Source organism: Ornithinibacillus contaminans, assembly GCF_001038425.2.
GTDB lineage: Bacteria > Bacillota > Bacilli > Bacillales > Amphibacillaceae > Ornithinibacillus > Ornithinibacillus contaminans.
On record NZ_LDPV02000050.1, the window covers coordinates 173015 to 349453 of the forward strand.

The following is a 176439-nucleotide window of genomic DNA, read 5'->3' on the forward strand; positions in this document are numbered from 1 at the left end:
TTAATCCCGCTGACGGCACCTATATCAATTTACCCGCCGTCTTAATCGTACTTGCGATTGCCTTTTTACTAACCTTTGGGGTGCAGGCATCGGCAAGATTTAATAAAATCATGGTATTTGTTAAAGTAGGCGTTATTCTGTTATTTATTGCGGTTGGTGTTTTCTATGTGCAACCGGAAAATTGGCAACCGTTTATGCCATTTGGTGTGGATGGAATTTTAACTGGGGCAGCATTAGTATTCTTTGCGTATCTTGGCTTTGACGCCGTATCTGCTGCAGCTGAAGAGGTAAAAAACCCACAACGAAACATGCCAATTGGAATTATTGGATCGTTATTCGTTTGTACGTTATTGTATGTGGCAGTATCCCTCGTCCTCACTGGTATGATTCCGTTCACCGAACTAAATGTCAGTAATCCGGTGAGCTTTGCCATCCAGTTCGTCCACCAAGATTGGATTGCTGGCTTGATTTCCTTAGGTGCGATCGTCGGCATGATGACCGTCATCCTTGTATTGTTATATGGTGGCACTAGAATACTGTATGCCCTTGGTCGTGACGGATTATTGCCAAAGCGCATGGCATCACTAAGCAAAGGAAGACAAACCCCTGTTGTGAGCACATGGATTTTTGCGATTCTAATCGCGTTTTGTGCTGGAGTGGTTCCATTAGCCAAATTAGCGGAGCTAGTTAACTTAGGGACCTTACTAGCATTTGCTATTGTATCTGCTGGTGTGATCTTCTTGCGGAAGGATTCACGTTTACAGACGACTGGATTTAAAGTACCCTTCTTTCCTGTGATTCCAATCATGTCGGTGTTATTCTGCTTGTTCTTAATCCTGCAGCTATCCACTGATACTTGGATTGCGTCTGCGATTTGGTTTGCCGTTGGATTAGTCATGTATCTTAGCTACGGAAGACGTCATAGTTTAATTAAAAATGATTAAAACACAAATAAGGCTCCGTCCTACTAATAGGAACTGGAGCCTTTTAATTATCCGATAACAGCTTTCACTTGTTTCGTGTAGAAATACCGGACGATGAAAAAGTATACAATTTGAATCACTAAGAAAATACTGAGTACTATTACCGATTCTGTGACCAGATTATAATCAAATAACCGAGATAACGATGTCAATGCAACAGCACCGTGAATAAGTGCAACGATGATTGGTGCAAAGAATAATAAGAATGTTTGTCTTGTTAGTACTTTCGTTAATTCTTTATCCGTTAAGCCTAACTTGGATATGCCTTTGAACTTCTGCTTATCCTCGTCTAAATCCGTGTATAGTCGGAAGTAAAGGAAGCTTCCAGCCGAGACGAAAAAGACAATTCCTATAAATAATCCAACAAACAAGACCGGTCCATAATATTTATTAATCTCATAAACCTGATATTCCCCTGATAAAAACTCATATGGCGATAGCTGTTCTGATAACGTTTCAGCTGCAGCTAATACATGCTCCTCCCCATCTGTTGCTTGCCACGCATAAAAGCTCTCTTCTCTTTCTGGAGTAGATAGCTTTTCGTAATCTGCATTAGAGACTAGGAAATAGGAATCTGTAGCAGGAAGTGCACGTGCATACACAACTTCCTCCTCTGGCTTCAGCTCAACACCATTCGCTAACGGAATCGTTTGTTCCATTAACTCTTCTGTTTGATTAAACGGAACACCATCAAACTCTACTACTTTCATCTGCCCATCCTGAACGTCTACCTGATCCTCGCCAATTAACGCTGCAAAACGGTTGAAATCTGACTCCCGCGCAATCACAACAGTATCTACCCCATAATCATAATAGCGCAGAACCACATGCTCCATTGTTGCTGGAATATTTTCTGCCTGTAATGTTTCATTGATTAAGGCAACATCTTGCTCTTCACCCTCATCCACAGCGGTATAGGTAAAGGTATTCGGATTGGTAATCTTCATCCCTGCGGTCAAATACGATTGAAATCCAAACAGTGTCCCAATCGCACTAAAGGCAACCGTTGAAATGATGGCAACCATGAAGAATGTCCGCGCATTATCCTTCATCCGAAACGATAAATCAGATAGTAACAGCATGTTCGTCTTCCGCAAAAAAACAGAATCGTTCTTCTTTAATTTCCGAATGACATACACACTTAACTGCGTAAATAATAGATAGGTACCGATGGTCACAACGATGACAACTGGTAGTAGTGCAACAACGACGGCTAAACCTTTTACGATTAACGCAACCGCATAACCAGCACCCAGCAATAAAATAGCAAGCATTGTTAAAAAGATATTTGCTTTTGGCTCGCCTTTAGACTTCTTGCTCCCTTTTATTAGATCGATTAGCTTCCTGCTCCTAAGAACATAAGAGACAAATAAGGAAATAATGAAAAACAACACCATAAACGCAGTAAACGTCAGTAGGATTGCTTCAAACGGAATGTAAAAATTAAGGGAACCTTCCAGAACCAATACATTTTCAGCCAGTAATAAGATCCCTTTTGAAAATACTAATCCAATTAAGATTCCGCCCACCGTCGCAAAGAACCCAATTAACATATTCTCTAAAAATACCATCAATCGAATTTGTTTCATCGACATACCGTGCATCATCAACAATCCAAATTCTTTTTTTCGAGATTGTAAAAACGAACTCATCGAATAGAGGACAAAGAAGAAGGAAAAGACATAAATAATTCCTGCCGAAACATTCATTCCTTTTTGGACACTACTATTCATCTCCTCACCACTTAACACAGGGTGAAAAGCGAAGATCGCAAAGGTAAAAAACACCATCACCGTGAACATGCTACTTAGAAAATAAGCAGCATACAATCGCTTATTTCGAAGGACGTTATTAAACGCGAACTGACGAAAGGTCATTTGCATCCCCTCCCAGCAGTGACAATGTATCGATTATTTTTTGGAAAAAGGCTTGGCGATTATCGCCGCGGTGAATTTCTGAATAAAAATTCCCATCACGAATGAAGATGACACGATTACAATAGCTTGCTGCTTGCGGATCATGTGTCACAAGCATCATCGTTGTTTTTTCCTTTTGATTAATGGACTCAAGCATTGCCATCACATCTTTAGAGGCTTTCGAGTCTAAATTCCCGGTCGGTTCATCTGCTAGTAACAGCTGTGGGGAATGAATCATGGCTCTGGCTATTGCTACTCGTTGCGCTTGTCCACCAGAAATTTCATACGTACGCTTATTCATAATAGGCGTAATCCCTAGCTTTTCCGCTATTTCATGTGCCTTTTGCTTCATTTCCTTTACCTTCTTCCCGTCCAAGGTCAACGGCAAGACAATATTTTCTTCCACGGTTAAGGTGTGAAGCAAATTAAAATCCTGGAATACAAAGCCAAGCGATTGTCGACGGAATTTGGCAAGAGCATCTTTTTTCAAGGTGTGTGGGTTATTTCCGTTAATTAAAATTTCACCAGTTGTTGGTTCATCAATTGTTGCGATCATATTAAGTAGCGTTGTTTTCCCGCTACCAGACGGACCCATAATCCCAACGAATTCCCCTTCTTCAATCGTTAAATTAATATCAGTTAATGCTCGGTAAGCGACTTTACCTTCATAAATTTTGCTTACTTGTTTTACAGTTAACATGACTAAAATCTCCTTCCACTAACGAATCTAACGTTAGTGTACCGCTCACACGCCAATTCAAACTATCGATTCAGCTTTCACTTTCCTTACAGTGGTGTAAGGTTTTGGGGCTGGGAAAAAAGTGTTAATGGTTAGATAAAAACCGAACGTTGGTGCACGATACCCGCTCCGGGAATATACTTCGCTTTCCGCGGGGGCTGCTGAGCCTCCTCGCGCTTACGCACTGCGGGGTCTCACCTAAGCCCTTCCTCCCGCAGGAGTCTTCGTATATTCCCTACGCTGAATCAGTGCATTGTTCGTCCTTTTATCTTTTCATTTTACTTATGTCCCAGCCTCAAGGTTTTGTGTTTCTGAGAATATAATTCGGCATGTCGTCCCTTCCTTCACCACAGATTCCACCTCCATCCGGTGCCCGAGATGGTCTGCCGCTTCCTTAGTTAAAAACAGACCCATACCAGTTGATTCCCGAAACTCCCGTCCGTTTTCTCCCGTATAAAACGGATCAAAAATACGGTTTATATCGGTTGCTGGGATTCCAACGCCAAAGTCCTTCACTTCTAATACCGCTTCTTTATTTCGTTCATAAATAGAAATAACGATACGATTACTTTTCCGAGCAGAATATTTCACGGCATTGGTAACGAGTTGTGTCAGGATAAAAAACAACCATTTTTCATCGGTTTCTACGGTAATGCCTTCCTTTGCTACCGCTAGCTTTGGATAGACTTGATTGCGTATGTAGTAGCGTTTATTCTCGCCATTGACATCATTCACAACGTCGGAAAGCAAAACTGGTTTGATATGAAAATCCTGCTCAATCGTCCGAAGGCGGGCCATATAAAGAACGGTATTTAACCCCGTTTTCATTCGCTCTGTCTCTTCCCGAATACTTGATGAATCAGGCTCATCTAAATTCTGCGCTGTCAGTTCAATCACCGAGAGCGGTGTTTTCATTTGGTGCACCCATTGATCCATAAAACGCCTGTGTTCTGCCTGTTGATCCTCCGCTGATTTAAGCTTCGTTTGATACAGCTTGTACTGATCCCGTAATAACGAATCCAGCGCCATAGAAATAGGTGCTTGTTCCGTCTTCTGAATCGATTCATCCAATGTTGCTAGTGGCCTACTCAGGCGCTGGAAAAATCGTTGATGGCTGACGTATTGATAAGACAAATAGCAACCAAGCAGGAAAAAGCTAAGAAAAATCACATACAAGAATAGCTTCCAATCCCGATAACCAGCAAGCCAAAAAATACCTACCACGACAGTAAGCTGGATGAACTGGGTCACTACTAAAAGTGCATGCTCCTTGAGAAACAGCCTCATCCTTCAGCCTCCTTGCTCCAGGAGACATGTAACCGGTAGCCTGCACCCCTGACGGTTTCCACCGCATCTGTTATACCAAGCTCTTGAAACTTTTTCCGAACCCTTGTGATGTTCACGTTCAGCGTATTTTCATCGACATAGGCGATGTCATCCCACAATTTCTCCAGTAAATCCTCCCGTCCGGCTACCCTTGGATAACGCTCCATCAAACTTTCGATGATATCTGCTTCTTTTTTGGATAGGGAGACGGTTTGCTTATGATAGGATAATTCCAGCCTTTCCGGAAAAAGCTCCAAACCGAATTTTTCCAGCACGCGTTCTTCTGCTTTCGCCGCATACTCCCCGTATGCACGACGAAGCTGACTACGGATTTTTGCCATAACGACTTCCGCGTGGAACGGCTTGGTTATGTAGTCATCTGCCCCATTTTCAAGTGCCATTACTTGATCCATTTCCCCAATTCGAGCTGAGATAAAGATAACTGGACAGATCGATTGCTTGCGAATTTGCCGGCACCAGTAATACCCATCATAGCGCGGCAAATTAATATCTAATAAAACTAAATCAGGTTTTACCGTATGAAATGCGTCCATAACGTGTTCGAAATCTGTTACCCTTGTGACGTCAAACCCATAATTATCGATATAGTCTTGGAGATGCTCCGCAATTTTCGGATCATCCTCCACGATCATAATTTTTTGCATCGAATCACCGCCCTCTTTTTCAAATCCATTATGGCATAGAAGAAAAATATCTACAAAATTGAACCAAGTCTAGTAGAAAAATGGGCATAACAATTTTCCATTGTCATGCCCATTATTACGTCATCACTTTAGTTTAAATGTTCGTTTAAGATATTTTCCTCTAAGACAGATGTATCGCCATACACTTTGATAATATGTTTTTCTCCCCACATACATAGTGCATCTAAAATGCCTTGGAGGCTTTTGCCATATTCGCTTAGCTCATATTCCACTTTTGGTGGGACTTGGTTATAGACGATTCGGTTAATAACACCGTCTTCTTCTAGCTCGCGTAGTTGCTGGGTTAACATCTTTTGCGTAATGTTAGGCATTAGTCGTTTTAGTTCACTTGTTCTTCTCTTACCATGATTCAAATGGCATAGAATAACACATTTCCATTTGCCACCGATTACTTCTAGTGTTGCTTCTACCGATATATTGTACTTCTTTTCCTTCATAGAAAATCCCTCCCAATGGATAGGCACTAAAAAGTACCTATATAACTTTTTGGTTCCTATATCACTTTAAAGTGCGTACTTTTCTTTTTCTCACATAAGCACCATAATAACATTTGCCGGTCAAAAATAATAGCATTTATCTAAAATCGTTCCCATTTTGGCCTTATATTACTACGAAATAGGTAAGGAGGAGAAAAAGTATGCCTATTGAAAAAAGAAGAAGCACATTTGCATTGCTTGCATTAGCAATAAGTGCATTTGCCATTGGCACAACAGAATTTATCAGTGTTGGATTATTGCCGTTAATTTCAAATGACTTAGGAGTTTCGATTACAACTGCTGGATTAACGGTTTCCCTATATGCCTTAGGTGTCACATTCGGTGCACCAGTTCTAACATCCATAACGTCCGGAATGTCTCGCAAAACCTTATTAATCTGGATTATGGTCATCTTTCTTGTAGGAAACAGCATCGCTGCTGGTGCCAGTAGTATTGGCGTACTACTTGTTGCACGCGTGATTTCAGCCTTTTCACACGGGATTTTCATGTCGATTGGTTCCACGATTGCGGCCGATTTAGTTCCCGAAAATAGACGAGCTAGTGCGATCTCCATAATGTTCACCGGGCTAACGGTTGCAACCGTAACAGGGGTACCATTTGGAACCTTTATTGGGCAGCAATTTGGCTGGCGCATTGCCTTCTTAATCATTGTTGCTGTCGGGTTAATTGCACTCATTGCAAATAGCATCCTAGTTCCTGGGGATTTACGAAACGGGAATAAAATTTCCTTTAAAGATCAATTCAAATTAATTACGAATGGTCGCCTGTTGCTTGTATTCATTATTACAGCACTTGGGTATGGTGGGACGTTTGTTGTTTTTACTTATTTATCCCCATTACTACACACAATCACCGGCTTCCAAGAGGAAACAGTCGCTATTATTTTACTCGTATATGGCGTGGCTATTGCAATTGGGAATATGATTGGCGGAAAACTAGCGAATCACAATCCTATTAAAGCTTTAGTATATATGTTTATCGTACAAGCTGTGATCCTGTTCACGTTACACTTCACAGCACCATTTAAGACGATTGGGTTAATCACCATCATTCTAATGGGACTTTTGGCGTTCATGAATGTGCCTGGATTACAAGTCTATGTCGTCACGCTAGCAGAACGTTTTGTCCCCACTGCTGTAGATGTAGCCTCTGCGATAAATATCGCTGCCTTTAATGCCGGAATAGCGATTGGTTCTTATTTTGGTGGCGTCATTACAGACTCGATTGGCCTAATTCATACCGCTTGGGTCGGTGCCTTGATGGTACTTATCGCGGCACTGCTTGCAATCTGGAGCAACATTTTAGAAAAGAAAAATTAATTATTGGAGGAATACAAGATGATCACAACTTTACAAGATACAACAACATTAACGAACGGTGTGAAAATGCCTTGGCTAGGACTTGGCGTATTTCTAGTTGAGGAAGGTCCTGAGCTAATCAATGCCGTAAAATCTGCCATCAAACACGGATACCGTAGCATTGATACGGCAGCAATTTATGAAAATGAAGCAGGCGTTGGCCAAGCAATTCAGGAAGGATTAGCAGAAACAGGACTACCAAGAGAAGAACTCTTTGTTACATCAAAAGTTTGGAATGCGGATTTAGGATACGAAGCAACACTTGCAGCCTTTGAAACGTCGTTAAACAAGCTTGGTCTTGACTATTTAGACCTGTACCTGATTCACTGGCCAGTTGAAGGCAAATACCAGGATGCTTGGCGAGCATTAGAAACTCTATACAAAGCTGGTAAAATAAAAGCAATTGGTGTGAGTAATTTCCAAATCCATCATTTGAAAACATTATTGGAAACAGCAGAAATTAAACCTATGATCAATCAAGTAGAGCGCCATCCTCGCTTAACACAGGAAGAGCTAATTGCTTTCTGCCGTGAGCAAGACATCCAAGTGGAAGCGTGGTCTCCACTTATGCAGGGTCAGCTATTTGATAACCCGGTTTTACACGAAATCGCTACGAAATACGGAAAAAGCATCGCACAAATTATTATTCGTTGGGACTTACAGCAAGGCATCGTAACCATTCCAAAGTCTACAAAAGAACATCGGATTATCGAAAATTCATCTGTGTTTGATTTCACGTTAACAGCTGAAGATATGGCGAAAATCGATCAACTAAACCAAAATCACCGCGTCGGTCCAGATCCGGACAATTTTGATTTTTAATAATAACAGCAAGATGGACTTCTCCCGTTAGAGGTCCATCTTTTACGTTTCAGCTGTAATATTAATAAACTTCACCAATTGCTCATTCAAATAACTAACCGGATAGGAAAAATCATGTTGATACCAGTCAAGGATCATCCCAATAATCGCATTGGCTTGATAGGCACTATGAAGCTCATGATTAATCCCTTCAGCTAACAACCCCACTTGGTCATGTAGTAGCAATGCTTTGACTTCCTCAAACAATAAATAGTAATACATCATCGGTACTTTTTTGGAAAAAATAATTCGGTAAAACTCTTGATATTTCGCAATATGATCAAAGATCTGAATCGTATTTGGATCTAATTCACTCGTTTTGAGGACGGACACATGACGGTAAGGCTCCTGGTAGGAATTTGCTAAATCTGCTGTAATTTCTTTAAAATACTCTTCAAATAAATCTTCTACTTGATTGTAATGTAAATAAAACGTTCCTCGATTTACCTTTGCCATTCTACAAATCTCGGAAATCGTAATCTCCTCTAATACCTTCTTCTGTAATAATTCTAATAGCGCATGGTGCAAGGATTCTTTCGTTTTCACCACTCGTAAATCAATATGGGACATTTTTTCACCTCTTATTGAACATATTATCGCTAATGTGTTAATTAATGAACAGAATGCATTTTTTTGCTTATTGTAAGCACTATCATTTCCTATTATAATTTTTATTGAACAACTGTACAATAAATTTGAAGGAGGCTGTTTTACATGAGATTAGAAAACAAAGTAGCAATCGTTACTGGTGCTGCATCTGGAATGGGTAAAGCTATTGCAGAGGGCTATGCAAAAGAAGGTGCAAAAGTTGTTGTATCGGATTTAAACCTAGAAGGTGCACAAGCGGTAGTAGATGGTATTAAAGCTAATGGCGGAGAAGCTATTGCTGTTTCTGCAAACGTGGCATCAGAAGAAGATGTGAAACGCTTATTTGATGAAACAACGGTCACTTTTGGTAAATTAGATATTTTAGTAAACAATGCTGGTATTATGGATGGCATGGAACCGGTTGGCGAAATTTCTGACGAGCGCTGGGAGAAGGTGTTTGCGGTTAATACAACTGCTGTGATGAAATCCATGCGTATTGCGGTGAACCTTTTCTTAGAGCAAGGTCACGGTACAATCGTAAACAACATTTCTGCAGGTGGTTTGTATGGTGCTAGAGCTGGTGCAGCATATACTGCCTCTAAGCATGCGGTTGTTGGATTAACGAAAAACACGGCATTCATGTATGCAAACAAAAACATCCGTTGTAATGGAATCGCACCAGGTGCTGTCATAACGAACATCACTTCTTCTATGACAAACATTAGTGAATATGGTGCCGGTCGCCAACAATTAGGGTTAGCAATCAACCCTCGCGCTGGTCAACCAGAAGAAATCGCACAATTAGCGATCTTCCTAGGTTCAGACGAAGCAAGCTTTGTGAATGGACAAGTTATCGCTGTTGATGGCGGTTGGACTGCTTACTAAGCACATAATTGATTACAATTTTTTGAGACCACCATTTCGTGGTCTTATTTTTTTTGCTGGTTTAAGAGGTTATGAAAATCTCGTGACAAATTGCGAAAGACAAGGCTATATAAATCGATTACATGTATACTTATATTAGTTATCATCAACCTAATGAAAAGTCATCATTAATTTTGTAGCTGGGGGATTAATAGATTGAAGAAATTTATTAAAGGATTCCTTATATTTATCGCAATTATGTGGGTATTTCATACATTATCCAAGAATTTCATGGTTGATCCTACCTTTGAAAAATTTATTGCTAAAAAAGATCAAGTGTTAACCAATGAATCTCTGTGGATACTAATGATCCGAATTCATATTTTACTAGCTATCATTTCCCTTATTACCGGGCCGTTGGGAGTAATCAAGGAGATTCGCAATAAATCCATTACTTTTCACCGTTGGAACGGTCGCGTGTATGTCCTAACGATACTATTAAATTTCATTCCAGGTATCTATGTTTCTCTTTTTGCAACCGGAGGATGGCCAAGCACATTAGGCTTTCTTATTTTGAATACATTATGGCTCGGAACAACTATACGCGGGTACTTGCTCATCCGACAGAAAAAAAGAAATTTACATCGAAAATGGATGATTCGAAGCTTCTTGCTAGCCTTTGCCAACATGACGATTTATATTGTGGTGTTACTCACCCATAGCATCTTGAATTTTCCTTATGGGACTTCGTATACGATTGCTGTTTGGTTATGCTGGATTCTCAACCTGCTACTAGCAGAAATTCTTATTCGGAAAAAGGTATTTCTATAGAATTTTATTGTTGATTAGTTATATAGAAATGAGAATACACCAACGGCATATTCTCATTTCTAGGTTAAGTAGTTATTTTGACTAGTCTTCTTTATATTTACCCTTCACCGCTTCAGAACCGATACCTGCAACAACCATTAAAACTAAGGGGACAAAATTCCAAAGGAAAGATCCACCAAACAACGTTATATCTAGTGCAGTAAATTTCGTTAATAGAATACCCACTATTTTAACTACGAATAGAATTAGTCCGATGACAAATAAAATATCAAACGTAAATTTTAATTTCGGATGTGCTAATTGTTTACTATCGTTTATGACTTTCTCTTTCAATTCATCATCGCTCCTTAATAATTCATCAACTGTGACCTCAAATAGATCACTTACCTTTAGTAGAACTTCGATACTTGGATAGTTTTGGCCGTTCTCCCATTTCGAAACAGACTGCCGACTAACAAATAGTTTTTCTGCCAGCTCTTCTTGAGACCAACCTCTATTCGTTCTCTCCTTTTTGAGCTTTTCACCGAATTCCATATTGTAATCACCTTTCTGTTAACTATATCTCATTATGATTAGATTCCGAATAAAATGTAAAGCTAGTTATTGTTGCATGGTGCCGCAACCGTTAGTTGCCACCGGTTAATCCTAGCACTTATCCATTCGATTGCTGCTATTAGTATATACTAACCAACATTCTACCTTACCATAAGAAAAGAAAGCAGAAGTGCTACCTCCTGCTTTCTTCCGTCTTTCATACCATTAATAGGATTGTCTTAAATTCCTAAATACGCTTTTATTCCTTTCACAATAGCTTTTGCAACCGATAGCTGAAAGTCATCTGTAAGCATTTGCTGCTCATCCTGTGGATTGGTTAAATAACCAATCTCCAACAAAACTGCAGGCATTGTCGTATCTTTTAGCACAAAATAATTTTCCTTCTTAACTCCCCTATCATTATATCCCGTTGCCTCGATAAGATATTGATGTATCTTGTTAGCAAAGGTCTTAGAATTACTATGATAATAATAGGTTTCCGTTCCAGATACAGTTGGATCAGTAAATGTATTGGCGTGAATGGAAACAAATACATCCGCACCTAAATCATTCGCAAAGTTTGGTCTCTCTCGGGCCTCTGATGAGAGAAATTCATCAGCTTCTCTCGTCATGGATACAGCTATTTTAGAATCCTGTTCTAATAATGACGCGACCTTCTTCGATACACTAAGTGTAAAATCCTTTTCATAAGAACCACTTGCACCGATAGATCCCGGATCTACGCCACCATGTCCTGCATCAATCACTACTTTAAATGGATCTATTTCTCCACTATTGCCATCCTTTTCGGTAACCGTATCGTTGATGTTTGGTTTTGTTTCATTACTCGTTACATACACCTTATAGAAACTTACGATTACGATAATTCCTAGTAAACATACTAAAAGACGAATCCATTTCTTCATTCAGCATTTCTCCTTTTTATTCCCTACATACAGCTTGTTTTTCTTATGCATTACTAGCGTAAGTGACTGAGGTAAAGATTAAATAAAGATGAAATAGAGTTAACCTAAAGATTCTCCAAAACGAAAAAGCCACCTGTTCCGGAAAAAATCACGAAACAGATGGCTCCCCATATTCAGTTCAATTGTTTTTGTTCAAGTAAAAATAGAAACATACGCCTTTTGCTGTATTGAAAACGCCATATTCAACGCCGTGCAGGGTCAAAATATTTTTAGCAATAGCTAGTCCTAATCCCGTTCCTTCTTCAGAACGCTGTGTTTTATCACCTTGATAAAAACGATCCCAAATTTTATCCAGTTGGTCCTCTGGAATGTGACTACCCTCATTCTCAACGGTAATCTTCACTTGATCCACTTCATTAACGGTGGATAGGACAATAACACCTTCATTTGGTGTATGGCGGATTGCATTCGTTAAAAAGTTGGTGATAACCTGTTCAATCCGATGCATATTGGCAACTACTTCTGCACCATCTAGATTTATTTTGACCTGTACTTGTTTTCCAGAAGCTTTTAATACTAGCTGGTTATAGACTGTTTGAATCAAATCGTCTATATAAAATGGAAGCATTTCTAGCTTATATGTCCCTGACTCATATTTCGCTAATTCCAGCATGTCTGCGATTAACCGATCCATTCGATTCACTTCATTTTCCATCGCTTCAAAATAATGCTCTCTTTTCTGAACGGCAACACCATCATGAAGAATTGCTAAACAGCCTTTCATAATGCTTAACGGTGTTTTTAGTTCATGCGATACTCCGGCAATAAAGTCCTTCCGTGTTTTTTCTAGCTTTCTTTCTTTCTCCACATCCTGTTGGAGTTGGTTAATGTGGGATTGTACTGTGTCCGATAAGAAATTAATGTTATTGGATAACTCGCCAATCTCGTCTTTTGATTTCACCGTAATTCTTTCGGTAAAGTCTAAATTAGCCATTCGTTTAGCGGTATCATTTATAGTCAGTAACGGCTTGGCAATTCCCTTCGAATAGTAGAACGCCGCCAGAAAAATCAATATCACAGAAAATAGGATGATATAAATATAATATTCCTCTACCATCTGTACCGCCTCATTAACTGGCTGTAAAGAGGCCATCGTAAAGTAGTAGATGGTATCTCCATTGCTATCCGTTTCCGGACTTACTAATAACTTATAGGTGATGCCGTCTTGTTCAAAGTCTAGTAATTCGGTTTCGTTTATGCGCTTTTCATCCAATATAAGGTCAGCTTGGAATTGCTTTAATCGTTCGATAAATAATTGATTGGAAAGCGTTGCATAGTAGTTCATCGTTTCATCAGGCAAATGGATATCCTTTATCCGGCCATAGATAATAGAATTAGCATCCCTACCAGCCTTGTCCCTTTTCACGAAAAGCTGCTCGTTTTCCCAGAAAGAATAGGCATTTAACTGCTGTAATTCAAAAGGGACTGCTATTGGATCCTCCGCTTGCTTGGCATCCCAAAATATTCGGTAGGGATACAGGGCGGAATCCTTCTCAATACTATGAACCTCTACCGCCTGATAGTCAGCTAGGTAATTATCAATGTCAATTAAATCATCCGGATTGATTATATAATAAATAGGAATTTTGATACTTTTGTCTGTATAACGTGTTAGTTCTCCATGTGTATCGGAAATAAAAAACGCACCGTCCAGCTCAAGGTAATAATCATCCATCCCTTTTGGATTTCCATTTTCATCTAAGACTGTAATCCAAGCATTATTCTCCCGGTAAAATTCTTGCTCTAATTGAACTGCTTCATCATCGTCATGATTTTGGTAATCCTCTTTAAATAGGTCTACAGCCTCGGTTAATTGATTAACCTTTTTTTCCGCATAAAACCGTTCAAAGAAAATTGTTTGCCCAATATAAATTGCCGCTAAAATAAACAGACATAATCCTGATGTCAACAGAAACAATTTTAATACGATACGTTTTCTCATTATTTCTCCTCAAACTTATAGCCAGCACGGACAATTGTTTTGATCAAGTCAGCGCAATTACCCAGTTTACTTCTTAAATTCCGCATATGGGTATTAATTGTCCGATCATCGCCTGTATATTCATATCCCCAAATTCGTGTTATTAATTGGTCCCTTGTGATGACTATATTTTTATTTTCCATTAAATAAATTAGGATTTCATATTCGGTGTGAGTTAATTCAACTGCTTCTCCATTCACTTTGACAGAACGTGAAAGAAGATTCACCTCTAGATCATTACTAATTAGCATGTCTTGATTTGCACCTGTTATCTGAGACTGTTGGGAGGAAAGCAAGCGATTGGCTCTAGCCAGTAATATTCTTGGACTATAAGGCTTTGTTACGTAATCATCAGCCCCTAATTCAAACCCTAATAATGTATCTTCCTCATCCGCTCTCGCCGTCAACATAATAATCGGAACAACCGATTTTTCACGTACTTTTTTACACACCGTCCAGCCATTTAGCTTGGGCATCATAATATCCAATACGATAAGATCGATTGCATGCTTTTCAAATAACGCTAATGCCGTGATACCGTCCCCTGCTTCTAATACGTGATAGCCTTCTTCTTCAAAGTAATCTTTGCTAATTTCGCGTAAGACACTCTCATCTTCTACGATTAATATCGTCTGTTTCATATTTTTCCCCTTATTTATCTACCTGTATTTAAAATAATTATTTGATTCCACGGTGTCATCATAACAGAAAAAGATAAAGATTAGATAAAGATTATCTTAATCGAAATACGTAACGGAAATAAGTGTTTCCTTTAGTATTGCCTAGATTGGTTAAATTCACGAGGAGATTATATTGCATTAGATGCTTACAAACCTGTAAGTAAAATGTAAGGATAATCAATTTCTTCCACAGCTCTTCTTTTCTATAATTTTCTCCAGTACATATAAGGAGGAATTTTGACATGTATTTATCAGAAATGAATAGCACCCTATTTCGAATGATTAATGATTTAGGAAAAGAGTTCACTTCTTTAAATCCAACTATGGTCTTTATCTCGAAATATATGGTTATTTTCTTGGCTTTAGCCGTTATCTTGTTCTGGTTTACTAGACGTAACAACAATCGAATCATGATTATTTGTGGGGCAATTACATTCATTGTAGCAGAAATCCTAGGGAAGCTTGCTGGACGTATCCATTCGAATAATCAACCATTTGCCGAGCTCACCAATGTAAATAAACTTATTGAGCATTCAATCGATAATTCCTTTCCAAGTGACCATACCATTCTATTCTTTTCCTTTTGTATGACGTTTTTTCTGTTTCGAAAAAGATGGAATTTTTTATGGATAGTGTTAGCAGCCATTGTTGGTATTTCACGGATTTGGGTAGGTGTACATTATCCTGCAGATGTTTTGGTAGGGGCTGGTATTGCTGTTGGATCTGCCTTACTCGTCTACCTTTTTATTCCTAATCTACAAATTATCGAAAAAGCCTTACGTGTTTACGAACGAGGGGAAAGATTGATTATTCCAGCGAGGTCACGATCAAACGACTAGAGAGAAAGGTATCCTAATTAAGCCATTGCACCAAGCCGCTTCCATTGAACCTTCTTTTTACTTATGTAAAAATAGGCATGAAACATACAACGTCTACCATAGGAGTGTGAAGAAGTTGCGTGATAAAGAAACATTAAAACAAGAAATAATGGATGCTTTTCATTTCCGCCATGCGACAAAGGCATTTGACCCGGATAAGAAAATTCTCGAGGAAGACTTCCGATTTATTTTAGAGGCTGGTCGATTATCCCCGAGCTCATTTGGATTCGAACCATGGCGTTTTGTTGTTGTTCAAAACGCAGCGCTCCGGGAGAAAATCAAACAAACATCTTGGGGTGCCTTTAGCAAGCTTCCCGAGGCAAGTCATTTTGTCATTCTTTTAGCCAGAACCAAGCTTGACACGGTCTATCATGCAAAATATTTAAAGGACCATTTACGAGATGTTTTACAATTTCCTGACGAGGCACTAGATAAGTATCTAACAAGAGTCGAGGAATTTCAGCGTGATGATTTCAAATTATTAGAGGGCGATCGCCCGTTATTTGACTGGGCTTGTAAGCAAACCTATGTTGCACTAGCCAACATGATGACTGTTGCCGCCCAAATTGGCATTGATTCTTGTCCAATCGAAGGATTTAATATGGATAAAATGAATCAGCTGTTGGAAGAAGAAGACTTATTGGAAAATGGTCATTTCGGCATTTCCGTCATGGCAGCCTTTGGTTATCGGGTGAAGGAGCCTCGCCTGAAGACCCGCAGACCGTTTGATGATGTGGTGAAGTGGGTTGACTAGATACGATTTATAATAAAACGTTTACAAAAACATTCCTTGAATGAACAATCAGGGGATGTTTTTCGTTTATAATGGAGATGAATGACTTGATAAAAGGAGTAGTTAACCGAATGAAGAAATTCCTAAAAGGGAAGACGAGTAAGTTTATCGCACTTTTAGTTATCCTCTATCTTTTAAACTTAGTTTTCCCAAAAACCGACACATCACTTGATGAAACGTGGTTTCCAGCTGATAATGCAGGCCCGCTCGTGATTGCTCACCAAGCAGGGAACCAGGAGCGTCCATCCTCTACAAATCTTGCATTCCAGCACGCCGTAGAAGTTGGTGTGGATATACTAGAATTTGATGTTGCCCTAACAAAGGATGATCAGCTGATTACCATTCATGACCTGACACTAGACCGGAATACAAATGGGTCCGGGAAGGTTCGAGAGCATACCTATGAAGAAATACGCGCACTCGATGCAGGGTATGGATTAGAGGATGAAAATGGACAGGTTATTCGCGATGTAGCTAGTAATCCTTATATTGAGGAAGGGGCTTATATCCCGAATCTGGAAGAGATTTTCACTAAATATGGCGATTACAAAATGATCATCGAGCTAAAGGATTCCGGTGAAGTTGGGAAAAGGAGTGCGGAGGTCTTCTGGAAGTTAGTTCAGCAATATAACATGGAAACTAATGTTGTTGTCGCTTGCTTTGATGAGGAGACATTGAAAGAATTGCGCCGCGTGTCCGATGACCAAGTCATTACCTCGGCAAGCGAAGGGGAAATGTATCCATTTTACGCATTTCACCGATTAGGACTTCCCGTTCTAAATAATTTTGTGTCATTTGAAATGCTGCACATTCCGACTAGCTATGATGTGAAAGGCTTCCATATCAATCTTATGACCGATGCCCTGCTGAATGATGCACATAAGCGCAATATGGCGGTTTACTATTGGACCATTAATGATGCAGAAACAATGCGAGAGCTTATTCACATGGGGGTTGACGGCATTATGACCGACCGCCCTGAATTACTTCTAGAAGTGTTAGAGGAAGAAGGACTCAGGTAATATGTTAGTAGAACGATAAAATAGAAGGAGGGAATTACGGTTGAAAGCGGAAAAAACATTACGGATTTGCGAAAAGGGACATCGCTATTATAAAAGTAGCGACTGCCCAACCTGCCCACAGTGCAATAAAGAAAACAAACCCGAGAGTGGCTTCTTATCGAAACTAAGTTCACCTGCTAGAAATGCTTTAGTTCACGAAGGAATTGATACACTACAAAAGTTATCCAATTTCAGCGAAAAAGAAATTCTTAAACTGCACGGAGTTGGACCATCCTCCTTACCAAAATTGAGAGCTTCATTAGAAGAAGAGGGGTTAGCATTTAAGAGCTAATGGTGGTCTAATTATCAGCATGAATTATCCCCATTCCCCCCTAACTTCATTTACCTATTAAATATTTCTAATATTATGTTATTATTAAACTAGATAGGTAATCACTAAACTTAGGGGTGGATTTTATTGGATATATTAGAAAATAATGAACACGTTACCGTAAACAATCCTGAGGAATTACTTATGGCCGTAAAGAACAAAAAACCTTACATTCTAATTAGTAGCGACTATAAAGATGAATTTTTGGAAAACACTGATCTGCCACTTTCCGAAATAGAAATAATGGGATTTGAACTCGGAGCCCGTGGTAATGCACAACTTACTGGTGGACTTCTTTATCCAATCATCAATTTCTTCAGCAAGGGCAGTAAAGTACAGAAGCAAATTGACAGTAGGCTCCGTAAATACACATATAAAAAAACTAGTGAACATGACATTCTTTTGTATTTGAGGCATTTTGATTATTGAATGTCATTCTTAAGTAACTTAAAAGGCAAGGAATCGATATTTTATCGGATCCTTGCCTTTAATAGTTTTCTTATAATTTCTTAAGCAGAGTTCTCTGGCATCCATTTATACCGCTTTTTCTCTTGCAGCAACCATTTTGTTGAGTCCTTCTCTTGCTGATTAACAAAGTCACTAAGCTTACCTTGGTGAATCAACTGAGACCCTTCATACCCCATAAAATCACTTGGTTTCACCAGGCTCTCTGGTTTATTGGTAACGGCTATTCCTCCACTCGTTAATACTGCCGCAACAAACTGCGAACAAAAATAAGCGTTCTTCGTGTCTATTGTTCGGTTAAACAATACGCCAACTAAGCCCACAAGATTATATTTGTAATAACACTGATCACGCTCGATTTTCTGAACAAATTCCCGCATATTCTTGTATTGCTGCATCGAAACCGGCACTTTGTAGATGGCACAATCCGCCCGACGAAACAATTTTCCAGCGGTATCTTCCTTCACGAACCCACCGATAAACGGATTATTGGCTCGTTTCCGCCCAAAGCTGTAGGTAGAGCATAATTCTTTCGTGAATGAAATCGACGCGTGATTTAACGGTTGCCTGGTAAACAAGCGGATAAACCGTGTAAATAATGTTCCAGTATTGGTTAGTACAATATAAATATCCTTTTCCATTAATTCTCCACTGTAATACTTCCATTATCCGACGCTAGTTTAATGAGATATTTTCCATCGCCAATGACAGCATTTCCATTATATGTTCCTAAAATATCTACTCTACCATTGTCGACCTCAACATCAAATTCCACATTCGTCGGTTCTTTTGCAGTTTCTACCGTAATGCGTCCATTATCGGTTTCTAAATTGATATTACGATCAAGATCTTCCGTAATAAGCGAGATACTTCCGTTATTCGTTTCGCCCTCTAAATCGCCTTCCACATGGTCTAAGATGATTTTTCCATTATCGGTTTCCATGAAGGTAGATTCGGCTAGGATGTTATTTAACTCAATCCGTCCATTATCAGAATGTGCAGAAGCGGTTTTTGTCTGGATGTCTCGCATTTCGATTCGTCCATTACTAGTACGAAAATCAAGCGATTCGGCTAATAATTGTTCCGCAGAAATATAACCATTATCACTAGAGACGATTAACGATTTATATGCTTTTTCTGGCAGATACACCATTACGGATAATCCATCTAATAGTTCAAGAAAGTTGAAATTGAACCACTTCAAATGCTTTTCTTTAACCGTAATAAACAGTGTAGAATCCTCAACGTTAGTATCAAACGTTAGGTTATCACTGGACCTAGATTCTCCATCTAATACGACCGTAATATCAGAAGCAGCCGTTGGCAGTATCTGAACGCGAGCATTATCAGTATCCACTTGAACACTTGTAACTTGATTGTTGCTTATGACTTTTTCCTCCGAAATTGGTTCGGCAGCATTTAAGCGAAACGTGAATGCACTACCGATAACACCAATGATAATAACTATAGTTGCTATGATTGTAAGTCTCTTTTTATTTTTCATGCTTTAAACCACCTTTCACTAATGAAACATTATATGCCAAATATTTGACGAATCCTTTTGAAGCTAATTTTGAAACATACAGCATTCCCACGAGAATGAAATATCCAATTCCGCATAGAACAAGCGAGAAGAATAAATCAAAAAATGCGAATCCGTTTGGATAGACGACCATTTCAAGCAAAACAAGGAGCGGTGATACTAAAAACGATACCCCTACTGTCCAGCCCGAAAAAATGATGGCCGCAATCGCAATGGCTGGTCCAAGTACAATGACAAGATTAAAAAATCCTAAGCCAATGACTGCCCATAGTGCACGAAATATATTACCTGTGGTGGCATTAGTCGTTACTTTTTCCAGATGATAATTTGCTTGCAGCTCTTTAGCGATCTGGCTTGGCGATCCTAACGCGCTAGCAATTTCCTCTTCTGTCTTTCCTTCTTCTAACCCAAAGGCAAAGTGTTCCTCGTAATCTTGTAAAATATCGGTACGCTCTTCCTCTGGGATTCTTTTTAATGCGTTTTTTAATTGCTGCATGAAGCTTTCTTTAGTCATTAACAACACCTTCTTTTATTAATTGATTCACACCGTTTGTAAACTCCCGCCATTCCTCTAGGAGCAAATATAAATATTCTCTTCCTTTTTCCGTAAGTGTGTAATACTTACGAGAAGGACCTTCTGTTGATTCCTTTAAATATGTTGTAAAATATTCTTCTTTTGTTAAACGTCGAAGTAATGGATAGACAGAGCCCTCTGATATTTCAATCTGATTGGATATTTTTTGTACGAGTTCATAGCCATAGCGGTCTTGTTTATCGAGTAAAACAAGGACACAAAGTTCTAAAACACCTTTTTTAAATTGCACGTTCACGTTTTTTCACCCTATTCTTTTGTTAAGTTAACTACTGTTTATTGTATAGTACCATTTTATACGCGTAACCGGTTGAATATACTATAGCATTTAGTATTATTTATTGCAAGGTACTATATAAAACTTTTTTCTCAAGACTGCTACTAAGGGGTTCAAACAAGTTAAAGTGCTTTATTTCTCTCTAAGTCTGTTCCATTTATTAACGTCCGTTCTGATTACGAACGAGTTAAAGAGCCGTGTTATTCTATTGAACTGAACCATTATTCTTTTTATGTCCAAAATAATACATACTCAACGGCCACCATAGAACTGCAAATATTGGGTAGACCGCCCATACATGTTGTGGAGAAGCGATAGCATTTAAGCTAATAAAAAATACACCGATTAAAACACTTCCATGTACAGAGAACTGGAAATACGTTCTTTTTTTAACGTGATAAACCGCAAGCGGCCACCAAAGTATTGCAAATGTAGTAAATATCGCCCATGGAAAGTATGGCGATAATACTAAGTTCAACAAGACATAGTAGACTATAATCCCAATACTTCCACCTAGTGCGACAGGAAATGTTCCCGCCTTTTTCCCTGATAACATTACTACTGGCCATATAACTAAAGGAGCAATGGCATATAACACCCAAGGAATAGTTGGTGTGTACATGTAGTTAATGATGCTAAGAAACATCAACATCAATATACTCACAATAATGGAATGCAGTGTATATTGCTTTTTGTGAATAAGGATTAAACTAATAGGAAACAGCAACAGCGCAAAAGCTGGATAAATAAACCACGGCTCATCATTGCTATGCAAATAATTGACTATCATAAGAAAAACGATTGTCATGATACTGCCTGCTGTTACAAAACCAATATCATATTTCTTCAACTTCTTTCACCCCTATCTTCGTTTCATCCATCTAAAGTACATCGTTAACGGCCACCACAATACAGCAAACGTAGGATATACAAACCATATGACGTTAGGCGTGTAATAGAAATTAATAAACATAAATAATGCGATGATTAAAATGCTTCCCCAAATCGAATAAGCTAAATTAATTTTGTGCATACCCTTTCCGGTTGGCTGCGGCACATCTAACTCCTGCTTCAAATCTTCAATATCGCCAAAATCAACGATTGCTTTATTAATCGCATCCTCTTCTGCTTTTCCTTGCTCCATTAAATCCATTACTTTCTCTTCTAGATTCTGCAGGACCTCATGGATGATTTTTTCCTTTTTTTCACTGTCTGGAATACCTTTAAATAACTCATTGACATGTTTTCGTAACTTATTCAATTTAACCCCTCCATAAATAAATCGATAATTTCCTTTGTTTCTTTCCATTCTTCTGCTGTTTCTTTTAGGAATGCTTTCCCAAGCGATGTAATTCTGTAATACTTTCTTTTACCACCCTTTGAAAAACTTCCATAATAGGATTCTATTAACTCCTTCTTCTCTAATCGTTGAAAAACCGCATACAGCGTCGCCTCTTTAATTTGAAATCGATCATCCGTACGTAAACTGATTTCCTTCGATATTTCATAACCATAACGGTCTTCTTCATAAATCAAACGCAAAATAATTGAATCCAAATGTCCACGAATAATATCACTTCTAATCAACTTTACACTCTCCTGAATTTCAAACTATTCTACCTCGTAGAGTAATAATACTTTAAATTACTCTATCTGTCAAAGTAATTTTTTGAATATGATAAGATGAACATTCAACTAAAAAATGATCCCATCACGCGTATGTGATAGGATCATTTTTTAGTTCTATTTTATTGTTATTACTATTTATGTCGCATAGCGACGTCTTTGTATAAGAAGCATAATAAATCCTAGTAAAAGTATACACGCCCCAAAAAACATTATCGTATAACCACCTGTTGCTGTATACGGCAATTCACCATGTTCTACTCTGATTAATTTTTCTTTCGCATGTTCTAATAATTGCAATGCTTTATCCACTTGAAGTTGGGTCGCCGCTTCATCTAGTAGTACATCGTTAGCGTTTGTAAGTGCAACATGATACTGTTGCCAGCTTGCCTCGGTATAATCATGTTGGATGAGATAAACAGCTTTTTCCTTCTCGGTGTTAAGAGCTGTTTTATCCACAGTTAGACCTGCTCTTGCATTTTCCAGTGCTGTCTTTGCTTCATCAATTGCTTCTTGTGTGGATGTCGAATTAGCCAATACCTCATCTGCCTGTTTCAGCGCGTTTTTATATTCCTTCCAGCTATCAGGCGAATAATTTTCCTGAACTAGATTGGCAGATTCGCTTATCTCTTTTTCTAGCTCGACGGTATACACTAATTCATCGTAAGCTTTTTGTAGTGCTTGTTTCGCCTTATCCACTTCAGATTGGGGAGCTTCGGGATTCGTAATGACGATATAGCTATGTTGATATGCTTTATCAAATATGGCCCAGGAATCTTTTGTATAGGCATTCTCATCCAACTTTTGAGGTGTGATGTCTTCCTCCAGTATCACGAGCGGTTCTTTGTCCACAATCGTAAAGTGGTGCTCTTTGATGACTGCTGGTCTGCCGTCCATCGTTGCTGTTGCTTCCACTACGTATTCTCCTGGCGTGAGTTCTGTTTCCACTTGGTATGCCCAGCTACCATCCGTATTCACGGTGACATTGGCATCGGAAATGACGACGTCTCCATCTGGTCCGGTAATCGTAAGCGTCACATTCTCCGCTCTTGTATCGGCCGTTCCTTCAATCAATGGGGTTATATCATTTGTAATCCCATTTGGTTCATTAATTTGGAGTGAATGGCCAAACAGATCTTGTGCCTGGAACGTGAAGTCTTCTACCGGTGTGCCATTTTCCTCATCACCGATTAAATTAGCTTTGCCGTTAGCTTTGTTATATTGGACCTTGATAACAGCGTCACTTGATAACACGGTTTCCGCCGTTACTGATAGTGTTAGTTTGGATGTTTGATCATTTTCATCTACGTCTACTAGTTTAGCAGAATCAATCGCTATTGCAGCATTATCTACTACTACCGTAAACCCATCCGTTTGGTTTGGATTAACTTTATCGAAGGTTACGGCTTTATCAAATTCGATTGTAATGTCATGGTATCCATCTTCAAAAACGGCATCGATTGGCTTTGGCGCATATTTTTCCAGTTCATCTCGTGCTGCTTGAAGATCTTCTAATGCAGCATCAACTTCAGCCTGTGATTTGGAGGAATCTGTGATTGTATTTTCAGCCTCTCGGACCGCTTCCTCAAACACTTCCCACTCCTCGGCATTGCGGTAATCTTCTTCTTCAAAGCCTTTCACTTCATCATACTCGGCTTGCAGTGCATGTTTGTCAATCACGGTGAATGACGCCGATTTGCGAATAACTCTTTCCGACTCATCATCCTTTGCCGTTACTTCATAGGAATAGTCCCCTGGCTCAAGCTTATCATCATCTGAGACAGTGTATGTCCATGAGCCTTCATTTAACGTGGCATCTACATCGGTAAGGCTGGTAACCGGATCGTTTTCACTATCAACAACCGATAAGGTAACGTGATCCGCATCCTGATGGGTCTCGCCTTTGATGGTAGGTGTCTCGTCATCCGTGTTTCCAATCGTTGTCATAATCTGGAGTGCGGCACCGAAATCATCCCGTGACACGATTTCAAATGACTCATCTGCTGAACCATTATCTTCATCACCAAATAGATTTGGACTCGTTTCATTTTTGGTATAGGTTACCGTAATATTTTTGGTATCACTATCTAAGACGTGATCAACGGTTAAGGTTACGGTATTATCAACGGCAACCGCATCTGTTACCTTATAAGATGTATCGTTAACCGTTACCGCAAATCCTTCTTCTTTGGCATCTGCCGTTAAAATTACATCTTTATCAAAGGTGATCGTGATGGTTTTTTTGCCATGCTCATAGGTTGCTGGTGATTTCTCTACTGGAGAGTGCTTCACGAGTGCCGCTTTGGCATCTTCTAAATTTTTTAATGCTTGATCAACAGCTGCTTGGTTGGGGTTGGATTCATCCGTTGAATCAGCAATATCCACTAGTAGATCTTTCGCAGCTTTTAATGCCGTTTCAAATTCTATCGCTGCGTCCTCATCATCTTCCCAGCCATCTTGATAATCCGCTTCTTGTAAGTCTTTCACTTGCTTGTAGTACGCTTCTAAATCGGCTTTGTTTACAAACGTGAACGTAGCGTCCGTTGTGGCAGTTGCTCCACCTTTTGTTGCCGTTGCATCAACTGTATAATCACCCTTAATTAAATCATCAGTAAGTTCCATTGCCCAACTACCATCTTCTTTAACGGCAGGCGTTCCATTATATAACGTGTCCCGTTTCGGTCCTTTAACGATTAGTTTGACCACGGATCCTGGTACAGTTTTTCCTGTAATTGACTTCTGTTTTGCATCATAGATGACCGATCCATCGGAAGGTTTAATGGTTAAGGAGGTTCCTAGCGTTTCTTCGGCTTCTTCTGCCGTGCTCATGTTGATCACAACCGTAGAATTCTCTGCCTCCACTTCATCCCCCTCGTGGTTTATAATAGAAATTTCAATCGGTCGGTCACCGCTGAAGGCTGTGTTTTGGTACTGTACGAGTTGGACGATGGCATCCGCAACACCGGGAACAACTTTTGAACTTACTACCCGTACATTATCAATACTAAGTGTTGCGCCATGTGAGGTCCCATCTGTTTTATTAAAGGATCCCGCTACAAAGCGGAATCGATACGTACCATCCTCAGGAATCTTACCCGAATTGGTTGTCCAATCTTGGGCTGAACCTCGTCCATAAAGAATTTCTGTATGCTCTCCGGTTTCCTCATTGACTAAAAAGCCATACACTTCATAGTCGTCGCCACCTTCATTCGCTTTCCAGTCAAAGGATAAAGAGTCTCCTTCAGCTGCTTTAAACGGGCTACTTATCGCTTCAATACCAAAAGACGATGCGATGGCATTGTTTTTATCCCCATAAGTCCCTTCCGTTAAATAGGCCCATAAAAATCCAATTTCAAGTGATTTACCTTTTGCAGTATCAGTATCGTTATATATCGCTTGCGCAAAGCCTGCATCACTATATCCTGATGTCCAACCGTCAAACACCGCTTCAAATCCTTCTATATTAGGCACGTCGCCAGTTGTGGAAGGAGCCCCATCATTATAATCAACGTTCGTAACATAGGAATATTCATTAGTTGGCCCTGTTACCGTATAGGTGCCATCACCATTATCGGTAATATGATCATACGCACGACCTTTTGTTTGCGTTGCCAGATCGCCTAACCAAATTTGGTTGATGGTTTTTCCATCCTTTTCACTCGTTTTATTTATCGTCCAATCTGGGATCGTTACTTCTTTACCGATTTCCCCCGCTTCAAAATTCCCATTTTCCAACGGGGCAGACAAGTCAATTTGAAGGGCGCCACCTTCACCATTCATGTTATCATTCACAGAAGCTATCGGAACACCGTTCAACAAGAATTGACCATTCTTATAAAGAAGCACCGAATCATCCGTTAACGTCACACGTGAATTTTCCGGGATAAATAATTTTTCCGTACTAACATAGTCCGTATCTTGTAGGTCAAAACGAATATACCCTTCCGCGAGTTGTTCTCCCGCTTGGGCTTCATGGTCGTAGTTAGGTGCTACTGTAACACGTTCTCCTAAAATTGGATCATAATCAATATTTGCTAATTCCGCAGCTAATACAGTACTTCTACCACCCCCTGAAAACAGGATACTTAGACTAAGCACTGTAATTAATAAAACGGCTATTTTGGATTGATGTGTTTTCATTTTTCTCCCCCTTGCTTTAGAACGATTTAGCTTTTTCACATGATAATAAAGGCATGCAAGTTAATCATGATTTCATCCTTCCGTAATATGGTTAGAAGTAAGACCGTTCTGCGATTTCCGACTAGTTTCGACTTAATTATATAATGGAGCTAGTAGTTAAGTACTGTAACGAAAGTACTAGAAAGGCAAAAAAAAATAACCTTGCTACATTTTTGCAGCAAGGTTTTTACATACTATAGAATTATTGTTGGTGGATATAATCCGCTCTGGGAATATACTCCGCTACACTAGTGTCTTCCTTCAGTTTCCTCATTCTAATATTTAGTACTTTATCTCATATTAATTATTTCCAGACGCTTTTGTTTCTTTATCCAACGGTCGTTCTACGTTTAGGTCATTTGGTGTTAAACCAAGCGTCTGTGCTGTATTAGTATGAATCGTATGGAAAAGCTCTGGATTTTCCGCTAGTGTCACGCCATAGGACGGAATCATTTCTTTGATTTTCGGCTCCCACTCTTCTAGATGCTGCGGGAAACATTTTTCCAATACCTCCAGCATAACATGCACAGCGGTAGAAGCTCCTGGAGATGCCCCAAGCAAGGCAGCAATCGAACCATCAGCAGCAGTTACTACTTCTGTGCCAAATTGCAATGTACCTTTTCCACCTGCTTCGGTATCCTTAATCACTTGCACGCGTTGTCCGGCCACAACGATATCCCAATCCTCACGTTTAGCTTCTGGAATAAACTCGCGTAGTTCTTCCATCCGTTTTTCATTAGAAAGTAGCACTTGCTGGATTAAATATTTGGTCAAGGAAAGTTCTTTCACACCAGCTGCCAGCATTGTCAGCAAATTATTCGGCTTTACCGACTTGATTAAATCGAAAACAGAACCCGTTTTTAAAAACTTAGGCGAGAAGCCCGCAAACGGTCCGAACAATAATGTTTTTTTATTATCAATATAACGTGTATCCAAATGCGGTACAGACATTGGTGGTGCCCCGACCTTGGCTTTGCCGTACACTTTTGCTTGGTGCTCCGCGATAACGTCTGGATTGTTACACACCATAAATAATCCACTTACAGGAAAACCACCTATATGCTTGGATTCTGGAATACCCGTTTTTTGTAGTAACGGCAGACTGCCTCCACCGCCACCGATAAAGACGAAATCCGCCGTATGATAGTCAACACTTCCACTAACCAGGTTCTTGACTTTTACGCTCCAGCGATTATCATTCGTTCGTTTCATTTGCTTCACGAGATGCTTATAGTGAACTTGCACACCGTTGTCCGTCAAATGATCCATTAGCATTCGTGTTAACTCCCCAAAATTAACATCTGTTCCTGAATCAATCTTCGTAGCCGCCATCGGCTCGGTAATTGTACGCCCTTTCATTATTAGCGGAACCCATTCCTTCAGCTTTTCCGGATCATCGGAAAATTCCATCCCATGAAAAAGCGGACTGTTTGATAGCGCTTTAAATCTGTTTTTTAAAAATTCTACATTTCGTTCTCCGTGCACAAGACTCATATGTGGTAATGGGCGAATGAAATCCTGTGGATCCCGAATAAGATGTTGATTCACTAAATAGGCCCAAAACTGTCTCGACAGCTGAAATTGCTCATTAATCTTTACTGCTTTCGTTATATCAATTGTTCCATCTGGTTGTTCAGTCGTATAGTTGAGCTCGCATAATGCAGAATGCCCAGTCCCTGCATTATTCCATTCGTTAGAGCTTTCCTCCCCTGCACGGTCAAGCTTCTCCAATACGTTAATATTCCATTCTGGTGCCAATTCTTTTAGTAACGAGCCTAATGTAGCACTCATCACGCCAGCACCGATTAAAATAACATCTGCTTTTTCTCGTAAGTTGCCCATTCTACCGTCCCCATCCCCTATGACTAAAAATATCGGTGCCCGCACACGACACCACGTATACCGTTACTTATTTACCCAACTCTAATCATATCATAATCTACAAAAATTACAGATTGATTTTAAAAAACTACTATTATCTGACTATTATAAACTAAATATCGCGAATTAAAAAGGACAAACTCCAACCAAATTACTCAGAAATTAAAAACAAAGCCTAAAATGATGCTCCCCGCAGCACTTTAAAACTTTGTCTCTATCGATTGATTATACTACCAGCATGTTCGCTAAGGCATTTACACTTGTTACAAGATGGGTAGGATTGGCATTCGCTAGTTCTTCATCTGAGCCATACCCATAGCTGACGCCAATCGAATCAATACCCGAATTCGTCGCACCGATAATATCATGCATACGGTCCCCAATCATCACGAAATCCTTTACTGCATACTTTGGATAATGCGATAATATGTACTGAATAATTTCTTTCTTAGAGGTTCTCGTTCCATCCAGGTTACTACCAACAACAAGGTCAAAATACTGACCAATCGAAAAATACGTCAAGATTTGTTCTGCAAATACGGTCGGTTTGGAGGTTGCAACGACTAATGTATAGTCCTGTTCCTTCAGTGCGACTAAAAGCTCAGGAATACCCAAATATAATTCATTTTCAAACATGCCTTTCTCCTTGAACCGTTCACGGTAAAATTCAATCGCTCGTTTCGTGCTTATCTCATCCAACCGATAGTACTCCGCAAACGAATCCTGAAGTGGTGGTCCGATGAAGGGTTCGAGTGTAGATAAATCATGCTCCATAATACCCATTTTCCCTAACGCATATTGCACAGATCTCGTAATTCCGACTCTAGGATCAGAAAGTGTCCCGTCCAGATCAAATAACACTACCTTATATGCAGCCAAGTAGACCCCTCTTTTCTTTATCCTAATACTGTTGCACCGATTTTTTGAAAGACGTCATGTTCAGTAGCAACAAAACCAAATATATCCCCGCAATAATGAAGGAATATAATCCATAATTTATCTCTAGCAACGCATTTCCTCCAAATAACGGCGTGATGAAGAGTATGTAGAACGGGTATTGCAAGCCAGAAACGATCCCATAAATGGCATTATCAAATAGGCCCATTTCTAGAGCGTGAATGATAGAAACGACAATCCCACCAATAGTTCCAACTAACAAAAAAGTCTTAGCCCAATTCTTGCCTTTTAGAGATAGGACTACTAAAGCCCCCAAGAAGATTATGGTTACGATTATATTAATAGCGCCAATCTCTGAATCTGGAAATTTGATCGACGGAATGAAATTACATACTAGCGCCAGAATATAGGCAATACCTACTATCAATCCTAGTTTTTTCAACGTGTTCACCTTTTCCTCGTTCATTTATCAAGCGAATCTTTTTTCCATTTTCAGTATACCAGTAATTTCGTTCTAAATGTTCTAAAAAAACAAAAAACCTCTCGTGTGGAGGTTTTGGATATAGTATAGTATTCATAATTCAACTGCAATTTCTCCTTATTTTTCTTTCGTTTAAGAATCCTTACAAAAACCCTTTGCTGCGTTATGCCTTCAAACGACTTACAAAATCATGTAAGTGTTCTATAGCGGTAATGTTTTGATTACATACGTCACTATCTCGGCATATATAATTACCTTTCTTTGTATACGTTCCTAGCACCTGCCCCTTTTTCTCGGTTAGGAACAGCCCCACTTCTTCATGGCCATTACAAATCGCACAAATCCCCTTCTGCTTAATCGGATCAAATGTGCCATGCACCCCAACCAGTTTGCCGTTCGAGCGCGTGATGATAAATTTTTTATTCATACTATAATCTATCCAGCTTAGATAACAGATTTCCTGTAAATCTAGCTTTTCTAATTCTGGCACCTTTAGCTTTTTCACTTTTGGAAATAGCTTCTTAATCCCCTGTTCCGTCACATGAAAGGGAATCACATACGGCTTAATATCAGCGAAAAATTTTTCCGCTTTTTCTTTATCATCAATCAGCGGAATTGGGGTAAGGAGCTGTTTTTGCTCCGCTATCATTTCTGGAAATAAAGCATCCACACGTTCAACAGCGAGTGATATAAACGTATGGACAACACCTTTATCATTCGAGGTTACATGCGCGTTCACGATGTCCAGAACTTGTCGTTTTATAAAATTAAATTGATCCACGTGGATAAATGCTTCCATTCTAGTCACTCCAGACGATTTTTACTTGTATTACTAGTATATTTAAATAGTTATCTTGTTAATAGGTTGAAAACAATTAGAAACCATTTTTTACCCAAAAGGGTTCTTGTCTACTCGCCCAAATTTGACTATGGTTAGTAGTAAGAGGTGCATTAGATACGAGTTGATCCCGTGTTAACGAAGAAAGAGTTGAACGAAATCCGAACGCTTCAATCGATTTGCAAGAGCGAAAGTGCTATTAACCTGAAGCTAAAATTAATAGGGAGTACCCTCCATTCTTACGTATGCAAGACTTGGAGAGGTACTCCCTTTGAAAATTCATTTACTATATAGTATTTTTTTAATCGTATCTGGCGAAAGAAAATATTCCGCTACCAAATCATCTATTGAATGCCCATCTTGATAGGCTTTCTTTATGGAGGCGTTTCGTTCTGCAATTGATTTTCTTGCACCGGAACTCGCACCCCATTTTAGGTAGTTTGCTTTCTTTTTTGGAATATAGATTGTTTCCCCTTCAACAAACTTTTGAATTTCTTTTAGTAATGATTCTGGTAAAATAGCTTCCGCTTTCACATAGCTCATTATAGACAGCTCCTTATTTTAAATGTAGATCAATAAGGTGCAAAGCCTATAATTACGGCAGGCGAATTATTTTTCTAACCTCACGCAAAGATTCGCCCATCATAATTAGGCTTTGCATGAGTAGCTGCAATAAGTGACATATTTCTTGTCATACTAATCACCTTCTTTTTAAAATTGAGTTAACGTATACCCAGTTCTACTGTAATTGAAATGAATTTCATTTTCAAATATTGCTCTTGACAATTTTTAATCTATCATTAATCTGTTCATATCGAATATACCCTTCATTTTCTACTGACAATCCGGTACATTTAAACACGCCAACAAATCTATATCTATTAAACCCGAGATTATCTTTGTACTTTGCAAAAACAGCTCTTTCTCGCTTGTGTTTAATTTCTAGTTTATATTGCTCGTTTCTCCCATCAACAATCACTTGGTCTTGATGTGATTCGTCGATGTAAGACCAGTCTTCTGCTAATAAATTCACCCAACCACCGGCAGCTGACTTCACATTACCATCTATTATTATGGATAATTTTGGGCACCATAACCACATATTATCTTTAACTCTAAACCAACTTTTTTGATATCGTTTTGAATTCTTTCCGAATATAGTGTTTGCAATATCTTTTATATCCTTAAAGGAATAACCTTGATGAATTGTTATATGTTCTTGTTGTTTCAAGCTATTTAATTCCTCTTCGTACGTATGCCACATTATCTCTTTCCTTGACGCCTTATCTTGAATAATAGATACTATTTCATCTATTCTTTCGTTTATATCTTCAATTGTTTTTGTTGCATCAACCCTTAGGCATATAAAATCTTTAATAGCTTCCTCACTAACAGCAGAAATAATGTCATCCATTCGAAATTTATCTAACTCCTGATTGTCCTTATGGTATGCTTCATCAATTTCTATGCCGATATGTAATTGTGGAAAATACAAATCCATCAATGCATGAGAACCATTTTTACGCTTAACATACTGCTGACTAACTGGCTTAACATTCATATTGTCAAGCTTATGCCAAATACCGGTCAATATATAATTCTCGTAATCCTTTCTTTTAGTACGAGAAAATGTCTTAACTAAATAATCTCGCTTATCCATCAATGCTCACCTCAATAATGTTTTCTGGAACAATGAGATTCCTTTAGACTCCTCCAACAATCAAGTTGAAACATTAATTCTGAATGGCTCGTCTTACTAAACCTTCTTCACAAACTCCGACTTCAATTTCATCGGTCCAAATCCATCAATTTTACAATCAATATCATGGTCACCATCAACTAATCGAATGTTTTTTACTTTAGTTCCTTGTTTAAGAACGGACGAGCTCCCTTTCACTTTAAGGTCTTTAATGACAGTAATCGTATCGCCATCATTTAACTCATTCCCATTCGCATCTCTAATAACGCCTGTTTCTTCCGCGTTCTCCGCGTCTTGTTCCATTGGCCACTCATGTCCACATTCCGGACATACAAAAAGCACGCCATCCTCATAAGTGTAATCTGAATTACATGCTGGGCAGTTTGGTAGCTTACTCATTGGTTATTTCCCCCGTTAGTGTATTTATTGATTCTACATTCCTTTCAGTTCGTATATCTACTATAACAAATAAATGGAATCGGTTCCTCTGAAGTTATGGATCGTTCCTTTTAATAATAATCTATAAATTAATTAAACCTACCAAAAAGATAACCAGTATAATAACTCACTTTACCTTTTTAATTCTAACTAATACTTTTACCACCATAAATGCATCTTCATACCTTGGTAAAACGTGTAGGTGCTTTGTCTCAATACTGCGTCATATTATAAAACGGAATATCCCCTTGTTTACTATAGAGAGTTGAACTTTGTCTATCAACTTTATAAGATAACGTCCAAGTACCTTTTTCATTTCCTTTTTTCCAAATCTCCGTGAAAGTAACGATGTAAATTTCTTTCCCCACTTCTTCTGCACTTGTTTCTCTTATAACTTGATACTCTCCGATGGTACCCTCCCATTTCCCAATATCTTCAGGAAATTTATCTATTATTGTTCCTTTACTAGAAGTTGCATTATCAACAGCATCTTCTTTTGTAAATGGTGGCCTAGGTGGGGAGATTAATTCCAAACAGCCCCAACATAATATAAGTGAAGCTAATGGTATAACAAAAAACGGTTTTATACTTTTTCCCATTAAAGCTCTTTTATAAAGCCACTTATCTAAAATTCCATATATTATAGCAGCAACCATTCCAAATAAGGCAGCCATTACATCTTGAAATAATACTCCATTAGCCAGACCAAACAAACCAAGAATTAACACATATAGCCAACCATATTGTTGAAACCATTTTCTTTGCAAATATTCTATTGTTATAGAAACTGTATTTCCATAGATTAAGATAATCAGGCCGATAAACATGGCATATACAACAAACCAACCGATGAAATCGTTCCCTTGATTGTACGAAACTCCAAGGTCATTACTGAAATAGACAATAACAAAAAACACCGAAAGAATTGTGGTGGTTACAAAGGTTACGGTCAATTTTCTTAAAAGAAGGCTTTTAAAGCTGTTCTCCATATGTTTACTCCTATCGAAAAGGGAATTAGGTTCAATTTATGTTCCCTTTTTATACAGAATGAATAAATCCATGTTTTTATAGATTCTATAAACTATCCAGCCCCGTTAACATAATATCGTATAGACAAATAGCAACATATTTCTATAAAGTAACTAACTGAATGGCGGAAGTTTAGCGGGTTGTGCAAATTATATAAATAAAGTTAATAACAACTAATAATAATGAACCACTTAATGTACCTAATATGTAAATTAGATTAGGACTCACGATCAAATTTCCAATACTTCCTCCAATAAATATTACTAAAGCTATGTAACTTAGCCACCATCGAGAAAATCTTTTATTCACTTTTAACCCTCCCTAGTGGTGTTGGATTGGGTTAATTTCTAAAAGCTCATTTAGGAATTTTTGTGATGTGTTTTTTAAACTCACCAATATTGTTGAACAATACCCTTGGGTTACTATTTCGAAATTATCTCTATCTTTTCAGTAAAACGTACAGGGGGATCTGATTCTCCCTCTCCATCATAATAACCAACTATTCGCTTACCTATCTCTAGGCCCAACTCTTCATACTTTTCTTGACTGACATTGTAATAAGCACCATCATTTTCTTGTGCTAGTATAATCAATTCATCTCTTGTTTTATCTGAAATGTTAATGTTCTTTACACTTGGTAAAGTCAATATTAAGTAACTTTGATCGGAAGTATCCTTCTCTACATAAACAATGATGCCCTCGTCTCTTTTCTCATAAGAAGTGTTTTTGTTGTTTTCATTATTTTGTTGACTACAGGCTCCCAAAATAACAACGAGTAAAGTAAAAGATAATACTCTTATCAAACATCACACCTCCAAATTAATTTTATGACTTAATCGGCAAATAAATTTCTACTTCTTCTCCTCCCTCAATAGGGTGGTATGTCTCGATAATATAGGAATCGAAATCTTGTTGATAACCCTGTTCTTCTCCCCATTTCAATAAATTCAAATGCAGTTCTCTCAAATTAGAAATATTTCCCCTAGTAGTTATGTAACTTCTGTTTGTTTCAATATAATGCATTCCGGATGGTATTTTATCTAATTGCTCCATCACAATTAACCCTACATAATAATGACCCACCCTATGCTCGTCATCCCTTTTTGGCTCATATAATGCAATCTCGGTTTCTGTTGAGTTTAGGATTTCGTTCGAACGACTTAATAGTTCCCTTGCCAGAAGGGGTACTTCATTACCAAAGTTTACAAATTCCCCACTTCCTTTTAATCCAACAAGCTTAAGTTCTTTGTTGACCATCATAAACGACATATTACCTTCCCCTTTTTATTTCTTTTTCTCCATTGATTTCACCTTTGTATAAAACACATAAACGATGTTTGCAATAACTAATCTAATATTATTGCTGCGGTTAAAAAGCCAAGTATGGAGTATATGTTAGGACCAAGCATTAAGTTCAAAATAGTTGCCAAAACAAACGAGCCCAAGCCCATTTTACTAAGATACCATCGCTCTCTATTTTTAAACATTTGCTTCTCCCCTTCCCCCCTCGCAGTCGTACCGTTCCTTAGTCACCTATTCCGATATCTACTATTTTTAACGTTCATTATTTTGTACTACCAAAAATTCCTCCAAATTCGGAGATTGATTATATTTAACTGCAGCTTCCTTATCCTTATTAATAATAGCCTTTGTTAAATCAATCTGATTGATGCTCGCGATGGCCACCGCGTAATGGATAACATCCACTAACTCTTTTTCTAAAGAAGCATCCTCTGTATTTGACTTTCGCCCTTCTAACTGGTTTAGTACTTCTGCTACCTCACCAATTTCTTCTACTAGTTTCATAAACAAAGATGATGACGTGCTTCTTCCTTTGTATTTTAGAGCTAGGTAGTTCTGTAGCTCATGAAATGTTAATTGCTTCATATGTATCCTCGCTTTAATTATTATTTTTTTCTCTAGTGCAGTGCCAATTAAAACATTATCAATCTACTTTAAATAGCTTCGAGAATGATATCCATATTAACCCTATTCCAATTAGCAATAAGGCAAAAACTAATATGTTGTCAAAAACATTTGGCATTGATGGCTCTGAAGGAATTGAAGATAATGCCGGGTCAAAGGATAAAATTGCATAATAAAAAATAGATAAAAACCTTTCAAACGTAAATAAAACACCGCTTATTGCTATTAAACATACCCCTGAAACTAAACTGACTTTCTTCATTACTTATTCACTTCCTTTTTAAAGTTTCTCATTGCTTACGTAACCAACTATCTTATGTGTTCAATTTTCTATTTTTGACAAATAGAAGAATGATAAAGTTTACCCAAGTTATTATTGGAATAGCAAATATCAAGAAATATAATCCTGAATGTCCAAATCCAAAAGCCCTTGCTTCATCATCTATATTATAAATAATCCAAGTCGCCACAACTAAAATCAATGTGTTTAAAATAAAAGCAGATAGCATCTTAATAGTTTATTATTTTTCTTTTTAAACATCAGAATAGATATGATCGTTGAAATCGATAGAGAAAGAGAAATTATAACGTAAATCAAATCCACACCACCTAATCCTCTATTCTTATTGAACAATCCTTGCCATCTGTTTAATAACCTACTCCAAATCACGAGTCTGATATTTCCACGCAATATACAACAAAACCAGTGTAATAATGGTTAGTTATACTAATTTGTATTACTCCAAATCAATTTTTCTGCTGCAATGATTAAGAATTACAGCTCCTATGATTTAAAATAATCATTAAAACATTACAAACTAGCCAATTATAACCCCTACCCAAATAATAACACAATATTTAAAAAATATATTTGAGCAAATAAAAATGAACAATATTCCGAATTTACTTAATATACATCCCAGATTATGTTATACTTTTCCTTACTGAAACAAGGAGGTACAAGTCCAATGGTAAAAAAATAACACGAGAAAATCTTAAATTATTTTAATAACTTTAGAATAAACATGTAGATTTTCTCTTTCATAGAACGAATGTATAGAAAAGAGGAAAAATAACATGTTAAAAAAATTAAGCGATACTATTTATTATTTATCTAATCAAGATGATAAAGAACGACCAACATTAGGACTTGTATGTGGTGATCGATATAGTCTAATAATAGATTCTGGTAATTCTCCTCAGCACGCTCAGGACTTTTTACTGGAAATCAAAAACCTAAATGTGCCACCAGTTAAATATGTTGTTATTACTCATGCGCATTGGGATCATTTTCTAGGAATGAATGAGTTTGATGCAATTGTTATAGTTAATAGTCAAACAAATGAAACGATAAAAGAATGGCAGGGTTTATCCTATGACGATTGTTCACTACAAAAATATGTGACTACTAATCAGATGAGTGCTATGTGTATGAAGATTATACAAACTGACATGCCAAACAGGGATAGTTTTAAGTTGAGATCTCCGGATATAACCTTTGAAAATACACTAACTATTGATTTAGGAAATAAAGTTTGCATACTTGAAAGAGTCAAAAGTACTCATACAGACGACTCTACAATTATTTATATTCCTGATGAAAAAGTTATTTTTTTAGGTGATTGCGCATATGGCACAACGACAGATTCTTTATTTCATTACAAGCAATCATTGTTATTGCCTATGATAAAAGATATTCAACAATATGATGCGGAAATGTTCCTACTTGGTCATGAATCTATCTGTGATTCATATGAAATGAATATATATTGGAAAGAGTTAACAACAGCAAGTCAAGTTGTGAAGTCCAGCTCACTAGAAAATGCGATAGAATCCTTCAAGGCAGAAAATAAAAGGGGCCCTAATGATAATGAATTATTTTTCATAAGAGCTTTTGTTAATGACCATATTGTTCAGTCACAGTAGTTGTATAGAATACAACAATCAGACATAAACAGTAGCCACCTCATTAATTGAAATGAGGTGGCTTTTTATTAGTAGATAATGTATGAGCCTTCTTAGTAAAAATGCTTTGTTTTATTCTTCAAAAGGGATAAACACGCCCTCTCTTGTTCCACTAAACCGCTTTAATGTGTAGCCTAAAGGTGTACTTAAAATAATAAGAAGAATACCTAAAACAAAGAAAATCATTGCCTGCTTGTTCATAAATCAATCCCCAAATATATTTTCAGTTCTTTATACCTTGATCAATCATTTCTAAAATCTCATCTGTGGAGTATACATTATTGTATACAATATCTTTTTTTGCTTGTTGTAACCTTTGTTCTAACTCAGGTCCTGCTTCAACATCTTCTTTAACATTAGTAATCGAATACGCCAAACCCTCTAATTTTTTCATTCAATCACCCCTCCATTTTAGTTTTTACTTTCATTTTTTATGTAACATCAGCATATCCATCAAAACATTCTAGTGTTTCTGTGATGTGTTTTTAACTTTAGAAATTATCCCACCATTTAACAACCATATAAATATTACTCACTTCGCTCAGCGTAATTGGGTTTCCATCCTTATCTATATATCCTTTCCCTTCAATTGCTCCAGTTGATTCCTTTGCAATATCAGTTCCTGCACCAGATTCAGAACCGTAGTGTACTACTATATCTTCACCGCTAATAATTGCGTGGGTTTCGAAATGAAAAGAGTCTGTAACGTATTCATTTCCATTTTTCATAGTTAAAGTACCATGTCCTGCTTTAAAGTTTTCTGGTGTTATCTCAACTTTATATCCAGTTCCACAAACCTTTCATTTTTTACTTAATAAACCTCTGATTAATTTACTATGACTAAGATAGCTTAATTCTTTCATAGCAGATTTTACAGTGAACTTTATTTGAATGCTTGCTCAACACTTTATTCAAAACTCCAACTGGCATCTTACGCTCACTTGGTAAAATGAGACTTATAAATATCTCATCACCAGAGCTAAGCGTACAACCACAGTTTGTACATTTTAATTTTCTTTCATTTAAAAACACTACTAATTCCCCCTTTAACAAGAATGAATTATTAAACTATAACAAAGTCTCTTATTTATTCATTTTTCGACTATAAACAACTCTCGACCAAAAATAAACAGCTGATCCCAACAATAAGATTGTCATTTGCCACCCATAATCACCTGTAACTATAAAGTCATATAACGACCAAGCTAATAATGCAATCGTGTAGAAAACAAATCCATATTTTGAAGATTGGTCACTATGGTATCTTTCCATTTCATCAGCTTTTCTAAAATTCATTTAATTCCCCTCCTCAAACATAAATAAATCGTCTAATTTCAGATTTAGATTTTTAGCTAACTTAAAAGCCAATGCTAGCGTAGGATCATATTTATCATTTTCTATTGCATTAATAGTCTGGCGTGTTACACCACATTTTTTTGCAAGATCTTCTTGAGATAATTTACGAGATTTTCTAATTTCCTTAATATGATTCTTCAATTTAATCACCTTATAACTTTCGAATGTAAAAACCTTTTTACACTTTTCATTATAAAGAAACCAACAAAAATGTCAAATGTGTTTTACATTTTTGTTGGTTTCTTGTTAAATTATTCGCCTTACATACCCTGGTGACTTCTGTCTCTTTTTAAAAAATTTTTATATCCTTCATTTTCTATTTTTCCATCGCCTCATCAACTTTTTGTTTAACCGACTCTTGATAAAGATCAGCGTAGGTTTTCGAATCTTTAATCAGCTCGTCGCAAAAAGCAGCAACGTCTTTTCCTGTGACGTCAAGTACGCCTTTCCCAGCGGCTACACCTTCTTCAAAGAAGTCAAGAATATCCGAGAGTGGTCCGATACCTTCACTTAGCGTGACAGGACCAACTTTGTAGAGATACTTTTGGATTTCTTTATAAACAATTTGGTAGTCTTCCGGAAGCGCCTTAACACGCGAAACATGGGCTCTCCATTCTTTTTTACCTTCGATTATTTTTTTGATACTCATGATAATCCCCCTAACTTTCTTGCTATATTTTTGTTGAGTTGGTCACGCCATTTATCACGATAGTTTTTGGCACCCTCATCACCAACAAGTGCTGCGCAGAAACCTTTGATATCATCGCCTAGTACTTCTTCAACGCTCTGGCCATCTGCAGATGCAACTTCAAGCAATTCAAGCGCACCGTCAAGAATCGGCATCAGATTACGCCCAGTGAAATCTGCGTGCATCCAGAGATTACTTGAAATTTCCTTCCAGGCTGTTTGAAATTCAGCTGGCAAGACGTTTACTCGTGCTTCAAAGCCTTTCATTTCTTCCGTCATATCGCTACCGGTTATTTTTTCAAAAAAGTTCATGTTACCATCTCCTTTTAATTTCTTTCGTTCTCGAGTTCATTCATTTTACTTTCGATAAATTCCCATCTGTCCCATACCATTTCAAGCTGCTTTTGACCTGCTGCATTCAGTGTGTAAAATTTCCTTGGTGGACCCACAGTGGATCGTTTTTTCTCGATATCCACTAGATTGTTCTTCTCAAGCCTCATGGTAATGGTATAAACGGTGCCTTCAACCACATCCGTAAAGCCAAGCTCCCGCAGATGTTGTGTGATTTCATAGCCATAAGTTTGACCGCGGCTAATGATTTCTAATACACAACCCTCGAGTACCCCTTTCAGCATTTCCGTGATATTTTCCATATAATCACCCATTTTATTTCATTATATTTTTTTAAACAAATGTTCATTCATAAGTCTTTGCGTTTCATTTCATGCAATTTCCATATCCTCTAGTGTCCTTATCCTACCTGACTTTTAAACCGTTTACTAGCAAAGAAATATGCGATGACCATAATACCTACGCACCAAGCAAGTGCAGTCCAGATATCGTTACCAACAGCTCCTCCATATAAAAGGGCACGAATGGCATTCACGATGGAAGTCACGGGTTGGTTCTCAGCGAACACACGGACAATTGTCGGCATGCTATCGGTTGGAACAAACGCCGAACTGATAAACGGTAGGAAAATCAGCGGGTACGAATAAGCCGTTGCCCCTTCCATCGATTTCGCTGTCAATCCAGGGATGACTGCCAGCCATGTTAGTGCTAGCGTAAACAGTACAATTATTCCCGCTACCACTAACCAATCTAAGATAGTAGCACTGGATCGGAAGCCCATTAAGAGCGCTACTAGGATAACAATCACGACAGTCAGCAAGTTGGAAACGAGTGAGGTCAACACATGCGCCCACAATACAGATGAGCGCTTGATTGGCATGGTAATAAAGCGTGCCATCAGTCCGCTCTTTACATCATTAAACAGTCGTAATGACGTATAAGCAACACCGGATGCGATCGTGATTAGCAATATTCCCGGCAACAAATAATTGACGTAATTGTCCATGCCTGAATCGATCGCTCCACCAAATACATAGACAAACAATAGCATCATCATAATCGGTGTAATTGCCACCGTGATAATTGTGTCAGGACTGCGCATGATGTTGCGCATTAAACGACCTAGTAATACTCCTGTTCTACTTTTCATTTACAATCTCCTCCTTTTTGCCGATGATTGCGAGGAAAATTTCCTCTAATGTCGGCTGCTTCTCGATATATTCCACTTTCGCCGGCGGGAACATTTCCTTAAGTTCCGTTAGGGTACCCGTCGTGATGATTTTTCCGCCATGTAAGATGGCAATTCGGTCTGCCAGTTGCTCTGCTTCCTCTAGGTACTGGGTTGTTAGTAAGATCGTCGTCCCACCACTAGCAAGCTCTTTAATCGTATTCCAAACTTCAATGCGCGCCTCAGGATCAAGCCCTGTTGTTGGTTCGTCGAGAAAAATAACTGGAGGCGTCCCGATCAGACTCATGGCGATATCGAGACGGCGCTTCATCCCACCGGAATAGTCGTCAGCCCGGCGGTCAGCAGCTTCAGTCAAGCTGAATCTTGCTAACAGATTGTCAGCAACTTGAGCGGGATTGGAAACGCCCCGCAGTTTAGCTATCAGAATCAGATTTTCCCGTCCTGTAAGCATTCCGTCTAGTGCTGCGAACTGCCCTGTCAAACTGATACGTTGTCGAACTTGATCCGGATCTCGCTGGACGTCATAGCCGCAAATACTCGCTTCGCCTCCATCTTGCTTCAACAGGGTTGAAATGATGTTGACCGTTGTTGTCTTACCTGCTCCATTTGAGCCTAGCAAAGCAAAAATCTCACCTTGCTGCACATCAAAATCTACTCCCTTTAACACTTCCTTGTCTTTAAAGGATTCTCTTAATCCTTTTACAGAAATTACTGCTTTACGCATACTTTTTTCCTCCTTATAATGTGCACTGCAAGGTCGCTCACGAGATGTTCTCCTTCTAACAAAGTGGAATCATTATCCGGTTGAGTGCCTTGTGGTGCTTGAATCCTCTATTCCCCTACTTAGCAATACAGATAATCTGTATCACTTAGTACTGGGGTAAAAATAGAACTGAATAGTGAAGGTAGCCATTCACATTTGCACCCTGCTGTAACCTGCTATTCAGTCGTAATAACCTATTGTATTTCGTTATTTAATTACCTTTACTCACGGCCAATCGTATCGTTTAACTTCGCGCGGTATTTGTCCTGCCACGTTTTCGTATCCTTCACTAGCTCGTCGCAGAAAGCAGCAACATCTTCGCCTGTGAGATCAGTGACCTTCTTACCATCCGCTGCGCCTTCTTCAAAGAGCTCAATGATACCAGTGAATACACGGCTCATGTCCTTCCATTCCGTTACACCACCAGAGGTCCACATATATTTCTGAATCGCTTTATACGCATTATGGTACTCTTCCGGAAGTGCCTTCGCGCGAGCCTCCATCGCCTTCCATTCCCGCTTCTCATCCAAACTACCAATAATTTTTTCTAAAAAACTCATGTTACCATCTCCTTTTAATTTCTTTCGTTTTAAGTTCGTTCATTTTGCTAGCGATAAATTCCCATTTACTCCAAAACATTTCTAATTGCTTTTGACCTTCTTCATTTAGTGTGTAAAATTTTCTCGGTGGTCCGACTGTCGATCGTTTCTTCTCGATTTCCACTAACTTATTCTTCTCCAGCCTCATGGTAATCGTATAAACCGTGCCTTCCACTACGTCTGTGAAGCCGAGTTCCCGAAGATGTTGTGTAATTTCATAGCCATATGTTTCGCCGCGGCTAATGATTTCAAGCACACAACCCTCGAGCACACCTTTCAGCATCTCTGTGATATTTTCCATCTTCATCACCCATCTGTATTTTCATTTTTTCAGTATTCTGTATCACAAGTATTCGGTATTACTTATTACTACTACATAGTATTACCGAATAGCAGAAATGTCAACCATATTTTTAAAAAATTTTTTAAATTTATTTATACGGTATTTAAAAGGGCAAATTAGAAGCTGATAGCCATGAGAAAATCATAATCCTATTCCTTATTTTTTCACCTATTTCAAAAGCTAAAAATTGGTGATTCCAATTTTTTCGCTACCTTGGGTGAATCGGCCATCTGTTTTACTATTTGAAACTTAGTATCTTCCAATGTCATGTCGCATTTTACTTGCATCTTTACTAAATGACCAAAAAAGCCTGTAGAGAAATAATTCCCGACAGGCAAGGTTCCCATTATGGACAGGTTTTGACGTTTTATTAGTTTTATTCCAGAAAGGAACGTAATTATTGCGAGTAGAGCCAATCGCAACCATGCCATATAAAGCCAGAAGTCACCACCATATACATCGCTTGGCGAGGATCCGGACTCATCAACATATATCGCTATATTCCAAAATAGCTTCAATGAGAAGAGTAATGAAATCAAACTCAACACAAAAATGATGATGTTAAGACCACTTCTTTCAAAGTTTCCACCTTTCTCTGTTTTCATGAAATATACCACAATAAAAATACATAAAAGTCCTAATACGAACGCAGCATTAAAGAACATCACTTTATTAGACATAAGACCTATTCATTAATACTATTCGCCAACCGTCGGGGTCTTCCACTGTTATCCCTAGCTCTTTCCAATATCCATTCTCTGGTTCAACCTCTGGATACCCCAAATTCTTTAACCGTTCCGATACTGTTTCTATTTCGTTTTTATCAGTTATATAAAAAACTAAAAGATTATCCTTTGAGGGGGCAGGACAAGGACTACCATCCATATGACGGGTAAATTCTAGGTGATAATTAACATCTGGCAGGCCAAATATAACTCCTTCATATCCCCCTCCATTAAATTGTTCTATTTGTTGAAGTCCTAAGCCATTTTGATAAAAATCAATAACTTCTTCAAATTTATCAGTAGGTCTAGCTATTCTTACTTGAACTGCTGTAAAATCCTTAAATTCCAAATTTAAAACCACCCTTTCAGCATCTAGAACTCAGACAATTTTAGTTCTGCTTCAAAACAGTAATTATTCATTCACAAGTACATCAATAACGTTCTTAGCCTGCTTAATAGCTTCTGACCCCTCAGGTTCCCACACACAGGTTGTAAGCGCCTTCCAAAGAGCCCAGCCTCTAGCTCGGTCTATCGTATCTTCATCAAGTCCGATGGAATTCAAAAAAACATCTCTGCTTTTATCATCAAAGAATGTCCAAGCCATGGCAAGGTCAGCAGCAGGATCCCCTACAGCCATAACACCAAAGTCAATAACTGCTGATAATCTACCATTCGTTACAAGAAGATTACCAGGAGCAACATCACCATGTATCCACACAGGCTCTTTCATCCACTCAGTAGACTTTGCCCTATTCCATATTTCAAGACACTTTTCTCGATCCACGGAATTACCTAGGGTTTCAAGAGATGACAACGTCCATTCATTAAATTTAAATTCAGTTAATGGACACCCTCTATAATAATTATGTAAACCTCCATATGGACCACCACTTGCGTCGATAGACTGTAACTCTACTAAAAATCCCCCTAAATCCTTTGCAAATTGATTCTTATCAACTATATTTTCATGGGTTACTGTCTCACCCTCTAACCATTTGTAAACGGACCAAGGGAATGGATAATCCTTATTTGGTTCTCCTTTGGCAAGCGGCTTAGAAATTGGTAGGGAAAGCTGCTTAGCTAACACCGGCAACCATGTATGTTCTTTTTCCACCTGAGACACATACCCTTCACCACTTGGTAATCTGACACTCATATTTTCACCTAAATGAAATGTTCTGTTATCGTGTCCTCCGTTTTTAACGGCCTTTATTTCTAAATTGGACCACTCTGGGAACTGTTCTTTAATTAAATTCTGAACTAAATCAACATTAATCGTCAACATGTCTTTGATTACCCCTTTAAACGTATGTTATTTATTTTTTTTAGAGATTTTGTACAATTTGAATTGGATTACCGTCCGGATCTGCAACCCAAGCAATGAGTAGTCGATCAAGCCATTTGTGCGGAATGGCCAAGGCTTCAGCACCTTTTGAGATGATCGGTTCAAATGCCGCAGCGGTGTCCTCGGTCCATAAAATCACCGCAACGCGCTGCCCGTGAGACAAGGGATCTAGGTCATGATCATCGCGTGTTGAATCTACAGATGCGATACCTATTTTGTAATCATCAAGAACTAAATCAACATGTATCGGTTCGCCTTCTTTTGGCACTCGGAAGGTCTCGGTAAACCCCAGACTTTCATAGAATCTAGCTAATCTAACTACATCTGGACTAAAAAGAATAACTTGTGGATTACGGAAAATTGTCATTTTTTATCCCCCCTATTATGAATAGATGTGGATTTAGTTGATAATCTTTATGTAAAATGAAGAGAAACTTAAATTTAACTTCGACGCTCTACTATGACTTTTCCTCTAAATCTTCAATTCTCTTTTCCATTTCTTTTAATTTATTTGTACTCGTCACTGCCGTCGTAAAAGCAATAAGTCCGAAAGTAAATCCCATCGCTCCAAAAGTGAATCCCATAAAACCGAAAACCTCCACAAAATCCCCCCCATAAATAATCTTATGATATACTCCTTTAGCTAACCTTCTACCTAAAATAATAACATAATATTTCGAAAACATTAGTTGAATTTAGATTAATTGAAAAGGTGACCCTACGCTGATCACCTTAAGCTTTCCTTATTTGACCTAGATTCCCCAAGCGTAAATAGCGATACAAATTACTACTTCAAAAATCAAAGCACATACAACGATCCAAACTATTTCAATACGGATAAAAGAATGCATGACACTACCATGTTTTAAATCAGCTACCTTTTTAGCAACTTTCAGATTGAACGGTACAAAGTACAACGAAAACAGGATCCCTCCTGAAAGGGAAACACAAACATGTATAATGAACAAATTAGATGTTACATCCGCAACGGCACTCCCGATGATAAAAATAGGAACACCAAACCATATAAAGTATGTCATAACCAATAAAACGGCTGCCATGAGGACTAACATAAAATTATTTTTAAGTACATTTGCGAGACTTTGGAAATACAGACTCATGTTTTCTCCTCCATTTAAGCAATGAAATCGTCAAGTCATTTAACGTTATGAAATGCTTTATTAACTTTTAACAAAATTCGATGTGATGCTTTCACCCACATGATAGTTTTCCATTAATGCCCGAATTTTCCCTGCAACTTCTGCTCGTTCAATGTTTTCTTTCGCATACCGTTTCACGTCATTATTTCCGACGCATACACTATGTATGGCATGTTCAAACAAGCATTGGTCGTTACTATCGTTTCCAAAGGCAATAAATTGTTGAATATTCAACTTATCGAGTCCACTAACTTTATTAATACCTAGAGGGCTAATGTCGATTGCATGCTCAGTTTTATAATGTGTTACTGTGACTGGAAATGTTTTAAGCAGTTCTAACACTTCTTCATTTGGTTGGAATAAGACTAATTTGCAGACTGGTCTTAACTCTCCCAATGGTATATTAGTTGAATTAGTTTTATCGATATTTTGATAAATAGGATGTGCACTATCACCTGTATAAGCATAATCCCAATCACCATCTGCTAAATATTTTAATTGATGGTGATGAATGAGAGAGTTGAGTTTGTCTAAAAGGTTTTGTTCAAAATGTGTCGATCGAATTTTCCCATGTTCATAAGTAAATGTTCCGTTTCCTCCGACCAATAGGCCATCATGAAAGCTTTTTGGTATGACAGGTAATAAATCACGAATCGGCCTAGCTGAAGCAAAAATCACCTGATGCCCTCTTAACTTTAATTCTTGCAGTGCCTCAATTATTTCCGTATCAATACGCTTGCCATCAAAACAAAGTGTCCCGTCTACATCGAATACAAAGTTCATATATATCCCTACCTCTTTATTAATTAATTACAACTATAGTAAACAAAAATATCAATCACTTCACACTACTAGATATAAACATCGAGGCATCTTGATTCATAAAAATATGATTTCCATGGTGGAATGTCCTAATTTCAATTGATTTAAATCCAACTTCGGCTAATCTTTCCTTCAGTTCTTCATGCGAAAAACCGTTATGAACTTTCGGATGATTAATTTTATCGTTTTTGTCAAAATCGATAATAATTAACTTGCCACCATCATTTAAACTATTGAACAATTCTTGTAAGATTTTAGTAGTGTCCGGTATATGAAGAAGAACTAGCGACATTAACACTATGTCCGCTTTATGCTGAGGAGTTCCTTGGGTAAAATCAGAATGCATCACTTCTGCGTTAGCAATTCCTCTTTGGGAAATTTTAGCTTTCGCAACCTCTACCATTTGTTCTGAAGAATCTACTAACAAGATCGAATTTACTAAATCCGATAACGCTAAACCAATTAGACCAGTACCACTTCCATAGTCTAATAAGGATTTAGATTGACTGTTTTGTAATTCTGTTCTAACTTCCTTCACTATAATGTTAGCTAATTCCATTCTTTCAGCTGTATCATATCTTTTTGCCATTTGTTCAAAGACGTTATTTTCCATGTGACACTCCCTCAATAAAGTTTTAAAGTACTTAGTGATCATTATAGAAAAAATCAAAACCTTGTGGACGGTTCTTTTCGCTTAAGACATTTGTTGTTTCACTAACCTTGTTTCACATAATTTATAATATCTTAATTAAACACCTCTTGAGATAGGTCTGTATTTACTCCTATTGCGGCTCTATTCCCTTCAGCCGCTGCAATAATCACTTGTGAGGGAGCGATAACGGATGTATCACCAGCAGCATAGAGCCCTTCAATATTTGTTCTACCAAATTGATCTGTTTTGATTCCACCTAGCTCGTGTGTTTCGCACCCTAAAGAATAACCGAAAGTGGTGGCTTGAATCCATTCAGGTGTCACAAATCCTCCTTTCCTCTTTACCTCTTCATCATCTTCAAAAATTACAGCTTCTAAATCTCCATTTCGACCAACAAGCGATTTAATATTTTGCTCATATACTTTTATTCCCTTTTTTTGTAACATGTCTTTTTGCTCTGGGCCAAATGTTTTTTTCCCATTTGTACAAACAATTAAGTCCTTGCTCCAATTGTAAACTATTTTAGCCATATGAATAGCAGATGGGCTCTCTGAAATAACCATAAGTGGAAGGTCTTTCAACTCCCAGCCATCACAATATGGACAACTGAAGAGACTTTTCCCATAAAAATCCATGATTTTTTCAATTGATGGATGGATTTCTTTGAGACCAGTCGCTAAAACAACCTTTTTCGCGTTAATAGATTCACCTTTTTCGGTCACTAATTCGAAAATATTTCCCGTTTTTTTAACATCTGTAATTTTTTCATTTCTTACCCTGACGGAAGGATACTTGGCTATGTCTTGATGAGCAATTTCCCTGAATTCTTTTGGCTTAATTCCATCTCTAGTAATAAATCCATGCGACTCTTGGGTCACTGCGTTTCTCGGAGAGTTATTATCGAATAAAATAACTCTCCTTCTTGCCCTACCTAATACAAGTGCAGCGTTTAAACCAGCTGGACCTCCACCGACAATTACACAATCTAACATTGTATACACTCCTTTTAATTAAATACCTTTATTATCTAGATTAATTACTAAACGCATTAATCACTTACATTAAAGACCTTTTATATCTATAATAAAAAGATAAAAAAAGACATCATTTTTTATTTAGATGTCTGAACTAAACCAGCTAGGGTTTGTCTTCTTAATTCTTCTTCCATTTTTTCTTCTGATTTCAACATTACTTGTTGAATCCGACAGTTCGGGCCATGATCTAATCCGCACTCAAACAATGACGACTTTCCTTCAATTGCAAAAATAATATCTAGAAAAGAAATGGATTCCCAACCTTTTGTCAATGAATATCCACCATTTGCTCCAGATGCAGAAGAAACCATTCCTTCCTTTACAAGCTTAGTTAGGATTTTAGATAAGTAAGTTGGTGAAACATTTTGCTGTTCTGCTAGTGTCTGTACACCAATGGGTTTGGATGAGTTTGACAAAGCTAAATTTAACATTGTATGAAGCGCATAATTAGTCGCCTTAGAATACTTCAATGTTTTCAACCTCTTTCACAATTAAAGACTATATGACTCTATAATATCCATTATAGTTGTTTACATACAATTGTCAAGGTACACCTTTTCTTCAACTACCTTGCTCCGTAAGTTTAACATGCGGTTATTATTCTTTTGAATTTCCTTTTTCTATATATATCTCTCGGACTTTTCCGTTGCTCTTTTAGGCCACCCGAATTCATTTCTGAGCAACCTACAATTAGAATGAAGGATACCGCTAAAAGCAACCTATTTATTTTGTTCATGCTTCTAATAGCTCCCCTTTATTGTTCATTTGCTGATGTTTCTCTATCCAGCCCTGTTAGCGCAATAAGTATTAATCATCTTAAATTAACTTCCAGCTTGTTTCTAACAATTGATATCTACAATGACATCATTCAATTATTTTAAAACCTTATAATTGGAATGATATTTGGAATGAAACTTAAATAAGAATGGAGGTATTGTAAAGACAACAGCACAGAACACTAGATTAACTAAGAAAAACAAGAAAAGTGATAGAATATCGAATGTATCTAACCAAAATAACACCAAAGATAAGCTTGTTAGTGCCGCGAACGACATTAAAATTGAGCTTATAATTCTTGCTTCTGTACTTATAACATGTTCTGTGTCGCACATTCTACATTTTAATATGCTTCTATTCCAAAACGACTTCCATTCATGCTTATAAATTTCAATCCATTTAAATTTGGTGTGACACTTCTCGCACTTTTGCAACCTATATCCCCCTTGTAATAAGAATCAATTGGGTTATTCTAATTAGGATTACCTGAGAGGAAGAACTTCTTTGCTATTCCTGCCAACACAGCGGATAAAGGAATAAATATAATTGGAAAAAAGACAACATCCATTACATCCGATTGAAATAAATCAACCAATATCTGACTGATAAAGTAAAAGTAAAAATGATAACTCACAAATAGAAATATCACAAAAAACATCCAAAATAACAAAGTGTCTTTAACCATCTAATATTCTCCTTCACTGTAAAGTCTCATTTTTTAAAAAACTGCTCCGTTAGCACAATAACCCATAACCCAATACTAACATAATATTCCAACAAGATTTTTGAAATCTGGATCAACGGAAAAGATTACTTTACTATTGATAACCTTCTACAACTAAAGGGGGTTAGTCCTTGTTTCACATTGGTATAAATATTCCTTACTAACAAATAGTAATATGTACAGTCTATCTTAAAAGGAGATGTCATATGAGGTTGAAAGTAAGAAGTTTATATTTGTTGCTAGCAATAGCATTGGTCTTTTCCACGTTATTCTCCCATCCTGATGCAGTCGACGCAGAAGTTAAACAAGTACCTACTGCAGGAGTATATGTTAATGGAAAGATTGTAAATGGTATCAATCCAACGCTATATAAGGGAGAGTATTATGTTCCCATTATCTACATATCCAAGATATTGGGATATAACCACATTATTTTTGAAAAAGACACCAAAACCTATCAACTAACAGACGGATCTACTATGATAAGAGTTACCATGGGTGGTACTAAAGCAAAACGCGGAGATGGGTATATCAATATCAAACCGCCATTATGGACAGATGTAGATAAGACTGGGTATTTACCATTATCAAGTGCAAGTGTCCTATTTAATGCTGATATTACCTTTCAAAAATCAGACGGTTCCATCCGAATAACAACACCAGCGAATTATCATCTCGTACAAAAAAGTGATACATTATGGAGAATAGCGAAAGCGTATCATACAACCGTTGAATTGTTAAAAGCGGTAAATGATCTGACTTCTAATACCATCTATATCGGGCAGAAATTAAAATTACCACCAAAAGACCAAGTACAGGAACGCGAACCAGAAAAAGAACACCAGGAGCCAAAAATAAACCAAAAGCCAAGTGGTACAAATTTAGTCGATAAACTAATAACGGAAGCGAAAAAATATATTGGTGCCAAATACAAATTCGGTGCAACATTAGAAGAAGCGCCTAATTTATTTGATTGTTCTTCCTTTACACAATTGGTGTTTTTAAATAACGGTGTGGAACTACCGAGGGTATCAAGAGATCAGGCGTCAATCGGCACAAACGTATCGAAACTTCAAAAAGGCGATTTAATGTTCTTTACCACGCCTGATTTATACTCAGATGGACGGGTTGGACATGTAGGTATTTATATGGGAGATGGGAATATGATCCACGCTTCAACGTCTAAAGGTGTAACGATTACCGAAGATGTTTTACAAAACCCTTATTGGTCTAAGAATTATTTATTTAGTAAGCGAGTAGTTCAATAAGGAATCGGCTGTATAGCATATAGCGAAAGGGCATGGAGGGACCATGCCTTTTCATTTGCGGTTATTAACTTACCCGTTTATTTAACGTGAAAAATGACATTTTATATCACCTTGAATCATTGTTAAGTATAAAGTCTTTATTTCTTTTTATTCTAGAAACCAACATAAATAGATGATAATAAAGATTCGATGCTACAACACAGCATAATGCAAAAGGAACAATCTCTAGCGTATAGATATTTTGATCAAATAATATAAGCAAAATAACACTTACTAGTAAACCTGCCAAGGAATACAAACTTAACCCCAAAACATAACGTAGTAATCTTGAAGAATTATTAATTTTTGCAAGTAATCGATCGATACCAATCGAAATTGGCAATCCTGCAATATAAATCGGCGTAGCATAAATAATGACAATAATTATTGTTTCAAAGAATCCAAAATAGTAGCCATTAGGGTAACGCTGAGAATGTGGGACGTATAAAATCCAAGAAAGAAAAGCTGCCAGCACTATAATTGCTAACAATACGGTTAAGAATCTTCTCATTAGTAACCTATCACTGTTACTTGTATTCTGGGAATCTATCGTACGCCTCTTTCTTTTCAGGAAAATACTATAGCCTATTAAGATTAGGCTATAGACACTTAAACCAACTATCATGAGAATAGTTTCCCCCGTATAACTAGTCGATACATATCCGCCATGGGCGTTGCTATGATATTCTTCCCCTTTATATGTGGACCAAATAATTGTAGCAATAAAGACATATAACATTATCAGAAGTGCCGACTTTACTCTAACCAATATCTTATTATTTGAAGCCATTGTTTGTAATGTATATAGAAATAGACCGCCATATACAAGCATGAAAATGATTATTTCGGAAATATCCATTTTGTACCCCTCATGTCCTTAAACTAAAAAAAGATTAATTTCCAAGAAAGTCCTACTATTTTTAAACTAAAGAATACCGGATATATTTTTCCAAGAAGTGAATCGGAACTAACATTAGAAGTGATATTAAGATTGAAACTGTTAAAGGTGTAGATAAGTTTTCAATTATCACAACCATAAACAATGCAGTTGGAGCCGCAATGAGGTAGTTTAAAAATGACTCTTCTGATTCTCTATGTCTAAAGTTAATGCTAAGAGACGCTATAATGATAAATCCATAAACAATGTTCCTGAGGTTCCCAAAGGCCAATTCCTGACAATATGAAGGATAAGCTAATTGTTAACAACACCTATACTACTAAAGAAAATTTCTTTGCATTCATCTCTAATAATTTAGCCATTCCTTCAACTCCCTGTTTCAATTACTCTTTGTCATATAAGCAACGATCTTTTTAAACTCTTTAAAAAACAGTAGAACTATACCAATTACCATAAAAGCAATACTTAAAAAATATGGGACATTGACCATAGTTTCATCACGAGCTTGTTGGAATTTCTCTAATGTGTTGCCGCCCCACCCAAGCATGCTCGGAGCGTAATTAGCAATGGCAAGATGTATGATTCCAAACAGCAAAACGCCACAAATTAACAACGTCGCTCCTAAAAAATCAGACCTTTTCATTTGTATCTCCTCCCTTAAAACCCGTGAAATACTAGTACATATCTGCTGATGTTTAGTTTAGTTACTCCCCCCGATTCAAATACCCCTCATACCGCTCCTCATATTCATCCTCCGTTACTGCCTCAAACAACACCTTTTCATCCGCCATCCAAAATGACAGGTTAAAACTACTAGCATCCCCTAAGAAATCACCTTCCAGCTTAACGGATTCCCCATCAACAGTCGTAAAGACCTCAATCATGTTCCCGTCCGTGATTCCGTTCCAATCATAGGTAATCGATTCCCCTGTATCCATCACCACCAGAAGCGTGCCTGAAATTTCACCCTCAAGAAATGCCTCATCGATTTTCATAAACAGTTGGTACGCATTATCTTCATCTGTATACAAATAACCATATGCCTGTTTAAGATCAGCGAAGAATTCTGCAATTCGTTCCTTTTCCAGTTGTTCCGTCTGGTCAAGGTCCTCAGGCTGCAATAGCGGATCCTGCTCCTCCTGTATTTTAAAAGCAATCCAGAAACAAGCACCAATGAGCAATAAAACCAGTACACCCAATCCCCAACTCTTAAACTGCATCTCTTTCCCGCTCCTTTTTTCAGCTTCCAGCATCACGTTTAACTTTCTAACTATTCTTAGTTTAGCATTGGCGAGCCAATTCCATATAGTTAATTTCACCTATATTTGTCCAAACCTAAGAATATTAGCCTATAAATGATATTCGTTTCGAGATTTTTCTGATAAAATTATAGCGATAGAAAAATTAAAGGAGCTTATACATGTCAATCGAACAACTAAACATCGAAACTTTACGAAGAAAAAATAAAATCATTTTAGCCATGCTAATTCTTTCGGTCGTGTTAGGTACCGTCGTTGAAATTGGTCTTGGAAAATCTATTCAGCTTATCTTAACAATCGCGATTGGTGGCGGATTATTATGTGCAGCAATTGCCTTCTTCCACATAACAAAACGCTTAACCAAGCAAATCGCTTATGTATCCATCATCGGCTTAGTAGTACTATTAGGAGCAATCATCTTAATTAGTCCTTCTGAAAACAATTTATCCTTAATCTACTTCTTATTAATATGTTCTGCGCTTTACATGAATCTCATACTTTATGCCATTGGAGTAGTATGTGGAGTAGGATTACTAATTTTCGCCTTTGCGTTTAATGGGGAAATCTATTCATCGGATATTTACACGTATCTATTACTATTCTCATTAGCTATTATCGTATTATTTTTCCAACAAAAAATCATGGGGTCACTGGAGAAAAATCTAGCAACCTCTCAAATTGCTATGGAAGAGAAGCTACAACAAGAAGCGGGCCGAAGCGCTGTTCTTGCAGAGAACTCCGACGTAATTGCGAGTAACATGTATAAGATTGAAGAGCAATCAGAGGCAGAGAAGCTAGTCAACAAGGAAATTAATGAAGCGATTCAAGAAGTTGCTTCTGGAACGCAATCCCAAGGAAATGCGATTAGTGATATTACTGTTGCCATTGAAACGACAGCGAAGCAAGTAGTGGCAATGACCGAACAAGTCGAGCAAATCACAAGCTTCACCACGCAAATGACTGGCCAAATTGATCAAGGTCGTTCCCAGTCACAGGTTTTAAGTGATCAAATGAACGAATTCAAGCAGTTTATCCAATTAACGGAAAGCAACATGAAACAGCTAAGTGAAAATATCGAGTCTTCCTTAAGCTCGATCCAAGCGATTCAAGAAATTACGTCACAAACCAACCTTCTTGCCCTGAATGCTTCCATTGAAGCAGCACGTGCAGGAGAGGCTGGAAAAGGCTTCTCCGTAGTAGCAGAAGAAATTCGAAAGCTAGCTGAAACAACGGATAACACCGCTGTACAAATTTCGGAAAACTTAAATCAAATCCATGTGAATAATCTAGAAACACAAGAGCAAATGACAGTTGTCGCAAGCAAAATGGATGAAAACATTGATGGAACGGAGAAGAACCAATCCATCTTTGAATCGATTCAAACATCGATCACACAATTAAAAGAGCAGGTTCACGCATTTGGATCTGTTGCATCAACAATCGATCAGGAAACCGGGTCTATCGAAGGCGCAGTGAATGATTTCGCAGCGATTTTAGAACAGGCTTCTGCATCGTTAGAAGAAATTTCTGCTACTGTTCAATCACAGACGGAAAATAGAGAACAACTAGCACAGCTGATTCAAGAAACGAACAAAGCAACACAGAATCTAACAAACTTGTTTAAATAAGCTATAAAAAACTACGAAGCAACCATTCTAACTGGAATAGACGCTTCGTAGTTTTTTTATTATCTATCATTTTGTGGCAAATTTCTGCTCATGCTCAAGCAGCCATTCCTTCCGCCACAGACCTCCTGCATAGCCTGTTAGCTTCCCATTTGAGCCAATAATCCGGTGGCAAGGAATGACAATACTTAACCTGTTCCTACCATTGGCACTACCCACAGCCCGAATTGCTTTTTCATTCCCAACGGACACCGCAATGTCCTTGTAGGAAGCTGTCTTGGCATAAGGGATTTCGGTTAAGGCGCCCCATACCTGCTGTTGAAAATCTGTTCCATGAACGTGATAAGGGAAGGTAAATTCTTTTCGCTTCCCTTGAAAATAGTCATCGAGTTGGGCCTTGCAATCCGCTAACACCTGCGGAACCTCCTGCTGAGCAGCCTTTGGTCCCTTCTCATCCTCCAAGAACAAAATCGATAAAATCGCTTCGTCTGTGCCAATGATTTCTATTAAACCTAATGGTGATCGATAATACGTTTGATATGTTTTAGTCATATAAAAACCTCCAGAGATAGAAGGTAGCATATGCCTGCCAGCCTTCCCATTTTTCCGATAATGCTTCTAGTTCTTCTAATGTTGGTCTCCGTTCGTTTCCTTGTAATGGTTTCAGCGCATTGTGAAGTCCGACATCAGCAATCGGGTAAGCATTAGGAAAATGTAAACATTTCATCATGACATAGTCTGCGCTCCATGCCCCGATGCCTCTGTAGTGGATTAATGCCTGTTTAACCTGACGATAATCCCCTTGCTTCCAGAGTGCTTCCTTCGTTAATTCACCATTTTTCATATGGCCTGCAATGCCAATGATATATTCTGCTTTCCGAGCGCTAAATTGCAGCTCGCGCAATTTCTCCACCGTTAAGGAAGCCACTTTTTCAAATGATGGAAAAAGCCAATGCGCTTCCCCGTTATAGCTGATGCTTTCCCCGTATTGCACCACAAACCGTTTCTTCAACGTGTAGGCAAAGGGTAAATTAATTTGTTGCCCCAAAATTGCCCATACGAGTGCTTCAAATAAATCAGGAATTCCGATCATCCGTAACCCAGCGTATTTGGGAACAACTTCTTTTAAAATGGAATCCTGAGTAGCCATGTCATAAAATCCAGCTAGGTTTGTATCTAAATCAAACCATTCCCACACATAGGCTGCCACCTTTTCCCGTGCTTTTGGTGACGGGAATCCATTCAGGAATTCCACTTGAAGGGACTCCTTGATGAAGCCAATTTTACATAAAATCAGCTCGTCCCCTACTCGGATTACTTTATATATATCATCGCCTTTTAGTTGGTAAAGAATTTCTTGATCATCTCGGCCTAAAAATACAAGGCATTCCTCATAATTAAATTCCTTCGGTGGATTAAGTTTTATGGTTGTGGGAGCATCAGTCCAATTCATGATTCGAACCCCCTAGCTTGCGGTATTCACTTGGCGAACAGCCTTTCAACCGTTTAAACACCCGGTAAAAATTGGACGGACTTTGAAAGCCAACCTCATAGCACACTTCCAAATTCGTCTGGTCTGTCGTCACGAGCAGATGGGTCGCTTTATCCACACGGATTTTTTCCAAATAGCTGCGTGGTGTTTCTCCGGTTTCTTGCTTAAACGTCCGCTCCAAATAATATGGACTAAGGCCAACAGAGTCGGCTACATCCTGTAAGGTAATCGGTTGTTTAAAATGATTGACTAAGTACGTGACGACACTCCGAACGAGCGCTACATTCGGGGAGAATTCCACCTCTGGCTGGCATCGTTTACAGGCGCGAAACCCTGCAGTTTCTACTTCCTGCCGATCAATGTAAAAATCAACATTGATTTTCTTCGGTTTCCGCGACTTACAGGACGGGCGACAGTAGATGCCAGTTGTTTTCACCGCCGTAAAGAATAACCCATCATATTTCTGATCACACGCGATAATTTTCTCCCACATCTCGTCAAACGTCAGGTTGATCGTAGCCATCATTGGTTCCTCTTTTCGTCCTGCCTTAGTTTTCATATAACAATGCCGTATCCTTTGCTTCTAGTATCGCTTGTGCATTCGCTTCCATAAATACGATGACCTTGTCAGACAAGGCATTCCCGAAGCTAAATCGCTTCACTCCTAGTTCTTTCAGTTTAGTACAATACGTAAGGCCAGGTAAAGCGAATACATTGAGTGGTCCGTCAGTATGAGCGGCTATTTCTTGAATCTCTTTATGATTCGTTACACCTGGAACAAAAATCCCACTTGCCCCACTTTCGATATATACGTTCGCTCTTTCAAGCGTTTCTACTAATGGTTTTTCCTTATGGAAGTACGTATCGGTTCTTGCATTTATATAGAAATCCTTATAGCCATGATTATCCAGTGCGCTTCGGATTTTGGTCAGAAGTTCACCATGTTTGGTTATGTCTCTTAAGCCCTTTTCGTTTTTTAGGGAGTCTTCAATATTGATTCCTGCAACACCAATGTCCGCCGTTCGTAGTACATTGGCGGTAATAGTATCCACATCGTCACTATAGCCTGCTTCAATATCAGCAGATACCGGTATTTTCACATTATCTACCATGTTTTTGATGATTGCCAAATGCCTGCCAAAGTCGATTAATTCCCCGTCAGCAAACCCTAATGAATTGGCAATCCCCAGCTCGTTGTCCCAATTGCTTTGAAACCAACCTTCTCGAGTGTTAAAGCGGATAATAAATCCCATGCGCCACCTATAAATAAAATTTCCTCTGTTTGATGCAACCGATTGAATTCCTAAATTGTTGTCATGTTTACTACCTCCTGTTATGTTGTATAACTCATTTTAACAAGTAGGTAGACTTGAATTCGTCCTGATTCTTGCGGTTATGGTCTGAACATAAAACAGAGAATCATCATCTATTCTTCAATACCTCTGCAAGTTCTGCTAGCATAGGCTGTTGTGTCACCCGATAAGTCCGCCCTTCCTTTTGCAAGTACCCTTTCTCGCAGAACTGTGTCAACACATACAATAAATGCCGGTAGGATACCCCTAAATAATCACATACCGTTACATGCTTCTCCTTATAAACCCCTTGATCTGCCGTTTGTAAAATAAAATCGGCCAAGCGGTTTTCCAGTGGGAAGGCCAGACTTTGGGTATATTTTGCCGCCATCTGGGTCGCCTTTGTACTTAGGAATTTGGTTAATTCTCTTAAGAACTTCGCGTCCTCTAATAATAGCTTTCGATAGTAATGAATCGGCAGTGCAAAACAAATCGTCTTCGTGGATGCTTGAATCCCTTTGGTATAGTACACATCATGCAATAATTCCATTTCGCCAATGTAATCATGGGCATTGATAAAATTAATTAAGGAAACCTTCCCGTTTTGATGGGTGATGTAGATCTTTGCTTTTCCTTCGATTACGTAAAAAAGAAAATCCGGTCGCGAGCCTTCTTGAATAATCCAGTCATCCCGCTTGTACTCGTGGACTTCGATAGATTCCGCTACCGGGAAAGAAAATAAATGGGCAATCGAATGCTTTGCTAAAAACAGCTGTTTTTTCTCACCTTTATATTTTTCCATTTTTCACCTCAAAATAGGAGATATCTCATATTTTTCTCGCTATCCCCATGATACCATGCAATCAGTGAGGGGGATATACATTGAACACACAACGCTGGATGAGTACACAGTTTTTTAGTTTCTTTTTGACATGGGGGATTTTTCTACCGTATTGGTCTGGGTGGATGATTTATACAAAGGGAATTACTGTCGCAGAGGCGAGTTTGATCATGAGCTTAGGACTCGTTGCACGGGGCGTTTCTACACTATTTGCCTTCCCTTATTTTTCTGGGAAAGTTAGCAGTAAACTATTATTACGTGTCGCGGGGATTGGAACGGTGGTGGCACTTGTCTGTTATATCCCGGCAAGTTCTGTTACTAGTTTACTAGTCATCACGATTCTGTTACATCTATTCTATCCAATATTGATGCCCGCCTTAGATAGTGCGGCAAGTGTCCTGGTACAAAGCAACCAATTAAAGCATTATGGTAGAAGCCGCCAGTGGGGATCGATTGGGTTTGTCTCGATCGGTATGGTGTTAACGATTTTCACCGGAATCCTTGGTGATGAAGTAATATGGTGGGCACTATTACTTGGTACACTGGCATTTGTAGGGCTTGGGTTTAGAGGTACACCAGAAATTTTAGCCAAAAAACCGGAAGTAGATCGCAGCCAAAACGTAGGGTTCGTTCATTTATTCCGTATCAAGCACTTTAGTTTGGTACTGATTATCGTGATCTTACTGCAAGCAGCACATGCGACGTATTACAATTATGGCTATATTTTCTTGCAGGACATTGATGCACCAGTATTTTTAATTGGTCTGATTATTAACATTGCCGTGATTGCGGAAATCATATTCTTCGCTATTGCGGATAAACGCTTCAAGCGCTTTTCTGTTGGATCATTATTGACCTTAGCAGCAATTGGTTCGTCATTACGGTGGATACTCGTATTTGCTTTTCCAAGTGTGTTAGTTTTCTGTTTGGCGCAGACCTTACATGCCTTCTCGTTTGCGATGGCACATTATGCTTTTATGAAATACTTAATCAAAAACATTCCAAACGTCCAAATTCCAAAAGCACAGGGAATTTATTCCGCACTGGCACTGAGCTGGAGCACAGCTGTGTTTACCATTTTCGGTGGGTATTTGTACGAAATTGAGCCGAGATTTGCTTTTATTGGGATGATTGTTTGTAGTTTACCGGCACTGCTTCTTGCGGTTGTTTATCGGAGAGTGGAGGTTGGGAAGAACGTTTTGGTTACTGATTAGTTTAATAATGGTGCCATTTGGCAAATGATAAAAAGTAGTCAAACTGTATATCACAACGATTAGTATATCCGTGCGTTTGAATGACGCACGGATATTGTGTTTTATCAAAGTAAACAATTCTACTTTTTTTCGAAAACTACATCTCATTAGGCGCTTCCATCCCTAAAAGACGTAATACTTCTTTTAAGACAAGTTGAACGGCATGTACAAGGGACAATCTTGCTTGCTTTTGCTCTTGATCATCTACTATACGAACAGATCCATAATATTTATTAAATGCTTTTGCAAGTTCAAGTACATACTTAGCAATTTGGGAAGGATCGTTTCCTTCATAAGCACGCTTAATTGCATCTGGGAAATCCATTAAACTTTTAATGATGGACCAGGCTTCGTCATCTGCAATCATTACTTTTTCATTACTTTCCTTGTAATCACCTTTTCGTAATATAGAAGAGGCACGTGCGTGTGTATACTGAACATATGGGCCAGTTTCACCTTCAAATCGCAACATATCTTCTAAGAAAAATTCAATATCATTTAAACGGTAGTTTTTTAAATCATGAAATATAATAGCACCTGTCCCAACATGGCGGGCAACAGTTTCTTTAGAATTAAGCGTTGGATTCTTCGCTAAAATGTTATTCTTGGCAAGCGATATTGTGTCGGTTAATACGTCTTCTAATAATACAACCTTCCCTTTACGTGTAGACATTTTTTTACCGTCTTTTAACATCATTCCAAACGAAACATGCTGAAGTCCCTCATGCCATTTGAGCCCCATTTTCTCTAAAACAAGAAAGAGTTGTTTAAAATGTAATGTTTGTTCGTTTCCAACGACATATATTGATTTAACAAATTTATACGTATCCTGGCGATAAATCGCGGCTGCTAAATCACGTGTTGCATAAAGCGTTGACCCATCTTTTTTCTTGATTAAACACGGTGGTAAATTATCATTAAGTTCGACTACCTGAGCTCCTTCAGATTCTTTTAACAGATTCTTTTCCTCCAGTAGCTGAACCACTTTATCCATTTTATCATTGTAAAATGCTTCCCCGTGAGTTGAATCAAATCTCACACCTAATCGCTCATATATGGTTGAAAACTCCTGTAAGGATTCATCCCTAAACCATTTCCACAATGTTAAGGCTTCCTCATCTCCATCCTCTAACCGCTTAAACCATTGTCTTCCTTGATATTTAATGATTCATCTTGTTCTGCCTCTTCATGGAAATGAATATACAATTTAATAGCTCTTTTATTGGGTTTTCTTTTACCTTTTGTTCATCGCCCCACAGTTTATAATCCACAATTAATTTGCCAAACTGTGTTCCCCAATCACCTAAATGATTAATTCTAATTGCTTTATAGCCAGATTTTTCTGAGATTAGCGCTAATGCATTCCCAATGACCGTTGAGCGTAGATGTCCCATAGAAAAAGGTTTAGCGATATTGGGAGATGAAAAGTCAATTGTAATTACCTCTTTATTCCCAATGTTTATATCCCCATATTTCTCTTTTTCCGATATGACTTTATGAATGATGAATGATGATACTACTTCTTTATTTAAGAAGACATTAACATAGCCATTTACTGCTTCGACATTATTAAATATATTAGGTACAGCCATTTCCTTGGCAAGATCAATAGCATTTTTTTGTGGAGACTTCCGATAAATCTTAGCTAATTCAAAACAAGGAAACGCCAAATCCCCCATATTTTCATATTTTGGTGTCTCAATCATACTTTTTAACTTACCTTTGTCTAGATGATCTTTTAATTGGTCATATAGGACATCAACAAAAATATTTTTACTATCCATTCCTATTCCCTCCTCTACTTCCCATTAGGCTAAAATAAAAAAACTCTCATCTCTTTTCGTTTGAAAAGAGATGAGAGTTTTAATTGGCCCGTGGTACCACTCTACTTGTTTTGTAAAAAAACCACTCTAGTTGATAACGAGGTTCACCCCGGCTTCCCCTACTTACTCTGTTCAGGAAAGCATCTACAAAGTGCGGTTCATTATTTGAGTCCAGACCAGGCTCTCACCACCCCTGATTCGCTTAGCTTTCACACAAATAACTACTCTCTTTGTCCTTGATTTTAACAACGTATTTCAAACTATTATACCTACTTATGTCAGAATTACAAGACCAAACTTATAATGAAAACATTATTTCTCTACCCAATTACCTCGGACCGTAATCAGCAACTCATCGCTAACCTTATCCTTCATCGTAACCGCTGGGGGTAGTAAAAATATTTCTGCCTTTGCCATTGCATTTACCTTTGATCTTGAAATACCCAAGATTTCTGCTAGCAACTTATCGATTCGAAGGCCAACATCGTATTTACAGCAAATTCGAATGGTCACTTCATTAGAAGCCGACTCGGGACTTTCCTTTCTTACCACATAACTAATATCGCGATTCACTGCATCACATAGTTTCCGTAATTTCTTCATTTGAAAAGCATGATGCCAAATAGTCTCTTTATCATTATTCATAAACTTTTGATGCTGTATCGGATCAATTCGATTGACATGTACTCGTGATAAAATCGGGTAATTCCAGGTGCCTTCACAATGGATACACTTATAAATGAGCCAAATATCCACGATTTTTTGATTGGCATTCACCCTGAATTTATCACTACAATAGTGTTCTGTGCTCTGTTTGCAGTTTTTACAATTCCGTATGACATTCGGTGTTTCCTGGGCAATAATTTCATACGTCACGATATTACTTAAACGCATAACCCGTTCCTCCTAGTTATCCAGAGGAACGTTAATAATAGCTGAATGGAGAATAATTTTCCCATATAAAAAAGCAGCATACCACACAGGTATCCCGCTTGGAATTACAAAACAGATTACCGCGTTCCCTGTAATGGTTAAAAATAAGCACACTTCTCCCGTCGGATGAACATACGTTCAAAAAAGAAATGTACTATCTAATTGCGTAACCATTACAAGTATGTTGGCAAATCCAATTCCACCTTCCGATCTCTCCTATTTAGAATTATACGGTAATTTAATTTTTAGTCAACAGTTATCGCCAAATGTAAAAGGTGCTAATAGAAAAAACTCCATTAGCACCTTTTACATTGCCTTATTGATTCGTAAAATCAAGAATCCGCAATAGATTTCCCGAATTATCCTTGTAAACCGCATAGCGTCCTGGTGGAACATCCACAGGAGTCTTCACAAATTCCAATACATCTTTATTTTCATTATAGAAGTCATCCACACTATCTACTCCGAAAATTCCTCCAGCTGTCGAACCTGCTTCATAATCTTCAATCATGATTTGAACATCAGATCCAGGTATCTTTAGTCCAACCGTGTGCTCTCCTTCTCGCCATGTTTCCTCAAAACCAAGTGTGTCCCGATAAAACGCTAGTGATTCTTTTAGATTGTTAACGGGATAATACAAAAAAACTAACTTCATACTACTTCCTCCTTCTCCATCTAATTGATAATACGTAATTGAATTATGTAATAAATAATTATGTTATGCATAACATAAATCTTTTACGTAATCTTGTCAATGTGTTATGATAAATTTATGACAAGAGAATGGATACCAATACCAGGAACAAATAAACATACATTAATCCACGTAGCATTAGAAGAATTTAGTAGTAAAGGTTACAAAGGCGTTAATATTACAGAATTAGCGAAAAAAGCGAACATGACAACAGGTGCTATTTATCACCATTTTGGTTCAAAAGCCAAGCTATATGAGGTCATTCGATCTGAAATGGAGCAACGAATCATGGATAGAATGGAGGGAATAACTTCGGTAGTTGACGACCCATCTGAAGGGATGCAAGCAGCACTGATTACAGGATTAAAATTTGCTGTGAAGATGAATATTTGCCGGCTGCTTTGTGAAGATGCGCCAAATGAAAAGGTAGATAAAGTTGCCGATTTTTTAGCTTCCTTTAATGAGGATCCTAATCTACCAGTAAGTATCCTATTGATTTCAACATGGCGTTCTGTTCTAAATGCAATCTCAGAAGAACAAATAACGCTTGAACAGGGCGAAAATCTTATCAAGTGGATTTTTAAAAAAGGGACAAATTAAGCCCTATTTTAGAAACAAGTACCAGGTTGTAAGGAAATGAATTTATTCAAGGAGGAGATTATTTATGTTTTTATCTGCCCACCCAGATTTATACACAAAAGATATTCATCAAGCGTTGAAATTTTATCGTGATCTTCTTGGATTTAAACAGACTTTTCAATTCCCGAAAGAAGGGGAGCCTGAACATGTTGAGCTTCGCCTCGGAGACTCCATGATTGCGATAACAACCAATACCGCCGCGGCAATTGGTGGCGTGTCAGCACCAACTCCAGGCCATCCTTTTCAGCTTACGGTATGGGCTGACGATGCAGACGAAGAAATTAGCCGTCTTCAGGAGGCTGGTGTACCGGTTATCATTGATACGCATGATCACAAGGCAGGAAATCGACGTGCTTATGTGACACACCCTGATGGTAATTGGGTAGCAATCGTTTCCCGTAAAAAATAAGCTCGTTTGATTGGTTAAACTAAAAAAATGACCAGCCAAGTTTCTTGGTTGGTCATTCTCAATACAGCCTCCCGTATAATGTTTTCTAAAGCCTGCTCGCATAACTTATCGATCCAGAAAATGCATAAAAAAGTACATACTCCATATCGAAATCGACGAAGTACCCCAGAACCTTCCTGCTTTGTAGATGATCAAATCAAATACCATGTCCAAAATATGCACGATATACAGGAGTGCAAAGACGGCGATTTTCCAACCCCAGCGGATTCCAGTAAAATAGATTACCATTGTAATGACGCCAAACAGTACCATGTATAGGGAGGCTAAGATAATCATGCTATGTTCCTTGCCCTTTCTTCCCAAAGCTTAAAACAGTGATGTATACAGTGATTTTTATCTATTAAGTATGTGTTAATTTAACGATAGCGGATAAAATCAAAAGAAGTATTGCTTGCAATTCTGGACTTCTATTGCTGTACCAAAGTTATTATTATATTTTCATATTCTTGGAATAAGGACTTATGAACCTCTAAAACTTGCTCATTCTTCAATGTGATTTTAGTATGATCGTTTTTTTCAAATTCGTATGATTCAATTATTTCGCCTTCAAATCCATTTAAAATTTGGATAAAAGGTTTTTTTACTTCCTCATTGTCTTGACCCACTACGGTGTACTTTAGTAAATAATTTCCTTCAGGGATTTGTTCACCGACTATATAATTACCTGAATGCTCTATTACAATTTCATTTTGATTATTTAATGACAGGCTCTCAAACCCTGCTGGTGTCATTTTTATTGTTCCTTTTCCATCAACTATTGTATGAGAGTTATCATATATTACTTGTCCCAACAGTTTGTCTTTATTAGATAACTGGATACCATTAAAGATAACTTCACCCTCCATTACTACCACATCATAGTAGCCCGGTTCGATATCTTCTCCTGCGATATAATCACCTTTTGCAAGTGATTGTTCTTTTGCTAAATCTTTGATTTGATCCCGATTGAAAAAACCCGATAAAAATGGCGAGACTATAAAAATCACAAAAACGCCTGCTATCAAAATAAATATGACTACCTTAGATCTACTCATTTATCAACTTTCCATCTCTCATTTTTATTGTTGTATCACATAGCACTGATATATCCTCTTTAAGATGGCTTGCAATTAAGACTGTTGCTCCTCTATCCCTTTCCTCACGCAACAAGTCGTGTACCATTTTTATTCCAGATTCGTCTATTGCATTTGTCGGTTCATCCATCAATAAGATATCCGGCTTCTCAAATAGCGCTTGTGCAATATTAAGCCTCTGTTTCATACCTAATGAGTATTTTTTAACCTTTAATTTTGAATCGGGATCTAAACCAACTTTTTTAATAGTTTCCTTTATATCTTTTTCTGTAGCAACTTTTTTTATCTTAGATAATATTTCTAAATTAGTAAATGCATCGTATTGAGGTAATAGTTCCATATTTTCAATTATTACACCTATACTTGGCGGAAAAGAGATATCTTTATGTAGTTTTTTCCCATCAATTTCGACCTCTCCTTCGGAAGGAACCACCAATCCAGCTAAAGTACGCAATAACATAGTTTTTCCAGAACCATTTCTACCAAAAATACCATAAATTTTGCCTTGTTCAAACGTATAATTTATATTTTCCAAGACAAAAGTTTTTCTTATTTTTTTGCTTACATTAACAATTTTAATCATGAGCTGCCTCCTTAAACAATATCCATCTTTTTTAATCTTACAACCGAAAAATAAATAACAATTCCTTTAATTATTAACAGTATAAATACTCCAGTCCAAAAATTTATTATTTTGGGTTGATCGTTTAAAACGGAACTAACTCCATTCCTTAATCCCATACCAAGGGTTGGAAGTAAGATATAATAAACAATTCCCGGAATTTTTAGTGAAAAAAGTTGCTTAGTCAAAATTATTGAAAGAACAATATAAATTGAAACCATCATTTGAGAGACTTGTGGAGATACGTATAATTCAAGGAAAAGTTGAATAGTAAATATAGTTACTAAGAAAAGATAATATGCAATAATTAATTTTAAAAATTCTATTACTCCTACAAAGTGATAGTGACCACCTAAAGAGGATACTATATAAGAAACAGAGATTTGACTTACTGTAAAAATAGTAACTATAATTACCATATTAAAATATCTTTTAATAATCCATTTGACTTTACTATAATTTCTCAACAAAATCATTTCCCCATAAGTTCTTAAAACATCTTTTATATAACCCGAAAAGTAAAAACTCAATCCTACTATAGGCAAAAACCAATATAATAGTAGCTTTAATTCAAATTGATTTGAATTAAAGAAAGGAACTCCATGCAAAAATCCAAAGGAATACTGAAGTGTATTCAAATATAATAAGGATTGGATAAATGTAAGTAAAAACACAAATAATATGATGCCTTTGCTTTTTTTCAATTTATAATGTCCTTTCTAAAAAACACTGTTGATGCAACCAAATAAAGAATTAAACAAATAATACCCTGTCTTAGGTAAACCAATGTTACGTTGCTAATAAACCATTTTTTTTCTAATAAAAATTGAAACACAACTAAATCATTAGTTGGATACCAGATACCATCAATAAGTAATTTCCCAATAAAATATAAAACTCCTATTAGTATAAAAGCAAAAAAGTATGCTAACCCTATTGAATTATTCCAGTCATAAAATAGACGATATAAAATACCAATCCAAGTAAAATAAACAATTAATGTAACCATATTGATAAAAGCTATAACAAAAAAGTTTTCTTCAATTAATATATTTACATCTAATAGAATAGAAGTTAGAAAAATATTTACGAGCATTTGTAATACAGAAAACAAAAACGCAGAAATAACTATTTCTTTTATAATTTTGTTGTAAAATTCACTTCTGGTAGTCCATTTTACAATTGCAAAAGGCTTATATATCAAAAAGAGGTGATTTAAAAAGATAAAAAAAGGGATTGGATAAAATAAACAATAAGCTAAAATGGAGTTATAACCAAAAGCGGTATTATTTAACCAATATATTGCTTCTTGAGTTGGTAAATCTAAATATGGTCTTCCTTGTAAAAGCCAGACAACACAAAAGAACAGAAAGCACCATATACATATTGCTATTCTTTTAATCAACATTGTATTTCACCTCATAAATATAAACTCCCAGAGGAATAATAATAAATACTGATAAAGTTAAGAATAATATTGGCATAAGCACTTCAAATCCATACTCCGCAAAAGGTTGAAATAAAAACATAAGTGATTTTTCTTTTAAAACAAGTAAAAACCAAACAAAAAATGTAGCGGTATAAGTGTATTTCTTATCATTAAAAAATTGACTAAAACTAGAGCCTACAACCCCTGCAAAACCGGCAAGCGTACAAACTAATAAAGTAAAGAATAAATCAGTTAAATATGGATGCTCTATACTTAAATTAAAAAGCAGATTATTTGCTAACACTATCTCAGTTAAGCCTTTTGTATACGTACCATTCCAAAACAATAAATTAACTAGAATAAAATTTATCGATAAAGTGATAAGCATTGTAAAAAACGAAACTAGAAATGACGATAATAATTTTGTTAGGTAATATTTCTTCCGCCCTGTTTTGCTAATAAGAATATTCTTATATCCCGTTTTATAATCTTGAATAGCATCGTCCGAACACAGCAGTAAAAGGAATAAAGGCAGAAACCACAATAATAAAATTTGTGCCACATGTCCTCTACTAGATCCAGCCAAATAAAATGCAAATGCAGGATTAAATTCAGTTCCTTGCGTAAATTTCATAAGAAGTAATTGAACTATTTCTATACAAGGAATTAATAATATAATAAAGAAAATTATTCTACTTAATTTATTTTTATATAAACGAAAAAATTGACTTTTAAACAATCCACCCACCCAATTCTCATGAAATAGGAAAATATCCACAATCTATCAATTAAATTTAACGAGGCTAGAACAAAAAGTTTTTTAGTAAGGGCAATCTAAAATTCAAACAATGATTATCGATGCAACTAGCCCGCTCTGAAAATAACTAAGAAATTATTTGCGCCAAAGGCTCGCCGAATGAAAAACCTCGCAATATTTACCGAGTATACATCACATTGATCGGTTTTTAGTTGCTCATCATACTTTTGTTCTAGCCCCTTTTTAGATTATTTTACCAAATTTCTTCATCCCAATAACCACTAACAGAATAAGTGTTAGATGAATAATTATTGTTCTCTGCACCTAATTTCACATACGATTTATTCGCTGTTGAATAAGGCTTATAGGTGTGAGCACCTGTACCTTGAGTTATACTTTTGTATTCAGAAACTCGATTACTACCTTTATGGATCCAGAAGGTTGTAATCGTACCAGCCCCTTCAGATGAATAAGCTAAATTAACTTTCCACTTATTGTCAATACTATCAGTTTGACGATACCTCTCTGCCGAAAAGCTGTTGCTATAATAAGATCCTATTTTAAATGAAAAATTATGATTGTCATTTGATGCAAAGACTACCCCGGATGTTGCCAATAGAGATAACCCTAATACTGCCGCAGCTAAAATTCTAATGTTCTTTTTAAAAATTTCTTTCAAAACCTTCACTCCTATCATCAATTATTTCTATTCTAGTAAAACTAGTAAATTGTCCCCCCTTTATAATACAAATTAATATATAAAGTTGAATCTAAGAGGATAATTATTGTAATTAGCAAAAAATAGGCTAATAACAAACAGAATCATAATCTTATAAATTTACAAGTTACTAAACTAATTATGCAATATAACACTATACATATATTACCAGTAATATATTATAAACTCAATAAATTTTTGGATTATTTTAAATGATAAAAATAAACCAGAGAAATAATAGTTGAAATTTATAGAATAATACTCACACTAATCTCGGGATTTTTGCTGATGTTTATAAATTTAAAGCATCGAAAATCTAGTAAACCTTCCATCGAAAAATCTATTGAAATTCCATATTTTAACGTTATCTTTTCTCATCCCTAAACCCATACAATTTATCCAGCAAATACGTATAGAAGTAGACACTCCATATCGAAATGGATGTAGAAATCCAAAACCAGCCTTCTTTATAGATGATCAAATCAAAGACCATTGCTAGAAAATGGGCAATATATAAGAGCGCAATGACGACAAGCTTCCGTCCCCACCTGATTCCAGTAAAATAGATAAGTATAGTGATGACGTTAATCAGAATCATGTATATGAATGATATTGTAATCATGCTTTGCTCTTTTTCTGAAAGCAATCCTTCGCTGAATGTCTGGAGACCAGTTATCCGTAACACCCAGAGAATCGTATTCTGATGCAGGGTCACCAAACCAAGATATATATACACATAGAACAAAAATCCCTTCAATTGCGTCAAACAGATGCGGTAGGCATGCTTGGTTATCCAGAAAAAGATTGGCAAAAGCGTCATCGTCATCCACGTTCTATACCAATTATGCTGATAGATACCGAGAGAAAGAAATAATTCCTCAATTCCCGCGTACAGGAGTATAAAAATAACATACCAGTAATATTTCAGTTTCAAAACGGCAATTAACATTGCTGTTGCCGTAACGGAGAATTGTGAGAATAGGTTCCCAGCAACCGAATCGTCCGACAAAGAGCTCGGGATGAGCATTGGGTAATAGGTATATGCTTTAAAATAGGACATAATAACCATCTCAAAGCTAAACGCAAACCCACTCATCGTAATATAGAAGGCAAGTGCGGTCTTGCGGTTTTTTACTTTAGCAAAAATAACGACTAACGTGATGATAGTCGTAAGTCCAAGCAGGATAAACCAAACGGTATTAGTCCAAAAAGTGATCCCCATCGTGTTAGAACGCCCCTATTCCGCAAAACCAGTTTGTCTATAGCTTGCCTCAGTTTTTAGTGAATTATTACCAATGAATCTTCGAACAAAAAAACAGAAGGAAAGTGTTTGGATTCAGCACTTCTTCCTTCTGTCTTATTTTATTATTCCTCGATAATTTGGTACTTCATCCGCCAGCGATAAGTCGTTCTTTTCCTGTTACAAACTTTAGACCATCATCGTTAATAGAAATGCTATATATAGAACTCCTAGCGTAATTATTGTTAATAGAAATGTCTTGAACTTTTCCACTTCAAAACCATCCTTCCCCGAAAGCATTTTTCGCGACAATCAATTACTTACATAAAGAGGTTTCTTCATAATTATAGTTTCCTTTACAGCACTACCTAAGAACTTATCCAACAATCCTTGTTCCATGCGCTTCATTAATCGATAACGCCGTTGTGATAGCTGAAAGATTTTCATCCGTAATGCCACCACCTGGAAGAATAATAATTCTACCAGCGGCATGATCTATATATTCCTTCAGCCTGTCCAAATTAGCTTCTATCTTAGAATCTGCCGGTCCCCCGTGGGTTAAAATCCGGTGCACCCCATGCTCTACCAGCCAATCGATCGCTTCCAACTGGTTTTCAGGAGGGATTTGGTCAAACGCCATGTGAAAGGTAACCTCCAAACCGTCTGCTAGTTCCAGCAGCGAGAGCACTGCCGCTTCATCAATCCAGTTCGCATCTGTTAGACAACCAAACACCACACCATCTGTCCCTAACTGTTTGAGATGAACAAGATCCTGTTTCATCATCTCCAGCTCTTCAGTACTATAAATGAAATCTCCACCTCTAGGTCTAACCATCGCCATAACCGTAACATTTTTACTGTGGCAATAGTTAGTCGTAACAGCAGCAACACCAGCACTTACGGTTGTTCCACCAACAGCAAGATTGTCACAAAGCTCAATTCGGTCAGCCCCTTTGGCAATAACCTCCGGAACCCTTGTAAAATTTTCTACACATGCTTCTTTTAACATCGTCATCCACCTTAGTCATCACTTTAGTTGTTTGTGTATTTTGCTGCTAGCTAACGTAAACTTCTCCTTAATCTCACCAACCACTAATCCTGCATCATTCTTCACGATTGATGGTTTTAGCGCGCGTAACCTAGCAACGGTTTCTTTGTTTTCATAGTTGATTTGCTCTAGAATGCTCGCTACAACCGCTGGCCAAACGTCTTCTGATCCAGTTAATACTTTTAACGCGAATCCGATTCGTTCCTTTTTCAGGCCCAAACAATAAACTCCTTGTGCGCCACCTTTGGCGACAATATTTGGATCCTCGAGCAATGTCGTACAAATGAAGTTCTCCGAAGCTACGATTCGCGGATGCTCGTTCATCAAGCTCGTCATTTGGTTTACTGCTTTTCGCAAGTCGGCGTCTTTAATGACATCTGGACACGCTAATTTTAAATAGGTAAGTGCCATGTTGTTTAACGGAATTGCAAAAACAGGGACACCGCAACCATCCATACCAATATGTATGTCTGCTTTCGGTACTTCTGAAAGCTCAGAAAGAACGTCTAGGAGTTGCTGTTGTAGTGGATGGTCTACTTCCCAATAGCCTTCAACCGGGAATCCCATTTCACGGCAAACCGTGATGAACCCCATATGTTTTCCCGCACAATTATGATACAGCCTTCTTTTTTCCCTATTCTCCCGAAGCATTTCTTCTTTTGGCTCGTTATTTAACGGATATGCTGCTGGACAGTACAATTCATGTTCGCTAACCGGTAATTTCGCTAACATCGATTCTAGTGCCGCGATATGATACGACTCTCCTCGGTGGGACGCTGTAAATAAAGCCGCTTCCTCATTCGTCAATCCATATTTCGCAATGATAGTTGTTAAAAATACTGGTAATGCTTGAATTGGTTTCGACGCAGACCGGTAATAGGTATAATGCGACGTATCACCCGCATGATAAATTGTCTCCAATTGGTCATTTACGCCTGCAATCATCCCTGTATGGACGTTCTCCACTAAACCTGCTCTTGTTTCTTCAACTAAGGTTACAGCCTTCATGTTTTTCAGCTCCTTCTGATGGAAATCTCTAGTTATTCTAACTATAAGCTAAAAGTTAAGTAGTCGGCTAGTATTTCCTTATCAAAAAAACAGGATGAAAAAAAGCTTGAATCCTTCCCCCGAAAGATTCAAGCTTTCCTATTCTTACAGTTTAACCATCGCACCTTCATCCACAACAACCGTTACATTCGGATGGTTACGTAAGATAGAAGCTGGGAAGTCCTCTGAAATTTCTCCTTCTGCTAGGCGGGCAATTGCTTCTGCTTTTTGCTCACCTGATACAAGTAGGAGGATTTCTTTACTTTCCATAATCGTTGCAATTCCCATTGTCACCGCTTGTGTTGGAACGTCTGCCAATGATGGGAAGAAGCGAGCATTTGCTTCAAGCGTAGAAGCTGCCAAATCCACGACATGGGTTCTACTGTTAAACGGTGTTCCCGGCTCATTAAAACCGATATGGCCGTTAATCCCCATTCCTAAGATCTGCAAATCAACGCGACCCGCTTGCTCAATTTGCTTGTCATACATGCGGCATTCTTCCGCTAGATCACTTGCCGTGCCGTTTGGCAAATGCACACGTTCTAGATTGATATCCACGTGATTAAATAGCTTTTCCTGCATGTAACGGTAGTAGCTATTCACATCTTCACGACTTAACCCGACATATTCATCCAGGTTGAAGGTTGTGACATCCTTAAAAGAAACCTTCCCTTGCTTGTATTGTTCAATGATTTTTTGGTATAAACCCTCTGGTGTTGACCCAGTTGCGAGACCCAGCACCGGATTTTTTAGGTTATTTATTTTTTCGATCATAATGGCGCATGCTTTATCACTCATGTCCTGATAGTTAGTTACTTTGATGAATTCCATGTTTATTACGCTCCTTTAAATGCTACTTCGCCGCGGCAAATGGTGTAGGTTAGGTTTAACTGATCATCGACCAGTAAGAGGTCTGCGTCTTTTCCGACAGCGATACTTCCTTTGCGGTCAAAAATACCAACTTGTTTGGCAGGATTGCTGGATGCCATTTTCACAATATCGGCAAGTGTTACGTCCTCGATTGCTAGCATATTCGCTGCACCATCACGCATTTTCACAATACTTCCAGCTAGGGTGCCATCCGCTAACTCCGCTCGGTCCTCGGTTACTTTTACTGGTTGTCCGCCAAGCTCATAATCACCCGCAGGTAATCCTTTAGCACGCATCGCATCGGTAATTAAAATGATTCGGTCACTGCCAACATTGCGGTAAATAAGCGCCATCATATCCGGTGCCACATGAATGCCGTCAGCAATCAGCTCGGCATGCAAATCCTCTAGTTGAAACGCTGCACCAACTGCACCGATATCGCGGTGGTGGATTCCATTCATCGCATTACATAAATGCGTTAATTGGCGCACCCCATGGCTAACCGCTTTTTTTATTCCAGCAAAACCAGCGTCGGTGTGGCCTGCAGAAACATTGACGCCACTCTCGTTTAACGCCTTGATAAACCGTCCATCCTCATCAAATTCTGGTGCCATCGTAATGGTACGAATCTGGTCGCCAGAAAGCTTTTGCCATTTATTAAATTGCGCTAAATCTGGTGCTTTAATGTATTGTACGGGCTGTGCACCGGCCTTTACTTTGTTAACAAATGGCCCTTCCAGGTGCACACCAATCACTTCCGCATGTGCTGGCTTGTTTGGATAGTTTGCCACATTTTCCAGTGCCTTTTCGATGTTTTCAGGCGACTGGGTAATAGTCGTTGCGAGGAAGCTCGTCGTACCCTCTTTTGGCAAGAGGACTGCCATATCATCGAGTGCTTTTTCCGTTGCGTCCATCACATCGGCACCATTGGCACCGTGTATATGGGCATCGATAAATCCTGGGATAAGATTTAGATGGCTTCCATCAATGACGTGGACATCCGAAGCCACGTCCGTAGCAGGCTTTTCTTCGATTGCTTTAATTTGTCCATCTTCAATCCAGACAGCACCGTTTTCGATGACGCTCGATTCTAAATAAATTTTTGCATGATTAATGAGTAGGCTAGTTGACTTCAACTTGGCTCATCCTTTCAATAAGTATAGTTGTCTATACCAGTTTATATGTGTACAGGCTTACATTCTTTTGGTAAAATCGATATTAGCTTAATTTTTCCCAACAAGGGGGTTTTGGGTTGATTGATAAACAATCTCCTATACCTATATATTATCAATTAGAAGAAGAAATAAAAAGCATGATCCATCATAAACAATTAAAACCTGGCGATTTATTACCATCTGAGCGTGAATACGCCGAAAAATATGCGATAAGCCGAATGACGGTTCGGCAAGCGATCAGTAATTTAGTAAAAGAAGGGCTTATTTATCGTCAAAAAGGAAAAGGGACATTTGTTGCCGATAAGAAAATTGAACAGGATTTATCCGGTCTAACGAGCTTCAGTGAAGATATGCGAAACCGTGGGTTGATTCCGTCCAATCAATTAATCAGTTTTGATTTTATCCCAGCAACCGAACAGCTTGCGGACATTCTTATGATAGCCTCTGGTGACATGATTTGCAAAATTAAACGGGTGCGGCTAGCAGACGAGGAGCCGGTAGCACTTGAAACGGTTTATACCCCGCAAAACGTCATTGGCGATATGAATTATCAGGATTTCTCGGAATCCTTTTACGACTATGTGGAAAAAAAGCTCCACTTTAAAATTGGCTTCGGTCATCAAACGATTGAAGCTGCACTTGCAAGTGACGAGGAAAGAGCGCATTTACACATTCAGAAAGGAAGTCCTGTCCTCGTCATGCAGCGGACAACCTACTTACAGGATGAACAGCAAACACCGATCGAATACGTAACCTCAACGTATCGTGCGGATAAATACAAATTCAAAATGAAAATGAAACGGGATTAAGTGCTCGGCATCTAGCACGTATTTTTCCCCAAGAAGAAGGCTAGTATCCATCACGGGATACTAGCCATTTTTTACCTTATATTAATCTTCTTTACGAATCTTTCTTACTTCATCTGCTACTGCTTGAACTTGAGTTCCAACAATAACTTGGATATTATTCTTACCTACAACATTGATTCCTGGTACGCCAGTTGTTTTAATTTTAGCTTGATCAACCGCGTCCATGTCTTTTACTTCAACACGTAGGCGCGTTGCACAGTTATCAACAGAGACAACGTTCGTGTCGCCACCAAGACCAGCATAAATTGTTTCTGCCATTACGCTGAAACGATTAGAACCTGCTTGAGCGATTTCTTCATTTACTTCTACATCATCATCTTCACGTCCTGGTGTTTTGAAGTTGAACTTCACAATTAGGAAACGGAATAGGAAGTAATAAATGACCGCAAATACTAAGCCTTGAACGATTAACATCCATGGTTGGTTTGCAAGTGGTAGCTGAGAACTTAAGACAAAGTCAATTAATCCGGCACTAAATCCGAATCCAGCTGTCCATTCAAATAATGCTGCGATGAATAAGGAAATACCTGTTAACACCGCATGCACCACATATAGTGCTGGCGCTAAGAACATGAATGAGAATTCAAGTGGCTCTGTAACCCCTGTTAGGAATGCTGCAATACCACCAGCTAATAGTAAGGAAGCAGCTTGCTTTTTACGCTTTGTTTTCGCTGTATGGTACATCGCAAGTGCTGCAGCTGGTAGACCAAACATCATGATTGGGAAGAATCCAGCTTGGTAGCGTCCAGTAATACCTTTGACACCTTCACTAGCCCAGAAGTTACCGATATCATTAATACCCGCAACATCGAACCAGAATACGTTGTTTAACGCATGGTGTAAACCAGTAGGAATCAATAGACGGTTAAAGAATCCGTATAATCCGGCACCAGTAGCACCTAGATCACTAATTGCTTCCCCGAAGTTAACAAGTGCAGTGTATACGACTGGCCAAACAAACAGCATGACCATGGACACAGCCATCATAACGATTGCCGTTAAAATTGGAACAAGACGCTTTCCACTAAAGAATGCTAATGCGTCTGGTAGTGTTACATTACTAAAACGATTGTATAATGCCGCTGAAATACACCCAGAAAGGATACCAATAAATACGTTCTCAATACCGCCAAAGGCCATATTGACATCTTCCACGGCGATTTGTTGCAGGTTCGCAACACTTGCTGATGAAAGTAATTTCGTAATAACAAGATAACCAACTAAACCACTAAGTGCAGCCGGGCCATCCTTCGCCTTTGTCATTCCAATGGCAACCCCAACTGCAAATAGAATCGGGATAAAGTCTAAGATCGATTGACCTGCGCCAATGAAAAAGGCAGCAACAGGGTTACCAGCACCCCATCCCTCATGGTCGATTGCATACCCGATACCCATTAGAAGGGCAGCAGCAGGTAATACCGCAACCGGAAGCATTAGGGACTTACCAAGATTTTGTAAGTATTTCATCATGGTAAAAAAACCTCCTCTTAATTTGTAGTGTTTAATAATAAGTACAAAAAAATACGATGATTGCGAAAAACCATTTGAATGCGTTTTCAAATAGTTTTCTCGGTTCGATTATAGCATTACCTAATATAGTTGTCTATACCAGTTTTGATGACTTTTATGATAGTTTAATTCGTCCGCGATATTTTTCGATAAGCGCAGCATTATGCTCGTCTGCTCCGTCCACATTTCCACTTAATAAAATAGGCGGTTCAAAGCCACTTTCAGCCATTTGTGAAATTGCCTCAGCAAGCATACTATTTACAATCGCAATCCCTACAACCGATGATCCTGGCGCAAATTTAATCGCAACCCGCTCATCCTTAATTAGGGCATCCCCAACTGGAATATGGTTATCGATGGCAAGATCAGCCGCTTCGTGTAGGAATTTCCCACTAGAATGACGGGACGTTTGCTGCTCACCGTACACTTTAGACGAAATACTAATGACAAAAGCACCTTTTTCTTTTGCGAATTCCACAACATCAATCGGTACCGAATTTCTGCCAGAAGTCGAGATCACAACGAGCACATCATTGACTCGGATATCTTCATCCTTCATAAAGCCCCCAGCATAGCCTTCTTTTCGTTCTAGTGCAGATGATTCTGTTGCATTTTCATGCAGCATTAACGGCTCATGGAAAATTGGGTTGATCGGAACTAATCCGCCAGCCCGGTAAAATACTTCCTCAGCCAACATATGGGAATGCCCACAGCCAAAGAAATGAATTATGCCACCTGATTGGATTGATTCAGCAATTTTGCTTGCCGCTTGCTTTAGTGTCTCGGTTTCTTTCTCTTCCACAGTATGAAGAAGTTCGTTTATTTCTTGAAAATAGTTACGTATCATCAAGCATGTCTCCTTCTTATTTGGTAGCTTGAATTAGGACAGTTTCACTTGCTGTTGCTTGTTGCTCATCAGTAAGCGTGAATGTCTTTCCGCTTGTCCCGCTGTTCGTAATCACAATCGGTGTCACGGTGCTTTTCGCATTTGCTTCAATGTAAGCTAGATCAAATTCCATTAAAAGTTGTCCAACGGTAACAGAATCACCTACTTGAATATGTAGATTGAAGCCTTCTCCATTTAATGCAACTGTTTCTAAGCCAACGTGGATTAGGATTTCGTTGCCATTGGTATCTTCAATCCCAATCGCATGCTTGGAATCCATGACTTGCACGATTTTTCCATCTACTGGCGATACGACTTTTCCTTCTGTAGGTTGGATAGCAATTCCCTCACCCATCATTTTTTGACTGAAAACTGGATCTGGAACTTCCTCTAGTTTTACGATTTTACCGTTTAAGGCTGCATAGATTTTTTCTGCTTCTTTTTTCTTGAATAGGGATTTTAGCATGGTTTATGTCCTTTCTGATGTTAGTCATTGTTATGGTAGCATTATTGGGGGTGGGAGTGCAATTTTGGAAGGTTATAGAAGCTGATATAGTGGGTTTCGTTAGTCAATAAAATCCACACCCTGATTTAGGCTGCGGCTTTTAGTATTGTTTTCATATTTAATGGTCTTCATACGGAATTGATTACGGTTAACTTCTAACACATCCATTCTCATCATAGAGCATATTATTTTATGTGTTTCAGGAAATATGACTTACCATGGATAATTGGAAAAAGTCGCTAGAGCTTACTCACGAAAAATTTCCTAAAATTTTTTTAAAAGATGTCACATCTATTTACCCTTTCTCGTCTTGAGTTATGAAATAATTTTTAGGGGGTTATCTTATGACTCAAAAATGGGATATTGTTATTGTTGGTGGTGGATTAGCAGGTTATGTTGCAGCAAATTATTTAACTGAAACCAGTTTATCTGTTTTACTAATAGAAAAAGGAAAAAATATTGGTGGCAGGGCTAGAACGAACAAGGTGAATCAACAGTATTTGAATATAGGTCCGCATGCTCTTTCTAAAAAAGGGAAAGCCATGACTATTCTCAAAGATTTAGGTATTAGTCTCAGTGGAAAATCACCCAAATTAGACGGTATATTAATTGAAGACAATATCGAATATGCTGCCCCGCTTTCTCCTCTTGAACTTTTTAGAACAAGTCTTTTGAATAGGAAAGAACGTATGGAATGGATCGCGGTTTTGTTTAAAGTAATGCGTACAGATACTGAAAATTTAGCAGCGCAAACATTCCAACAATGGGTTATGCAAGTAGGCGACTCTAAAAGAGTTCAGTCATTACTATATATACTTGGCAGACTTGCAACCTATTGCCATGCTCCTGAAATGGCGAGCGCCAAAGTAGTAGTATCGAATATAAGAAATGCTATGGGAGGCGTTCTTTATCTAGATGGTGGCTGGCAAACTATTATTGACCAACTTCACAATAAAGCAATCAGCCTGGGTGTTCAGGTTCAATCACATACGCTTGTTAAACAGATTGATCCCGCCCAACAAGAGGATCAATTTAAATTAATTCTGTCTAATGACGAAGAAATTCACGCGAAATATGTTATTTGTACAACTGGCCCTCATGAACTTCATAAAATGGTAAACGAAAATTACCAAAACAGCTTTTTTACCCAGATAAAAGCTGTTAGAGGGGCGACATTAGATCTTGCTTTATCACAACTTCCTAATCCAAGTCGATTATTCGCCATGGGCATCACAGATCCCCTTTATTATTCTGTACATTCAAATTATGCCCGCCTTTCTGATGACACAAAAAGTTCAGTTCTTCATGTATTTAAATACCATCACCCAGATGATCACATTGATAGCACAAGTATTAAAAACGAGCTTGAACAATTCTTAGATAGATTACAGCCAGGTTGGCAGCAATATGTGATTACAAGACGATTCCTTCCTAATATTACGGTGAACCAGCGCTTACCCCAACTAGGAGATGAACACAAGCTACAGCGTTCTAAAACAGAAATTCCGGGATTATATATAGCAGGAGACTGGGCTTCCTCCGACTCCATTTTGGCAGACGGAGCAGCTAGCAGTGGAAAACAAGCGGCTGAAGAGATCATTTTAAACGAGAAGGAGGAAAATAGTGCAAATTACGAAAGAAGATTACCAACTTTTTAAACCATTGTTGTTTTCAATAGGTTATCGGATGTTAGGTTCAGTAGTAGAAGCAGAAGATATTGTCCAAGAAACTTTTCTACGAGCTTCCCAATTAAATGAGAAAAACATAAAAATTAAGAAAGCATATCTCTGTAAAATGATGACGAACCTCTGTCTTGATGTATTAAAGTCTGCACGGTACAGACGAGAACATTATGTGGGACCATGGAATCCCGAGCCATTATTACTAGAAAAATTACAAACCATTGATCCATCTGAAACGCTTATACAGAAAGAAGGATTAAGTATTGCCTATTTGCGTATGATGGAGCATTTGGGAGCAGATGAACGAGCAATTCTCCTTTTAAGAGAGGTATTTGATTACCCATACTCAGAGATTGCTACCATAGTTGGAAAGAAAGAAGAAAACTGCAGAAAAATTTATAGCAGGGCTATGCAAAAGATCTCACGTGTAGAAGGTGAAAGCTTAAACTATGAGAAGAATACGTTACTAATTAATCGCTTTATAGAAGCATTTCAAATGCAAAATATGGATGCGCTATTAGAGCTTATATCCGAAAATGTCACACTATTTTCCGATGGTGGCGGTAAAGTCACGGCTGCTATACGTCCAATCGTATCCTCCTCTAATGTTTTATCCTTATTATACGGAATCATGAAAAAGGCGCCTGAAGACTTTTATTTTGAGGTGAAAAATGTCAATCGTCAACCAGCAGTCGTGATATACATGAATGGTAAGATTCAAAGTATCCTTAGTTTTTATATTAGTAATGAGAAAATAGTCGAAATGTATATAACCATGAATCCAGATAAATTACCTATTCAGTAAAAGCTATCGAGCAGAGGGAGAAGGACCTTGCTCGCAGCAAAGAAACCTCTACGTACTCAACCATGAGCTTATTGACAATGGTTGATAGAATGACGGATGATAGAGTTAGGTAATAATTTTTCATCAAAGGGAGTAACAGCAATGAGCAATTTTAAAAAAATTAACCCAGCTTCGGGGGCTATAATAATGGCAGTGGGAATTTTCCTTTATGCAGCAATCGAAGCTTTTCCTTTCCTAAATCACGTTTTAGGAGAGGTTTTTACTGTTTTACTTACGATTATCGGAATAATAATGTATGCCTTACTGATGTGTCAATTTTTCCATAAAAGCTTTCTAGTTCCGCTTCTAAATAATCCTGTTAATTCATTTTTAATGGGAACTTGGATTGCTGGCGTTTCCGTCTTATGTAATGTCATTCATAAGTACTTTCCAGAAACGATCGAAATAATTCAAGTCATTGCATTCGTAAATACGCTTTTTTGGGTCCTTTTTATAGGGGTATGTGTGTATAATTTTAAACAATTATTAAAAGACCCAAGGAGCCATTTGATTCATGGTGTTGTGTTGCTGTCTACGGTTGCGACACAATCAATCATTATTGTTTGGGAGGAGTTATTTCCCTTTGTTTCTTCTTATTTTATGATTGTTTCTATTTCACTAGGTGCTTTGTTTTATGTGCTTGGCATCCTGCTGATTTTGATCCGTTACCTAAGGAATACACAATGGTCCCTTACAGAGGATTGGACGAACACCAATTGTATTATACATGGTGCCCTGTCAATAACCGGTCTGGCGATTGTTACATCGAACCTACTGTCACCGTTAGTTGTCCTATTTATTTGGCTATTTGTTTTTACGTTATTGCTCATTGTTGAGGCAATAGAAATAACGAGGGCCATAAAGCGCATCAAGCTACTTGGTTGGAAAAAGGGAGTTCTTACGTATCATATTAGTCAATGGTCACGAAATTTTACGTTTGGTATGTTTTACGCGTTTACGATGGCGATGCATGAACATTCCAATTATCTGTCTCATTTTCTGAATGTCTTCTTAACGCTTTGGGCGTGGGTAGTATTAATTGCGCTTATTGCAGAGGTTGGTTTGTTGGTTGAGGCAAGATATGGATTTTTTGAGAGGAAGAGACTGGAGAAGGTTGTTTAAACCGCATGCTTGGAATTCAATGATTGCAAGACTTTGCCATTAATAGATGTTAGTAGAGGACTAATTGCCGTGCTATTTTCATCGCTAATTGGAGTTCTATTTGTAAATCAGGGTTCGATAATTTTATGATAAGTCAGAATATATGTTATAATAACTTTATAAAATTATGTAATAAAAAAGAGTACATATTGTAAGTGGAGGAGATGATTTTTTGGTTGATCTTCTGGATAATATATTCCAATTATCAGCAATAATACTACTCATATGTTCACTCTATTATTATAGACATTTTAAAAGAGTTAAGAGAGATAGGAAATTGACTGTATCTGAACTTTCAATTTACGTCATAACTCAAGTTGCAATTTATCTTTGCGCAGGTAGTTATTTACTTCTGTTTTTGGATAGGAATTTTGGGTAGAAATTATTGAACTAATAGGAGCTTTAATGGAGTAAGAAACTATACATGAAAATAATGAAATAAAAAAAACGCTTTGATACCTAGTTTATCCAAGCGTTTTTGCGTGCTAAATTAAGTGTTGGTTGTTAAAGATACTACGAAACCATATGCGATTTGTTATGTGATTCGATATTTTCCCCATAGTAAGTGAACTACTTTTTTAAGGTGAGCTTTTATTGTTTTTATTTTTACTGGTTTTCATACGGAATTAATTACTGCAGACTTCTAACAAACCCATTTTCACCATATTCAATCTTATTCCCATTGATATAAAATGGCTGACTTGTATCAATCCCCATCATTTCTAATCCTGATTTAATATTTTCATGATCTTCTACTGAAACCGAATGCGATTGTCCATTTGCGAAACGGATGAAATCATCAAGCGATTCCGCAATGGCGTGTAAGGATTGGTACTGCTTTTCACCGCCAATTCCCTTTACTGCATCAGCATGTTCCTGCTGCATTTGTTTAACAATGGCTAAATCCTCTTTTGACAGCTTTGACAGGTCTGGAATTTCATTAGAATTAGTAACATTCAGCATTTCTCTTACGGTTGTATTAAACTCATTCACATATGCCCTTCCAAGCGGTGTTGTATCCGTTGAAATACTAACGGATTCTTTTTCTACTGTTACATAAACCGCTGGATTGGTATAGGATGATAATTTAATCTTTGTTCCGGGAGTTAATGCTAATGCGCTTTCTTGATCTGAAAAAGTGCTTTTTATCTCCTCAAGCGTTAACAATGGCAAGTCTACTTCGCTAGCTTTTGCTTTTATAAAGTCTGATCCATTCGTATATGCATAATTGAGCTTAGTTAAGGAAGTGCTATCGGTATTGCTTCGTTCTAAGTATTCGTGGAAGTTTTGACTTTTATGATGATTACTTGCTTCTGCTTTTGTTTGATTTGGTAGATATTCCGTATTTTTATGAATGAGTAAAGTATTTGAGTTGGTAACTTTCATTTTTTTCTCCTTTCGTTATAGATTGATATTGTTACTTATAGTCTAGAATAACTTACTAGAAAAAGACATCTTTTGTCTTAGAGTAATTGTCCACTTATTATTATATTTTTTTAGCAAACCAGAATTACTTTATAAATCACTTGATTTAACAACTAATTTATCAAAAGTATGTATACGTGAGAATACAGATGTTTCTATGCAAATGAAATTGAATGATTTTTCATTAACCTACCAATTTCAAATATTGCAGCCAGTTCAAAGTTCGTTACTTCGCATATGGGTTCATTATCATATTTTCTTATATAGTTTCTGCCGATGTTTTAATAGCATTTAATTAACGATACGATTTATTTGTATCAAATATGAACGGGTAATAATAAGAAATGTCCCCTTAATGATGATTCGAGGGATATTTCTTATTTAGATAAAGCGAATTTATAAAACTACGCAAAAAATTGATTGGCATATGCTAACAAGTTTTCCTTTATGCCGCTAAAATCTTGTTGTAAATCAAGAGATACAACTAAAATTTGGTTACCTTTAATGTGATAAATATGGTTGGGTTGATTTAATGCAGTTGTTTTCGCATAAAGTAGCATACCTGCAACCGTTTCACCCGGCTCTTTTTTCCAATTATTTATATATGTAAATATTTGATAAAGGTTACCGGATTTTTGCTTTGCAGCTCCACCTTCAAACCTTGCTACCATATTTTCAGAATAAAATTTTGTATCCACTATCAATGTTTTTTTATCTTTTTGAATTACAAGGTCTGTTTGCATAATCGGTAATGCTTCTGTGAATTCATCATCAACACTCCACTGTATTTGAGGATGGGATACATTATAATTCGTTTCACGTTTAAAAAACGCATAGATGAACTTTTCATATAAAGACGATAATCTTTGTTCGTCTTGAATCTCCTTCATCATTTGAGATGTAGAGCTTTCATCAAATAATAACTGCTCATAAAGATATCTACACACGTCTACAATAAATTGATAGCGAATGTTTTGGCGGCTATATCTAACGTTTTTCCATAGCTTCAAATCTACTTCTACATCTGATACCTCTGTAAAATAAGGCAGCAAACCGTAGAATAATCTTCGCATTTTTTGACTTATTTTATTTGATCGCGATAGGTAAACAAGTGTTGCTTTAATAATTTGATTCAACAATATATTTTCAGAGAACTCATCATAAACCACAGCAATTTTCTTATTTACCAATGAATTTTTCTTTATCGTAGAATTGATATCAATTTTCCCCTTAATCACATTGGAAGTCTCTTCAACACCTATATAATCTTTACTTAATCCTCCGCGAATCAAAACAGGAATACCAATCGATAATATTCCTGAGTAAAGCTCTTTGACGTTCTCAAACTTTTCGGTTCCGATCTGTTTATACTCGGAAAGATTTAACGTTTGATAGGCATAGGAAAGCATATAGTATATATTGCGAATTGGAATATTATTATTTCCATCCATCGTAACAACCTCTTAGTCGTTCAGCCCAATCGTTTGCTTTCTGTTCATCATCAAACCAATACTCGAATAGCTGTGGAATGATTTCATATTCGATTACTTCCTCTACACGATTTGCAGTATCTACTTTATAAGCATCACCTACAAAGTAGCTATGCCCAATTTGAAAGCCTGTCCCTAGCTCTTCAACAATTTGATTATTTAAGCTTTTAATTTCATCAATGATACGATTTAAAGCTTCTGGATTATTTAATTCGTTTACATACGACTTAAATGTTTCATTTTGGAACGCCGGTTTAATTTCAAAGAATGAAAATCTTCTTCTAAGTGCGTAGTCTAATAAAGCTAAGCTTCTATCTGCCGTATTCATCATTCCAATGATGTATAAATTCGATGGCACAGAAAACTTATCATTAGAATAAAGGAGATTGATTTGCTCGCCTCGCTTATCCGCTTCAATAAGCATCATTAATTCCCCAAAGATTTTACTCATATTCCCACGATTAATTTCATCAATAATAAAGAAGTAGTCACGTTCTGGATCTCGTGCTGCTTTTCTAGCAAACTTCACAAACGGACCTTGTTTCAGCTCAAACCCATCTCCTTCGGCTTTTGGACGGAACCCTTCAATGAAGTCCTCATAACTATAGCTTTGGTGGAACTGAACCATTTGGACACGTGTTTCATCTTTTTCTTCCATCATGACATACGCTAATCGCTTGGCAATAAATGTCTTCCCTACTCCCGGTGCACCTTTTAAAATAAGATTTTTCTTATTTTCAAGTAAAGAGATTAGACTTACAAGCTCCTTCTTCTCAATAAAAACATTCGAAAGAAATTCATCCATTGTAAAGGATTCATTTTCTTGTACAGTAGGCTTAGAATCTATAAAGCGAATGTAGTAGTCAATTGAACTTCCCGATACGCCTTTATATTTCTTGTAGGATTCATCAGATATAACGACATCCCTTAACTGTTTTAGTTGATCCATATCTGTTTCGCCAAAGATAGCAGTGTCAAAGTGTTGCTCTATATCCTTTAACGCATTTACTTTTTGCGTAACGGTTTTATCATTCAAACTAGCTCCTGTTTCCATAATTTGATTAGATAGCCAATTTCGAAATTCATTTACTTCCACAATCTTTGGGTCAATAAAATCTTCGTTCATTAATTGATCCATTTCTTTAATAAGATTTGGATAAGAATTTAAACATGTTAACGTTTTTTGAGCAATAGTCTGATGTAGTTCCCACTTCCCAACTTGATGCCACTCTACTTTTCTTCTATGTTTATACTCGGCTGCTTTATCATCGAAGTAGTAATCTCCCGTAACAACACCACGTGCGAGGATTTTCTTAATTCCTTCTTTCACATATACAACGTCACCCATTTGAATTTCACGATAGAAATCCCACACAGCCTTTGTATCATTGACAGGGCGCACCCCATCTGCTCTTTGCTCAGCTATTTTTCGTTCAACAGCTTCCTTCGAATCATAGTTTATTAAATCTCCTAAATAGTCCCAACCAAGTGCAATCATATTTTCTGCGTGGAACTGATCCCATAATCTCGAATTTTCGCCTGGTGAAATTACCCAATAATTAATGCTGTTATCAATTTCATCTTCTTGGTTCGCAATTTTCTTCTCTTTTTTAGGATAAGTTAAAGTAGGATTTTCATCATAATATAAAAATATTAAATATGATCGCATTAAAACGCCCCAGTCAGGTATCCCACCTATATTATCAGGCTTACTTCTTACGCCGCGATTATATTCATCTTCCGCATATTTTTTTCTAAATTGAATTCTTGTCGTACCAAACTTTTCTGGATATCGTGGTGTACTTTTACCAGTTACTAATCTCTCAATATCCTCATCACTTTGTTTCGTTATTTGTTGATAGATATTTTTATATTCCGAATATGATTGATACTCAAAGAAATTTTCCTTATAGCCGCTACCTAATCCAAACTTTTCTAACAGGGTTCCAAGTTTTTCAAGATATGGTGTGTACCACATACCCGTCTTTTCACCTAAATTTTCCGTAACCCAATCTTTATATTTTTCTTTTTGAGTATTCACAACAACATTCATAGCGTACCTCCAAAAAAGAATTTATTACCTGAAATTATAACACTGCACTATATTATAAATATATTTACTTCCATTTTGGTTCTCCAGCATATACTAGATGATAATGATATTATCAGGTAAGTTAAAGTCTAGCTCCGTCCAAATCCCCTCATACTATTTGAAAAATCCACCGCTCCATATAATGATGGACTACTTTAGTCTTCTAAACTACTAAATTCTAAATTAAGGCGTCGTTATCGAGGAAGCTGCTGCATTCGCTTCATCATTCTTCACACAATCAATGGCAACTACAACTGCAATTACAATAGTCTCCATCGCTTCATCGAATATCGCTACCTTGTAGCTATCGCCCCATTAGAACCATTCCTTATTTACTTTTCCCACGACCTCACCATTCTGTATTACCTGAAATTCCATATCCCACCAATTATCTCGAATTTCAATACCTGCTGCATCAATCGTATAGCGAGCCTTGAAGAAGGAAAGTTCCTTCTTAATCGTTAACACTTCTTGTCCGTTTACCTCAACAAAAAACTTCGGAAAAAAGCTAAACACCTTCTTCGTAACGCGTGCAACTTCAGCATTTACTGTATTGCTAATCGTGAAGGTCTTAGGGATCTTCAGGAAGCTGCCCTCCACGTAATAAACATCGTTCTCCGCCTGATCATTCACCGTGAATTTCTCACTTAGACTGAATACTTTTTGCTTAATATAAAGTTGTTTCATCATTATAAGCCCCCTATACTTAGCCGCCATAATACAATCCCTCTTCCTACATACTAACATAATATTCCAAAAATATTATCCCAAAATAAAAACACCTATAAATGATACTTCCAAACCAAAATAATTCATCCGCATAATTGAGAATTGTTATCATTTATTGTATAGTAGATAATAACAATTCATATCATGGTGATAGGAGTATGATCATGCAAATATACTGGACGAGAATAAATAAGATTACCGAGGAAACGCCAGAGGTAAAAACGTTCCTGCTTGACCGTCCAGAAGACTTTACCTGGGAAGAAGGTTCCCACACGCACTTCGCACTGGAAGGCTTCAACGCCGGAGATAAACCAAACCGAAGTCTGATTCGCCATATGTCCATCTCCACATTACCTCACGAAAATACGATCGGCATCACAACACGGATTAAAGAGCAATGCTCGGAGTTTAAGACGATCTTAAAAACTATAGAAGTCGGAACTAAAGTAGCCATCTTCAAAACGCATTCGAATGTGCCACTTAGAAGAGAGAATAAAAATATATACCTGCTATCATCAGGTGTTGGATTGGCAACGTTTAGACCGCTTGTACTTGATTATTTGGAACGTGCGGACAATGTGAATCAAATCCATTCCCTGAACATTGATTCAACAAAGGATTTCTTATTCCCTACCGTTTTCAAATCAGCACCGGATAAGAACTTCACATCACTGTTTGTTGATAACCGTAAAGACTATTATGAAGAAGCGAGGAATCTTGCTGCAGATAAGAGCGGTATCTACTATATTGTTGGTAGTGATGAATTTATTGTTCAGAACATGGAAGTATTGCGCGAGCGGGGGATTACGCCTGAACAGATTATGCTTGATAAGCGGGAAAAAGGGCGGCATGAGTTATTATCATCCGTTTATCCCGGACAAGATAATTTCTTGATAGACGCTAAATAACGGGGAGTGTTTTTCACTCCCCGTTATTTTTTTGATTTCTTTTTTTTGGTTCTTTCCTCTTTCCATATGACCCTCAGCATATTCTCTACCCTAATCTTTTCACCACGTTCCGAAATAGCGGTACCATTGAAAATTCACTTCTTGTAAAATGTCTGTTAATTATTTTCACTTATGATAAGGCTCACCGTACCGGTTTGTAGGGTAAAATAATAATCTTTTCTGTAATATAAAAGCTTATATATTTTATCTTTTTTAAAGGTAGTGAAGGTTACTTTCACTACCTCTATTCTGCATTGGATGTATTTAAACCTAAATATGGTATCAATAACCAATGTTATCTACTATACTATTAAATATAGGAAATTTTTCATAAAATATACTCTTATAAACTATATTCGAATAGGTGAGTAAAATGGTCAGGTCTAGTGAAGCAACTGCAGTAATTGATACTAATGCATCCTCATCTGCATTTGGATGGGACTTCCAAAGTAATGCAGCGATTTTATTAGCACTTAAAAACATTAAGTGTTTAGAATCCTTAAAAGTCGAGGGGAAAATTGATGATATTGAACTTTACCTCAAAGATAGTAAGACTATATTTGTTCAAGCAAAATCACAAGAAGATCCTACTTCAAGTACAAACACACTTACCAAATTGAGAGATGCACTCAAAACTCTTATTAATGCAACTAATCAAAGTAAATACGAAAAAATTATATATGTATCTAATATAATGAATCCGCTAAAAGATAAAGAGCTGTTTTATTACTTTATGGGACATGGAGTTTTAAAATACACATATACAGAATTAAACAACCCAGCAAAAGGTATTATAAAAAAGTACATTGATAATGCTGCGAAAAAGTTTAACCTAAGCCTATCTTACTTAGACTACAATAAATTGGAAATCTGGTCATTTCCTTTCTTTGGTGAGGATAAAGAAACTAGGTATAGAATAATTAATGAAGCAGTGAAAACCTTTCTAGCTAGTGCGGATATAAGTGAAGGAATAGCCCAACATCTATTGGATTATTGGCAAAATATATTTTTTCAGAACGCTTCAACAAAGCTGGTAAAACTAAAAAAAGAAGATTTGATTTGGCCCGTTGTCGTTTTAGATTCCTCTATTTCATATTATGACAGCTTTTTTGATAACTACGACCCAGGTGAAATCGAAGAAATTGTACGGAAATATAATACATTTATTAATAAAAAATCCGAACAATTTGAGTTTGTTACCAAGGTTGTAAATGACTTTACCAAATTTCAAAAAGAAAATCATTCATTAAAGAGAAAAGAATCTATTGGTAAATTTATTGAGACCAATTGGAAATCATATGACTCCTTATTTAAAAATAACCTTTTAGAACCTGATATTAAAGAGGGTGTCATTAAACTAGTATTAACAAAGATTTTAACAAATAGATTTAGAATAGATAGTGTAAAAAAGGCGGCGGGCTTGTTATGAAAATTAATCATTTAATCATAAAATATAATGGAATTACAAAGAGATTCGATTTAGATGATAACTTCAACTTAATACATAGCAAAAAGAATAGCGTGGGGAAATCTACTTTATTAAGATTTTTGTTTTATTCTCTGGGTTACAACATACCTGGGACTAAAAATATAAAATTTAATAAATGCACCGTCATATGTAACTTTGATACTAACAATAAGAACATGGAAACAAGAAGAGAAAATAACATTATTACACTATCAATAAATAATACTGACATTTATACTTTTGTGCTACCTGAAGAGGAAATTGAATTACAAAGTTTCGTTTGGGGGACAACAAACGAAGACATTTTAAAAAATATACTTGGTGCAATTTATATGGATCAAGAGAAAGGCTGGACTTTACTTAATAGAGGAGTAGTCATCGGTAGTATTCATTTTAATATTGAGGAACTTGTACAAGGATTATCAAATAGAAATGTAACTCAATTACGAGAAAAACAAAAATCAATAGAGTTAGAGTTAAAAAAATACCAACAACTTCAAAATATTATAGAATACAAAGAACATCTTGCAACATCTGCAAATGATATAGCCTTTCCTGACTATACTTCTGAGTTGGAAAATAAAATCCAGATGCTTACTTTTGAAAAAAATGAATTAGAAGATAAATTGAAGTCTATAGACTCTATTAGAAAAGAAAACATCTATTTTACTAGTTTTATTGAGAAAATGAAATTAGTAGTAAAAGACGAAGATACCGGGAGAACGATTCCCGTAACAAAGGATACCATTGAACACTTTGACGATAATCAAAACTATATTCTTGCACGATATAACATGGTTAAAATAAATCTTGCAAAAGTTAAGAAGGAACTGTCAATACTTAATCAGAAACTATCAGAGACCCAAAATTTATTCGACGTTCAGACTGAAATCGAGAGATTTGATAGTCAAATAGCTCACTTAAATGTCAATCCAGATCAAATAAGAAAAATAATTATTCAATTAAATAACCAAAATAAAAAGCTAAAGAGAACTATTCTAGAAAGAACCATTGATAATAATCCTATTGTTAATGACTTACATAGATCCATAATTAAATTTGCCCAAAAATTAGGGGTGGAAGATGTTATTAACCTTAATAAAAACTATATTTTTACTTCTGATCTGAAATCACTAAGTGGAGCCGTACTACACAAAATCGTATTTTCCTTTAAAATGGCATATATCTTAGAGATTCAAAGAGTCCTAGGTATTAAATTGCCTATAGTCCTCGACTCACCAAGTGGTCGTGAAATAGATCAAGAAAATATCCGCGAAACAATGAATATACTTATGGAGGAATTTTCTGATAATCAAGTAATTATTGCTTCAATTTATAAGTACAACGAGTTACATCCATTGCATACTATACGAATTAGGAATAAGTTAATGGAGGGATAATCTTTATTTACTATTTCTGTATAAGTAAATAATACTGCATTATAAATTTGTAGTTAATACAAATTATATAGAGAAAAAAAAGGTTAAATAAGAACTGGGCCACAGTACTCCAGTTCTTATAAATTTGTTAAAAATGTCATACCAAAAAGGGTCTGTGTGTTTACACCATCAGTTACAAGTTGTTTTCAAAGATAAAGTACTTTATCTTAATCATTTCCATAATCTGGTTCATAGTCCGGCTCTACTTCTATTCTATTTGTAAATTCTTGGTCTAACCCTGCAGCTACTATTTCATCATGATTGCCTAGGACTAAACCACATGTCCTACATGTAAAAGAAGTTGCTAAAAATGTTATATCCTGGAAAAAAATCCAAGGATCATCGGGATTTGATTCTATTTCCCCTTCTTCAAGAGCTTCACCTTCAATAACAGCTTCAAAGGTACATGCGGGACACTTTACAACAATTTCATCCTCATTGATCCATGAAATCTTGAAGTTTTCTGATTCCTTCTCCAATTCTCCACCATATCTCTTTAACGCATCTTGTTTAAATTTATGTATTTTTGATTCAATAGTTTTTTGTAATACAATTGATTTATCATGTATTATTTCTTCTGCGCTTTTTGCTTCACTTTCCCCAATATAGTCTTCTAATGTTTTTCCTTGGTGTTCTAAAAGCATTTTACAAGTATCCCAGAACTTAGGTAACCAACTTTCCATATCCCTATCAACGAAAGGGAGTTCACCCGAGTGCAGTTCAGCATTTCGTAAATTCGCTAATCTGGTACAAAATTTCTTAGTGTCTTCATCAAACCTTTTAACTTTAATTAAGTTCCGTAGTCTATCAAAAACTGTTTTGGCAGTTATAGTTTTATAATCTTCACTATCAGAATAACCACTAGCTATTAATAACCCCTTGGGAGTTGAGGGATCTACTACAAGGGATGGATGTATCTTTGCCAAGGTTGATTTGCCTAGTAACTCTAATGCTATAGAAGCCCATAGATTAAATTCATCTATTTTACTCTCGTTCCTACTTTCTATTGCTCTTTCAATAAATACTTGTGACTTTTTCCACAAATCTTCATATTTAATACCCAATATTATTTCCCTCCCCATGATTCATTATAAGCACTCTATATAGTAATCGATCTATATTTAAAGCTTCATTGCCTTTTTGCCCTCTTCCATGAAGAAACCTCCAATTATCAAATATTAATAAATCCCCTTGCTCCCAATTAACTATAATAGGCTCAGCATTATCAATTAGCTTATTTAAGTATTTATCTGCTGTTTCACCCGTTTTATTTGCGGGCTTCATACAACCTTGGTCATAACGAATAAACTCACTTGAATTTTTTTCACTATTACTTATAATTGTAGTAAGAAAACTCCTCCGACCGTTTTTCACAGTAAATATTCCTCTCTTCAACACTTCATATTTTGTTTCATCAAAATCTAGTACAGTTGTATCCATTAAAATTGTTGGATAACAAGCAGATTTTATTTCTTTCGCAAATAAAATAACAAATCTTGCTGGGGTTTTCCAATGAGCAGTATCACTATGAAGGGGGAAAGTTCCAGTTCCGTGTATTGCGCTTAAAGAATTTGGATTTGCTTCGTGTACTTCCTGTAATCTCAGTTTATCTAATAGTGAACCATGTCTACGCGAAGCAATAGGAACCCCTATAGCTCTAGCTAGTTTTAATAATTCATCTTTATCTATATTAGATTTGTTTTTAATCAACACCCAGCCCTTATCAGAAAGACTTGTTTTAATTGACGCCATTTCAATTAACCACCTTATTTTATTTTAGATTAAATAGATATGGGGGACTCCACGGCTAGTATCTTACCTTCTCTTTTTAGGTTTGTACCGTTCCATTAAAGTGCATCCGTACCGGTTTGTAGGGTAAAATAGAGCAATTAGAGCTCCTCTAAAAAACCTTGTGAGGAGCTCTAATATATTATTCGGTATCCCAATAGTATTTTCGATTTATGATGTCCTTATTTTTGTCCTTAGTTCCCCTCATCTTACTATCAAATGTTCGCTTTTAGACAAAGTTATCCTTATTCTCCATCTATTTGTTCCATTGTTTAAAATCTAATTGTTGTTATTCCAAGTCGTAAGCAATGCTCGATTCGAGTCTCTCTAATAAATATTGAATTTCTTTCTTTGGTAACATCTGATCGCACCTCCCCAGCATTTTTAGTCTGTTTTATAACTATTATACTTCTCTCTACATATATATCCTTTATTCATTAATAACATCTCCTAGAAACCACTGTTCCAAATATATATTCCCGCTCTGGATTCAGTCCCTCAATATGCTAATGTGTTAGAGTAGCGAGGTAAATACCCCTTCATTCTATATTTTCTTCATTTATAAGTTGTGTCACTGTATCAGAATAGACTGGTGTATTTGAGTCCGGTTCTATTCGTGGTCTAGTTATCCTAGCGAATAATACGTCTTTTAACTCATTACTGGATATTATTGCTTCACCTTGTCCAAGTGCAGGCAGATAATTAATAATGTCTCTATTGGAGAATGGCAAAGAATGCATAACAATTTCTTTGTCCCTTTGATTAATAAGACGATGTGTAACAAAAGTTCCAATTTGGCTTAGGATACCTATTGGTATATCACGTGGCAATTGTGTTGTAATACATAGAAACAAACCATACTTTCTTCCTTCTTTCGCAATACTCTCAAATGCCTCTAGTGTCAAAACCTCGTTGTCCGTTGTAACAGACTTATTCATAAATTGATGGGCTTCATCAGCGAATACTGTTACAGGATCTTCTTTAAATCTTCCTTCTCTTGCAGTGTTTAGTAGCAACTGTCCTATTATATCAACAACGACCTCCCTCATTTCAAATGAGAAAGGTACTTTACTAACATCAATATAAAATAATTCCCCCTCATAACTATTCTCCTCTAAATATTCTCTTAATGCTTTCACTAGGTCTTTATCAAAGTTCTTAGTCTGTGTGAAATCAAAGATTTGATTATAAAACTGGTCATTAACTAAGCTTTCTATTCTAGTAATTAAAGTAGAACAATGACCAAGCGTACTCTCATCCGCCCCTCCAAATAAATGGTTGTCTGAATATCTTCCAGTTGGCCATACACACTCTTGCTGTACCTGGTCTGCTAGTCCTCGTATATCAAAATCACTATTATCTACTGAAACTTCATTTATATTATCATTTAGTATTTTTAAATAGGCGTCTCTTTCTTTACCTTCTTTTATAATCGTTTTTATATTTGATCCTCTTGTTACGATATAGTTCTTTTCTGGACTCGCTAGGTTAACCAATTTATCTTCAAACTTTTTTAGAAGTTTTAAACTTCTCACTGCTTCTCTTAACTTAGGTGCTTGAGCACTTGGTGCTGGTTTTAATAAGTGAAATAAATCCTGGAGCTTTAAATTTTTATAAGAGAGTATATGACTCTCTCCTAAAATAATCTTATTCTTATCAGCAGAATATTCATTAGCAAGTTTTCTATACTCTCCAGTAGGGTCAATTAAGACAACCTTTTGGTTATTTTCAAGAAGGTTAGAAATTAAGTTGGAGGTTGTCCAACTTTTTCCACTTCCGGTAGAACCTATGATTGCAGCGTGTCTACTAAACAATGCTTGAAAGGAAAGTTCAAGATCAGAGTTGGAATTTGGACTTATAAGGCTTGCAAAGTTATTTGTTTTTAATGAATAACTTTGTAACTCAATCCCCTTTGCATAATGCTCGATAAATTGGTTACTTGCCATGTATACCTTAGAGCCTACATTGGGAAAATCAACAATGGATTTATTGAAGTTCACATCCCGATAATCAAAGACAGATAAAATTTCGGCCTGTAACAGTGGATGGAAATCATCTCGTTTAAACGCGATTGAAGAAAGTTCTAATCTTTCTTTCTCAGGAATTTCCGAAGATATCACTTTTCCAATAAAACCTCTGTTTTCCCCTTCAATAACTATATAACCATTGATTGTTCCTCCATGAAACCTTTCTCCTTGATGAAAAAAATTATTCAAGTTAGTTGATGAAGGAATATGAATAGTGACATTATGTACATTAATTTTAGAAACATATCCTAAGAATAATTGATGACGAAAAATTGATTCATTCATACTTATCACCTGTATCTTCAAAAAATTGATCACTAAATGCTTTTTGTTTTAAATAAAAATTCTCGAATCTTGAAAAGTCCCCCTGAAAAAGCATAATATTTTGATACCCATTATCAATTCTATCTCTAAAAACTTTAAAGCTCTCTTGTTGTAAATCATAATCAACTATTAAAATTCTTAAACTCGGATTGTTTTTCATAGCATTTTCAACAATTGTTCGAATATGTTTATCAGCAAAGCTAAACCCTATGGAAATGAAAAGAGTATTCTTCTTTCTTAATTCCAATTGAAATCTAGAAAACATTTCAAAGTATGGTGGTTCATACGATTGTTCATACTTATTTCTTCTAGGATAAATCATTAATGCATGCTTTGGATCTTCCTGCTTTACTATTTCATTTTCTCCTCTTCTTTCCCAATCAATAGAACCATGAAGTTTATACAAATGAATTACTTTTTCAACATAATCGGGCTCATCTGTAACCTTATTGTCCCCTCTTCTTACAAAATCATAGTCATATATGAAAGGATTAAACTTCCTGGGAAAATTATATGTAAATCCATCAACTAAAATAAATCCTTCTTGTTCAGCAGCTTGTTCGAATAAAGTGTCGTAGTTTGTCGTAAACAATTTAACCCTATTATGTGAGCTTCTACGCATTGTTACTTTTTCAAGAAATCTTGGATGAGGATGAAATTTATGAAGTTGTAATGTGCAAAGTTCCTTAATTTTTTCTTCAATCGTATATAAAGTTCCATCAAACTTTACTTTTTCGTCTTCATTTATCGATATATACTCTTTTGCTGACTCTGCTTTAGATAATAAATCTTCAATATTAACCTTTTCTACAGAATACCTTTCATCTCCAGTGAAGTATTTTACCTTTTCTACAAATTCTTCTAGAGAAAATAAATCCGAATCATTTAAAATAGATTCTTCCCATAGATGGTCATTTATTTCTTTTGTAAGTTCCCAAACCGTTTTCCCTGAATACTCACTTAAAAGCTCTCTATTTTCATGATTTATTATCGAAGCTCCAGCACCTGTCAAAATTGTAGTATTTTCGAATTGCTCACCAATAAAATTATTTAGAATATCGGATATTTTTTCCTCTTCTATCTCTTGAATGGTTTTTGCGCTATTAGTAAGGTCTTCTTCAAGTCTTTTGTTATTAAACAAATACTGAAATCCATGTTCATCATCACCAAGCCCTGCCTTTTTTACCTTATCAGAAGCAGATATAATTATTTCTTTGTTTTCCATTAGTAAAATCTCTCCTCAAGTTTAATTATCTCTTTTATTTCTCAAATTATCGTTAGACTTTGGGTTCAGCACTATTAAAAATTTAATATCTTAGAGAAGCGAGGGGCTAAGCCCTTTCACCGATCATTACGTCCAATTCTCATCACTATTACATCTTACCAATCATCTCTGAAATCTCACTTTTTATAGATTTGCATGTTTTTATAAGGACGGGGTTTGTCAGATTCTAAAAAAAATTAATATAAGTGCCCTGACCCATACTTAGTATGGATCAGTGTTAACCATATTTTTCACAACAGTTAAATGATTACAGACACTGGTTAATTTGCTTCTTTTGATTGGAAAATTACCTGAGAAATATGTTCAACCATTTCATCTACAGTAAACTTACCCGTACTTAGAGCAAATTTATCAACCAAATACGGATTATATTGACGTACCTGTTCAGCCGACACATCGTGCCATATCGGCAATATAATTATTTTCTTTTCATTAATTTCTCGGTTTAAGAAGCTCTTAAATTCGTACTCAGACCATCCACTCTGAATGAAATTAGATGATAGGAAGACTACAACAAATCTTGAATTTAAAATTCCCATATTCATCATATCTGTTTGACTTTGTCCTATTTTGAAAACTTTAACATCCTCAAAAACTTTAAGCCCTTTTTCACTTAGCTTTTCAGACAGCTCAGTAACAAAGACTTCCTTGTCAAGACTTGAATGAGATAAAAATACGTCAAATTCTATAATCTCTTTTTCATGTGCAGTATGCTTAACATCTATAGCCAGTTCATTTAACCTTTCTGATACTTCCGATAATCTGTTCATATAATTTTCATTCGTGTTTGTTTGGGAATTAATAGCTTTCATCATTTTTTCGTATTCCCGTTTTTGTTCTTTGTCGACTCGTTCTTTATATCTGTTAATATCATCATTATTTTTACGAACCCGTTCCATTAATTGTGTCATTTCTTTTTCATATTTTAGTAGATTTTTCTGATATCGTTCTAACCTTTGTAAATCTGAACTCGTAACATTACGTTTCTTGGTAATTGTATTTATTTTCTTTGCTTCATCATCTCTTTTTTTCCTCACTGCTACTAGTTTTTTTGAAAGTTCACTATCATTTCTAATGGTTCTTCTTAAATTAGTCTCGTTGATGCTCATTACCTTACCCCTTTTCTTCCTTTGTAGAGCCAAATTATTAGTATCCTATAAATAAAACGCTAAAGAAACTGCAATATTAAAATTAACAGTCTTTAGCGTTCTTGTAAGTTAAAATCCTGTGATGTCTGAGCTAAACGCTCAAGCGATAAATTATTTGAGATTGAAAGGATTAGAACCCTTTGAGCCCCGGGATCAAGCCCATTTCTTCTTATGATTTCTAAGTCCAGGTGAAAAAGTTGAAGTTAAGTTCGAGTATGTTAGACCCTTAAAAAAATCTACTTTCAAACATAATTTTACTATTACTCTTCCTTAGTAATATACCAATGATACGGAATCTCCACCAAGAAGTACGTACCAAACTCACCATCGTCATGTCCTAATCTGGGCAGAATTTCATATGGAACTCCCTCAGTTAGTGCCTCTAAAACAAAATGTGCACTTCGATATGGTTGATCAACAGCAAATCCTCTTGATGCTAGATATATTGCCTCATCATCCGATAATGAACTTTCATCAATTTCTACGCGTATTCTCAGTCCAGTATCATCGTCGTCACCTTCAACATTTACTGGTATAACCCTTCCTATTTCTTTTGCAATTAATTGTTTTGCTAATTTTTCTACCTGGTTAAATGATATATATAATGAAATATAGGCAGGTTCTAAGACTTTAAGCATTTGCTTTCCTCCCACTTTGTTTTGGTTTTGAATCTAAACATGCATACGATTTATTTTAAGCTTTATTTTTAACGTTAGTTGTTCCACTGACTTCTCCATTTTGATAAACACCATCTTTTAAAAGACTACATAATTAAGTTTTTCAAAAAAACTCTCCAAAATATTTTAACCCACCCATATTTTCCCCTTTTATTTCATTAAGGAATTCCAGAACGTTCACCTGCTTCAACCAGGGAAAGAGATACAAGAAATCCATTCCTTGATTCTCTTCTAATTGAATTCTTGTTTACCGTCTTCCAAGTTAATCATAATCGCTTTTTACCTTCTTGCATTACTTCAATTAATTCATCGGGAATCTCCCCATTATCAAAGTAGTCAGACAGCAGGTTGAACCAGGATTCTTTTGCATTGAAATTACTATGCTTTTTATTTTCTAATGCATATTGGATATAATAATCAGCCTTGCTAATTAGAATGGCAATAATCCTTATAAAGACCTCTAAGTCAGTTTTACCCTTAGCTTCCTCCTTGATTGGATCTACCTTATTTCTATAATAGTAATCGTCGATGTAATCTAATCCATCATGTACGAATTCATTTCTTGATTTACATACTTTATCAATTGCGCTAGCTTGATCTAATTGCCCTAGGGTAACTAGATGATCTAACAAAAAGGTTAATTTCCTTTTTCTAGTATGCTTATCCTCATTTTTCTTTAATAGCATTACTTCTGCTGCAATATTGATGTATAAAACAGTATCAGATTCACTATCCAATGAGTTGGATCGTTTACCGAAATTAATTGCCTTCATAAAAAACTTTATAGACCTTAAAAATCTAGCCTTTAATTCATCAACGTCGTTAGTTTCTTGAGACCACCTATATAGGCTTATAAAACGCTTTGTGTGTTCCCTGTTTTTCAGCCACTCAAGATCAAAGCTACAATTGTAATTAAAATTTAAAGGAATATGTATCCAATTTTTCTCTCCATGAATTGCAATATGCCTGTTTAATTTATTATAATCACCTAAACTTCCATTTTTGATTAACTGTCTAAATCCAACAGAGACTTTAGTGTTTTCATAATTAGGGTATATGTAAGCTCTATACATAACGTTTAATAAACTTACAGCATAAAAAGCGCAATTAGAAGCAATACGGTTAACGCTTGAATATTGATGGCGTATTTTAATCGCAATTATCGGGTGCGATAAAAATATGGGTGACCTTGAACGAATTGTGTGTTCGAATCTTGAATCTAACTCCTGAATAGGGAGGTTGGTAATCTGTTTTAGTTGATTCAGTTTATGCTCCTTATCGTCGCCTCCAATGATATAGATACTTTCATCTAAGCAAATCGTATCATTTAGAGTTGCATTCACTAACGGGAAAACTACCCAATAATCATCAATATTAATTTTTAAATTCTTTTTTAACAATTCGAGAACGGAAAGAGCATCATTTAATTCAAACATATTCTTGTCTTTAAAGTTAAGCCAATTGAAAATATCAATGAGCCAGCCTTCTGTATCTTCTATATCAATAATTTCAGAGAACTCTTTATGTTGGGCAATCGTAGTAATTACCTTCCATGTCTCCTTGTCCTCTAATCCAAAACTCCAATTCTCTCTATCATGATTGTACCGTAATAGAAATAAAACCCTTTTTGCCAACTTTTCCATCTTTAACCGCCTTCAATAATCTAATCAATCATTCTGGAACATACATCTTCTGCAACGGTAACAACGCCCTTACATCATTCGGCATATTCTCATACCACTTTACAACCAAATCTACTAATTCCTCCAAATCCACCAACCTAACAGAATTATGTCTAGCAACCGCTTCTGCTTGTGATGTAAAACCACCGGTTGAAACAAATAAACTATTAGCATCAATCGGATTTGCCCCTAATAACTGTTGAATCTCTGGTGCCGATGCAGAAGACTTACGATGCTTTACTTGAACTTTAATAATAGGCTTTTCAAATCCAAAGGCATCTTTATAAGCCAATACATCCACTCCACCGTCAGGGCCCTTTGGATTTACCCGCACATTGTAGTCCATTGCTTGCAAAAGTCCCCCAACCAGTTCTTTCATTTGCCATGGGTCAAGTTTATCAACTTTGTCTTGTACCATTACCAGTGCCTTATTAACCAAGTCTTCTATTATTTCACTTTCTTCAGCTTCATCTGTTTCCTCCGGTTCAACAAAAGGGTACTCTAATAATCTTTCAATCTCACTTCCCCAATCATCTACACGAAACACTGTTAATACCGAACCTAAACTATTCTTTGCTGCTTGTGATAGTGTATCTCTAATAACTGTAGTTTCTTCCCATTCCACTCTTATATTATTTGGGTATGCAGGATCCCCTATTGACTCATTATAAAAAGGATCTTCAGTTACAGTTCCAACTAGATATTCTCTAGTTTCTTTAAAATAAGTGATAACTCTATCGTCCTTCTTAATTTCTCTGCTGAAACGCCATACCTGGTTAATCCAGCTCTTTCTAGTATTAGGTTTACTATCAGCAAATACAGTATTTGCTTTAGTTAACATTTCTTCCTTTGAACTATATTGTTTAGGATCACCCAATTTTGGCCATCCAATGGAAGCAATACCCTTGTCCTTCCATATTGGAATTAATTCATTGTTATCTCCCGCACGAATCATCCACCATTTTGTCATATAATATTCCTCCTATTCCTAAAGAAAAAACCCAAATCGATATTGCGCTCTTGCAAATCTCATCGGGTTATACAATCTTCTGATGCACAATGTTTTTTTACTAAATACTTCTATATCCGAGTCAAAATCGTTAATAGTTTTTTCATATTATTTATTTTATCAATTATAATAACTCATCTAATTCATTAAGGGCAGCCTTTAGTTCTTTGAGTTCATCGATAGTGAGAGTTATACCTTTACCCATTTTCTCTCTATCTGGAGACCAATCTCTAATATCGTATTTTGGCTCTCTTCCATTCCAACTTATAACATTGAATTCTTTTTTCCAACCTTTACCTGATTCTGATAAGACTGCTACCTTGTCCAGTATTTCATACTTTAAATCACTCATTTTCTCTCCTCCTTTGGATATAATTGTTCAATAATATCAATCTCTTTTTGACTAAAGCCTAAAATATTACAAACAATTGAATTTATTCTATTCTCGAATTCAATTTTCTCATTTGATTTTTGAGCGTAATTATTTGAATTTGACAATTCCAATATCCCATCCACTAATTTAGATATATTCTTTTGATCTTCATCCCTTACTTCTGGTAAAGGTATTTCAGACAATGGTACTTGGAAAAGCTCTAATACTTCTCCTTTGCGTTTTCCCTTATAATACAACCAAAAAAAGTATGGTTTTGAATTTAAAAGCCCTAATAAATATTTCAAATTTACTTTTTCCGTTTTCGGTGTAATAACATAAGCATCCGACCTACAAAACCATTCTACATTATTAAAAGCAAATGCATTTACCTTTGAACGATATGGTACAACTATTTTTTCTCCTAAAAAGATCCTCTCTTCTCTAGCTCTATGAATAGATGTCCAGTGATATTTTTCATTATAAGTTTTAAGCCTACCCTCAAGTATCTCCTTAAATTTCAACAAATGATTATACACGTCTGGATATTTATCAATATCAAGTTTTCCTTCATAATAAATTATTTTCTTCTTAGGAATTGTACTACAGTTATACTTGGATATATCTGAGTTTTTATAAAAGTCCCTAAGTAATTCTTTACCATTGTTAAATGAATCTATTATAGATTTATCTCTTTGATTTGTTAAATCAAATACAAAAATACCATCATTTTTTTCTACATTATCTTTGTTACTCAGCTTGTTAATGTTCCTACCAGAAACATAATCACATCCCGTAACTACACCTTGATTAATTTCTACTATATCTCCTAGCCTTTCTTCCAAATTACCCATTTTATATAAAATACTGTCGATGTTGTCTTCGCCTTTGTTTTTAGCACCACTTAGACGGATATAGTTTTCTTTTCCTTCGTATAAGTTATCTTGGTCTACATTAAAATATGAGCTTTCTTGGTCTTTCCAACTGACAATTTTGGATAGTAATTCAGGTGTTGCATTACCTATTCTGTTAGTGATACAGGTTTGAGCAATTAGGTTAGCCTCACTATCGTTCTTTGTAAGAATAGTAATCATATTATGTTGCCCACGTGCTGAATCAAATATCTTTAATTCATTAAAATTGATTAGTTTTCTAATTTTAGACCTTTTTAATAAATCGCTACGAAGTTTTTTTGCACCAAAAGCTGTTGGAAAATAATTAGTGGTAATAAAAGAAATCTCACTGTTATCCTTTCCAATATCAAGCCCTAAATGGAAGAAGAAATAAAATAAATCCATTTTTCCTTGGTAATATCTACTTCCAAAACCAGTTTTGGCTATAGGACGGAATATATCCTTATTACCACTCTCACCAACATAAGGGGGATTTCCAATTACTACATCGAATCCGCCCTTTTCCCTGAACACTTTTGCAAATTCAAGTTTCCAGAGAAAGTAAGGTTTTTGATTATTTTCTCTCATTTTTTTATATTTTTCTAAAGCTTTATCATTGCCGTCATGTTGCAGTTTATATTCAATTAAATCTTCTCGAATCCCATCAATTTTTTGCTTTAATTCTTTTTTCTTTCTTTCATCCTCCTCATCAAAATACTTATCTTGTAATACAAACATATCCTTTAATAATTCATCGGTATTATCAATTAATAAACTTAATTGAACAGCTAAGTCATCGGATTTCTGAGAATACTTACCTTTAGTTTTCTTTAAAATTTCCTCATCGAATAGCTTTATTCCTTCGTATTCATCTATTAGACTATTACCAACAAGTATATTGACGTCTAAGTTCGGTAATGGATGTGGATCTGGTGTATCCGCATTAATTTCCTGTTCAACTATTACAGATAACCATAACCTTAGCTTGGCTATATCTACAGCACTTGCTTCTATATCAACTGCGAATATAGAATTTTTAATTGTTTCCCACTTAAGATAATAAGGAGAACGTTTTTTTCTAATTACTTCCTCACCATAAACAATCCCAAAAAAACCATCCTTGTCTTTCTTTATGAGGTATTCGGTTATATTATTTCGTGCTCTCACTATCTCACTTAACATTCCTAATGGAAATGCTCCAGAACCAACAGCTGGATCTGCAACAGTGATATTTTTTAAGGCGTTATCTATTTGTACTATGTTTTGTAGAATCGTATTTTTAATTGTTAGCCCTTTTTTATATCCCACACCGCTGCGGCTATCAACATCTTTAATTAAATCACCGTAAAGAATAAATTCTTCAATATCCTTTCGAGGTATGTCAATCTCATTCGATAGATAATTAATTAAACTTTCTTGACACATGTAATGTACTATTTCTCTCGGAGTGTAGTATGCCCCTTTAGATTTTCTATCTTTTACCTCCAATAAGTTTTCAAATATTTTACCCAACATTTCCGGATCGACGGCTACATCCATTTCCAATGGTTCTGCCTCGTTAATTGTAAAATTAAACCTATCAAAAATATCTAAAATCCCATCTGCTTCTTTTCCCTTATCCTTAACATTAGAAAATATTTCATTTGGAATTTTAAAATTTACATCTTTCCATCTATATCCTTCTAGGGGTTCGAATAGCCCCCCATTAAGGAAAGGTATCTTACAATTAAATCTTTGGAAATATTGATTTTTTCTCTTTTTATTTAAAGCCTCATAGAATAAGGGCTCTAAAAAGTCATCAAAGAAGTTCTGGTTTGTCTTTTCTTGACAAAAAGTAAATATCTCCCTAATAAATGTTTTATTTCCATTCCCCCATGGTTCTTCAAATTTAGTTCCTATGAAGCAATCAGAAAACAATTCTGCTTCATGATCATTCAAACTATACAATGACTTAGATGTTAACTTCCTTTGGCTATCCCTTGTTTTAATGAACGTTTTATCTAATATTGATTTATGAATTATATCTAGATTTCTATATAACTCATTATAATCGCCTTCTGACAATATTCTGCTTTCTGGTAGAATTCTAACTCCTAACCAGCCTTTCTTTTGAAGAAAATACAGAAAGGCTAATTGTCCCATCAATTTCTTGGCAAATTGTTCAGCAAACTTTTCAACTTCAAAGCCTAGTCTAGCAGTTTCCTCAGCAAAAGCAGTATTATCTTCTAGATATTCTTTTAATTCTAAATATTTTAGTTCATACTGTTTATAAAAATCTTTCGTAACCTTTTCTACACTAAAAGCATTTTCTATTTCATCTAGTAACGGGTTATCATCATCGTTCTGAAAAATTTCTAGCAGTTGCTTTTGAGCAGTATGATTGGGTTCCCCCTCGCCAACAAGGTAAGAATATCTCCTTGCAGGTGTTAAATCCAAAGATAGCCCCTTATCGTCAAACGTATAATCTAATCTCACAAATGACAATCTCCAAGTTGTTTCATCTGGAACATAGAAAGCAACAATTGCCGCATCATACCCTTGCTGTTCTAACACCTTAGAAATAAAGTTACGTTGTAAAGTTCTTGCCCGGTCTACACTATGATTTTTCTTTAGTTCAACACTTAAAATAATTAATTCATTATCAATTCTGTCTGTATATTTAGCAATTAGAGAGTAAGACGCAACATGGTCACTATATTCCCTCCATATACCTGTCTTTCTAGTAGCCTGTAGCATTTCCGGTTCATTAAAGAACTCTTTGACAAATGACTGAAAAAGATTTATATCGTACTTTGATTCAAATACTTTTTTTAATTGCGATAGTTTTGCTGACTCATACATACTATTCTTCCTTTCTTAGATAGGCAGATAATATAACTTCCATGTTTCCTGAAGTACTAGCTACTTTTTTAACTTTTCTTTTTGTTATTAAATATTGCTCGGGGATTTCATGAACAACTCCATAATACAATTTTAAAGGATCCTTCAGGTTTTTTGTGTTCTTAACAATATCCTTTGTTACACTCGCTGGTAAATTCCCCTCTTCAACTAATTGTCTTATTTGTTTTAATTTTAATTCTTGATCATCAGTTAAAGTTTTAACCTTTGACAGTGCCTTAACTAGTTTTAATACTTTTGAATCATTCCCTGATTTAGATATAGCCTCAACTTCTATTTGCTCATCTTCCTCAAAACTATTGTAAAAAGCTTCTTTATTATGTTCTAAATGATCAAAGTATTCCTTTTTAACCTTATATCTCTTTACATTCTCATGAGTTTTTATATATTGCATTGCTTCAATAAATGTTTTTTCCTCTGAGTTAGTACCATCCGTAATAAAAAACTTTTTCAATGCTCCTTTTCTTAAAAAGGAAATGGTTGTGTTATTCTCAACTAAGGAACTCACTCTTGCACTTTTAGATTTCTTAGGCAATTTCTTCACTTTGACGAATAAATCAGGGTTATCATCTCTCACACCCCTGATAATCCCTAAATAATACAACTCTGAATCTGCTTGATTATCTTCTGCTTCTAAGCTCTCCTTACTTACTAACTGGTGATATAGATTATGAGAGGTTACCTCTTCGTTTTCAGATAAATACTTGAAGTCCTCACCAAGCGTATCGTGGAAAGCTTGTATTTTTGAAATAATGTTCTGTTCTAAAGGTAGATGAGCATTAGTCTGAGCTGCAGGGAAAAAGTTAAAAACATAAATGTGATCATGCTCTGTTCCAACACGATTTATACGTCCTACCCTTTGCATAACCTTTGTCGGATTCCATGGTAAGTCATAATTAATAATTACATTTGACCGATGAAGGTTTATACCTTCAGCTAGAACATCTGTGGTTACTAGAAATCGAATATCATTCTTCTTAGTACCTTGATAGTTAGGATTATAGTTCGCTTCAATTTCCATTCTTAGAGATCGAGAACTTTGCCCACTAAACACAATTACTTCATTAGGGTATCTTTCTTCTAAATAAGAACCTACATATTGTGCTGTCTCTTTTGATTCAGTAAAAATTATCACTTTACTATCCTTTAATTTTTTATTATGTTCTAATTCATATAAAAACTGATTCTTTTTAGGATCCTCGATAATTTCCTCCCAATGTTCACTTAAGGTTTCTAACAATAGTAGGTCATTCTTTAAAGCAGGTAAAAAGTTATCATGAAAGTCTTCTAAATTATAAAATTGAACTTTCTCTTCTTCTACTAGATCCATCAGTTGATCATCGTCACCATTATCGAGCAAATCATATACATCTACCTTTTTACTAATGTATACTTTACCGTCTGAGCACATTTCTATAAACTTTTTATGTGAGATAATGAATCTATTTAGCGTTTTCTTAAAAGCTTCAAAACTGCTCTCAAGTCGTTTAATCAGAATGGACTTCATGAATCCACTCATATTTCTTTGGGAACTTAACATACTTTTAATATTGCTATCCATTTCTTTTAGGTATGTTAAAGGTTTATATCGAGCATATTCTAATCTTTGGATAACTTTAATGGTTTCATTAAAGACATTCTCTACATCTTCTTCATATAAATATACGATTTTATCTGGGGAATCTAGTTTTGGAAATTCTAGGCCTTGTTGTTTCATATCTTCTCCATAAAACTCTTTGATTTCATTCCTAGTTCGCCTTATCATTACGTTTCTTAATACCCTATCCCTGATTATTTCTGAATTCCTTCTTAATTTTTCAATATATTCATATGAACCCTTTTCACTTTTCCTAAGATCTGCTTCTAATTTATTAAAAAATCTCTCCAAATTTTTATTGTTAGGAATAATACTGCTGTTATTTTTCGGTTGAAACAAGTATATTTGATTAGCTATATCCGTTGAGTAGTTATTCTGAGGGGTTGCTGTTATTAGAACAACCTTTTTCCCATAACAAATCTCATGTAACTTTTGGAAATTAGCTGTGCTCTGATTTCTAAATCTATGAGCCTCATCAATAAATACATACCCAAATTGATCCGTCCCATTTTCCAATAGCTGATCCAATTTCCCTAAGGATTCTACTTTAAATCCTGTAACCTCAAATTCAAATAACACTCTTTCCCAATACTCCTTTAATACAGGAGGGCAAATTATTAATTTTTTCCCCTTAAGCTGCTGAGCTAACATAGCACATATATACGTTTTCCCAAGACCAACTACATCTGAAATAAATACTCCCCCGTAAGCATCTAAGGTCTTCTTAGCTTGAACAACCGCATCGGTTTGATATTGTAGTTTTATAAAACCATCTGGTAACATCTCGTTCCACTGATCATTTTTATCTTCATTTATCTCTTCTTTAAAATACTCATATAGTGTTTTTAAATAGAGTTCGTAAGGTGTAATATCATCTCGAATCCATGTTTTCTCTTTAATGGTCTCAATATATTCACTAGTTATATCTATACTTTCATTCCATAGTCCTTCGAATCTATCTAAAGCAAAAATCACATCTCTACTGTCTTTTAACTCAACGTTAAATTCCAAATTATTTACTAACCCAGCTTGACTAAAATTACTTGAACCTGTGATTACACTACCAAATTGATCGGGCACTTTTTCCATATCTTTTCGCATTATATAAACTTTTGCATGGATAGGAGCATGTGGATAAATCCTCATTTCAATTTTCCCGCTTACTAACCACTCTATAAATGTCCGTACTCCTTTTTCCACTCTATAGCTATCTTCAGAGTTCTCAAGATCATCTATAACTTCGGTATTGAAATTCTCTTTTACGTTCTTACTAGACATATCGAAAGACAGCTGTTCTTCTCCTGCCTTTTCTATTATCTGTACAGTTTTTTTATCAACATTTAATCCTACTAGAATACGTATCTTTTCTACATCTTGTAAAGCAGGATATAACAAAAAGAAACCACTAGTTCGAAAGTAACCAACTAAAGCATCAAAAAATTGTGTATTACTAGATAAAATCTTTTGAAAGCGATCATATAAATTTCTTTCCGGTTCGTTGGTAAAAAAAGTTAAATCATTATGCATCAAATCACTTCCCCCTTATACGATAGTAATATGTTCCGTATCTTTTAACACCTGACTTACAACATCTAGTCGACGCTTACCACATTGCTGACGAAGTATTGTTGTATATTTTCCTTCTTTTATTATCTTGTTTGTATTAGTTACATAGAGCTTCTGTATAAGTTCAATCATTTTTATTTCATCTATTTGATCCTTCCAATAGTTATCTATTACAAGGTTTATAGTTGCTGCTAAATCCCTTTGTGTCTTCTGAAATACCTTTATTTCCATAGAATCACCTCGGTGTTCTTACTTTTTTTATACTTTATCTTTATTCTATATGTAGTTCTTTAGTAATACAACAGTGGAGGGGAAAATTGTATATATTTTCCCGAGGCACCTGCATTTATATACGAAAGGGGGGACCCATCCGTTTCATGCCCCACCCCTTTATATAAACCGTTGTTTATCCATTTGGATAGATAACGGTTTTTTTGCGTTACAGAGACGACATGCGTGATGAGAGGAGCGCACTATGAAAGGAGGAATGAAGATGAATAACTCATTGGTCAAGATCCTAATTGAAGCTAAGAAGCTAAACAAATGGATCCCTGCAAAGTTCCTAGTGAAGTATGACATTCAGAAGGTTAATCTATCAGAACTTGAAGATGGTGGACTCATTCTGACTATGAAAAGTAAGTCAGATGGATTGGTATTGAAGTTAACACTCAAGGGTTATCACCATTTCAACAATTAATTAGGATTATCCAATAACATTTAGGAGGAATTTTATTATGCGGAAGAACTTATGGCTGAATTATGAATTGATTAGTGGGAAAGGAGTTTCTATCCCAGAGATTAAAACAATCTATCAATCGTTATTAAATGAAAAAGAAAGAATTAATGATGAGATAGTTGATTCCATTGAATGCAATGACTACGTAAGGCTATCCCAACTACTAGCTAATAGAAGTAAAATCCAAACGGCTCTATTAGAAGTAGAGGCTTTACATGAAGATGAGTTAAAAAACTATGTTTCTACCAAAGAGCGAGTTTCTTATGTACTAACCAATGCTGCTGAATCACTTGAATCAAAAGGAGAGGATGTACTGTTAAACGTTATTAAGAGCTTAGAAAAAATGAATCAATCTACACATAGCTTGGTAACTAAGTCATTAGATTTCTCATCTAAAGCATTCAGTAAAGGTAATCAATTAAATCATAAAGCAGGAAAGTTTCTTGTGAAGAACACAGCAAAAGGATTATCCAAACTTTCAGATGCAATTAATAAAAAATCTTAATCTATTGAAAGGGGGTGAGAACCATATGAAATTAGGCATGCAATCCCAAAAAGGCAATATTGTACCATTCTCTATTAATGAATCTAAAATAGTTTCACTACCTAATATTGTCATATCGACTATCGAATCAAAACGACGTGTAGAGGAACTAAAAACGTTTGTTGAAGAGGTAATGGTGAAAGGTGTTGATTATGGTTTAGTGGATGGATTTTCAAAACCTACATTACTTAAACCAGGTGCCGAGAAGCTATGCGATGTATTTGGGTTCTCGAAAACAGCAGATGTCGTAAATCGCATTGAGCAATGGGAATCAGGTATATTTGCTTATGAAGTGAAGATGACACTTATACGCAAAGACAATGGACTCGTTGAAGCTGAAGGCCTAGGTTCATGCAATAGCAAGGAATCTTCTTTTCAGCATCAAGATCCTTACACAATAGTCAACACCGTATTGAAGATGGCAAAAAAGAGAGCGTTGATTGATGCAGTTCTATCTGCAACACGTTCGAGTGGTATCTTCACTCAGGACATTGAAGATTTTCCAGAAGAAAAAACAAAAGCTAGTAAAGGAGGTGGTGAACAAGCAACAAAGGCTCAATTGCAGAAGATTTTCCGTATCGTCAATGAAATGGACATGCCGACAGATGTTGCAAAGGAATTGATGAAGATGACTTTTGGAGTTGAGCATAGTACACAGTTAACCAAGAAACAGGCATCAGACTTTATTCAAGAATTACTGGTGCTTAAGGAGGTGAGAACTATGGATGAACAAAACTATATTGAGTGAAAGCACATGGATTGCTATTGCGGTCGATGTGCTTTTTTAACGCACAAAAATAGATGAGCTCATCCTGCAAATGAACTCATCTACACTAAATATTAATCAACAACAGTATATCGTAACAGAAGTTTTCACTCAATCAGGAGGGACGCATATCGTCTCTCCTTTTTTAATTCAATCAAACTAATAACGGAGGAATTTATAATGAACAATTCAATCGATAAAATCACTTTTAGAAATCTATTAGCAACAACAACACGTGAAAAGGAAGATAGTTATGTAGTGAGTGAACTATTCACCCGCTACCCATCTATTCAGGAATTATTAGCTGTAACAGAGGAAGAGTTACTGCAAATCAGGGGTATCGGAAATGTAAAGGCTAAGCAAATTATTGCTGCTTTACAACTTGCTCGCATGAACCCATGCCCAATTGAACAACGATTTACTATCCGTTCGCCACAAGATGCTTATGATTACCTTAAGGATATGCAATATTTGCAGCAAGAGCATTTTGTGGTTCTGGGCTTAAACACAAAGAACCAGATAGTTTTCCGTGAAACAGTATTTGTCGGTTCACTAAATGCTAGTATAGTACATCCACGTGAGGTGTTTAATCATTTAGTCCGCCGCAGCTGTGCGAGTGCAATTGTGGGGCATAACCACCCCAGTGGAGACGTATCACCAAGTATGGAAGATATTAATGTAACAAAACGCTTAGGTGAGGCTGGGAAGATGATGGGAATTGAGATATTGGATCATATCATTGTTGGTCACGAAAGATATATAAGTTTAAAAGAAAAGGGCTACCTCTAAAATAATACAAGAAGAGACAGTGTGCTATACAGTCTCTTCTTGTTTCATATTCATTATATTCCTATTCAATATCCACTAAGGTTAAATGTGGCTTTGGTTCTTTAACAATAATTTCAATGGGATCATACCCACCATTTGCAGCTACATGAATTGAATCAAGTAAGATACAGATAGCATCATGCTTAACATCCTCTGGTAAATACCCCTGTAGCATTTCTACATCCTCTATTTCTTCACCAGTAACTTTCATCTTAGCTAAATAGATTAAATTACTTTCTTCTTTAGTTTTATCATTAGCTAATTTAACTAACTTCATTAGGTATATTCCTTTATATTCATTTAGTATGTCAATATAAAATGCATACATTTCCATACCCCTCCCATCTATAATATTGAATTGGTAGAAAATAGAATTACTTTATCTCTCTGGCTGTGATATCCCGGACAAATGCCGATTTTGTTCAAAAATCAACTTATAAGTAATGTTTTACTTATAAATGACTATATATAAACCTACTATTATTTAGATTTGTAACAGGTCCCCTAATTTTTTAACCATTTATTTAATTTATTTCTATATATCCAATCTAGATAAAGTAAGGAGCCTTCCTTCTGTAGAGCGTTAATAATACTTTTCTTTTGATTACTAGTTAGCTGTTTTAAAGTACGAATTACTGTAGCTACTCCTTCCTTAGATAGCTCACAATTAAACTTATGCAGCTTTTTCGATAATACAGAACTACTTAAATCTACTATCAATAAACTCTCAAATGGGTTATACAACCGTAAATGACTTATGAACTGAACGAATGGAATTTTTCCATGACCCTTATATCTTTCGCGAACCTCTATTCTTGTCCAATCATTACTGGTTTGTCCCCGTTCTCTCCCCTTATCATAAATAACTCGTTGAGTATTGCTGAATCTAGAACCTATATAAAGAGTCTGACCTTCATATCTTTCATCGTTATACTTTCTTATCCCACTGCCCCAAATGCGCTTCATTACTTCTAATGGAGGATATCCGTATAAATCAATTTTATACTCTACTCTTGAGACATAGACATTTTGATACGAATCAAATAAAAATAGGACCCACGACTTTACTTGGTCAAATGTTAACCCAGCGTTGGAGGGATTTAATATTACCTTTATCTTTGGAATTCTACTGAATATCGGCTCAACTAGAATAGTTACACAACCTAGTTTATAGCATTTTTGATAGTAAGAACCTTTTCCGCAATACCTGTGACGTATACCTAGCTTATTTAACATCAAGAAAAACTTACCGCTTAAAGACACATCTGAAAGGATTGTTACCTTATCAAGTACACTTTCCATTAGTATTGTCTTTTGCTCAAATAACGACTGATGCTGTTTTAGTAGATTAGGATGTTGTCGTATCTCTTTTGACCAATGTGGCGAAATCCTCATAAAACATGATTACTCCTTCCAAGGTATATACCCTAGGAGCACATAGATTTATTTTGAGACTATGCTCCCCAGGAGACACGACTTGTAAAGGGGAGTGACTTATACTTTCTTTCACCAGTCCTACTAAAACTGCATTTTAACTCTTATAGTTATAGGCAGGATAAATAAGTAAGTATTCCAAAGCAATCTTTTAACAGTGAGATAGAGACTCTGACAATTACTAGTTTTCTTCTTTTTGCTGACTTGAAACTGATTTATTCACAATCATTGCAATCTGTTTCATAAATTGTTCTTGTTCTTTTTTATTATCTCCTCTTAGAAACTCATTTTTTATTTCCTTCCAATTTACTTTTGAATAATACATATTAACCCACCTCTTCAACAATTATATTTTCATAAAACAAATATATTTGTTAAAATGATAACATCATGCTATAATCTATGTAAAGAATTAAATTTTATTTTTTGGAGGAACTGTACTATGAATAGTTACCATTTAAATGAAAAAGATTATGAATTACTTAAATCAATGACCCTCGGGAAAAAGGTTAGATACTTTCGAAATCTAATGTCAAATCTACACCCAAAATCTAGATATTCAACAGCAGAGCTTGCAAAGAGAATAGGGGTAACACCCCAATCCCTAACTTCTATCGAAAGAGAGGAAACTAAACGCCCTTCTTTCGATGTAATCCAAAAATTAAGTAAAGAGCTTAATGTACCAATTGATGTTTTCACTGATGATTTTTATTTAGAACGTGATAGATCAGATATCACTCTACATCAGAATAACAGCACATATTCAGTTCAGGTTAAGTTCCCATCAACTAATGATTCAGATAACTTCCAGATTGGTTACCTTTTGTATCAGCATCTTGAAGGTGATGAGGTAAGAATTATACTACATGAAAAGCCTAACGGGACTTTCGAAAATTCACAATTGATTAATGTGTTAGCTCAGCAATTATCTACTATTGAGTTAAATAACATCTTATTAAACAAAGAGGATGGTCTTACGTACTCAACCAATACTAAGAGCCCTTATAGCAGGGCCTTAGAGGTGTATCATGATTTATACCAAAAAGAAAAGCACCCAATCGGTTCATATTCTACTTGGCAAGAACTATTAGCAAATTACAATGAGCATGCAAAATATCACACAAAAAGGAAGGTGAAAGAATAAATGGAGTACATTAAAAAAGCTGTCATTTACGCACGAGTCAGCACAGAAGAACAAGCAACTGAAGGCTTTAGTATTAAAGCCCAGGTATCAGAACTTTACCGACAAGCTGAGTTATTAAAGATGGAAGTAGTTCATGAATACATAGATGAGGGGGTAAGTGGCAAAAGCATCTCAGGTCGCCCTGAAATGAAGCGACTACTTACTGATGCCCGACAGAAGAAATTTGATATCGTCCTTGTCTATAAACTAGACCGTGTTTCTAGAAAGCTAAAAGATGCATTGGAAATTAGTGATGAACTTGAACGCAACAATGTCCAATTAATGAGCATACAAGAAAACTTTGATACAACAACCCCTATGGGTAAAATGGTGTTTCAAATGATAAGCTCATTTGCAGAATTAGAACGAAATACCATTGTTGGACGTGTAAAGATGGGTATGACCGAAAGAGCAAAGCAGGGAAAATTCAACGGGGGTCTTTGTCTAGGATACGATAGCGTTAATAAGCATCTTGTGATAAATGAAGATGAAGCACTTATAGTGAAGGAAATATTTAATTTAGCTGAGCAAGGGTATGGATTAAAAGCCATTGCAAGACGAATTAATGACATGGGTTATAAGACAAAGCGTGGAAGGCTATTCTCCACAAATGGTATTAAACAGATTTTGGACAATCCTATGTATATTGGAAAAATACGCTTTAACCAGGTAGTAGACTGGAATGAGAAACGTCGCAGTGGGAAAAACGCCAATTATATTCTTGCAGATGGTGAACATGAGCCAATCATTACTCAAGAACAATGGAGTAAAGTACAACATATACGTCAAAAACGGTCTGTAAAACCCTCTCGTTCATCAGAGCCTTATATCCTTAGTGGACTTTTAAAATGCCCTGCTTGTGGTCATGGAATGGTTCCTAGCCGTTCCAAAGGAAGCTCAGGACAAACATACCGCTACTATACTTGTGGGGAATATCATAATAAAGGTAAGCAAGCATGTCGTCCAAATTCCATTCGAGCAGATAAAGCTGAGCAACAAATATTTGAGGAACTTACTAGAATTGTCTCTCAACCAACTGTTTTAAGAGAAATCATAGAAGAAACGAACAAACAAAGAGTTCATTCAACCGAGCCAATTCAAGAGGAAATAAAGTTGGTACAAAATAAGATAAACAAATTAACCAATCATATAGACAAGCTCATGAACGCTTTATTAGATGGGGACATTCCACAGGAAATTGTTAAACCAAAGTTAGTGTCTACTCAGGAACAAAAGCATCAACTAGAAAAACGGCTGGAAGCATTAGGCACTGAGCTTGCAGAATCCAATATAACACCTATTGATTATGATTCAGTGAAACAACTATTAGGGGACTTTAAACAACTACTTACTCAGGTTGCACCAGAGGAACAAAAATTACTACTCCGCTCCATCATTAAGGATATACAAGTTTCATTAGATGCACCTCGTGGATTAGGACGTCATATTACGAAAATTAACCTATTCTTTGATTTTACAATTGATGCAATGCATGATAGCTACGAGCTTCTTGAAAAGATTTATCCAGACCTTGAACAGCAGTTAGATACCTGGTCAACGAGCGCAATTTCATACGGTAAATATAAAAGGGACATGCTTGAGTCCCTTAATAGTTTACCCTTATTTATGGTACGGTTCTCCCCTTAAAATCCGAAACCCCCGATAAACCTGCTCAAGCAGTATCAACCGCATCACCTGATGTGGAAACGTCATCTTCGAAAAGGACAGCGCAAAGTCACTCCGCTTCTGCACCGCCCTACTAATCCCAAGCGATCCACCAATCACAAACGCAACCTTACTCTTCCCATACGTGGCAAGCTCGTCCATTTTCGCTGATAGCTGCTCAGACGTCAGCATTTTCCCATTGATCTCTAACGTAATCACATATGTATCGGGACTAATATGGGAGAGGATTCGTTCGCCTTCCTTCCGCTTCACCTCGGTCATTTCTGCTTCGCTCATGTTTTCTGGGGCTTTTTCATCAGGCACTTCGATGATGTCTACTTTGGCATAGGCCGTTAGTCGCTTTAAGTATTCATCTATTCCTTGCTTGAGGTATTTTTCCTTCAATTTACCTACCGATACGATGGATATTCTCATGATTTTACCGTCCTCTTTGCTGTTATCTAGTATTAGTGTATCAAACCACAGAAATTTTAACAGCACTTGATTTTTTCACTTTTTTGCTCTTTATTTTGGTAATTACAGGAGAAATCGCCACATTTTAAGGTTTCTGTCAGATTTTTTTCGAAAATTACCTACTTATTTCCTATAAAACTATTATTCTTTATTGACATTCCTCGACATAGATTTACAATAAATAGTAGGGAAGTCTAATGAATCGATTTAATTTTACAATGAAAATAACGATAACAGATATAGATAGTCGAACTATAGATTAAGAGAGGGCGATTGGATGACGAAGGAAGCAGAGAAAAAAGGACTAGGTTGGTTTAAGGGAAACCGAGCTGCTGATGAGACAGAGGGCTGGGAAAATTTAATCATGGAGAAGGAAACGGCGGCAGAAGAAGCAGAAATTCCTGTACCGGTGCAAGCAACCGAGAAGGAAGAAGCTGCAGCAAGTAACGTTTTCTCCAAAGAGAACCAAGATAAGATCTCCCTTGATTTGGTCGTTGCTGTGGAAAACATGTTAAAAGATCGCCAATTAGTTCGCTATAAAAATAGTGATCTGGATAAGCGTCTACAAGAAGCACACGAGACGATCAATCGCTATAAGCATGATTTAGAACAACGTGATCACCTCATCCAGGAGAAGAATAAAGAAATTAATAACCTGGAAGGTAGCTTAACCAATAAGCAAATGAACTATGATCAATTGCTTGAGGATTATAAGGATTACCAACAGAAATCCAATACCGAATATGAGAATCTATCGAATCAGCTAGAGACATCACAGGATAAATACGCGAAGTTAAATGAAGAGTTCACGAATTACAAGTATGAAAACATGCTGAAGATTACGGAACTTGAAGAGAAGATTCGCAGTATGGAAATTGCCAATAAGAAATATGTGGCGCAATACAACCAGATTCTCGATGAGAAGCGTGAGTTAATGCAGACGATCAATGACTTTACCGAGCGTATGTCGTTCTCCTTCGCACCGAAATCGAACACAGCTAGTTCTTCTGAGCAAGAATAGCTATCCTACTAGAATCATAGACTTCATAGAGAAAGGAGGCGTAAACAGATGTATCCGATTAAACTTGTTAAGCTAACAGGAATAGAAGAGTTTGAGAATAAGTCCTTTTTGAAAATCTCCATACAGCTAGACCGCGAGGCGGATTATTACTGGCAGGTAGATCATGAGACGGCGCATCATCTAGCTTCGGTCACGGATTTTGATAGTGGTTATTTTTACCGGATGTCGTTTAAATCGCATCGGGATTCCCTTCAGAATGTCTATAAGAGCTCGATTACCCAGACATACCGGGACCAAAGTAAGGCGCTCGAGTTTATTTGTTCACAAGCGTATTTACAGGAGCTCGAACAAATTAAGCAGGTTGCTTATATTGAAGGCTTGGACAAGCTTCCGTTCTTATTTGAACAATTAGTACCGGAAGTGCCAGAAGAGCTTCCAGAGATTGAATATGAGAAGCCGAGTGAAAAGCCTGCTAAGCGCAAGAGCAAGAAAGCCAAACCGAAATTCTCTCGTATGCTTGTAACAGCGATCATCACGATTGCAGCTATTATCTTTACGTATACTGGTCATTCCTTATTAACGACTGCTGTTGCAACACCAGGGAAAGATGCACTGGAAGAGAAGGAATCGGAGAAGGATGCAGAGGCACTTCCAGAAGAAAAAGTGGAAGCTAGTCCAGAGACGGCGATTTCCGAGGAAAATATTACGATTGAAGAAGATCAGCCTGTGATTCCGTCGTACACACTAGAAGACACGGTTGCTTACGGTATTCCGGATGGGATGGTTGCCTTAACCTTTGATGATGGACCATCGGAGTTTTCCGTGGAAATTATGGATACGTTAAAAGAACACGAGGCTGGGGGTACCTTTTTCTTCGTGGGAACGAATGTGAAGAAGTATCCAGAGTATGTGGATTATATTTTTGAGAATGGATATTCCGTTGGAACACATTCGATGACCCATTCCAATCTATCGACCTTGTCTCATACCACCCTAGAACAGGAGCTAGTGGAATCTAGTGAACTAGTGGAGGCTATCACCGGGGTAGATGTGACCTTGTTCCGCCCGCCATTTGGCAGCTGGACAGATGCGACGAAGGATATCGCTGAAGAATTGAACCAAAAGGTCGTGCTTTGGAATAATGACCCGAAGGATTGGGAGACTCGTGACCGTGATAGTATCGTACGTCACATCAAGACAACCGATGTATCTGGCTGCATTATTATCCTGCACGAAACCCAAGCAACGATCGATGCACTACCAGAAATTATCGATTATTTACAAGGCAAGGGTCTTGAGCTTGTTATGCTGCGATAAGAATGGTGGTTTACTAGTTTACTAGAAAGGAGATCGGATGGTTGAAGCGAAAGAAAAAGCGAAACAAGAATAGCCTGTTAACCTTTACGATTCTTTCAAATGATGCGAATCGGAATGCTACCAGGTTCCGTATTCCACGGTTTCTGCTGTATGTTCTTTTTGCCCTACCGATTATTCCCGTCTTAGCACTTATCTATTATGTCAACGTCAATCTCAACCAACAGGCTGAGATTGATGAGCTTTCAGGGGATTTAACACTCGAGGTAGCAAAAAGTGAACAGCTCCAAGAGACCGTAGCGATATTGGAAAATAAGACTGGCGAGACAACAGAACGCTTGGCTGAACTTACTGAATTAGAACAACAAATGCGTACATACATAGATGAATTACCAACAATGATTGAGCCAAGTGGTGGCTTACATATTGCCATTGAAGATACCGAAACAGCGGACGGATTATCATTATTATCGTCTGAGGAGTTAGTAGATCGGTATAAAGAGACACTTGCTGCGGTGGATAAGGTTAGTGAAGAAGTTCGCTATACCCCAACAGCCTGGCCAACGGTTCCCAATACCTTTACATCGGACTTCGGTGTACGGGATGATCCATTTTACCAGTCCTCTGCCTTCCATAGTGGGGTAGATATTCGTGGTAGCGTCGGCACACCGGTTTATGCAACTGCCGATGGTACGGTGACACTTGCTCGGTATAATGGGGAACTTGGAAATTGTATCCGAATCAAGCACTCTGGAACCTATACAACTGTCTATGGTCACCTCAACAGTATTGATGTTGAAGTAGGCGACGTTGTCCAAAAGGGTGACATTATTGGAACAGTCGGTAGTACCGGCAGAAGTACAGGACCACATTTACATTATGAAGTTGTGAAAAACGGCGAACCGGTTGATCCGAAGCCTTATTTTAATTACTAAGCAGAACAGAATATGACGAGGAACAGCGAAGAAAGGAAGCGACTTATGATCAGTAAGAAAAAGGATGAAAATGTGATTGAAACCATTATCGGTTCTGACACCGTCATCGAAGGAAAAATCACGCTACCAACGAGCTTACGCGTTGATGGAAAAGTAATCGGTGAAATCATTAGTAGTGGCGATGTCTACATCGGAAAAGATGCCTATGTAGAGCCTAGTATTAAAGCGAAGAATATTGTGATTGCCGGTGAGGTTAAGGGCGATATTGAAACGACAGAAAAGGTTCAAATCGAAGCCAAAGGGAAGCTATCTGGTAACGCAACATCCCGCGGGATTGTTATTGATGACGGTGGCGTGTTTAATGGTAATAGTAATATTATCGAGCCAGAAGAGACTGGGAATAAGAAAAAAAATAAACAAGCGAATAAAGATAAAGAAGCCGTTTCGAATTAACGGAATGGTATTGCAAAGGTCCTCTCAGTGCTGTATGAGAGGACCTTTTTTTCCGTTGGAAGCATTTCTTCCTATATTTTTCATTAATACGTGGATTTTATCTGTTCCAGCCAGCTGACCATTTCATCGTTGATGCCCCATTCGGCGAAAGGCATGTCCCAAACTTTGTAGTGGTAGGTATTATCCTCGATTAATGGGTCAGCACCATGATAGAGTAGGAATTTTGCCGCTTCTAATTGATTATAATAGACCGCAGACCATAGTGCTGTCTCACCAATAATACTTTGCTGGTTGACGTCTACGCCTAGTGCTACTAATTCTTCCATCAATTTTAAATTTCCATTTTGCGCTGCAAGCATTAACGGGGTGTAACTATAGGACATCGCCCGTTCCGATTGATCCCAAACTAAATAGCCAGGATCTGCCCCGATTTCTAATAGATACAAGGCGGTATCGGTTTTATTTTGCTGGATGGCAACGTGTAATACTGGTTCACCGTCCGGGTTTACTGTCGCTGGATCTGCCCCGTGCGCAATCATCGCTTTTACCATTTCAACATTCCCATATTGTGCTGCTTCATGGATGAAGGTCGTTTTGAAATAGGGTGATTGATTTAAGTTGGTACTAAATAAGCGATTTAAATCATAATCATGTTCATCGAGCGTTCTTTTTACTGCTCCTGTATCACCATTCCAAATAGCGTATAAGAGCTGGTCATCAGCAGGGCTCATATCTAATGCCGCCTCTGATTCAGCATTTTCAACTGGAACGGATGTATCTGTTTCGCTGTTCGTTACCACGTCTCCAGCTACTTCGGTGTCACTGGTTTCCGGAAGTGATGGTGGCAGTTGTTGTGATTCAGCCATCATTCTAACTTCCTCAATAAAGTCTTCAATTGACATTTCTGCGATTAACTCAAAATATGCCTTGTCCGCTAGAATATAAGCGATTGCCCGATTTTCCTCATTAAACGTAAAACTCAGAACCGTATTTTCACCTAGAATAATGATTCCCATCTGTTCAAATAGATACGGATCGTATGTCATGTATTCATGGCGAATGGTATCAAAATCGTCTTCGTTTCCAACTCCTTTTGCTGTCTTTAATGACGAATTTGCATTAACCACGACTGCCTTCAATTCATCGGAACTAGCATCAAACGAAAACCCAAGCCCACGGTCCTCATATTCATAGGTGTAACCCCCAGTTGATTCCTCTGTAACGTCACTTGGTTCTCCAAATAATTCTTCTATTTTATCAACTGGATCATAGAGTGCAAATCCATGTTCGATAAGCTCGTCTTCTAGTAAATCTGCTTCTTCCGCTTCCTTGAAAAAGGAGCGACCATCCCCATTTTCTTTTTCCTCTTTACTTGCAGTCTCGGATTCACAGCCGAAAAGTATTAGTACGATAAAAGCAATAATTACTGTATGAAATTTTAACAACTGCATGACTCTCCCTTTATGTCTACACTTCGTAGATTTCTCTCTATTTTTAATATTGCTTAATTTATTTTACCGAAATTGCTGAGAAAGGTAAATATATCGATGGCAATATTTGGTTACGCGCTTACTTAACGGATGCTAACGCACTGACAAGCTCGTCAATTTGTTCTTTTGTTGCTGGATTATTGCTTCTTGCTTTTCAAACTCCCTCCGCTTCTCCTCCAATTTCTTGATGGTGTGATGAATTAGCTCTTTTGTTCCACAGCCATTATTCCGCTTCACATCAAATAGCAGTTGAATCTCGTTTAATGACAACCCCATGGACTGCATTTCTTTAATTGCCAAAAAATCATCCACGTCCTTTTGTTGATACATCCGGCGATTTGCTTTCTTACTATCCTGTTGGTAATTAGTTCTCGACTCATCAACGGGAGAATTGTTTTTGGAAAAAATCAGTGGCAGCATTATCTCGTTACTGGTAGTTTTCTTATTCTAGTCACGATAGTACATGTGCTTAATTGGTAGTTTAATTGTTTTCATTATAACAAAACTTTCCCCACTAACGCCGCCATTACCCCTATGATATGATGAACTAAAGCACAGTTTGGAGGGGATGGGTTGTTTACTTTTGATATAAACGAGAACATCAGGTTAAGACCGCTTCATCTCTTTGATGCTCGGGAGGTTTTTGAGCTTACCGATCGTTCCCGTGTGTATTTACGAGAATGGTTGCCATGGGTTGACCAGACGAGAACGATCCGTGACTCTGAGGAATTTATTCAGCGAGCCGAGGATATGTTTACCCGTCAAATCGGATTAACACTAGGAATCTTTTATCAGGGACGGCTCGCCGGCGTGGTTGCGTTTAATTATGTTGATTGGGCGAACCGGATTGGGGCGATTGGTTACTGGCTTGGTCAGGATTTCCAAGGCCATGGGATTATGACACAAGCAGTGGAAACGTTAATCGATTATGGGTTTTACCAATTAGGGTTAAATCGAATCGAGATTCGTGCTGCCTATGAAAATACGAAAAGTCGTGCCATCCCAGAACGACTCGGCTTCCAACAGGAAGGGCAAATCAGGCAGGGAGAATGGTTGTATAATCATTTTGTTGATCTGGTTGTCTATGGCATGCTGGCGGGGGAATGGGAAACCAGGAGGATATAGCCGTGAAATTTTACCTAGCATCTGGATTGGAAAATAAAGCAATCGTCCAATATGTTCGTGACCGTCTTGTTGCAGCGGGGCATATCCATACGTATGATTGGACGTTGAATAGTCGGGCTACAACGAAAGAAGCTTTACGACAGATTGGTATTGCGGAAAAAGAAGCAGTCGCAGCGAGTGATGTCGTGATCGTCCTCCTCCCTGGCGGCAAGGGCACCTATACCGAATTTGGCATGGCATTGGCCCTGGAAAAACCAATCTATCTGTATTCGGAACAACCTATTAGCCTAGCAAATGCCGCCACCTTTTACTTTGTGGATGGAGTAGCACATGTTGACGGGGAAATCGATAGTTTCATCGATCAACTTCTAGACGTATATCAGTAATAATGGAAGGGAGACGGAAATACGTGACGACGATTTATTTAGTAAGACACGGGGAGACCGCGTGGAATGCAGAAAGAAGAATGCAAGGACAGACGGATATTCCATTAAATGAAAAGGGTATGCAGCAAGCAGATGCCTGTGGCGCTGCATTGAACCCCGCGGATTACAACATCATCATTTCTAGCCATCTAAAACGGGCAAAGCAAACAGCTGAAATCATTAATACGTATTTACAGCTTCCCTTCGAGCAAATGGAAGAGTTCGCCGAGCGGAGTTTCGGTGATGGCGAAGGGCTAACAATGGATGAAAGGCTAGCACTTTATCCCGATCATCAATTTCCGAACCAAGAGGAATTAGAGGATTTCTCCAATCGAATTATGGGCGGGATGGAAAAGGTCGCGGCCACTTATCCTGGTAAACAGGTCCTCCTTGTTGCCCATGGTGCGGTCATCAATCGTATTTTATCGATTGTATCGAATGGTGAGCTCGGCTCTGGCAAAACGATGATTGAGAACACGAGTATTACGACAATATCGCTAGCAGATGGCCAATGGATCATTCAGAATTATAATCAAATTGACCATTTGCAACGCTTGGAAACACAGCCACCTGTTTAAGTGGTGGAGCTACTATTCTAGTGGCTCTTTTTTTATTCAAAAAACAGAACATATATTCTTGTTTTTGCGTCATATATCAGGTATAGTGGTTGTATAATAAAATTCTGAAAATGATAGGTGGAGGTGACGAATGGAGCACACAGTAGCCGAAAAGGCATTAGTAGCAGATCTTTTAACAACTGCCGAAAACGTATTTGGGTTTACAGCAATCCACGCCGAGCCGATTCAACGTGGCTGGTTAAATTTGAAATGGAGGCTAGAGACAGATGCCGGAACCTTTCTCCTTAAGCAATATAATCGGGAGCGTTTAAAAAAATATTCCATTCCCGATTTGGAGCAGGTGTTCACCAAGCAAAATCACTTACATACACTCGAATTCCCGTGTCCTGGTATCCTGTCCGTTGGTGCCAACCAGCATTTTATTCAGTCACAGGGTGGTGAACTGTTTATCGTGATGGACTATTGTACGGGAAATAACCTACCACCCGGAAAATTATCTCGTGAGCAATGCTATGCACTTGGGCACGAAGCTGGGAAGCTCCATTATCAGCTTCGCGAGCTACCACCGAAAAAGCGACCCGTGTTTACACCACCTGCTACTTCGGATCGTGTACGATACTGGGAGTCGGTCAGAGAGGAAATGCGTCGTGAATCGAAAGCACATCTTGTCCCGATGATAGAAAAGCAAGTGCAGTTAACGAAGGGGTTATCGCTTACTGACTTGGATGTAGCTGCCACCGGCTGGTCACATCGCGATTTATGGGTGGATAATCTGTTGTTTACGGATAATCAGCTATCGGCCGTGCTTGATTTTGACCGGATGAATTATGATTTTCCCCAATTAGATGTTGGACGAGCAATTATTTCGAGCGCATTAGCAGACGCTGAATTGGATATGGAAAAGGCTAAAGCCTTTCTGGAGGGCTATGCTGATTATCAGGTATTTGGCAAAGGATTTCTAACGAAGGCATTGAAACTATTATGGTATATGGAAAGTGTATGGTGGCTGGATTTAGCTATGGACGAACGAAAAGGGCCGCCAAAGCGATTTGTGCAGGAGATGCTTTGGTTGTCAGAGCATTTAATGGAATTGGAAGAATTGGTGGATGGCAATTAGATGAGGGGTTAATGGGGGAGGGATTATTTGAGCGCGAAATGGATTGCTGTTGCTGTAGGCAATAGGAATTAGCTATTCTTGATTGGGTTGGCATTCGCGTTATTTTTACATTTCCCGGGAAATATCGACACTTGTGATGGGAGCAGATGGTTGGCCAGCATTCTAATTTTCAGGAGTGCGGGTGTTGGGCTTCGCCTCCGCTCTCCGCAAACAGCCTAATGCAAGCAATAAAAAAGATTTGCCACCTCTATTACAAGTGGCAAATCTCCCTCTCTACTGCATCTGCACCTTATGCAAATTCGCAAATACACCATCACGTTTTAATAATTCTTGGTGACTTCCTTCTTCTTCGATTCCTTTTTTCGTCACAACCATAATGCGGTCTGCATTGCGAATCGTTGCTAATCGATGGGCAATGATTAGGGTTGTCCGGTCTTTCGCTAAATCATTTAATGCTTCTTGAATGATCATTTCCGTTTCTGTATCTAGTGCCGATGTTGCTTCATCCAAAATTAAAATTGGTGGATTTTTTAGGAACATCCGGGCAATAGCAATCCGCTGCTTTTGACCACCAGATAGCTTCAAGCCACGCTCACCAACCTGGGTGTCATACCCATCTGGTAATTCATTAATAAATTCTTCCATATGTGCTTTTCGTGCTGCTTCCCGAATCTCTTCTTCAGTTGCATCAAGCTTTCCATAGGCAATATTTTCTCGTAATGTCCCAGTAAATAGGAACACATCCTGTTGCACAATCCCGATATTTTCCCGTAAGGAACGCTTCGTCATATCACGGATATCCATGCCATCAATTGTGATTTGTCCACTATCCACATCGTAGAATCGCGGGATTAACGCAGAGATAGTTGTTTTTCCAGCTCCAGATGGGCCAACAAATGCAACGGTCTCGCCAGCATTAATGTTGAAGCTCATCGCCTTGATGACAGGGCCTTGCGTTTTTTCATAGCCAAAAGTTACTTTGTGGAAGGAAATATAGCCTTTCAAGTCCTTCACTGCTACGGCATCTTTGCGATCTTCTACATCTGGATCCGTGTCTAAAATATCGATGAATCGTCTAAAGCCAGCCATTCCTTTTGGATATAACTCAAGTAAAGCACTGATTTTATTAATTGGATTAAATAATACATTGGTAAATAAGATAAAGCTCACTAGTTCCCCGTATGTCATCGCATTATTAAAGGTCAGCCAAGCACCATAGACGAGAACGATAAGAACGATTAAGCGCATCATCATATAAATATTCGAATGAACAAAGGCCATGACCTTATACGCTCTAACTTTTGCTTTGCGAAAATTATAATTGTCCTTTGTGAAGCGTGACATCTCATGATCTTCATTGGTAAAGGATTGGACAACACGCACTCCTGATACGGCATCCTCGACGCGACCATTCACCTCAGCGATTTCCTCATACATCGATTTCCACGCTTGGTTCATTTTAATATTGCTGTAGGTAATCAGCCAAATCAAGACTGGCACGATGATTAAAATGATAACCGATAACTGGAAATTAATATTGAACATCAGGGCAAATGCCCCAACAAACGTCATAAAGGCAATAAACAAATCCTCAGGACCATGGTGGGCAAACTCACCAATATCGAATAAATCATTGGTAATTCTACTCATAATATGACCTGTCTTCGTGTTATCAAAAAAGCGAAACGATTGTTTTTGAACATGGCGGAACAAGTCCTGACGCATATCCGTTTCCATGTTCACACCTAATTTATGTCCCCAATATGTCACAATGTATTGCATAAAAGTACTTAGCAAATACACAGCCAACAGCGAGATACTGACAATAACGATTAAATCCCAATTTTCGGTTGGCAGCAATTGGTCAATAAATTCTTGTACGGCGACCGGGAACGCTAACTCCAGGATAGCGACAAATACCGCACAGGTAAAATCAATAATAAATAGCCGTTTATGCGGCTTATAATACGAGAAAAATCGTCGTAGCATTGGTTGCACTTCCTTTATCTAGTTGGTATTTATCATTTCATTCATGATTTCATCTAGTAAACAAACACATCTCTTTATACTATACATTTTTGCATCGTAGAAAGAAAATTATATGTTTGGTTTTTTTTGAATTTAAGGAGGGCTTGGCTATTCCGTGATTGCTTGTCAAGTTTGTCCGATTTTTTGCATATGCATTACTAGAACGATCATTGGTTTTGCGGATTGTTTGTACTGGGCATGATTTTTAAATTGGGGGAGATTTCGATGAAGCTAAGTATGAATTTAGGCAATTGGCTATGTTATGTGGTTGGGTATGTGTTTATTACGTCAGCAATTATGAAACTACTCGTATCATCCAATTTTGTAGCAACGTTTTATAATCTTGGGGTTCCATTTCCTGCGACGACCGTTTTTCTCGTGGCAATAACCGAATTCATTTGTGGCGTCTTGATTGTAGGTGGGATGTATGTAAAAAAAGCAACGATTCCACTGCTTGTCATCATGGTCGTTGCCATCTATCTTACCAAGCTTCCCGTCCTTTTTGATGAAGGGCTATTGGCATTTGCATTTCAGTCTCGGCTCGATTTTGTCATCCTCATTCTCTTACTGTTACTCAACCAACATGTGCGCGGTAAGAAATTTTAATTGAAAATTTAAGTATTAACAGCTTATACACGATTTTTCATGAAGTTATGCACAAAGTTATCCACATATGCACAAATGTTCGTAGCTATTTAGTATCCGAACAAATATTCACTACAAAATATAGATATTCGCTTCCCTTTATACACATAATGTGCATAACTTCTGAAAAATGTGGATAAGTAGTGGGGATTTGTTCGCTAAATCTTTTTGCTTATGGGGATTTTTTGTGTATAATTGTTTCGTTTCTCTTGTATGAGATGGCTTTATCGGTAATTAAAAGAAGCTATCTCGTATCTTTTTATACGAGATAGCTCCACTTTCCTTTACTGCTGTACGCCTAGCTCCATTGACGTAGTATGTTTTTCTCCATTTCGGTAATAGGTAATCTCGAGCGTGTCCCCGATTTCTTTTTCCTGATACAAAATCTTTCGTAGGTCAATCATGTTCATAATGGGCTTGCCATCTAAGTGGGTTATGACATCTAGTCGCTCTAGTCCGGCTTGTGCGGCTGGGGATAATGGTTCAATCGTCCACACATAGACACCGCCCTCGACATCCGCCGGTAATTGCAAGGTTTCTGACCATTCCATCCGCGGGATTTCCTCTAACGAATAAATTTCTACTCCCATATATGGCCGGCGCACCTGCCCTGTTTTTTCTAATTCATCGATGATCGGGCGTGCTGCATCAATTGGGATGGAGAAGCCAATTCCTTCTACCGCCTCTTGATTAATTTTCATCGAGTTAATCCCAATTAGCTGAGCATCCATATTAATCAAGGCGCCCCCGCTATTACCGGGATTGATTGCAGCATCGGTTTGAATAACCTCCGCTTGCCAGTCGGCTCTTCCGTCCATATTAAAATCCTGTGGAATCGTCCGCTGTGTCCCACTTACGATTCCTTGGGTAACAGAGCCGGAAAACATATGCCCTAGAGGGTTCCCGATCGCAATAACTGGCTCACCAACCTTCAAATTCTCTGAGCTTCCAAGCTCAATCGGCTGTTCAATCGAGTCGCCGTCAACACGTAATACGGCGAGGTCTGAGAATAAATCCTCTCCAAGCAGTTCCGCTTTTAATACGGTGTCGTCACTCAGTAGCACCTCTATCTCATCGGCCCCTTGAATGACGTGATAATTGGTCACCACATAGGCGTAACCATCTTCCTTCTTATAAATTACACCAGATCCTGTGCCGGCTTCACTAGCCTCTTGCTGTTCCCAAAAATCGGCTTGGTGCTGGATGTTTGTAATCCCGACAACCGTTGGTGAAACAACATTTACGACCTCCGTAATTCTGGTGGACACATCGAGGGAAATAATTTGCTGATTACCGTTTGCACCCTGATTATAGTTACTCGTTCCCTGATTTGTGGTTGACCCCATTTCCAAAACTCTCGGAACCGCTACTGCCACCAATAAAATCCCAATGATGACCCCTAGGAATAAGGGCAGCACCCAGCGATTTTTACGATTGCGGTGCGGGTTTGGTGGATAATGATCATTATAATAGCCCATGCACATACTCCTTTTTACTAGCTTAAGCCTAGTTTAAGCTATCTTTGCTATTTCTATTATAGGCTTTTTGCGTTGGATTAAACCAATTTAATCGTGATTTTGATATAATTTTTAAAATGTTTTGCAATTTATATGGGTTTGTACTAGAGTTTTCAGTAGAAAGGAAGTGGAATATGGAATATAAAACACGACGTAAATCGCGAGCGTTGAAAATTTTTAAACTATTAGCTGCTAGAATGCCATTAACCGATGCCGACAATCAGTACTACGCCAATCTGCAGAAAGGCCATGAAGGGGAGGAAAGATTCGATTCGCTGATTCAATCACTCGAATGCGACTATCTGCTGCTGAATGATCTGTTATTGAAATTCAACAACACCACGTTTCAAATCGATTCGTTATTAATTTGCTCCGATGCCATTCATCTCTTTGAAGTGAAAAATTATGAAGGTGATTTCTACTACGATTCCGACAAGCTGTATACAAAATCGAATACAGAAATCATGAACCCCCTCATCCAATTAACCCGCACCGAATCCCTACTGCGCCAACTACTGCAACACCTTAAGCTCTCACTCCCCATCAACTCCTATGTGGTTTTCATTAATCCCGAATTCACGCTATACCAAGCCCCGCGCAATACAAGCTTTATTTTCCCAACCCAGCTTAACCGATTCTTAAAGCAATTGACTATTAGTGCGGGAGCTTTAACAACGAAACACAAGCAACTTGCTGAAAAGTTGGCATCGCTACATATGGATGACTTTCCATTCCAGCAATTACCTAGTTATGAGTACGAGCAGCTGCGTAAAGGGATTGTTTGCCGGGAGTGTGGTTCGTTCCAGGTTACTATTGTGGGGAAAAATTGTGTTTGTAGGAATTGCGGGGAGCGGGAGTTGGTCTCAGATTCCATTTTGCGTGGTGTTGATGAATTTAAGTTGCTATTTCCTACTAGTAAAATCACTACAAAAAATATATACAACTGGTGTAGCATCATAGATTCTAAAAGGAGGATATCAAGAACTCTTGAAAAAAATTTTACTAAAGTTAGCAGTAAACGTTGGACCTATTTCGAATAAACGAGAATACTAATATCGTAATAGTACTTCTCGCAATTACTGCGCTCTAATCGTTAATCTCACACGTACTATGTTTATTTCAATAATTAACTGAGTTTTAAATTTTTACGATTAGACAGTTGCTTTGATTCTAGGTTGGCTTTTGTCATTTAGACGATTTCTATTGGACAATCCTCTTAATTTAAGACTGCTTAGTAACTTTTAACAAATTGCTATTTGACATTTTAACCGCGTATTCATTAGCTTTTGTCTATTGGCACATTGCAATTGGACATTTCATTCAAGTAAGCACTAGCTTTTGTCCAATAACACACGTTTAATGGACATTTCTTCTCGTAATAGCTGTGCTTTGTCTATTAGCTGACCTCTAATGGACATTTCATTCGAGAAAGCATTGCTTTTAGTCTATTAGGCCAAACCACAGCTAAATTTATGCCCAATAACAAAAAAAGCAGGGCAACTGCCCCGCTAATATCACCAAATCACCCTAACCCGCTCGCTACCCAACCTCATACATCACTGTAGGCACGCCTGGGTCGGTATCGTGCAAATCAACTGTAATCCCGCGCTCTTGCAAGACTTGATTGACAGACATCCGTGCTAAGTCTTTCATATTATTGTCTTTGCTCAAGTGGGCTAGGTAGATGCGCTTCGTGTTATTATCGATAACGTCGGTTAAGGCTAGGCCGCAGTCTTCATTGGAGACGTGGCCGGAGTCGCCTAGTATTCTACGTTTAACGCTCCATGGGTAGTGGCCCATTCGGAGCATACCGACGTCGTGATTCGCTTCGAAAATGTAGGCGTCGGCGGATTCGATGGTCTTTTTGATGCGTTCGGATACGTAGCCTAGGTCGGTAACGAGGGCTACTTTTTTCCCGTTGTTGCGGAAAGTATAGAACATTGGCTCGGCGGCATCATGGGAGACGCCGAACGATTCGACGTCGATGTCACCGAATGTCTTCACTTCTTCCATGTTAAATATGAATTTTTGGTCTAGGGATAGCTTGCCGATGGAGCCTTCCATCGCTTTCCACGTTTTTTCATTTGCATAGATTGGTAGATTATATTTTCTCGCAACGATACCTAAGCCTTTGATATGATCACTATGCTCATGGGTTACAAGGATGCCTGATAATTCTTCTGGTGCGACATTGACTTCTTGAAACAGCTTGTCCATTTGCTTCCCGCTAAGGCCAGCGTCGACTAAGAGTTTCTCTTTTTCTGATTCGATATAAAATGCGTTTCCCGTACTCCCTGAGGCTAAGACGCTAAAACGTAATGTCAATTCTCTTCACTCCGATTTTCTTCTCCTAGCTTGGTCAAAAATAATGCTAGCATACTTTCTTTAAATTCATCTTGCTCGATGATAGTCTGTGTGTTGCTGATGCTGATTTCTAATACACTCGCTACAAAATCATCATTAACTGGGATAACTTTCCCTTCGATTCCGTTCACAAAGCGTTCTCCAGAATTGTTAATCGTAATCTTCCACGTGGGAACTAATACTTGGCGACCACTATTCAATGGCAGCATCGTCTGGTAACCAAGCTCGACGTCGGTCACTTCATCCTTCGAGAATAATACGTTATTTTCATATAAGGTATATACCGCTTGGAACGGTTTAATAAGCGAGCGCTCTTCATTCACAACCTCTGGTTCACCTAGAACAGATTGTGTATAGGCCACGATTTCATTGTTTTCATTTAGGTAAGCAAAAATCAGGCCACTCTGATTATAGTAAACAACTTTATCATTCTGTTTCTGGAAAAATGTCAGGATATTGCGCTCTTTATCCCACGAATCCAGGCTGTATTGATCCCCCATGTACACTTGGCTCAAGACGATCTGTGTTAATTCTTCATCCGTTGCCTTGGCTGGTATTTCAGGTGGGTCATCAAACCGGGAAATAATAAAATTATTATTCACGACCTCAATGTCTTGGTTTTTCGCTTCTTTAATGAGATCTATTTCCTCTTGGGTGAACGTTTTTTTACTAACGATTAATGATTCATTAGCGGTTGCTTCTGGTAAATCCTCCGTCACCTTAATATTTTCTGACTCCAGCTGCCTTTTTTCATGCTCGGTCTGCTGGACAACCTCTGGTGAGTCAAAATCCTCATTGGTTTGTTTTTGCATGACGATAACAATCAAATAAATATTAAGCAGGAAAAAGCAGAGGATAAATATTGTTTTAATTTGACTCCATTGCATCCTCAGCTCACTCCTTTACTATGATTGGTTTCATCAAAGTTAATGTACGCCCATTCCCCGTTCACCTTAATGAGCCAGGATGGGTATAAGGAAAAGGTACTGCCTTGCAATTCGGAATAGCTTAACCGATAACCTAGCTGTATATCTTCTATTTGTTCGATTTCATATATCGAATTGTTTTTCAAGTACTTGATTAATTCTGACCCCGTCTTTTCTAATTCAAAATTATCCTCAAACGGTTGAAATATCGTATAAAGTGGTCGCCTATACTCCGATAGTTCATTATCAATCCAAAGCTGTTCAATCGATGCCAAATTATTGCCATTAAAGACCGGATAGCTATTATAGTACATTTGGTACCGGATGAAATTTTGCGGTGTATTGATACTTTCTAGTCGATAGGATTGGCCAAAATCGCGCATCCAACCCTTATAGCCGTTGATGCTTGCAATGCTCCTATCTAATAAATCCATTTTACCGAGCGGCTCTGAATTTTCCTGTGGATTTACATATTCCATACTGATTCGATTTGGAAAAATTCGCATGGAACGTTGTCCGTCCTGATACCACATTTCATTATCATCGGTGACATTTTCAATGACAGAATAGGCATCCGGTGCAAAGAATAAGGCATTTTTCATCAAATTCGGATCAATCGGTTCAATATTAACGGTGTATCCACTCATCTCCGGTTCACCGATTGGTACATAGATTGGATAGTCTGATTCTTCCAGTTCAGTATATTCGGTTAAGCCATCTAACGTATTAAAATAATAGGTAAGCAGCTCATGTTTTTGTGAATTATTGGCTTCCGCGACAACTTGTGTTTGCCCATCGGTTGATAGGAAGCTAAAGGTTACCGAATTATCCGTTTCTAGCGTAATATACATCCGCTGGAATGAAAAATTACGAACCGTCGACAATTCCTCTACATTATTTAATGTAAATAAGCTCGAGATTATTTCCAATGGTAGTACCTCTGGAAAAACAACCTCCACGTTAAGCTGGTCGTCTGGCGGTCCACTGGCCTCTTGTGACCGGACATTATAGAGCACCCAGGTTTGCATGTCTTCATAAAGCTTCTCGCGATCAGCTGGATTGGTAAAGCCAAAGTGATATTGGTATTTATTAAACATCACCGTGCTTGGTCGGACTAGCGTTTTTTTCGTTTCTTCCACGCCGCCCAGGTCAATCTCATCCACTAAATCATCATCATCGGCATTTTCCTCATAGGGCTGGTAGCTCCATAGGCTAAACGTCAATATTAAGCTAATACCAACTAAAATGGCTAACGTATAAGACTTAATGACTTCAATATTCATTAGCTATTCCTCCGCTTCTTACCCATTAGCGGGAGTGTAAATAATATTGTCGTGCCTTTGCCTTCTTTACTCTTCGCCCAAATTCTGCCGTGATGTGCTTCTACTAATTCCTTGGAAATAGCAAGGCCAAGACCTGTTCCGCCAAATTTCCGTGTCCGTGCTTTATCCACTCGGTAGAATCGTTCAAATATTTTCTCCAATTTATCATAGGCGATTCCCATTCCCTCATCCTCAATGGAAATCATCAATTGATGGCGCTGCTTCACGACTTTACAGGTGATTTTGCCACCTTCTGGGGAATATTTAATCGCATTAGAAATAATATTATCAATAACTTGAATAAGCTTATCCTTATCAATCCAGACATAGAGCTTTTCATTTGGTAAATCACGAATGAATTCAATATGCTCTGGAATATTCATCTCAAACCGATCGATAATATGATGGAATAACCCAATAAAATCAGTGCGTTCCTTTTGAAGTGGATGCTCTTTATTATCAATTTTCGAAAGCTGTAGTAAATCATTCACCATTCGAATCATACGGTCTGTTTCGTTTTGGGCCACACCTAAAAATTTCGGTGCAATCTCTTTGTTTTCCCATTCCCCTTCGATTAATGCCTCGACATAGCTTTTCATCGTCGTCAGTGGCGTGCGAAGCTCATGGGAAACGTTCGATACGAATTCCCGGCGTTCCTTCTCGATTTTTTCTTGCTCGGTAACATCACTTATAACTGTAATAAAGCCTGTCACATCGTCATCATCATCCATCACCGTGGAGAAGTTAGCACGGATTAGGAAAATATCATTTTCATCACTAAAGTCTAAAATCATCGAGCCACTTTCTTGTAGCTCGGTTAAATCCTCTAATTTCTCATCTAGCTTTAAGACATCGATGATATTTTGCCCATAGCTTTCCTCTGGACTAACGCCAAGCAGGATGCCTGCCGCTTCATTCATGAGCGTAATCGCACCTGTTTCATCGGTTGCTATCACACCATCAGACATATTTTCGAGGACGGAATTTAGCTTGCTCGTTTCTTCCTCTGTTTTTGCATGGGAAAATTTTAACTGATCGGTTAAATCATTAAATGCAATCGCCAATTGGCCAATTTCATCGGTTCCATACACATTTACCTTTTGTGTGAAATCACCTTTCCCCACGATTTGCGTTTGACGGCGAATTTCCATAATTGGTTTGGTAATAGCACGTGCCACCAGGATTCCGAGAAAGGCAGATACGACAATTGCCCAAACTGAACCATTGAAGAAGATGCGATTAATCTCTTCTAATTGATCATAAATATTCTGAAACGGTGCTTCCACATAAATGGCACCAACTATTCGATTCTCATCATTAATTAAAGGCGTAGCAACGCGATAAATTCGATTGCCATCCTCATCTAATTGCTTATCATCCCGTTCATCTTCCATCAGAAGAGCAAGCTGGATAATTTCTAAGGTTGATTTTTTCCCCACATCATCCTGCTGGGAAGACTTATTCGTCGCAAGAATTCGACTCTGATTATCAACAACAAGTAAATTCCAATTATTATTCGTATCAATATCTCGAATAATGCCTTGTAAATCTTGTTGAAGCGTATTTTCGTCCTCTTCCGTACGATCCTCGTTAAACGCATCTTCTAGGTAGTGACTTAATACATCAATTCTACTCTCGATCGATTCGATAAAATTAGTCGTTAATTCCTTCTCTAAGGAATGGGAAAAATAGGAGCCAATTACCTGCACGGCCACTAATAATAACAATATAAAAATGATAATAAATTTCGCTTGTATGGAGCGAAAAAAGCCAACTTTATGCATGTAATCTACTCCTGATCAGGATTACGTAAATAATAACCAACACCGCGTCGTGTCACGATCCATGCTGGGTTACTCGGATTCTCCTCTATTTTCTCACGCAGTCTTCTTACTGTTACATCCACGGTTCTGACATCACCAAAATAATCATAGCCCCAAACCGTTTCTAGTAAATGTTCTCTCGTCATTACCTGTCCAATGTGACGCGCTAAGTAATGCAATAGCTCAAATTCACGATGGGTTAACTCGATTTCCTTGCCATCTCTTGAGACGGTATAGGCATCAGGGTGGATCACAAGTGAACCGATCGCAATGTCTTTGTTTTCTCTTGTTGAATCTTCTGGTACATTCTGCTGCCTGCGAAGATTTGCTTTGACACGAGCAATTAATTCACGATTGCTAAATGGCTTGGTTACATAGTCATCTGCTCCAAGCTCAAGACCTAATACTTTATCAATTTCGGAATCCTTTGCTGTTAGCATGATAATCGGCATGGTTTGCGTTTTGCGAATCTCACGGCAAACTTCATTACCATCTTTATTTGGAAGCATAATGTCCAATAGGATTAAATCTGGCTTTTCTGTTTCTGCTAATTTGATTGCTTCATCACCATCATAGGCGCAAATAACTTCATAGCCTTCTTTTTCTAAATTAAATTTCAATATATCTGCAATTGGTTGTTCGTCATCTACTACTAATATCTTTTGTACCACGATATCACTTCCTTTTTTAGTTTCATCTATAATTTTCGTAAAGAATCGATTATTTATCGTGTGTTTTCTTTATTTTAACGTACTTTTTCGCAAATGTCTTGTTTCCGAAAAGTAATATCCTGCTAATTTTAATCGTGTGTCTTACTAGCTTCGGATATATAGCTAGTTGTTATTTACTTTTCTTTTTTCAAAAACACACAAGCATTTCATTTACTATTTTCAACTCTACTGAAAAAGCTAGCTCATTGTGTATTTCTATGAGCCAGCTTTTGTTATCTGCTATTATTTTAGATATTTTAATGGGTTTTGTAGGGCACCGTTTTTGTATACTTCAAAGTGTAGATGGATACCGGTTGCATGTCCGGTTGCACCCATGATACCAATTTGTGTGCCTTGTTGAACGGTTTGTCCCACGCTTACCTGAATCGATGAAAGGTGGGCATAAATGGTTTTCATGCCATTGTTATGGTTGATTTCAATTTTGTTCCCGAAACTCCCTTGGCGACCGGCAAATACGACGGTTCCGTTATCGGCTGCTAATATCGCACGACTGGATGGGCGGGCAATATCAATTCCTTTGTGATAAGAACCCCAGCGATAGCCTTGTTCACTTGAGATGTAGCCACCAACTGTTGGCCATTTCAAGGTTCCTGTCCCTCGTGAAGGAATGACCTTTGTTCCTTTTACAATCACCTTGTTAACGACTTCTTTTGTGATAGTTTCTTCTAGCACATCACGCTTGGTCTCTTTACCATTATGCAATTCTAATGCGTAGTGAACGATTTTTTCACCATCAGAACCTTCTTGGGTTACCTTTTGATCACCCTTAAATAGTTCGTCTGATTCCACAATTTCTGTTTTATAGGCAATGGTTTCTTTTTTCTTTTCTTCCTTATTTACTACGACATCAACGAACGGCTTATATTCTGTTACGTTAATTTCTTGACCGATTTGTAATAAGGAATCTTCTTTTAGCTTAGGGTTTAGCTCTAGTAGCGTATCTAATGAAAGATCATACTTAGAAGCAATGGATCCAAGCACTTCACCTTCTTGTACCTTGTGCTTCTCTTCCTCCAAGGTACCTTTTTCTAATAGCTTAAGGCCCTCTTTTACTGTGTTTACTTTATTCGGATCTACTTTTTCATCGGAAAATGAAACCTTTTCTGATAACGATACGTCTAATATAATAGCATCACCAACTGCAAGGTCTGCTGGTTTTCCAGTAGTAGGAGCAACGATTTGGGGACCGTCTGATTCTACTCGAGCAGATTTTGCAGCTTGTATTTTATCTAGTGTGTCTTGATCTACATATTTCAATTGATAATCCTGAATAACTTTTTCTGCGTCTTCTTGATTCTCGAAGTACCCAACGACATTATCACCCATCTTCAGCGCGGTGACTGGGGATTTAATTGTTAGGTTTTCTTCTAAATACTGGCTAATGGAATCATTATCATATGTAGGATTAAAAACTAACTCCGATAAAAATTCGACATTTTCTCCGATGGCTAGGTCAATATCCTCATATTTTTTTTCTGCGTTCTGTAATTTCGTATGGATGATTTCCTCAACAATGGTTTGATCGCTTACTTGTCCAATATGGTTCCCGTCCACATATACATGGTAAACCGTATCAACGCTATTCGTTCCTTCTGCGAAGACAATCCCTGTTGCGAGTAGCATCATCAAACTGGTGCTGAAAATGGCCTTCTTTACTAGTTTTCGGTTTTGCTTCTTTTGGACTTTCTGCTCATTTTTCCAAAAAATCACGGATTTTCCCCCTATTACCTGGAACTATATAGTTAAATGAAAATAATGTCATAGAGTAAAAGACCTATTTGGGTCCTCTACTAATCTACCATAATTTGATAGGGGAAGGGAACAGAATCCGGGCTTTTGTAAAGAAAATGTATAATAACCTACAAAAAACGGTAAATTATTCTTTGAATTCATAAAAAATGTAAGATTTGGGGGTATTTTTTCCAAAATTAGGGATTAATTTTACGAGATTGTAACAGCCGGTAGGGAGCCTGTTACCCGTTTCATCCACCCATTATGCTCTAGCAATCTCTAATCACAATCAAATCACCCTACCCTAATACGGCTGGAAAGGGTGATGTTCTTTGGGGATTTATTCGTAAGTGATTTGTATATCGTTTTCGTCGTCTGGGATTTGGTTGGTATAGGCTATCCAGTAGGTTAATTCTAGTGAGATGTTTTCAATTGGGTTATTGTTATGGGAAACAGCTTTAGCTGGTTCTCCTAATACGGTTACGTCTTTCACTTGCTCATTTGATTTTACTATCGTAATGATTGGTGTGTGCTCGGAACCTAGAACAGTGGTCCCTTGTGTTGAAATGGACTCATTAAGGACTATTTCTAATCCATCCTCCGTTTGTTTCAGCATCGAAACGTTTAAATTCTGCATTGCAATTTCTCTGTAGACGACAATAATGAAATTTCCTTTAATATCGTAATTAATAATTGTATCGTACCTAATATCGTTCTCGTTCATTGTGTCCAGTATGCTTTGTTCCAGTGTTAAAACCTTATTGGGACTTTCTTGATCCGCCTTGGCCGCTTCGGTCGTATCATCACATGCCATTAAACTAATCAGTATGCCGATCGACAGGAATAGTCTCGGGATTCTTTTCAAATCGCTCACCTCCTTACCTATTCCATACGTTTTGATTTGCGAAAAGATTCAATCTACTAGTAAACAGAAAAAAGTTTGCGAAAGTGGTTTATTATTTTCATTCTATTTCTCTTTGTACGTATAGATAGATAAAATTTACTGGCAAAAACTCATTATGCTGCCATTCACTGGTTGGGTAGCGGCATGTGGTTCGGGATTTATCGCTTGGGGTTCGGGATATCTCCGGTGACGTTCGGGATTTCTCCCCGCTGGTTCGGGATATCCGCTAATCTATTCGGGATTGGTGAGGTGGTTCGGGATTTATCACGTAATGTTCGGGATATCTAGCGGCGGGTTCGGGATTTATCGCTTGAGTTCGGGATATCTTGCTTATCTTTCGGCATACAGGGCTGCATGCGGCAGCATGGTCCGGGATTACTCCACCCACCAAACACTAAAAAAAGAGAGCAGAAATTCTGCTCTCCATCACTTAGTTGCTATACACACTACGAACGACATTAGTTTGTGTTCGGTCTGGACCTACGGAAAAGATTGATAAAGGTATTTGTGTTAATTGTGAAATACGCTCGATGTAATGACGGGCATTAGCTGGAAGCTCGTCTAGGCTTTTGGCTCCAGTAATATCTTCTGTCCAGCCTGGCATTTCTTCGTATACAGGCTCACATTCAGCAAGAATGTTCAAGTTTGCTGGGAATTCCTCCATGATTTCACCTTTATACTTATAAGCGACACAAATCTTTAATGTTTCTATACCGGTTAATACGTCAACGGAATTTAGTGATAGATCGGTAATTCCGCTTACTCGTCTTGCATGGCGAACAACAACACTATCAAACCAACCAACACGGCGGGCTCTTCCTGTTGTTGTACCGTATTCACGACCTACTTCGCGAATATGATGGCCGATTTCATCATGAAGCTCAGTTGGGAATGGACCATCACCTACACGTGATGTATATGCCTTTGATACGCCGACAACATGTTTGATTTTCGTTGGGCCAACACCAGATCCAATAGTGACTCCACCAGCGATCGGATTTGATGAGGTCACAAATGGGTAAGTACCTTGGTCAATATCAAGCATAACCCCTTGTGCCCCTTCAAATAACACGCGTCTTCCTTCATCTAGTGCATCATTTAATACAACCGATGTATCCACTACATACTTCGCTAGTTCCTGACCGTATGCATAATATTCTTCTAAAATATCCTCCACATTTAGTGGCTCTACTTCATATACTTTTTCAAAGAGACGATTTTTCTCTTTTAGATTCTGTTCTAGTTTCGCACGGAAAACGTCCTTATCAAGTAAGTCAGCAATTCGGATACCAGTTCGTGCGGCTTTATCCATGTATGCTGGACCAATACCTTTTTTCGTTGTTCCGATTTTGTTGATGCCTTTTTCTTCTTCTTGTAATATATCTAATTTCAAATGGTATGGTAGGATGACATGTGCACGGTTACTAATTCGTAAATTATCCGTCGAAACGTTACGCTCATGTAAATACGCAATCTCTTCTACAAATGCTTTCGGATCAATAACCATTCCATTTCCTAATACACATATTTTTTCCTTGAAAAATATCCCGGATGGAATTAAGTGAAGCTTGTATGTTACATGATCAAATTTAATTGTGTGACCCGCGTTATTACCACCTTGGTAACGAGCAACCACTTCTGCATTTTGTGATAGAAAGTCTGTAATCTTTCCTTTCCCTTCATCGCCCCATTGGGTTCCAACTACTACTACTGAGGACATCTTGCACCTCCAAGATTATTTAAACATTATCTGTTTTTTATTTAATTCCATAGGTTAGTTTATCAGCATTCCGGATATTAGTCAACGTAAACACGAATGATTAATCACTCGAATTAGTTAATGTTCGGTATTTTGTTGAAAGATTCCTTTTCGTTATCGTTCATTGTCCACTCTATATTTTGTCCATTTAAACACGAATCATGCTGCCAAGGTAGGACTTTAACTTCGGGCGTATCTTTTACAATTTGCAATAATCTTTAGCATTTCAACCAAACCTTCAGCAGTTGCCAAAACAAAAAACCACAGTGAACGTCACTGTGGTAGGCATTACGCAAATGCTGGTTGCGGTGGTACATCGCTTTCCTGATAACGATGGTCCAAATCAACGAACTTATTATATTCCTTCACAAAGGCAAGCTCTACGGTTCCAACTGGGCCGTTACGTTGCTTCGCTAAGATAATTTCAATGATATTCTGCTTCTCCGATTCTTTATCATAGTAGTCATCACGGTATAGGAAGCCAACGATATCGGCATCCTGCTCGATACTTCCTGATTCACGAAGATCGGACATCATTGGTCGTTTATCTTGTCGTTGCTCCACACCACGGGATAGCTGTGATAGGGCGATCAGTGGAACATTTAATTCACGAGCTAATTGCTTTAAAGAACGGGAAATCTCGGAAACCTCTTGTTGGCGGTTTTCGCCAGGTTTTCCACTACCTTGGATGAGCTGCAGATAATCGATTAAAATCATGCCAAGACCTTGTTCCTGCTTAAGTCTGCGACATTTGGAACGAATTTCACTGACACGAATACCTGGTGTGTCATCAATATAGATGCCGGCATTCGATAAACTACCCATTGCCATTGTTAGCTTGCTCCAGTCATCCGCTTCCAGATTCCCGTTACGTAAGCGCTGGGCATCGATATTTCCTTCCGCACAGAGAATACGTTGGACAAGCTGATCGGCACCCATCTCCAGACTGAATATCGCTACATTTTCATCGGTGTTAACCGCGACGCTTTGCGCGATATTTAACGCAAAGGCGGTTTTACCCACCGATGGACGGGCAGCGATGATGATTAAATCATTACGCTGGAATCCAGAGGTGATTTTATCTAAATCACGGTAGCCAGTCGGGATACCTGTTACATCGGCCGTGCTACCATGAAGTATTTCAATCTTATCGTAGACATCGATCAAGACATCTTTAATCACTTTAAAGCTTCCAGTGTTTTTACGACCAGAAACATCTAAGATACTTTTTTCCGCTTCGTTTAAAACATCGTCTACTTCATCCTCACGATTGAATGTTGTCGTGACAATATCCGTAGCTGTTCTGATGAGGCGACGCAGGAGCGCTTTTTCCTCAACGATTTTACTGTAAAATTCAATATTAGCGGCAGTTGGTACACTCTCTGCTAGTTGGGTTAAATACGATACTCCGCCAGCTTCCTCTAGGTTCTGACTATTGGAAAGGGCTGTTGTTACCGTGACTAAGTCAATTGGTTCGCCTCGATCTGATAGCTTAAGCATCGTTTCGAATATTCGTTGATGACTTGCGCGGTAAAAATCACCTGGCATCAAAAGCTCTGACGCTGTTGTAAACGCCTCTGGTTCAAGAAAGACCGCACCAAGAACGGCTTGTTCCGCTTCTAAATTATGTGGTGGTGTTCGATCGTTCCATTCACTCATGATTTATACCTCCTTTTCCCCGCAAGACATGGAAATTATTGTTCCACAACATGTACTTTTACCGTCCCCGTTACTTCTGGATGAAGTTTAATGGGAACATTACTGTATCCTAACGCACGAATTGGCTGATCTAGTTCAATTTTACGCTTATCAATTTTAATGCCGTGTTTCACAAGCTCTTCAGCGATTTGTTTGCTTGTAATCGAGCCAAACAATCTACCGCCATCACCAGCTTTAGTCTTTAATTCTACTTCTAGACTTTCTAGCTTGGTTTTCAGTTGTTCGGCAGCATCTTTTTCCTCTTGTTCGAGCTGCTTGTCTTTTTTCTTTTGTGCTTCTAATGCCTTCATATTTCCTGGCGTTGCTTCTACTGCTACATTATTTTTCAGCAAAAAGTTTCTTGCATAACCGTCCGAAACGTTTTTGACTTCACCTTTTTTACCTTTTCCTTTAACATCCTTTAAGAAAATTACTTTCATTCTGATTCGCTCCCCTCGTAGTATTCATCTAAAATATCCTTCAGCAGTAATTCTGCATCATCTAGTGTTGTGTCTTCTATTTGGGTCGCAGCATTGGTCAAGTGACCGCCACCATCCATTTTTTCCATAATGATTTGAACATTGATCTCGCCTAATGAACGCGCACTAATCCCGATTTTGCCATCATTGCGCTCGGCAATCACAAAGGATGCTGTGATTCCTGTCATGGTAAGTAAGGTATCTGCAGTTTGGGCAATCAACACTGGGCCACAGATATCACCAGGCTCGGCCTTGGCAATTGCGATGTTGTTACGATAAATTTGCGTGCGTTCAATTAATTTACCACGCTTAATATATAAATCTAAGTCTTCTTTTAAAAATTGCTGTACTAGCACGGTGTCAGCACCTTTAGCCCGTAGGTAGGATGCTGCATCAAACGTCCGGGATCCCGTCCTTAGGGTGAAGCTCTTCGTATCCACTATTATACCAGCTAATAACGCCGTTGCCTCTAGCATTTTTAGCTTTTGTCCTTTTGGCTGATACTCTAGTAATTCGGTTACTAATTCCGCAGTTGATGATGCATATGGTTCCATATAAACTAAGGTCGGATTTTCAATGAATTCCTCTGCCCGTCGGTGGTGATCGATGACCACTTTATAATCGGTTTTATTTAAGAGACGTTTACTAACGACCATTGACGGCTTATGGGTATCGATGACGACAATTAAACTACGACTCGTCACAAGGTCCTCGGCCATTTCTGGATCAATAAAATGCTGCCAAATACTAGATTCCGTTTTAATCGCTTCTACCAATCTGTTGACACCAATACTAATATCGTCCGGATCAAAGACAATATAGCCATCCACGCCATTCGTTTGGGCAATATTTAAGATCCCAATCGCCGAACCAATCGAATCCATATCTGGTGCTTGATGGCCCATAATAATAACACGGTCACTAGCCTTGACCAAATCTTTTAACGCATGTGAGATTACTCTAGCACGTACACGGGTACGCTTTTCCATCGGATTTGATTTTCCACCGTAGAAACGTACTTTACCAGAATCATCTTTAATCGCAACCTGGTCACCGCCACGTCCTAATGCTAAGTCTAAACTAGATTGGGCAAGCTCTCCCAATTCAGGAAGCGTTGAATTCCCTACGCCAACCCCGATACTCAAGGTAATTGGGATATCCAGCTCCGAATTTAATTCATGCATTTCATCTAATATATCAAATTTCGTTAGCTCTAAATGATCTAATATTTTTCTTGTGCCTACCGCTAAGAAACGATCCTGTGACGTTCGTTTCAAATAAAGACCACTTTCATGTGACCACTGATTTAAAAACGAGGTTACTTCTGAATTTAGCTGGCTTCGAATGGCATCATCCATGTTTTGCGTGATCTCATCATAATTATCGAGGAAAATAATAAATAAGACAGTCTGCTCATTTTTATAGACCGTTTCGAGCTCTGCCTGCTCTGTTCGGTCAAATAAATAAATTAAGCGTTCTTCCTTCCGTATGATCGTTTGAAATTGATAGTCTTCTAGCTCGATTCGGAAATCTTCGTTATTTTCTTTTATCATAGGAATGAGTTCTTCTGAGATTGCATTTAAGGACTCGCCAACAATCGTATCCTCTTCTGCAAATTGATTCATGTATTGATTCGTCCACTCAACCGTATAATTCTCACTAAACAGGATGATTCCAATTGGCATTTCCAGTAATGCTTCTTCGCCAACTTTTTTAACTCGATACGACAAAGTGGAAATATATTGCTCGGTTTCATCGGTTATTTTTTGTTCCACTTGATTTGTATAATAAAATGCCAATCCTAATAAAACCGTCATGATAATGCCAAGTATCCATTCATAATACCAAATGAATCCAAGCAAAATGACAGCAATGGCGTATATTAGCCATAAATGTTTACTTAGGGTTAGTCGTTTGTTCCAATCAAACATTAAAACTCAGCTCCTACTAATGAGACACAGTCAGGTGAAATCTTGGTATGCATAGCTGTTTTCTGACCGTGCCTCTCTCCGTTCGCTTTTCGTTACCTAGCGATGTTACTTTTTCATCCGACTTCTAAGTCTAAATCCTATATCAATTATACCTAAGATTCGTACCAATGGAAGCAGTAATGGTGCGAAAAACAAGGTAACAACAATAGCAATTATTGGGATTGCCTTTGCTAAATGTTTAGTATGCACATAGAAGAAAATGAATGAAAATCCTTGCAACACCATTAAAAGTCCTACGAGCATCACGATATTTTGTACCGCGATGGCAATGGTCCCAGTCGGATCTGGTTGAACAAACGATACCAGAATTCCGATTAAATAAATCCAAATAATCGCCGGCGGAAATTGCATATTACGGAATTTCGGAAAACGCAACTGCTGTTTTGACGTTCGATTCAAGATTTTATAACTAATCCACTGGTTCAATAACGCTAAGCCTATCGAAAGAATCACAATTGCAACTGGCATTAGATTTTTTAACAGGCTAAGCCGTTGTTCTATTATTGCAAACTGTTCATCGGACACTTCCCCCATACCGAATTGCGTTATTATTTGCTCGCTTTGTTCAAACGCAATATCTAGTTGTTCGGAAAATACATCCAACACGTTCACTTGTAGGACCAACAGGCTGAATACGAAGGTAAATAAAATACCAGCAATAAATCCGATCGTACCCCGTGCCCATATTTCATATGGAGGACGTTCCCGGTATATTGCTGAGCCTAGCATGATTCCGCCTAGCCCTGCCAAAAACGGGAGTGGTAATGCTAGATACGTCCCGAGTAATATGGAAAGAATGGCGGTTGCCACAAACATTAATAAAGCAGGCTTCCAGTCATATTTTGCTGCATAGATAACAAATGGCACTGCCAAGACAAATGTTGTGAACAGTGGTAGGATTGGAGCATACATCGTAATCAACAATAGAACGATGAAAATCGTTGTTAAAAGCGCCCCGTCCGTTAATTGTTTTGATTTATTCATTTATACGTGCACCTCATTATTTTTGAAAAAGCTTATTACCTATCATAACATGTTTAATTAGGTATTTGGTATTAGAAAGCGTGTGTTTGTAAGATGATTGTGGGGACTGAAAATAGGAAGAACACTAGTAGAAAGGGCGTCAATTGTACAATTTTACGCTCATATCCATTATAATATAAAAGAATTGATTATTAAAGGATTGAAACATATGGTTTTTTGGGAAACATTTTTACATAGTATACAGCTACCACGGAAACAATCTGTCTTTAAATTAAACCGGATTCCAATGGATATTACCGTGTTCTATTTGTTTATCCTGCTATTTCTTGCCTTATTTCCGACATTCCTTCATCAAGTAACGGAAAACACAGGACTTGGCTCGGATATGAACCTTGTATTCCAGTTCATTTATTTCTTTATGTTTAATTATTTGCCGGTTACGATTATGCTGTTTGTATCGATTACCGTGTTAGCTTATATTTTCACTTGGATTGCTCACTTGCTACATAGGAAGCTCAAGCTGCAAATCCTATGGAAGATGATCGCATACACGACAACGATACCATTATTGATTTATGCCATTCTTGCACTTTTTAATCCAGTTTCGAATGGTTATCTTGTATTCATGATTGTGTTTACGTCTGTAATTTTATTGCGGGTTATAACTGTTTATCCAAAACGAAAAGCTGGGTAATAATAGAAAAGCCTCAAATACTTTTTCAGAATATTTTATGTACCCCAACAAATATTGTAGAGCCAATAAAAAAGACTACATTCTTCATTAATAATAATGAGAGTGTAGCATTTTTTATTTGAAATAATTTATTTCTAATACACCAAGTATTATTGTATTCTATTTGGCTGTTCAGTTGCAATACAATCCTTAAGATTTAAAAACTAACAGTTTGATTCTTCTACTTCAATAACCTTGCCGGTCTGGTCGTCTACAGTAATAGTTCCAAATTCACAGTGTTCTTCAATTTCCCATTCAACGATGTACTCTCCAGAATCATTACTCACTGACATTATTTTAATTTCGTTTTTGTCTTTGTTGAAGTTTTCAGTCAGATGGTTCAAAACAATTTCTTTTACATCTTCTTGAGTATATTTAGATTCTTGTTCTTGGGAACCTGTATTTCCACAAGCACTTACAATTAAAAATAGTGAACTTGTTAATATAAAGACTACCCACTTCAAGTATTTCACCTCCCATCAAATATTATTCCCATTGAACTTTGACCATTGGTTGAATGAAAGGATATAAAAACTGTGAGCTTAATTAATGTTCTAAGCACAGTTTTATTCAACTTTACGTTGGAAGACTTTAGAGAGTCGAAAACATTTCAATTTATCTTTAAATTAACGTTTGAATACTCTAGATCCTAGTCAAATTGTAACCTATCAAACTATTCACAAGACTTTTCAAACTAATAAAAGTATAAGTTCGTTCCTAATTTTTAGTTAATCAGGAATGAACTTACACTTTCCCCTCTCAAAATTTTTTAATCTATTTATCTTTATTAATTAATGTATTCTTTAGTTGTTTTAGATTAAGACCGTCTAGGAAGTTATCAATAGCAATCACTTCAGTTTCAATCTCAATTGTTTTACCTTCTAATTCTGTTTGTGTATGAAAATGAATTTTACCATTATGTACTTCGCTATTATTTTTTATTTCTTCATTAAGAATTTGGTTTGTAACTAGATGAACCCGATTATTTTTATCTATTTTAACTTGAAATGGTTCTATAGCGCCATAATAGTTCCCGAACATTTCATCCTTTTTAAGAAATAACACATACTTAACATGACTTTCAGGTTCTACATAATAAGGATCCTTAACACTAAATTTAAAATCATCTCCAGATTCATTTGGATACTTGTGTTCTTCTTCATAAGCAAGATTAACTAATATTTCGCTTTCGCTAGTTCCTTTTATCGTTTCATCTATTTTGAAATTATATAAGTTGCCTTCAAAATAATTTTCAGTGGACTCCTTTTTAGGGTCCTGTCTATCTCTTGCCATATTCCATTTCTTTTCAAGTGTTCCATATTCACCTATAACAATCAAATCAGCCATACTTTCGAGTTCATTTAAATCATTCCCTATATGATAATCCCCACCAATGTGTATACTACCATTAGTTTCGCTTACATTATCAGAATTACAACCAGCCATTAAAACAAAAACTATTAATATAGACAATAAAAAGTACTTTTTTATCATTTCATCACCCCTTAATTCATATTTAATCATAAATTGCATCCATACCGTTTAAATCATCAAAAGTTGGCTCAATAAGTTCTCTTCTATCTCTTGAGGTATTCATTATTGCGTAGGAAGATGTATGACCTAGACCTAAAGAATGTCCGAGTTCATGAATGGCAGTGCTCTGTCTTACTCTTGAATTATTTTTTATATCGTACATGGAACGATTTAATCGACCATAAAATCTATAAACTTCACCATCTGTAGACCAGGTAGACATAACTCCATATCTTGAACTACTAGTTGTATACTCATCAGTTAAGTGATTAGAAGAATTGGCATTGTAATTAATAGTACGATGGTCTTGTCTTCTATTCCATACATTGACTGCATCTATCCATGAAGCGTCAATCTCGATAAAACTAGAAGTAGTGGCGTATGTCATGTTACCAGGCCAATGCCAACCTTTTAATGAATAAGCTTTTGCGGTGTGAGAGAAGTTCTCACTACCAAAATTAAAAGTAACAAAAATCAAACTAAAAATCGAGACCATAGACACTAAAACAACTTTTTTCATAGAATATCCTCCTTGTATAAATTTTACAATTATATGATACCATATTGGTTATAGATGTATACAGTATTTTTAGAATTTTTTTAATTTTAATTCGGTAATTTATCAATTAATTATTCGCTAAATTCAGCTTATTAACCAAGAAAAGATATATCTCATAAGACCAACAATGATATAAGGGCTGTTGTTACTTAACTGCATCAAAAAAGAGAAAGGTTCTTGTTCCCCTTTCCCTTTAATCGAATTTTTACTGTATGAATTATATGTTGCTCATGGACTTATTTTTTTTTCATGAAATTCCATACCTTTTACTATTTTTTTCTTTCCTTTTTTGGCTAGTTATGTTTTTATACTTTTTAAACAATGATGCTAGTATAGTACCATGGATACAACTTGGTTAAGTTTATCAAGATATCGGAATGAGGATAAGGTTGCGATGTACGTATTTTTTATCGAGGAACATGTATGTACTTTGCGTTCCAGCTCCACATGAAGGATAACCATTTCGTCTCTTTCCTCCATATTCGTATGAATACAATCTTTTAATCCTGGGATATTCATGTTAAAATCCATTTACACGCAACTCCATTCACTTTGACTTGTTTCTCGACAATTCAAGTATAAAGGAATGATAGGTTGCGTGTTGCTTTTTTCAGAATATTTTATGTACCCCAACAAATATTGTAGAGCCCTCTTAAATAACAATAAGTAAAATCCTTTTATAGAATAATAAAAAGGCACTATAAGGATTAACCCTTATTAGTGCCTCTTCTATTATTTTACTCTGCTACGTATGGCAATAAAGCCATTTGACGAGCACGTTTGATTGCAATTGTAAGTTTACGTTGGTATTTAGCTGAAGTTCCAGTTACACGACGAGGAAGAATTTTTCCACGCTCTGAAATGAAACGTTTTAGTAAATCAACGTCTTTATAGTCGATGTGTGTAATACCGTTTGCTGTGAAGAAACACACTTTACGGCGTTTACCACCGCGTCCGCGACGAGCTGCCATCAGTACCCCTCCTTGTTTTGTTTTTTATCGTATCAATTTAAATTATCATTAAAATGGGAGTTATGTTTACTCTAACCTGTGTAATCTACCATTATCCTTACCGCCGCTAGACATCTAATTAAAAAATCCAAATAAAGTGTGTAATCTTCTAATGCTAATAGATGATTTTCTTATAACCCCCTTTTTTTATAAAAAAACAGCCTCCCAGACGTTTGATATAAAATACACTTAAACAGTGTTCCATATCAGTCCAGAGACTGCATTTATTTAGTAGATACCCGCTAATCAATAAGATTGCAAAAAAAACAAAAGCAAAATTACTACAAGAAAATAATAATATACTCTGAAGTTATTGTCAATTTACCCACTCTTTTATATATAAACTAGATGAACAATACTTATTATTTAATTACTTCTCTTTCATCTCTACGACCTTTAATTCAGCTTGTGAATACAATTTTTCTTCTAAGTCTGCAAGTCTTTCCTTTAACTGCATGTTTTCCTTAGTAAGAATCATATTTTGCTCTAAGGTCTTTTTCTTATCTAATATTAGCTTTTTATTCTTCTCTCTAATCTGTTTCAAGCGATCAGACTGAGTTGTTCCTTTCGGTTTAGATATTACCCCTTCAGAATCCCTTAAATCTCTTTGAAGAGAACTAGCTTCTTCTATCATAGCCTTTAAATCAGGACGATTGGTTGAGAGTGTTTTTCGTGACACCTTTGCCATTTTTGAAACGCTGCTAATATTTATAGGCTTGTTGCTCTTTTTCAAGAGTTCAAGTGCTTTTTTGACCTTTTCGGCAGTTAGAAGTCTATTTTTTTCCGCTAAACTTAGCTCTTTCTCATTTTTCATATTTAGCACCTGCCACCTGTTCTAAAGCATCTTGGAATTCGCTTTCCGCCATCTTTCTTTCTAAGTCCGAGATATAACTTGATAACTTTTCCCTTTGATAACGAAGTTTGCTCGAGAAGATACTATTTTCATCATTCTTCTCTAATTCTTTATCCACTCTTTCGAGCCTTTTTTCATATATCGGTAGATGATTTGACGACGCTATGAAGTTATTGCATCCTAAGCAGACCCCATCTTGTGCACATGGCTCTCCTCGCATAGGGTGGTGTAAACACATACCATGAGGTAATAATTCGATTTTAAGGCTTCTACGCATTTTATCTATTTGTTCAACTGTTTTTCCCTTAAATGGGTTTTCTTCGCCTTCTATTCTCTGAATTACAGTTTTATTAGAGGAGCTAATTGGAATCTCACCAGATAAAAGTCCCTTAATAACCTCTTGTTTTTCATGTTTAGTATGATCATAAGTTTCTGTCATAAGAATAGAAGCGTGTCCTAACATTTCTGCTACATCTTGTATTTTCATTCCGCCTTTTAAAGCATAGGTAGTGAATATATGTCTAAAATAGTGTTGTGTTAACTTTAACGGTTTACCATGTTCATCCCTAAGTCCATGCTTTTTAATAAACGGAGTCAATCTATTTTTGCCCCAATTTGAATGGTCTGCTATTAAATACCTATCCTTTTGATTTCTAGCTTTCACTATAAAAAGGTATGGTTTTCCTGTTTTGATTCGCAAAGGTTCTGAATACTTTTCTAAAGCTTTAATTGTTTCCACCAATATTTCATTAGCTGGTCTTGTTACCCAAACAAGTTCTTTCTTTGTTTTCCAAGTTAGGAAGGTAATGTGGGCTTCTCCATTAATTGTACTTAAACGATTAGCTTCCATTAAGACAACTTCACTGATACGATGCCCTAATTGCGTTGAAATAAGAATGCCTGCTGATACGAGCACATCCTCACCTTTTCTTATTTTCTCTCTCGCTAAGTTAATTAATTTATCAACAATTTCAGAATCCGGCAATACCTTGTTAGTTTTACCTAGTTTCGTACCTTCTATTACTCTGTTATTCCTAATAATCAATTCATCATAAATGTTATTTATTCTAGCTGAATCTCTTGGAACTTGCCAACCTCGTTGACTACCTCGGATTAACAAATCTTTTACACATTGAGCTGACTTTGTTATACTTTGCGCACTAAGAGGTGCTCCTCTAACACTATCGACATTAATCAAATACTCAAAGTATTCACGTACTATATTATTCGTGAAATCCTGGAAGGATTGAATGTGCTGCTTATTCTTTAAGAACTTTCTCAATTGACTAAATGCTGCATACTTCCTCTTTACCGAATTGTATACCACCATCTTCAATTCCGACATAATGTACCTTTTCACAGTGACTTTAATATTTGGCCAATCATTAAATACTGTGAAGTCAATACGAAACTTGGCATCATTCCAATGAGGGGCATAAACAAATCCTTTAAAATCCCATATATCATCATTAAATTTACTGTTACCACAACGCCATTCTATCTCAAGGCTTGAGGGATTATCATCAACAATAGGTGTATCTTTATTTATCACCATTTTACGCCCTCCCTTGAAGGACCGACATTCGGTTAATTATGTCTTCTAGAGCCTTTTCTGTCTCAAATAGATGATATTCACTACCCATTAAGTATTCTGATAAATAACGCTGCTTATCAGCTTTTATACGCTCTAAATGATCCTTATGTACATCAAGGAATTCAGGAGTAGTAATAAACTTAGGACAGAACAAGCAAGCATTAGGTTTTCGACAATCAATAACCTTCTCCCCAATCGGTTTAGCGCATACTCCATCAGGAAGCTGTGCCATCAATCTTTTTGCATTATCAGGTTGATTTCCATCTTTATCTACAATGTCGTTGGTACTTTTTTTTATTACACCTATAAAGCCAAGTTTCTTATACTCTTTTGTTAGTCTGTCATTTCTAACTTTTGCATATAGTCGTGTAGAGTGCATGGATTCATGCCCTAAATAATCTTTTACTTCAAAAGGACTCATCCCATTATTTAAAAGATCTGTGCCAATATGATGACGGAAGTTATGATAAGTCAATATGGCTAAATTCCCGTTAGAATCTCTTATATCAAAACGTTTTAAATATCGCTTTAACCATCTTCTAGCTTCATGCTGCTTTAAAGGACTGTATTTTTTATTAATTGGTTGATAGTAATAAAATATTTTCTCAGTTTTATATGCTAATCGTATTTCTTCTGTAGCCTTACAAATATAATCAATTGCTATCGCTACATCTCTATTAACAGGAATAAATCTTTCACTATTGTTTTTCGGACTCTCAACCTCCATTAAATACTTATTCATCAAGTCCCTGTTCATGCAATCTGCATTCAGATTTAAAGCTTCTGATAGTCGGATTCCAGTGTGTCTAATAACAGTAATTAATGCCCATAATACGACTTCGTTTAGATTTTCCAAATACGGCTTTATTTTCGATTTCCAATGAAGAAGCGAAGAATCAATAGATTCCATTACATCATCGTCAATAAGCATGCTTTTTAAAGTATCCTCTGTCTGTAATGTACGTTGTTCCGTTCCATCAAACACCTCATTTATGGGAAAACCCTCCCATTCAAATAATTGTCCATGCTTAATAAAATGCTTTAAAGAAGTAATTGAAAGTGATCTGGATGAAGGACTATTCACATTTGCTAATAGGTAGTAAACAAAGCCCTCTATTAACTCATACGATACATCCTCAAATGTATCTATTTCGATACCATAATCCTTTAAAAATTCCCAGAATACATCCAAAGAGTAGTTGTATCTGTTTAACGTAGAATACTCTAACCTACCAATTGTAATATTTTCTTTTGTAATCCTTTTAATGGTTTCTTTAAACCATTCGTTTGGTAAATGCCCAAATTCAAAAGTGAAGTCAGACAAATCATTATTTGACGGAATTACCCATTTATCTTTTTTAATATCAATACGAGGGAGTATGTTATTCATTAGACAACACGCCCTTCTTACTATCTAAAAATCTTTCATAAGCCATTATTTTAGTTTGAATTGATGGCTCTGTATATTTAGCGGTGGTTTCAATACTTGCATGCCCCAAACGGTCCTTTATGATATTTATATCAACTCCAAGATCTTGTAATTCGGAACTATGAGTATGTCTTAATGAATGGGGGGTCAACTTAATATACTTGAAGTCACATTTAGATTCAATATCTTGAATAACTGTTTCAATAGATGATCTCCCTATTGGTTCACCTAAATTAGCCCTAGAATGTGAAACGAATATATAATCGGCACCGTCATTATCAGGTCGATGATACAATATATAGTCGTCTATATCTTGCAATAACCTAATTGAAACAGGGATTGTTCTTTCACCGGTTTTAAGTTGTCTATCAAGTGATTCATTATCTCGCTCAATAAGATAAAGATTCCCTGTTTTTTCTGTTGGATCAGGATAGTCATAGTCATCAATTTTTAAATGTAAAAGTTCCGAAACTCTATATCCTGTTTCATATAGTAAATTAAAGATTAACTTGTTTCTAAACTTTAAAGATACGTCTCCATTCCATAATGTCTCAATCATTTCATAACACTTATCCACATCTTTTTCATATAATCTCTTTTTATCACGTTTCTTTTTATGCTTTCTTCTAAAGTAATTATGTAGATTATTATCCCAATTTTTGGTTGTATGTCTGAAATATCCCTTTCTTTGTTTATGTTCATAACCTTTTATTTTAACTACCGGTGACTCTTCAACAAAACCACCAGTAGCTTCAAAATGTCTATAAAAGGAACCTAAAGTAGCAAGATATCTATTTAATGTAGGAGGCGATACTCTTCCCTTTATATTTCTGTTGTCAACATATTCAATGAAACTAGTTAAATGTTTTGGCCTCACCTCAAAAAACCTTAGCCTTTTCTGTTCAAGCCACATATAAAAAATCTTTAAATCATTTAAGTAACCTCTAACAGTATTGGGTGACATTCCATTTAGTTCCAGTGTAGTTGTATAATCTAGTACTTCCGGAATAATCCTCATATTAGTGTCAACTAATACAAAAGATGTTAATGTTTTCTCTACCTTCAATACAAATCCTCCCCACCTAGAAAAAACTAATCTTTTCTTCATTATATATTGAAGTTCCCAAGTACCTTGGTAATTGCGTGATTCCACTCTACAAAACATTAACCACTTGAATTATAGAGCTATAATGTCTTCTCTATACGAATATCAAAAACTATTTTCATTTTAATATGATGCTAGACTAAAAAGTAGACACAGATTTTTATAATAAAAATAACAATAATCATAATCATAATGAGGTGTGTCTAAATGTCCAGAGGAACTGGAAAACGGTATGATGAAACATTTAAGAAAGAAACGGTAAAGTACATTCTTGAGAACAGTAAACCAATCACTCAAGTAGCCAGGGAAACAGGCGTGAACAGTAATACGTTACATGGTTGGATCAAGAAATATGGTCAGCAGCCCGAAATAAAGGCAGCCCAAACCTTTTCAACTCCTGATGCTGAATTAAAAGCATTAAAAAAGCAATTACGTGATTTGGAAGAGGAGAATGAAATTTTAAAAAAGGCGATGCACTACTTCGCGAAAAGCCCTCGGTAAAGTTTGAATTTATTCACAAAAATCGCTCCCATTACCGAGTGGAGAAGATGTGCAATGTGCTGGGAGTTTCAAAAGCTGGTTATTTTAAATGGTTAAAACGGCCCAAGAGTGATCGACAAAAGAAGCATGAAAAATTGTCTCAGAAAGTACTACAAACACACTTAGAGTTTAAGCAACGTTATGGCAGTGTTAAAATTGCAAAAACGCTCAACAGACGCGGTATAAAGGTAAGTGAACGTACCGTTTCTCGTATTATGACTAAAGATAATTGGAAGTCGTGTACGGTAAAAAAATACAAAGCTACAACCAATTCTAAACATCAGCATCCTGTTAGTGAAAATGTATTAGACCGACAATTTAAAGTGGACAAGCCGAATCAATCTTGGGTTGTCGATATCACCTATATTCCTACTAAAGAAGGATGGCTATATCTAGCGAGTGTCATGGATTTGTATTCTCGTAAAATCGTGGGATGGTCTATGGATAAAACCATGACAAAAGAGTTAGTGATGAATGCATTAAAAATGGCTTATCATCGCCAGAAACCTGGAAAAGGGCTTGTTCATCATTCGGATCGTGGGGTCCAATATGCTTCATCGGAATATCAGAAACTATTAAAACAATATAAGATGATAGGCAGCATGAGCCGTAAAGGAAACTGTTACGATAATGCTTGTATCGAATCATTTCACGGAATTCTAAAACGAGAACTCGTTTATCAAAACAGGTATAAGACACGAAATGAGGCAAGAAAATCACTCTTTGAATACATTGAGTTCTTCTATAATTCAAAAAGGATTCATTCAACCTTGAATTATTATACACCCAATGAATTTGAGAAAATGTATCGTGATCAATCTGCAGCATAATATTTCACCTTCATAAAAAAGTTTAAAAATGGTTTTCTTTTAAACTTTTTTATGAAGGCCACCAAGCGAAAGCGCGGTAGAAAATCTGTGTCTACTTTCTTGACATAGTATCAAAACTAAATAGTTACATTAAAGTTGATAAATTTCCCCTCGCTTTCTAGGAAAAATCGTACATTAGAGACTCTAACTATAAAAAAGCTTGTAGAGAATAAACACCGACTATCTCTACAAGCCAGAAAGTCAACTATAGACTTTTTGTTACTTTTTAACTTTATTTAATTGAATAGCCAATATAAGAGATGTTTGAATAACTAATATAACTAATAGAGTTATAATCATAGTACTATCTAGCGAAGAATTTATGTTCATTAAGTAAAATGCTAGTGTGCTAATAATCAATATTAATACAAATGTAACTAAGGTTCTTCTCATGATGATGTCCACCTTTTTAATAGACTAGCTCTATGCCATATGATCTTGTATCTGTTGCAGAGGTAGGTACTATCCCTAATCCCGCTGGATAAACACTAATCGAAGGCATACCACTAATTCTTTTATGACCATACTCAAATTTAACATTTGTGGTACCATGATTTGAACCAAGAGTATAAATGTATTGACCTACATATCCTTTATGCAAAGTAAAATCGCTATATCCTTTTAGATCATATCTCGCAGCCACACCAGCTCCTGCATCCCAATCTCCATTTGAAACTGTAGATTTTATAGCGCCACAAGACCAATTTCCTTCTCCCCAAAAATCATAACAATATCGGCTTGAATGTTGAGTCGGGCTGCCATTGCTCATTGGAATGGCAAACCCCGCACTTGAAGGTAAACCAATCGCAAATTTATCAATTAGAGTATACGCTGGATCGTTTAGCCATTCAAAATTTCCATAAAGGTAAAATTTGTTATAACCCGAACGGTCACTTGTTACCTTATAACCTACCCCCGCGACTTTTATATCACTATTGGGTATTATTCCCAACGTTCCAATTTCACCTAAAATAGAAAGAACTCTATCATCATTCTCTGTTTCTATGTTGTCGTAATATACAACAGAGTCGATGATCTCTGCTTCATTCTTTACTAACTCCTTTGCAACTTCAATAGGTAGGTCTTCAATCTCTTCCATGGTATGACCGACCTCGTTCAATAAATATTTGTACTCTTCTTCTGTTAATTCATTAGATGTGGATTCTGCTGATACGTTAAGACCAAAAGTAAATAACCCTAAAACTACTAACAGTAACAATAACGGCAATTTTTTAAGTCCCATTTCATCAATCGCTCCTCTTTTTGAATTTTTAGAACCTAATAACTACTATTCTACAAAAATCGCAGAATACCTTCCTATTATTCAAATTTATTACAAAATAGTTCTTTTTTCCTATTTTAGGCATTATAAAGGCTTTCTATTAAAATTTATATTTCAACCGGGAAAGCAAATGCATTTATAGAAAGTGGTCATCATCCGTATTGTAAGCGTGTAAGATAAACTCAGATGATGACGAGGAGAAGTAAACTTGCTTCCGAAAGGAAAGAAGTTGATTATTTATATGCAGAGGCGGGTGGTGTGTTCGATAGAGGTACTAAGAAGAAAAAGGGCTTAGATATACACCTTGAAGTTGTGCATGCAGAGAAAGATTTAATACATCGCGCTACCCGTTTATCCTACTTTAAATTAACATTGTAAAACCTGTTACCTTTTTAAAAATAAGAAATATAGATAGAATTCTTACTTTATAGAAATTTACCAACTATAATGTTACTGGGAACCAGGTGGTTGTGCTTTAATGAGTTATTACTTTATACAAATTTTCAATAGAAAAAAGACACTACAAGTATATATTCCCCTGCAATGTCTCTTAATATTATTCTTATTCTGCTACGTATGGTAATAAAGCCATTTGACGTGCACGTTTGATTGAAATTGTAAGTTTGCGTTGGTATTTAGCTGAAGTTCCAGTTACACGACGTGGAAGAATTTTTCCACGCTCTGAAATGAAACGTTTTAGTAAATCAACGTCTTTATAGTCGATGTGCGTAATTCCGTTTGCTGTGAAATAACACACTTTACGGCGTTTACCACCGCGTCCGCGACGAGCTGCCATTTGCAGAACCTCCTTTTCCATTTAGTAAACCTTAGTATTGAAGCGACTATTACTAAGAATATATTTTACACATGGCGTATCATTAAAATCTTAATAATGTCAACAAATTACTCACTTTTTAGTACACTAATGATAATCATGTCATTTCGTACATTTACTCAATTTAGATTACTCACCATGAATAACCCTTAAAACATTGATACACAATGGTTTTGATAGTATTTTCTAGATTACTCATTAATACACATGTCAAAATGGTAAGTCATCATCAGAAATATCAATCGGTTCACCATTGTCTTTAAATGGATCATCATTAAATTGATTCTGATTTTGATTTTGATTCGGACTTTGGTTCTGGTTTTGTTGGAATCCTGGTGAATAGGAGTCTTGTCCTCCTCTATTTTGGGAAGAACCTTTTGACTCTAAGAATTGTACACTATCAGCAACAACTTCTGTTATATATACCATTTTTCCATCCTGACCTTCAAATGAACGCGTTTGAATACGTCCATCAACACCAACCATTCCACCTTTTTTCATGAAATTGGCAAGGTTTTCTGCAGGTCTTCTCCAAATTACACAGTTAATAAAATCTGCTTCTCTTTCACCTTGTTGGTTAGAAAAAGGGCGGTTTACTGCAACTGTAAAATTGGCAACTGCAACTCCACTTGGCGTATAACGTAAATCAGGATCCTTCGTTAACCTGCCGACTAACACGACACGATTTAACATCAGAACCACTCCTTATTATTATTCATCTACTCGAACTGCGATGTGGCGAATAATATCTTCTGAGAACTTAGCTAAACGGTCAAATTCATTAACTGATCTTTCATCGCCAGCGAAGTTAATCAAAACATAGTATCCATCACGGTGATCGTTGATTTCATATGCAAGGCGTTTTTTGCCTTTTTCTTCAACTTTTTCAATCTCCGCTCCATTATCTGTTAAGATACCGTTAAAACGCTCGATTAAAGCCTTTTGAGCATCTTCTTCCATGTCTGGGCGGATGATGTACATGATTTCATATTTTCTCATCCGTTACACCTCCTTTTGGTCTTAGCGGCCCGTGTTTGTTGAAAGCAGTGCTTTCGCAACAAGAGCAAGGAGTAATCTTAAATTCATTACTCACAATAGTGTATTATAACAAATCTTATATGAAATAACAAGTCTTCGAGAGATCCTTTTTACGTTTGCCACGTGATAATTGTACATATTTTAACATACGCTATGCCCCGCTCCGGGAATATACTCCGCTTTCACTTCCAGCACAGGGGCGACATCTGCTCGAAACTACCTCGCAGTGTCTACCTTGCCGCGGGGCTGGTAAGCCTCCTCAGAGCTATCGCTCTTCCGGGGTCTTACCGAAGCATTTCCTCCTGCAGGGTCTACGTATATTCCCTACGCTGAGATAGTGCAGCCTTTTTACTTACTGATTTTAACTTCTATTTCAAACTCATTTATTCATGGTGTGTATCTTACACATTAAATCGGAAGTGTATTACGTCGCCGTCTTTTACGATGTATTCTTTTCCTTCTAGGCGTACTCTTCCGTTTTCTTTTGCTTGGACCATTGTGCCGGCATTGACTAGGTCGTCATAGGACACTGTTTCTGCGCGGATAAAGCCTCGTTCAAAGTCACTATGAATAATTCCTGCTGCCTGTGGTGCTTTAATCCCTTTGCGGAATGTCCATGCGCGTACTTCTTGCTCGCCGGCCGTGAAATACGTTGCAAGTCCTAAAAGACTGTAGGAAGCTTTGATTAATTTATCTAGTCCTGATTCCGTGATTCCTAGTTCTTCTAAATACATTTCTTTTTCTTCTTGATCCAATTCAGAAATTTCTTCTTCAATTTTCGCACAGATGACAATGACTTCTGCGCCTTCATTCGCCGCATATGCTTTTACCTTTTGCACATTTGGATTGTTATCTGGATCTGCAACCTCATCCTCACCAACGTTAGCAACATATAACATAGGTTTGCTCGTTAATAAATGTAGTCCTTTAACGATTTTTTGTTGCTCGTCGGTAAATTCCAGTGCGCGTGCTGGTTGTTCTTCCTCTAGACCAGTTCTCACTTTTGAAAGCACATCGAATTCAACCATGGCATCCTTGTCTTTTTGTCTTGCCAGCTTCTCTACACGTTGAATACGCTTATTGACGGTTTCTAAGTCTGCTAGAATTAATTCCAAATTAATGATTTCAATATCATCGATTGGGTCTACTCTACCAGCTACATGGGTAATATTTTCGTCAACAAAACAACGTACGACCTGACAAATTGCATCTACCTGGCGAATATGCGATAGGAACTGGTTTCCTAGTCCCTCACCCTTACTTGCACCTTTTACAATGCCGGCAATATCGGTAAATTCAAAGGTTGTTGGTACTGTTTTTTTCGGTTTTACTAATTCGGTTAATTTATTTAAGCGTTCGTCTGGTACTTCCACCATGCCAACATTTGGGTCGATGGTAGCAAATGGGTAATTTGCTGCCTCTGCTCCTGCTTGTGTAATTGCATTAAACAATGTTGACTTTCCTACGTTTGGAAGTCCGACGATTCCTGCTGTTAAAGCCATTCTTTTCCACTCCTTAAGGATTCCATTCATCTAGAACGCGTTCAATATACCAATTATAGATATTAGTAGCAAAAAAGACAAGCAAGCAAAAAGCAAAAACAGGCCTCAAAACGACGCCTATTTTTGCTTTTTTACCCTATTATTTTTCATTTTCTCTATCTATCTATAATACAATATTACCATTTTCTAGTAAATTTGTCCAGAATATTCAGGTTAATTTGACGCGCTTTCTAACACTTTTTTCAGCTTTTTCGTAAATTCCCTACGTGGGATCATGACACTATGATCACACCCTAAGCATTTAATCCGAATATCCATTCCCATTCGGATAATTTTCCACCGGTTCTCCCCGCATGGATGAGGTTTTTTCATTTGAACAATATCGTGTAATTGAAATTCCTTATCCACCATTTTCCGCACTCCCCATTCTCGTAATCCACTTCTTTATTTTTCCATTTTATTCCATATAGGAAATAGTAATAACCGCGTTAACACGTATAAATTTAATAATCCATATAGTGGATATAATACACTTATTAATGTCGAAAAACCAAGTGTTGTTAATGGTATCATTGTAGCTAAAATCAAGAAGACAAGCAACCAAAATGGGAGCTTGAAATAACTTAGTAGTCTAGTCGTGATGCCCAATACGCCGGATGCTGCCGTCGTAAAGATGGCGAACCATAGCAATATGGTCATAAATAATACCATTTGAAATGGATAACTTTTTAAAATAGCAAATAGCGGGATCTCATACAATAAGATTTCATCTGCAATTTGGATTAAGCTATTGTTATAAATATACGTGAGCACCCCAAGGATTAACCCACTTCCTAGACTAGCAACGAGGATTTCTCTCTTGGATACGATCTTATTCCCGATTGCTCCTAAAACCGCAACAAGTGGCAATATATTTAGTGCCGTAAAGGGAAACGCTGCCGTCCAGTTATATTGTTCTCGCCAATGCGAAAATATGTTTAGCTTTTGATCAACGGTAAAGGTTAGCAGCACATATAGTAGACCTATGATAAGGATAGGTAAAATAAACTGATTGATGGAAAGCACCCCACTAATATCCCTCATAAATAAGACGACGAGCATGATAACAATAAATGCAATGCCCCACCAATATGGTAAGTTAAACGCCTGTCCAGTCGCCCCACTCCCCGACAACATGACAACAGTTGTAGTATATAAATAGAGGAATACCATCACATCGTAGATTGGCAATAATCGCTTCCCAACAATTTCTTTTAGGACCGGACGATATTCTGTTGCCTGGTAGTGATGGCTAATCATCATAATTGCATAGCATGACATGGAGAAAAACACGATAAACATGACAATAGCTAGTCCACTTCCATGGCCAAAAAACTCCCATAATTCTCTTCCGGATGCATATCCAGCTCCGATGGTTGTCCCAATGATTAAAAACATCCATTTAAGTCCCGCTCTCACATTTATTCTCCCCCATTACTATATCCATGTATAAAAACAAGCTTTAATCCGTATACTATTATCAATATGTTTGCGGAGGAGAACCTATGAATCTAAAGAGTCGTTTATCACCAAAAAACGAAACCATTCGGATGATACATACAGATGAAAATCTTTGCGAGTCAATAAGTGAACAAATTATTTCATGGCTACCAAGTATGCCAAGAGAATATGTCGTGGTGTGTGTTGGTACTGACCGTTCTACTGGTGATGCATTAGGACCATTAACAGGCATGTATTTAGCGGAGAAGAGATTAAAGCATATGACGATTTATGGGACTCTTCATGACCCTGTACATGCTACAAACTTACAGGAGTATATTACATTAATTAAACAGCAACACAAAAATCCATTTATCATTGCCATTGATGCCTGTCTTGGTAAAACAAGCTCTGTTGGACAAATTATCGCCTGTGTCGGCGCTTTAAAGCCAGGAGCAGCCCTAAACAAAGCACTTCCCCCGATTGGTGATATTCATATTACTGGGGTTGTTAATATTAGTGGGTTTATGGAATACTCCGTTTTACAAAATACTAGACTCTCGATTGTCGTGGAAATGGCTAGAAAGATTGCTTCGATACTAGAATCCGTGGACCAACAAATGACCGCTAGTTATCACTCCCCAGCAATCGTACTACCACAGGTTAGAGAAAAGACATTATAACTTTATGGATGCACAAAGCGTAGGGTTCGTGATGTACTGACTGGGACTTATGTTTCTCACCCTACCGAGGATTATTGCGGTAACTTTTCCCGCCAGAAGTTCCTGGCACTAGAGTTGGGCATGGCTGTTTAAGTAACAACGTCATCCATAAAAAAAGTAGCGGGCTCTGTCTAACAAAGCTCGCTACTTTTTTCTATAACAAATGATAGATGTAATAGACTACCCCTACCGTTACAATAGATGGCAATAGATTCCCAATACGAATTTGAACAATCTTCAACATATTAAGGCCTATTGCTACAATTAACAATCCACCAACCGCTGTAAGTTCCACAATAAATCCATTCAAAATAGCCTCTGGGATCCAATTCTCTATTTGCATTGCTAGAAGTGCAATCGAACCCTGGTAGAGCATAACTGGAATAACCGATAGTGCGACACCGAACCCTAACGTAGTCGTCAATACCAAGGCGACAAACCCATCTAGAATGCCTTTTGTGATTAATACTTCATGGTCTCCACGAATACCACCATCAAGTGCCCCTATGATTGCCATGGCACCAACAACGAATATTAAGGATGCTGTAACAAATCCTTGCGATACAGTGGTGTTATTTTTCGTATTGAATTTCCTGCCTACAAAGTCACCAAGTTGATTCAATTTCACTTCAATATTTAATAGCTCTCCAATTATCGCACCAGTTAACAAGCTTAATAATACAACAATAATAGCCTCTGTTTGAAACGCCATCTGCAAACCAATTAACACGATAGCCAACCCAATTCCGTGCATTACCGTCTCTTTATATCGCTCCGGAATCTTTGTAAATAATAACCCAATAACACTTCCTATAATAATTAATGCCCCATTAATTAATGTTCCATAAAGCGCCATTTCCACTACCCCTTCTGTCTATTTCCCGCTGTTTCTAATGTTGTTTTTTCACAATGTTTCACGTGAAACAATCCATGTGAATCCCATCAAACTCGCTATGTAATGCGTGTTATTGGATATAAGAAAGGACTGGAAAGTTATTTTCCAGCCCCTAGGAATTCTTTATCCTTCTAGCACTTCAATAATTCGTTCTAGATCATCGTCTGTGTAGAATTCTATCTCAATTCTACCCTTGCGCTTGCCACGCTGAATGTTAACGGCAGTTCCAAGCTTATCGCGTAAAATCGATTCCCGTTCCTGTAAAAAGATATCCTTCTTCGGTTTAACCTTTTTCTTGGACGGCTTTTCATTTAATACAATAATTAACTTTTCAACCTGTCTTACATTCAGTTTCTCTGTACGAATTTTATTAACTAACGGATTAATCTTTTCCTTATCCTTTAAGCCTAACAACGCTCTCCCATGTCCCATCGATAATTCCCCGTTATTTATATAAGCAATAACCTGGTCTGGTAGCCCTAATAGTCTTACCAAATTGGCGATGTGAGAACGGCTTTTCCCAAGACGCTTGGATAATTCTTCTTGAGTGATTTTAAGCTCCGTCATCAAGTTAGAATAAGCTTGTGCCTCTTCAATTGGTGATAGGTCTTCACGCTGTAAATTCTCTAATAGTGCAAGCTCCATCATCTTTTCATCTGTTAGCTCTTTTACAACAGCTGGCACTTCTGTTAGACCAGCCTCTTTCGCTGCACGGAATCGTCTCTCACCAACAACTATTTCATAGCCCTTGATACTCTTGCGTACAATTAAAGGTTGAATAATACCATACTCGAGAATGGATTCCTTTAATTCTTCAATAGCATCCGCGTGAAATGTCTTTCTAGGCTGATAAGGATTCGGTCTACAATCCTTAATCGGTAATTGTTGCACAACGTCATCATCTTTTTCCTCTATTTCAGGAAAAAATGCATCAAGTCCTCTACCCAACCCTCGTGCCACTGGCCATCACTTCCTTCGCTAACTCAAGATATACTTCTGCACCTTTCGATTTCGGATCATACGTAATAATTGGTTGCCCATGACTTGGCGCCTCACCCAACCGAATATTTCTAGGAATAATAGATTGGTAGACTTTGTCTTGGAAATACTTTTTAACCTCTTCAATTACTTGTAGGCCAAGATTTGTTCTGGCATCAAGCATTGTCAGTAGTACGCCTTCAATCATAAGCTCTTTGTTTAAATGCTTTTGAACTAAGCGAATCGTGTTCAATAATTGGCTAAGCCCTTCAAGTGCATAATATTCACATTGAACAGGTATCAAAACGGTATCTGAAGATGTTAAGGCGTTTAATGTTAGTAGACCTAATGAAGGAGGACAATCAATAATAATATAATCATAATGATCTCTAACTTCTTCTAACGCTTTTTTTAGTCGAATTTCCCTTGAAATCGTTGGTACTAGCTCGATTTCAGCACCTGCTAATTGAATCGTAGCTGGAATTATATCTAAATTCTCCACACTAGTTGGTACACAAACCTCACGAGCTGGAACATCCTCAACTAGCACATTATATATACATTTACTCATATCTGCTTTATTTATACCCACTCCACTGGTTGCATTTCCTTGTGGGTCAATATCCACTAGTAACACTTTATTCCCTAAGTGTGCTAAGCAAGCACTCAGGTTAACCGATGAAGTTGTTTTTCCGACGCCACCTTTTTGGTTAGCGATGGACATAATCTTCCCCATGATTTCACCTACCTAAACCGATATACTTTTTATTTTATCACTTTTTTGATGCGAAACCTATTAAATTTACTATTTTTTATAGAAATAAAACCTTTTGACTACAATATACTACGTTATCCAGCAAAAATCGGACCCAATATAGACATAATAATCCCCCATCTGATTCAAGATGGGGGCTACATCATCGCTATATACTATTTTTTCTTCGGAATTTTTATCGTGATTTGATAATAATCATCTAAATCCTGCTCGTCAGACTCAATATCAATACCTGTATCAGATACCATACTAAGCGACTGTCTAATGGTATTCATCGCGATTCTTATATCTTTATTAACACCTTTTAAAACCGGCTTTTTACGCTTTGGTTTTTCTTTCGTGTTGTTTAGGTTCTCAATTCGTTCTTCGGTTTGCTTCACATTTAAATCATGCTCTATAATTTCCTGAAGGAGCTTTATTTGCTTTTCCTCTTCCTTCAACTTGATCAATGCTCGTGCATGACGTTCTGTAATTTGTTTATTTAATAGCGCTTGTTGGACAACTTCTGGAAGCTTTAACAAGCGTAATTTATTCGCAATGGTTGACTGGTTTTTACCAAGTCTTTGTGCTAATGCTTCTTGTGTTAGGCCTTGCAGCTCTAGTAATCTCGCATAGGCAGCTGCTTCTTCAATGACTGTTAATTCTTCACGCTGAAGGTTTTCAATGAGTGCCACTGAAGCTGTCTGTGTATCATTCATATCACGGACTATTGCGGAAACAGATTCCCAGCCTAGTGATTGCACAGCACGCCATCTACGCTCACCAGCTATAATTTCATACGTATCGCCTTCTGCTTTCCGAACTACAATCGGCTGAATGATACCATGCGTATTGATGGTTTTTGCAAGCTCTGCAATTTTCTCCTCATTAAAGACTGATCTTGGCTGATACCTATTTGGCTGAATAAGACTAACCGGAAGCTGTATGACTTCATCTGGATGATAGGTTTCTTCTTCTATTTCTCCATCTTCCTTTTCTCCAATGCCAAAAATACGGTTAAATGGACTTACCATCATCAGACACCACCTTTTACAATAAATAAGATAGATTTGTAGTATTCATCTCTATTAATCTATGAGAAATTTTCACCACACCATAAAATGTTTCACGTGAAACATTTACAAGTGTTATGTAAAAATAAGACTCTATTTGTTTAATGTCGCAAACAAAATCTATTATAGTTTACCACAGAATCGACTTTAAGCCTATTTTATCACATAACTCGTACGATAGATAAGTGGTAATTAAAAAATAGGAAAAGATATTCTCTTCCTATTTATAGATATACTATTCGATTGGTTCTTTATTAGGTGTTCCAGGCTTGCGCGGGTATTTCTTCGGTGTTTGTCTTTTTTTATCAATCACGATAATAGAACGCTCGCTGTTTTCCTCTGGCAATGTAAAGGTATGGGTCTGTGCGATTTCGCCGCCCAACACGTCAATTGCTACTTTACCAGTATCTAATTCTTCTGTTGCTTGGGCACCCTTCATGGCAATAAATACGCCGTTTTTCTTAGCGATTGGTAAGCACAATTCACTTAATACTGACATACGCGCCACCGCTCTCGCCATCACAATATCAAATGACTCCCGAAACTTGCTGTTCTTCCCGAATGTTTCTGCACGATCATGGTAAAATGCAACATCCGTTAGTTCTAGCTCTGCCGCTAAATGATTCAAGAAGCCAATTCGCTTTTGCAAGGAATCAACAATCGTCACCTTAAGATTTGGGAAGCATATTTTTAATGGGATACTCGGGAACCCTGCACCAGCACCCACATCACATACATGCTGCCCTTTTGAAAAGTCAAAGTAAAAAGCTGCGCTGATGGAATCATAGAAATGCTTTAAATACACGTCTTCCTCTGCAGTCAGCGCCGTTAAATTGATTTTTTCATTCCATTCGACCAATGTTTTGAAATATATGTGAAATTGCTCTAATTGCCGTTCAGATAGCGTGATACCTTTTTTCGCTAGTTCAGACGCAAATTGGTTCGGATTCATTTGCCGTAACTCCTTTTTCATTATGTATGTTCAAAAAGTCGACGATTGTCGACTTTTTGTTGGCTTAATTTGCTACTTTTGCTATTTTCCCTTGTTCAATATAGACAAGTAAGATCGAAACGTCTGCCGGATTGACACCAGATATTCTCGATGCTTGACCAACTGATAACGGGCGTACCGTTTTCAGCTTTTCTTTTGCTTCTGTCGCAAGGCCGCCGATAGCATCATAATCAATATCATCTGGGATTTTTTTGTCTTCCATCTTCTTCATGCGTTCTACTTGCTCGTTGGCTTTCTTAATATACCCTTCATACTTAATCTGTATTTCGACCTGTTCTTTTACATCTGCTGTAAAATTGCTAGACTCCATAACTTGGTCGATCATGTCATAGGTTAATTCCGGGCGCTTTAGCAAATCATATGCTTTTACTGGTTCCTTCAGTGACGTAGCATTTGCTGCCTCTAGCATTATTTGTACGTCTTCTGTTGGTTTAATCGTGATTTTACTTAGGCGTTTCTTCTCTGCTTCCACAGCATCCTTTTTAGCAAGGAATGCTTGGTAACGTTCCTCTGAAATTAATCCTAGCTCATGTCCAATGTCAGTTAATCGCAGATCTGCATTATCATGACGTAACAACAAACGATACTCTGCACGGGACGTTAGTAAGCGATATGGCTCTCTGGTACCTTTTGTCACTAAATCATCAATGAGCACGCCGATATACGCTTGTGAGCGGTCTAAAATGACAGGCTCCTTGCCCAGCACTTTCGCTGCAGCATTAATACCTGCCATAATTCCTTGTGCAGCTGCTTCTTCATATCCAGATGTTCCATTGATTTGACCCGCAGTGAATAATCCAGGAATTTTCTTCAATTCCAATGTCGGCCATAGCTGTGTTGGAACAATAGAATCATACTCAATCGCATAGCCTGGACGCATCATTTCCGCATTTTCAAGACCAGGAATCGAGCGAAGAATTTCATGTTGAATCGATTCTGGTAATGAAGTCGATAAACCTTGAACATACACTTCTTCTGTATCTCTTCCCTCTGGCTCTAAGAAAATTTGGTGGCGCGGTTTGTCATTGAAGCGAACAATTTTATCTTCAATAGACGGGCAATAACGTGGTCCAGTACCACGTTTCATACCAGAATACATCGCTGATAACCCTAGATTTTCATTAATAATTTGATGGGTAAATTCATTCGTATACGTTAACCAGCAAGGGATTTGATCGGTAATAAATTCTGTCGTTGTATAAGAAAAACCTTGTGGCTTCTCATCCCCTGGTTGAATCTCTGTTTTCGCATAATCAATCGTATGACTATTCACACGTGGCGGTGTCCCTGTTTTAAAGCGAACAAGCTCTACTCCTAGCTCTTCCAGGTTTTCCGAAAGCTTGATTGATGGACGTTGGTTGTTTGGACCACTTTCATATTCCAAATCCCCCATTAGCACTTTACCACGCATAAAGGTCCCCGTCGTAATAATCACGGTTTCCGAACGATAAATGGCACCTGTTTCCGTAATCACACCTTTACAAACACCATCTTCTATCACAAGACGATCGACCATTCCTTGACGAACGGTTAAATTCTCTTCTCTTTCTAATGTTTGTTTCATTTCTTTTATATAAATCGGTTTGTCTGCTTGTGCACGTAATGCTTGCACGGCAGGACCTTTACCGGTATTTAACATGCGCATTTGGATATAGCTTTTATCAATTGTTTTGGCCATTTCGCCACCTAAGGCATCGATTTCACGTACGACAATCCCTTTAGCTGGACCACCAATTGATGGATTACATGGCATATATGCAATCATATCTAAATTTAATGTCAGCATGACTGTTTTGGCACCCATTCGGGCAGCAGCTAAACTAGCTTCCACACCAGCATGACCAGCACCAACAACAATTGTGTCATAACGCCCTGCTTCATAAACCATCATTTCTTCATCCTTTCTATAATATAGCTTCTCATTTTTATTTTCCTAAACAGAATTGCGAGAATAACTGGTCAATCAAACTATCACTAGCCGTATCGCCGATTATTTCCCCTAAAAATTCCCATGTTCTCGTGACATCAATTTGCACGATATCCAGTGGCATTCCCATTTCCAGACTCGCCATTGCATCTTCCAGTGCTTGCTTGGCTTGCTTCAGTAATTGAATATGCCGTACATTCGATACATAGGTTAAATCGCCTGTATCAATATCCCCTGCGAAGAACGAGGATGCAATAGCTGATTCTAACTGATCAATTCCCTCTTCTTTTAATAAAGAGGTTGTTACGATTTTCTTATCGCCAACTATTTCTTTCACCTGGTCCATATTCAACCTCTGCTCAAGGTCTGTTTTATTAACAATTACAATATATTCAAGGCCTTTAACCGCTTCAAATAACAGTAAATCCTCTTCAGATAATTCCTCATTATGATTTAAAACAAACAGAATAAGGTCTGCTTCCTTCAACGCTTGGCGTGAACGCTCTACCCCAATTCGTTCGACGATATCTTCTGTTTCCCGAATTCCAGCAGTATCCACCAAACGTAGCGGAATACCTCGTACATTAACATACTCTTCAATAATATCACGTGTTGTACCTGGAATATCAGTCACGATGGCTTTATTCTCTTGCACTAATGCATTTAGTAAGGAGGATTTTCCTACATTTGGACGACCAATAATGGCAGTTGCAATTCCCTCCCGAAGGATCTTCCCTTGCTTCGCTACACTTAAGAGCTCTTCAATATCCGCATGCACTTCTTTCGTTTTCTCACGCATCATATCCTGGGACATTTCTTCTACATCGTCATATTCCGGATAATCAATGTTTACCTCTACATGAGCTACCGTTTCCAGCAAGGACTGACGATATTTTTTAATTAATGAAGACAAACGCCCATCCATTTGCTTTAACGCTACATTCATCGCCTTATCCGTCTTTGCACGAATTAAGTCCATTACCGCTTCCGCCTGGGATAAATCGATACGTCCATTTAAAAAGGCACGCTTGGTAAATTCACCTGGATCCGCTAACCGAGCACCTTGTGCTAAGACGATTTCTAGCACACGATTAACCGACACTAATCCACCGTGACAATTTATTTCTACTACATCTTCACGGGTAAACGTTTTTGGCCCACGCATTATCGTTACCATTACTTCCTCGGCAACCTCATTCGTTTCTGGATCAATTATTTTACCGTAATGAATCGTATGGGAATCTACCTTACGTAAATCCTTCCCTTGATAAATCTTCGCCGTTATCGCTATCGCATCTTTTCCGCTTAAACGAACAATCGAGATTGCCCCCTCACCAATCGGAGTAGAAATCGCCGTAATCGTATCCGTCTCAAACATATTTTTCACCTCCACTTGTTCACTTCTATCTATATAAAAACCTTATATTTTATCCACAATAAGTAGCAACAGATTTTTTACCGTCACTAACTTATTAGAATAACACAACTCCACCTAAAAATAAACTTATCCACAAGAATAAATTTATTTCCATTATTCCCCGACTTATACACATGTGGATAAGTTAGTTTAAGTAAACATTGTTTGTCTAATTCAAAAATTATCCCCAAAAAAGTCCCATCTGACTTTTTCTTCGCAGCTGCCTTGGTTCATTAGGTTGTTCATGACAATGGATTAGTATAAATTTATATTGTCAGGAGGTGGAATTTCATGAAAAACGTTTATCTTTTCACCGTGAATTTTATTAACTTACTTTTAGTAGGTGCTGTCTGCTTTCTCGGTTTAGCCATGTTTACAAATATTAGCGAACCTGATAGCATACCCACCTTTAATCCAATAGATGTAGGACTTCTAATTTTTCTATTCTTTATTTGGCTGATTAGTTATTCGTACCAAATAAAAAATAGAAAATGGACTGTATTATTAATTGCTAACTTGCTTTACATTGCAATAACCCTTTTTTTATTGATGATAATAGTACCATTTCTATTTGATATTTTTTATTATTAAACAAAAAAACAAGCATGAATGACCATGCCTGTTCCATACTAGCTATCCAAATCCTCGCCCTTATTCTGTTTCAATTCCCCTTGTTCATCCAGCTGATCGATCTGCCCGTCTACTGTACCTTCCGTATAGGCATCTGTTGCTTGCTCATGGGTAATGGCTAACCCTTTTTCCGCTTCATTACTGCTTTGGTAGCCAGATGCATCATAATATTTCTCCGCAACTTCCTTTGATTTATTTACCTCATTTTTATCCTTACTCACCTAAATCTTCCTTTCCGTTTCAATGTAGTCGCTGCAATATAATTTTCAGATCCGCTACTAGATGTTCCATATCCTCACCACGTAGCAAAATAGGAATTTGATCATTAACCGTAATGTAACAAGAATCTTTTTGCTCTCCTAAGTACGTAACCATCTTACCTAATTGATCTAAGGATAAGGAGGACGCAGTAGAAATGGTTTTTACCTGGGTTAAGTAAAAGCTATTTTGACCAATTTCCCCTTGAAAAATTGCCCCGTTATACTGCTCCACCACACATTCTCCTTTAAGCTCAAACATTATTCTTTAGTATGGAACGTATTAACTAAAACATACATGATGAAGTAGCTACTTCGGGCATAAAAAAACATACTAAGCTAATGGTCATCATCTCCACTTAGTATGTTTTTAACTGCCTATTACATTTCACAATGCTTTAATATTCTCCTTTAATGACAAAAAACGACCCGCGAATTGTTCCTGCTAGTTTGGACTTTTGCCTAGCAAACTTAAATTTACCTTCTAATTCTTTCGGTACTTCCATCCCCTCAGAAAGCTTAAAGCCAACAGCCCGCTTCTTCGGGTCATCCACCGTATACATCACATTTACGACCAGACCATCTTCATAGAAGACGTAGGAAAACTTAATGTTTTCCACTTGGAAACGGGATGTTTCTAACGGTTTAGCAGCGAATTCAATATCCCGTTCTTCTTTCAAAACTCGGTTCACATAATCAATTGTTTCCTGGCTATCACGTGCTGGGGCAACCGTGAAATCATGCTTATATTTATTTTGAAAATATCGCGCTTCATTCGCCCGTAATCCAGCGAGTGCGTCAACTACAGGTGAAGATTCTAATCCAACAATAGACACTTCTTTAAAATCAACGATAGCAGCCATTTCCATTCCTCCAATTTTCACGCTATTTCCTTACAACAGGAATCCACATTTCACCATACACGGCATCGTCTCGCTTATCCATCTCGACTACTGCATTTGGTCCACCAACATAAGCCACATCTCTTGCTTCTGGTAACACTTGACCAAAGGCAAGTCCCGTAACGGTATTACTCAATTCCTCCGGCGTATTTCCTTCCCCTTTAACTACTACATATTCCCCTTTAGGAAATTGAATAAGTCTAGCTTCTTCTGGTGCAGGTGCATCTGTCATAACGCCAACATAATACATCATTTTGTTATTCACCGCTTCATTCACCGTAAAAACATACTCATTCGTAGCAATCGCCTTTAACGCTTCCAGTCTTCCATCTGCAGTAAATTCACGCCAGAAGTCTGCCTTTTCCTTGTTTATCCCTGCATAATCCGTGTAGTCACTCGTAAGCTCTGTTCCAAAACCTAAAACCGTAAACGCCTCTTTTTCTTCTAAAAAATAGTTTTCCATGTTCAATACCTTCCTTTTTAAAATTTTTTCAAATGACTTGTAGTGATCACCTGATAGGTATATCATAAATTTAAATCATGTCAAAAAGTGACACTGTTTAGGAGCAATCATGAAAAAAGTTGAACGAATAAATATTATTATGCGGTATATCAATAACCGATCCCATTTTACCATTTCGGAAATCATGCAAGAATTTCAAATCTCTCGGTCGACAGCGATTCGAGATATTCGCGAAATTGAAGCCATGGGAATGCCCCTCGTTGCGGAAGTAGGCCGAGATGGGGGCTATTTTGTCATGCACAATGCCGTGTTACCTGAAGTACGCTTTACTGGTAATGAGGTAAAAGCTCTGTTCATTGCCTTTATGGCCACTAGAAATCAACAATTGCCCTATTTGAAAAGTCGTCAGTCCTTAGCAGAAAAACTACTTGGCCTAATCTCGAAAACCCAACAAGAGGAGCTCGTACACTTAAATCAGGTGCTGCTGTTTGAAGGAACGAACCCGAATAACCCAGACCTGCTGGATCTATCCGACCTTCCACACCCGATGTTAGAAAAACTCATCCAAATCCTGCTTACCGATAGCTATTTAGAAATTACCATCAAGGAAAATGGACAAGCCAAGACTGTTCCGATTTATCTATTGCACCTTTACCGGGAAAAAAGCCTTTGGCTAATTGAAGGCTATAATTTAAAGATGGAAAAGAAAGAAATTTTCCCAGTGGATAATCTCACGGATGTTGCCGTCTATCCTACGAAAAAGCAGTTAAGCAGAAAAAAGATTTTAGAAAAGATACGAAATCAAAAAGAAAATATCAACTTAATTGTAGAATTAGGTCATACAGCAATTGCGCAATTTAAAAAATATCATCCGTTAAACGTTTCTATTTCCTATACAAATCCTTATCAGACAACAGCGATTCTAAAGACATATATTAATGTCACCAATCAGGAAGAACTAACGGACATATGCAATTGGCTGCTATTTCTAGGTGAGGATATAACGCTCATAGAGGTGTCAAAAGAAGTCTTAGAAGTGGTGAAAAAGCGATTATCCAGCTATCGGTTGAAGTAATGAGTAACTGATACTAACACGACATATCGTTCATTAGCTGTTCATTTCATGCTTTTTCCATTTTATATAATTGTAAACAATGTCCATTCCTAGTAGTAATACAAAAATAATTGCCAAGTAGATGAACTGAATGGCTGTAAAATCAGCCATCCAATAAACGACCAGATATAATAGGATCATAATTGGAATTCCCCACAGGGAACGTATCAGTCGTCTTCTATACGTTAATCGAAAATAACTTAGAACAAACCCCTTATCCTTCTTTTCAACGTCCTTATAGATTCTAGCCAATATCAAATGAATAACCAAAGCAACAACCAAAACGATTATAATGTACAGTTGAATGTTCACTTGCTCTCCCTCCCCTTATGAAATAATCATTTACTATAAAAGACGCGTTATTTTAGCGCGTACAGCTATTCGGATACAGCAGGGACGGGCGTATCTTGTTTCTCCCAATCACTTGGTCCTCCATCTGGCTCGATGAATTTTCTCCAATATTCACCAGTCTGCTTATCAAAGATGATAATATTCGTTTCATTCGGGGCCATAAATTCATACCTAAACTGTTCTTGCTGTGTCTTTCCATCAATTTCCTTACTAGAACTTAATGCTTGCGAAATTAACCAACTTCCTGCAAGAATACACAACCCTAAAATAATTATGGATATGGATTGAAAATGTTTATTCATACAATCTCTCCTTCTCTTAAACCACTCGTTCACAATACTATTTTTAGCATATCATATTTATTTTTATTTTCTAAATTTAATTATAATTAACGAACCAATTTATCCATAAGACGAATTGTAAAATTAAGTGCAACACCTAAAAATTGTAACTAAAACAAAACAGCCCATAACAGCTTCGTGTAAAATGTAAGTAACCACACCAACACATACACGGAGGACTGTTATGAGCTACAAACATCTTACCACATTTGAAAGAGCACGTATAGAAACGCTTTATGATCAAGGAAAATCTATCCGTACTATCGCTGAAAAACTAGAACGTTCACCATCTACGATCTCAAGAGAATTAAAACGCAATTCACAAAGAGGTTTGTATCAATCTGAAAAGGCACAAGAGAACTATAACGAACGTAGATTAAATTGTGGGCGTATTGGTAAATGGTCTCTAGAGCTAGCCGAAGTCATTAATGAAAAGTTAGTGCTCACCTGGTCGCCAGAACAAATCGTAGGTCGCTTATTCCAAGGTTCCATCAGCTTTAAAACCATTTATCGCTGGATTTATCAAGGACTGTTAGTGGAACAAGACTTAAATGTTCTTCGCCACAAAGGAAAGCGTCAGAAACCCCAAGAAACAAGGGGGCGATTTAATGTTGGAACTTCCATTACGGAACGACCAAAAGCGGTTAGAAAGCGAGAAACTTTTGGACATTGGGAGCTTGATAGCGTTGTCTCAAGCCGTGGCAAAAGCAAAGGATGTTTCGCCACGTTTGTAGAACGAAAAACTAGATGGTACATAGCACTTAAAATGTCGAACCGATCTGCCACCTCTATGGAACAAGCCATACGAACTTTAAATGGACAATTGCCCTCTGGTGCATTTCAAACCGCCACAGTTGACAGAGGTAAAGAATTCGCATGTTATAGCGCGATAGAGCAAGATACAGACATTCAGGTGTATTTTGCGGATCCTTACTCTTCATGGCAACGTGGCAGCAACGAGAATGCGAATGGTCTATTAAGAGAGTTCTTCCCTAAGAAAACCGATTTGGCTAAAGTCTCAGACAAAGAACTCGAAAATGCACTATCACTAATCAACAATAGACCAAGAAAATGTTTGAATTGGAAAACTACACACGAAGCGTTTCAGGAAGAACTGTTGCGCTTAATTTGACAAACTGTCAT

At 37.3% G+C, this 176439-nt stretch carries 188 protein-coding genes, 3 pseudogenes and 1 other annotated feature (1 of these 192 running past the window's edge); of the genes and pseudogenes, 46 read left to right on the plus strand and 145 right to left on the minus strand.

Annotated elements, in window-relative coordinates; genetic code table 11:
- Positions 1–944: the 3' portion of an amino acid permease gene (locus JF53_RS14050; RefSeq protein ID WP_047980273.1), read on the plus strand. Its footprint begins 442 nt before the window's first position; the window shows 944 of its 1386 coding nt (coding positions 443–1386); its start codon lies off the left edge, out of view; it ends in the stop codon at positions 942–944.
- A 47-nt stretch (positions 945–991) separates the two neighbouring features.
- Here the strand turns inward: JF53_RS14050 and JF53_RS14055 are convergent, their stop codons facing one another.
- From JF53_RS14055 to JF53_RS14075, 5 genes are all read right to left on the minus strand, one after another.
- Positions 992–2860, minus strand: coding sequence for an ABC transporter permease (locus tag JF53_RS14055; protein WP_047980272.1), 1869 nt, complete (start codon positions 2858–2860; stop codon positions 992–994).
- A complete protein-coding gene (locus tag JF53_RS14060; protein ID WP_047980271.1) occupies positions 2835–3599 on the minus strand; it encodes an ABC transporter ATP-binding protein in 765 nt (254 codons plus the stop codon). The genes JF53_RS14055 and JF53_RS14060 overlap by 26 nt, the downstream gene beginning before the upstream one ends.
- 321 nt (positions 3600–3920) lie before the next feature.
- Positions 3921–4925 (minus strand): sensor histidine kinase, encoded by a 1005-nt coding sequence (locus JF53_RS14065; protein ID WP_047980270.1) that lies wholly within the window; start codon positions 4923–4925, stop codon positions 3921–3923.
- Positions 4922–5629, minus strand: coding sequence for a response regulator transcription factor (locus JF53_RS14070; RefSeq protein ID WP_047980269.1), 708 nt, complete (start codon positions 5627–5629; stop codon positions 4922–4924). Before JF53_RS14070 ends, JF53_RS14065 begins: the two co-directional genes overlap by 4 nt.
- Before the next feature lie 128 nt (positions 5630–5757).
- On the minus strand, positions 5758–6126 hold the full coding sequence (locus tag JF53_RS14075) for a winged helix-turn-helix transcriptional regulator (RefSeq protein ID WP_047980268.1): 369 nt from the start codon (positions 6124–6126) through the stop codon (positions 5758–5760).
- 200 nt (positions 6127–6326) lie between these two features.
- Here JF53_RS14075 and JF53_RS14080 point away from each other — a divergent pair, with 200 nt between their 5' ends.
- Together JF53_RS14080 and JF53_RS14085 are read left to right on the plus strand one after the other, a co-directional pair.
- Positions 6327–7505 (plus strand): MFS transporter, encoded by a 1179-nt coding sequence (locus JF53_RS14080; RefSeq protein ID WP_047980267.1) that lies wholly within the window; start codon positions 6327–6329, stop codon positions 7503–7505.
- Positions 7506–7523: 18 nt separating this feature from the next.
- Positions 7524–8366: an aldo/keto reductase gene (locus JF53_RS14085; protein ID WP_047980266.1), complete on the plus strand. Its 843-nt coding sequence runs from the start codon at positions 7524–7526 to the stop codon at positions 8364–8366.
- 42 nt (positions 8367–8408) lie between these two features.
- On the opposite strand, the gene JF53_RS14090 is transcribed toward JF53_RS14085, so the two are convergent.
- A complete protein-coding gene (locus JF53_RS14090) occupies positions 8409–8975 on the minus strand; it encodes a TetR/AcrR family transcriptional regulator (RefSeq protein ID WP_047980265.1) in 567 nt (188 codons plus the stop codon).
- A 144-nt stretch (positions 8976–9119) separates the two neighbouring features.
- Between JF53_RS14090 and JF53_RS14095 the strand changes: the two genes are divergently transcribed.
- Both JF53_RS14095 and JF53_RS14100 read left to right on the plus strand, forming a co-directional pair.
- Entirely contained in the window at positions 9120–9878 is a 759-nt protein-coding gene (locus JF53_RS14095; RefSeq protein WP_047980264.1) for an SDR family oxidoreductase, read from the plus strand.
- A 195-nt stretch (positions 9879–10073) separates the two neighbouring features.
- Complete coding sequence (locus tag JF53_RS14100; RefSeq protein WP_047980263.1) at positions 10074–10688, plus strand: DUF2306 domain-containing protein; 615 nt, start codon at positions 10074–10076, stop codon at positions 10686–10688.
- An 81-nt stretch (positions 10689–10769) separates the two neighbouring features.
- Here the strand turns inward: JF53_RS14100 and JF53_RS14105 are convergent, their stop codons facing one another.
- The 4 genes from JF53_RS14105 to JF53_RS14120 form a co-directional block, all read right to left on the minus strand.
- Positions 10770–11222 carry a helix-turn-helix domain-containing protein gene (locus tag JF53_RS14105; protein ID WP_047980262.1) on the minus strand — a complete coding sequence of 151 codons (453 nt, stop codon included), beginning with the start codon at positions 11220–11222 and terminating at the stop codon, positions 10770–10772.
- 239 nt (positions 11223–11461) lie between these two features.
- Positions 11462–12148 carry an N-acetylmuramoyl-L-alanine amidase family protein gene (locus JF53_RS14110; RefSeq protein WP_047980261.1) on the minus strand — a complete coding sequence of 229 codons (687 nt, stop codon included), beginning with the start codon at positions 12146–12148 and terminating at the stop codon, positions 11462–11464.
- A 178-nt stretch (positions 12149–12326) separates the two neighbouring features.
- A complete protein-coding gene (locus JF53_RS14115; protein ID WP_047980260.1) occupies positions 12327–14150 on the minus strand; it encodes a sensor histidine kinase in 1824 nt (607 codons plus the stop codon).
- The gene (locus JF53_RS14120) at positions 14150–14830 is read right to left on the minus strand and encodes a response regulator transcription factor (RefSeq protein WP_047980259.1); all 681 of its coding nucleotides are present in this window, start codon (positions 14828–14830) and stop codon (positions 14150–14152) included. Before JF53_RS14120 ends, JF53_RS14115 begins: the two co-directional genes overlap by 1 nt.
- A gap of 281 nt (positions 14831–15111) precedes the next feature.
- On the opposite strand from JF53_RS14120, the gene JF53_RS14125 reads away from it, so the two are divergent.
- The 5 genes from JF53_RS14125 (at position 15112) to JF53_RS14145 (ending at position 18361) form a co-directional block, all read left to right on the plus strand.
- A complete protein-coding gene (locus JF53_RS14125) occupies positions 15112–15708 on the plus strand; it encodes an undecaprenyl-diphosphatase (protein ID WP_047980258.1) in 597 nt (198 codons plus the stop codon).
- Positions 15709–15823: 115 nt separating this feature from the next.
- Positions 15824–16501, plus strand: a complete 678-nt coding sequence (locus JF53_RS14130; protein WP_047980257.1) for an NAD(P)H-dependent oxidoreductase — start codon at positions 15824–15826, stop codon at positions 16499–16501.
- 86 nt (positions 16502–16587) lie between these two features.
- Positions 16588–17562, plus strand: coding sequence for a glycerophosphodiester phosphodiesterase (locus JF53_RS14135; RefSeq protein ID WP_162200788.1), 975 nt, complete (start codon positions 16588–16590; stop codon positions 17560–17562).
- A 40-nt stretch (positions 17563–17602) separates the two neighbouring features.
- Entirely contained in the window at positions 17603–17893 is a 291-nt protein-coding gene (locus JF53_RS14140) for an RNA polymerase alpha subunit C-terminal domain-containing protein (protein WP_047980255.1), read from the plus strand.
- Positions 17894–18019: 126 nt separating this feature from the next.
- Positions 18020–18361 carry a hypothetical protein gene (locus tag JF53_RS14145; RefSeq protein WP_236686958.1) on the plus strand — a complete coding sequence of 114 codons (342 nt, stop codon included), beginning with the start codon at positions 18020–18022 and terminating at the stop codon, positions 18359–18361.
- An 80-nt stretch (positions 18362–18441) separates the two neighbouring features.
- On the opposite strand, the gene JF53_RS14150 is transcribed toward JF53_RS14145, so the two are convergent.
- From JF53_RS14150 to JF53_RS14245, 20 genes are all read right to left on the minus strand, one after another.
- Positions 18442–19038 (minus strand): hypothetical protein, encoded by a 597-nt coding sequence (locus JF53_RS14150; protein ID WP_047980254.1) that lies wholly within the window; start codon positions 19036–19038, stop codon positions 18442–18444.
- A complete protein-coding gene (locus JF53_RS14155; RefSeq protein ID WP_047980253.1) occupies positions 19038–19901 on the minus strand; it encodes a DUF4097 family beta strand repeat-containing protein in 864 nt (287 codons plus the stop codon). The genes JF53_RS14150 and JF53_RS14155 overlap by 1 nt, the downstream gene beginning before the upstream one ends.
- A complete protein-coding gene (locus JF53_RS14160; RefSeq protein ID WP_047980252.1) occupies positions 19891–20454 on the minus strand; it encodes a DUF1700 domain-containing protein in 564 nt (187 codons plus the stop codon). The genes JF53_RS14155 and JF53_RS14160 overlap by 11 nt, the downstream gene beginning before the upstream one ends.
- The gene (locus tag JF53_RS14165; protein WP_047980251.1) at positions 20447–20770 is read right to left on the minus strand and encodes a PadR family transcriptional regulator; all 324 of its coding nucleotides are present in this window, start codon (positions 20768–20770) and stop codon (positions 20447–20449) included. The genes JF53_RS14160 and JF53_RS14165 overlap by 8 nt, the downstream gene beginning before the upstream one ends.
- A gap of 244 nt (positions 20771–21014) precedes the next feature.
- Positions 21015–21659, minus strand: a complete 645-nt coding sequence (locus tag JF53_RS14170) for a hypothetical protein (protein ID WP_236686959.1) — start codon at positions 21657–21659, stop codon at positions 21015–21017.
- Positions 21660–21671: 12 nt separating this feature from the next.
- Entirely contained in the window at positions 21672–22070 is a 399-nt protein-coding gene (locus JF53_RS14175) for a permease prefix domain 1-containing protein (RefSeq protein WP_047980250.1), read from the minus strand.
- Positions 22067–22396 carry a PadR family transcriptional regulator gene (locus JF53_RS14180; protein WP_047980249.1) on the minus strand — a complete coding sequence of 110 codons (330 nt, stop codon included), beginning with the start codon at positions 22394–22396 and terminating at the stop codon, positions 22067–22069. Before JF53_RS14180 ends, JF53_RS14175 begins: the two co-directional genes overlap by 4 nt.
- Before the next feature lie 177 nt (positions 22397–22573).
- The gene (locus tag JF53_RS14185; protein ID WP_047980248.1) at positions 22574–26575 is read right to left on the minus strand and encodes an Ig-like domain-containing protein; all 4002 of its coding nucleotides are present in this window, start codon (positions 26573–26575) and stop codon (positions 22574–22576) included.
- 339 nt (positions 26576–26914) lie between these two features.
- Positions 26915–28456, minus strand: a complete 1542-nt coding sequence (locus JF53_RS14190) for a malate:quinone oxidoreductase (RefSeq protein WP_047980247.1) — start codon at positions 28454–28456, stop codon at positions 26915–26917.
- Positions 28457–28720: 264 nt separating this feature from the next.
- A complete protein-coding gene (locus JF53_RS14195) occupies positions 28721–29374 on the minus strand; it encodes an HAD family hydrolase (protein ID WP_047980246.1) in 654 nt (217 codons plus the stop codon).
- Positions 29375–29396: 22 nt separating this feature from the next.
- Positions 29397–29843 carry a hypothetical protein gene (locus JF53_RS14200; RefSeq protein ID WP_157052533.1) on the minus strand — a complete coding sequence of 149 codons (447 nt, stop codon included), beginning with the start codon at positions 29841–29843 and terminating at the stop codon, positions 29397–29399.
- Between the two features lie 193 nt (positions 29844–30036).
- Complete coding sequence (locus JF53_RS14205) at positions 30037–30672, minus strand: FusB/FusC family EF-G-binding protein (protein ID WP_047980244.1); 636 nt, start codon at positions 30670–30672, stop codon at positions 30037–30039.
- Between the two features lie 318 nt (positions 30673–30990).
- Positions 30991–31254: a CD3324 family protein gene (locus JF53_RS14210; RefSeq protein WP_047980243.1), complete on the minus strand. Its 264-nt coding sequence runs from the start codon at positions 31252–31254 to the stop codon at positions 30991–30993.
- Between the two features lie 223 nt (positions 31255–31477).
- A complete protein-coding gene (locus tag JF53_RS14215; RefSeq protein WP_053071853.1) occupies positions 31478–32371 on the minus strand; it encodes an AbaSI family restriction endonuclease in 894 nt (297 codons plus the stop codon).
- Positions 32372–32467: 96 nt separating this feature from the next.
- Positions 32468–32809, minus strand: coding sequence for a zinc ribbon domain-containing protein YjdM (locus JF53_RS14220; RefSeq protein WP_047980242.1), 342 nt, complete (start codon positions 32807–32809; stop codon positions 32468–32470).
- A gap of 251 nt (positions 32810–33060) precedes the next feature.
- Positions 33061–33837 carry a hypothetical protein gene (locus JF53_RS14225; RefSeq protein WP_047980241.1) on the minus strand — a complete coding sequence of 259 codons (777 nt, stop codon included), beginning with the start codon at positions 33835–33837 and terminating at the stop codon, positions 33061–33063.
- A gap of 462 nt (positions 33838–34299) precedes the next feature.
- Positions 34300–34680: a DUF3221 domain-containing protein gene (locus JF53_RS14230; protein ID WP_047980240.1), complete on the minus strand. Its 381-nt coding sequence runs from the start codon at positions 34678–34680 to the stop codon at positions 34300–34302.
- Positions 34681–34702: 22 nt separating this feature from the next.
- Positions 34703–35146 (minus strand): GyrI-like domain-containing protein, encoded by a 444-nt coding sequence (locus tag JF53_RS14235; protein WP_047980239.1) that lies wholly within the window; start codon positions 35144–35146, stop codon positions 34703–34705.
- Positions 35147–35431: 285 nt separating this feature from the next.
- On the minus strand, positions 35432–35764 hold the full coding sequence (locus tag JF53_RS14240) for a MazG nucleotide pyrophosphohydrolase domain-containing protein (protein WP_047980238.1): 333 nt from the start codon (positions 35762–35764) through the stop codon (positions 35432–35434).
- 58 nt (positions 35765–35822) lie between these two features.
- The gene (locus tag JF53_RS14245) at positions 35823–36065 is read right to left on the minus strand and encodes a hypothetical protein (protein WP_047980237.1); all 243 of its coding nucleotides are present in this window, start codon (positions 36063–36065) and stop codon (positions 35823–35825) included.
- Positions 36066–36880: 815 nt separating this feature from the next.
- Here JF53_RS14245 and JF53_RS14250 point away from each other — a divergent pair.
- Positions 36881–37729, plus strand: coding sequence for an MBL fold metallo-hydrolase (locus JF53_RS14250; protein ID WP_047980236.1), 849 nt, complete (start codon positions 36881–36883; stop codon positions 37727–37729).
- Positions 37730–37840: 111 nt separating this feature from the next.
- Here the strand turns inward: JF53_RS14250 and JF53_RS17975 are convergent, their stop codons facing one another.
- The 24 genes from JF53_RS17975 to JF53_RS14355 form a co-directional block, all read right to left on the minus strand.
- Positions 37841–37969 carry a hypothetical protein gene (locus tag JF53_RS17975; protein ID WP_269083308.1) on the minus strand — a complete coding sequence of 43 codons (129 nt, stop codon included), beginning with the start codon at positions 37967–37969 and terminating at the stop codon, positions 37841–37843.
- 22 nt (positions 37970–37991) lie between these two features.
- Positions 37992–38162, minus strand: a complete 171-nt coding sequence (locus JF53_RS17565; protein ID WP_157052534.1) for a hypothetical protein — start codon at positions 38160–38162, stop codon at positions 37992–37994.
- A gap of 97 nt (positions 38163–38259) precedes the next feature.
- On the minus strand, positions 38260–38496 hold the full coding sequence (locus tag JF53_RS14255) for a hypothetical protein (protein ID WP_053071852.1): 237 nt from the start codon (positions 38494–38496) through the stop codon (positions 38260–38262).
- 355 nt (positions 38497–38851) lie between these two features.
- Positions 38852–39064, minus strand: a complete 213-nt coding sequence (locus tag JF53_RS14260) for a hypothetical protein (protein WP_047980235.1) — start codon at positions 39062–39064, stop codon at positions 38852–38854.
- The gene (locus tag JF53_RS14265) at positions 39065–39265 is read right to left on the minus strand and encodes a helix-turn-helix transcriptional regulator (protein WP_201777912.1); all 201 of its coding nucleotides are present in this window, start codon (positions 39263–39265) and stop codon (positions 39065–39067) included.
- Positions 39266–39440: 175 nt separating this feature from the next.
- On the minus strand, positions 39441–39773 hold the full coding sequence (locus JF53_RS14270; RefSeq protein WP_047980233.1) for a DUF1048 domain-containing protein: 333 nt from the start codon (positions 39771–39773) through the stop codon (positions 39441–39443).
- Positions 39770–40123 carry a DUF1048 domain-containing protein gene (locus JF53_RS14275; protein WP_047980232.1) on the minus strand — a complete coding sequence of 118 codons (354 nt, stop codon included), beginning with the start codon at positions 40121–40123 and terminating at the stop codon, positions 39770–39772. Before JF53_RS14275 ends, JF53_RS14270 begins: the two co-directional genes overlap by 4 nt.
- Positions 40124–40137: 14 nt before the next feature.
- Positions 40138–40464: a PadR family transcriptional regulator gene (locus JF53_RS14280; protein ID WP_047980231.1), complete on the minus strand. Its 327-nt coding sequence runs from the start codon at positions 40462–40464 to the stop codon at positions 40138–40140.
- A 98-nt stretch (positions 40465–40562) separates the two neighbouring features.
- A complete protein-coding gene (locus tag JF53_RS14285; RefSeq protein ID WP_047980230.1) occupies positions 40563–41312 on the minus strand; it encodes an ABC transporter permease in 750 nt (249 codons plus the stop codon).
- Entirely contained in the window at positions 41302–42075 is a 774-nt protein-coding gene (locus JF53_RS14290; RefSeq protein ID WP_047980229.1) for an ABC transporter ATP-binding protein, read from the minus strand. Before JF53_RS14290 ends, JF53_RS14285 begins: the two co-directional genes overlap by 11 nt.
- A 260-nt stretch (positions 42076–42335) precedes the next feature.
- Entirely contained in the window at positions 42336–42674 is a 339-nt protein-coding gene (locus tag JF53_RS14295) for a DUF1048 domain-containing protein (RefSeq protein ID WP_047980228.1), read from the minus strand.
- A gap of 1 nt (position 42675) precedes the next feature.
- Entirely contained in the window at positions 42676–43014 is a 339-nt protein-coding gene (locus JF53_RS14300; protein WP_047980227.1) for a PadR family transcriptional regulator, read from the minus strand.
- Positions 43015–43229: 215 nt separating this feature from the next.
- Positions 43230–43661 carry a hypothetical protein gene (locus JF53_RS17770; RefSeq protein WP_201777913.1) on the minus strand — a complete coding sequence of 144 codons (432 nt, stop codon included), beginning with the start codon at positions 43659–43661 and terminating at the stop codon, positions 43230–43232.
- Between the two features lie 67 nt (positions 43662–43728).
- A complete protein-coding gene (locus JF53_RS14310; RefSeq protein ID WP_047980226.1) occupies positions 43729–44130 on the minus strand; it encodes a VOC family protein in 402 nt (133 codons plus the stop codon).
- Between the two features lie 63 nt (positions 44131–44193).
- Complete coding sequence (locus tag JF53_RS14315) at positions 44194–45066, minus strand: aminoglycoside phosphotransferase family protein (protein ID WP_047980225.1); 873 nt, start codon at positions 45064–45066, stop codon at positions 44194–44196.
- A 40-nt stretch (positions 45067–45106) separates the two neighbouring features.
- The gene (locus tag JF53_RS14320; RefSeq protein ID WP_047980224.1) at positions 45107–45493 is read right to left on the minus strand and encodes a VOC family protein; all 387 of its coding nucleotides are present in this window, start codon (positions 45491–45493) and stop codon (positions 45107–45109) included.
- A gap of 91 nt (positions 45494–45584) precedes the next feature.
- On the minus strand, positions 45585–45728 hold the full coding sequence (locus JF53_RS17725; protein ID WP_169750795.1) for a hypothetical protein: 144 nt from the start codon (positions 45726–45728) through the stop codon (positions 45585–45587).
- 150 nt (positions 45729–45878) lie between these two features.
- A complete protein-coding gene (locus tag JF53_RS14325) occupies positions 45879–46247 on the minus strand; it encodes a hypothetical protein (RefSeq protein ID WP_047980223.1) in 369 nt (122 codons plus the stop codon).
- Between the two features lie 60 nt (positions 46248–46307).
- The gene (locus JF53_RS14330; protein WP_047980222.1) at positions 46308–47069 is read right to left on the minus strand and encodes an HAD-IIB family hydrolase; all 762 of its coding nucleotides are present in this window, start codon (positions 47067–47069) and stop codon (positions 46308–46310) included.
- A 55-nt stretch (positions 47070–47124) separates the two neighbouring features.
- Complete coding sequence (locus JF53_RS14335; protein WP_047980221.1) at positions 47125–47721, minus strand: class I SAM-dependent DNA methyltransferase; 597 nt, start codon at positions 47719–47721, stop codon at positions 47125–47127.
- A gap of 131 nt (positions 47722–47852) precedes the next feature.
- On the minus strand, positions 47853–48752 hold the full coding sequence (locus JF53_RS14340) for an NAD(P)/FAD-dependent oxidoreductase (RefSeq protein ID WP_047980220.1): 900 nt from the start codon (positions 48750–48752) through the stop codon (positions 47853–47855).
- A 119-nt stretch (positions 48753–48871) separates the two neighbouring features.
- The gene (locus tag JF53_RS14345) at positions 48872–49264 is read right to left on the minus strand and encodes an Rrf2 family transcriptional regulator (protein ID WP_047980219.1); all 393 of its coding nucleotides are present in this window, start codon (positions 49262–49264) and stop codon (positions 48872–48874) included.
- A gap of 402 nt (positions 49265–49666) precedes the next feature.
- On the minus strand, positions 49667–50005 hold the full coding sequence (locus JF53_RS18080) for a TIGR04104 family putative zinc finger protein (protein WP_047980218.1): 339 nt from the start codon (positions 50003–50005) through the stop codon (positions 49667–49669).
- 38 nt (positions 50006–50043) lie between these two features.
- On the minus strand, positions 50044–50256 hold the full coding sequence (locus JF53_RS14355) for a hypothetical protein (RefSeq protein WP_047980217.1): 213 nt from the start codon (positions 50254–50256) through the stop codon (positions 50044–50046).
- A 245-nt stretch (positions 50257–50501) separates the two neighbouring features.
- Between JF53_RS14355 and JF53_RS14360 the strand changes: the two genes are divergently transcribed.
- Positions 50502–51563, plus strand: coding sequence for a C40 family peptidase (locus JF53_RS14360; protein ID WP_083443644.1), 1062 nt, complete (start codon positions 50502–50504; stop codon positions 51561–51563).
- Positions 51564–51669: 106 nt separating this feature from the next.
- Here the strand turns inward: JF53_RS14360 and JF53_RS17775 are convergent, their stop codons facing one another.
- The 3 genes from JF53_RS17775 to JF53_RS14375 all read right to left on the minus strand — a co-directional run bounded on the left by JF53_RS17775 (position 51670) and on the right by JF53_RS14375 (position 53720).
- Complete coding sequence (locus JF53_RS17775; protein ID WP_201777914.1) at positions 51670–52461, minus strand: hypothetical protein; 792 nt, start codon at positions 52459–52461, stop codon at positions 51670–51672.
- Positions 52462–52879: 418 nt separating this feature from the next.
- The gene (locus JF53_RS14370) at positions 52880–53143 is read right to left on the minus strand and encodes a hypothetical protein (protein ID WP_047980216.1); all 264 of its coding nucleotides are present in this window, start codon (positions 53141–53143) and stop codon (positions 52880–52882) included.
- A gap of 61 nt (positions 53144–53204) precedes the next feature.
- Positions 53205–53720, minus strand: a complete 516-nt coding sequence (locus JF53_RS14375; RefSeq protein WP_047980215.1) for a hypothetical protein — start codon at positions 53718–53720, stop codon at positions 53205–53207.
- 200 nt (positions 53721–53920) lie between these two features.
- On the opposite strand from JF53_RS14375, the gene JF53_RS14380 reads away from it, so the two are divergent.
- Positions 53921–55387 (plus strand): methyl-accepting chemotaxis protein, encoded by a 1467-nt coding sequence (locus JF53_RS14380; RefSeq protein WP_047980214.1) that lies wholly within the window; start codon positions 53921–53923, stop codon positions 55385–55387.
- Positions 55388–55453: 66 nt separating this feature from the next.
- Here the strand turns inward: JF53_RS14380 and JF53_RS14385 are convergent, their stop codons facing one another.
- The 5 genes and pseudogenes from JF53_RS14385 to yeiL all read right to left on the minus strand — a co-directional run bounded on the left by JF53_RS14385 (position 55454) and on the right by yeiL (position 58970).
- Positions 55454–55936, minus strand: coding sequence for a methylated-DNA--[protein]-cysteine S-methyltransferase (locus JF53_RS14385; RefSeq protein WP_047980213.1), 483 nt, complete (start codon positions 55934–55936; stop codon positions 55454–55456).
- Positions 55929–56837, minus strand: coding sequence for a DNA-3-methyladenine glycosylase family protein (locus tag JF53_RS14390; protein ID WP_047980212.1), 909 nt, complete (start codon positions 56835–56837; stop codon positions 55929–55931). Before JF53_RS14390 ends, JF53_RS14385 begins: the two co-directional genes overlap by 8 nt.
- A complete protein-coding gene (locus tag JF53_RS14395; RefSeq protein WP_047980396.1) occupies positions 56824–57402 on the minus strand; it encodes a bifunctional transcriptional activator/DNA repair enzyme AdaA in 579 nt (192 codons plus the stop codon). The genes JF53_RS14390 and JF53_RS14395 overlap by 14 nt, the downstream gene beginning before the upstream one ends.
- Before the next feature lie 22 nt (positions 57403–57424).
- Positions 57425–58167: pseudogene (locus JF53_RS14400) on the minus strand (isocitrate lyase/PEP mutase family protein).
- Positions 58168–58298: 131 nt separating this feature from the next.
- A complete protein-coding gene (yeiL, locus tag JF53_RS14405; protein ID WP_047980211.1) occupies positions 58299–58970 on the minus strand; it encodes a transcriptional regulator YeiL in 672 nt (223 codons plus the stop codon).
- 80 nt (positions 58971–59050) lie between these two features.
- Here yeiL and JF53_RS14410 point away from each other — a divergent pair, with 80 nt between their 5' ends.
- On the plus strand, positions 59051–60223 hold the full coding sequence (locus tag JF53_RS14410; RefSeq protein ID WP_157052535.1) for an MFS transporter: 1173 nt from the start codon (positions 59051–59053) through the stop codon (positions 60221–60223).
- A 136-nt stretch (positions 60224–60359) separates the two neighbouring features.
- Here the strand turns inward: JF53_RS14410 and argS are convergent.
- From argS to JF53_RS14425, 3 genes and pseudogenes are all read right to left on the minus strand, one after another.
- A pseudogene (gene argS / locus JF53_RS14415) lies at positions 60360–62046 on the minus strand (arginine--tRNA ligase).
- A gap of 63 nt (positions 62047–62109) precedes the next feature.
- Positions 62110–62331 (minus strand) — a binding site (T-box leader).
- Positions 62332–62397: 66 nt separating this feature from the next.
- Complete coding sequence (locus JF53_RS14420; RefSeq protein WP_047980210.1) at positions 62398–62979, minus strand: DUF1062 domain-containing protein; 582 nt, start codon at positions 62977–62979, stop codon at positions 62398–62400.
- A 355-nt stretch (positions 62980–63334) separates the two neighbouring features.
- Positions 63335–63673, minus strand: coding sequence for a VOC family protein (locus tag JF53_RS14425; protein ID WP_047980209.1), 339 nt, complete (start codon positions 63671–63673; stop codon positions 63335–63337).
- 117 nt (positions 63674–63790) lie between these two features.
- Here JF53_RS14425 and JF53_RS14430 point away from each other — a divergent pair, with 117 nt between their 5' ends.
- Positions 63791–64312 carry a TetR/AcrR family transcriptional regulator gene (locus tag JF53_RS14430; RefSeq protein ID WP_053071851.1) on the plus strand — a complete coding sequence of 174 codons (522 nt, stop codon included), beginning with the start codon at positions 63791–63793 and terminating at the stop codon, positions 64310–64312.
- A gap of 64 nt (positions 64313–64376) precedes the next feature.
- The gene (locus JF53_RS14435; protein ID WP_047980208.1) at positions 64377–64760 is read left to right on the plus strand and encodes a VOC family protein; all 384 of its coding nucleotides are present in this window, start codon (positions 64377–64379) and stop codon (positions 64758–64760) included.
- Positions 64761–65227: 467 nt separating this feature from the next.
- Here JF53_RS14435 and JF53_RS14440 read toward each other — a convergent pair whose 3' ends face one another.
- The 11 genes from JF53_RS14440 to nagA all read right to left on the minus strand — a co-directional run bounded on the left by JF53_RS14440 (position 65228) and on the right by nagA (position 74760).
- Positions 65228–65854 (minus strand): hypothetical protein, encoded by a 627-nt coding sequence (locus JF53_RS14440; RefSeq protein WP_047980207.1) that lies wholly within the window; start codon positions 65852–65854, stop codon positions 65228–65230.
- Entirely contained in the window at positions 65847–66476 is a 630-nt protein-coding gene (locus JF53_RS14445) for an ATP-binding cassette domain-containing protein (protein WP_047980206.1), read from the minus strand. Before JF53_RS14445 ends, JF53_RS14440 begins: the two co-directional genes overlap by 8 nt.
- Before the next feature lie 11 nt (positions 66477–66487).
- Entirely contained in the window at positions 66488–67219 is a 732-nt protein-coding gene (locus JF53_RS14450) for a DUF2705 family protein (protein ID WP_047980205.1), read from the minus strand.
- Positions 67216–67923 (minus strand): WxPxxD family membrane protein, encoded by a 708-nt coding sequence (locus JF53_RS14455; protein WP_047980204.1) that lies wholly within the window; start codon positions 67921–67923, stop codon positions 67216–67218. Before JF53_RS14455 ends, JF53_RS14450 begins: the two co-directional genes overlap by 4 nt.
- The gene (locus tag JF53_RS14460; protein ID WP_047980203.1) at positions 67913–68683 is read right to left on the minus strand and encodes a DUF2705 family protein; all 771 of its coding nucleotides are present in this window, start codon (positions 68681–68683) and stop codon (positions 67913–67915) included. The genes JF53_RS14455 and JF53_RS14460 overlap by 11 nt, the downstream gene beginning before the upstream one ends.
- Before the next feature lie 271 nt (positions 68684–68954).
- Positions 68955–69380, minus strand: coding sequence for a DUF2712 domain-containing protein (locus tag JF53_RS14465; protein ID WP_047980202.1), 426 nt, complete (start codon positions 69378–69380; stop codon positions 68955–68957).
- A 403-nt stretch (positions 69381–69783) separates the two neighbouring features.
- A complete protein-coding gene (locus JF53_RS14470) occupies positions 69784–70641 on the minus strand; it encodes a hypothetical protein (RefSeq protein ID WP_047980201.1) in 858 nt (285 codons plus the stop codon).
- A gap of 394 nt (positions 70642–71035) precedes the next feature.
- The gene (locus JF53_RS14475; protein ID WP_047980200.1) at positions 71036–71668 is read right to left on the minus strand and encodes a copper homeostasis protein CutC; all 633 of its coding nucleotides are present in this window, start codon (positions 71666–71668) and stop codon (positions 71036–71038) included.
- A gap of 18 nt (positions 71669–71686) precedes the next feature.
- On the minus strand, positions 71687–72715 hold the full coding sequence (locus JF53_RS14480) for an asparaginase (protein WP_047980199.1): 1029 nt from the start codon (positions 72713–72715) through the stop codon (positions 71687–71689).
- 144 nt (positions 72716–72859) lie between these two features.
- A complete protein-coding gene (gene nagB / locus JF53_RS14485) occupies positions 72860–73585 on the minus strand; it encodes a glucosamine-6-phosphate deaminase (RefSeq protein ID WP_047980198.1) in 726 nt (241 codons plus the stop codon).
- 5 nt (positions 73586–73590) lie between these two features.
- A complete protein-coding gene (gene nagA / locus JF53_RS14490) occupies positions 73591–74760 on the minus strand; it encodes an N-acetylglucosamine-6-phosphate deacetylase (protein ID WP_047980197.1) in 1170 nt (389 codons plus the stop codon).
- A 116-nt stretch (positions 74761–74876) separates the two neighbouring features.
- Between nagA and JF53_RS14495 the strand changes: the two genes are divergently transcribed.
- On the plus strand, positions 74877–75608 hold the full coding sequence (locus JF53_RS14495) for a GntR family transcriptional regulator (protein WP_047980196.1): 732 nt from the start codon (positions 74877–74879) through the stop codon (positions 75606–75608).
- Positions 75609–75689: 81 nt separating this feature from the next.
- Here JF53_RS14495 and nagE read toward each other — a convergent pair whose 3' ends face one another.
- The 3 genes from nagE to JF53_RS14510 form a co-directional block, all read right to left on the minus strand.
- A complete protein-coding gene (nagE, locus tag JF53_RS14500; protein ID WP_047980195.1) occupies positions 75690–77138 on the minus strand; it encodes an N-acetylglucosamine-specific PTS transporter subunit IIBC in 1449 nt (482 codons plus the stop codon).
- 154 nt (positions 77139–77292) lie between these two features.
- Positions 77293–78024 (minus strand): SIS domain-containing protein, encoded by a 732-nt coding sequence (locus tag JF53_RS14505; protein WP_047980194.1) that lies wholly within the window; start codon positions 78022–78024, stop codon positions 77293–77295.
- A gap of 16 nt (positions 78025–78040) precedes the next feature.
- On the minus strand, positions 78041–78529 hold the full coding sequence (locus tag JF53_RS14510) for a PTS sugar transporter subunit IIA (RefSeq protein WP_047980193.1): 489 nt from the start codon (positions 78527–78529) through the stop codon (positions 78041–78043).
- Positions 78530–78912: 383 nt separating this feature from the next.
- Here JF53_RS14510 and JF53_RS14515 point away from each other — a divergent pair, with 383 nt between their 5' ends.
- The 3 genes from JF53_RS14515 to JF53_RS14525 all read left to right on the plus strand — a co-directional run bounded on the left by JF53_RS14515 (position 78913) and on the right by JF53_RS14525 (position 82216).
- Positions 78913–80226 (plus strand): phytoene desaturase family protein, encoded by a 1314-nt coding sequence (locus JF53_RS14515; RefSeq protein WP_047980192.1) that lies wholly within the window; start codon positions 78913–78915, stop codon positions 80224–80226.
- Entirely contained in the window at positions 80192–81055 is an 864-nt protein-coding gene (locus tag JF53_RS14520; protein ID WP_083443646.1) for an RNA polymerase sigma-70 factor, read from the plus strand. Before JF53_RS14515 ends, JF53_RS14520 begins: the two co-directional genes overlap by 35 nt.
- A 141-nt stretch (positions 81056–81196) precedes the next feature.
- On the plus strand, positions 81197–82216 hold the full coding sequence (locus tag JF53_RS14525) for a TDT family transporter (RefSeq protein WP_047980191.1): 1020 nt from the start codon (positions 81197–81199) through the stop codon (positions 82214–82216).
- Between the two features lie 669 nt (positions 82217–82885).
- On the opposite strand, the gene JF53_RS14535 is transcribed toward JF53_RS14525, so the two are convergent.
- From JF53_RS14535 to JF53_RS14550, 5 genes and pseudogenes are all read right to left on the minus strand, one after another.
- Positions 82886–83641 (minus strand): hypothetical protein, encoded by a 756-nt coding sequence (locus JF53_RS14535; RefSeq protein WP_047980189.1) that lies wholly within the window; start codon positions 83639–83641, stop codon positions 82886–82888.
- 194 nt (positions 83642–83835) lie between these two features.
- Entirely contained in the window at positions 83836–83958 is a 123-nt protein-coding gene (locus JF53_RS18085; RefSeq protein WP_407944462.1) for a DUF6710 family protein, read from the minus strand.
- A gap of 126 nt (positions 83959–84084) precedes the next feature.
- Entirely contained in the window at positions 84085–85131 is a 1047-nt protein-coding gene (locus tag JF53_RS14540; protein ID WP_047980188.1) for a 5-methylcytosine restriction system specificity protein McrC, read from the minus strand.
- The gene (locus JF53_RS17780; protein WP_053071850.1) at positions 85118–87223 is read right to left on the minus strand and encodes an AAA family ATPase; all 2106 of its coding nucleotides are present in this window, start codon (positions 87221–87223) and stop codon (positions 85118–85120) included. Before JF53_RS17780 ends, JF53_RS14540 begins: the two co-directional genes overlap by 14 nt.
- A gap of 222 nt (positions 87224–87445) precedes the next feature.
- Positions 87446–87949, minus strand: a pseudogene (locus JF53_RS14550) (LURP-one-related/scramblase family protein).
- Between the two features lie 206 nt (positions 87950–88155).
- Between JF53_RS14550 and JF53_RS14555 the strand changes: the two are divergent.
- The 3 genes from JF53_RS14555 to JF53_RS14565 all read left to right on the plus strand — a co-directional run bounded on the left by JF53_RS14555 (position 88156) and on the right by JF53_RS14565 (position 91806).
- Entirely contained in the window at positions 88156–88899 is a 744-nt protein-coding gene (locus JF53_RS14555) for a bifunctional nitric oxide dioxygenase/dihydropteridine reductase 2 (protein ID WP_047980187.1), read from the plus strand.
- A gap of 412 nt (positions 88900–89311) precedes the next feature.
- The gene (locus tag JF53_RS14560; protein WP_047980186.1) at positions 89312–90367 is read left to right on the plus strand and encodes a hypothetical protein; all 1056 of its coding nucleotides are present in this window, start codon (positions 89312–89314) and stop codon (positions 90365–90367) included.
- The gene (locus JF53_RS14565) at positions 90364–91806 is read left to right on the plus strand and encodes a hypothetical protein (RefSeq protein ID WP_047980185.1); all 1443 of its coding nucleotides are present in this window, start codon (positions 90364–90366) and stop codon (positions 91804–91806) included. Before JF53_RS14560 ends, JF53_RS14565 begins: the two co-directional genes overlap by 4 nt.
- A 206-nt stretch (positions 91807–92012) precedes the next feature.
- Here JF53_RS14565 and JF53_RS14570 read toward each other — a convergent pair whose 3' ends face one another.
- The 12 genes from JF53_RS14570 to JF53_RS14625 all read right to left on the minus strand — a co-directional run bounded on the left by JF53_RS14570 (position 92013) and on the right by JF53_RS14625 (position 109340).
- Complete coding sequence (locus tag JF53_RS14570) at positions 92013–92909, minus strand: hypothetical protein (RefSeq protein ID WP_047980184.1); 897 nt, start codon at positions 92907–92909, stop codon at positions 92013–92015.
- Positions 92899–93597, minus strand: a complete 699-nt coding sequence (locus JF53_RS14575) for a Fe(II)-2OG oxygenase family protein (RefSeq protein WP_047980183.1) — start codon at positions 93595–93597, stop codon at positions 92899–92901. The genes JF53_RS14570 and JF53_RS14575 overlap by 11 nt, the downstream gene beginning before the upstream one ends.
- A 575-nt stretch (positions 93598–94172) precedes the next feature.
- Complete coding sequence (locus tag JF53_RS14580) at positions 94173–95945, minus strand: ATP-binding protein (protein ID WP_047980182.1); 1773 nt, start codon at positions 95943–95945, stop codon at positions 94173–94175.
- Positions 95938–97209, minus strand: a complete 1272-nt coding sequence (locus JF53_RS14585; protein WP_053071849.1) for an SIR2 family protein — start codon at positions 97207–97209, stop codon at positions 95938–95940. The genes JF53_RS14580 and JF53_RS14585 overlap by 8 nt, the downstream gene beginning before the upstream one ends.
- Before the next feature lie 320 nt (positions 97210–97529).
- Entirely contained in the window at positions 97530–98378 is an 849-nt protein-coding gene (locus tag JF53_RS14590) for a TIR domain-containing protein (protein WP_047980181.1), read from the minus strand.
- A gap of 299 nt (positions 98379–98677) precedes the next feature.
- Complete coding sequence (locus JF53_RS14595) at positions 98678–99055, minus strand: hypothetical protein (protein ID WP_047980180.1); 378 nt, start codon at positions 99053–99055, stop codon at positions 98678–98680.
- A gap of 305 nt (positions 99056–99360) precedes the next feature.
- Positions 99361–100737 carry a hypothetical protein gene (locus JF53_RS14600; protein WP_047980179.1) on the minus strand — a complete coding sequence of 459 codons (1377 nt, stop codon included), beginning with the start codon at positions 100735–100737 and terminating at the stop codon, positions 99361–99363.
- Between the two features lie 28 nt (positions 100738–100765).
- Complete coding sequence (locus tag JF53_RS14605) at positions 100766–101746, minus strand: restriction endonuclease (protein WP_047980178.1); 981 nt, start codon at positions 101744–101746, stop codon at positions 100766–100768.
- A gap of 163 nt (positions 101747–101909) precedes the next feature.
- The gene (locus tag JF53_RS14610) at positions 101910–102137 is read right to left on the minus strand and encodes a YdbC family protein (RefSeq protein ID WP_047980177.1); all 228 of its coding nucleotides are present in this window, start codon (positions 102135–102137) and stop codon (positions 101910–101912) included.
- A complete protein-coding gene (locus tag JF53_RS14615; RefSeq protein WP_047980176.1) occupies positions 102134–105889 on the minus strand; it encodes an Eco57I restriction-modification methylase domain-containing protein in 3756 nt (1251 codons plus the stop codon). The genes JF53_RS14610 and JF53_RS14615 overlap by 4 nt, the downstream gene beginning before the upstream one ends.
- A gap of 1 nt (position 105890) precedes the next feature.
- Positions 105891–109070, minus strand: a complete 3180-nt coding sequence (locus JF53_RS14620; RefSeq protein WP_047980175.1) for a helicase-related protein — start codon at positions 109068–109070, stop codon at positions 105891–105893.
- A gap of 15 nt (positions 109071–109085) precedes the next feature.
- Entirely contained in the window at positions 109086–109340 is a 255-nt protein-coding gene (locus tag JF53_RS14625) for a TIGR04540 family protein (RefSeq protein ID WP_047980174.1), read from the minus strand.
- A gap of 262 nt (positions 109341–109602) precedes the next feature.
- Between JF53_RS14625 and JF53_RS14630 the strand changes: the two genes are divergently transcribed.
- The 4 genes from JF53_RS14630 (at position 109603) to radC (ending at position 111944) form a co-directional block, all read left to right on the plus strand.
- Positions 109603–109806 carry a hypothetical protein gene (locus JF53_RS14630; protein WP_047980173.1) on the plus strand — a complete coding sequence of 68 codons (204 nt, stop codon included), beginning with the start codon at positions 109603–109605 and terminating at the stop codon, positions 109804–109806.
- Positions 109807–109843: 37 nt separating this feature from the next.
- Positions 109844–110350, plus strand: a complete 507-nt coding sequence (locus JF53_RS14635) for a hypothetical protein (RefSeq protein WP_047980172.1) — start codon at positions 109844–109846, stop codon at positions 110348–110350.
- A gap of 25 nt (positions 110351–110375) precedes the next feature.
- Complete coding sequence (locus tag JF53_RS14640) at positions 110376–111137, plus strand: hypothetical protein (RefSeq protein ID WP_053071848.1); 762 nt, start codon at positions 110376–110378, stop codon at positions 111135–111137.
- 198 nt (positions 111138–111335) lie between these two features.
- Complete coding sequence (radC, locus tag JF53_RS14645; RefSeq protein ID WP_047980170.1) at positions 111336–111944, plus strand: RadC family protein; 609 nt, start codon at positions 111336–111338, stop codon at positions 111942–111944.
- Positions 111945–112005: 61 nt separating this feature from the next.
- Here radC and JF53_RS14650 read toward each other — a convergent pair whose 3' ends face one another.
- The 3 genes from JF53_RS14650 to JF53_RS17570 form a co-directional block, all read right to left on the minus strand.
- Positions 112006–112260 carry a hypothetical protein gene (locus tag JF53_RS14650; protein WP_157052537.1) on the minus strand — a complete coding sequence of 85 codons (255 nt, stop codon included), beginning with the start codon at positions 112258–112260 and terminating at the stop codon, positions 112006–112008.
- Between the two features lie 227 nt (positions 112261–112487).
- Positions 112488–113378: a replication initiation factor domain-containing protein gene (locus JF53_RS14655; RefSeq protein ID WP_047980168.1), complete on the minus strand. Its 891-nt coding sequence runs from the start codon at positions 113376–113378 to the stop codon at positions 112488–112490.
- A gap of 220 nt (positions 113379–113598) precedes the next feature.
- Complete coding sequence (locus JF53_RS17570; protein ID WP_157052538.1) at positions 113599–113742, minus strand: hypothetical protein; 144 nt, start codon at positions 113740–113742, stop codon at positions 113599–113601.
- Between the two features lie 117 nt (positions 113743–113859).
- On the opposite strand from JF53_RS17570, the gene JF53_RS14660 reads away from it, so the two are divergent.
- On the plus strand, positions 113860–114561 hold the full coding sequence (locus JF53_RS14660) for a helix-turn-helix transcriptional regulator (RefSeq protein ID WP_047980167.1): 702 nt from the start codon (positions 113860–113862) through the stop codon (positions 114559–114561).
- Positions 114562–116247 (plus strand): recombinase family protein, encoded by a 1686-nt coding sequence (locus tag JF53_RS14665; RefSeq protein ID WP_047980166.1) that lies wholly within the window; start codon positions 114562–114564, stop codon positions 116245–116247.
- Here JF53_RS14665 and rlmH read toward each other — a convergent pair.
- Complete coding sequence (rlmH, locus tag JF53_RS14670) at positions 116221–116700, minus strand: 23S rRNA (pseudouridine(1915)-N(3))-methyltransferase RlmH (protein ID WP_047980165.1); 480 nt, start codon at positions 116698–116700, stop codon at positions 116221–116223. The genes JF53_RS14665 and rlmH overlap by 27 nt on opposite strands.
- 316 nt (positions 116701–117016) lie before the next feature.
- Between rlmH and JF53_RS14675 the strand changes: the two genes are divergently transcribed.
- Genes JF53_RS14675 through JF53_RS14690 form a run of 4 tightly spaced genes read left to right on the plus strand, consistent with a single transcriptional unit; the run spans position 117017 to position 120462 of the window.
- A complete protein-coding gene (locus tag JF53_RS14675) occupies positions 117017–117760 on the plus strand; it encodes a hypothetical protein (RefSeq protein WP_047980164.1) in 744 nt (247 codons plus the stop codon).
- Positions 117761–117808: 48 nt separating this feature from the next.
- Positions 117809–119077 (plus strand): polysaccharide deacetylase family protein, encoded by a 1269-nt coding sequence (locus JF53_RS14680; protein ID WP_053071847.1) that lies wholly within the window; start codon positions 117809–117811, stop codon positions 119075–119077.
- 41 nt (positions 119078–119118) lie between these two features.
- Positions 119119–120009 carry a M23 family metallopeptidase gene (locus JF53_RS14685; protein ID WP_083443648.1) on the plus strand — a complete coding sequence of 297 codons (891 nt, stop codon included), beginning with the start codon at positions 119119–119121 and terminating at the stop codon, positions 120007–120009.
- A 45-nt stretch (positions 120010–120054) separates the two neighbouring features.
- Complete coding sequence (locus JF53_RS14690; protein WP_053071846.1) at positions 120055–120462, plus strand: bactofilin family protein; 408 nt, start codon at positions 120055–120057, stop codon at positions 120460–120462.
- 83 nt (positions 120463–120545) lie between these two features.
- Here JF53_RS14690 and JF53_RS14695 read toward each other — a convergent pair whose 3' ends face one another.
- Complete coding sequence (locus tag JF53_RS14695) at positions 120546–121907, minus strand: ankyrin repeat domain-containing protein (protein WP_047980162.1); 1362 nt, start codon at positions 121905–121907, stop codon at positions 120546–120548.
- Between the two features lie 138 nt (positions 121908–122045).
- Entirely contained in the window at positions 122046–122372 is a 327-nt protein-coding gene (locus JF53_RS14700; protein WP_083443650.1) for a helix-turn-helix domain-containing protein, read from the minus strand.
- A gap of 153 nt (positions 122373–122525) precedes the next feature.
- On the opposite strand from JF53_RS14700, the gene JF53_RS14705 reads away from it, so the two are divergent.
- The 4 genes from JF53_RS14705 (at position 122526) to JF53_RS14720 (ending at position 125197) form a co-directional block, all read left to right on the plus strand.
- On the plus strand, positions 122526–123077 hold the full coding sequence (locus tag JF53_RS14705) for a GNAT family N-acetyltransferase (RefSeq protein WP_047980161.1): 552 nt from the start codon (positions 122526–122528) through the stop codon (positions 123075–123077).
- Between the two features lie 2 nt (positions 123078–123079).
- The gene (locus JF53_RS14710; RefSeq protein WP_047980160.1) at positions 123080–123463 is read left to right on the plus strand and encodes a nucleoside 2-deoxyribosyltransferase; all 384 of its coding nucleotides are present in this window, start codon (positions 123080–123082) and stop codon (positions 123461–123463) included.
- Positions 123464–123486: 23 nt separating this feature from the next.
- A complete protein-coding gene (locus JF53_RS14715; protein ID WP_047980159.1) occupies positions 123487–124080 on the plus strand; it encodes a histidine phosphatase family protein in 594 nt (197 codons plus the stop codon).
- 130 nt (positions 124081–124210) lie between these two features.
- A complete protein-coding gene (locus tag JF53_RS14720) occupies positions 124211–125197 on the plus strand; it encodes a phosphotransferase (protein ID WP_047980158.1) in 987 nt (328 codons plus the stop codon).
- Positions 125198–125470: 273 nt separating this feature from the next.
- Here the strand turns inward: JF53_RS14720 and JF53_RS14725 are convergent, their stop codons facing one another.
- Positions 125471–127186, minus strand: a complete 1716-nt coding sequence (locus JF53_RS14725; RefSeq protein ID WP_047980157.1) for an ABC transporter ATP-binding protein — start codon at positions 127184–127186, stop codon at positions 125471–125473.
- Positions 127187–127450: 264 nt separating this feature from the next.
- On the opposite strand from JF53_RS14725, the gene JF53_RS14730 reads away from it, so the two are divergent.
- Complete coding sequence (locus tag JF53_RS14730) at positions 127451–127831, plus strand: DoxX family protein (protein WP_236686960.1); 381 nt, start codon at positions 127451–127453, stop codon at positions 127829–127831.
- Positions 127832–128154: 323 nt separating this feature from the next.
- Here the strand turns inward: JF53_RS14730 and JF53_RS14735 are convergent, their stop codons facing one another.
- Positions 128155–129348 carry a S1C family serine protease gene (locus JF53_RS14735; protein WP_047980156.1) on the minus strand — a complete coding sequence of 398 codons (1194 nt, stop codon included), beginning with the start codon at positions 129346–129348 and terminating at the stop codon, positions 128155–128157.
- Between the two features lie 173 nt (positions 129349–129521).
- On the opposite strand from JF53_RS14735, the gene JF53_RS14740 reads away from it, so the two are divergent.
- The gene (locus JF53_RS14740) at positions 129522–130427 is read left to right on the plus strand and encodes a nuclease-related domain-containing protein (RefSeq protein ID WP_047980155.1); all 906 of its coding nucleotides are present in this window, start codon (positions 129522–129524) and stop codon (positions 130425–130427) included.
- A 499-nt stretch (positions 130428–130926) separates the two neighbouring features.
- Here the strand turns inward: JF53_RS14740 and JF53_RS14745 are convergent, their stop codons facing one another.
- The 12 genes from JF53_RS14745 to JF53_RS14800 all read right to left on the minus strand — a co-directional run bounded on the left by JF53_RS14745 (position 130927) and on the right by JF53_RS14800 (position 146099).
- Entirely contained in the window at positions 130927–131712 is a 786-nt protein-coding gene (locus JF53_RS14745; protein ID WP_047980154.1) for an MBL fold metallo-hydrolase, read from the minus strand.
- Positions 131709–132638, minus strand: a complete 930-nt coding sequence (locus tag JF53_RS14750) for a two-component system regulatory protein YycI (protein ID WP_047980153.1) — start codon at positions 132636–132638, stop codon at positions 131709–131711. Before JF53_RS14750 ends, JF53_RS14745 begins: the two co-directional genes overlap by 4 nt.
- Before the next feature lie 2 nt (positions 132639–132640).
- Positions 132641–133960 carry a YycH family regulatory protein gene (locus JF53_RS14755; protein ID WP_047980152.1) on the minus strand — a complete coding sequence of 440 codons (1320 nt, stop codon included), beginning with the start codon at positions 133958–133960 and terminating at the stop codon, positions 132641–132643.
- The gene (gene walK / locus JF53_RS14760; RefSeq protein WP_047980151.1) at positions 133960–135783 is read right to left on the minus strand and encodes a cell wall metabolism sensor histidine kinase WalK; all 1824 of its coding nucleotides are present in this window, start codon (positions 135781–135783) and stop codon (positions 133960–133962) included. Before walK ends, JF53_RS14755 begins: the two co-directional genes overlap by 1 nt.
- Before the next feature lie 5 nt (positions 135784–135788).
- Positions 135789–136493 (minus strand): response regulator YycF, encoded by a 705-nt coding sequence (gene yycF / locus JF53_RS14765; RefSeq protein WP_047980150.1) that lies wholly within the window; start codon positions 136491–136493, stop codon positions 135789–135791.
- A gap of 282 nt (positions 136494–136775) precedes the next feature.
- Entirely contained in the window at positions 136776–138263 is a 1488-nt protein-coding gene (locus JF53_RS14770; protein WP_236686961.1) for a peptidoglycan DD-metalloendopeptidase family protein, read from the minus strand.
- A gap of 361 nt (positions 138264–138624) precedes the next feature.
- Positions 138625–139149 carry a hypothetical protein gene (locus JF53_RS14775; RefSeq protein ID WP_047980149.1) on the minus strand — a complete coding sequence of 175 codons (525 nt, stop codon included), beginning with the start codon at positions 139147–139149 and terminating at the stop codon, positions 138625–138627.
- A gap of 469 nt (positions 139150–139618) precedes the next feature.
- Positions 139619–140908 (minus strand): adenylosuccinate synthase, encoded by a 1290-nt coding sequence (locus JF53_RS14780; RefSeq protein WP_047980148.1) that lies wholly within the window; start codon positions 140906–140908, stop codon positions 139619–139621.
- A 327-nt stretch (positions 140909–141235) separates the two neighbouring features.
- The gene (gene dnaB, locus JF53_RS14785) at positions 141236–142606 is read right to left on the minus strand and encodes a replicative DNA helicase (protein ID WP_047980147.1); all 1371 of its coding nucleotides are present in this window, start codon (positions 142604–142606) and stop codon (positions 141236–141238) included.
- Between the two features lie 35 nt (positions 142607–142641).
- Entirely contained in the window at positions 142642–143085 is a 444-nt protein-coding gene (gene rplI / locus JF53_RS14790; protein ID WP_047980146.1) for a 50S ribosomal protein L9, read from the minus strand.
- A complete protein-coding gene (locus JF53_RS14795) occupies positions 143082–145055 on the minus strand; it encodes a DHH family phosphoesterase (RefSeq protein ID WP_047980145.1) in 1974 nt (657 codons plus the stop codon). The genes rplI and JF53_RS14795 overlap by 4 nt, the downstream gene beginning before the upstream one ends.
- A gap of 105 nt (positions 145056–145160) precedes the next feature.
- A complete protein-coding gene (locus JF53_RS14800; RefSeq protein WP_047980144.1) occupies positions 145161–146099 on the minus strand; it encodes a YybS family protein in 939 nt (312 codons plus the stop codon).
- Between the two features lie 208 nt (positions 146100–146307).
- On the opposite strand from JF53_RS14800, the gene JF53_RS14805 reads away from it, so the two are divergent.
- On the plus strand, positions 146308–146793 hold the full coding sequence (locus tag JF53_RS14805) for a DUF1189 family protein (RefSeq protein ID WP_047980143.1): 486 nt from the start codon (positions 146308–146310) through the stop codon (positions 146791–146793).
- A gap of 203 nt (positions 146794–146996) precedes the next feature.
- Here the strand turns inward: JF53_RS14805 and JF53_RS14810 are convergent, their stop codons facing one another.
- The 9 genes from JF53_RS14810 to JF53_RS14850 all read right to left on the minus strand — a co-directional run bounded on the left by JF53_RS14810 (position 146997) and on the right by JF53_RS14850 (position 154876).
- Positions 146997–147296 carry a hypothetical protein gene (locus JF53_RS14810; protein WP_047980142.1) on the minus strand — a complete coding sequence of 100 codons (300 nt, stop codon included), beginning with the start codon at positions 147294–147296 and terminating at the stop codon, positions 146997–146999.
- 310 nt (positions 147297–147606) lie between these two features.
- On the minus strand, positions 147607–148356 hold the full coding sequence (locus JF53_RS14815; protein ID WP_047980141.1) for a hypothetical protein: 750 nt from the start codon (positions 148354–148356) through the stop codon (positions 147607–147609).
- Positions 148349–148885, minus strand: a complete 537-nt coding sequence (locus tag JF53_RS14820) for a matrixin family metalloprotease (protein ID WP_047980140.1) — start codon at positions 148883–148885, stop codon at positions 148349–148351. Before JF53_RS14820 ends, JF53_RS14815 begins: the two co-directional genes overlap by 8 nt.
- Before the next feature lie 366 nt (positions 148886–149251).
- Positions 149252–149455: a hypothetical protein gene (locus tag JF53_RS14825; protein ID WP_047980139.1), complete on the minus strand. Its 204-nt coding sequence runs from the start codon at positions 149453–149455 to the stop codon at positions 149252–149254.
- A gap of 206 nt (positions 149456–149661) precedes the next feature.
- A complete protein-coding gene (gene rpsR, locus JF53_RS14830; RefSeq protein ID WP_047980138.1) occupies positions 149662–149895 on the minus strand; it encodes a 30S ribosomal protein S18 in 234 nt (77 codons plus the stop codon).
- A gap of 409 nt (positions 149896–150304) precedes the next feature.
- Positions 150305–150748, minus strand: a complete 444-nt coding sequence (locus JF53_RS14835; RefSeq protein ID WP_047980137.1) for a hypothetical protein — start codon at positions 150746–150748, stop codon at positions 150305–150307.
- A complete protein-coding gene (locus JF53_RS14840) occupies positions 150738–152342 on the minus strand; it encodes a tyrosine-type recombinase/integrase (RefSeq protein ID WP_047980136.1) in 1605 nt (534 codons plus the stop codon). The genes JF53_RS14835 and JF53_RS14840 overlap by 11 nt, the downstream gene beginning before the upstream one ends.
- Position 152343: 1 nt before the next feature.
- Entirely contained in the window at positions 152344–153771 is a 1428-nt protein-coding gene (locus JF53_RS14845; protein ID WP_047980135.1) for a tyrosine-type recombinase/integrase, read from the minus strand.
- The gene (locus tag JF53_RS14850) at positions 153764–154876 is read right to left on the minus strand and encodes a tyrosine-type recombinase/integrase (protein WP_047980134.1); all 1113 of its coding nucleotides are present in this window, start codon (positions 154874–154876) and stop codon (positions 153764–153766) included. Before JF53_RS14850 ends, JF53_RS14845 begins: the two co-directional genes overlap by 8 nt.
- A gap of 246 nt (positions 154877–155122) precedes the next feature.
- Here JF53_RS14850 and JF53_RS14860 point away from each other — a divergent pair.
- Positions 155123–156285 (plus strand): IS3 family transposase gene (locus tag JF53_RS14860; protein ID WP_269083309.1). Its coding sequence is split into 2 segments (ribosomal slippage): positions 155123–155384 and positions 155384–156285, totalling 1164 coding nucleotides; the frame shifts between segments, so codons are not numbered across the junction.
- A gap of 448 nt (positions 156286–156733) precedes the next feature.
- Here the strand turns inward: JF53_RS14860 and JF53_RS14865 are convergent.
- Positions 156734–157567, minus strand: coding sequence for a hypothetical protein (locus JF53_RS14865; protein WP_047980131.1), 834 nt, complete (start codon positions 157565–157567; stop codon positions 156734–156736).
- A 225-nt stretch (positions 157568–157792) separates the two neighbouring features.
- Here JF53_RS14865 and JF53_RS14870 point away from each other — a divergent pair, with 225 nt between their 5' ends.
- The gene (locus JF53_RS14870; protein WP_047980130.1) at positions 157793–157984 is read left to right on the plus strand and encodes a hypothetical protein; all 192 of its coding nucleotides are present in this window, start codon (positions 157793–157795) and stop codon (positions 157982–157984) included.
- Between the two features lie 184 nt (positions 157985–158168).
- Here JF53_RS14870 and rpsR (JF53_RS14875) read toward each other — a convergent pair whose 3' ends face one another.
- The 6 genes from rpsR (JF53_RS14875) to JF53_RS14900 all read right to left on the minus strand — a co-directional run bounded on the left by rpsR (JF53_RS14875) (position 158169) and on the right by JF53_RS14900 (position 162418).
- Entirely contained in the window at positions 158169–158402 is a 234-nt protein-coding gene (gene rpsR / locus JF53_RS14875) for a 30S ribosomal protein S18 (protein ID WP_047980129.1), read from the minus strand.
- Positions 158403–158651: 249 nt separating this feature from the next.
- Positions 158652–159134 (minus strand): single-stranded DNA-binding protein, encoded by a 483-nt coding sequence (gene ssb, locus JF53_RS14880; protein WP_047980128.1) that lies wholly within the window; start codon positions 159132–159134, stop codon positions 158652–158654.
- Positions 159135–159152: 18 nt separating this feature from the next.
- Positions 159153–159440 carry a 30S ribosomal protein S6 gene (gene rpsF, locus JF53_RS14885; protein ID WP_047980127.1) on the minus strand — a complete coding sequence of 96 codons (288 nt, stop codon included), beginning with the start codon at positions 159438–159440 and terminating at the stop codon, positions 159153–159155.
- A 440-nt stretch (positions 159441–159880) separates the two neighbouring features.
- Complete coding sequence (ychF, locus tag JF53_RS14890; protein ID WP_047980126.1) at positions 159881–160981, minus strand: redox-regulated ATPase YchF; 1101 nt, start codon at positions 160979–160981, stop codon at positions 159881–159883.
- A 213-nt stretch (positions 160982–161194) separates the two neighbouring features.
- Positions 161195–161392, minus strand: a complete 198-nt coding sequence (locus tag JF53_RS14895; RefSeq protein WP_047980125.1) for a DUF951 domain-containing protein — start codon at positions 161390–161392, stop codon at positions 161195–161197.
- Between the two features lie 33 nt (positions 161393–161425).
- On the minus strand, positions 161426–162418 hold the full coding sequence (locus tag JF53_RS14900; protein ID WP_047980385.1) for a YkvI family membrane protein: 993 nt from the start codon (positions 162416–162418) through the stop codon (positions 161426–161428).
- A 107-nt stretch (positions 162419–162525) separates the two neighbouring features.
- Between JF53_RS14900 and yyaC the strand changes: the two genes are divergently transcribed.
- Positions 162526–163143, plus strand: coding sequence for a spore protease YyaC (yyaC, locus tag JF53_RS14905; RefSeq protein ID WP_047980124.1), 618 nt, complete (start codon positions 162526–162528; stop codon positions 163141–163143).
- 193 nt (positions 163144–163336) lie between these two features.
- Here the strand turns inward: yyaC and JF53_RS14910 are convergent, their stop codons facing one another.
- The 7 genes from JF53_RS14910 to mnmE all read right to left on the minus strand — a co-directional run bounded on the left by JF53_RS14910 (position 163337) and on the right by mnmE (position 171199).
- Positions 163337–164038 carry a DUF554 domain-containing protein gene (locus JF53_RS14910; RefSeq protein WP_047980123.1) on the minus strand — a complete coding sequence of 234 codons (702 nt, stop codon included), beginning with the start codon at positions 164036–164038 and terminating at the stop codon, positions 163337–163339.
- Between the two features lie 162 nt (positions 164039–164200).
- Entirely contained in the window at positions 164201–165037 is an 837-nt protein-coding gene (locus JF53_RS14915) for a ParB/RepB/Spo0J family partition protein (RefSeq protein WP_047980122.1), read from the minus strand.
- Entirely contained in the window at positions 165018–165791 is a 774-nt protein-coding gene (locus tag JF53_RS14920) for a ParA family protein (protein WP_047980121.1), read from the minus strand. Before JF53_RS14920 ends, JF53_RS14915 begins: the two co-directional genes overlap by 20 nt.
- A 194-nt stretch (positions 165792–165985) precedes the next feature.
- Entirely contained in the window at positions 165986–166843 is an 858-nt protein-coding gene (gene noc, locus JF53_RS14925) for a nucleoid occlusion protein (protein WP_047980120.1), read from the minus strand.
- Between the two features lie 274 nt (positions 166844–167117).
- Positions 167118–167834, minus strand: a complete 717-nt coding sequence (gene rsmG / locus JF53_RS14930) for a 16S rRNA (guanine(527)-N(7))-methyltransferase RsmG (RefSeq protein WP_047980119.1) — start codon at positions 167832–167834, stop codon at positions 167118–167120.
- A gap of 64 nt (positions 167835–167898) precedes the next feature.
- Positions 167899–169782, minus strand: coding sequence for a tRNA uridine-5-carboxymethylaminomethyl(34) synthesis enzyme MnmG (mnmG, locus tag JF53_RS14935; protein ID WP_047980118.1), 1884 nt, complete (start codon positions 169780–169782; stop codon positions 167899–167901).
- 37 nt (positions 169783–169819) lie between these two features.
- Positions 169820–171199: a tRNA uridine-5-carboxymethylaminomethyl(34) synthesis GTPase MnmE gene (gene mnmE / locus JF53_RS14940; protein WP_047980117.1), complete on the minus strand. Its 1380-nt coding sequence runs from the start codon at positions 171197–171199 to the stop codon at positions 169820–169822.
- Positions 171200–171529: 330 nt separating this feature from the next.
- Here mnmE and JF53_RS14945 point away from each other — a divergent pair, with 330 nt between their 5' ends.
- Positions 171530–171829, plus strand: a complete 300-nt coding sequence (locus JF53_RS14945) for a hypothetical protein (protein ID WP_047980116.1) — start codon at positions 171530–171532, stop codon at positions 171827–171829.
- A 38-nt stretch (positions 171830–171867) separates the two neighbouring features.
- Here the strand turns inward: JF53_RS14945 and JF53_RS14950 are convergent, their stop codons facing one another.
- The 4 genes from JF53_RS14950 to JF53_RS14965 all read right to left on the minus strand — a co-directional run bounded on the left by JF53_RS14950 (position 171868) and on the right by JF53_RS14965 (position 173490).
- The gene (locus tag JF53_RS14950) at positions 171868–172089 is read right to left on the minus strand and encodes a YozQ family protein (protein WP_047980115.1); all 222 of its coding nucleotides are present in this window, start codon (positions 172087–172089) and stop codon (positions 171868–171870) included.
- A 19-nt stretch (positions 172090–172108) separates the two neighbouring features.
- Positions 172109–172360, minus strand: a complete 252-nt coding sequence (locus JF53_RS14955; RefSeq protein WP_047980114.1) for a hypothetical protein — start codon at positions 172358–172360, stop codon at positions 172109–172111.
- A 163-nt stretch (positions 172361–172523) separates the two neighbouring features.
- Complete coding sequence (locus tag JF53_RS14960; RefSeq protein WP_047980113.1) at positions 172524–172988, minus strand: hypothetical protein; 465 nt, start codon at positions 172986–172988, stop codon at positions 172524–172526.
- 22 nt (positions 172989–173010) lie between these two features.
- On the minus strand, positions 173011–173490 hold the full coding sequence (locus JF53_RS14965; protein WP_047980112.1) for a GyrI-like domain-containing protein: 480 nt from the start codon (positions 173488–173490) through the stop codon (positions 173011–173013).
- Positions 173491–173599: 109 nt separating this feature from the next.
- On the opposite strand from JF53_RS14965, the gene JF53_RS14970 reads away from it, so the two are divergent.
- The gene (locus JF53_RS14970) at positions 173600–174565 is read left to right on the plus strand and encodes a helix-turn-helix transcriptional regulator (RefSeq protein WP_047980111.1); all 966 of its coding nucleotides are present in this window, start codon (positions 173600–173602) and stop codon (positions 174563–174565) included.
- 33 nt (positions 174566–174598) lie between these two features.
- On the opposite strand, the gene JF53_RS14975 is transcribed toward JF53_RS14970, so the two are convergent.
- Positions 174599–174916 carry a hypothetical protein gene (locus JF53_RS14975; RefSeq protein ID WP_047980110.1) on the minus strand — a complete coding sequence of 106 codons (318 nt, stop codon included), beginning with the start codon at positions 174914–174916 and terminating at the stop codon, positions 174599–174601.
- A 65-nt stretch (positions 174917–174981) separates the two neighbouring features.
- Positions 174982–175257 (minus strand): hypothetical protein, encoded by a 276-nt coding sequence (locus JF53_RS14980; RefSeq protein WP_047980109.1) that lies wholly within the window; start codon positions 175255–175257, stop codon positions 174982–174984.
- A gap of 223 nt (positions 175258–175480) precedes the next feature.
- Here JF53_RS14980 and JF53_RS14985 point away from each other — a divergent pair, with 223 nt between their 5' ends.
- Entirely contained in the window at positions 175481–176428 is a 948-nt protein-coding gene (locus tag JF53_RS14985; RefSeq protein WP_047982132.1) for an IS30 family transposase, read from the plus strand.
- Positions 176429–176439 lie beyond the last annotated feature (11 nt).

Coding starts and splice junctions, on each gene's coding strand:
- JF53_RS14055 (WP_047980272.1), bottom strand. CDS start 2,860: ATGACCTTTCGTCAGTTCGCGTTTAATAACGTCCTTCGAAATAAGCGA.
- JF53_RS14060 (WP_047980271.1), bottom strand. CDS start 3,599: ATGTTAACTGTAAAACAAGTAAGCAAAATTTATGAAGGTAAAGTCGCT.
- JF53_RS14065 (WP_047980270.1), bottom strand. CDS start 4,925: ATGAGGCTGTTTCTCAAGGAGCATGCACTTTTAGTAGTGACCCAGTTC.
- JF53_RS14070 (WP_047980269.1), bottom strand. CDS start 5,629: ATGCAAAAAATTATGATCGTGGAGGATGATCCGAAAATTGCGGAGCAT.
- JF53_RS14075 (WP_047980268.1), bottom strand. CDS start 6,126: ATGAAGGAAAAGAAGTACAATATATCGGTAGAAGCAACACTAGAAGTA.
- JF53_RS14080 (WP_047980267.1), top strand. CDS start 6,327: ATGCCTATTGAAAAAAGAAGAAGCACATTTGCATTGCTTGCATTAGCA.
- JF53_RS14085 (WP_047980266.1), top strand. CDS start 7,524: ATGATCACAACTTTACAAGATACAACAACATTAACGAACGGTGTGAAA.
- JF53_RS14090 (WP_047980265.1), bottom strand. CDS start 8,975: ATGTCCCATATTGATTTACGAGTGGTGAAAACGAAAGAATCCTTGCAC.
- JF53_RS14095 (WP_047980264.1), top strand. CDS start 9,120: ATGAGATTAGAAAACAAAGTAGCAATCGTTACTGGTGCTGCATCTGGA.
- JF53_RS14105 (WP_047980262.1), bottom strand. CDS start 11,222: ATGGAATTCGGTGAAAAGCTCAAAAAGGAGAGAACGAATAGAGGTTGG.
- JF53_RS14110 (WP_047980261.1), bottom strand. CDS start 12,148: ATGAAGAAATGGATTCGTCTTTTAGTATGTTTACTAGGAATTATCGTA.
- JF53_RS14115 (WP_047980260.1), bottom strand. CDS start 14,150: ATGAGAAAACGTATCGTATTAAAATTGTTTCTGTTGACATCAGGATTA.
- JF53_RS14120 (WP_047980259.1), bottom strand. CDS start 14,830: ATGAAACAGACGATATTAATCGTAGAAGATGAGAGTGTCTTACGCGAA.
- JF53_RS14125 (WP_047980258.1), top strand. CDS start 15,112: ATGTATTTATCAGAAATGAATAGCACCCTATTTCGAATGATTAATGAT.
- JF53_RS14150 (WP_047980254.1), bottom strand. CDS start 19,038: ATGGAAAAGGATATTTATATTGTACTAACCAATACTGGAACATTATTT.
- JF53_RS14155 (WP_047980253.1), bottom strand. CDS start 19,901: ATGAAAAATAAAAAGAGACTTACAATCATAGCAACTATAGTTATTATC.
- JF53_RS14160 (WP_047980252.1), bottom strand. CDS start 20,454: ATGACTAAAGAAAGCTTCATGCAGCAATTAAAAAACGCATTAAAAAGA.
- JF53_RS14185 (WP_047980248.1), bottom strand. CDS start 26,575: ATGAAAACACATCAATCCAAAATAGCCGTTTTATTAATTACAGTGCTT.
- JF53_RS14190 (WP_047980247.1), bottom strand. CDS start 28,456: ATGGGCAACTTACGAGAAAAAGCAGATGTTATTTTAATCGGTGCTGGC.
- JF53_RS14205 (WP_047980244.1), bottom strand. CDS start 30,672: ATGGAAGCATTTATCCACGTGGATCAATTTAATTTTATAAAACGACAA.
- JF53_RS14210 (WP_047980243.1), bottom strand. CDS start 31,254: ATGAGCTATGTGAAAGCGGAAGCTATTTTACCAGAATCATTACTAAAA.
- JF53_RS14215 (WP_053071853.1), bottom strand. CDS start 32,371: ATGGATAAGCGAGATTATTTAGTTAAGACATTTTCTCGTACTAAAAGA.
- JF53_RS14220 (WP_047980242.1), bottom strand. CDS start 32,809: ATGAGTAAGCTACCAAACTGCCCAGCATGTAATTCAGATTACACTTAT.
- JF53_RS14225 (WP_047980241.1), bottom strand. CDS start 33,837: ATGGAGAACAGCTTTAAAAGCCTTCTTTTAAGAAAATTGACCGTAACC.
- JF53_RS14235 (WP_047980239.1), bottom strand. CDS start 35,146: ATGTCGTTTATGATGGTCAACAAAGAACTTAAGCTTGTTGGATTAAAA.
- JF53_RS14240 (WP_047980238.1), bottom strand. CDS start 35,764: ATGAAGCAATTAACATTTCATGAGCTACAGAACTACCTAGCTCTAAAA.
- JF53_RS14245 (WP_047980237.1), bottom strand. CDS start 36,065: ATGAAGAAAGTCAGTTTAGTTTCAGGGGTATGTTTAATAGCAATAAGC.
- JF53_RS14250 (WP_047980236.1), top strand. CDS start 36,881: ATGTTAAAAAAATTAAGCGATACTATTTATTATTTATCTAATCAAGAT.
- JF53_RS17975 (WP_269083308.1), bottom strand. CDS start 37,969: ATGAACAAGCAGGCAATGATTTTCTTTGTTTTAGGTATTCTTCTTATT.
- JF53_RS17565 (WP_157052534.1), bottom strand. CDS start 38,162: ATGAAAAAATTAGAGGGTTTGGCGTATTCGATTACTAATGTTAAAGAA.
- JF53_RS14255 (WP_053071852.1), bottom strand. CDS start 38,496: ATGAAAAATGGAAATGAATACGTTACAGACTCTTTTCATTTCGAAACC.
- JF53_RS14260 (WP_047980235.1), bottom strand. CDS start 39,064: ATGAATTTTAGAAAAGCTGATGAAATGGAAAGATACCATAGTGACCAA.
- JF53_RS14270 (WP_047980233.1), bottom strand. CDS start 39,773: ATGAGTATCAAAAAAATAATCGAAGGTAAAAAAGAATGGAGAGCCCAT.
- JF53_RS14275 (WP_047980232.1), bottom strand. CDS start 40,123: ATGAACTTTTTTGAAAAAATAACCGGTAGCGATATGACGGAAGAAATG.
- JF53_RS14280 (WP_047980231.1), bottom strand. CDS start 40,464: ATGGAAAATATCACGGAAATGCTGAAAGGGGTACTCGAGGGTTGTGTA.
- JF53_RS14285 (WP_047980230.1), bottom strand. CDS start 41,312: ATGAAAAGTAGAACAGGAGTATTACTAGGTCGTTTAATGCGCAACATC.
- JF53_RS14290 (WP_047980229.1), bottom strand. CDS start 42,075: ATGCGTAAAGCAGTAATTTCTGTAAAAGGATTAAGAGAATCCTTTAAA.
- JF53_RS14295 (WP_047980228.1), bottom strand. CDS start 42,674: ATGAGTTTTTTAGAAAAAATTATTGGTAGTTTGGATGAGAAGCGGGAA.
- JF53_RS14300 (WP_047980227.1), bottom strand. CDS start 43,014: ATGGAAAATATCACAGAGATGCTGAAAGGTGTGCTCGAGGGTTGTGTG.
- JF53_RS17770 (WP_201777913.1), bottom strand. CDS start 43,661: ATGAAAACAGAGAAAGGTGGAAACTTTGAAAGAAGTGGTCTTAACATC.
- JF53_RS14315 (WP_047980225.1), bottom strand. CDS start 45,066: ATGTTGACGATTAATGTTGATTTAGTTCAGAATTTAATTAAAGAACAG.
- JF53_RS14320 (WP_047980224.1), bottom strand. CDS start 45,493: ATGACAATTTTCCGTAATCCACAAGTTATTCTTTTTAGTCCAGATGTA.
- JF53_RS14325 (WP_047980223.1), bottom strand. CDS start 46,247: ATGAGTCTGTATTTCCAAAGTCTCGCAAATGTACTTAAAAATAATTTT.
- JF53_RS14330 (WP_047980222.1), bottom strand. CDS start 47,069: ATGAACTTTGTATTCGATGTAGACGGGACACTTTGTTTTGATGGCAAG.
- JF53_RS14335 (WP_047980221.1), bottom strand. CDS start 47,721: ATGGAAAATAACGTCTTTGAACAAATGGCAAAAAGATATGATACAGCT.
- JF53_RS14340 (WP_047980220.1), bottom strand. CDS start 48,752: ATGTTAGATTGTGTAATTGTCGGTGGAGGTCCAGCTGGTTTAAACGCT.
- JF53_RS14355 (WP_047980217.1), bottom strand. CDS start 50,256: ATGGTTAAAGACACTTTGTTATTTTGGATGTTTTTTGTGATATTTCTA.
- JF53_RS14360 (WP_083443644.1), top strand. CDS start 50,502: ATGAGGTTGAAAGTAAGAAGTTTATATTTGTTGCTAGCAATAGCATTG.
- JF53_RS17775 (WP_201777914.1), bottom strand. CDS start 52,461: ATGGATATTTCCGAAATAATCATTTTCATGCTTGTATATGGCGGTCTA.
- JF53_RS14370 (WP_047980216.1), bottom strand. CDS start 53,143: ATGAAAAGGTCTGATTTTTTAGGAGCGACGTTGTTAATTTGTGGCGTT.
- JF53_RS14375 (WP_047980215.1), bottom strand. CDS start 53,720: ATGCAGTTTAAGAGTTGGGGATTGGGTGTACTGGTTTTATTGCTCATT.
- JF53_RS14380 (WP_047980214.1), top strand. CDS start 53,921: ATGTCAATCGAACAACTAAACATCGAAACTTTACGAAGAAAAAATAAA.
- JF53_RS14385 (WP_047980213.1), bottom strand. CDS start 55,936: ATGACTAAAACATATCAAACGTATTATCGATCACCATTAGGTTTAATA.
- JF53_RS14390 (WP_047980212.1), bottom strand. CDS start 56,837: ATGAATTGGACTGATGCTCCCACAACCATAAAACTTAATCCACCGAAG.
- JF53_RS14395 (WP_047980396.1), bottom strand. CDS start 57,402: ATGATGGCTACGATCAACCTGACGTTTGACGAGATGTGGGAGAAAATT.
- yeiL (WP_047980211.1), bottom strand. CDS start 58,970: ATGGAAAAATATAAAGGTGAGAAAAAACAGCTGTTTTTAGCAAAGCAT.
- JF53_RS14420 (WP_047980210.1), bottom strand. CDS start 62,979: ATGCGTTTAAGTAATATCGTGACGTATGAAATTATTGCCCAGGAAACA.
- JF53_RS14425 (WP_047980209.1), bottom strand. CDS start 63,673: ATGAAGTTAGTTTTTTTGTATTATCCCGTTAACAATCTAAAAGAATCA.
- JF53_RS14430 (WP_053071851.1), top strand. CDS start 63,791: ATGACAAGAGAATGGATACCAATACCAGGAACAAATAAACATACATTA.
- JF53_RS14435 (WP_047980208.1), top strand. CDS start 64,377: ATGTTTTTATCTGCCCACCCAGATTTATACACAAAAGATATTCATCAA.
- JF53_RS14440 (WP_047980207.1), bottom strand. CDS start 65,854: ATGAGTAGATCTAAGGTAGTCATATTTATTTTGATAGCAGGCGTTTTT.
- JF53_RS14445 (WP_047980206.1), bottom strand. CDS start 66,476: ATGATTAAAATTGTTAATGTAAGCAAAAAAATAAGAAAAACTTTTGTC.
- JF53_RS14455 (WP_047980204.1), bottom strand. CDS start 67,923: ATGTTGATTAAAAGAATAGCAATATGTATATGGTGCTTTCTGTTCTTT.
- JF53_RS14470 (WP_047980201.1), bottom strand. CDS start 70,641: ATGGGGATCACTTTTTGGACTAATACCGTTTGGTTTATCCTGCTTGGA.
- JF53_RS14475 (WP_047980200.1), bottom strand. CDS start 71,668: ATGTTAAAAGAAGCATGTGTAGAAAATTTTACAAGGGTTCCGGAGGTT.
- JF53_RS14480 (WP_047980199.1), bottom strand. CDS start 72,715: ATGAAGGCTGTAACCTTAGTTGAAGAAACAAGAGCAGGTTTAGTGGAG.
- nagB (WP_047980198.1), bottom strand. CDS start 73,585: ATGGAATTCATCAAAGTAACTAACTATCAGGACATGAGTGATAAAGCA.
- nagE (WP_047980195.1), bottom strand. CDS start 77,138: ATGATGAAATACTTACAAAATCTTGGTAAGTCCCTAATGCTTCCGGTT.
- JF53_RS14505 (WP_047980194.1), bottom strand. CDS start 78,024: ATGATACGTAACTATTTTCAAGAAATAAACGAACTTCTTCATACTGTG.
- JF53_RS14510 (WP_047980193.1), bottom strand. CDS start 78,529: ATGCTAAAATCCCTATTCAAGAAAAAAGAAGCAGAAAAAATCTATGCA.
- JF53_RS14515 (WP_047980192.1), top strand. CDS start 78,913: ATGACTCAAAAATGGGATATTGTTATTGTTGGTGGTGGATTAGCAGGT.
- JF53_RS14525 (WP_047980191.1), top strand. CDS start 81,197: ATGAGCAATTTTAAAAAAATTAACCCAGCTTCGGGGGCTATAATAATG.
- JF53_RS14535 (WP_047980189.1), bottom strand. CDS start 83,641: ATGAAAGTTACCAACTCAAATACTTTACTCATTCATAAAAATACGGAA.
- JF53_RS14540 (WP_047980188.1), bottom strand. CDS start 85,131: ATGGATGGAAATAATAATATTCCAATTCGCAATATATACTATATGCTT.
- JF53_RS17780 (WP_053071850.1), bottom strand. CDS start 87,223: ATGAATGTTGTTGTGAATACTCAAAAAGAAAAATATAAAGATTGGGTT.
- JF53_RS14555 (WP_047980187.1), top strand. CDS start 88,156: ATGCAAATATACTGGACGAGAATAAATAAGATTACCGAGGAAACGCCA.
- JF53_RS14560 (WP_047980186.1), top strand. CDS start 89,312: ATGGTCAGGTCTAGTGAAGCAACTGCAGTAATTGATACTAATGCATCC.
- JF53_RS14565 (WP_047980185.1), top strand. CDS start 90,364: ATGAAAATTAATCATTTAATCATAAAATATAATGGAATTACAAAGAGA.
- JF53_RS14575 (WP_047980183.1), bottom strand. CDS start 93,597: ATGGCGTCAATTAAAACAAGTCTTTCTGATAAGGGCTGGGTGTTGATT.
- JF53_RS14580 (WP_047980182.1), bottom strand. CDS start 95,945: ATGAATGAATCAATTTTTCGTCATCAATTATTCTTAGGATATGTTTCT.
- JF53_RS14585 (WP_053071849.1), bottom strand. CDS start 97,209: ATGGAAAACAAAGAAATAATTATATCTGCTTCTGATAAGGTAAAAAAG.
- JF53_RS14590 (WP_047980181.1), bottom strand. CDS start 98,378: ATGAGCATCAACGAGACTAATTTAAGAAGAACCATTAGAAATGATAGT.
- JF53_RS14595 (WP_047980180.1), bottom strand. CDS start 99,055: ATGCTTAAAGTCTTAGAACCTGCCTATATTTCATTATATATATCATTT.
- JF53_RS14600 (WP_047980179.1), bottom strand. CDS start 100,737: ATGGAAAAGTTGGCAAAAAGGGTTTTATTTCTATTACGGTACAATCAT.
- JF53_RS14605 (WP_047980178.1), bottom strand. CDS start 101,746: ATGACAAAATGGTGGATGATTCGTGCGGGAGATAACAATGAATTAATT.
- JF53_RS14610 (WP_047980177.1), bottom strand. CDS start 102,137: ATGAGTGATTTAAAGTATGAAATACTGGACAAGGTAGCAGTCTTATCA.
- JF53_RS14615 (WP_047980176.1), bottom strand. CDS start 105,889: ATGTATGAGTCAGCAAAACTATCGCAATTAAAAAAAGTATTTGAATCA.
- JF53_RS14620 (WP_047980175.1), bottom strand. CDS start 109,070: ATGCATAATGATTTAACTTTTTTTACCAACGAACCGGAAAGAAATTTA.
- JF53_RS14625 (WP_047980174.1), bottom strand. CDS start 109,340: ATGGAAATAAAGGTATTTCAGAAGACACAAAGGGATTTAGCAGCAACT.
- JF53_RS14630 (WP_047980173.1), top strand. CDS start 109,603: ATGAATAACTCATTGGTCAAGATCCTAATTGAAGCTAAGAAGCTAAAC.
- JF53_RS14635 (WP_047980172.1), top strand. CDS start 109,844: ATGCGGAAGAACTTATGGCTGAATTATGAATTGATTAGTGGGAAAGGA.
- JF53_RS14640 (WP_053071848.1), top strand. CDS start 110,376: ATGAAATTAGGCATGCAATCCCAAAAAGGCAATATTGTACCATTCTCT.
- radC (WP_047980170.1), top strand. CDS start 111,336: ATGAACAATTCAATCGATAAAATCACTTTTAGAAATCTATTAGCAACA.
- JF53_RS14650 (WP_157052537.1), bottom strand. CDS start 112,260: ATGAAGTTAGTTAAATTAGCTAATGATAAAACTAAAGAAGAAAGTAAT.
- JF53_RS14655 (WP_047980168.1), bottom strand. CDS start 113,378: ATGAGGATTTCGCCACATTGGTCAAAAGAGATACGACAACATCCTAAT.
- JF53_RS17570 (WP_157052538.1), bottom strand. CDS start 113,742: ATGTATTATTCAAAAGTAAATTGGAAGGAAATAAAAAATGAGTTTCTA.
- JF53_RS14660 (WP_047980167.1), top strand. CDS start 113,860: ATGAATAGTTACCATTTAAATGAAAAAGATTATGAATTACTTAAATCA.
- JF53_RS14665 (WP_047980166.1), top strand. CDS start 114,562: ATGGAGTACATTAAAAAAGCTGTCATTTACGCACGAGTCAGCACAGAA.
- rlmH (WP_047980165.1), bottom strand. CDS start 116,700: ATGAGAATATCCATCGTATCGGTAGGTAAATTGAAGGAAAAATACCTC.
- JF53_RS14675 (WP_047980164.1), top strand. CDS start 117,017: ATGACGAAGGAAGCAGAGAAAAAAGGACTAGGTTGGTTTAAGGGAAAC.
- JF53_RS14680 (WP_053071847.1), top strand. CDS start 117,809: ATGTATCCGATTAAACTTGTTAAGCTAACAGGAATAGAAGAGTTTGAG.
- JF53_RS14690 (WP_053071846.1), top strand. CDS start 120,055: ATGATCAGTAAGAAAAAGGATGAAAATGTGATTGAAACCATTATCGGT.
- JF53_RS14700 (WP_083443650.1), bottom strand. CDS start 122,372: ATGCTGCCACTGATTTTTTCCAAAAACAATTCTCCCGTTGATGAGTCG.
- JF53_RS14720 (WP_047980158.1), top strand. CDS start 124,211: ATGGAGCACACAGTAGCCGAAAAGGCATTAGTAGCAGATCTTTTAACA.
- JF53_RS14725 (WP_047980157.1), bottom strand. CDS start 127,186: ATGCTACGACGATTTTTCTCGTATTATAAGCCGCATAAACGGCTATTT.
- JF53_RS14730 (WP_236686960.1), top strand. CDS start 127,451: ATGAAGCTAAGTATGAATTTAGGCAATTGGCTATGTTATGTGGTTGGG.
- JF53_RS14735 (WP_047980156.1), bottom strand. CDS start 129,348: ATGGGCTATTATAATGATCATTATCCACCAAACCCGCACCGCAATCGT.
- JF53_RS14740 (WP_047980155.1), top strand. CDS start 129,522: ATGGAATATAAAACACGACGTAAATCGCGAGCGTTGAAAATTTTTAAA.
- JF53_RS14750 (WP_047980153.1), bottom strand. CDS start 132,638: ATGCAATGGAGTCAAATTAAAACAATATTTATCCTCTGCTTTTTCCTG.
- JF53_RS14755 (WP_047980152.1), bottom strand. CDS start 133,960: ATGAATATTGAAGTCATTAAGTCTTATACGTTAGCCATTTTAGTTGGT.
- walK (WP_047980151.1), bottom strand. CDS start 135,783: ATGCATAAAGTTGGCTTTTTTCGCTCCATACAAGCGAAATTTATTATC.
- JF53_RS14780 (WP_047980148.1), bottom strand. CDS start 140,908: ATGTCCTCAGTAGTAGTAGTTGGAACCCAATGGGGCGATGAAGGGAAA.
- dnaB (WP_047980147.1), bottom strand. CDS start 142,606: ATGAGTGAATGGAACGATCGAACACCACCACATAATTTAGAAGCGGAA.
- rplI (WP_047980146.1), bottom strand. CDS start 143,085: ATGAAAGTAATTTTCTTAAAGGATGTTAAAGGAAAAGGTAAAAAAGGT.
- JF53_RS14795 (WP_047980145.1), bottom strand. CDS start 145,055: ATGTTTGATTGGAACAAACGACTAACCCTAAGTAAACATTTATGGCTA.
- JF53_RS14800 (WP_047980144.1), bottom strand. CDS start 146,099: ATGAATAAATCAAAACAATTAACGGACGGGGCGCTTTTAACAACGATT.
- JF53_RS14805 (WP_047980143.1), top strand. CDS start 146,308: ATGGTTTTTTGGGAAACATTTTTACATAGTATACAGCTACCACGGAAA.
- JF53_RS14815 (WP_047980141.1), bottom strand. CDS start 148,356: ATGATTAAATATGAATTAAGGGGTGATGAAATGATAAAAAAGTACTTT.
- JF53_RS14820 (WP_047980140.1), bottom strand. CDS start 148,885: ATGAAAAAAGTTGTTTTAGTGTCTATGGTCTCGATTTTTAGTTTGATT.
- JF53_RS14825 (WP_047980139.1), bottom strand. CDS start 149,455: ATGGATTTTAACATGAATATCCCAGGATTAAAAGATTGTATTCATACG.
- rpsR (WP_047980138.1), bottom strand. CDS start 149,895: ATGGCAGCTCGTCGCGGACGCGGTGGTAAACGCCGTAAAGTGTGTTTC.
- JF53_RS14835 (WP_047980137.1), bottom strand. CDS start 150,748: ATGAAAAATGAGAAAGAGCTAAGTTTAGCGGAAAAAAATAGACTTCTA.
- JF53_RS14840 (WP_047980136.1), bottom strand. CDS start 152,342: ATGGTGATAAATAAAGATACACCTATTGTTGATGATAATCCCTCAAGC.
- JF53_RS14845 (WP_047980135.1), bottom strand. CDS start 153,771: ATGAATAACATACTCCCTCGTATTGATATTAAAAAAGATAAATGGGTA.
- JF53_RS14865 (WP_047980131.1), bottom strand. CDS start 157,567: ATGGGACTTAAAAAATTGCCGTTATTGTTACTGTTAGTAGTTTTAGGG.
- JF53_RS14870 (WP_047980130.1), top strand. CDS start 157,793: ATGATGACGAGGAGAAGTAAACTTGCTTCCGAAAGGAAAGAAGTTGAT.
- rpsR (WP_047980129.1), bottom strand. CDS start 158,402: ATGGCAGCTCGTCGCGGACGCGGTGGTAAACGCCGTAAAGTGTGTTAT.
- ssb (WP_047980128.1), bottom strand. CDS start 159,134: ATGTTAAATCGTGTCGTGTTAGTCGGCAGGTTAACGAAGGATCCTGAT.
- rpsF (WP_047980127.1), bottom strand. CDS start 159,440: ATGAGAAAATATGAAATCATGTACATCATCCGCCCAGACATGGAAGAA.
- ychF (WP_047980126.1), bottom strand. CDS start 160,981: ATGGCTTTAACAGCAGGAATCGTCGGACTTCCAAACGTAGGAAAGTCA.
- JF53_RS14895 (WP_047980125.1), bottom strand. CDS start 161,392: ATGGTGGATAAGGAATTTCAATTACACGATATTGTTCAAATGAAAAAA.
- JF53_RS14900 (WP_047980385.1), bottom strand. CDS start 162,418: ATGTTTTTAATCATTGGGACAACCATCGGAGCTGGATATGCATCCGGA.
- yyaC (WP_047980124.1), top strand. CDS start 162,526: ATGAATCTAAAGAGTCGTTTATCACCAAAAAACGAAACCATTCGGATG.
- JF53_RS14910 (WP_047980123.1), bottom strand. CDS start 164,038: ATGGCGCTTTATGGAACATTAATTAATGGGGCATTAATTATTATAGGA.
- JF53_RS14920 (WP_047980121.1), bottom strand. CDS start 165,791: ATGGGGAAGATTATGTCCATCGCTAACCAAAAAGGTGGCGTCGGAAAA.
- noc (WP_047980120.1), bottom strand. CDS start 166,843: ATGGTAAGTCCATTTAACCGTATTTTTGGCATTGGAGAAAAGGAAGAT.
- rsmG (WP_047980119.1), bottom strand. CDS start 167,834: ATGAATCCGAACCAATTTGCGTCTGAACTAGCGAAAAAAGGTATCACG.
- mnmG (WP_047980118.1), bottom strand. CDS start 169,782: ATGGTTTATGAAGCAGGGCGTTATGACACAATTGTTGTTGGTGCTGGT.
- mnmE (WP_047980117.1), bottom strand. CDS start 171,199: ATGTTTGAGACGGATACGATTACGGCGATTTCTACTCCGATTGGTGAG.
- JF53_RS14945 (WP_047980116.1), top strand. CDS start 171,530: ATGAAAAACGTTTATCTTTTCACCGTGAATTTTATTAACTTACTTTTA.
- JF53_RS14960 (WP_047980113.1), bottom strand. CDS start 172,988: ATGGCTGCTATCGTTGATTTTAAAGAAGTGTCTATTGTTGGATTAGAA.
- JF53_RS14965 (WP_047980112.1), bottom strand. CDS start 173,490: ATGGAAAACTATTTTTTAGAAGAAAAAGAGGCGTTTACGGTTTTAGGT.
- JF53_RS14970 (WP_047980111.1), top strand. CDS start 173,600: ATGAAAAAAGTTGAACGAATAAATATTATTATGCGGTATATCAATAAC.
- JF53_RS14980 (WP_047980109.1), bottom strand. CDS start 175,257: ATGAATAAACATTTTCAATCCATATCCATAATTATTTTAGGGTTGTGT.
- JF53_RS14985 (WP_047982132.1), top strand. CDS start 175,481: ATGAGCTACAAACATCTTACCACATTTGAAAGAGCACGTATAGAAACG.